The sequence below is a fragment of the Teichococcus aestuarii genome (assembly GCF_003116135.1).
In the GTDB taxonomy this organism is placed as follows: Bacteria; Pseudomonadota; Alphaproteobacteria; order Acetobacterales; family Acetobacteraceae; genus Pseudoroseomonas; species Pseudoroseomonas aestuarii.
Genome location: NZ_PDOA01000004.1, coordinates 108,851 through 329,241, shown reverse-complemented (window position 1 = coordinate 329,241; position 220,391 = coordinate 108,851). Strand labels below are relative to the sequence as shown.

Here is a 220,391-nt window from a genome sequence, read left to right as displayed (position 1 = left end):
TGCGCGAGGGGTCGGAGACGGGGAGATCGTCCGGGTCCAGCCCGGCATTGGCGATCGAGCCGCGCAGGTAGTTGCCGTGCACGCCGGTGAAGAGGTTGCTGTAGACGATGTCGCCGGCGCTGCCCTCGACGATCATGCGCTTGTAGGCCTCGGCCGCCCGCGCCTCCTCGGTGGCGATGAAGGCGCTGCCGATATAGGCGAAATCCGCCCCCATGGCCTGCGCCGCCAAGATCGACCGCCCGCTGGCGATGGCGCCCGAGAGGGCGATGGGGCCGTCGAACCAGGCGCGCGTCTCCTGCACCAGCGCAAAGGGGGAGAGGCTGCCGGCATGGCCGCCGGCGCCGGCCGCCACCAGGATCAGCCCGTCCGCGCCCTTGTCGATGGCGCTGTGGGCGAAGCGCTGATTGATGACGTCGTGCATCACATGCCCGCCATAGGCGTGGACGGCCTCGTTCACCTCGCGCCGGGCGCCGAGCGAGGTGATGATCAGCGGCACGCGGTGGCGCGCGCACAGTGCCAGGTCCTGCTCCAGCCGGTCGTTCGAGCGGTGGACGATGAGGTTGATGGCGAAGGGCGCGGCCGGCGCCCCGGGATGGGCGGCGTCGTGCGCGTCCAGCCGCTCGCGGATCTCGGCCAGCCACTCGTCGAGCTGCGAGAGCGGCCTTGCGTTCAGCGAGGGCATGCTGCCCACCACCCCGGCGCAGCACTGGGCGACCACCAGATCCGGCACGGAGATGATGAACAGCGGCGAGCCGATCACCGGCAGGGCGAGCCGGCCACGGAGCGAGTCGAGCAGGGTCATGGCAGGAGGATTCCCGGTCAGGTGTGGCACGGCCGATCCTCGCCGAAGAATGCGGCGGCGCCAATGCGCGGAGCTGGCACGCGGAGTTGGGGCGCGGAGCCGGGGCGCCGGCAACCGGAAGGGAGCAACCAGGAAGGGGCGGCGCGGCTTAGAGAGGGCGGGCGGTGGAAATCCCGGTGCGCGGGAACCCCCCGTGGCTCCGCCGGTAGGTGGGGCATGGCCGGCGACCGGCCGGCACCCGCTCGCATCATCCGGAGGCTTCCTGCATGTCTGAAACCCGACACCGCCCCGTGCTGGTCATCACCGGCGGCTCCTCTGGCATCGGCCGTTGCACGGCGGCGCTGTTCGCGCGGCAGGGCTGGGATGTCGGGCTGATCGCCCGCGGCCGCAACGGGCTGGAATCCGCCCAGGAGGAGGTGCGCCAGGGTGGCGCCCGCACCGCCATCGCCGAGGCCGACGTGTCCGACCCGGCGGCGCTGGAGCAGGCCGCGGCCGCCATCGAGGCGGAGCTGGGCCCGATCGACGCCTGGGTGAACTGCGCTGGCGTCAGCGCCTATGGCCGCTTCATGGACCTGCCCGAGGCGGATTACGAGCGGGTGACGCGCGTCACCTATCTCGGCGTGGTGAACGGCACGCGCGTGGCGCTGCGGCGGATGCTGCCGCGCAACCACGGCAACATCGTCAATGTCGGCTCGGCCGTGGCGCTGCGGGCGGTGCCGATGCAGTCCGCCTATTCCGCCGCCAAGCACGCCGTGGCCGGCTTCACCGAGGCGCTGCGGGCGGAGCTGATCGAGGCGCGCAGCGCGGTGCAGATGGGCATCGTGCACCCGCCCTCGACCAACACGCCCTTCTTCAGCCATGCCGCCTCGCACCTGCCGGAAGGGGGCGTGCCGCGCCCGCCGCCGCCGGTCTACGCGCCGGAGCTGAGCGCGGAGGCGATCCACCTGGCGGTGACGCAGAACCGCCGCTCGGTGCGGGTGGGCGGGCAGACCGCCGCCTTCGGCGTGGCCAATGCCGTGATGCCGGGGGCGCTGGACTGGCTGCTCGGCCATTTCGGCACCACCGCCACCCAGGTGACGCATTCCGACCGCATCGCCGCGCAGCGGGACGAGACGCTGCACCGCCCCTCCTTCCGCGCCTCGCCCGTGCACGGGCCGTTCGGCGGCGAGACGCTGACGCGCAGCGTGCAGATGGCGCTGGCGCGCAACCCGGTGCTCTGCGTCGGCCTCGGCGTGGCGGCGCTGGCCGTGATGGCCTCGATGATGCCGCGCCGCCGCTGAGGGTCGCGAGTTCCAGGGGGCGCCGCCCCCTGGAGCTTCAGTCCTCGGCCGTCACCAGCCCGTCGGCGATGTCCCGCGCCAACAGCGCCGGGTCGCGCGTGGCGGGGTCGCCCATGCCGCCGCCGCCGGGCAGCTTCAGCAGCAGCCGCCGCCCCTTGGGGATGATCTGGAAGCCCTTGGTGCGCAGCAGCGTGCCGTCATCCAGCCCGACCCAGCCCGCCGCACCGTCGCCGCCGCCATCGCGGCCGCGCGGGGCATTGGCCACGCGGTCGAAAATGGCGTTCACCGCGAACTCCGCCTCGCCCTTGGTGCCGATCTCCATGATCTGGCCGAAGCCGCCGCGGGTGCGGCCCACCCCGGCGGAATCCGGCCGCAGCTCCTTCTTCCAGAACACCACGGGCGCCACGTTCTCGGTCGCCTCCACCGGCATGGTGCGCACGCCGGAGGGGAAGGCGGTGCCGTCCAGCCCATCCCGCGCCGGGCGGGCGCCCGTGCCGCCGGAGTTGAAGGTGATGACCTCGAAATCCGGCAGCTCGGCCTCGCCGCCCGAGACCTGGGCGCCGCCACGCAGCGGCGGGTTCCACAGGCAGGAGGAGCCCTCGGCCGTCACGCGGTCCGGCACCGCCTGGTGCAGGCAGCCCATCATCAGGTCCGGCAGGAGCTGCCCCACCACATGCCGCACACTGACCGGGAAGGGCCGCGGCGCGTTGAGGATGCAGCCCTCCGGGATCTCCATGCGGAAGGGGGCGAGGCTGGCCCAGTTGTTCGGGATCTCGGGCGCCACGACGCATTTGATGCCGAAGCAGGAATAGGCCCGGCAATAGGGCGCCGGCACATTGATGCCACGCCCCGAGAGGCCTGAGGTGCCGGCGAAGTCCACCGTGATGTGGTCGTCATGCAGCGTCATCGACGCCTTCAGTGTGACGGGCGCCTCGTAGCCGTCGCTCCTGATGCTGGCGGCGTAGGTGCCGCGCGGCAGCTTGGCGATCTCGGCGATGGTGGCGGCCAGCGAGCTGTCAAAAATGTACTCAGCCAGCGGGTCGATGCTGTCCATGCCGAACTCGTCCAGCATCTCGACCAGGCGCTTGATGCCGGCGTCGTTGCAGGCGCAGAGGGAATAGACGTCGCCCTCCAGCTCGACCGGCGTGCGGGAGCCCGCGCGGATGAAGTCGAAGAAGGTCTCGTTGGCGCGGCCCTGGTCGAAGCATTTGACGATGGGGATGTACATCCCCTCCTCGAAGACGCTGCGCCCCTCCGGCCCCATGCCGAGGCCGCCCACGTCGATGACATGCGCGGTGTTGGCGAAGAGGCCGACGATCTTGCCGTTGCGGAAGGCGGGCGAGACGACGGTGAGGTCGTGCAGGTGGCCGGTGCCGAGCCAGGGGTCGTTGGTGATGTAGTGGTCGCCGGGCTTCATCGTCTCGGCCGGGAACTTGGCCAGGAAGTGGCCGACCGATTCCATCATCGAGTTCACATGGCCGGGCGTGCCGGTCACGGCCTGGGCCAGCATCCGGCCCTTGAGGTCGAAGATGCCGGCGGAGAGGTCGCCCGCCTCGCGCACCGTGGTGCTGAAGGCGGTGCGGATCATGGTCTGCGCCTGCTCCTCCACCACCGCGATCAGGCGGTTCCACTGGATCTGGCGCTGGATCTTCTCGAGGGCGTTCATCGGTTGCGCGTCCATGTCACGCGGCCTCCTTGGTCAGTTCCAGGTATCCGAGGGCATCCATGCGGCAGGTCCAGCCGGGGCCGACCAAGGTGCTGGTCTCCGCCTCGGCGACGATGCAGGGGCCGGGCAGCGTGGCGCCGGGCACCAGATGCTCGCGGTCATACACGGCCCAGTCGGAGACGGTGCCATCGGTGGTGTCGCGCACCGCCTGGGTGCGGATGGGGGCGGGTGCCGCCGCCCCGGCCACCGCGCCGGCGGGCGCCACCTCGGGCAGCACGGTGGCCACCGTCACGGCGAAGGAGAGGATCTCCACGTCGCTGCCCGGCACGGGGCGGTCGTAGAAGCGGGAATACTCGGCATCGTATTCGGCGCGGATGGCGGCGACATCGGCCTCCGTCAGGTCGCGCGCCGGCAGCGCCACGGAAATCTCATGGCCCTGGCCGACATAGCGCATATAGGCGATGCGCGTCTCGGAGAGCGCCGCGCCGAAGCTGCCCTGCGCCACCACGCCGCGCGCCTCGGCCGACATGGCGGCGAGCAGCCCGTTCACCGCCGCCACGTCGAAGCTGCGGAAGCGCTGGTAGAGGCTCTTCACCACCTCGTAGCCGACCGGCGCGCGCAGGAAGCCGATGGCGCTGCCCACCCCGGCGCCCGAGGGCACCAGCATCCGCGTCACGCCGATCTTCTCCGCCACGCGGTAGCCATGCACCGGCCCGCCGCCGCCGAAGGCGATGATGGCGCGCCCCTCATAGCCCTTGCCGCTCTCGATGGCGTGGACGCGGGCGGCGTTGGCCATGTTCTCGTCGACCATCTCGACCACGCCGAGCGCCGCCATCTCCGGCGCCAGCCCGAGCTTCTGGCCAACATGCTCCTCCAGCGCGGCGAGCGCCGGCGGCACCTGCAGCGGGAACTGCCCGCCGGCGAACAGCGCCGGCTCGTAGCGGCCGAGCGCCAGATTGGCGTCCGTCACCGCCGGGTGGCTGCCGCCGCGGCCGTAGCAGGCCGGGCCGGGGTCGGCGCCGGCGCTCTCCGGCCCCACCTGGATGCGGCCGAGGCTGTCCACCTGCGCCAGGCTGCCGCCGCCGGCGCCGATCTCCACCATCTCGATGACCGGGATGCGCAGCGGCAGGCCCGAGCCCTTCTTGAAGCGGCCGACGCGCGCCACCTCGAAGCTGCGGCTGGCCTGGGGCTGGAAGTTGTCGATCAGGCAGACCTTGGCGGTGGTGCCGCCCATGTCGAAGGAGAGCACCTTCTCCAGCCCGCGCTGGCGCGCGACGTAAGCCGAGAAGATAGCGCCGCCGGCCGGGCCGGATTCCACGAGACGGATGGGGAAGCGCGCCGCCGTCTCCACCGTGGTCAGGCCACCGCCGGAGAGCATCATGAAGAAGGGGCAGGCGAAGCCGCCCTCGGCCAGCCCCTGTTGCAGACGGCCGAGATAGCTGGCCATCAGCGGCTGCACATAGGCGTTGGCGACGGTGGTGGAGAAGCGCTCCCATTCCCGCATCTCGGGCGAGACCTCGGAGGAGAGGGAGACCCGCACCTCCGGCCATTCCTGGACCAGGATCTCAGCGGCGCGGCGCTCATGCGCCGGGTTGACGAAGGCGTGCAGGAAGCCGATGGCGACGCTCTCGATGCCCTCGGCCTTCATGAAGGCGATCCGCTCGCGCAGCGCCGCCTCGTCCAGCGGCAGCAGGACCTTGCCTTCGTTGTCCAGCCGCTCCGGCACGGGCAGGCGCCAGCGGCGCGGCACCAGCGGCTCCGGCAGGGCGATGTTCAGGTCGTACTGGTCGTAGCGGGATTCGTTGCCGAGGGCGAGCACGTCGCGGAACCCCTCGGTGGTGAGCAGCGCCGTCCGCGCGCCCTTGCGCTCGATGACGGCGTTGGTGGCGAGGGTCGTGCCGTGGATGAACAGCGCCACGTCGGCGGGCTGCATCCCCGCCTTCCCGAGCACCACGCGGATGCCTTCCAGCACGCCCAGCTCCGGCGCGTGCGGGGTGGTGAGCACCTTCGCGGTCCAGCGCTCCCCGCCGCGCTCCAGCGCGAGATCCGTGAAGGTTCCTCCGATGTCGGAGGCCAAACGAGCAGAAGGCATCAGTCCAAACTCTCCCGGTCCGTGGCGGCCGGGGAGTGTTCACCGCTTCAGCGGTGGTGAAAAGCCGTCTTCGGCTTTTAATCGGGCTGGGCGGCCCGCGCCTGCCTCTCCCGCGCGCACTCTCTGGCGAAGCCTGCGGCAGCCAGACAGAAAGAAGAAGGGGGCCAACATATATGTTGCCGGGGGAATTCCTTCCCCTGGTCTTGCCCCGTCAGACGGGTTCCTCGCTCCCGAAGGCGACGGGCGGCGTCCACCCCTGCCCCGGGATCGCCGCCATCAGCGCCCGCGTGTAGTCATGCGACGGCCGGGCGAAGACCTCCGCGACGGTGCCGTTCTCCACCACCTCGCCCTCGCGCATCACCGCCACATGGTCGCAGAGCTGCGCCGCCACGCGCAGGTCGTGGGTGATGAAGACGATGGAGAGGCCGAGCTGCACGCGCAGCCGGGCCAGCAGCTTGAGCACCTGGGCCTGGACGGAGACATCGAGCGCCGAGACCGGCTCGTCCGCCACCAGCACGCGCGGCCGCATGGCGAGCGCCCGCGCCAGCCCGATGCGCTGCCGCTGCCCGCCCGAGAATTCGTGCGGGAAGCGGTCCAGCGCCGCGGGGTCGAGCCCCACCAGGGCGAACAGCTCACGCGCCCGCTCATAGGCCTCGGCCTTGGGCGTGCCGTGGATGATGGGCCCCTGCGCCACCAGCTCGCCCACCCGGCGGCGCGGGTTGAGGCTGGCATAGGGGTCCTGGAACACCATCTGCACCTGCGGCGCGGCCTTGCGGAGTTCCTCCCGCGAGAGGGCCAGGCGGTCCTTCCCCTCCAGCCGGATCGCGCCGCCATCCGGGTCCAGCAGCCGGACGATGCAGCGCGCCAGCGTGGACTTGCCCGAGCCGCTCTCGCCCACGATGCCCAGCGTGCCGCCGCGCGGCAGGCTGAGGGAGACATCCTTCACCGCGTGAGTGACGCGCCGGTTGCGCTTCAGCCAGCCGCCCTTGCGGTAGGTCTTGGAGACGTGGTCGATCTCCAGCACCACCTCCCCCGAGATGGGCTGCGCCGGCGGCGGCGCCAGCGGCGGCACGGCGGCGACGAGGGCGCGGGTATAGGGGTGCTGCGGCCGGTTCAGCACCTCCCCGGCCGGTCCCTGCTCCACCAGCAGGCCGCGGCGCATCACCGCCACGCGGTCAGCGATGTCGGCCACCACGCCGAAATCATGGGTGATGAACAGCACGGCGGTGCCGGTGCGGCGCTGCATGTCGCGGATCAGGTGCAGGATCTGCGCCTGGGTGGTGACGTCGAGCGCGGTGGTCGGCTCGTCGCAGATGAGCAGCTTCGGCTCCAGGGCCAGCGCCATGGCGATCATGGCGCGCTGCCGCTGGCCGCCCGACAGCTCGTGCGGATAGGCGCGCGCGGCGCCCTCAGGGTCGGGGATGCGCACATCCGCCAGCAGCGCCAGCACGCGCCGGTCGATCTCGGCGCCGGAAAGCTGGGTGTGGATGCGGAACATCTCGGCGATCTGGCTGCCGATGCGGCGCAGCGGGTTCAGCGCCGTCATCGGCTCCTGGAACACCATGCCGATGCGCGCGCCGCGCAGCCGGCGCATCTCGGCCGGCGGCAGGGCCAGCAGGTCCCGCCCCTCGAACAGGATGCGCCCCGACGTGGCGCGCACCCCCTCGGGCAGCAGCCCCATCACCGCGCCGGCGGTGAGCGACTTGCCGGAGCCGCTCTCCCCCACCACGCAGAGGATCTCGTTGGGCGCGAGGCGGAGCGAGACATCCTCCAGCGCGTGCGGGCGGTCGGCGCCCTTCGGCAGGGCGACGGTGAGGCCCTCGATCGAGAGCAGAGTGTTGTCGCTCATCGGCCCTTCAGCCTCGGGTTCAGCGCGTCGTTCAGACCCTGGCCGACCAGCGAGACGCCGAGCACGGTGAGCAGGATCACCACGCCCGGGATGGCCGAGACATACCACTGCACGCGCAGCACGCCGCGCCCGGCGCCGATCAGGTTGCCCCAGCTCGGCACGTTGGGGTCGGAGAGGTTGAGGAAGGCCAGCGCGCTCTCCAGCAGGATGGCCACCGCCATGATGACGCTGGCATAGACGATGACCGGCGGCAGCGCGTTGGGTAGGATCTCGCGGAAGATGATCTGCGCGTCGCGCATTCCCAGCACGCGGCAGGCCTGCACGAACTCGCGGTTGCGGAGTGTCAGGAACTCGGCCCGCGTCAGCCGCGCCGAGGGCGGCCAGGAGACGATGCCGATGGCGATGGTGACGAAGGTGATGTCCGAGCCGAACACCGCCACCAGCACCAGCAGCAGGATGAAGTTGGGCAGGGTCTGGAACGCCTCGGTGACGCGCATCAGCACGTCGTCCACCCAGCCGCCGTAGAAGCCCGAGATGGCGCCGATGACGATGCCGATGGCGATGGCGATGACCGTGGCGACCAGCCCGATCAGCAGCGAGACGCGGGCGCCGTGGAAGATCTGCGCCGCGATGTCCCGCCCCGTATTGTCGGTGCCGAGCCAGAAGCGCGGGTTGTCCATCGGCCATTGCAGCGGCCGCCCCGCCAGCGAGAGCGGGTCGCGCGGGAAGACGAAGGGGGCGGAGAGCGCCATGCCGATGACCGCCAGCACCAGCAGCAGGCCGACCACCGCCGCCGGGTTGCGCGCGTAGCGCTTCAGGAAACCGAGCATCCCCTCAGCGCCCCGACGCGATGCGTGGATCGAGCTTGGCGTACAGCATGTCCACGATGAAGTTGATGGCGATGACCAGCAGCGCCGAGACGAAGACGATGCCGAGCAGGGTGTTCACGTCGCGCTGCACCACGGATTCATAGGCCAGCCGCCCGAGGCCGGGCAGCGCGAAGACGCTCTCCACCACCACCGAGCCGCCGAGCATGGTGCCCGCCTGCAGCCCCATCAGCGTGACGCCGGGCAGCAGCGCGTTGCGCAGCACATGGCGCAGCACCACCGCCGTCTCGCCCAGCCCCTTGGCGCGGGCGGTGCGGACGAAATCCAGCGTCAGCACCTCCAGCATCGAGGCGCGCATGATGCGGAGATAGGTGGCGAGGTAGGTGAGCGCCAGCGTCGCCACCGGCAGGATGAGATGCCAGGCGATGTCCAGCACCCGCGTCAGGCCGGTGTTGCCGCTGCCGATCTGCTCGAAGCCGCCGGCCGGCAGCCAGGCGAGGCGGATGGCGAAGACCACGATGCCCATCATGCCGAACCAGAAGGAGGGGGTGGCGTAGAACACCAGCCCCAGCGTCGAGATCAGCGTGTCCGGCCAGCGGTTGACGCGGCGCGCGGCGAGCACGCCGAGCGCCATGCCGGCGGCGAAGGCGAAGCTCAGCGCGCTCACCATCAGCAGCAGCGTCACCGGCAGCCGCTCCAGGATCACCTCGGCCACCGGCTTGCCGTAGATGGCGGAGAAGCCGAGGTCGAGCGTCACCAGCCGCAGCAGGTAGCGGCCGAGCTGCACCACCACCGGCGCGTCCAGCCCGTAGAAGGTGCGGAGCTGCTCGGCCATGGCCGGGTCGCCGCCGCCCATCTGGGCGATCAGCGCGTCCACCGTGTCGCCCGGGGCGAGCTGCAGCAACAGGAACAGCCCGACCAGGATCAGCAGCAGCGTCGGCAGGCTGGCGGCCAGGCGGCGCAGCGCGAGCAGCAGGATCTGCATGTCAGGCGGGCAGCAGCCAGGTGTCGTGCCAGTCGCCCGAATCCCAGCGCGGCACGTTGTGGTGGTTCTGCACCCGCTTGCTCGTCGCGGCGTAGAAGGGACGCTCGGTCATCATCCACACCGGCAGCGCGTCATTCACCTCTGCCACGAACTCGGCGTAGAGGGCCTTGCGCTTCGCCGGGTCCAGCTCCGTGGCGGCCTGGTCGATGAGCTGGTCCACCTTGTCCGACTGCCAGCCGAACTGGTTGGTCCAGGGCGAGCCCTTCGGGCTGCCGGAGCGGTACCACACGGTGGTGGAGACCGCCGGATCGCCGCGATACTGGTGCCAGCCCGTCGCGAGGTCGAAGTTCCAGTCGCGATAGACGGCCGAGAGGGCGCCGGCGATGTCGAGCTGCACGATCTCGACGCGGATGCCCACCTGCTGCAGCGACTGCTGGATGAAGGTGGCCAGCAGCGGCACGTCCTCGCCGTTCATGATGGGCACGATGCGCAAGGAGAAGCGGACGCCGCCCGCGCCGCGCTTGTAGCCGGCTTCGTCCAGCATCTTCTCGGCGCGCGCCTTGTCGTAGGGGTAGGGCACCGGGTTGTTGGGGAAGAATTCCTTCGAGGTGGAGGGAATCGGCCCCGTCGCCCGCTTGCCCAGGCCGTAGAGGAAATTCTCCAGGAAGAAATCCACGTCGATGGCGTGGGCAATGGCCTGACGCACGCGCTTGTCGGAGAGTTCCTTGCGGCGCGTGTTGAACTCCAGCGTGTTGTTGAAGACATTGCCTTCCACGCCGCGCGTCGAGACCTCGAAGCGGTCATCCTGGCGCAGCCGGTCGAGATCGGCCAGCGGCAGGCCGTTGTAGGCGGAGAGCTGCACCGCCCCCGTCTCCAGCGCGGCGGTGGCCGCCGAGCGGTCGGTGATGAAGCGCCACACCACGCGATCGAGATAGGGGAAGCCCTGGCGCCAGTAGTTCGGGTTGCGCTCGGCGATGACGTACTGGCCGCGCTGGTACTCGACGAACTTGAAGGGGCCGGTGCCGATCGGCGCCGTGTTGGCCGGGTTCTCCAGCACGTTGCTGCCCTCGAAGACGTGCTTCGGCACCACGTAGCCGAGGTCGCAGGAGGCGCGCAGCAGCAGGTCCAGCGGCATCGGGCGGGAATAGCGGAACACCGCGGTGTGCGCGTCCGGCGTCTCCACGGCATCCAGGTAGAGCTGCAGGGTGGTGCCGTAGTTCAGGTGCTTCTTCCACAGCTCCATGGCGCTGTACTGCACGTCGGCGCTGGTGAAGGGCTTGCCGTCATGCCACTGCACGCCCTCGCGCAGCCGGAAGGTGATGGTCTTGCCGTCCGGCGTCGACTCCCACGCGGTGGCCAGCACCGGCACGATCTTGCCGCCCTCGCCCAGATCGACCAGCGGCTCGATGATCTTGCTGGTGATGATGTAGACGCCGGTGGAGGCCCGCAGCGCCGGGTTCAGGATGCGCTGCTCCGAGCCGACATGCACCGTCAGCACACCGCCGCGGCGGGGCTCCTGGGCAAGGGCGGGGCCAGGCAGGCCAAGGGGCAGGCCGCCGGCCATGGCGGCGAGGCCGGCGCCGGACAGCAGCAGATGGCGGCGGGAGAGGCGCATGGTCTGAAGCTCCGTCGGCTATAATGAACGCAGAACGTCCGCAGGATTCAGGCAACCACTAACGCAAATCGTCTAATTTATCCAGGGTTCGGCGCAGCCTCGGGCTGCGCCTTTCCGCATTGCAGCGAAGGCTGGCCCGAATGATGCGGCTCCGCAAGGGGGCTGTTCCCCCCTCCCCCTCAGGCGCCGATGCGGGTGAGCACAGGCTGTGCCGGGGTGGTGGACCAGCCGGCGAGGTCCTCCATCGCGGTGCGATCCAGGATATCGAGCCGGCCCTTCTGGAAGGAGGCCACGCCGTCGCGCCGCAGCGCCGCCAGCGCGCGGTTGGCGTGCTCCACCGAGAGGCCCAGCGCATCGGCCAGATGCGCCTGCTTCAGCGGCAGCGGCGCGCCGGTGCGGTCCGCCCCGCCACGGCGGGAGAGGCGGCCATGCAGCTCCAGCAGCAGGTGCGCCACGCGCCCCATGGCATCGCGCCGGCCGAGGCTGGTCAGCCGCTCGCGCAGCCGGGCGCGGTCGCGCACCAGCCCGTCGGCATAGGACAGGGCCAGGCCGGGGTCGCGGCCCATGAACTCGCAGAGCCGGTCCTTGGCCAGCACGCAGAAGCTGGTATCGGTCAGGGCCGAGACCTCGGCGCCGTCCTCGCTGCGTTCCACCAGGTCGCCGGGCAGGTGGAAGTCGAGGATCTGGCGGCGGCCATCCGGCGTCGTGGTCCAGGAGAAGGCCCAGCCGGCATAGAGGGTGAAGACGGAATCGCGGATCGCCTCATTGGCGCGCACCAGCCGCACGGCGGAGCGCACCCGCGCGATCTCGCCCACACGCGCCTGCGGCACCACCCGGAACAGGGCGAAGGGCCTCACGGCACAGGCCGCGCAGGAACCGGGCAGCGGAATAGGGCTGTTCTTGGCGACCATGACGCCGGTTATACGATGCCGACGCACGCGAAACAAAGGCGGAATCTGCCATGGCCGAAGCGGCCGGGAAGCCAGGGCCGGGGAAAGCACCCGCTTCCCCCGGCCGCGCCGGCTACTTCTGCAGGGCCTGCACGATCTGCTGCGTCACCTTCTTGGCGTCGCCGAACAGCATCATGGTGTTGTCGCGGAAGAACAGCTCGTTCTCCACCCCGGCATAGCCGGAGGACATGCCGCGCTTGACGAAGAACACGGTCTTGGCCCGCTCCACGTCCAGGATCGGCATGCCGTAGATGGCGCTGGACTTGTCGGTCTTGGCGGCCGGGTTGGTCACGTCGTTGGCCCCGATCACATAGGCCACGTCGGCCTCGGCGAATTCGGGGTTGATCTCCTCCAGCTCGTGCACCTCGTCATAGGGCACGTTGGCCTCGGCCAGCAGCACGTTCATGTGGCCGGGCATGCGCCCCGCGACGGGGTGGATGGCGTAGGAGACCTCGACGCCCTCCTTCTTCAGCAGGTCGCCCATCTCGCGCAGCACCTGCTGCGCCTGCGCCACCGCCATGCCGTAGCCGGGCACGATGATGATCTTGCCGGCATTCTTCATCAGGTAGGCGGCATCCTCCGGGCTGCCGGCCTTCACCGGCCGCGCCGGCCCGCCGCCGCCTGCGGCCGAGGCCGCCGCCGGGTCGCTGCCGAAGCCGCCCAGCAGCACGTTGACGATGCTGCGGTTCATCCCCTTGCACATGATGTAGGAGAGGATGGCGCCCGAGGCGCCGACCAGCGCGCCGGTGACGATCAGCAGCAGGTTGCCCACCGTGAAGCCGATGCCCGCCGCCGCCCAGCCGGAATAGCTGTTCAGCATCGAGACGACGACCGGCATGTCCGCACCGCCGATCGGGATGATCAGCAGGAAGCCGAGCCCCAGCGCCAGCAGCGCGATCAGCCAGAACAGCACGCCGCTGCCCGTGGCGATGAAGGCGATGACCAGCACCAGCAGCAGGATGCCGAGGCCGAGGTTCAGCCAGTGCTGCCCCTTGAAGGTGATCGGCGCGCCGGACATCAGCGCCTGCAGCTTGGCGAAGGCGATCAGCGAGCCGGAGAAGGTGATGGCGCCGATGGCCAGCCCCAGCGACATCTCGACCAGGCTGCCGGCCTTGATGTTGCCGGGCACGCCGATGCCGAAGCTCTCCGGGTTGTAGAAGGCGGCGGCCGCCACGAACACGGCGGCCAGGCCCACCAGCGAGTGGAAGGCGGCCACCAGCTGCGGCAGCGCCGTCATCTGGATGCGCTGCGCCAGCACCGTGCCGATGCCGCCGCCCAGCACGATGCCGGCCAGGATCAGCACCAGCCCGCCGCCGCCCATGCCGGGCTGCGCCAGCGTCGCCACCACGGCGAGCCCCATGCCCACCATGCCGTAGAGATTGCCCCGCCGGCTGGTCTCGGGGTGGGAGAGGCCGCGCAGCGCCAGGATGAACAGGACGGAGGCGACGAGATAGGCGAAGGTGGAGAGGGTGTGCGCCACCGGCTCAGCCCTTCTTCTTGAACATGGCGAGCATCCGCCGTGTCACCATGAAGCCGCCGAAGATGTTCACCGAGGCCAGCGTGACGGCCAGGAAGCCGAAGAACTTGGCGGCCCAGGAATCGCCGAGGCCGGTGGCCAGGATGGCCCCCACCACGATGACGGAGGAGATGGCGTTGGTGACGCCCATCAGCGGCGAGTGCAGCGCCGGCGTCACGTTCCACACCACGTAGTAGCCGACGAAGCAGGCCAGCAGGAAGATCGTCAGCAGCAGCAGGAAGGGCTCGGCCGCGGCGGCGCCGTGGGCGATGGCGGGGGCCGCGGCCTCGGCCATCTGCCGGGCCTGGGCGGCCAGCGCCAGCGCCCGCTCGGCGGTGGCGCTGGCCTGGTTGGCAAGGTCGGTCGGGTTCATCTCTCTGGTCCGTCCCTCAGGCCGCGGGCGCCGCGGCAAGCTGCGGGTGCACCACGGCCCCGCCCCGGGTGAGCGTCACGCCGCGGATGATCTCGTCCTCCTGCGGCAGCTTCGGCGCCTTCGCCTCCTTGTCCCAGAAGGTGGAGAGGAAGGTCAGCAGGTTGCGGGCATAGAGCGCGCTGGCCGCCGCCGGGATGCGGCCGGGCCAGTTGGTGTGGCCCAGGATCTTCACGCCGCCCTCGGTCACGATGGCCTCGCCGGGCCTAGTCAGCGCGCAGTTGCCGCCGGCGTCGGCGGCGATGTCCACCACCACGCTGCCGGGCTTCATGCTCTCCACCATGGCGGCGGTGAGCAGGGTCGGCGCCTTGCGGCCCTGCACCAGGGCGGTGCAGACCACCACGTCGGCCTTGGCCACGGCGGCGGCGATGACCTCCGCCTGCTTCGCGTAGAATTCGGGCGAGAGCTGCTTGGCATAGCCGCCGGCCGTCTGCGCGGCGCGGCTCTCCTCGTCCTCGTAGCCGACGAAGGCGGCGCCGAGGGACTTGATCTCCTCCTTCGCCGCCGGCCGCACATCGGTGGCCGAGACGCGGCCGCCCAGGCGCCGCGCCGTGGCGATGGCCTGCAGCCCCGCCACGCCCGCGCCCATGATGAACACGTTGGCGGCGGGAATGGTGCCCGCCGCCGTCATCAGCATGGGGAAGCCCTTGTCGAAGGCGGCGGCGCCCTCGACCACGGCGCGGTAGCCGGCGAGGTTGGCCTGGGAGGAGAGCACGTCCATGCTCTGCGCGCGGGTGATGCGCGGCAGCAGCTCCATGCTGCACGCCTCCAGCCCGGCCTCGGCATAGGCCTGGGCGCGGGCCGGGTGGGCGACGGCCTCCAGCGTGCCGATCAGCAGGGCGCCGCGCGGGAGCAGGGCCAGCTCGTTCACCTCGCCCTCGCCCGCGCCGAGCGGGGCGCGCACCTTCAGCACGATCTTGGCGCCGGCCAGCGCGGCCGAGGCATCCTGCGCGATCTCGGCCCCGGCCTCGCGGTAGGCGGCGTCGGGGAGGCCGGATGCCAGCCCCGCGCCCGTCTCCACCACCACGCCGAGCCCGAGATCGATCAGTTTACGCACGGTTTCCGGCGTGGCCGCGACGCGGGTCTCGCCCGAACGCCGTTCCTTGAGCACCGCGAGGCGCATTCCCCGCCCTCCTCACCTGTTGGGTTGGCGGCGGAGGATGCAGGGCAGGCCACGATGCCGCAAGACATCATGTCATCGGATCAGCCTATCCAACCGGGGCAGGGGACAGGAAGCCGCGCGACTTGTGCCGCTATCCGCCGTAGCGCAGCTGCACCAGGCCCGGCTCGCTCTGCACCACGCGGAGTTGCGGCCCCGCTTCCGAGCCACCCCCCTGCTGCGCCGCCAGCCAGGCCGTGTAGAGCCCCTCCAGCACGGTGGCGAACCAGCTTCCCACCTCATCCCCCGGGGCACCCACCACCGGCGCGGCATGGTGCGAAAGGCGCAGGCTGCGGTCGGCTTCGTCCAGCGCCACGGAGACATAGCCCCAGGAGAGCTCGGCCAGGGCGGCGTTCATCCGCGCCTCCAGCTCGGCCAGGGTGGTCGCGGCCGGCAGTGGCAGTGCCTGCCCCAGGCGCCCGCCCACCGCGCGCAGGAGCCCGTTGCGGGTGTTGCGGTCGAGATTCGCGTCCAGCGTCTCCAGCAGCGCCCGCAGGAAGCCGCGCCACTGCGCGCTCACATCCCGCCTCGCAAGATAGGCCAATGCCGCCTGATCCATCTGCGTCATGCCTGTCCCTTCGAGCACACCATCTCCGGCTTGGCCCTCCCTGGCCTCACTGGTCGAGCCGATAGCGGGCATACAGCAGACCGCGCGCCTCGCTCCAATCGGCGGATTTGTCGTAACGCAGCGCCGCACCGAGGCGGAGCGCCGGTGTCAGGCTGTATTCCAGATCGCCCCGCACGCCGCCGGCGAACCCGGTCTGCGACTGCCCGGGATAGAATGCGCTGACAGTGGCATCGGAGGCGGCCTGCGCCTCCAGCCGTGACTGCGAGGCGGCGTCCGTGGGGAAGTAGGGCGCACGGTCCTCCCGCCAGGAGGCGATGCCGACCGTGCCGCCGATGCGGTAGTGGAAATCCCCCACGCGCGCCCGGTAATCCAGCGGCACCGAGGCGCCGAGATAGGATTGCGGGCTGTAATAGCCGCCATGGCCGAGGGTGAAGAGGCGAAGGTTCTTGTCGTAGGCCTGGTAGACGAGATCCAGGCCGGTCACCAGCTCCTCATCCGGCCGGCGGAACAGGGCATGGCTGAGGCCCGCCCCGGCCTCGATGCGGGTGTTGTCGGCGACGCCATCGCCCTCCAGCGTCGAGTAGCCGCCGCCAACATAGAAGTTGGTATCGCCCACGGCGAATTCGAACTGGCCGCGCGCGGTGTTGCGCACCACGCCACCCCAGACCTGCCCGGTGCTGCGGTCCCGCATGCCGGCCCAGGAGAGCATGGTGTCGGTCATGGCGCGGCGCTCGGCCGTCACGCGCAGGCGGAGGCTGTCGGTCAGCGCCGGCGCCACCTCGACGCCGCCCAGCACGTTCTGCTTGCGGAAGCCCAGCGGCGTGGTGCCGACATCGAGCGAGAAGTTCGGCCGCGTGTAGCCCGCGGCGAAGGAGACGCCGGCGGCCGAGGTGTCGGTGGGCGTCACCGCCCGCGCCACCGCCGGGGCGACGGCAACCCCCTGCCCCGGCAGCCGCAGCGCGTTGCTGCCGTAGCGGCGCAGCGTGCCGGTGTCCTGCGCCATGCTGCCGGCATCGATGTTGACGGCCTGCGCCCGCAGCGCCACCCGCCCGCCGAGGCCCGGCATGGCGGTGGAGACCTCCGCCCCCGCGCCGAACTCGGTGAGCTGGTCGAGCCCCGCCTCGCCGGAGCGGGTGCGGAAGTTGAAACCCGGCGTGGCGATCGTCGCCGCCTCCTCCCGCACCTGGGCCAGCTCGCGCTGGATCTGCGCCAGCACCGGATCGGCCGGCGCGGCGGTGGCGAGGCCGCCGGCATAGCCGGAGGCGGCCATTCCGGAGCCGGCGAGGGCGACGCGGCGGAACGGATTCTCCGGCAGGCCGGCCGCGGCGCCGGAGGGGGCGGCGCCGCCCATCCCTGCCGCGCCGGCGGGCGCGCCGGCACCGAGGCCGAGCTGGCTGCGGCGCTGCTCGGCCGCCAGCTCCAGCGCGGCACGGGCGCGGCGCGGATTGCCGGCGGCGCGGGCCAGCCGCGCCTCCAGCATGGTCAGGCGCGGGTCGTTCGGGGCCATGGCGCGGCCATCGGTCAGCAGCGCCTCGGCGCGGGCGTTCTGGCCCAGCGCCAGGGCGGCATCGATGGCGCCGGCACGGGCATCCAGGTTGCGCGGGTCGCGCAGCAGCACCGCCTCGGCGATGCGCTGCGCCTCGCGCGGCTCGCGCGCGCCCTGGTAGAGGCGGGCGAGCGCCAGGTTGGCCTGGGCGTTCTGCGGGTCCTGCCGCAGCGCGGGCACCAGCCGGTCATAGGCGGCGGCCTGGTTGCCCTGCTCGTTCAGCTTGTCGCTGGCGCGGATGGCGACGCCGGCCTGCAGCCCGGCCAGCTGGCGGCGCTCATCGGCGGTCAGGCGCGGGTCCTGGGCGAGTTGCAGGGCCAGCTGGTTGGCGTCCGCCTCCAGCCCGCCTTCCAGCAGCGCGTTGGCCAGGGCGATGCGCCCGGAGGGCGGCGCCGCGCGGTTGACCGCGAGGGCGACGCGCGCCGCCTCCGCCGCGCCGCGCGTGTCTCCCAGCCCCGCCAGCGCCTCCACCACCAGCCGCGGCGTCTCGCCGCTGGGGTCGGGGCGGGCGGCGAGCGCCATCAGGCGGCGCCGCGCCTCCTCCGGCTGGCCGTACTGGGCCGGCTCGGCGGCGGCGGCCACCTGCTGCTGGATGCGCACGCCGCGCAGCAGGCGCGTCTGGTCGGCGCTGCGCAGCCGGTCGGGGATACGCTCGACGAGGCGGGCGGCATCCTGCACCCGGCCTTCCTCGCCGGCGAAGAGGGCGGCGGCGTGCAGCGCCTCCGGCTTGCCGGTGGCGGCCAGCCGGTCCAGCACCGCGCGGCCCTCCAGCGGCTCCCCCTGGCGGGCCAGGGCACGGGCGAGGTCGAGCGCGATCCAGGGATTGTCCGGGGTGGCCTGCTGCGCGGCCCGCAGCAGCGCCAAGGCGGCCCCCGGGTCGCTGCTGCGGGAGGCCTCGGCGCGCAGCGATTCGGCCCGCTGCGTGGCGACCGTCGAGGCGAAGGCGCCGCCATGCTGCGCGGCGAGCTGCTCGGCCTCGGCGAAGCGGCCCTGCTGCTGCAGCGCGTCGTAGAGCCCGGCCACGGCGTTGTTCAGGTTGGGCCGGCGGGACAGGGCGGCGCGGTAGCGCTGCTCGGCGCCCTGCGGGTCGTTGCGGCGCAGCGCCAGGTCGCCCAGCAGCGCCTCGGCATCGGCGCGCTCGCCGCTCTCGCGGCGGGTGGCGGCCAGCAGCAGCGTCTCCGCCTGCTCGAGCTGGCCGCGCTGGATCAGGCCGCGGGCCTGGGTCAGCTCGCTGGTGTAGTTGGCGCCGTCCAGCGCCCGGCCCCATTTGCGGCGGCCCTCCCGCGGGTCGGCGGCGATGGCGGCGGTGAGCAGGCGGCGCGCCTCGGCGGTGCGCCCCTGGCGCAGCCGCACCACGCCCAGCCCGCCGGTGGCGTCCGGGTCGCCCGGGTTCTGGGCCAGCACGCTTTCGAAGGATTGCGAGGCCTCCGCCAGGCGGCCGGCATTCAGCGCCTCGAAGCCGGCGATGCGGGCCTGCCCGACCTCGTCCACCGGCCCGGCGGGGGGGTTGCGCGCCTCCTGCAGGCGCTGGCGCAGCGCCGCGTCATTCGGGTTGGCGCGCAGGTATTCCTCGATGGCGGGGGCGGCGTCGGGGTTCGGCCCCTGCCACAGCAGCGCCTCGCGCCAGGCGGCGCGCGCCGCATCGCCGCTGTCCTGCCGCTCCGCCAGGGCCTGGAGGCGGCGGATGCCCTCGGCGCGGGAGCCCTCGCGGTAGGTCAGGATCTGCGCGTAGGCCAGGGCCAGCCGGGTGTCGTTGGGGCGGCTCTCGGCCAGGCGCTCCATGGCGTTGCGCGCCTCGGCATAGCCTTCCTGCGTGCCGGCCAGGGCCTGGTAGTACTCGACGGCATAGGCATCGGGCGGGGTGTTGCCGCCGAACATCTGGCGGTAGCGCGCCACCGCCTGGGCCTGCTGGCCGGCCTGCGCCAGCCGCCGCGCCTCGGCCACCGCGCCGGGATCGGCGGTGGCGCCGCGCACCGAGAGGGCGGCATCCGACAGGCGCGGATCGGCGGGCGCGAGCTGGCGGATGCGCGCCAGCAGCCGGTCCGCCTCCGCGCGGTTGCCGTTCTCCGCCTGGGCGGCGGCGGCGGCGGAGAGCGCGTCCACATTGTTGGGCTCGACCGCGAGCACCCGCTCCAGCGTCTGCAGCGCGCGGTCGGGGCGGTTCTGGGCGCGCCAGAAATTGGCCTGCTCCAGCAGGACGCCGATGGCATTGTCCTGCGCGCGCGCCGGGGCAGCGGGCAGCAGGGGCAGGAATGCCGCCGTGACGACCGTGGCCAGGAGGCGGGAGCGGAATCCGGTCATGGCGTCCTGGTCCTCAGACGGCGGGCGGCCCGGCGGCGCAGCAGCCAGTAGGTCGGTATGGCAATGAGCAGGGACGCCAGCAGGGCGAGGCCTAGCAGCATGTCCGGCCGCTTGCCCAGCCAGAACTGCGGCCAGAGATGCAGCGGCAGATCCCCCAGCGTGTAGCTGGCCGTGGTCTTGAAGGAGGTCACCCGGCCGCCGGAGAGCAGCGCCAGGTCGCCCTGGATCAGCGGCACCAGCGCCGGGTCGCGCAGCGCCCCCAGCATCGCCTCCATCCCCTGCGGGCTGGTGCCGCTGATGGCCACCACCGAGCGGCCGGCGCGCAGCGGGCTCTCGAAGCCCGCGAGCATGCCCATCGCCTCGCCGGGGGAGGCGAGCACCGCCTCCATCCGCTGGCGGTCGCGCAGGCGGTCATCGCTGATGAAGAGGTTGCGGAAGCCTTCCAGCGCGCCGGGCAGCGCCATGGTGATGCGGTTGCCCTCCACACGCACCGGCCCGTCCTGCCGCAGCAGCGCGGCCAGCGCCGGCTGGCGGCCGAGCGAGCCCACCACCAGCAGGTCGCGCTCGGCCATCTGCTCCAGCGTGCCGGGGCGGGTGACCTGGATCTGGGTGGCGGCATGGCCGACATTGGCGGCCAGCCGGCCCACCAGCGCCAGGGCGGTGGAAAGCTCCAGCGTGTTGGCGCGGTCGGGCAGCACCAGGGCGGTGGTCGAGAAATCGGCCAGCCGCGTGTAGGGGTAACCGGCGCCGGCGAAGTAGGCGAGGTTCGGCATCTCGGTGAAGCGGTAGGCGCGCGAGAGATCGATGGTGCTGTCCGGATCGATCGAGGCGCGCACGTCGCCGGGGATGGAGATGCAGTCGCCGCGGTTCAGCGGCCGCATGTCGAAGCGCAGCTGCAGCTCGTTCTGGCCGAACACCAGATAGGGCGGCAGCCCCACCTCGCCCCGGCCGCGGTCGCCGGTGGGGCCGAGGCCGGTCTGCCGCGCCAGCCAGTTCCAGGGCCAGCCCGGCTCCATCTCGCGCAGCGGGAAGGAGTGCAGGTAGAGGTTGTTCAGCGCCACGTCGAGGCGCGAGACCGCCACGTCGGTGATGGGGCCGGGCGGCGCGCGGAAGCGCAGCTCCACCGGCAGGGCGCGGTCGCGCCAGGTGTAAAGGTCGGGGGCGGTGCGGAAGGGGATGGCGATGTTGCCGGGCGCGAAGCCGTAGCTCTGCAGCTCGGACGGATCGACCAGCTCGCCGAAGCGCACGGGGCGGTTGCTGTCGATCCAGCGCGGCGCGTCGTAGGGCTGGCGCGCCGCAAGCTCCGGCGGCTGCACCAGGGCGAGCTCGCCCGAGAGCGCCTGCTGGCCGACCGCCAGCGCCTGCGCCGCCGCCACCGCATCGGCGGCGGTGCGCCCGCCCACCACCAGCAGCGTGGCGCCGGGATCGGCCGGGTTCGGCACCACGGCGAGGGTCGGGCCCTCCATCCGCGGCAGGGCCAGGCCGGGCACGGTTTCCTGCCCCGCCACCATCACCATGGCGTTGCCGCGCGGCGGCACGCTGCTGCTGACGGGGAAGTTGGCGCCGCGGTAATCGGCCTGCACGGCGAACCACGAGCTGGCGATGGCGGCGGCGCGCACCAGCTCGTTGCCGGCCGTGTCGGGCAGCACCACCGGCAGGGTGAGCGGCTCGCTCCGCAGGCGGCGGTCGAAGAAAGGTTCCGGCAGCCGCGCCAGGTCGCGCGCCAGCGGCAGGCGCTCGACCGTCAGGTGCAGGGTGGAGAGGTCGGAGACGGTGGACCAGAGCAGGCCGGAGAGCGGGTCGTTGCACTCCACCGCGTAGCGGCCGGTGAAGCGGAAGTTCAGCCGGTTGACGTCGGCGAAGTAGACCGGGTTCACCGGGAACTCGAGCGGCCCGAAGGAGGGGCGCGTCCGGTCGGGCGTGATGGTGCCGACGAACTGCTCGTTCAGCGTGATGGCGATCTGGCTCAGCTCGGGGATCAGCGCCGGGCTGGTGGCGCCCTGCAGCACCAGCCGCGCGCCGGTCACCACCTCGTCCGAGCGGATGCCGAACAGCACGCCCTGCAGGTCCGAGGTGCCGCGCAGCTGCATCGGCCCGCCGAGGCCGAGCTGCCGCAGCGTGCGGCTCTGGATGCGGACATTGCCCTGGTCGGGCGGGGTGGCGAAGGGCGCGCCGCCGGGCAGCGGCGCCACCGGGGCGGCCCCCTGCGGCTGGGCGAAGCCGGGCTGTTGAGCGAAGCCGGGCTGCTGGGCGAAGCCGGGCTGCTGGGCGGAGGCGGGCGGCGGCGCGAAGGAAGGCGCCGCCTGCGGCATGCCGACCGGCGGCGGCGGCGGCGGTGCCTGAGGCCGCTGCGCCCCGGCCGCGGCGGGCCAGGCGAGGCCCGCGGCCAGCAGCAGCGCGGCGGCCCGGCGCGCCTTGGCCGCATCGGCCGGCCTGGCGGGGGCGCGGCTGCCCTCGGTGCGCGACTTGGCGGCGCGGCGGTTGCGGCGGGCACGCAACGAGATCTGGCTGTCGCCACGGAACAGGCCGGTGATGCTCACCGCGACCTCCACCAGCGCGCGCAGCGGGCGGTCGGGCCGCACATGGTCCCAATCCAGCCAGGCATCGGCGCGGCCGAGCACGACGCGGACAATATTGCCTTCATCCATCAGCCCTTGTGGCTCGAAGCGGGCCTGCAGCCGGCCGTCCTGCCAGCGCAGCACCTCCGCCGGCAGCAGAATGCGCTCCGGCCCGGTGTCGAATTCCAGGTGCAGCCGCGTCTCGCGGGCGATCTCCTCCTGGCTCTCCAGCATCAGCGCGGCGCCGCCCAGCGAGACATCGACGCTCTCGCCCGGCAGGCGCCGGCCATCGGACAGCACGGCGGTGACGGGCAGGCGCGCATGCACGCGGTGGCGCTCCCGCACCTGCCGCCGCTCGCGCCCCACGGCGAGGCCGGCCATGACGGTGACGAGCGACAGCACGACCCAGATGGAGTTCAGCGCGTTGGCCTGGAATTCCAGGCTGGTGAGCGGGTTCGCCGCCATGCCGTAGATGCCGGACAGCAGGCCCAGCACCAGCACGATGGCCAGCACGAAGTTGGCGGCCACGGCGCGCAGGTCGAAATAGCCCTCGTCCAGCGTGCCGCCCTTGTCGGTGACGTTGAACTTGCCCTTCTTCGGGTCGAACAGCGTGGCCAGCACCACCGGCAGCAGGTAGAGCGCCAGCACCGTCTCGTAGATCTCCGACCAGAAGCTGTGCCGCACCTTGCCCTGCAGCCGGCTGTTGGTGCCGATGGAGTGGAAGATGTGCGGCCCGGCATAGGCCAGGATCGCCAGCGGCGAGGCGGCGATGATGCTCTGCCCGAACAGCAGGAAGGCCAGCGGCGCGGTGAGGAAGACGAAGCGCGGCAGCGGGAAGAGGAAGTGCCACTGCGCGTTGAGGTAGCAGAGCCGCTGGTAGAGCTTCAGCCCCGGCCCCAGCAGCGGGTTGTCGACGCGGAAGATCTGCACCATGCCGCGCGCCCAGCGCATGCGCTGGCCGATATGCGCGATCAGGCGGTCCGTGGCCAGCCCGGCGGCCAGCGGCACGCGCAGATAGGCGGTGCGCCAGCCCAGCCGCTGCATCTTCAGCGAGCAGTGGCAATCCTCCGTCACCGTCTCGGTCGGCACGCCGCCCACCTCCTCCAGGGCGGTGCGCCGCAGCACGGCGCAGGAGCCGCAGAAGAAGGTCGCGTTCCAGAGGTCGTTGCCCTGCTGCACCAGGCCGTAGAAGAGCAGCCCCTCGTTCGGGATGCTCTTGCCGGAGGCGAGGTTCCGCTCGAACGGATCGGGCGAGTAGAAATGGTGCGGCGTCTGCAGCATGCCGATGCCGCGGTCGCGCACCATCCAGCCGATGGTGAGCTGCAGGAAGGCGCGGGTCGCCACATGGTCGCAGTCGAAGATGACGATGTATTCGCCGTTCGTCTTGGCGGTGGCGTGGTTGATGTTGCCGGCCTTGGCGCCCTTGTTGTCGGGGCGGATCATGTAGCCGCAGCCGATCTCCTCGGCGAACTTGCGGAAATCCTCCCGCCGCCCGTCATCGAGGATGTAGACGTTCAGCTTGTCGCGCGGCCAGTCCATCGCCATGGCGCCGAACACGGCCGGGCGCACCACCTCGAGCGGCTCGTTGTAGCTGGGGATGAAGACGTCGACGACCGGCCACTCCGCCGGGTCCGCCGGCAGGGGCACCGGCTTGCGCTCCAGCGGCCAGAGCTGCTGGAAGTAGGAGAGCAGCAGCGCGATGACGGCGTAGATCTCGGCCAGCAGCAGGCCGGTGCCGAGGAAGGTGCCGATGAAGCCGCCATAGTCCAGCGTCTCGGTCAGCCGCCAGTAGAGGTAGCGCAGCGACATCAGGGTGGAGAGCGCCACCAGGAAGAACAGCGCGCCACGCCCCGGAATGCGCGAGACCAGCAGGAACACGAGGAGCCCCGCCCCCGCCAGGGCAAGCTGCTCCATCGGCGCCAGGGGAGAGACCACGAAGATGAAACCCAGGAAGGCCCCGAGGAGCGCCATCGCGCCGCTCATCAGCGGCAGGCGCGCCATCAGCCCGCGGAAACGCCGCATCGCTTTACCACCCTCCCCGCAACAGCCCGGATAGTGGACCGGCGGCGGGAGCCGCGGGCGCCGGCTCGGGCATGACCGGCAACAGCATCTCGATCGCGCGCGCGACGTGGCGAAGATCGCCCGCCGCCGCGCAGGCCGGCGCCACCTCCTGCACCAGGCGCATCTCCGACAGCGCCTCGGCCACCGCCTCGTCGCGGCTGACGGCGCCGAGCAGGCGCGGCCCCAGGTGGCGCGCCACGACCTCCGCCGCGCTGCGCGAGAGGCGCGCGCGCAGATCGACGCCGTTCAGGATGAATTGCAGCCGCCCGGCATAGAGCGCGGCCAGGGTGCCGCCGCCCAGGAAGCGCCCGCTCTCCACCTCGTCCAGTATGGCGGCGCTGATCGCCTCGCTCTGCAGCACCGTCACGATGATGGCGGCCAGCGGCGCGACCACCGCCAGAACCTGGGAGGGGCCGGGCGGCAGGTCGGCCAGCACCAGAAGCTGCGGGTCGGCCAGCATCTCGCGCAGGGGGGCGGCCAGCAGGGCGGGCTCACGCTCCAGCAGGAGGGACTGCTCCAGCACGGCGCGCAGCTCCATGGCGCCATGCGGCAGCAGCAGCACGCCCGATGCGGTGCGGCGGACCTGCGCGCGCCAGTCAGGCCGGCGCGGCAGATCAGCCATGAAGCCGCTCGTATCGTGCAGCGGCACGCCGAAATGCAGGCGCAGCGCGTTCTGCGGGTCCAGGTCCAGGAGCAGGACGGAGCGGCCGCTGCGGCAGAGGGCATCGGCCACATTGGCAGCGAGTGTCGTCTTGCCCACCCCACCCTTGGGGGACGCAAAGGCAATCAATGGCATCGGGCAGGCATCCCTCAGCCCTGATCCGAAGGACGCAGGCCCCCCAGGATTTCCGCCAGCCGGCTGCTGCCCGGCGCCGCGGCCGGCGGGGGCGCCGGCGCCGCCAGGCTGCGCAACAGGCCCGCCAGCGAGGCGGGCGCCGGCGGCGCGGCGTTCAGCGGCGCGAAGGATCCGCCCAGCGCGGCCAGCAGCGATGGCGCGGCGGGCTGCACCGGCGGTGGCGCGGCACTGCCGACCTGCGCCAGCAACCCGCTCCGTGGTGCCGCCCGGCCGGTTTCCGGGGCGGTAGCCTGCAGGGTGGCCAGCAGCGAAGCAGCACCTCCCAGCGGCGCCGGAGGGGAGGCCGGAGGGGAGGCCGGAGGGAAGACCGGAGCAGACATCGGCGGGAACATTGGCGGCGGCGGCGCCGGCGGAGGCGGTGTGGGAGCCGCGGCGGGCACCGGCGGGACAGGCGCGAAGAGCGGCCGCACGACCGGCGCCGCCGGGCGGGGCTGGAACGCCGCCGCGATGGCCGCCGGATTCACGCCGCCGGCCATGGGCTGCGGCTGCTGGGCCTGCCCCGGCTCCGGCGCCGCCGCAGCGAGGGCGGGGGCGGGGGCGGGGGCGGGCAGCACCTTGCCGAGCGGAAACGGCGTCACCGACGGTTCCGGGGCGGGCGGCACATCGGTTGACACTTCACGCAGGTCGGACATGGAAGAAGCAGGGACCGGGCTTTCTACTCTCAATTTTGTGAGTACGGTCGAAAGCCGGACCAGGTCCAGAGCCGGTTGCACCTGCGGGGACCGCGCAACCTCTGAATTTGGCGCGGCGTGTCGCGGAAGACACGCCTCATCCGCTTTCACAGGCACAGCCAGAAGCTGTGGCAAGGGAGCCGATTCAGACTCCACGGGCGGCGCCACGGCGGCCAGAATCGCGCCGGTCCTGTCTGACCGCTCCGCGCGGACCGGCTTGTTTCCAAAGGTTTGATACCGGATTCCCGGCATGTTCAGCGCAGTTGCCACACGCGCCACATCGACATCCTGCCCCATATCCGTCCGGCTCCTCCGACCCCGCACAGAATGACCGCTTCGCCTTCCGTGTGGTAGACAGCATTCCTACATATTCAACCGGAATGGTATCGAAATTTGGCAAATTACGTTTTTGCAGACATTGTCAATATTTTTAAGACATTTGAGTAATAATCATCCTGCCGCGGCATGGTGCTGATGCCTCCGGGGGGATATCCGGCCAGCTCCCTCACCCACCGGCCGATCTCCTGCATGCCCGGCGAGGCCGGATAAGGCGCGGTACGGTTGCTGAGCAGATCCACCCAGGCGGGCGGATAGGCATGCGCCGGATCTGCCCAGAACTGGCGGGCCGCCTGCACGGGCGCCTCATCCTCCAGCCCGGCCCAGCACAGGTAGAGGGGGATACGCACCGCATCGTAGGAGAAGCGGCCCGGCCAGCGCGGCGGCAGGCCGAGCGCGCCATCGGCGCGGCGCAGGCTCAGCCAGTCCGGCGGCAGGCTCCAGCGGCCGAAGCGGGCGCGGCGGAGCAGGGCCAGCCCGTCCTGCGCCAGGCGCAGCCAGGCCGGATCGGGCACCGCGCGGGCCAGCACGCCGAGGATGGGAAAGGCATAGTAGGACGGGTTCAGGACCACATGGTCCGCCGCCTCGAAGCCATCGAGCGCGGGCAGCAGCACGGTGCCCCCCGCCACCTCGCGCAGCAGCAGGCGCAGCACGTCCCGCGCGATGGCGGCCCCTGCATCGGTATAGGCCGCCTCCCCCCAGCGCTGCCCGGCCAGCAGCAGGGATGCGGCGATGAACAGGTCTCCATCGGCGGCGTTGTTGCGGTCGGGCACGGGGTTGATGCCGCCCGGCATGTAGCGCCAGGCCAGCAGCCGGTCCTGCGGGCGGGAGAGGACCTGCCGGGTCCAGTTCCAGATGCGGTCGAAATGCACGCGGTCGTCGCAGCGCTCGGCACAATAGAGGGCCCAGCCCTGCCCTTCCGAATGCGAGACGCCCTGGTTGCCGGTGTCCACCACCCGCCCCTCCGGGCGCAGGAAGGCCCGGCGGAAGCGCTGCCAGCCTTCCAGCAGCGGGGCGGGCGGCGGCGCGCCGGGCACCGGCATGGCGGCCAGGGCACCGGCCAGGGGCGCGCCGGCCGTGGAGGCGGTGGCCAGCGCGACCATCAGGGCGCGCCGGGAGAAGGGCGACGGCATGGCCCCAAGAGTTGGGCCGCGCCCCTTGCCGATTGGTTACGGCGCCGGCCGCCCCGGCGCCTCGCTGGACGCCGCGCTGGGCGCCGCGCTCAGTCGCCCACCTGCCCCCAGGCGCGTTCGCCCGGCCGCGCCGGGCAGGAGCAGGCCTGGCCGACATAGCCCGGCTGATCGAGCTGACACATGTAGGGCCCGGCGTAGCAGGCCTGCCCCAGCCGCCCCTCGACGGCCGGCGGGGCATAGGAATAGGCGGGCGGCGGATATGGCGCCGGCACGGGAGCGTAGGGATAGGCGGGATAAGGGTCGGGGTAGGCCGGGTAGGCGGGGCCGATGCCGATCCAGACCCCGCCCCGGGCCAGGGCGGAACCGGCCGGCAGCCCCGCCAGCATCAGGCCCGCCAGGACGAGACCGAGCTTCATGCGCATGACGCAGCACCTCCGGGGCGGCACCGCGCCGTCCAGCCTTTGAGATGGCGCGCCGCCCCCCGCCCCGCCAGCCCTCCCCTTCCCTGCTCCCCCCGGCCTTGCGGACGCGCGCCGCGTGCCGGCTCAGCCGGCGAGCCAGCCCCGCATCAGGGCCGCAGCCGCCGCGGGCTGCTCCATTGTCGGCAGGTGGCCGGATTGCGCGATGCGCTCCAGCCGCGCGCCGGGGATGCCGGCGGCGATCTCCTCGGCCAGCTCGGGCGGGGTCAGGATGTCCTGCTCCCCCACCGCGACCAGGGTGGGCAGCCGGATCTCCGGCAGCATCGGCCGGGAGTCGGGGCGCTGCAGGATGGCCAGCTGCTGCCGCAGGAAGGCCTCGCGCCCCACCCGGTCGGCCATGGCGCGCACCTCGTGGCCGAGCGGCCCCTCCACCGCGTCGGGGTGCAGCAGGCTGGGCAGCAGCCGGGGCGTGACGCCGCGGAACTGGCCGGTGCGGGTCAGCGCCATCAGGCCGCGGCGGCGGCGCGCCGCCTCCTCCGTGTCGGGGCGGGCGGAGGTGTCGAACAGCGCCAGCCGCGTCACCCGCTCCGGCGCCAGGCGCAGGATCTCGAAGGCGACGTAGCCGCCCATCGACAGCCCGGCCAGGGCGAAGCGCGGCGGCGCCGCCTCCAGCGCGCGCAGCGCCATGCCGCGCAGCGTGTCGTCCTGGGTCAGGTCGGCCACCTGGCACTCGGCCAGGTCGGCCAGGGCCGCGATCGGGTCGCGCCACAGCCGCGCGTCGCACAGCAGGCCGGGCAGCAGCAGCAGGTCGTGTCGGTTCGGCATCACGCTCCTGCTGTTACGCCCCTGGCGCCGAGCCGGCAACCACACCAAATGCGGCAGGGAATGGCCCGGCGGGCGGTGGAAAACCTTGCCAAGCCGGTGCGAGCGGCGCATATGCGGGTCTCGGAGATCCGGAGATTGGCCGCGTGGCTTTCGCGTGGCCGCCCGCACACATCCCGCCGCCTGCCGGCGAAGGAACCGACTGCCCTTGAGCGATCAGCCTGACGTGACCGCGCCCCGCGTGGCCGAAGACGAGCTTTCCGATGCCATGACCAACCCGGCCACGCCCCCCGTGCCGGCCGAAGCCGCCGTGCCGGCCGCCGAGCTGGCCGAGGCCGCTGTCTCGCCCGCCGAGCCGGAGCCGCCGCGCGCCACCTTCGAGGATCTGGGGCTGTCCGAGGCCCTGCTGCGCGGCGTGTCCGAGGCCGGCTACGTGCACCCCACGCCGATCCAGGAGCAGGCCATCCCGGTGGTGCTGATGGGCCGCGACGTGATGGGCTGCGCCCAGACGGGCACCGGCAAGACCGCCAGCTTCGTGCTGCCGATGATGGACATCCTGGCCGGCAGCCGGGCCAAGGCGCGCATGCCGCGCAGCCTGATCCTGGAGCCGACGCGCGAGCTGGCGCTGCAGGTGGCCGAGAACTTCGTCAAGTACGGCCAGCACATGAAGCTGAACCATGCCCTGCTGATCGGCGGCGAGAGCATGTCCGACCAGCGGGACGTGCTGGACAAGGGCGTGGACGTGCTGATCGCGACGCCCGGCCGCCTGCTCGACCTGTTCGACCGCGGCCGCGTCATGCTGGCCGACTGCAAGGTGCTGGTGATCGACGAGGCGGACCGCATGCTGGACATGGGGTTCATCCCCGATGTCGAGCGCATCGTCTCCATGCTGCCGCCGCTGCGCCAGACGCTGTTCTTCAGCGCCACCATGGCGCCCGAGATCCGCAGGCTGGCCGATGCCTTCCTGCAGAACCCCAAGACCATCACCGTCTCCGCCCCCGCCTCGGTGGCCACCACCATCACCGCCGGCCTCGCCCTGGTGCAGCCGCACGACAAGCGCGAGGCGCTGCGCCGGCTGATCCGCAGCGAGGACGTGCAGAACGCGCTGATCTTCTGCAACCGCAAGCGCGACGTGGACATCCTGCACAAGAGCCTGGGCAAGCACGGCTTCGCCGCCGGCGCGCTGCATGGCGACCTGCCGCAGTCCGTGCGCTTCGCGACGCTGGAGAAGTTCAAGGCGGGCGAGCTGCAGCTGCTGGTCTGCTCCGACGTGGCGGCCCGCGGCATCGACATCGGCGGCCTGTCCCACGTCTTCAACTTCGACGTGCCGTTCCGCGACGAGGACTATGTCCACCGCATCGGCCGCACCGGCCGGGCGGGCCGCGAGGGCCGCGCCTACACCATCGCCACCGCCGATGACGTGAAGCTGGTGGAGGCGATCGAGAAGCTGACCGGCAAGCCGATCCCGCGCATCGAGATCCCCGGGCTGGACCCGGTGACGGAGGAGGAGCTGGCCGAGGCCGCCGCCGCGCCGCGTGGCGGGCGTGGTCGTGGCCGGCCCGCCGGCAAGGGCGGCCGTGCCGCCGAGCCGCGCCGGGGCGAGAAGGACCGGGGCGAGAAGGAGCGCGGCGAGAAGGAGCGCGGCGAGAAGGAGATCGTTCGCCGCGGCGCCAATCGTCTGCGCCCCGAGGCGGAGCCGGGCGCCGAGCACGGCCCACGCCGCGAGGAGGCCCGCCCCGCGCGCGAGCGCGAGGAGGCACGCGCTCCGCGCGAGCGGGACGAAGCCCGCATTCCGCGCGAGCGGGACGAGGCGCGCGCTCCGCGCGAGCGGGACGAGGCACGCGCTCCGCGCGACCGGGATGACGCGCGCGCTCCGCGCGACCGGGATGACGCGCGCGCTCCGCGCGACCGGGATGACCGCCGCCGCGAGCACCGGCGCGAGGACAACCGCCGGGATCGGGACGATCTGGGCCCGCCGGTGCGTGGCTTCGGCGACATGGTCCCGGCCTTCATGCTCATCCCGATTCCGCGCCCGCAACGCGATACCGGCGCCGCCGAGTCGCCGGCCGAGCTGGACAGCGAGCGGGGGGCGGAAGCCGCCTGAGACCGAACCGCGCCGCCCGGCCCTCCCGAAGCTACGGGCGGGGCGGGCGGCGGCGATTGCCGCGCGGGGACAACGGGGCCACTCTCCGCCATCGATATCGGCGTCCGGGCCCCATGCGCGCCCACACCGGCTCCAGCAGGGCCGGCACCAGCAGGAGAGAAACCCCATGAATGTCGTGACCCAAGCCGCCAAGCCGAGCTTCGTCTGGGACGACGCCCTGCTGCTGGAAGACCAGCTCTCCGAAGATGAGCGCATGATCCGCGACGCGGCGCGCGACTACTGCCAGGAGAAGCTGTTCCCGCGCGTGCTGGAGGCCAACCGCCACGAGGTCTTCCACCGGGAGATCATGAACGAGTTCGGCGAGATGGGCTTCCTGGGCGCGACGCTCGACAGCCATGGCTGCGCCGGCGTCAACTACGTCTCCTACGGGCTGATCGCCCGCGAGGTGGAGCGCGTGGACAGCGGCTACCGCTCCGCCTTCTCGGTGCAGTCCTCGCTGGCGATGTTCCCGATCTGGGCCTATGGCACGGACGCGCTGAAGGACCGGCTGCTGCCGGGGATGCAGAAGGGCGAGCTGGTCGGCTGCTTCGGCCTGACCGAGCCCGATGCCGGCTCCGACCCCTCCTCCATGCGCACCCGCGCCAAGAAGGTGGATGGCGGCTACCTGGTCTCCGGCTCCAAGACCTGGATCACCAACTCCCCGATCGCCGATGTCTTCGTCGTCTGGGCGAAGGACGATGCGGGCGACGTGCGCGGCTTCGTGCTCGAGAAGGGCATGAAGGGCCTGACCGCGCCGAAGATCGAGGGCAAGTTCAGCCTGCGCGCCTCCACCACCGGCATGATCATGATGGAGGAGGTGTTCGTCCCGGAGGAGAACCGGCTGGACGTGAAGGGGCTGAAGGGCCCGTTCTCCTGCCTCAACCGCGCCCGCTACGGCATCGCCTGGGGCGCGCTGGGGGCGGCCGAGTTCTGCTGGCACGCCGCGCGCACCTACACCATGGAGCGCAAGATGTTCGGCCGCCCGCTGGCCAACACCCAGCTCGTCCAGAAGAAGCTGGCCGACATGCAGACCGAGATCACGCTGGGCCTGCAGAGCGTGCTGCGCCTCGGCCGGCTGTTCGACGAGCACCGCGTGGCGCCGGAGATGATCAGCCTCTGCAAGCGCAACAGCTGCGGCAAGGCGCTCGACATCGCCCGCGTGTCGCGTGACATGCACGGCGGCAACGGCATCGCCGACGAGTACCATGTCATCCGCCACGTCATGAACCTCGAGGCGGTGAACACCTACGAGGGCACGCATGACGTGCACGCGCTGATCCTGGGCCGTGCCCAGACCGGCCTGAACGCCTTCGGCTGAACAAAGGGGAGGTCCAGGAACCTCAGGTTCTTGGTCGGGGGTTTCCAAGGGGGGCAAAGCCCCCCTTGTTGCGTTTGAAGGGATGCTGCCGGTGCAAGTGACGATCGAGGCCCTGGGCGCCGCCGGCGATGGTGTGGCCACCGCGCCGGACGGCGCCCGCCTGTTCCTCCCCGGCGTGCTTCCTGGCGAGGTGGTGCGCCCGGAAGGCCCGGTGGTGCTCTCCCCGAGCCCCGAGCGTGTGGCGCCCCCCTGCCCGCATTTCGGCCCCTGCGGCGGCTGCGTGCTGCAGCACTGGGGCATCCCCCCCTATGCCGCCTGGAAGCGGGACCGGCTGGCCGAGGCCCTCGCCCGCGCCGGCTTCGAGGATGCGCCAGTGGCCGAGACCCGCGTCACGCCCCCCGCCACCCGCCGCCGGGCCGATCTGGCGCTGCGCCGCCGCCCGGATGGCAGCGTGGTGCTGGGCTTCCACAGCCGCGGCAGCGGCGCCGTGGAGGACCTCTCCACCTGCCATGTGCTGGACCCGGCGCTGGTGGCGCTGTTCGAGCCCCTGCGGGCGCTGCTGCGCGGGCTGCAATCCTTCCGCCGCGAGGGCTCGGCGGTGCTGAACCTGCTGGACACGGGGCCGGACCTGCTGCTGCGGCTGGACGGCGCGCCCGGCGTGCAGGAGCGGGCCGCGCTGGCCGCCTTCGCCGCCGCGCAGGGCATCCCGCGCATCGCCGGCGCCGGGCTGAAGGGGGGCGCCACGGAGACGCTGGCGCAGCTCGGTTCGGCCGGCATCGCCTTCGCGGGGGTGAGCGTGGCGCCGCCGCCCGGCGCCTTCCTGCAGGCCACGCCGCAGGGCGAGGCGGCCATCGTCGCGGCGGTGCTGGAGGGCCTGCCGAAGCTCACCGGCAAGGCGCGCATCGCGGAGCTGCATGCCGGGCTTGGCACCCTCTCCTTCCCGCTGGCGGAGCGCGCCCGCGTCGCCGCCTTCGAGGGGGCGCCGGAGGCCGTGGCGGCGCTGGACGCGGCGGCGCGCAAGGCGGGCGGCCGCGTCACTGCCACGCGGCGGGACCTGGCGCGGCAGCCGCTGAGCGCGAAGGAGCTGGAGAGCTTCGCGGCGCTGGTGCTGGACCCGCCCTTCGCCGGCGCGGCCGAGCAGATGCCGGCGCTCGCCCGCAGCGCGCTGCAACGGATCATCTACGTCTCGTGCAATCCCACGGCGCTGACGCGCGACGGCAAGCTGCTGCACGCCGCCGGATGGCGCGTGGCGAAGGCCACGCCGATCGACCAGTTCCTGTGGTCGGCGCAGCTGGAGGCGGTGGTGGTGTTCGAGCGGCCGCGCGCGCGGGGGAAGTAGGCGCTCAGGCGCCGATCTCGCCCCACATCCCCTCGATGTCGCGCAGCATGGCCCGCACCTCGGGCGTGCCGCGCAGATCCACCATGCCGAAGCTGGGCTGGCGCGCCCAGACCACGAACTCGGCATTGGCGAAGACCGGCGTGGTGTTGCGCGCCAGCTCCCGCAGGCGGGGATGGCCGAGGCCGGCCATGGCGCTCTTGCGGACCACGGCCCAATCCGGCCTCGCTTCCTCCGGCAGCGCCGCCGCGCAGCCTTCCAGGATCGTGCCGAAGGAGGCGGGCGCCAGCACCGTCTCGCCCGGCAGCCGGCGCTGGCGGACGAACTCGGCCGTCTCGGCCCAGGCCGCGTCCCCGGCGGGGAAGGCGCGCGGGTCGGGCGCATCCTGGCCGGTGTGCAGGGCGAGGCGGCGCTGCACATCGGCCAGCACCGCCTGCTGGGTGGGCTTCAGCGTCTCGGGCAGGGCGCAGAGGGCGGCCTCGGCCTCGGCCACGCGGGCTTCGTCCAGCAGGCGCTCCGCATGCTCCAGATGCAGGGCGGGCGCGTCGTTGCCCGCCGCCAGAGCGCGGCCCAGCAGCCACATGCCGCTCTCCGGGCCACTCCGGCGGTCCAGCAGGCCGGCCACCGCCCGCACGTAATCCGGGCAGAGCAGGCGCCGCGCCCGGCGCTGGCGCCGCGCCGCGCCTGCATCCACCCCACCCTGCCGCACGGCCTCCCGCAGCAGGTCCTCCACCATCCCGGTGCTGACGGCGAAACGGATGGAATCATGCCGCGAGAAGGGCGTGGGAACGCAGGCCACCGGCCCCGCCTGCGCGATCAGCGCCGCGTGGCTGGCATCCTCGCGGAACAGCGGGTCGAAGAACAGCACGGCCTGGCCGGCGAGATCGCCGGGCACGATCTGCATCCCGTCATGCAGCTCCGGGCGATGGAAGAGACGGGTGCGACGATGATCGAAATGCCCGACACGGCCGGGCTCGATGGAGAACTGGGGCGAGAAGGCCAGCGTCACGCCGGCCCGCAGGCGGCCGCTGTACTTCAGCGCGGCATAGGCCCCCATGCTGAAGCCATACAGGATCACGCGGCGGTAGCCGGCCAGCAGCCCCTCCAGCCGCGGCAGGATCTGCGCCATGTCCTGCTCGGGAAACCAGCTGGCATGATAATCCGTCAGCCCCAGCAGCGAGACGCCGAAGCGGCCGAGAAAGGACTGCCCCCAGATGGAAGGGCGCTCCTGCCGGGGCGCGAAGGAGACGATCAGCGTCTCGCCCGCCCGCTTCTGGTAGAGGGCCGCCACGCGCCCGGTGTCGAGAAGGATGTCCGGCCTTGCGGCGGGCTGATGCGGCAGGGTTACGCTCGTCACTGACCTCTCCACGCCCTGGCCCCGCCAGGGTCGCGTTCCATCGCGCCCGCATAGCAGAAGCCGGCAAGCGGCGATATCGGCGCCGCCCCCGCCCCTTCGTCGGGCCGGTGGCAGATGGGCTTGACCCGCGCCACGAACAACCCACCCTTCTGCCCGGTGCCCTTTCGGGCATGTGGGAGGTGAGGATGGAACTCGATCGACGCACCCTGTTGCAGGCGGCCGGCGCGCTGGCCATGGCGCCGGCGCTGCTGCGCCTCGGCATGGCCGACGCCCTGGCGCAGGGCACCGCCGCCCCCGCCGCGGCGGGCGGCGCGCAGCAGGCGCCGGGCTTCTACCGCTTCCGCCTCGGCAGCCGGGTGGTGACCGTGGTGCATGACGGCTTCGGCCGCCGGCCGAACCCCACCCAGGGCTTCGTCCGCAATGCCGAGCCCGCTGCCGTGGAGGCGGCGCTGCGCGAGGCCTTCCTGCCCACCGGCCATCTCGACATCCCCTACACCGTGACGGTGCTGGAGACGCCGGACGGCCTCGTGCTGTTCGACACCGGCACGGGCGGGCAGCTCGGCGCCACCGCCGGCAACATCCCGGCCAACATGAAGGCCGCCGGGCTGGACCCGGCCCGCGTCACGCTGATCGTGCTGACGCATTTCCATGGCGACCACATCACCGGCCTGACCGATGCCGAGGGCAAGCCGGTCTTCGCCAATGCCGAGGTCGTGCTGCCCAAGGCCGAATACGATTTCTGGATGGATGAGGGCCAGGCGAGCCGGGCGCCGGAGGCGATGAAGGGCGCCTTCGCCAATGTGCGCAAGCGGCTGGAGCCCTACAAGGCGCGCATCCGGCAGATCGACGGCGCCGGCCAGGTGGTGGCGGGGGTGCAGGCGGTGCCGAGCTTCGGCCACACGCCGGGCCACACCAGCTACCTGCTGGCCGATGGCAACGACCAGGCGATGCTGCTGGGCGACGTGACCAACCGCCCCGAGCTGAACCTGCGCAATCCGGGCTGGCACCTGATCTTCGACATGGACGCGGCGATGGCGGAGGCGACGCGCCGCCGCATGTTCGACCGCGTGGCGACGGACCGCATCCGCTGCATCGGCTACCACTTCCCCTTCCCCGCCAATGGTTACGTGGCGAAGGAGGGAGAGGGCTACCGCTTCGTGCCGGCCACCTGGTCCAGCACGGTGTGACGCCGCCGGGCGGGGAAGCAACCGCTCCCCCGCCCGGCGCCAGCCTCAGACGACTTCCAGCGCGACGTCGATATTGCCGCGCGTGGCCTTGGAATAGGGGCACATCTGGTGCGCCGCCTCGACCAGCTCCTGCGCCTGCGCCTTCTCCAGCGCCGGCAGCTTCACCTTGAGCTTCGCGGAAAGCTGGAAGCCGCCTTCCACCTTGTCGATGCCGACATCGCAGGTGACGGTGGCGCCGGTGGTGTCCAGCTTCTTCTGCCGCCCCACCGCATCCACGGCGCTGCCGAAGCAGGCGGCGTAGCCGGCGGCGAAAAGCTGCTCCGGGTTGGTGGCGCCCGCCTTGCCCGGCCCGCCCATCTCCTTGGGGATGGAAAGGTCGTGGCTGATCAGCCCGTCACTGCTGTCCACGTGGCCGTTGCGGCCACCGGTTGCCGTCGCGCTGCCGGTATAGAGAGCCATGCTGTTCCTCCGTTGTCGGTTTCAGCCAGGCCCGCAGATGGGGCGCCGGCTCAGACGTGGAAACTCTCCCCGCACCCACAACGTCCCTTCTCATTCGGATTTGTGAAGGTGAAGCCGGCGGACATCGCCTTCACCTCGTAATCCATGGTGGTGCCGAGCAGGAACAGCGTCGCCTTGCGGTCGACCAGAACGGTCACGCCCTTGTCGGTCACGACCTCGTCGCCGGGGCCGGGCGCATCGGTCCAGCCCAGGTCGTAGGCCATGCCGGAGCAGCCCTTGGTCTTGACCGCGATGCGCAGCAGGCGGCCCTGCTGGCCCTTCTCGTAGAGGCCGCGCAGCCGCTCCGCCGCCGTGTCGGAAAGCTGCATCAGCGGCGGCAGGGCACGGCGCGGGCGGGGCTCGGTGGTGGTGCTCATGCCTCGATCCTTCTCGCGCTCAGTACATGTTCAGGGCCAGCCGGGCGTCCTCGCTCATGCGCGAGGGGTCCCAGGGCGGGTCCCAGACGATCTCGACCGCCACATCGGTCACGCCGGGGATGGTGCGGACCATCTCCTCCACCTGCCCCGGCAGCTCCTGCGCCGAGGGGCAGGAAGGGGTGGTCAGCGTCATCTCGACCTTGACGGCGCCGGCCTCGCTCAGCTCGACGGCGTAGATCAGGCCCAGCTCGTAGATGTTGACCGGGATCTCCGGGTCATAGACCTGGGCGATGGCGTTGATCACCGCGTCCTCGGAGACGCGCGGCGCGGTCTCGCCCTCCGGCGTCCAGGCCGCGTGCGCTTCCGTGGTGGCTTCGGGTGCGGGGGTACCGTCACTCACTGCTCGCCTCCTTGTCCGCATTGTCCAGCGCGGCGTTCAGCGTGTGCCAGGCGAGCGTCGCGCACTTCACCCGGCTCGGGAATTCGTGCACGCCGCCCAGCGCCTGCAACCGCTCCATCTCGTCCTCCAGCGCGCCACCGCAATCGGGGCAGGTGCCGGTCATCGCCAATTCGCGGAACTTCTCCGCCAGCGCCCGCGCCTCCTCCTGCGTCTTGCCGCGCACCGTCTCGGTCATCAGGCTGGCGCTGGCCATCGAGATGGCGCAGCCCTTGCCCTGGAAGGCGACATCGGCGAGCCGCCCATCGGGGGCCAGCTTCACCCAGAGCTGCATGCGGTCGCCGCACATCGGGTTGTCGCCGCGGCCCTCGCGGTCGGCCTCCTCCAGCCGGCGGAAGTTCCGCGGCTTGCGGCCATGGTCCAGGATGACTTCCTGGTAGAGATCGCGCAGATCGTCGAACATCAGCGGAAGAACTCCCGCGCCTTGCCCAGCGCCTCGGCGAGGTAATCGACCTCTCCCTCGGTGGTGTAGAGACCGAAGGAAGCGCGGCAGGTGCTTTCCACGTTAAATCGTGCGTGCAGCGGCTCGGCGCAATGGCGGCCCGAGCGCACCGCGATCCCCACGCGGTCCAGCAATGTCGCCAGGTCATGGGCGTGCGCGTTGTCGAGCGCGAAGGCGAAGACGCCGCCGCGGTCCTGCGCGTGGCCGATCAGGGTCAGCCCCTCCACCGCCGAGAGGCGGGTCATGGCGCGGTCCACCAGATGGCGCTCATGCGCCTCGATGGCCTCCATGCCGATGCCCTGCACATAGTCGATCGCCGCGTGCAGCCCGACCGCCTCGATGATCGGCGGCGTGCCCGCCTCGAACTTGGCCGGCACCGGCGCCGGCAGGAAGCCTTCCAGCGTGACCTCGCTGATCATGTCGCCGCCGCCGAGGAAGGGCGGCATGGCCTCCAGCAGTTCCATCCGCGCCCACAGCACGCCGATGCCGGTGGGGCCGTAGAGCTTGTGGCCGGTGAAGACGTAGAAGTCGCAGCCCAGCGCCTGCACGTCCACGCGCCGGTGCACGGCGGCCTGGGAGCCGTCCAGCAGCAGCTTCGCGCCATGGGCATGCGCCATCTCGGCCAGCCGCGCAGCGGGCGTCACCGTGCCCAGCACGTTGGACATGTGGGTGACGGCCATCAGCCCCACCTTGCCATCGGCCAGCTTGGCCGCGACATCCTCGAGATCCAGCTCGCCCGCATCGGTCACGCGCGCCACGCGCAGCTCGGTGCCATGCGCGGCCTTGAGCATCTGCCAGGGCACGAGGTTGGCGTGGTGCTCCATCTCGGAGATCAGCACCGCCTGCCCCGCCTTCAGCACGCCGCGCCCGTAGCTGTGCGCCACGAGGTTGATGGCGGCGGTGGAGGAGCCGGTAAAGACGATCTCCCGCTCATCCGCCGCGTTCAGGAAGCCGGCGACGGCGCGGCGCGCGCCCTCATAGGCCTCGGTGGCGCTCTCCGAGAGGTGGTAGGCACCGCGGTGGACGTTGGCATAGGCCTTCTCCATCATTCGCGTCATGGCCTGGATGACCGCGCGCGGCTTCTGGGCGGAGGCGCCGGAATCGAGGAACACCAGATCCTTGCCGCGCACCTTCTCCGACAGGATCGGGAAATCCTGCCGGATGCGGGCCACGTCGAACGCACCCTGGCCCCTGGGCGCCACCACCCCGTCCATCACGCCGCGTTCCTTTCCCACCAGCCGGCGACCGCCTCGGAGAGCGCGGCCTGCGCGGACTCCTCGGTCACGCCGTCGATCGCCTCCTGCAGGAAGGCCTCGATCAGCATGGAGCGGGCCACGGCGGCGGGGATGCCGCGGGCGCGCAGGTAGAAGAGCTGGTCCTCGTCCAGCTCGCCCACCGTGGCGCCGTGGCTGCACTTCACGTCGTCGGCATAGATCTCGAGCTGCGGCTTGCTGTCGATCTCCGCCTGGTCGGAGAGCAGCAGGGCCTGGTTCATCTGGTAGCCATCGGTGCGCTGGGCGACCTGATGGACATGGATCTTGCCCTGGAACACGCCGCGCGACCGGCCGGCCAGCACCGTCTTCACCGTCTGGCGGCTCGGGCAGTCCGGCGCCGCGTGATCGAGGAAGGTGGTGCAGTCACCATGCTGGCCATCGCCCAGCAGCTGCGCGCCGTTCAGGTGCGCCGCCGCCTTCGGCCCCACCAGCGCCACATGCGCCTCGGAGCGGGAGAGGCGGGCACCGGCATGCAGCAGGAAGCTGTCATAGGTGCCGCCCGCCGCCACGCGGGCGAAGACGGTGGAGAGGTGCAGCCCGGCGCGCGCCTCCTGCTGGATGCGCGCATGGGTGATGTGCGCGCCCTCAGCCACCTCGACCTCGAAGACCGGGCTGTGCAGGTAGCGGCTCTCGCCATGGCCCCAGCTGCGCTCGATCAGCACCAGCTTGGCGCCCTCACCCAGCCGCACCAGGTGGCGCGGATGCGAGGTCACCGGCCGGTCGGCGCGGGTGACGGAAAGCAGCTCGATGACGCCGCCATCCTCGCCCGGCGCCAGCTCGATCAGCGCGCCATCCTCGAACAGGGCGGTGTTCAGCGCCACCAGCGGCAGGTCATCGACCCGCGCCAGGGTGCCGAGGCGCCCCTCCAGCTCCGGCAGGTGCCGGGCCAGGCTGCGCACCGGTACATCCGTGTCCGACAGCTCGGGGCTGAAGCGGCCATCGACGAACACCACCCGCTTCGGCGCGGCGTGGCGCGGCAGCGGCAGGGCGCTCTCCACCGGCGTCAGCGGCTCGCCGAAGCCGGCCTGGGTGAGCGGGGCGAGGTCGGTGTACTTCCACGCCTCCACCCGGCGGGTGGGGAAGCCCTGGGCGCGGAAGGCCTCCGCCGCGCCGTCGCGCAGCGCGGCGAGCCAGGGCAGGCCGATGCCGGGCAGGCGGGCGCGCAGCCCCTCGTAGCGGTGCAGGAAGCCGGCCGCGCCCGCCTCGCTCAGGCTGTTTTCGACAGAGGCGTTCATGCCGCCTGCACCGAGCCGTAGCCGCTCGCCTCCAGCTGGTGCGCCAGCTCCGGCCCGCCCGTCTGCACGATGCGGCCGCCCATCAGCACATGCACCTTGTCGGGCACGATGTAGTCCAGCAGGCGCTGGTAGTGGGTGATGACCAGCGCCGAGAATTCCGGCCCGCGCATGGCGTTCACGCCATCGGCCACGATCTTGAGCGCGTCGATGTCGAGGCCGGAATCGGTCTCGTCGAGGATGGCGATCTTCGGCTGCAGCAGGGCCATCTGCAGCACCTCGTTGCGCTTCTTCTCGCCGCCGGAGAAGCCGACATTGACGCCGCGCTTCAGCATGTCCTCCGGCATCGACAGCTCCTTCATCCGCGCGCGGGCGGTCTTGAGGAACTGCATCGCGTCCAGCTCCGGCTCGCCCTTGGTGCGGCGCTGCGCGTTCAGCGCGGTGCGCAGGAAGTTGGCGTTGCCGACGCCCGGCAGCTCGACCGGGTACTGGAAGGCCAGGAACAGCCCCGTGGCCGCGCGTTCCTCCGGCTCCATGGCCAGCAGGTCCTGGCCGTTGAAGGTGGCGGTGCCGCCGGTGATCTCGTAGCCCTCGCGCCCGGCCAGCACATAGGAGAGGGTGGACTTGCCGGAGCCGTTCGGCCCCATGATGGCGTGCACCTCGCCCTGCGGCACCTCGAGGTCGATCCCCTTCAGGATCTCCTTGCCCTCGATCTCGGCGGTCAGCCCTTCAATCTTCAACATGCTTCTTCCAGTTCCGTCCTCGGCGGGCGGTGGGGAGCCGCCCGTATTCTCTCTCATCGTGTCGTCACGCCTGGCGCCGCCGTGTCCCGGGGCGCCGAATGTCTCAGGGCCTCAGCCGACCGAGCCCTCGAGGCTGATCTGCAGCAGCTTCTGCGCTTCCACCGCGAACTCCATCGGCAGTTCCTTCAACACCTCGCGGCAGAAGCCATTGACGATGAGCCCGACCGCATCCTCCTCCGACAGGCCGCGCTGGCGGCAGTAGAAGAGCTGGTCCTCGGCGATGCGGCTGGTGGTGGCCTCGTGCTCGGTCTTCGCCGTCATGCAGCGATTCTCGATGTAGGGCACGGTGTGGGCGCCGCACTGGTCGCCGATCAGCAGGCTGTCGCACTGGGTGAAGTTGCGCGCGCCGCTGGCCTTAGGGCTGATCTTCACCAGGCCGCGATAGGTGTTCTGGCCGTAGCCGGCGCTGATGCCCTTCGAGATGATGGTCGAGCGCGTGTTCTTGCCGATATGGAACATCTTGGTGCCCGTATCGGCCTGCTGGCGGTTGTTGGTGATGGCGACGCTGTAGAACTCGCCCACCGAATCATCGCCCTGCAGGATGCAGGAGGGGTACTTCCAGGTGATGGCCGAGCCGGTCTCCACCTGCGTCCAGGAGATCTTGGAGCGCGCGCCGCGGCAGGCGCCGCGCTTGGTGACGAAGTTGTAGATGCCGCCCCGGCCCTCGGCGTCGCCCGGGTACCAGTTCTGCACCGTGCTGTACTTGATGGTGGCGTCGTCCATCGCCACCAGCTCGACCACGGCGGCGTGCAGCTGGTTCTCGTCGCGCATCGGCGCCGTGCAGCCCTCGAGGTAGCTCACATGGCTGCCCGCCTCGGCGATGATCAGCGTGCGCTCGAACTGGCCGGTGCTCTTGGCGTTGATGCGGAAATAGGTGGACAGCTCCATCGGGCAGCGCACGCCCTTTGGGATGTAGACGAAGCTGCCATCGGTGAAGACCGCCGAGTTCAACGCGGCGAAGAAATTGTCGCCCTGCGGCACCACGGAGCCGAGATACTGCCGCACCAGCTCGGGGTGCTCGCGCACCGCCTCGGAGATGGAGCAGAAGATGATGCCTTCCTTGCCCAGCCGCTCCTTGTAGGAGGTGGCCACCGAGACGCTGTCGAACACCGCGTCCACCGCGATCGGCAGGCGGCCGCCCTCGGCGGGGGTGTCCCCCGCGCCCTCGACGCCGGCCAGGATGGCCTGCTCCTTCAGCGGGATGCCGAGCTTCTCATAGGTGCGCAGCAGCTCGGGATCGACCTCGTCGAGCGACTTCGGCCCGTCCTTCTTCACCGGGGCTGCGTAGTAGTAGGCATCCTGGTAGTCGATCGGCGGATAGCTCACCGCCGGCCAGCGCGGCTCCGCCATCGTCTTCCACAGCGCGAAGGCCTTCAGGCGCCATTCCAGCAGCCATTCCGGCTCCTCCTTCTTGGCCGAGATGAAGCGGACGATGTCCTCGTTCAGCCCCTTCGGGGCGAACTCCATGTCGATCTCGGTCTCGAAGCCGTACTTGTAGGTGCCCTGGGTGACGGAGGCGACGGCGTCGATGGTCTCGGTAACGGCTGGCATGGTCTGGACCCCTTACTCGGCAGGCGGATGGGCAGGCAGGCGGGCCGGCGATGCCGGCGGGGATTTACGGCCGGTGTCCACCGGCGGGGATTTTCGGCCGGCATCCGCCGGCGGGAATTTACGGCCGGCTTCGTCCGGCGGGGATTTTCGGCCGGCATCCGCCGGCGGGGATTTTTGACGCGCGGCGGTCCGGGGCGCCGCCAGCTCGGCCATGGAGATGGCGGAGAGCGCGGCGCGGATCGCCTCGTTCACCGGGTCCCAGCGGCCGCGCACGGGGCAGATCGTCTCCGTCTCGCAGCAGCCGCTGGCGCCATCGACGCAGGCGGTGAGCGCGATCGGCCCGTCGATGGCGCAGATCACGTCAGAGAGCGGGATGGCGCAGAGCGGGCGGCCCAGGCGGTAGCCGCCGCGCGCGCCGCGCAATCCTTCCACCAGCCCGGCATGGCCCAGCGCCTTCAGCACCTTGGCCACCGTGGGCTCGGCGATGCCGGTGGCGGTGGCGAGGCCGGGCGCGGTCTGCACCCCGCCCTCGGCTTCCAGCCGGGCCAGCACCACGACGGCGTAATCGGTCAGCTTCGACAGCCGCAACACGCGGACCTTCTCCTAAAGCGGACCTGTGTTGTCCGCTTTCGGGCAGATGCGCCCGCGACCCCCGCTTGTCAAGAAGGCGTCATACCGGCCGGTGCCGCCCCTCTTTTCCGCCCGCGCCGGGAGTGCCACGCTGCGGCCCATGACGACCTCCGCCACCCCCTCCCCGCCGCCCGCGGCGCCGCCCGGGCGCCCCGCCCATCCCCGCCACGCCGCCAGCCTGATCCTGTGGCGGCAGGCCGGCGGCGCCGCGCGGGAGGGCACGGTGGAGGTGCTGATGGGCATGCGCGCCGCCGGCCACCGCTTCATGCCCAACCGGCTGGTCTTCCCCGGCGGCCGGGTGGATCTGGCCGACCGCACCGCCCCCGCCGCCACCGAGCTGCGCCCCGACACCCGCGCCGCGCTGGAGCGCCGCGCGCCGCCGCGGCTGGCGCGCGCCCTGGCCATCGCCGCCGCGCGCGAGCTGGAGGAGGAGACGGGGCTGCGCCTGGGCGGGCCGCTGCCGACGCTGGACCGGCTGCACTATCTCTGCCGCGCCGTGACCCCCGCCCGCAGCCCGATCCGCTTCAACGCCCGCTTCCTGGTGGCGCCGGCCGAGGCGGCGGAGGGCACGCTCTCCGGCTCGGGCGAGCTGGAGCAGCTGGCCTGGCTGCCGCTGGAGGGGGTGCTGGCGCTGCCGGTGGCGCCGATCACCGCGCGGGTGCTGGGCGAGTTCCGCGATTGGCTGGCGATGCCGGAGGCGGCGCGCGCCACCCGGCCGCTGATCTGGTTCCAGGGGCGGGAGAACCGCCGCCTGGAGGTGGCGGCCTGAGAGGGGCCGCCAGCAAGGGCCGAACCCGGCCCGGCGCTCAGAGCGCCGCGAGCACCGCCTCGCCGCTCGACACCTCGAAGGCGCCGGGCTGCTCGACGCCGAGATAGGCCACCTTGCCGTCCTTGGCGACGAGGGCAAAGCGCTGGCAGCGCACCCCGAGGCCGCGCGCCGTCAGGTCCAGCTCCAGGCCGAGCGCCTTGGTGAAGGCAGCCGAGCCATCGGCCAGCATCACCACCGCCTCGCCCACGTCCTGGTCCTTGGCCCAGGCCTGCATCACGAAGGGGTCGTTCACCGCCATGCAGGCGATGGTGTCGACGCCCTTGGCCTTCAGCGCCTCGGCGTTCTGCAGGAAGCTCGGCATGTGCTTGGCCGAGCAGGTGGGGGTGAAGGCGCCGGGCACGCCGAACAGCACCACGGTCTTGCCGCCGAACAGGGCCTCGGTGGTCAGCTCGCGGGGGCCTTCCACGGTGGCCTGGGTCAGCGTCAGCGCGGGAATCGACTCACCAACTTGGATCGACATCGGACCGTTCTCCTCTGGGTCTGCGGGCATTTCACGCCGGCGCACCCGCTGTCAACCAAGCCTGCCTCGCCCCGCCTCCGCCGCCACGCCATTCCGCCCGGCCCTGCGCATCGCGATCCTTGCGCGCGCCGCCCCCCGCCGCCATCTTGTTTTCACGATGGCAAGACGTGCACGCGAGGACGAATTCCCGGAAGCTTCCCGCCGGCCCACCACGGGCTGGGGGCGCCCTGGTGGCCTGCAGGCGGAATACCTGGGCGGCCAGCTCCTGGTGGCCATGCCGAGCATGCAGGACCCGCGCTTCGCGCGCGCGGTCATCTGCCTCTGTGCCCACTCGGCCGATGGCGCCATGGGCATCGTGCTGAACAAGCCGCTCGAGAATCTGAGCTTCGAGGAGCTGCTGAAGCAGCTGGAGGTCGAGCCCCTGCCGCCGCACCGGCAGATCCGCCTGCTGGCCGGCGGGCCGGTCGAGGGCGGCCGCGGCTTCGTCCTGCACACCACGGACTGGTCGAGCGAGGGCAGCCTGAAGGTGACCGGCGATCTGGCCCTGACCGCCAGCGTCGATATCCTCAAGGCCATCGCGGGCGGCGGCGGGCCGCGGCAGGGGCTGCTGGCGCTGGGCTATGCCGGCTGGGGACCCGGCCAGCTGGAGGACGAGATCCAGCGCAATGCCTGGCTGAACGTGACGCCCGACGAGACCCTGCTCTTCGAGGGCATGCCGGACGAGAAATGGCGCCAGGCCCTGGCCAAGCTGCGCATCGATCCCCTGCTTCTTTCCGGCACCGCCGGCCACGCCTGAGGTGCCGACGGCCCGCCCTGCCGCTGGGCGGAATGGCACAGCGTCCGATTGGGTTCCGTCCGCCGGCTGAGCCGTCTTTCCGCGGGGAAAGGCGGTGGCGGCCGCCTCTTTCCGGCTTCCGGCCCTTTCAGCCACGCTGCGCCAGGGGCAAGCTCGAGCCTGGCAATTATTCCTGAGAAGAAATATTTTGTGCGGGGCAAAAATCCCTAACAGCCCCGGAAGATATCGTGTATAAATAAATCACATACTTGTGATCGAAGGGCGCCTCGATGGCCTCCCAGTTCCACCGCACTCCCTCGCGTGCGATCCGCCTGAAGCAGCATGATTGCTTATCCCAAAAGCTCCTGAGCGCTTTTCATCAGGCCTGTGACGAAGGCGATCCTTATTGCGGCCTGATCCTGCTGGAACTCCTGGAAATGGAGTTGCAGGGCATGGCGCCGGGCGAAGCCCGCAACCGTGCGCTGGAAGGCCTCATCATGGCCTATGAGAAGCTGTGGCAGCTCTGCCCCACCGCCCTTCCCTTCGCTGTCCGGAACACCGTTTGCGGCGTGGCCCACTAGGTCGCTTCCCGTCCGCACTGGCTCACGGAATACGCCCCGGATCGTTGTTTTCGCGAGCGTCTTCGCCCGCCCTGACGATCCTGTCCGGCCGGGTGAAGATGCTCTAGCCATCCGGCCCCACCTCTTCCGGGCGCCTTGCCCGCGCGGCGATAGCGCGGCAGGAGGTGCGGAGCAGGCGAGCACCCTGCGTGGCGTCCCCGCCCCGCAACAAGCGGCCAAGCCCACTTTCTTCAGCCATGCCTTCCTGTTCCCGGAGAGGCGAGAGCCTGTTCCCGGAGAGGCAAGAGGGCGGATTTTCCTGCCCAGGGCCGCGGCATCATGGCCCGGCCCCCGGACCTTCCAGCGCCACCGCACCGGCGGCCTCCTGCTCCCGCCGCGCCATGCCGCCGTCGGGAAGCAGGGCCTGCCGCCAGGACATCCTGTAGGAAGAAGGCCAGCGTCCTGCGCCGTGTCGCGGCCCAGGGCATCAGCCTTTTCCATCCCGTAGCGGACGGCCGACATGAAGGCCCCGGATCAGCAACTTCACCGCCCGAAATGAAGTTCTTAAGAATGGATGATTAACTTAATTTAATCATCGTTTCTTCAGTATAAAGCTACGTTTTATCGCCTATTTTCTGACATTTTACTATAAATTCGAATAAAAACTTTGATATTCTGCAGGAAAATCTCAGAAGAAGGTCTCCTTGGAATTCTTTTCCTGACACTTTACTAAAAGAATTTTCATGTTATACACAGATGGCTGCTGCCAGGAGGAATGTGTTGCCCCTTTCAGCGATTTTGTGGATCAGCTTTCTTGGGTCCGCGCTCGCGCGCCCGCTGGCGCTGCGGCTGGGGCAGCGCGCGGGCTGGGTTCTGGCGATCCTGCCCGCCAGCCTCTTCGGTCTCCTCTGGATCGCCGGCAGCGGCCTTGAAGGTGCCGGGGCCATTGTCGAGGAGGTGGCCTGGGTGCCCAGCCTCGGCATCACGCTCGACCTGCGGCTGGATGGCTTCTCGCGCCTGTTCGGCCTGATGATCACCGGCATCGGCACGTTGGTGACGATCTATGCCGGCGCCTATTTCGCCGACAAGCCGGCCCACAAGGGCGCCAGCTTCCTCGCCCTGATCCTGCTGTTCATGTCCGCCATGCTGGGCACGGTGCTCTCCGACAGCCTGATCGGCCTCTACGTGTTCTGGGAGCTGACCAGCCTCGTCTCCTTCCTGCTGATCGGCTTCGATTCCTACAAGGCCTCGGCCCGCAAGGCGGCGCTGCAGTCGCTCATCGTCACCGCCGGCGGCGGGCTGGCGCTGTTCGCCGGCATCCTGCTGATCGGCATGGAGCTGGGCAGCTTCTCGCTCAGCAACGCCATGCAGAACAGCGCGGCGCTCGCGGCCTCGCCCTGGTGCGGCACCATCATGGTGCTGGTGCTGCTCGGCGCCTTCACCAAGTCGGCGCAGGTGCCTTTCCACTTCTGGCTGCCCAACGCCATGGAGGCGCCGACGCCCGCCTCCGCCTACCTGCACTCCGCCACCATGGTGAAGCTCGGCGTCTATCTGCTGGCGCGGTTCGACCTGGCTTTCGCGCAGGTGCCGGCCTTCGGCACGGCGCTGATCGTCTTCGGCGGGCTGACGGTGCTGGTGGCCTCGGTGCGGGCGCTGTCGCGCACCGGCTACAAGGCCGTGCTGGCGCAGTCCACCGTCTCCTCGCTCGGCGTGCTGGTGCTGCTGATCGGGCTGGAGGGGCCGGTGGCGGCCACCGCCACGGTGGGCTTCATGCTGGCCCATGCGCTCTACAAGGCCACGCTGTTCTTCTGCGCCGGCACCGCCATCCACGCCACCGGCCGCACCAGCCTGGTGGAGATCAACGGGCTGCGCCGCGCCCTGCCCGTCACCGCCGTGGCCGCCGCCCTGGCCGCCGTGGCCATGGCGGGCCTGCCCCCCACCTTCAGCTTCATCGCCAAGGAATACCTGTTCGAGGCGCAGCTCGAATCCGGCAGCGGCTGGTTCGCGCTCGTCGCCCTGGTGCTGGGCAGCGCGGTGTTCGTCGCCATCGCCGGCATCGTCTCGCTGCGCCCCTTCTTCCTCGGCCGCAGCCGCGAGGGCGCCGTGCACCATGGCGAGACGCCGGGGCTGTTCCTCGGCCCCGCGGTGCTGGCCACGCTGGGGCTACTGCTGGGCCTGCTGCCCGGCCTCGCCGTGGCGCCGCTGCTGGGGCCGGCGGCCAGTGCGCTCGTCGGCCAGGCGCTGCCCGTCTCCCCCGCCCTCTGGCATGGCCTGACGCCGATGCTGGGGCTGAGCGCGCTCGCCGTGCTGCTCGGCCTCGCGCTCTACCTGCTGTGGCCGCGCCTGCTGGCCCGCCTCGCGCATCTGGACTGGCTGGACCGGCTGCTGGGCGATGCCGGCTACAACCACGCCTTCGAGGGCGTGCTGGCCCTGGCCCGGCGCTGCACCCTGGTGCTGCAGAATGGCGACCAGCGCCGCTACACCGCCACCGTGGTCGGCGCCACGCTGCTCGTCACCGCCGTGGGGCTGGTGCTGGCCGCGCCGCCGCTGGCCATCGACCTCTCGCTGGAAGGGCTGCGCCTGGCGCCGGCGGTGGTGGTGGGGCTGATGGTGGCGGCCGGCTTCGCCGCCACGCGGATGCGCTCGCTGCCGGCGGCGCTGGTGGCGGTCGGCATCGTCGGCTTCGGCTCGGCGCTGCTGTTCCTGCTGAACGGCGCGCCGGACCTCGCCATGACGCAGTTCTCGGTGGAGGCGCTGCTGGTCGTCATCCTGGCGGCGCTGCTGCTGCAACTGCCGATCCGGCCGCCCTCCACCCGCAGCGCCGGGGAGCGGCGGGTGGACGCGCTGCTGGCCGGCGGCTTCGGCCTCGTCACCTTCGCCGCCCTCGCCGCGATGACGGCCGCCCCGCTCGACCTGCGCCTGACCGAGTTCTTCGCCGCCCGCAGCTATCCGGAAGCCTTCGGCCGCAACGTGGTGAACGTCATCCTGGTCGATTTCCGCGCCATCGACACGCTGGGCGAGATCGCCGTCGTCGCCTTCGCCGCCATGGCGGTGTGGGGGCTGCTGGCGCGCCGCGCGAAGGGCAAGGAGCCGACATGAACTCGCTCATCCTCTCCGCCTTCTCGCGCTTCCTGTTCGCGCTGATGCTGGTGGTCTCGCTCTACATCCTCTACCGCGGCCACAACGACCCGGGCGGCGGCTTCGTCGGCGGGCTGATGGCGGCGGCGGGCTTCGCCATCCTGGCGATGGCCGACGGGGTGCAGGCGGCGCGCCGCATGGTGCGCGTCCATCCCGTGGCGCTGATGGGCGCGGGGCTGGTGCTGGCGCTGCTCAGCGGCCTGCCGGGGCTGGTCAACCGCGGCTCCTTCCTGGCGCACTGGTGGTTCCACGCCGGCGACTTCCACAGCGGCACGGCGCTGGCCTTCGACATCGGCGTCTATCTGGCGGTGCTGGGCGGCATCCTCGCCCTGATCCTGCGCTTCTACGAGGAACAGCCCGAGGCATGAACCTGATCTATGCTCTGGCCATCGCGCTGCTGACCGGCTGCGGGGTCCACATGCTGCTCTCGCGGCATGTGGTGCGCATCATCCTCGGCGTCTCGCTGCTCTCGGCGGCGGTGAACCTGGTGATCTTCTATTCGGGCCGCATCTCCTCCACCGTGCCGCCGGTCATCGAGCCGGGCAGCAGCGCATTGTCCGAGGCGGCCGCCAACCCGTTGCCGCAGGCGCTGATCCTCACCGCCATCGTCATCGGCTTCGCGCTCATCGCCTTCGCCGCGGCGCTGGCGCTGCAGGCGCAGCGCTCGATCGGCACGCTGGACAATGCCGGGCTGGACGTCGCCGAATCCCTCGGCACGCCCTTCGACGGGCCGGAGAAGCGCCGGTGAGCGGCATGCTCCTGGCGCAGGCCGTGCTGTGGCCGGTGGCCATCCCGCTGGCCACGGCGGCGCTGGCGGCCTGCTGCTGGCAGCGGCTGGCCGCGCAGCGCGCCATCTCCGCCGCCGGCGTGCTGCTGATGTTCGCCGCCACCCTGCTGCTGCTGTGGCAGGTGCGGGCGGAGGGGGTGCAGGCCGTGCAGTTCGGCGGCTGGGCGGCGCCCTTCGGCGTCAGCTTCGTGGCCGACCGCTTCAGCGCCGCCATGGCCGCCATCACCGGGCTGATGGCCTTCGCCACCTGGCTGTTCGGCCAGGCCGACATCCGCCGGCGCGAGGAGCGGGCGGGCTTCCACCCGCTGTTCCACGGCATGCTGGCCGGCGTGAACGGCGCCTTCCTCACCGGCGACATCTTCAACCTCTATGTCTGGTTCGAGGTGATGCTGATCACCGCGATGGGGCTGCTGGTCATCGGCCGCACCCGCGCGCAGCTCGACGGCGTGCTGAAATACGCCGTCCTCAACCTGTTCTCGACGCTGATCTTCCTGATGGCCGTGGCGCTGCTCTACGGCGTCGCCGGCACGCTCAACATGGCCGACCTCGCGGTGGTGCTGCCGCAGGCCGGGCCGTCGCTGACGCTCACCATATCGGCGCTGCTGCTGCTCTGCGGCTTCGGCATCAAGGCGGGCTACTTCCCGCTGTTCTTCTGGCTGCCCGCCTCCTACCACACCGCCTCGATCACGGTGGCCGCGATCTTCGCCGGGCTGCTGACCAAGGTCGGCGTCTATGCCTGCTTCCGCGTCTTCACCCTGATCTTCACGGTGGAGGGCAGCGGCCTGCGCGAGATCCTGGCGGTGATGGCGGCCTGCACCATGCTGTTCGGCGTGTTCGGCGCGGCGGTGCAGTGGGATGTGCGCCGCATCCTGTCGTTCCACATCGTCAGCCAGATCGGCTACATGCTGCTGGGGCTGGCGGTGGCGACGCCGGCGGCGCTGGCGGGCGGCATCTTCTACATCATCCACCACATCGTGGTGAAGGCGAACCTGTTCCTGCTGGCGGGCGCCATCCACCGCGCCTCCGGCACCTTCGACCTGCGCCAGAGCGGCGGGCTGATGCGGCGCAGCCCGCTGCTGGCGGCGCTGTTCCTGGTGCCCGCCCTCTCGCTCGGCGGCATCCCGCCGCTCTCCGGCTTCTGGGCCAAGTTCATGGTGATCGACGCCAGCTTCCGCGGCGGCCAGGGCTGGCTGGCGGCCGTGGCGCTGGTGACCGGCATCCTGACCCTCTACTCCATGACCAAGATCTGGATGGAAGCCTTCTGGAAGGACCCGCTGATGCCGCGCCCCACCGCCCGCGCCGTGCCGGCGCCGATGCTGGCGGCCATCGCGCTGCTGGCGGCGGTGACGGTGGCGATCGGCCTGCAGGCGGAGCCCTTCGTGGCCTATGCCCAGTCCGCCGCGCAGGCGCTGGTCGACCCGTCCGACTACATCGCCGCCGTGCTGGGCGCGGTGCCGGCGGAGGGCGGCGCGATGGCGGAGCCGCGCCCATGAGCCTGCGCCTGCTCTCCCCGCCCCGCCTGGCCGGCATGGCGGTGCTCGCGGTGGTGTTCCTGGCGGAGCTGGTGAAGTCCTCGGTCTTCGTCGCCCGGCTCGCCTTCGCGCGCGACCCGCGGATGCGCTCCGGCATCATCGCCTACCCCATCGCGCTGCGGACGGAGTTCGGCACGGCCATGCTGGCCAACCTCATCACGCTGACGCCCGGCACCTGCTCGCTGCATGTCAGCGAGGACCGCCGCACCCTCTATATCCACGCTCTGGACATCACGGCGCCGGAGGAGATCATCGCCGGCATCCGCACCGCCTTTGAAGACAGGATCCGGAGGATCGAAGGATGATGGCCACGCTCTCCTCCCTGTTCGACTGGCTCTCGACGGCGCTCATCCTGCTGCTGATGGTCCCGCTCGGCATGGCCTGCATCCGCATGCTGAACGGCCCCGGCTATGCCGACCGCTTCGTGGCGCTCGACATGCTGACCGGCCTGGCCGTGGCCATCGCCGCGCTGGTCGCCTCCGTCACCCTGCGGCGCGAATTCCTGGACGTGGCCTTCGGCATCTCGCTGATCAGCTTCGTCGCCACCTGCGCCCTGGCCGCCTTCCTGGAGCGCAAGAAGGGGCCACGCGGATGACCACCCTGCTGCTTCTCCTGGCGCTGGCCGCCAAGTTCCTGGGCGTGGTGTTCCTCTTCGCCGCCGCCCTCGGCGTGCTGCGCTTCGCCGACCCGTTCCAGCGCATGCACGCGGCCACCAAGGCCGGCACGCTCGGCGCCGGCTTCGTGATCCTGGGCGTGGTGCTGGAATTGCAGCGGACGGACGCCACGCTGGTCGGGCTCTGCGCCATCCTCTTCCTGCTGCTGACCATCCCCATCTCGGGGCATCTGCTCGGGCGCGCCGCCTTCGTCTCGGGCGCCCTGGCGCCCGGCCTCGACGATGACGGGGCGCTGGCGGCCGAGATCGGCCGGGCCAAGAAGCCGCTGGAGCAGCGTGCCCGCCGCAAGCCCTGACCGCCGGCGCCGCGCCGCTCAGAAGGGCCGGCTGTAGCGCACATAGGGCAGGAGCGCGGCATCGTCCTGCCCGCGGTAGGGCCGGTACCGCCAGGGATCGGTCTCCCCGCCGACCAGGATGCCGTCCCGGTCCGGCTCCTCCGTCATCTCCAGCTCTCCCGAGGCGGCGCAGCCGCCGAGGAGCAGCAGGAGGGCGAGGCATCGAAAGCGTGGCATGGCATCTCGCGCTGATGATCCGCGAGGATGTTACGGCGGGGAGCGCGGCGCGTCGGTAACAATAGGTAAGAGGGCGGAGGGATAAGCATATCCATGGCCCCGCCTGTCCGGCTTCACCCTTCCCTCTGCGCTCGCACGCAGGCCCGGAAGAGGATGGGCGCAGTCGGAGGCCGGCAAGGCGAGAGATGCTGGCGGGGGGGGAATGGCGGAGAGGGTGGGATTCGAACCCACGGTACCCTTGCAGGTACTTCGGTTTTCGAGACCGACGCGATCGACCACTCTGCCACCTCTCCGCGGCGCCTCGGTCGTCAGGCGGGCGGGGTATAGAGGGGCTTCACGCCGGACGCAACGCAGACTTGCGGGGAAATTCGTCGAATCCGCCCCGCCGCGTTGACTCCCCCGACCCCCCGGGGCTATACGCCCCTCCTCCCGGCGAGGCCTCGTGTCGCGCCGATGGCCGTTTCTCGGCCGACCATCGTTTCAGATCAGGCCAGTACGGCAGAGCTTTTTCAGGGCGCCCCATGACCTACGCAGTGATCCGCACCGGCGGCAAGCAGTACCGCGTCACCCCGGACGCCGTGCTGATCGTCGAGAAGCTGGAGGCCGAACCCGGCCAGACCATCACCTTCCAGGATGTCCTGGCCATCTCCGGCGAGGCCGGGCTGACGATCGGCGCGCCCATCGTGGCCGGCGCCAGCGTCACCGCCACGGTTGTCGAGCACAAGCGCGGTGACAAGGTCATCATCTTCAAGAAGCGCCGCCGGCAGAACAGCCGCCGCAAGAACGGCCACCGCCAGCACCAGACCGTGCTGCGCATCGCCGGCATCGCTGCGGCCTGAACAGACAGTCTTAGGAGACACCAACCATGGCGCACAAAAAGGCCGGCGGCTCCTCCCGCAACGGGCGCGACTCTGCTGGTAAGCGGCTTGGCGTGAAGAAGTTCGGCGGCGAGCACGTGCTGGCCGGCAACATCATCGTCACCCAGCGCGGCACGAAGATGGTCCCGGGCACCAACGTGCTCGTCGGCCGCACCCACTCGATCCACGCCGCCATCGAGGGCAAGGTGAAGTTCACCCGCCGCGCCGAGGGCCGCGTCCACGTCTCCGTCGAGCCGCTGCCGCAGGCCGCCGAGTAACACGCGCGCCTCCGCGAGCCGGATAGACCGCGAACGGGGGCCGCAAGGCCCCCGTTTTTCGTTGCAAGACCGCATTCCCTCCCCCGGACCACCTCCCCATGAAATTCCTCGACGAAGCCAAGATCTGGGTGAAGGCCGGTGACGGCGGCGATGGCGTCATCGCCTTCCGCCGCGAGAAGTACATCGAGTTCGGCGGCCCCGATGGCGGCAATGGCGGCAAGGGCGGCGACATCATCGTCGAGGCCGTGCCCGGCCTGAACACCCTCATCGACTACCGCTACGCCCAGCACTTCAAGGCCCGCAAGGGCGGCAACGGCGCGGGCTCCGACCGCACCGGCGCGGGCTCCGAGGATGTGGTGCTGAAGGTGCCGGTCGGCACCGTCGTGCTCGACGAGGACAAGGAGACGGTGCTGGCCGACCTGACCGTCGCCGGCCAGCGCGCCACCATCTGCGTGGGCGGCGATGGCGGCCATGGCAACGCGCACTTCAAGACCAGCACCAACCGCGCCCCCCGCCGCGCCGACAAGGGCTACCCCGGCGAGGAGCGCTGGCTCTGGCTGCGGCTGAAGCTGATCGCCGATGCGGGGCTGGTCGGCCTGCCCAATGCCGGCAAGTCCACCTTCCTCTCGGTGGCCAGCGCGGCGCGGCCCAAGATCGCCGACTATCCCTTCACCACGCTGACGCCGCAGCTCGGCGTGGTGCGGCTGAACGCCACCGAGGAATTCGTGCTGGCCGACATCCCCGGCCTGATCGAGGGCGCGCATGAGGGCGCCGGGCTCGGTACCCGCTTCCTCGGCCATGTCGAGCGCTGCGCCGTGCTGCTGCACCTGATCGACGGCAGCCAGCCCGACCCCGTGCGCGCCTACGAGACGGTGCGCGCCGAGCTGGAGGGCTATGGCGGCGGCCTCTCGGAGAAGCCCGAGATCATCGCGCTGAACAAGACCGACGCCATGACGCCGCAGGCCCGCGCCAGCCGCGTGAAGGCGCTGGAGCGCGCCACCGGCCGCCCCGTGCGGCTGATCAGCGGCGCCACCCAGGAGGGCGTGCCCGAGACCCTGCGCGCCCTGGCCGACACCATCTACCGCCACCGCGAGAACCAGCCCGGATGATTCCCTCCCTCGCCACCGCCCGCCGCGTTGTCGTCAAGATCGGCTCCGCCCTGGTGGTGGACGAGGCGACGGCGGCGCCGCGCGAGGGCTGGATCGCCTCCGTCGCGGCCGATGTGGCGGCGCTGCGCGCGCGCGGGGTCGAGGTGGTGCTGGTCTCCTCCGGCGCCATCGCGCTGGCCCGCCGGGCACTGGGCTTGACGCGGCGGAAGCTGCGCCTCGAGGAGAAGCAGGCCGCCGCCGCGGTGGGGCAGATCCGCCTGGCCGGCGCCTGGCAGGCCGCCCTCTCGCAGCACGGGCTGAACGCCGCGCAGCTGCTGCTGACGCTGGAGGACAGCGAGGACCGCCGCCGCTACCTCAACGCCCGCGCCACGCTCGGCACGCTGCTCGACCTCGGCTGCGTCCCCGTCATCAACGAGAACGACACGGTGGCCACCGCCGAGATCCGCTTCGGCGACAATGACCGCCTCGCCGCCCGCGTCGCCGAGATGATCCATGCCGACGCGCTGGTGCTGCTCTCCGACATCGACGGCCTCTACACCGCCGACCCGCGCAACGACCCCGCCGCCCGCCACCTGCCCGTGGTGGAGCGCGTGACGGACGAGATCATGGCCATGGGGGGCGAGCCGCCGCCGGGCTATTCCTCGGGCGGCATGCGCACCAAACTGATCGCGGCGCGCATCGCCAATGGCGCGGGCTGCGCCATGGCCATCGCGCTGGGCAAGCGGGACAACCCGCTGCGCGCGCTGGAGGAAGGGGCGCGCTGCTCCTGGTTCCTGCCTGCGCCGGAGGGGCGCTCGGCGCGCAAGCAGTGGATCGCCGGTAGCCTGGCGCCGCTTGGCGTGCTGCGGGTCGATGCGGGGGCGGCGCGTGCGCTGCGCGCCGGCTCCTCGCTGCTGCCGGCCGGAGTGCGCGGCGTGGAGGGCGAGTTCGGCCGTGGCGACCCGCTCTCGGTGCGCGACGAGGCCGGCGCCGAGCTGGCGCGCGGCCTCTCGGCCTATGACGCCGAGGCGGCCCGCCAGATCGCCGGGCGCCGCTCGGAGGAGATCGAGGCCATCCTGGGCTGGCGCGGGCGGGACGAGATCATCCACCGCGACGACCTGGTCCTTCTCTGACAGAAAAAAGATGAGGGGGTCCGGGGGAGAATTCCTTCTCCCCTGGCCTTCCGAGCCCCAAGGAACGCATGACCGTGGACGCGATGACGAACCCGATCCTCCCTGTCGCCCAGGCGGCCCGCGCGGCCGCCACCCGGCTGGCGCGGGCGGACCGACCGTCGAAGGACGCGGCGCTGCGCGCCGCCGCCGCCGCCCTGCGCGCCCGACTGACAGACATCCTGGCCGCCAACGCCGCCGACCTCGCCGCCGCGCCCGACCTCGCCAGTTCCTTCCGCGACCGGCTGACGCTGAACCCGGCGCGGGTGGAGGCCATGGCCCAGGGGCTGGAGGAGATCGCCGCCCTGCCCGACCCGGCGGGCCGCGTGCTGGCCGAGTGGACGCGCCCCAACGGCCTCGTCATCCGCCGCGTGGCGCAGCCGCTCGGCGTCATCGGCATGATCTACGAGAGCCGCCCGAACGTGACGGCCGATGCCGCCGGGCTCTGCCTGAAGGCCGGCTCGGCGGTGCTGCTGCGCGGCGGCAGCGAGGGCGCGCGCTCGGCCGCCGCCATCCATGCCTGCATCGTGGAGGGGCTGCGCTCGGCCGGGCTGCCCGAGGCCACGGTGCAGATGGCCCCCACCCAGGACCGCGCCTTCGTCGGCGCCATGCTCGGCGCGGCGGGGCTGATCGACCTCATCATCCCGCGCGGCGGCAAGGGGCTGGTGACGCGGGTGATGCAGGAGGCGCGGGTGCCGGTGCTGGCCCATGCCGAGGGGCTGAACCACACCTACATCCACGCCGCCGCCGACCCCGCCATGGCGCGCGCCGTGCTGGCCAATGCCAAGATGCGCCGCACCGGCGTCTGCGGCGCCACCGAGACACTGCTGATCGACGCCGCCATCGCCCCTGCCCTGCTGCCGCTGCTGGTGGAAGACCTACGCGCGCTGGGCTGCGACTTCCGCGCCGATGAGCGCGCCCGCGCCATCCTCCCCGGCCTGCCACCCGCCACCGAGGCCGATTTCGGCACCGAGTGGCTGGACGCCATCCTCTCCATCGCCGTGGTGGACGGGGTGGAGGACGCGCTGGCGCATATCCGCCGGCATGGCAGCGAGCACACCGAGGCCATCATCACCGAGGATGCGGCGGTGGCCACCCGGTTCCTCGACGGCCTCGACTCCGCCGTCGGCCTCTGGAACGCCTCCACCCAGTTCTGCGACGGCGGCGAGTTCGGCTTCGGCGCCGAGATCGGCATCGCCACGGGGCGGATGCATGCGCGCGGGCCGGTCGGGCTGGAGCAGCTCTGCACCTACCGCTACCAGGTGCTGGGCACAGGGCAGACCCGGCCCTGAACCGGCTTCCCTCTCCCGCCGGCCTCGCCGCGCCGGGGCCGCATGGCGACGGGCGGCGGCGGCGCATCGGCCTGCTGGGCGGCAGCTTCAACCCGGCGCATGACGGCCACCGCCACGTGGCCGAGCAGGCGCGCCGCGCGCTGCGGCTGGACCAGGTGTGGCTGCTGGTCTCGCCCGGCAACCCGCTGAAGCCGCGCGCCGGTATGGCGCCCTTCACGCGGCGGCTGGCCTCGGCCGAGGCCATCGCCGACGGGGTGCGGGTCGTCGCCACCGGGCTGGAGGCGGCGATCGGCCAGCGCTACAGCGCGCGAACCCTGGCCCGGCTGCAACGGTTGTTCCCGCGTGTGCGCTTCGTCTGGATCATCGGCGCGGACAATCTCTGGCAGTTGCCGCGCTGGCGGCGCTGGCGCGCCCTGGCGGCGCGGACGCCGATCGCGGTGCTGCCGCGACCGGGCTGGACGGACCGGGCGCTGCGCGGCGCCGCCGCCAGCACGCTGCGGCGGCACCGCCGGCTGCCAGGGGCGCTGCTGGCGCCGGGCGGCCATCCGCATGCGGGCTGGAGCCTGGTGCCGGCCCGCGAACACCCCGCCAGCGCGACGGCCCTCCGCCGCGCCGGCCACGACATCACAGGGACGGGCTGACAGCCCTCCCGACGGACGGATTGCTGGCCCCCGATGGGGGCCACGCCCTACAAGACGCGATAAAGCACGACAGGAGGCCGCCATAGCCCGCACCCCGAAGAGCCCGGACGAGACCCGCCGCAAGACCGGCACGGCCTCGCGCACCGGCAGCACCAGCCGCCCCGCCGCCAAGGGCGCCACCCGCAAGCCCGCCCCGGCCAAGGCGGCCGACAGGCCGGCCCGCTCCGGCACGGCCGCGGCGAAGCCCGCCCGCGCCAGCGCGGCCAAGCCCACCCCGCGCGGCGCCGCCGCCAAGCCTGCCGCGCGCGCCAGCGCGGCCAAGCCATCCACGCGCACCAGCGCGGCCAAGCCCGCCCCGCGCGGCGCCGCCGCCCAGCCTTCCCGCGACACCGCGCCCAAGGCTGCCACCAGCCGCACGGCCAAGCCCGCCTCACGCACCGGCGCGGCCAAGAGCACCGCGCGCAGCGCCACTCCCCCCGCCAGGGCGCCCCGCGACGCCGCGGCCAGGTCCGCTCCCCGCACCGGCGCGGCCAAGGGTGCCACGCGCGGCGCCGCACCCGCCGCCAAGGCGCCCCGCGCCGCCGCGCCCAAGGCTGCCACCGGCCGCACGGCCAGGCCCGCCACGCGCACCGGCGCGGCCAAGGGCACCACGCGCGGCGCCGCGCCCGCCGCCAGGGCACCCCGCGCCGCCGCGCCCAAGGCCAACACCGCCCGCGCCACCGCCAGCAAGGCCGTGACACCGGCGAAGAAGGCCGAGCCCAAGGCGAAGCCTGCCGCCACCGTGAAGACGCGCAAGCCGCCGAAGCGCACCAAGCTCAGCCCGCCGCAGATCGAGCTGATCGTGCAGAGCGCGGTGAAGAGCCTGGAGGACGACAAGGCGGAGGATGTGGTGGTGCTGGACGTCGCCAGCCGCGCCGCCTTCGCCGACCGCATGATCGTCGCCACCGGCCTCGCCGACCGGCAGATCCAGGCGATGGCCACGCATCTGGAGAAGGCGCTGGCCGAGCACGGCATCCGCCGCATCCGCACGGAGACCTCGCCGGACTGGGTGCTGCTCGATGCGGGCGACCTGATCGTGCACCTCTTCAAGCCGGAGGCGCGTGCCAACTACCGGCTGGAGAAGATGTGGGGCCCCGACAGCCCGCCCGCCGGCGACGCCCCCCTGGCCGGGCCGGAGGAGGCGCCCATCCCCTCCCTCACCGAGGCGGAGTGGATGCAGGACGAGGAGGAGGAGGAGTCCGGCGAGCTGGTGGACGGGCTCGGGGATGACGACATCCTCGACGCCGACGAGGCCGACGAGCCGGACGAGCCGGATGACGGGGAGGCCCGCGGCTGAGCCGCGCGCCCCTGCTCATCGCCGTCGGGCGGCTGAAGCCGGGGCCGGAGGCGGATCTCTTCGCCCAGCACAATGCGCGGCTGCGGCCGCCCCTGCAGGTGCGGGAGATCCCCGAGGCGCGCGGCTCGGCGGCCGAGATGCGGCGCCGGGAGGGGGCGGCCCTGCTCGCCGCCCTGCCCGAGGCCACGCTCGCCATCGCCCTCGACCTCGGCGGCCACATGCCGGACAGCGAGGGCCTGGCCGCGCTGCTGGAACGCTGGGAGGGCAGCGGCCGGCCGCTGGCCTTCCTCATCGGCGGCGCCGAGGGGCTGGACCCCGCGGTGCAGGCGCGGGCCGAGCAGCGCCTCTCGCTCGGCCCGATGACCTGGCCGCACTTCCTGGTGCGCGGCCTGTTGGCCGAGCAGCTCTACCGCGCCCAGGCGATCCGCGCCGGCCACCCCTACCACCGCGCCTGGAGGCCCTGAGGAGGGCGCCGCCGCCTCAGCCTTCCTCGCGCAGCACCGCCTCGGCCAGGGCGGCGCCCGGTTCCGGCCAGTGGCCGTCGGCGCGCAGCTGGGCGATGCCGTGCACCAGCGCCCAGGCGCGCAGCGCGGCGGCGCGGTCCGGCCTGCGCGCCGCCAGGGGTGCGAAGGCCGCATCGGCGGCGGCGGCCAGCGCGGGATGCGCCGCGCGCGAGGGCCCCTGGCCGAACATCAGCCGGTAGAGCGCCGGGTTCGCCTCGGCGAAGCCGAGATAGGCGCGGCCGAGCGCCGCCATGCCTGCCCCCGCCCCCTCCAGCGCCGCGGCCAGCCGCCGGAAGCCTTCCGCCGCCAGCGCGGCCAGCAGCGCCTCGCGGCTGGCGAAGTGGCGATAGGGCGCGTTGTGCGAAACCCCCGCCGCCCGCGCCACGGCCCGCAGCGAGAGGTCCTGCGGCCCCTGCGCGGCCAGCATCGCCTCGGCGGCGCGCAGCAGGGCCGCGCGCAGATCGCCGTGGTGATAGGGATCCGGCGCCGATGTTGACATCGCCAACAGACTATCCTCTGATGTTGTCACTGTCACCATCCGGCCCTCCCCCCTGCCTGGCAAGCCCCGGACCGACGAAAGGAGTCCCGCCATGCTGCCCCTGCTCCTGGCCGCACTGCTCTGGCTCGCCCTGCATCTCGGCCTCGCCGGCGGGCCCTGGCGCGGGGCGGTGGCGGCGCGGCTCGGCGAGGGCGGCTTCCGCGCCGCCTTCTCGCTGGCCTCGGTGCTGGCGCTGGCATTGCTGGTGCAGGGCTGGCGCGCGGCCGGGACGGCGCCCCTGTGGTTCGCGCCCGGCTGGCTGCGCTGGCTGATCGTGCTCGGCATGCTGCCGGCCTTCCTGCTCTTCGTCGCCTCCGTGCTGCGGCCGAACCCGACGGCGGTGGGCGGCGAGGCGGCGATGGCCCAGGGCGCGCGCGGCATCCAGCGTGTCACCCGCCACCCCATGCTGTGGTCCTTCGCGCTGTGGGCGCTGCTGCACATGCTGGGCAATGGCGACAGCGCCAGCCTGGTCTTCTTCGGCACGCTGGGCGCCACCGCCCTGGCCGGCATGCCCTCGATCGACGCCAAGCTGGCCCGGCGCGACCCCCGGGCCTGGGCGCGGCTGGCGGCGGAGACCTCCATCCTGCCTTTCGGTGCCATCGCCGCCGGGCGCAACCGGCTGGCTTGGCGGGAGATCGGCTGGCTGGCGCCGGCCCTGGCGCTGCTGGCCTGGGCGGCACTGCTGCACGCGCATGGCTGGCTGTTCGGCGTCTCGCCGCTGCCGATGGGTGGCTGAGCCCTAGAGCCTTTTCCGTTCGTGCTGGCTCACGGAAAAGGCCCTAGATCATTCCTTTTGCGAGCATTTTCACGCGATCAGGCGAGGCAGCCTGCTCGCGATCTGCTCTAGAGCAGCCCCCAGCGGCGCAGCAGCACGCTGCAGGGCTGCACCAGCATCGCCGTCAGCGCGATGCGCACGAGGTGGAAGGCCACCACCACCGGCACGTCCAGCAGCAGCGTCTTGGCGGTGATGGACATCTCCGCCACGCCGCCGGGCGCGGTGGCCAGCACCAGCGTCGGCAGGTCCAGCCCGAACAGCGCCGCCAGCAGCCAGCCCAGCAGGGCGCAGAGGCCGGTGAGCAGCAGCACGTGCAGCACCGCCGCCCCCAGCAGCCGCCCGCCGCCCAGGAAGGCCGCGCGCTCGAACTGCACGCCGAGCTGCGCACCCATCGCCACCTGCGCGATGGCCGAGACCCAGCCCGGCACCCCGGTCAGCGCCTGCCCCGCGGCGGTGAGGCCGAGGCTGACGAACAGCCCGCCCAGCAGCCAGGCGTTGCGCACGCGCAGGCGGATCAGCAGCCAGGTCATCGCCGCGCCCAGCGCCAGCAGCAGCGCCAGCCCCGGCAGCCAGAGCGGCCGCGCCACGAAGCTGGAGGAGATGTGCCCGGAAATGCCCAGCAGCGCGAAGCTGCTCGGCACCAGCACCACCACCCCCACCACGCGGAGCAGCTGCACGATGGCCACCGTGGTGGGGCGGGCGCCATAGGCCTCGCCCAGCACGCTCATCTCCGCCACCCCGCCGGGGATGGAGCCGAACAGGGCGCTGGCGCGGTCCATCCGCCCGAGCCGCGCCAGCAGCGGCGAGAGGGCGACGCCGATGGCCAGCGTCAGCAGCGCCGCGCCCACCACCAGCCAGGCGCGCTCGGCGAGGTGCCGTGCGGCCTCGGGCGTGAAGAACAGGCCCAGCGCGCAGCCCACCACCAGCAGCCCGGCATTGCGCGCCCGGCGCGAGGCGCGCAACCGCAGCCCCATGAGCTGCCCGGCGGCGACGAAGCTCAGCGCCCCCAGCAGCCAGGGCAGCGGCGTGCCCAGCAGGAAGAACAGGCCGCCCCCCAGCCCGGCCAGCAGCAGGCAGAGCAGGAAGGGCGCGGCGCGGCGCGCCAGGGTGGCAGGGCGGGGCATCCGGGCCAGCCTAGCGGCGTGGCGCGGCATGGCAACGCCCGCCATGCTGCGGCGCGTCATGCGCGGGGAATTTCCGCTGCGCGGCCAGCCGTGCTAGGGGCGCTCCCCGACATGTCGCGCACCCCATGCTCCGCAAGCTGATCCGCCACCCCGCAACCCAGGCCGTCCTGGCGCGGCTGCTCAGCGCCTACCTGGCCTTCTGCTACCGCACCACGCGGTGGACGATGGTGGGGTACGAGCACATGGCGCCGCTCGCCGGGCAGGGCCGCCCCGCCATCGTCGGCTTCTGGCACGAGCGCCTGCCGATGATGCCGATGCTCTGGACCGCCGTGCACCGCATCTTCCCCGAGGCGAAGGACTGGCAGCCGCATGTGCTGGTCTCCCAGCACCGGGATGGCCGCTTCATCGGCGAGGTGGTCTCCCGCTTCCGGCTGGTGATGGTGCATGGCTCGACCTCGCGCGGCGGCGCCAGCGGCATGCGCGCCCTGCTCAAGGTGCTGCGCGAGGGCAGCCCGGTAGCGATCACTCCCGACGGCCCGCGCGGCCCGCGCCGCAAGGCGGCGGACGGGGTGGCCAGCCTCGCCGCCATCGCCGGGGTGCCGGTGCTGCCCGCCGCCGCCGCCGCCACCCGCCACCGGCTGCTGCCGAGCTGGGACCGGATGATGCTGCCCCTGCCCTTCGGCCGCGCCGTGCTGGTCTGCGGCCCGCCCGTGCATGTCCCGCGCGACGGCACGCAGGCGGCGGTGCCCGCCATCGAGGCGGCGCTGAGCGCGGCCTGCGACATGGCCGATGCCTGGGCCGCAGGCCGCCTGCCGCCGGGCATCGAAAGCCGGGCGCTCTAGCCGCATGAGCCTCGGCGGGGCCGTCACGCACTGGGCCGGCACCGGGCTGGCGCCGTTGCTGCCCTTCTGGCTGCGGCTGCGCGCCGGCCGCGGCAAGGAGATCCCCGAGCGGCTGGCGGAGCGGCGCGGCGCCGGGGCGGAGCGGCCGGAGGGGCCGCTGCTCTGGCTGCACGCGGCCAGCGTCGGCGAATCCCTCTCGCTGCTGCCGCTGATGGCGGCGCTGATGGAACGCCGGCCGGCGCTGCGGCTGCTCGTCACCACCGGCACCGTCACCGCCGCCACCCTGCTGGCGCAGCGCCTGCCGCCCGACATGGCCGGGCGGGTGACGCACCGCTTCGTGCCGCTCGACGTGCCGCGCTGGGCGGAGGCCTTCCTCGATGGCTGGCGGCCGGACGGGGCGATCTTCGTCGAGAGCGAGCTGTGGCCGAACATGACGGCGGCGCTGGCGCGGCGCGGCATCCCGGCGGTGCTGGTCAATGCCCGCATGTCGCCCCGCTCGGCGCGGATGTGGCGCTGGGCGCCCGGCCTCGCGCGCGAGATCCTCTCCCGCTTCCGCCTCATCTTCACCCAGACGGAGGAGGATGCGGCGCGGCTGCGCGCGCTCGGTGCCGGCGCGGTGCAGTCCTGGGGCAACCTGAAGGCCGCCGCCGAGCCGCTGCCGGCCGATCCGGCGGAGTTCCGGCGGCTGCGCGCGCTCCTCGGCGGGCGGCCGGTCTTCCTCGCCGCCAGCACCCAGCCGGGCGAGGAGGCGGTGGTGCTGGAGGCGGCGGGCCTCGCCCGCGCCGGCCTGCCGGAGCTGCTCACCATCATCGCGCCCCGCCACCCCGAGCGCGGCGCCGAGGTGGCGGCGCTGGCCGCCGGCACCGTGGGCGAGGCGGCCGTCAGCCGGCGCGCCGCGGGCGGCCAGCCCGGCCCCGGCTGCCAGGTGCATGTGGCGGACACGCTGGGCGAGCTGGGGCTGTTCTTCCGCCTGGCGGGGGTGGCCTTCATCGGCGCCTCGCTGGTGCCCAAGGGCGGGCACAATCCGCTGGAGCCGGCGCGGCTCGGCTGCCCCATCCTGTTCGGCCCGCACACCGAGCATGTGGAGGCGCTGGCCGGCGCACTGGAGGCCGCCGGCGGCGCCATCCGGGTGGCGGATGGCGCCACGCTGGCCGAGGCGGTGACAGACGTGCTATCCACGCCGGGCCGCGCGCAGTCCCTGACCCGCGCCGCGGCGATGGTTGCCGCCGATGCGTCCCACCTGCCGGGAAGGTTGGCCGCGGCGATCCTGGAGATCTTGCCCATCGACGCCGGCGGTCCGCCGGCCGCGCGCGGGGCCTAGGGAGAAGGACAGGTTCGAGCCGAATGCGTGCCCCCGGCTTCTGGAGCGGGGGCAGCGGGGGAATCGCGCCCCTGCTGCTGTCCCCCATCGCCGCGATCTACGCGGCCGCCACCGCGCGCCGCGTGGCCCGCACGGGCTGGCAGGCGCCCGTGCCCGTCATCTGCTGCGGCAACGCCACCGCCGGCGGCGCCGGCAAGACCACCGTGGCGCTCGACCTCGGCCAGCGCCTGGCCAATCGCGGCGTCGGCGGCGTGTTCCTGACGCGCGGCTATGGCGGCCGGGTGAAGGGCCCCCTGATGGTGGACCCCGCCCTCCACGACAGCCAGGCGGTGGGCGACGAGGCGCTGCTGCTGGCCGCCACCCGCCCCACCTGGGTGGCCGCCAACCGCGAGGCCGGCGGCCGCGCCGCCGTGGCGGCCGGCGCCCAGGCCATCATCATGGATGACGGGCTGCAGAATCCGGGGCTGGAGAAGGACCTCTCGCTGCTGGTCATCGACGGCAATTACGGATTCGGCAATGGCCGCATCATCCCCGCCGGGCCGCTGCGCGAGCCGGTGCGCGCCGCCGCCGCGCGCTGCCGCGCCGCCGTGCTGATCGGCGAGGACGAGACGGAGGCGCTGGCCCAGCTCCCGCCCGAGATGACGGTGCTGCGCGCCCGGCTGGTGCCGGGGCCGGAGGCGGAGCTGCTGACCGGCCAGCCGGTCTTCGCCTTCTGCGGCATCGCCAACCCGCGCAAGTTCTTCACCACGCTGCAGGAGGCGGGCGCCGTGCTCGCCGGCCGCGTCTCCTATGCCGATCACTATCCCTTCGACGCCGGCGACCTGCGCGAGCTGCTGGAGCAGGCCGAGGCGCTGCGCGCCATCCCGGTGACGACGCGCAAGGACTATGTGCGCATCCCCCCCGCCTTCCGCAGCCGCGTGACGGTGCTGACGGTGAAGCTGGAATGGGAGGACCCGGTGGCGCTGGAGACTTTGCTGGAGCCGCTGGCGCAGCGGGTGCCGGTGCCGGCCTAGGCCAGAGAAAGGCCAAGGGAAGGCCAGGGGAAGGAATTCCCCTGGCCCCCTTCTTTTTCCTGTCAGTTCTCGCGGCGGATGCCCATCGCCAGGGTCTGCTCGTCCATGCGCGGCTCGTAGGTGAGCGGGCGGCGCGCGGCCCAGGCATTCTTGAACAGGATCATCGGGATCAGCGCCAGGTCGTCCACCGAGGCCTTCACGGCGGCGGCCACGCGCTGCTCGCGCAGGGCCGGGTCCATGGTGGAGAGCGCCTCCGCGATCTGCGCGTCCAGCGCCGCGTTGGCGTAGCGCGTGTCGTTGCTGGCACCGAGGCGGCGGGGCTGGTCGTAGCTGTGCACGATGTTCAGCAGCACGCTGCCGGCCTCGCCCGTGCTGCTGCCCCAGCTGTTCTGCACGATCGAGTATTCCTGCTTCGCCATGCGCGTCAGGTAGGTGGCGAAGGGCAGCGTCTCGACCGTGGTGGCGACGCCGATGCGGCTCCACATCTGCGCCACGGCCTGGGCGGTCTGCGCGTCGGCCGGGTAGCGGTCGTTGCTGGCGTGGAGCGTGATGCGGAAGCCCTGCGGGTAGCCCGCCTCGGCCAGCAGCGCGCGGGCGCGCGCCACGTCGAAGGCCGGCACCGGCACGGCCGGGTTGTGGCCGAAGGCGCCGGGCGGCATCCACTGGCCGGTGGCCTCCGCCATGCCCTGCTGCACCCGCTCCGCCAGCCCCTGCCGGTTGATGGCGAGGGAGAGCGCCTGCCGCACCTTCAGCTCGCGCAGCGGGTTCGTGGGCAGCGGCTTGCCGTCATTGTCGGTGATGTAGGACGACTCGCCGGTGCGGCTGAAATCCGGCGAGAGGAACAGCGCGCGCGAGCCCTGCCGCTCGAAGATGCGGATGTTCGCCTCCTGCCGCAGCCGCGGCAGGTCGGAGGAGGAGGGCGCCGCGATCAGTTCCACATCGCCCGAGAGCAGCGCCGCGGTGCGGGCGCCGGGGTTGGGGATGATGCGGAAGGTGACCTTCTCCCAGTCCTGCCGCGGCCCCCACCAGCCATCGAAGCGCGAGACCTCGATGCTGGAGCCGGAGGCGTAGCTGACCAGCTTGTAGGGGCCGGTGCCGATGGCGGCCTTGCCGCTGTTGTAGTCGGCCGTGCTGGCCCCCTCCCCCGCATGGCGGGAGACGATGGCGATGGCGGCGAGGTCGATCGGCAGGTTGGGCGTCGGCGCCGAGGTGGTGATGCGCAGCGTCAGCGGGTCCACCGCCTCCACCGCCTTCACCGTGCGCAGGCTGCCGCCGAAGCTGGCCGGGCTGTTCGGCACGTTCGGCGCGCGGCCGAAGGTGAACACCACGTCGTCGGCCGTGAAGTCGCGCCCGTCATGCCACTTCACGCCGGGGCGCAGCCTGATCTCCCAGAGGTTGTCCTCCAGCGCGGTCCAGGAGAGCGCCAGGTTGGGCACCGGGCGGCCATCCGGGGCGCGCACCACCAGCGGGTCGAAGATGTGCCGCGCGAAGGAGGAATTGGGCGCCGCATTGGCGAAATGCGGATCGATCGAGGTGACCGGCGCGGAGAGGCCGACGCGCAGCTCCTGCGCGCGCAGCGGCGCCGGCGCGGTGCCGGCAGCCAGCGCGGCCAGGGGAACGGCCAGCAGGGTGGCGGTGCGGAAGGTGGTCATGGGTCCGGTGTTCCGGTTTCGGGATGGAAGGGCGCGCGGGAACAGGGCTCCGGAGCCGCCCGCCGGGTTGGGCGGCGCCGGAAGGGGCGGCCGGTCAGTGGCCGGCGGCCATGTCGAGCGGCGGCGGCACGTCCTTCGGGATCGGGAAGACGTCCGGCATCTCGGCGGTGCGGGCGGCGTGGTCGGCGCGGGCGCGGGCCAGCAGCTCGGGGTTGGTCAGCACGTCCAGGGCGGTGCCGGCCATCACCTTGGCCACATGCTCCAGCCCCTTGTGCGCGGCCGGCGCCTTGCCCTGCGCCACGAGCTGCCAGGAATGCCCCGGCGTGCCGATGGCATAGGTGGCGCCGCGCGCCTGCACGGTGGGCACCTTCCAGGAGACGGTGCCGACATCGGTGGAGCCGATACCCGCCGGCTCGGGCGCCGAGAGCGGCACCAGCCGCTCGGCCAGGGCCTCGCCGGGGATGGGGTCGAGACCGGCGCGGCGATAGGCGGCGGTGATCTCGTCTGGCGTCAGCGTCGCCTGGATCTGGCGGGCGAAGGCCTTGTCGTCCTCGTCGAAGCGCGGCGGGCCGAGGCGGAGGAAATTCTCCTCCATGGCCTGCTCCAGCGGCGGGTTGGCCACCAGCTCGGCATCGGCGCTCAGCACGCGGTGGGTGACGCTGGTCTCGGTCATCAGGCTGGCGCCCTGGGCGATCTTCTTCACCCGCTCCAGCAGGGAGAGCACCTCGGCCATGGTCAGCGAACGCACCAGGTAGCGCACCCGCGCCTTGCCCTGCACCACGTTGGGGGCGATGCCGCCGGCATCCTGCAACGCGTAGTGGATGCGCGCATGGCTCGGCATGTGCTCGCGCATGTAGTTGACGCCGACATTCATCAGCTCGACGGCATCGAGCGCGCTGCGCCCCAGATGCGGCGCGGCCGCCGCGTGGCTGGAGCGGCCAACAAACGAAAAGTCGACCTCCATGCAGGCCAGCGAGCGCGGCTTGTTGACGCCGGAGAAGGGCGCCGGATGCCAGCAGATGGCGATGTCCACATCGTCGAAGGCGCCGTCGCGGACCATGAAGCCCTTGGCGGACCCGCCCTCCTCGGCCGGGCAGCCATAGTAGCGCACGCGGCCCTTGAGGCCGCGCTCGGCCAGCCAGTCCTTCACCGCCGCCGCGGCCAGCAGCGAGGCGGAGCCGAGCAAATTGTGGCCGCAGCCATGGCCGCTGCCATTGGCCTCGATGGGGCGGTGCTCGGCGACGCCCGCCTCCTGGCTGAGCCCCGGCAGCGCGTCATACTCGCCGAGAATGGCGATGACCGGGCCGCCCTCGCCCGCCTCGCCCATCACGGCGGTGGGGATGCCGGCGACGCCCTGGGTGACGCGGAAACCCTCCTCCGCCAGCACCTCGGCATGGGCGGCGGCGGAGCGGTGCTCGGCGTAGTTCAGCTCGGGCGTGGACCAGACCTGGTCCGAAAGCGCGGTGTAGCGGGGGAGCTTGCTCTCCACCCGGCGCCAGATGTCGTCACTGTTCTGCATGGCGGCCCTTCCCCGGCCCCCTTCATGCCGGGGGCCGACTCTCTCTGGCAGCCTTTATGCGCGCGGGGCCAAACCACATAAAGGCCGGAGGGAGAAGGAATTCTCCCTCCGGACCTCCCTCATCTTCTTCTGTCAGTCGGTGAGGTAGCGGTCGTTGAGGTGGGCCATGAAGTCGGAGGGGTCGAGCGGCTTGCCGGTCGCCGCGCGCAGCAGGTCCTGGAAGCCGAGGCGCGAGCCCTGGCCATGCACCTTCTCGCGCAGCCAGCCGGTGAGCGGGGCGAAATCGCCCTTGGCCAGGGCCTCGTCCAGGCCGGGCACGGCCGCGCGCGCGGCCCGCATCAGCTGCGCCGCCGCCATGGCGCCCAGCGTGTAGGAGGGGAAGTAGCCGAAGGCGCCGTCATGCCAGTGGATGTCCTGCAGGCAGCCGCGCGCATCATCCGGCGGCCCCATGCCGAGCAACCGGGAAAAGCCCTCGTTCCAGGCGCCGGGGAGGTCGGCCACGGCAAGCTCGCCGCCGATCAGCGCCTGCTCCAGCCGGAAGCGCAGGATGACATGCGCCGGGTAGGTCAGCTCGTCGGCATCGACGCGGATGAAGCCGCGCTCCACCCGGCGCCAGAGCCGCGCCAGGTTCTCCGGCGCATAGGCCGCCGTCTCGCCGCCGAAGCCCTCCGCCAGACGGCCGCCGAGGAAGCCCAGGAAGGCATCCGAGCGCGCCGCCTGCATCTCGATGATCAGGCTCTGCGATTCATGCGCCGCCATGCCGGCGGCCTCGCCCACCGGCTGGCGGGCATGGTGCGCCGGCAGGCCGCGCTCGTAGAGGGCGTGCCCCGTCTCGTGCAGCACGCCGAGCAGCGCCTGGGCCAGGCTCTCCTCCGTGTAGCGTGTGGTGATGCGCACGTCGGTGGGGATGCCGCCGCAGAAGGGGTGCAGGCTCTCATCCAGACGCGCATGGGCGAAATCCAGCCCGACGCGGCCGGCCATCTCGTGGCACAGCGCCTTCTGTGCCGGCACCGGGAACGGCCCGCGCAGGGCGATGGGCGCCGGGCGGCGGGCCTGGATCTCCTCGGCGCGCGGCAGCGCCTCGGCCAGGAAGGTTTCGTAGGCGGCGAAGATGGGGGCCACGTCGGCGGCGCCGATGCCGCGCTGGTAACCCTCCATCAGCGCGTCATAGGGGGCGAGGCCGGTGGCGGCGGAAAGGGCCGCGGCATTCTCCCGCTGCAGCCGCACCACCTCGGCCAGGTAGGGCTGCACGCGGGCGAAGTCCGAGGCGGCGCGGGCCTCGCGCCACACCGTCTCGCAGGCGGCGTTGGCGCGGGCGGTGGCCTCCACCAGCGCGCCCGGCAGGGCTGTGGCGCGGGCATGGGCGTGGCGCATCAGCTCGAGGTTGGCGGCGTCCCACTCCCCTTCCGCCGTGGCGGCGGCCAGCTCCTCGGCCATCACGGGGGCCACCAGCAGCTCGTGCGAGAGGCCGGCCAGGGTGGCGAGCTGCTCGCCGCGCGATTCGGCGCCGCCGGGGGGCATCATGGCGGCCGCGTCCCAGTGCAGCATGGCCTGCGCCTCGCCCAGCGTGGCGATGCGGGCGAAGCGCGTCTTCAGGCGCTCATAGGCGGTGCTCGGGGCGGCGGTGCTCGGGGCAGCTGTGCTCACGCGGCGGATTCCTTCAGGCGGGCACGGGCCCAGACGACAAAGACGCCCATCAGCGCCAGCGCCAGCCCGTACCAAGTGATGACATAGCCCAGGTGGTTGTTGGGCGGCTGCGGCAGGCTGCGCGCCGGCTGCGGCAGGGCTTGCGGGGAGAGGCCGGGCGGCGCCAGCGCCACCAGGGCGAAGGGCGCGAGGCCGCGCACATCCAGCGCCGGGCCGATGCGGTTGATGTCGAGCGTATAGAAACGGCGGGCCGCCGGGTCGTCCTCGGCGCTGAACAGGCCGCGCGGCTCGTCGGGCCGCACATAGCCCTCGACGCGCACCACACCCTCCGGCCGCGCGATGCTTTGCGGCCGGTCCAGCGGCACCCAGCCGCGGTTGACCAGCACCGGCGGACCATCGGGGCGGGAGAGCGGCGTCAGCAGGTTGGCGCCGAGCACGGTGCCGCGCACCTCCAGCCCCAGCAGCGATTCCTGGCTGTGCAGGAAGGTGCCGTTGGTGAAGACCTTGCTCCAGGGCTGCGGCTCCGCGCCGAGCGGGCGCGCGGGGCCGGACTGGGCCGCCGACAGCTCCGCCAGCAGGGCGGTCTTCCAGTGCAGCCGCTGCAACTGCCAGGTTCCGAGGCCGATCAGGATGGCCAGCACGGGCAGGGCAACGAGGATCGGCAGAAAGAGGCGGCGCCAGGGCATCGGGAGGCGACTTTCGCGGCCGCGGCACGGGCCGGTCGGCAAGGCGGCACCCGAATCAGGCCGTGGCGGCTGTTGGTACGAGAAGAAGCGAGGCAGCCCTACGGGCTGCCTCGGGATATGACCCCGCCCGGAAGGAGGCGGGGCCGCGTATCACTCAGTGCTGGGCAATCTCGCCGGCGCCGAGGACATAGATGCAGACGAAGAGGAACAGCCACACCACGTCCACGAAGTGCCAGTACCAGGCCGCCGCCTCGAAGCCGAAATGGCGCTGCGGCGTGAAGTGGCCCTTCCAGGCGCGGAACCAGCACACCGCCAGGAAGATGGTGCCGACGATGACGTGGAAGCCGTGGAAGCCCGTGGCCAGGAAGAAGACCGAGGGATAGATGCCGCCGCCGGAGAAGGCGAACGGGGCCTCGGCATACTCCACCGCCTGGAAGAAGGTGAAGGTGATGCCCAGCAGCACGGTCAGCCCCAGCCCCTGCAGCATGCCCTTGCGGTCGTTCTCCAGCAGGGCGTGGTGCGCCCAGGTGACGGTGCAGCCGGAGAGCAGCAGGATCAGCGTGTTGAGCAGCGGCAGGTGGAAGGGATCGAAGGTGTGGATGCCGGCCGGCGGCCAGATCGCCTTCTCCGCGCCCGCAACGTGCTCCGGGTACAGGGCGAAGTGGAAATACGCCCAGAAGAACGCCACGAAGAACATCACCTCGGAGGCGATGAACAGCATCATGCCGTAGCGCATGCCGAGCCGCACCACGGGGGTGTGGATGCCCGGCGTCCGGGCCTCGCGCACCACGTCGCGGAACCAGAGGTACATCGAGGCCAGCACGCCGATGAGGCCGACGAAGAACACCCAGCGGGTACCGTAATGCGCCCAGAGGATGATCCCCAGCAGCATGGCGCCGGCGGCGAAGGAAGAGGTCAACGGCCAGGGGCTGGGATCGACCAGGTGGTAGGGGTGCTTGTTGGGGGGCGGGACGTCCGCTTCCACCGTCAGGTTGCTGCTGGCCATGGGGCTTCCTGGTCTCGACTCAGGGGACTCGAACACTGGGGTTGGGGCAGGCAGGGGCCGGCCCCGGGTCACCCCGTCATACGCGGAGCATCAATCCCCAAAACGGGGTTTGGATCAAGCCTCTCACGGCATTGCCGTGGGGCGGCCATCAGGATCGCGGATGGGCGAGGCATCGCTGCTCTTGCCCACATGGGGGCCGGCCTTGGCCAGGGCGCCGGCGCGCTCGGCATCGGCCAAGGTACGGAAGAAGGTGTAGCTCAGGGTGATGGTGCGGATGTCCCGCGTCGCCGGATCCTGCGCGATCTTGGGGTCCACCCAGAAGGAGATGGGCATCTCCACCTCCTGGCCCGGCTGCAGCGTCTGCTCGTCGAAGCAGAAGCAGTGCACCTTGTGGAAATACGGCCCGGCGATCTCCGGCGTCACATTGTAGGTGGAGATGCCGGTGGTGGGCGTGCCGGCGTTGCTGCGGGCCGTGTAGAAGGCCATCGCATCGGCGCCGAGCTGCATCTGCATGCTGTTCTGCCCCGGCTGGAAGCGCCAGGGCAGGCCGGGATTGGTGTTGGCGTTGAAGCGCACCGTGATGGTCCGCGCCCCCGCCTCGGCCCCCGGCGCCGCCGGCCCGTTGATCTGGGGCGTGCCGCCATAGCCGGTGACGGCGCAAAACAGCGTGTAGAGCGGCACGGCCGCGAAGGAGAGGCCGAGCATGCCCGCCACGATGCCGCCCGCCACGAAGGCGACGCGGCGGTTGCGGCGGGCGAGATCCGGGTCGTTGACGGGCACGGTGGCGCTTCCTGTCGCTGGGCTCAGCCCCGGGTCAGCCGGGCCATGGCGATGAAGAAGAACAGCCCGACCAGCCCGAGCAGGGCGAAGAAGACGGCGTAGTTGCGGCCGCGCCGCCGGCGGAGGAAGGCGGCCTTCTCCTCCGGCGTCATGCCGCCCGGCGCGCCCTTGACGGGGCTCATGCGCCGAACACCAGGCGGTCCGCGGCGAGGGCCGCGAACAGCACGAACAGATAGATGATGGAGAACCGGAAAGCCGCCCGCGCCGGAGCATCGTTGGTCAGGCTGCGGCCCTCGGCGTCCTGGGCGTCGCGCTTCACGCGCCACATGGATTCGAGGAAGAAGCCGCCCAGCACCAGCGCGGCCGCGCCATAGGCCAGGCCCGCCATGCCGATGACGGTCGGCAGCAGGGCCAGCGGCGCCAGCAGCAGGGAATAGAGCCAGATCTGCCGGCGGGTCTCCTTGGGGCCGGCCACCACGGGCAGCATCGGCACCCCGGCGCGCTGGTAGTCGCCATGCGCAAAGAGGGAGAGCGCCCAGAAATGCGGCGGCGTCCAGAAGAAGACGATGGCGAACATCACCATCGCCTCGAGCGAGACCTGCCCGGTGACGGCGGCCCAGCCGATCATCGGCGGGAAGGCGCCGGCGGCGCCGCCGATGACGATGTTCTGCGGCGTCCGGCGCTTCAGCCACATGGTGTAGATGAAGACGTAGAAGCCGATGGACCCCGCCAGCACGGCGGCCGCCACCCAGTTGGTGGCCAGCCCCATGAGCATGACGGAGGCGAGGCTCAGCAGCACGCCGAAGGCCAGGGCCGAGCTGGCGCGGATGCGCCCCGCGGGAATGGGCCGGCCGGCGGTGCGGCGCATGACCGCGTCGATGTCGCGGTCGTACCACATGTTGATGGCCCCCGCCGCCCCTGCCGCCACGGCGATGCAGAGGATGGCGGTGGCCGCCAGCACGGGGTGCAGATGCCCCGGCGCGACGAGCAGCCCGACCAGGCCGGTGAATACCACCAGCGACATCACCCGTGGCTTGAGCAGCGCGATCCAGTCGCGCACCTCGCTCAGGTCGATGTCGGTGGATGTGCCAAGGGGGGCAGAAGCCCCCCCCGACTTGATCGCGCTATCGCTCATCAGCCGGTATTTGCCTCAGCGGATGCGGGGCAGTTCATCGAAGGTGTGGAAGGGCGGCGGGGAAGAAACCTGCCACTCCAGGGTCGTCGCACCTTCGCCCCAGGGGTTCGCCTCCGCCTGCTCCTTGCCGGCGAAAGTCCGGTAGCAGACATACAGGAAGACCACGAAGGACGCCACCGAGATATAGGCGCCGAGGCTGGCGATCAGGTTCCAGCCCGCGAAGGCGTCCGGATAATCCGGGTAGCGGCGCGGCATGCCCTGGGCGCCCAGGAAGTGCATCGGGAAGAAGGTCAGGTTCACGCCGACGAAGGTCAGCCAGAAATGCACCTTGCCCCAGAACTCCGGGTACTGCTTCCCGCTCATCTTGCCGATCCAGTAGTAGAAGCCGGCATAGATCGAGAACACCGCGCCCAGGCTGAGCACGTAGTGGAAGTGGGCCACCACGTAGTAGGTGTTGTGCAGGATCACGTCCACCGAGGCGTTGGCCAGCTTCACGCCGGAGACGCCGCCCATGGTGAACAGGAAGATGAAGCCGATGGCGAACAGCATCGGCGTGCGGAAGGTGATGGAGCCGCCCCACATGGTGGCGATCCAGGAGAAGATCTTGATGCCCGTGGGCACCGCGATGATCATCGTCGCCGCCATGAAGTAGGCGCGGGTGTCCACTGAGATGCCGGAGGTGAACATGTGGTGCGCCCACACCACGAAGCCGACCACGCCGATGGCCACCATGGCGTAGGCCATGCCGAGATAGCCGAAGATCGGCTTGCGGCTGAAGGTGGACAGCACGTGGGAGATGATGCCGAAGCCCGGCAGGATCATGATGTAGACTTCGGGGTGGCCGAAGAACCAGAACAGGTGCTGGAACAGCACCGGGTCGCCGCCGCCGGCCGGGTCGAAGAAGGCCGTGCCGAAGTTGCGGTCGGTGATCAGCATGGTGATGGCGCCGCCGAGCACGGGCACGGACAGCAGCAGCAGGAAGGCGGTGACCAGCATGCCCCACACGAACAGCGGCATCTTGTGCAGCGTCATGCCCGGGGCGCGCATGTTGAAGATGGTGGTGATGAAGTTGGCCGCGCCCAGGATCGAGCTGGCGCCCGCCAGGTGCAGCGCGAACAGCGCCATGTCGACCGAGGGGCCGGACTGGTAGGTGCTGTTCGACAGCGGCGGGTACAGCGTCCAGCCGGTGCCGGCGCCGCCCACGAACAGGCTCGCCACCGCCAGGATCAGCGCCGGGACCAGCAGCCAGAAGCTGATGTTGTTCAGGCGCGGAAAGGCCATGTCCGGCGCGCCGATCATGATCGGCACGAAGTAGTTGCCGAAGCCGCCGATCAGCGCGGGCATGATGACGAAGAACACCATGACCACGCCATGCGCGGTCACGGCCACGTTCCAGGCCTGGCCGTCAGCGAAGATCTGCATGCCGGGGCTCTGCAGCTCGATGCGCATCAGCAGGCTGAGGCCAACGCCGACGAAGGCGGCGACCACGGCGAAGATCAGGTAGAGGATGCCGATGTCTTTGTGGTTGGTGCTGAAGAACCAGCGCGCCACGAAGCCCGGGGTGTGATCATGGTGGCCATGGTGGTCACCATGGCCATGGTTGTCATGCGTGTGTGACGCGGTCGCCATCTTTGTCCGTCCCGCTCTCGAACCCGTCTCGTGAACGCCGCGTCAGCGGCGAAGCTCCGCCAGAACCGCACCGTCATCCGCGGCCGCGGCCTGCGCCGCCGGCGCCTTGCCGGCGGTGGCCACCGGCTGCGCCGGGCGCTCGCCGCCCTCGGCCGCGAAGCGCTGCCGCGCCCCCGCCACCCAGGCGTCGAACTCGGCCTGCGGCACGGCCTTCACCACGATCGGCATGAACCAGTGGTTGGTGCCGCAGATCTGGTTGCACTGGCCATAATAGGTGCCGGTGTGGTCCGCCCGCATCCAGGTCTCCATGGTGCGGCCCGGAATGGTGTATTTCTGCACGCCCAGGCTCGGCACGAAGAAGCTGTGGATGACATCCTGGCCGTTGGTCAGGATGCGGATGTTCTTGCCCACCGGCACCACCAGCGGCTCATCCACATCCAGGTTGCGCAGCTGGCCGGGCTTCAGGTCGGCTTCCTGCACCGGGTAGCTGTCGAAGGCGAAATTGCCCTGATCAGGGTAGGCGTAGTGCCAGTACCACTGCCGGCCGGTCACGTTGATCGTCAGGTCCGCTTCCTGCGTCCGGTCCTGATAATAGATCAGGCGGAAGGAGGGAACGGCGATGACCAGCAGGATCAGCACCGGCAGAACCGTCCAGGCCACTTCCAGCAGGGTGTGGTGGCTGGTGCGCGAGGGCACCGGATTCGCCTCGGCGCGGAACCGCCAGACCACATAGGCCAGCAGCGCGCCGACGAAGACGGTGATGGCGACGATGATCCACAGCACCAGCTGGTTGAAGTCGTGGATCGACTCCTTCACCGGGCCGCCGGCCCGCTGCAGATCGATACCCCAGGGCACCGGGGCGCCCACAATGCCGGAATCCGCGCCGCCCGAACCCTGCGCCAGGGCCGGCGCCCCTTGCAGCAAGGAGATGGCCGCCACCCCAAGGGTGGCGCTCAAGCCCGCGAAGCGCGAAACGATCGACCGCCGCATTCCCTATCCCGTCCGCTCGTAATCCGTTCGCCCGATAAACCTGGGCGCCGGCGCGCACCGCGCCGACAAGCCAAAGCCGCACCGCACGACCTGGCCCTTTTCCCCCCGCGCCCGAACCGACACCAGGGGAAACATTCGCCGGACCATAATCGCCACCACCGGCACCGCACAAGTGATGCCGGGGCAACGATGCGCAAGCGGGGCATCTGTGGCCCGCGCGCACAATGGCCCCGCAGACCTTTCCAGCCCGCCAACGCGGCGCCGAATCAGCCCGCCGGCGCCGAATCCGCCTCCGGCTCATCCTCGATGACGTGATCCACCATGTCGCCCAGCATGGAACGCACATGCGCATCGGTGACGGCGTAGAACACCTGCCGGCCCCGCCGCTCCGCCTGCAGCAGGCGGGCGGCCCGCAGCAGCCGCAGGTGGTGCGAGGCGAGACTGCCGGAGATGCCGATCCGCTCGGCCATCTCCCCCACCGGGGATGGCGCGTCGAGGCAGGCCAGGATGATGCGCAGCCGCGTCGGGTCGCTCATCAGCCGGAACATCTCGGCCAGTTCGACGACCTGATCCTCGGCGATGCGCAGCGACACCGCCCGGCGGCCCTCAGGCCGCCACGGCCCGGTCCGGCGCCGCCAGCATGGCGGGGGCGGCGTTGCGCAGATGCACCAGGGTGAACAGCCCCGCCGGCGGACAGGACTCCAGCGCCTCCACCTGCACCTTCTCGCGATCGAACAGGTCGCTGAAGGCGAAGTCGGGGTGCCAGCCCAGCACGCGGGAGAGCGGCGCCATGGTGCGCTCGACCCACCAGCGCGGCCCGCCCTCGGCGGCGAAGTGGTTGACGAACAGCAGGTGCCCGCCCGGCTTCACCACGCGGCTCATCTCGGCGAACAGCTTCTTGGCGTCGGGCACCACGCTGGCGGTGAACATCGCCACCGCGATGTCGAAGGCACCGTCCTGGAACGCCATCGACTCGGCGTCCATCTCCAGCAGCCCCTCGACATGGGCGAGGCGCTCGTCGCGCACCCGCTCCTCGGCCTTGAGCAGCATCTCGCGCGAGAGATCGATGCCGACCACGCGCTTCTCCGCGCGGTAGCGCGGCAGGGCCAGGCCGGTGCCGACCCCCACCTCCAGCACCCGCGTGCCGGGCAGGCGGTTCACCGCCGCCACCGCGCGGCGGCGCCCATAGGAGGAGACCCCCCCGAACACCGCGTCATAAACCCCCGCCCAACGGCGATAGGCTTCCCGTACCGAGTGGGCGTCCAGCGCCGCGCGCGGGTGGTCCCGCAGCGCATTGTCAACCGCCTGTTCCCGCGATGTTCCGAGTGTCGTGGCCATTCCCTGTCCTCGCGTCCGCATCCCGCTACCCGCTTGCCGCCCGCCGCGCAAGCGCAAGAGTGCTCGACCGAGTCGCACCCCTCCGGCGGCGGTGTCCGGGGGCGCCCTTCGGTGAATCCAGCAGGGGCAACGCCTGGGCTCCGCCTAGGTTCCGCCCGTCCGGCCCTGCCGCTGCGGCAGAGCCACCAGCACACCCCCCACGGCGATGATGGCGGCGCCCAGCAGCGTGTAGCGGTCCGGCATGTCGCCGAACACCGTCATCGAGGCCAGCACGGCCCAGACGAGCTGGCTGTAGCTCATCGGCGCCAGCAGGCTGGCGGGGGCGCGGGCGAAGGCCAGCACCAGGAAGCCGTGGCCCACCGCGCCGAGCGCGCCCAGCGCCATCAGCCCCACCCAGCCGATCGCCCCCGGCGGCCACTCCCACACGAAGGGCTGCGCCACCGAGGAGACCAGCGCCGCGGCGATGCCGGTGTGCAGGATGGTGGTGCGCGGGTCGTCCACCCCCGCCAGGCGGCGCGTCAGGATCTGGTAGACGCCGTAGAGCAGCGCGGTGCCGAGCGGCAGCAGCAGCGCCCCGTGCGGCATCGGCCCGCCGGTGAGGAAGGGCGGGCGCAGCGCCACCGCCACCCCCAGCAGCCCCACCGCCACCCCCAGCCAGCGCCGCGGGCTCACCGTCTCCTTCAGCCAGATGGCGGCCAGCGCCACGGTGAACAGCGGCGAGGCGAAGTTCACCGCCGTCGCGTCGGCCAGCGGCACATGGGCCAGGGCATGGGAGAACAGGAAGTTGGCCGAGGCCAGGCAGAGGCTGCGCGCCGCCTGCAGCCCGAGCGCGCGGGACCGCCAGGGCAGCGGCCCGGTGAAGACGCGCAGCAGCAGGGCCACGAACAGGATATGGAAGGCGAAGCGCGCGAAGATCAGCTGCGACACGGCGTAGTCCGCCGTCATCAGCTTGATGGTCGTGTCCATCGCCACGAAGAAGGCGATGGCGACCAGTTGCAGGGCGATCCCGGCGAAGGTGGCGGACATGTCGGACGATCATGCCACCCGTCCGGCGCTTCGGGCAGCCCGGGCGGAAGAAAAAAACGCGCCCACCCGCCGCCGCCCTCCCCTCCCGCCGCTACAATGGCCGGCGGGACAAACGGAGCGGGGCAGAACCTTATGTCAATGTCGATCCTGGAGCAGCGGCGCATCGAGGCCGCCTTCGCCAAGGGCATCTACGAGGAGATGGCGGCCGAGCTGGGCGAGGAGGCGGCGCGCCGCATCCTGCGCAACGCCGTGGTCAAGCTGGCCAAGCAGGCCGCCGCCGGCATGGCGGCCGAGGCGCCGGAGCCCTCGCTCGAGCACTTCGTCAGCATCCAGCCGCGCTGGACGCGGGAGGACGCGCTGCGTGTCGAGGTGGTGCGGCAGGATGCGGAGAATTTCGATTTCAACGTCACCCGCTGCCGCTACGCCGAGAGCTACAAGGAGATGGGCCTGCAGGAGCTGGGCGCCATCCTCTCCTGCAACCGGGATGGCGCCTTCTGCCAGGGCTACGACCCCCGCCTGAAGATGACCCGCACCCAGACCATCATGGGCGGGGCCACGCATTGCGACTTCCGCTACCGCTGGGACGAGGCCGCCAAGGCATGAGATGAAGCGGGGCCGGGGTAGGAAACGCCCCGGCCCCCTCGCGCGCTCAGCGGCGCAGCAGGATCTCGGCCGCGGCGGTGGAGGCGACGGCCACCTCCTCGGGCGCCGTGACCGGCGGCGGGGCCGATTCGCGGCGCGCCGCGGTGGACATCGCCATCATCCGCGGCATCGGCACCTCCGGCGCGTCGAGCCGCAGATGCCGGATGCCGGCCACCCGCAGGCCAAGCTGCGCGGCCACCGCCTCGGCCCGCTGCCGCAGCGCCTCGATGGCGAGCTTTCCCGCCTCCTGCCGCGCCGCCGTCTCCGCCTCGCGCGAGAGCCGCCAGCTCAGCTCGCCCATCGCCAGCCCCTGCCCCTGCAGCCGGCCGACCAGCTCCAGCAGCGCCGCGGGCTCGGCGGCGCGCAGGTTCAGCGTCTGCGAGGCGGTCCAGCTGCGGCCCTCCTCGACACGGTTGGTCCAGTAGCCGCCCGTGCTGGCGCGCACGCCGGAGACGCCCTGCGCGGCCGCGAGGGCCTGCTCCATCACCCGGTTCACCTGCGCCTGGACGGCGGCGGCATTGGCGCCGCGCGCCTCGGCGCGCAGGCTGGCGCGCAGCTCGTCGGGCGCGCGCAGCACCTCGGCCGTCTCCGAGAGGCTCAGCACCGTCTCCGGCAGCGTGGCGGTGGAGGAGGCATTGGCCGGGTTCTCCGCCGGTTGGGCCGCCAACGGCGCGGCGCCGCCGAGGCCGGCGATGGCCAGAGCCGCGGCGGCCAGGGCGGTGGCCGGCAGGCCAGGGAATCGGGTCATGCGAAGCTCCTTCACGTCGGTCCGCCGCGGATATCGGCGCGCGGGGCGCGGCGCGGAAGCCCGCGGCGCGCACAGATGCGCGGGCGGGGCAGCCATCCGCATCCGGCACCCCTCCGTGGCTCTACAGCCGCGCCGAGGCTGTCTAACCTGGGAAGCCCTGCCGCCGGAACCCGCGCATGCCCCTCTGGATCGCCATCACGCTGACCGCCGCCCTGCTGCAGACCTGGCGCACCGCGCTCCAGCAGAAGCTGCGCGGGCAGCTTTCGGTCAATGGCGCGGGGGTGGTGCGCTATCTCTACGGCGTGCCGGTGGGGGTGCTGCTGCTGGCCCTCTACGCCCTGCTGATGGGGCATGTGCCGCCCGGCCCCACCCTGCCCTTCCTGGCCTTTGCCGCGCTGGGCGGGCTGCTGCAGATCCTCGGCACCAACCTGCTGATCCTCTCCTTCGGCGCGCGCGGCTTCGCCGTCGGCACCGCCTATGCCAAGACCGAGGCGGTGCAGGGAGCCATCCTGGCGCTGGTGCTGCTGGGCGAGCAGCTCTCGCCGCTGGCCTGGCTCGGCATCGCGGTGGGGGTGGGCGGGGTGCTCTACCTCTCGCTGGCCGGCAAGGCGATGGACGCCGCCACCCTGCTGCGCGCCACCACCCAGCCGGCGGCGCTGTACGGGCTCGGCGCCGGCGCCTGCTTCGCGCTGACCTCCATCTTCATCAAGAGCGCCAACCTGGAGCTGCCGCACCCGGACCCGATCCTGCGCGCCCTCGTCACGCTGGTCGCCGCCAACATCCTGCAAACGGTGATGCAGGGGGGCTGGCTGGCGCTGCGCGAGCCGGCGCAGATGCGCGCCGTGTTCCGCACCTGGCGCACCAGCGCCCAGGTGGGCGCCCTCTCGGCCTGCGGCTCGGCCTGCTGGTTCAGCGGCTTCGCCCTTGCCCCCGTGGCCATGGTGCGCGCCCTGGGCCAGACGGAGATCCTGTTCACGCTGCTGTTCAGCCGCTTCTACCTGCGCGAGACGCTGAAGCGCAGCGAGGTGGCGGGCGCCCTCATCGTGGTGCTCGGCGTGGTGCTGGTGCTGGTGGGGCGCTAGAGCAGATCCCGGGCGGGCTGCCTTGCCCGACCGGGCGGAGATGCGCGCCGGAACAAAGAGCCAGAGCATCGTACGTGAACCCGCGCGGACGGAAAGCGCGCCGGCCGGCCGCCCCGGCCCGCCGCCACTTTCCCCGCCGAGCCATCGGCTTGTCATCGGCCCTTCATCGCCCTGTCACGGGCGCCCCCTATAGGCGGCGCAACGCAAAGGGTGGCCGATGCTTGAGCTTCAGAACATTTCCCGCCGCTTCGGCGCGACGCAGGCGGTCTCCGGCGTCAGCCTGAAGGTGCCGGCCGGCCAGATGGTGGGCGTGATCGGCCGTTCGGGCGCCGGCAAGTCCACGCTGCTGCGCATGATCAACCGCCTGACCGAGCCCTCCGAGGGCCGCATCCTGCACGACGGCGTCGATGTCACGGCGCTGCGCGGCCAGGGGCTGCGGGACTGGCGCACCCGCTGCGGCATGATCTTTCAGCAGTTCAACCTGGTGCAGCGGCTCGACGTGCTGACCAACGTGCTGGTGGGGCGGCTGAACCACCGCCCCGGCATGCTCGGCACCGTGGCCACGCTGTTCAAGCACTTCCCCGCCGAGGAGCGGGCCATGGCGCTGATGGCGCTGGACCGCTTCGACCTCGCCGACCAGGCGCTGCAGCGCGCCGACACGCTCTCGGGCGGGCAGCAGCAGCGCGTCGCCATCGCGCGGGCGCTGATGCAGGAATCGCGCATCATCCTGGCCGACGAGCCGATCGCCAGCCTCGACCCGCGCAATGCCCGCACCGTGATGGACGCGCTGCGCGACGTGAACCGGCGCGACGGCATCACCGTGCTCTGCAACCTGCACCACCTGGACACGGCGCGGGAATACTGCACCCGCGTCATCGCCATGCAGGGCGGGCGGATGATGTTCGACGGCCCGCCCGAGGGCCTGACCGCCGCCCGGCTGCGCGAGATCTACGGTGTGTCCGAGGCCGAGTTCAACGCGCAGAGCGCGGTGGAGCACGCGCCGCGCGCCACCGCCGAGGCCCCGGCGGCCTGACGAGCTTCCGGCGGGCAGGCGCCCGGCCACAAGGCCCGCGAACGCCCGCCCGCCCAGAAAGCCCGCGGGCGATGCCCGCCTACAAGGAGAGACAGCATGATCACCCGTCGCACGCTGGCCGGCCTGATGGCCGGCGCCGCCCTGCTGCCCGCCGCCACCCGCGCCCAGCAGGCCGCCCCCGCCATGCCCGCCGCCGGCGAGCGCCCCTGGGCGAAGCAGGTGCCGCAGATCCGCATCGGCCTGCTCGGCGGCGAGAACGAGGCCGACCGCCTCGGCCGCTTCGACGCCTACCGCAAGCTGATCGAGGACACCTTCAAGGTGCCCGTCCGCCTCTTCCCCGCCGCCGACTACGCGGGCGTGATGCAGGCCTTCTCGGCCGGGCAGATCGAGGCCTCCTCGATGGGCGCCTCCGGCTATGCCGGCGCCTGGCTCGACACCAACGGCGCCGTGGAGCCGCTGGTGGTGCCGCTGGAGAATGACGGCTCCTCCTCCTACATCTCGGTGATGGTGACGCGGAAGGATTCCGGCATCACCTCGCTCGAGCAGATGAAGGGCAAGTCCCTTGCCTGGGCCGACCCGAACTCCACCTCGGGCTACCTGATCCCGCGCTCCGAGCTGCGCAACAGCGGCGTGGACATCAACGGCTACTTCTCCCGCACCGGCTTCGCCGGCGGGCACGAGCAGGCGGTGGTGGCGGTGCTGCAGAAGCAGTACGACGCCTGCTGCACCTGGGCTTCCGGCATCGGCGACGAGAGCCAGGGCTTCAGCCGCGGCAACCTGCAGGCGATGGTCTCCAAGGGCATGCTGAAGATGTCCGACCTGAACCTGATCTGGAAGTCGCGCCCGATCCCGAACGGCCCGCTGGTGGTGCGCTCGGCCCTGCCGGCGGCGTTCAAGGAGGATTTCACCGCCTTCCACATGGCGCTGCCCACCGCCCACCCGAAGGTCTACGCCGACATCGAGCGCGGCGGCGGCAAGGGCTATGAGCGCGTGACGCACGCCATGTTCGAGCCGATCGTGCAGCTGCGCCGCGAGGAGGCCGCCGAGCGCCGCCGGCGCTCCTGAGGCCAGATGGCGCCGCCGGCGCTCCTGAGGCCGCTGGCGCCGCTGGCGTTCCTGAGGCCGCTGGCGCCGCCGGCGTTCCTGAAGCAGGTGGCATGAGTTCCGGCAGCGCCACCGGCGCTTCCGGGCGGCTGCCAGCCGGGGGAGAGGATCCACCCTCCCCCGGCCCCTTCCCTTCCCCGCACGAGTAGAGTCATGGACGCCATCGCCGCGCATCTTCCGGTGGTGCGGCGCGGGGAGGCCGCCTTCCAGGCACTCCGCCGCCAGCGCCGCAACACCACGCTCCTGGGCCTCGGCCTGCTGGCCGCCCTGCTGCTGCTGGCCGCCCGCATCAGCGAGTTCTATCCCGCCACCCTGGCCGCCGGCCTGCCGCGCATCGGGGAGTATTTCTGGCGCATCCTGCCCTCGCTGCAGCTCTCCGCCCTGTTCTCCGGCGCGGAGACGGAAGGCAGCCTGGCCTTCTGGCTCTACCGGCTCGATTCCTGGGCGCTGCTGCTGGCGCAGACGGCGCAGATGGCGGCGCTCGCCACCCTGGCCGGCGCGGCCGTGGCGATGCTGCTGGCCTTCCCCGCCGCGCGCAACCTGGGCGCCGGGCGCTGGCTCTCGCCGCTGACGCGCCGCGCGCTGGAGGCCACCCGCACCGTGCCGGAGATCGTCTACGCGCTGATCTTCGTCTGGGCCTTCGGCGTCGGGCCGCTGGCCGGCATCCTGGCCATCGCCATCCACACCGCCGGCGCGCTGGGCAAGCTCTTCGCCGAGGTGATCGAGAATGCCGAGATGCAGCCCTGGGATGGGCTGCGCGCCTCCGGCGCCAACTGGGTGCAGGCCTGCCGCTACGCCATCCTGCCGCAGGTGGCGCCCAACCTGCTGAGCTACGCGCTGCTGCGCTTCGAGATCAACGTGCGCGGCGCCAGCGTCATCGGCTTCGTCGGCGCCGGCGGCATCGGGCAGGAGCTCTACCAGGTGATCGCCTTCAACTACTACGAGGAGATCAGCGCCATCGTCCTGCTGGTCATCCTGGCCGTGATGCTGATCGACCTCGTCTCCGAACAGCTGCGGCACCGCCTCATCCATGTCGTGGGAGGGCGCTGAGATGCGGCCGGACGCGCAGACCGTCACGCAATGGCAGGCCCGCCTGCCCGCCGCCTTCGGCCCCGGCCGAGCCACCCGCGCGCTGCGCTGGGTGGCGGGCGCGGCCTTCCTGCTCTGGCTCGGCTGGAGCTTCTGGCTGTTCGACATCACCCCCGCGCGGCTGTGGAACGGCCTTGAGGGCCTGGCCACCATCCTGCGGCTGATGGTGCCGCCCAGCCCCGGCGAGCTGTGGCTCGACATCCTGAAGGGCATGGCGGAGAGCGTGGCCATGGCCTTCCTCGGCACCTTCCTCGCCGCGCTGCTGGCGGTGCCGCTGGGCTTCCTCGGCGCCCGCAACATCGTCACGGTCACGCTGCTGCGCTTCTCGGTGCGCCGCCTCTTCGACGGCATCCGCGGCGTGGACCAGCTGATCTGGGCGCTGGCCTATGTGCGGGCCGTGGGCCTCGGGCCGCTGGCCGGCGTGCTGGCCATCTTCACCAGCGACCTCGCCGTGCTCGCCAAGCTCTACGCCGAGGCCATCGAGAACGCCGAGAAGCGGCAGAGCGAGGGCGTCATGGCCTCGGGCGGCGGGCGGCTGCACGCGCTGCGCTTCGGCGTGCTGCCGCAGGTGCTGCCGGTGATGCTGGCCCAGGCGCTCTATTTCTTCGAGAGCAACACCCGCTCCGCCGCCATCCTCGGCGTGGTGGGGGCGGGTGGCATCGGCCTGCAGATCGCCGAGCGCATCAAGGTGCGGCACTGGGACGAGGTGGCCTTCATCATCCTCCTGATGGTGCTGACCGTCGCCGCCATCGACACCCTCTCGGGCGCGCTGCGCCGCCGCCTGATCGGCCGCCGCGAGGCCGCCATCACCTGAGCGTCCGCGGATGCCAGACGAAGAAGGCCCGGAGGGTTCCCCCTCCGGGCCTTCTTCGTTGCAGCGGCGGCCGCGCGGTCAGGCGGCGTCGTCGCGCCGGTCGCGGGCCTTCACATAGGCGACCGCAGCGTGCTCGGGGCAGTAGGGCTTCCCCGGAATGGCCTCGCCCGTGCAGAAGCGGAAATCCGGCGTGCCGGGCTCGCCGATCGGCCAGCAGCAGGAGCGGCCGCCCATCCGCTGGAAGGGCCGCACCACGGCCGGCGGCGCCGGGCGGCGGGTGGCCGCCGGCGGGCGCGGCGCGGCCAGCGCCGCTGCCGGGGCGATGGGCTGGGTGGCCGGCGGCAGGGTGGTGAGGGCGGGGCGCACCGGCTCCGGCTCGGGCGCCGGAGGCGCCGCCGCCGGGGCGGAAAGCGGGGGCACCGGAAGCTCGGCCACGGGCTCCGCCATCGCCGGCGCCGCAGGCGCCGCGGCGGGCGCGGCCGTGGCGCGGGGCTCGTTCTCGCGGCGGATGGGGCTGGGGCGCGCGGGCAGGTTCAGGCGGTGCGCCTTGCCCACGACCGCGTTCTTGGAAATGCCCATGCGGCGGCCGATCTCGGCCGTCGAGTGGCCTTCGGCCCAGAGGGCCCGCAGAGCCTCGATCGCTTCCGCTGTCCAATCCATACCCAGGCTCCTGCCTCCACCCCCATATACGGTAGTTAACGCGGGGGTAGCGGCACAAGATGCGGCGCAAACGGCGACTCGCAAAAGTTGTGGAAAAGAGTCCTCCCTCCCGCGGGAAGGGGGACCGGGCGCGGCGGGGCCGCACCGGGCGGCTCTGTTCCCGCGAAACGGCGCCCAATGCAAGGCGCCGTTTCGGCCTCTCAGAACAGCAGGCCCTTGCGTAGCAGGCCGTGCACGCCCTTCTCGCCGTTCACCGTCTGGGTGACGTGGAAATCCACCGCCAGCGAGCAGAACTGGTAGGCGTCCGCCGCCGAGAGGTTGCTGCGCGCGGTGATGAAGGCGATCATCTCGCGCAGCGCCTGCTTCATGGCGATGTCGAGATCCTCGTGCATGCCCATGCTGATGTAGTGGGTCGGCGTCTCGGCGCGGGGGTAGCGCAGCGCCGGGCGGCGGGTGCCGTCGCCCTTCTCCAGGCTGAAGCGGAAATGGCCGGTCAGGCACATCTCCAGCGCGGTGACGCAGACCTCGCCATCGCCCTGCACGCCATGGCCGTCGCCGGCGCTGAACAGGCCGCCGGGGCGGTGCACCGGCAGGTAGAGGGAGCTGCCGGCCACCAGCTCCTTGTTGTCCAGGTTGCCGCCATGGGCGCGCGGCTCCTTGGTGGAGATCTGCCCCCACTCCACCGGCGGCGCCACGCCCATCACGCCGAAGAAGGGCGCGAGCGGCAGGGTCAGGCCATGGTTGTCCGGGCCGAAGGGCAGGCGGCAGGTGTTGGCCGCGCGGTCCACCGGGATGTGGATGAGGCGGCGATAGGGGAAATCCTCCGGCAGCGTGCCGACGAGCGCGCGGAAATGGTTGTAGCCCCAGTCCGCCCCCAGCTCGACCGCCTCGATGTCGACGCGCAGGCAGTCTCCCGGCTCGGCGCCGGCCACCGCCACCGGGCCGGTGACGAGGTGCGGCCCGAGGCGCGGCATGGCGCCGGCGGCGACCGCCTTGTGGATCTCGGCCAGGGCCGGCGGCACGGCCAGGCCGCTGTCCTCGGGCGGCATCACCTCGGCCGGACCGGAGACGCACTGCATCACCACCAGGTCACCCGACTGGACCGTCAGGACGGGCGGAAAGGCGGCGTCGAAGGCCCCGAAGCGCACCGTCTCCGGCGTCGCGTGCAGATGATGGGTGGCAGGCATGACAGGTCCCTCCTGGCCGCTCACATTCCCGGCGATGCGGCGGCGGGTCAACTCCCGCCGGCGTGCCCTCACCCCTCCAGGAAGCCGCCCGACTGGCGCCGCCACAGCCGGGCATAGGCGCCCTCGCGCGCCAGCAGCTCGGCATGGCTGCCCTGCTCGACGACGCGGCCATGCTCCAGCACCACCAGCCGGTCCATGCTGGCCAGGGTGGAGAGGCGGTGGGCGATGGCGATGACCGTCTTGCCCGCCATCAGCCCGGTGAGCTGCTCCTGGATGGCCGCCTCCACCTCGGAATCGAGCGCGCTGGTGGCTTCGTCCAGCACCAGGATCGGCGCGTCCTTCAGCAGCACGCGGGCGATGGCGACGCGCTGGCGCTGCCCGCCCGAGAGCTTCACGCCCCGCTCGCCGACATGCGAATCATAGCCCTCCCGCCCGCGCCAGTCGCGCAGGGCGGTGATGAAGTCGTGCGCCGCCGCCTGCCGCGCCGCCGCCTCCACCGCCGCCTGGCTGGCACTTGGGCGGCCATAGCGGATGTTGTCGCGGACGGAGCGGTGCAGCAGCGCCGTGTCCTGCGTCACCACGCCGATGGCGCCGCGCAGGCTCTCCTGCGTGACCGTGGCGATGTCCTGCCCGTCGATCAGGATGCGGCCCGATTGCGGGGCGAAGAAGCGCAGCAGCAGGTTCATCGCCGTGGTCTTGCCCGCCCCCGAATGGCCGACGAGGCCGACACGCTCGCCCGGCGCGATGTCGAGGTGGAAATCCTCCAGCACGCCGCGCCCCGTCGCCGCGCCCGGGCCGCCGGCATAGGCGAAGCGCACATGCTCGAAGGTGATGCGCCCCTCCCCCACCACGAGCGGGCGCGCGCCCGCGGGGTCCGGCGCCGTGGGCGGCACGGCGATGCTGCCCGTGGCCTCCTGCACCACGCCGAGATTCTCGAAGATGGCGGCGACGTTGAAGGCCACCCAGCCGGAGATGTTGGCGATCTGCCACGCCATCGGCAGCGCCGCGGCGACGATGCCGAGCTCGATCCGCCCCGCATCCCACAGCCCGAGCGCGATGGCGGCCATGGAGACGAGCATGGTGGCGTTGAGGGTGGAGAGCAGCAGCGCGTTCAGCGTGATCAGCCGCATCTGCCGCTGGAAGGCGGCGGTGAGGCCGAGGATGCCCTCGCGCACGAAGGCGTCCTCGTCCTCGGCGCGCGCGAAGAGCTTGAGCGTGAGGATGTTGGTGTAGCTGTCGACGATGCGGCCGGTGAGCAGGCTGCGCTGCTCGGAGGCGGCGCGGGCGCGCTCGCGCAGGCGCGGCACGATGAAGCGCAGCAGCAGGCAATAGGCGGCGAACCAGACCAGGATGGGCAGCGCCAGCCAGGCATTGGCCGAGGCCAGGTAGAGCACCGCCCCCGTGCCATAGACCAGGATGTACCAGACGGCGTTGACCGACTGCACCACGCTCTCGCGCAGCGCCGGCCCCGCCTGCATGACGCGGTTGGCGATGCGCCCGGCGAAATCCTCCTGGAAGAAGGACCAGCCCTGCCGCACCACGTGCCAGTGGCTCTGCCAGCGGATCATGCTGGTGACACCGGCGTTGATCGCCTGCTGGCCGATCAGGTTCTGCGCCAGGATGGAGGCCGGCCGTGCCAGCAGCAGCACGGCCGCCATGCCGAGCAGCTCCGGCCAGCGCTCCGCCAGCAGCGTGCCGGGCGCCTGCGCCGACAGCAGGCCGACGACGCGGCCGATGAACACCGGGATCAGCGCGTCGAGCAGCGCCACGCAGAGGCCGGCGACGAAGAGCAGGCCGAACAGCGCCCGCGCCTGCCGGATGAAATACCAGTAGAAGCCCCACAGGCCGTCCGGGGGCGGCGCCTCCGGCACGGGGCTGCCGAGGATGCGGCTGGCCTGCTGCCCAGGCGCCGCCACGGGGTCGATGATTCGCTCGAAGATGCCGCTGCCCATGGGGCGGCAGGCAGAACCCGAAGGCACGGCCTGTCAAGCGCGGGGCGATGACAGGCCGTGCCGCGGGCGCCGCGCCTCAGCCGAGGCCGAGGTCGCGCTGCTCGGCGATGCCGAAGTGGAGGTAGTGCTCCAGCGGGTTCATGCCGGCCGCGGCGACATCCGGGTTGGCCGCCAGATAGGCATCGCCCGAGAAGGCGGCGCTGGGGGCGCGGTGCTCCGCCCAGCCGAACTGCAGGTAATGCTCCACCGGGTTGATGCCGGCGGCCGCCACGTCCTGGTTGTTGGCGAGGTAGTAGTCCAGGTCGAACCACGCATTCGGGTCCCGCCCCTCGCGCCAGCCGAACTGGTCGAAATGCGCCTGCGGGTCCATCCCCGCCGCCGCCACGTCCGGGTTGTGCGCGAAGTAGAAGGCGTCGTCCATCAGCGGCCCCCGCGGCGCCGTGGCGTGCGGGGTGGCGCCGGCGGTGGCCAGGTCCTGCACCTGGCCGGTGGCCAGGTAGTGCTGCAGCGGGTTGCCGCCGGCGGCCTCCGGGTTCTGCGCCAGGTAGAAGGCGGTGGAGAAGGAGAGCGACGGGTCGCGCCCCTCCATCCAGCCGGACTGCATGTAGTGCTGCAGCGGGTCGATGCCGGCCGCGGCCACGTCGGGGTTCTGGTTCAGGTAGTAGGTGACGTCGAACAGGGCGCTGGGGTCGCGCTGCTCGTGCCAGCCGAATTGCTGGTAATGCGCCAGCGCGTCCATGCCGGAGGCGGCGACGTCCTGGTTCTGCGCCAGGTAGAATTCGCGGTCGAAGCCGGGGATGGGGAAGTCGGCCGCGTCCCGCGGCAGGTTGACCACCAGGGTGAGCGTGGCGGAGGGGTCGGAGGCCAGCCCCGCGGCGCTGGTCGCCACCGCCGACACATTGTGCCCGCCGCCGGCCAGGGCCGGGGTGGTGATGCTCCAGTTGCCATCGGTGGCGGTGGCGGTGCCGAGCACCGTCTCGCCATCCGTGTCGTAGAGGGTGACGAGGCTGCCCGCCTCCGCGGTGCCGCGGATGGTGGGCGTGGTGTCGGCGGTGATGCCGTTGCCCGCGACCCCCGTGTCGCTCGCCGCGTCCAGCATCAGCGTCGGCGCCGCCGGCGGCACCGGGTCCGCCGGCGGCTCAACGGGCGGCTCTGCCGTCACCGTCACGGTGGTGGCCTCGGAGGTGGAGACCTCGAAGAAGTGCATCAGCCCGTCATCGGGGCTGCGCTTCGCCTCGACGGTCGTGGCGGTGAAGCCGTAGGTGCCCTCGGCCAGCGGTCCGGTGGTGAAGTGCCAGACGCCGTTCGCATCCGTCAGCGCCTCGCCCAGCTTCGTGCCCGCGGCGTCCTTGATGTAGACGAGGGTGTACTGCTCGTCGGGCGCCGGCGCGTAGATCTCGGCGCGGCCGGTCAGCACCGCCACGGTGCGGCCCTCCGCATCCGTCTCTAGGCGCGGCGCCTCGGTGAGGCTGGCGGTCAGGTCGAAGTCGCGCGCGGTGAAGTCGCCGGCGCGCAGCGCGGTCTTGCCGCGCACGGTGAGCGTCTGCGTCTCCGAGAGACGGAAGACCACGGCGCCATCGGCCTCGGTGGCCGTCGCCAGCAGGCCGGCGAGGCTGCGGTAGTCGAAGCCCGGCAGGCTGATCAGGTCGCCGCCATCATCGCCGGGCTGGAAGCCCAGGATGGTGTCGCTGCCCTGGCCCGCGCGGATGATGAAGGTGTCGCCGCGCGGGACTACATGGCCGGCCTCGTGCGGGCTGCCATTGCCGATCAGGATGTCGTCGCCCGCGCCGCCATCGAGGATGTTGGGCTGGGCGTTGCCGGTGATGACGTTGTCCAGCGCGTTGCCGGTGCCGGAGGACCAGGCGGTGCCGGTGAGCGTCAGATTCTCGACATTCTCCGGCAGGGTGTAGCTGGAGAGCCAGGTCTGGATGGTGTCGATGCCGCCATCCGGCGCCTCGTCCACCTGGTCCGCCGGGTCGGAGATCGTGTAGGTGTCGTCGCCGGGGCCGCCGGCGATGATCCTGCCGCCGCTCAGCCTGTTGATTGCCATGCTCAAGGTGAAGCGCCTCTCCCTGCCGGTGCCTGTTCAAGCAGCGCGGCCGTGGCCGCGGCAAGCCGTGCCCCGGGCAAGAAAACGCGAGCAAAATCCGAGCATTACAGCAAGTTTACCTGCCGGACATGCCGGCGGGGCGAAAAGCCGGGAAAACCGGGAGATTGAATTCTCCCGGCCGGGATTCCCCATGCGTTCACAGTTTCCGGCGCGGGCGGCTACAGCCAGCCCTTGCGCTTGAAGTACAGCACCGGCAGCAGGCCGCTCACCACCATCACCAGCAACGCCGCCGGGTAGCCGAAGCGCCATTGCAGCTCGGGCATGGCGGCGAAGTTCATGCCGTAGATGCTGGCCACCAGGGTAGGCGGCATCAGCGCCACGCTGGCCACGGTGAAGGTCTTGATGATGCCGTTCTGGTCGATGTTGATGATGCCCAGCACCGCGTCGAGCAGGAAGTTGGCCTTGTTGTTGAGGAAGGCCGCGTGCTCCACCAGCGAGCGCACGTCGCGCATCAGCGTCTTGATGCTGGGCTTGTTCTCCTTGCGCACGGCGAAGGACTTCTCGGCGCCGACGAAGGTGAGGATGCGCGACAGGCCGAGCAGCGTCTCGTTGGCGCGGCTGGTCACCTCCCCCACCTGGCCGAGGGCGATCAGCACGTCCTTCAGGTCGGCGTCGCGCGCCTTCACCTTCACCTTGTGGGTGCTGCGGGCGTTGCGGAAGGCGGATTTGCTGGCGCGGTCCATGTCGGCGCCGATGCGCTCCAGCACGTCGGCCAGCCGGTCCACCACCGCCTCGAACTGGGCCAGCATCACGCCGTCGGGGCTGGCGAGCTGGGCCGGGGCGCGCAGCACGCGGGCGGCGAACACCGCGAAGGCCTTGGGCGTGGCGTAGCGCACCGTGACGAGGTTGTGCTCGGCCAGCACGAAGGTGATGGCGGTGGAGCCGTACTCCCCCTCATCCACCCCGTAGAGGAAGTTGGCGGTGAGGAAGAGCGCCTCGTCCTCCTTGTAGAGGCGGGAGGAGCTCTCGATCTCCTGCATCTCCTCCCGCGTCGGGATCTCCAGGCACAGCGCCGCCTGGACCGCCTTCTCCTCCTCCGGGCTGGGGTTGAGCAGGTCGATCCAGACCGCCTCGCGCAACGCCTCGGGCGCCGGGATGCCCTCATGGCGCAGGGTCCGGCCCTCGCGCACGGTGTAGGTGGTCATCATGCCGTGCGAACTCCCGGCGATGCGTTGGCGGAAAGGAGGAGGTGGCCCCTCAGGCGGCGGAGAGGCGCGGCACCGGTAGGCCGAAAGCCGCGGCGACGCCAGGGAAATCCTCGGCCCAGGGGTGCCGCCCGCTGGCCACCGTGCCGTCCTGCGCCCGCACCAGCTGGCAGACGCGCAGCCCCGCATGGGCCGCGGCGTCGAGCTCCTCCGCCACGTCGGAGAGGAACAGGATCTCCTCCGGCGGGCGGTGCAGGGCCTGGGCGATGGCGGCGTAGCTGGCCGCCTCGCGCTTGGCTCCCACCGCCGTGTCGAAGAAGCCGCCGAACAGCGGCACCAGGTCGCCAGCGCTGGAGTGGCCGAACAGCAGCTTCTGCGCCGCCACCGAGCCGGAGGAATACACCGCCAGGAACAGCCCGGCGCGCGCCCAGGCCCGCAGGCAGGGCGCGACGTCCGGCCAGAGATGCCCCTCGATCTCGCCGCTGACGAAGCCCTGGCGCCAGATCAGCCCCTGCAGCGTCTTCAGCGGGCCGATCTTGGCGTCCTCGGCCATCCAGCGGCGCAGCGCGGCGCGGACATCCTCGCCCGGCCTGGCGGCGCGCTCCGCCTCGCGCAGGCAGGCGGCCACCGCCGCCTCCTCGCCATGCGCGTCGAGGAAGCCGTCCAGCGCCCGCTCCGCGAAGGGGAACAGCGTCTCCTTCACGAAGGCGATGGCGCTGGTGGTGCCCTCGATATCGGTCAGCACCACGCCGAGCGGCGCGGCGCTCACGCCCGCACCGCTCATCCGGTCACCGCCGGGAAGCGCTCGGAGATGTCGGTGCCGGTGTAGTGCGGCGTCCAGCCCGTGGTGTCGGTGAAGACGCGCAGCGCCGTCACCTTCGGCTCGACGCCGGCGTCGAACCAGTGCTGGGTGTTGGCCGGCACGCTGATCAGGTCGCCGCGCGTGCAGTGCGCGTCGTACACCTTGCCGTCCACATGCATGATGAAGTTGCCGCCGCCCTCGTGGAAGAAGCGGATCTCGTCCTCGGTGTGGGTGTGCTCGGAGAGGAACTTGGCGCGCAGCGCATCCTTCTGCGGGTGGCTGCCGTCCAGCTTGATCACATCCGCCGTGCCGGCGCTGCTGCCAGCCATGAAGGCGTCGAGCTGCGGGCGATAGGCCTCCAGCACGGCCTCGGCCGAAGCACCCTCGGGCAGTTCGGCCACCTGCCAGCGCTCGAAGCGCACGCCGATCGGCGCCAGGGCGCGGGCGATCTCCGCCGCGTCGCCCGTCCGCGTCAGTTCCACGCCTGTGGCGGCGTCCTTGATGGTGAGAAGGCTCATCGGCTCCTCCGCTCCTGCAATTCGCATTCCAGCATGAATTCGAGCGCCTCCAGCCGGGCCAGCGCCGCATCCATGTCCCGCGCCCATACATAGACCCCGTGGCCGCGGATCAAATAGCCCGGCGGGATGACAGACATGCCCTGCCAGCGGGAATCGACCGCCGCCTGCAGGCGGGCAATGTCCTGGTCGTTGTCGAACACCGGCACCGCCACGGTCGCGTCGTGGGTGGGCAGGCCGGGAAAGGCCTTCAGCAGCTCGTAGCCCGAGAGGGCGATCTCCTCCCCCACCAGGCGGGAGAGCACGGTGTTGGGCACGGAATGGCCGTGCAGCACCGCCCCCGCCTCGGGGAAGCGGCGGTAGATGCCGCAATGCAGCAGCGTCTCGGCGGAGGGGCGCGCCCCCGCCTCCTCCGGCCGGCCCTCCAGGTCCACCGCCATCACCGAATCGGTGTCGAGGAAGCCCTTGTGCCGGCCGGAGCGGGTGACGGCGACGCGGCCGCCCGGCAGCCGCACCGAGAAATTGCCGGCCGTGGCGGGCACCCAGTGGAAGCGGTCCATGCGGCGCCCGGCGCCGATGATGGCCTGGATGGCGGCATCGGGGATGGGGGCAGGCAGGCTCATGCGGCGGGCTCCGTTCGAGCGGCGGGATGGATGCGGCGCTGATACAGCACCAGCGCCGCCATGCCAGCCAGGCCGAGCAGGTCCGTGTAGCCTTCCGGCACCATCAGCGAGAGGCCGAGCAGCCCCGCCGCCAGCCGCAGCGGCCAGGGCAGCGGGCCGTTCAGCATCCAGCCCTCGGTGGCGCAGGCCAGCATCCACACCCCGGCCAGCGCCGTGGCCACCGCCAGCAGGATGCCCGGCAGCGGCCCCTGCGCCAGCAGCGCCGGCGAGACCCAGAACAGGAACGGCACGATGAAGGTGGCCAGCCCCAGCTTCACCGCGATCATGCTGGTGCGCCAGAGGTCGGCCCCCGCCATGCCGGCGGCGGCGAAACTGGCCAGCGCCACGGGCGGCGTGATGGCCGAGAGGGTGGCGTAGTAGAAGACGAACATGTGCGCCACCAGCGGCTCCACCCCCATGCGGGTGAGGCCCGGCGCCACCACGGCGGCGGCGATGGCGTAGGCGGCGGTGGTGGGCACCCCCATGCCGAGGATGATGGCCACCCCCATGGCGAACAGCATGGCCAGGAAGGCGGAGGCGCCGGCGATCTCCAGCAGCAGGCTGGCGAATCGCCCGCCCACCCCGGTCAGGCCGATGACGCCGGCGACGATGCCGGCCGTGGCGCAGACGGCGATGAGCTGCATCATCTCCCGCGCGCTGCCGGAGAGCGCGCCGTAGATCGCCCCCGCCGTCTCCGCCACCGCGCCGATGACGGCCGCCACCGGCCCCTGCCGCCGCGCGGGCGCCGCGCTGGGGCCCTCCGGCGGCGCGCCCAGCAGCAGCCGGTGCGCCAGCGCCGTGCCGAGCATGATGGCGATGGTGGCGCCGATGCCCCAGGCGGCGGCGCGGAAGGGCGAGAAGCCGATCACCAGCATCCAGATCAGCAGCACCAGCGGCGCCGCCATGTAGGCGCGGCGGGCCAGCCCCAGCCAGCGCGGCAGCTCCTCGCGCGGCAGGCCGCGGATGCCGGCCTTGCGGGCGTTCAGGTCGCAGTGGATGTAGTTGGCGGCGTAGAACAGCAGCGCCGGGATCAGCCCGGCCAGCGCGATCTCGGTGTAGGGCACGCCCAGCACCTCGGCCATGATGAAGGCGCCCGCCCCCATCACCGGCGGCGTGATCTGCCCGCCCGTGGAGCTGGTGGCCTCCACCGCCGCCGCCGTGGCGCGGTCGTAGCCGACGCGCCGCATCATCGGGATGGTGAACATGCCCGAGGCCACCACATTGGCCACCGCCGAGCCGGAGATGGTGCCGAACAGCAGGCCGGAGATCACCGTCACCTTGGCCGGGCCGCCGCGCGCCCAGCCCACCGCCGCCAGCGCCAGGTCGTTGAAATAGGCGCCGGCGTTGGAGACCTGGAGGAAGGCCGCGAAGGTGACGAACATGGCGATGAAGGTGGCCGAGACCTGCACCACCGTGCCCAGCACGCCGTTGTTGCCGAACACCTCGATCAGCGCCGGCGCCAGCTCCACCCCACGGTGGTAGAGCGGCCCGGGCATCCAGGGCCCGATGAAGCAGTAGGCCAGGAACACCACCCCGATCGCCGGCATCACCAGCCCGGCGGTGCGGCGGGTGAATTCCAGCACCAGCACGATGCCCACCCCCGCCGCCGCGAGATCCTGCCAGTTCGGCCCCATGAAGGAGCGCATCTCGATGCCGTCCGCGTCCAGCGCGTAATGGGCGACGATGAGCAGGCAGGGCAGCATCAGCGCCCAGTCGTACCAGGGGATGCGCGGCCCGCCGCGCCGGCCGGGGGCGAACAGCGCGAAGCCCAGCGCGGCGCCCAGGAAGACATGCGCGGCGCGGGAGACGGTGGGGTCGGCCGGCGCCACCAGCAGCACCCAGAGATGCCAGGCGATGAAGGCGGCGCCCGCCGCCGCCCAGAGCCGCCCCTGCCACCCCGCCAGCGCGCGCCGCGAATTGGCGAATTCCAGATCATCGACCGGCGTCGCCCCGCCAGCCGCCTGCACGGCGCCCGAATGCGTCAAGAGCCATCCCCCCTTGCCTGCCGCTGGCCGGCCCTTCTGCCGGGGCCGCCGCGTGCTTCCTGGGTGGCGCGCCGGCGGCACGCCACGTGCCCAGGCTAACGGGCCGGGCGCGCGGCTTTCAACGCCGCGCTGAAGGCCACACGAGGTGCCGCGCCCATCGCCACCCCGGCTGGCGGCGGGACTGGCCCGGCCAGCGGGCGGAGACGGAAAGGAAGGAGGACAGGAAAGGTCATCGCGCCGCGGTGCGGCACGGTACGGGGCCGGCAGGCGCAGCACCCGGCAGCGGCTTCTGCCGCCTCCGGGCACCGCCCGCCCCCGCGGATTCTCCGGCGGGGAGAGCCCTGGGGCACGGAGACCCGTACCCCGGCTTCGCGGGCCGGGCGCGAGGCTCCGGCCCGGGCGGCGTCAGGCCGCGGGGTGGGAAGAGGTGGAGGTGTTCGGCTGCGTGCTCGTGTTGCGCGCCTGGGCCGGGCTGGCCGGGCCGGAGATGTTGCCGGCCGGCGGCGCGGGCGGCGCGTCGGCCGCCATGGACGCATCCTTCTCGTCGTCCTCCTTCATGTTCTGCTTGAAGGACTTGATGCCCTTCGCGAGGTCGCCCATCAGGCCGCTGATCTTCCCGCCGCCGAACAGCAGCAGGATCACGAGCAGCACGACAAGCCAGTGCCAGATGCTGAAGGAACCCATAGCCACGCCTCGATCCAATTTGGGCGGCCACCGGCCTGACGGGAATGCCCACGCCAGCCGGACCGCGTCTCCTCGCCGTGATGACGGACACTAATGTCCCGTGCACCGTCGCGCAAATCAGGACATGGCGTGAATCGCGTCCGGAAACAACCGCTCTTGCAACCGGATGACATTTCATCCATTAATTCCTCGGATCCGGGCCCCTCTGGCGACCCGGCGGCGTCCATGGCTCGTCCATGGCCAGCCGCCTTCGTGATGTCGGATCGACTTCTCGTGCAATCCGGGCCCGGTCTGCATTCCCCTGTAGCGACTTCCACGGCCGAATCGTGGCCGGGCCCCTATTCTGAGGAGCCGTCCCTCCGTGGAAGCTTCAATCTGGTTCTGGGTTATCTTCAACGCGGCCGTCATGGGCCTGCTGCTGCTCGACCTCGGCGTCTTCGCCAGGAAGGACGCCAATGGCGACCCGGCGCCGGTGCCGGTCAAGACCGCGCTCATCAAGTCGGCCGCCTATGTCGGCCTCGCCCTGCTGTTCTTCGGCTGGCTGCGCCTCAGCTATGGCCTGACGCCGGAGGAACGCAGCGCCAAAAGCCTTGAGTTCCTCACCGGCTACGTCATCGAGTGGTCGCTCTCGGTCGACAACATCTTCGTTTTCGTGCTGCTCTTCGCCAAGTTCGGCGTGCCGGCGGCCTATCAGCACCGCGTGCTGTTCTGGGGCATCCTGGGCGCGCTGGTGATGCGCGGCATCATGATCCTCGTCGGCACCGCGCTGATCCGCGAGTTCGATTGGGTGATGATCATCTTCGGCCTGTTCCTCATCTACAGCGGATGGGCCATGCTGCGCGCCGCCGACGAGGAGCCGGACCCGACGCAGAACCCCGTGCTCGGCTGGATGCGCCGCCACCTGCCGGTGACGGACACCTTCCGCGGCAAGAGCTTCAGCGTCGTCGAGAACGGCAAGCGGATGCTGACGCCGCTCGCCCTGGTGCTGGTGCTGGTGGAGCTGACCGACCTGCTCTTCGCGCTGGACAGCATCCCGGCCATCTTCGCCGTCTCGACCGACCCGTTCATCGTCTACACGGCGAACGTCTTCGCCATCCTCGGCCTGCGCGCCATGTACTTCGCGCTCGCCGGCATCATCCACCGCTTCAAGTACCTGAAGCACGGGCTGTCGATCGTGCTGATGATCGTCGGCGCCAAGATGCTGGCCAACTGGTTCGCCGGCGGCAAGGCGGTGCCGGTGGAATACGCCCTGATGGTGACAGCCAGCATCATCGCCGGCTCCATCGCCCTCTCGCTGTGGAAGACCCGCCACGACAAGGAGGAGCCGAAGCCGGTCCTCTGACCGCGCGCCGGGGGGAGCCCTCCTCCCCCCGGCCGGCCCTCAATCCGCCTTGATGCCGAGGCGCGCGATCATGCCGCCCCAGCGGGCGGTCTCCTCCGCCACCCAGGCGGCCAGCGCCTCCGGCCCGGAGGCGACGATCTCGAACCCCGCCGTGCCGGTGGCCTGCCGCGCCTCCGGCGTCTCCAGCGCCGCCCGCGTCTCCCGCGCCAGCCGGGCGATGACATCCGCCGGCATCGCGGCCGGCGCCACCAGCGCGTTCCAGGCATAGGAGACGGCGCCGGGCAGGCCGGCCTCCACCAGCGTCGGCACCTCGGGCAGCTGCGGCAGCCGGGCCTCGGCGGTCACCGCCAGCGCCCGCACCTGCCCCTCCCGCACCTGCGGCAGGATGCCCGCCACGGTCAGGATCATGGCGTCGATCCGCCCGGCCACGAGGTCCAGCACCGCCTGCGGGAAGCCGCGATAGGGCGCGTGCTCCAGCGCGATGCCGGTGCGCGCCTTGAGATCCTCCATCGCCAGGTGCCCGCCCGAGCCGGCACCCACCGAGCCATAGGTCAGCTTGCCGGGATTGGCCTTGGCATGGGCGACGAAGCCGGCCAGGTCGCGCGCCGGCAGGTCCGGCTTCACCACCAGCACCTGCCCCGCCCGCGCCAGCAGCGAGATGGGCGCCAAATCCTTCGCCGGGTCGTAGGGCAGGTGCGGGTAGAGGGCGGGGGCGGTGGCCAGCGGGCCGTTGATGGTCAGGCCGATGGTGTGGCCATCCGTCGCCTTGGCCACGGCGTCGGTGCCGATGTTGCCGCCGGCGCCGGCGCGGTTCTCCACCACGAAGGGCTGGCCGAAGACCTGGGCGTAATGCGGCGTCAGGGCGCGGGCCAGGATGTCGGGCGTGGAGCCGGCGGGGAACGGCACGACGAGGCGCACCGGCCGGGTGGGCCAGGCCGGCTGCGCCCGCGCTCCGCGCGGCGCGGCGAGGGCGGCGCCTGCGAGGGCGAATCCGCTGGCGAGCAGGGTGCGGCGATGCAGTGTCACGGGCCAACCTCCGGCAGGGCTTTTCCCCGCTTGCAGCACGCGCGGCGGGCTTCGTCCAGCCGCGCTAGCGCGCCGCCACCGCCTGCCCGCCATGCACGAAGCCGGCGGCCGGATAGGCCGTCACGCCATAGTCCCGCACCGGCGGGTACCAGACCCGCACCAGCGACCAGTCGTTGCGCGGCGAGACATCCACCACCGGCTGGTCCAGCGCGATGCGCCCCTTGGCGCCGCCACTGGCCCAGTTGGCATGGTCCACCCGGATCTCGCGCGCCGAGAGCACGCGGCTGACCACCGCCACATGCCCGTCCCGCATCCGCCCCGCGGGGCGCAGCACCAGCACGCTGCCGGGGCGCGGCGCGGCGCCGCGCGCGTAGCGGCCCGAGGCGGCCTCCCACCAGGTGCCGGCATCGCCATACAGCTCGATGCCGGAGCGGGCGCGGGCATAGGGCACGCAGGCCACCGGCTCGCGCAGCGCGGCGGCGCCGGTGACGGGGCCGCCGCCGCTGCCGCCGCCGCAGGCGGCAAGGGTCAGGAACAGCAGCAGGCCGAAGCATTTGAGAGGGGCGCCGCCCCTCTCAAACTCTCCCCGCCAAGAACCTGAGGTTCTTGGATCTCCCATGCGTCAGGCGGCGCGGGCGGCGGGGACGCCGCGCATGCGGCCGCCCGGCGTGCCGCCCGGGACGGCGGCGCAGAGATCGGCCGCCACCAGCAGCTTCGGCCAGTCGAGGCCGGTCGCCACGCCCATGCGGCGGAACATCCAGGCGAGGTCCTCGGTGGCGGTGTTGCCGGTGGCGCCAGGGGCGAAGGGGCAGCCGCCAAGGCCGCCCGCCGCGCCGTCGAACACCCGCACGCCCGCCTCGTAGGCCGCCAGCGCGTTCGCCACGCCCATGCCGTAGGTGTCGTGGCCATGGAAGGCGAAGGGATTCTCCCAGGAGGCGATGGTGTGGCGGAACACCGCCGCCACCTGGTCCGGCGACGCATTGCCGGTGGTGTCGGCGATGCCGATCTCCATGCCCAGGTCCAGGGAGAACACCTTCTCCACCATGTCCACCGCATCGGCCACCGGCACCACCCCCTCGAAAGGGCAGTGGAAGGCGCAGGAGAGGTTGAAGCGCATCTTCACCCCCAGCCGCGTGCCCTCGCGCACCAGCTCGGAAAGCTCGGCCAGGCTGTCGGCGCGGCCGCGGTTGAGGTTGGCGCGGTTGTGCGCCTCGGTGACGGACATGAAGAAGCCCAGCCGGTCCGCCCCCGCCGCCAGGGCGAGGTCGAAGCCCTTGCGGTTGGGCACCAACACCGTGCACTCCAGGCCGGGCAGCGCCTTGGCCGCCTTCAGCACCTCGGCCGTGTCGGCCATCTGCGGCACGGCGCGCGGGCTGACGAAGCTGCCCACCTCCATCCGCCGCACGCCCGCCTCGTAGAGGGCGCGCACCATGGCTACCTTGGTCTCGGTGGGCACGAAGGGGCCGATGGATTGCAGCCCGTCGCGCGGGGCGACCTCGCTGATGGTGACGCTCTCGCTCATGCTTCAGCCTCCTCGCCCAGCCATTCGCCGAACACCCGCGCGTTGTGCGCGCCCGCCGCCGGCCCCGTCCAGCGCACCATGTCGCGCGGCGCCACGCCGTCGAAGCGGAAGGGCGCCGCCGGGTGCAGCACGGGGCCGATCAGCGGGTCCTGCACCGTCATCACCGAATCCCGGGCGCGGAAATGCGGGTCCTCGGCGATGTCGCGGATGTCGTAGAGGCGGGAGCAGGGCACGTCCACCGCCTCCAGCGCGTCCTGCGCGTCCTTCGCCGGCAGGGTGCGCGTCCAGGCGGCGATGGCGGCATCCAGCTCGGCGGCGTTGGCGCAGCGGCCGGCATTGTCGGCCATGCGCGGGTCGGCCGCCAGCTCGGGGCGGCCGATGGCGCCCATCAGCCGGCGGAAGATGAGGTCGGAATTGCCGGCGACGCAGAGCCACTTGCCATCGGCGCAGGGGTAGGTGTTGGTGGGCGCGGCGGTGGGAATGGCGGCGCCCGCCGGCTGGCGGATCTTCCCCGTCAGCCCGTATTCGGGGAGCATCCCCTCCATCAGGCTCATCACGCTGTCCACCAGGTTGATGTCGATGATGCGGCCGCGCCCCTCCTGCCCCGCGCGGTCCCGCCCCCAGCAGGCGGAGACCACGGCCATGGCGGCGTACATCCCCGCCAGGTCGTCGCTGATGGAGATGCCGCAGCGCGGCGGCGGCAGCTCGGTCTGGCCCGGGTTGGCGGTGAGGTGGCGCAAGCCCCCCATCGCCTCGCCGATGGCGCCGAAGGCCGGCTTGTCCCGGTATGGCCCGTCCTGCCCGTAGCCGGAGACGCGGGCGATGACGAGGCGCGGATTCTCCGCCTGCAGCACCTCCGGCCCCAGCCCGATGCGCTCCAGGTAGCCGGGGCGGAAATTCTCCACCAGCGCGTCGGCGCGGGCGGCGAGCTTCACCAGGCGCGCCTTGTCGCGCGGGTTCTTCAGGTCGAGCGTGACGGAGAGCTTGTTGCGGCCATGGATGCTGAACCACACCGGGTGGCCCTGCGCCTTGCTGCCCCAGCCGCGGATGGGGTCGCCCTCGGGCGGCTCCACCTTCACCACCTCGGCCCCCATGTCGGCCAGCAGGCGGGTGGCGAAGGGGCCGGCGATGTAGTGCCCCAGCTCCAGCACCCGCAGCCCGGCCAGGGGCAGGGCGCTCTGGGTGGGGCCGGATTCCGGCGCGGTGCGTGCCGTGCTCATGCGCGTGTCTCTCCCCGGTTCATGGCGGCAGCCTTGGCGAGGCGGGGGCCGCCGGCAAGAGGGGCGCGAATTTTTTGCGGCGCGCCGGTGCCGAAAACCAAACCTCAACCATCTGCCCGGCATGATGCGCCCGGGCCATGAACCCAGGCCCTGTCTCTCCCGATGGGGTGCCGGTCCCCGAATACCTGCCGGCATCCTCCGCGCCACCTAACCTCCCCGGCGCGGGATCACTTCAGGGGCGGGCCTTCCCCCGGAGGTCCGCCCCGCTTTTTTTGCAAGGCCATAGGGCTGGATCGTGCCCGCGCCGGGGCCGATCATGGGCGCCCCCCTTCCCGCCTCCGAAGGAGCCCCGCCCATGCGGCCCGCCCCCCACCCTGCCCTGCCCGCGAAGCGGCGGGGAGCCACGGCATGATCAACGGCCTGACCCTGCTCCTCCTCTGCCAGCTCTGCGGCGAGGTGCTGGCGCGTGCGCTGCACCTGCCGGTGCCGGGGCCGGTGATCGGCATGGCGCTGCTCTTCGCCGGGCTGCTGCTGCGCGACCGGCTGCGCGGCAGCCCGGCCGAGGCGCCGGGCGCCCCCGGCCTCGGCCAGACCGCCGACACGCTGCTGATGCATCTGGGCCTGCTCTTCGTGCCGGCGGGGGTGGGGGTGGTGGTCTACCTGCCGCAGCTGGCGCGGGACTGGGCGCCGCTCTCGCTGGCCGTGGTGGCGGGCACGCTGGCCGGCATCGCCTTCACCGGGCGGCTGGCGCAGGCGCTGATCCGGCGGCTGGGCTGATGGTCGATCTGGCGCAGATCTGGGTCTATCTGGCGCGCGACCCGCTGGCGGCGCTGACCGCCACGCTGCTGGCCTGGATGGCCGGGCTGCGGCTGGCGGCACTGTGCCGCTGGCACCCGGCGGCCAACCCGGTGCTGTTCGCGGTGGCGCTGCTGGCGGCGGCGCTGCTGCTCACCGGCATCGAGTACCGGCAGTATTTCCAGGGCGCGCAGTTCGTCCACTTCCTGCTCGGCCCGGCCACGGTGGCGCTGGCGGTGCCGCTCTACCGGCAATGGCAGCATGTGCGCCGCTCGGCGCTGGCGGCGCTGCTGGCGGTGATCGCGGGCGGCGGCGTGGCGGCGGCGGTGGGGGTGGCCTTCGCGCTGATGCTGGGCGCGGCGCCCGAGATCACCGCCAGCCTCGCGCCGCGCTCCGTCACCACGCCGGTGGCCATGGGCATCGCCGAGCAGATCGGCGGCCTGCCGGGGCTGACGGCAGCGGTGGTGCTGGCCTCCGGCGTCACGGGGGCGACGCTCGGCCCGATGACGCTGAACGCCATGCGGGTGAAGGACTGGCGCGCGCGCGGACTGGCCATGGGCACCGCCGCGCACGGCCTCGGCACGGCGCGGGCCATCGCGGTGAACGCGACGGCCGGCGCCTTCAGCGGCATGGCGATGGGGCTAAACGCCCTGGCCACCGCCCTGCTGCTCCCCCTGCTCTGGCGCCTGGTCTTCGGCTGACCGCGCCGGGCGGGGTGGGAAGCCCGGGGGAAAGAGCCTTCCCCCTGGGGCCGCCTCAGATCTTCAGCGTGCCCGCCTTCGCGGCCGCGTAGCGCTCGCCCACCTTCGCCCAGTCGACGACGTTCCACCACGCGGCGAGGTATTCCGGCCGGCGGTTGTTGTACTTCAGGTAGTAGGCGTGCTCCCACACGTCGTTGCCCATCAGCACGCGCTGGCCTTCCATGACCGGCGTGTCCTGGTTGGGCCGGCTGGCCAGCGCCAGCTTGCCGCCCTGGTCCACGGTGACGAACACCCAGCCCGAGCCGAAGACGCGCCCGCCCATGCCGTTGAAGTCGGACTTCATCTTGTCGAGCCCGCCGAGATCGCGGTCGATCGCCTGGGCCAGCTCGCCGGAGGGGCTGCCGCCCTTGCCGCCCATGATTTGCCAGAACATGGCGTGGTTGGCGTGGCCGCCGCCATTGTTGCGCAGCGCCGTGCGCACGCTCTCGGGCGCCTCGCCGATCTTCGTCAGCAGCTGCTCCAGCGGCATGGCGGCGAGCTGGCCGTGGTCCTTCAGCGCGGTGTTGAGGTTGTTCACATAGGCCGCGTGGTGCTTGCCGTGGTGCAGCTCCATGGTAGCGGCGTCGATATGCGGCTCCAGCGCGTTGGCGGCGTAGGGCAGCGGCGGCAGGGTGTAGGGGCCGGAGGGCGCCGCCGACTGGCCCAGGCCACGGCGCGGCGTGGCGAACAGGCCGGTGGCGAACAGCGTGGCGCCGGCGGCCAGCATGCCGCGCCGGGCGAGCATGGGGGTGGTGGTGGTCATGGCGTCTGGGTCTCCCTTGTCCCGTGGATGCGGGTGCAACACGGCAGGTGGCCCCGGGATGCGGCGCTGGTAAGAGCCGCCGCGCGCTTGACAGCACGCTTTCGCAACGGCACGGGCCGGCGCATGGCCACGCTGCACCTCGCCCTCGCCATCCTGCTCGAAGTGATCGCCACCTCCGCCCTGGCGGCGACCCAGGGCTTCACCCGCCTGCTGCCCTCGGTGGTGGTGGTGCTGGGCTATGGCGGCGCCTTCTACTTCCTGTCGCTGGCGCTCCGCGCATGGCCCGTGGGCATCGCCTACGCGCTGTGGTCCGGCATCGGCGTCGTGCTGGTCTCGGCGGCGGGGTGGCTGCTCTACGGCCAGCGGCTCGACGCGGCGGCGGTGCTCGGCATCGGGCTGATCCTGGCCGGGGTGCTGGTCATAAACCTGTTGTCAGGCAGCGCCGGGCACTGAGGCCCCCCGCCCTACTCCGTCCGCCAGCCGGGGATCCGCGGCAATCCGTCCGCCAGCGCCAGCCAGGAAAGGCGGCCGGCGGCCTGGGTGTGGTCGGCCGGCGGCACCGCCTCCGGCTCGTCCAGGCTGGCGATGGTGACGTCGATCTCCTCCGGCGTGGCCAGGCCGCGCCAGGTGAGGGTGGTGCCGCAATCGGCGCAGAAGCCGCGCTCGGCCTTGGCGCTGGAGGCGAAGAAGCGGGGCCGGCCCCGGGTGAAGCGCAGCCGCGCCATGGCCACGCTGAACCAGGCCACGCAGGGCGCCCCGGCGGCGCGCCGGCAATCGGCGCAGTGGCAGATCGTCGGGTGGAAGGGCGCGCCCTCCGCCACGTAGCGCACCGCGCCGCAGAAGCATCCGCCTTCCAGCATGGCCCTCTCCCGGGTTCGTACGCGCCTTCAACGCGGGCGGCGCAGCAGCGTCACCGCCAGCAGCATCAGGCCGGAGATCAGCACCAGCACCATGGCCGCCGCCATGATGGTGAGGCTGATCGAATCGTTCAGGCCGGAGAACATCTGCCGCGGCAGGGTGCGCTGCGCGGGGCCGGCGATGAACAGCGCCACCGCCACCTCGTCGAGGCTGGTGGCGAAGGCGAAGACCGCGCCCGCCGCCACGCCGGGGGCGATCTGCGGCAGGCAGACGCGCCAGAAGGCCCGCACGGGCGAGGCGCCACAGGCCGCCGCCGCGCGCAGCTGCGTGGCGTCGAACTGCTGCAGCGCCGCCAGCACCGTCACCACCACGAAGGGCGCGCCGAGCGCGGCATGGCCCAGGATCAGCCCGGTGAAGCTGCTGGTCAGGCCGAGCGGCCCGAAGGCCAGCAGCAGCGCCACCGCGACGATGATGGCCGGCACCACCATCGGCGCCAGCAGCACCGCCATCACCACCGCCTGGCCGGGGAAGCGCCAGCGCCACAGGCCGAAGGCGGCCAGCGTGCCCAGCACTCCGGCCAGCAGCGCGGCGGCGGCGCCGACGCGCAGGCTGTTCCACAGCGCCGGCAGCCAGAAGTCGGAGCTCCAGAAATCGGCGTACCAGCGCAGCGAGAGGCCGGGCAGCGGGTAGTGCAGGAAGGACCCCGCGGAGAAGGAGAGCGGCAGCACCGCCAGCACCGGCGCCAGCAGGAACAGGATGGCCAGCACGCCGAAGGCCCAGAGCAGGATGCGCCCCGGCTTCAGCGGGGCGCGCATCCGCGCGGGCGTGGGCGGCGGCGCCGGGGGTGGCGCGGCGGGCGGCACGGGCGCGGCCGGGGCCTCACGGCCGGCGATGCGCGCCGGGATGCGCGGCGTGGCGGGGCCGGCGCTCATGCCGCGCGCATCCGCGAGAAGCCGACGAGCCGGCCATACACCGCCAGGATCACCGCGACCGCCGCCAGGATCAGGCAGGAGAGCGCCGCCGCCATCCCCCAGTTGACCGTGCGGGAGGCGTAGAAGGCGACGAAATAGGGCAGCATCTGGTCGTTGGCGCCGCCGAGCAGGGCGGGCGTGACGTAGAAGCCCAGCGCCTGGATGAACACCAGCAGGCACCCCGCCCCCACCCCTGGCAGGGAGAGCGGCAGCGTCACCCGCCAGAAGGCCAGCGCCGGCGCGGCGCCGAGCGAGACGGCGGCGCGCGGCAGCCGCCAGTCCAGCGACTTCAGGCTGGCATAGATGGGCAGCACCATGAAGGGCAGCAGGATGTGCACCATGGCCAGCAGCACGGCGCCGCGGTTGAACAGCAGCGGCAGCGGCCCGGAGGTCAGCTGCAGCGCGCCGAGGGCGGCGTTCACCACCCCCTCGCGTTGCAGCAGCACCATCCAGGCGGCGGTGCGGACGATCAGGCTGGTCCAGAAGGGCAGCAGCACGCCGGCCATCAGCCAGGGCACAGCGCGCGGCGGCGCGGTGGCGATCAGCCAGGCCAGCGGGTAGCCGACGCCGAGGCAGATGAGCGTGGCCAGCAGCCCCATCCACAGGGTGCGCCAGAGGATGGCGCGGAAGATCGCCTCGTCCGGTGGAGCGGTGGCGAGGCTGCCGGTGGCGTCCCGCTTCAGGTCGAGCACCGCCAGCAGGTTGAAGTCCGAGACCGGGCCGCCGGCGCGGCGGATGGCGCCCCAGGGGGCGATGCCGCCCCACTCCTCGCTGATCGCCAGCACCGCCGCGCGCGCCTCGCCCTCGAAGGGCTGGGCCACGCGCCGGGCGGTCATCGGCAGCAGGGAGCGGAAGCCGGGCAGGTCGGCGTTCAGCCGCGCCGCGGCGCGGGCGATGCCGCCGCCGCCCGCCTGCTGGTCACGCGCCCGCGCTTCCCGCAGATCCTCGACCAGCGCGGCGAAGGCGGGCTCGCCCGGCGGCGCCGTGCCGTCCCAGGCCGAGAGCGCGGCCAGGGTGCGCGGCAGCACCGGCGCCACCTCGCCCTCCTGCACCGCGCGGAACAGGAAGGCGCCGATCGGCAGCACGAAGACGCCAAGCAGGAACAGCAGCAGCGGCGCCACCAGCGCCGCCGCCGCCAGCCGCGCTTTCAGCGGCGCATTCGTCCCTTGGGCCAAGTCAGCGCGAGACCCAGTTGTTGAAGCGCTGGTTCAGCTTGTCGAGGTTGTCGAGCCAGAACTGGTCGTTCAGCTGCAGCGCGCCCTCGGCATTCTCCGGCGCGGTGGGCAGGTTGGCCAGCACGGCGGGGGCGAGGTTGGCGTTGGCGCCCTTGGCCGTCACGCCATAGGGGATGCGCGGCGGCAGCCCGGCCTGGACATTGGGCTGGCCGACGAACTTCAGGAAGTCGAGCGCCGCCGCCTTGTTCGGGCTGCCCTTCATGATCACCCAGGAATCGAGGGTGAAGACGTTGCCGGACCAGGCGATGCCGAAATTGCGCCCGTCATTCTGGTTGGCGGCGCTGATGCGGCCATTGTAGGCGTTGGTCATGGCGACCTCGCCGCTGGCCAGCAGCTGCGGCGGCTGGCTGCCGCGCTCCCACCAGATGATGTCCTGCTTCAGCGTGTCGAGCTTGCGGAAGGCGCGGTCCACGCCGGCGCTGGTGCCGAGCAGCTTGTAGACCTCGCCCGGGGCCACGCCATCGGCCAGCAGCGCGATCTCCAGCGTCACCTTCGGGCCGCGGCGCAGGCCGCGCTTGCCGGGGAACTTCGCCGTGTCGAAGAAGTCGGCCCAGCTGCGCGGGCCATCGGCCATGCGCGCGCGGTCATAGGCCAGCACGAAGGAATAGAGGATGTTGCCGACGCCGCACTCGCTGACGGCCTCGGGGATATAGTGCTCCCGCCCGCCGATGGCGGCGTAGTCCATCTTCTCGAACAGCCCCTCCTCGCAGCCGAGCAGCAGCTCCTCGCTCTCCACCTGCACCAGGTCCCAGTTGTTGGCGCCGGACTGAATCTTGGCGCGCAGCACGCCGACGCCGCCATCCCAGGTCTCCTCCAGCAGGCGGGCATTGCCCTGCTGCTGCCAGGGGCGGAAGAACACCTCGCGCTGCGCGTCCTGGTAGGCGCCACCCCAGGAGACGATGGTCAGGTCCCGCCCCTGCGCCTGCGCGGCGCCGCCCGAAAGACCCGTGCCCAGCAGGCCAACACCCAGCGCCAGCATGGCGCCGAAACCTCTCCGCAGCATCGTCTTGCTCCCCTGGCCGGGACCGCCGGCTCTCCCGCCGCGCAGCCTAGGCCAGGACGCGAAGGGGTTGAAGGGCAAAGGCCTCCGCCGCGCCTCTCAGCCTTCCGCGGCGAAGGCGTGGGCGTGCGCCGGGTCCCACGCCACCGAGACCAGCGTGCCCGGCTCCGGCAGCATCCCCGCCCCCACGGGGCGCTTGGCCACCACCTCGGCGCCATCGCCCAGGCTCAGGCGCAGCCGGACATGGTCGCCCTGGAAGATCACCTCGACCAGCCGGGCGGAAAGCGCATCCTCCCCCATCTCGGAGGCGAGGATGGCGGCCACCGCCACCCGCTCCGGCCGCACCGCGACGAGGCAGCGGCTGCCGGGCGCGCCGGCATCCACCGGGCGCGCCAGCACCTCGGTGCCGCTGTCGAGCATCACCCGGATGGCGCGGTCCCGCCCCTCCCCCTCGGGTGCGCTCCGCACCACGCCGGGCAGCCGGTTGTTCTCGCCCACGAAGCCGGCGACGAAGGCGTTCTCCGGCTGCTCGTAGAGGCGGCGCGGCGCGGCGAGCTGGCGGATGCGCCCGCCCTCGAACACGGCGATGCGGTCCGAGAGGGTGAGCGCCTCCTGCTGGTCGTGCGTCACATACATCATGGTCAGGCCCAGGCGCTGGTGCAGGGCCCGGATCTCGTACTGCATCTCCTCGCGCAGCGCCTTGTCCAGCGCGCCCAGCGGCTCGTCCAGCAGCACGATGGGCGGCTCGAACACCATGGCGCGGGCCAGCGCGACGCGCTGCTGCTGCCCGCCCGAGAGCTGGGTGGGCCGCCGTTCGCCGAAGCTCTCCAGCCGCACCATGGCCAGCGCCTTCCGCACCCGCTCGGCGCGCGCGGCCCTGGGCACGCCGCGCACCTCCAGCGGGAAGGCCACGTTCTCCGCCACGCTCATGTGCGGGAACAGCGCGTAGGACTGGAACACCACGCCGATGCCCCGCCTGTGCGGCGGCAGCCGCGCGATGTCCCGCCCGCCGAGCAGGATGCGCCCCTCGCTCGGCATCTCGAAGCCGGCCAGCAGCATCAGCGTCGTCGTCTTGCCGGAGCCGGAAGGGCCGAGCAGGGTGAGCAGCTCGCCCTTCTCCACCTCCAGGTCCAGCCGCTGCACGGCATAGCCGGAGGCCGCCGCGCCATAGGCCTTGCGCACGCCCTCGAAGCGGACCAGCGGCTCCGCCATCCTGTTCATCCCCCGTGCCCTGCGCCTCTGTTTGTACCCTCCGGCGCTGCATTCCCGCCGGCGGGCGGGTTGTCAACCGCGCGCCATGCCGCGACCCTGCGCCGCACAACCGAACGGAGGATCGTCGATGACCCAAGCCGAAGCCAGCCTGATCATCCGGCGGGAGGGCGCCGTGGGCCACCTCACCATGAACCGCCCCCGCGCCCTGAACGCGCTGGACCTCGCCATGATCGACGGCTTCGCCGCCGCCCTCGCCGAATGGCGGGACGCGCCGGAGGTGCGGATGGTGCTGCTGGAAGGCGCCGGCGACCGTGCCTTCTGCGCCGGCGGCGATGTCCGCCAGGTGCGGCAGGACGTGCTGGACGGCCGCTTCGAGGCGGTGGAGGCCTTCTTCACCCGCGAATACGCGGTGAATGCCGGCATCGCCACCTTCCCGCGCCCCTGGGTCAGCCTGATCGACGGCGTGTGCATGGGCGGCGGGCTCGGCGTCTCGGTGCATGGCAGCCACCGCATCGTCACCGAGCACGCGCTGCTGGCCATGCCGGAGACGGCCATCGCGCTCTTCCCCGATGTCGGCACCAGCTACGTGCTGCCGCGCCTGCCCGGCTCTCCCAGCGGTGCGATGGGGCGCTGGATCGCCCTCACCGGCGCCCGGCTGAAGGGCGCCGAGGCGGTGGAGGCCGGGCTCGCCACCCATTTCGTGCCGCGCGAGAAGCTGGCCGCGCTCCGCGCCGCCCTGCTGGAGAGCGGCGACGCCGCGGCGGTGGAGCGCTTCGCCGAGGCCGTGCCGGAGGGGCGCATCGCCGCCCTCCGCCCGGCCATCGAGCGCTGCTTCGGCCATGCGGACCGCGCCGGCATCGAGGCGGCGCTGCAGGCCGAAGCCACGGATTGGGCGCGCGAGCAGCAGGCCATCCTCGCCCGCGTCTCGCCGACCAGCGTGGCGGTGACGCTGGAGCTGCTGGAGCGCGGCGCCAGCCTCGACCTGCCCGGCTGCCTGGAGCAGGAGCTGGTGCTGACCCGCAGCGTCACCCGGCACCCGGACTTCGCCGAAGGGGTGCGCTCGGTGCTGGTGGACAAGGATGGCAAGCCGGCCTGGCAGCCGCTCCGGGATGTGCGGCCGATGTTTGCGTGACAGGGAAGGCCGGGGGAAGGAATTCCCCCGGACCCCCATCTTCTTTCTGTCAGTTTTCCGGGGGGAGCGCGGCCAGGGTGCGCGCGTCGCGGGCGCCGCCGTAGAACCGGTCCAGCGCGGCGGCGAAGGCGGGCTCCGCCGGCGCCGCCAGCGCGAACAGCGTCATGCTGGACTGGAACTTCATGTCGTCCGGGCTGCCCAGGATGTCGTGCGCCGAGCGGCCCGGCACGGCGTTCATCAGCGCCGCGCAGTCCCGCAGCCGGGGGCCGAGCACGGGATGGGCCAGATAGGCCCGCGCCTCCGCCAGCGAGGCGATGCCATAGCGCTGCGCCATGCCGCTGTGGCCGAGGCCACGCAGCTGCGGAAAGACGAACCACATCCAGTGGCTGCGCTTCTGGCCCGCCGCCAGCTCGCGCCGCACCTGGTCGATGACCGGCGCCTGCGCCTGGACGAAGCGGTCGAGGTCGAACGGATCTGCCATGGCGAGAGACTGGGCGGCGGTCGCCCGGCCGGGAAGCGCCCTGCCCCGCACGATCAGGCGAGGCGCTGCCCCGCCCAGGCCACCGCCAGCGCCGCCGCCGAGGCCAGCAGCCCGGCGCCGAACACCGCCGCGTGGCTGTCCCCCGTGGCGTGGAACAGCGCGGCCAGGGCGAAGCCGGTCACCGCCTGGGCCAGGGCGTAGATCACCGTGGCCCGCGCCCAGAGGATGCCGGCGGCGGGGCCGCCGATCTCGCGCGCCGCCGCCAGGGCCACGGCGCTGGCGCCGACCCCGGCGAAGCCGCAGAACGGCGCCGCCAGCAGCACCGCGCCGGCGCCGGGCAGCAGGCAGAGGCCGAGCGCCGCCACCTGCACGGCCATCCACAGCGTCAGTGTCCGCCGCCCGCCGATGCGGCCGGCGAGCCGCCCGCCCAGCAGCGTGCCCGCCGCGGCGCCCAGCCCGAACAGCACCCAGAGCAGCGCCGTGGCCGCCGCCTCCAGCCCGCGCCCGCGCACGCCGAGATCGGCGAGATAGACCATCGGCGGCACCATGCCGGTGGCCGAGAGCAGGTAGGCCAGCAGCAGCGCGCCGGCGCGCGGCACCGCCTGGCCGGTGGGCAGGCGCATGGTCTCGGCGGCGGGCGGCGCCGGCCAGTGGCGCCGCAGCCCGAGCCAGACCAGCAGCGAGAGCAGCCCCAGCCCCGCCCAGGCCAGCGGCAGCCCGCCCGGCACCAGCGCCGGCACCGCCAGCGCCCCCAGCACCACCCCCGCGCCGATGCCCGCCACCACCAGCCCGGCGGCGGCCGAGCGCCGCGCGGGCGGCAGCACCGCCTGCACCGCCGGGCCGGCCAGCGACATCAGGATGCCCCCCGCCAGCCCCGCCAGACCGCGCCACAGCGCCAGCCAGAGCAGCCAGCCCAGGCCCGGCCCGTGCAGCGCGCAGGCCAGGAAGGAGAGCACCACCAGCGCCATGCCGGCATCCAGCGCCGCCGGCACGCCGAGGCGCCGCCCCAGCGCCCGCCCGCCCAGCGCCCCCGCGAGATAGCCGGTGAGGTTGCAGGCGCCGAGCAGCCCGGCCTCGCCGCCCTCCACCCAGCCCGCCGCCACCATGGCGGGAAACAGCGGCACATAGGCGAAGCGCGCCAGCCCGATGCCGGCGCAGAGCGCGCCCGCCCCCGCCAGGGCCGTGCGGATCATGGCGCCCGGGCCGGCCGGCCAGGGGCCGCGCGCTCAGGGATGGGACGGCTTGGGCATTGGCGAAAGGTCTTGGGCCGCGCGCAGCGCCCGGCGCAGCTTGGCCACGCCGGTGCGGACATGCCCTGCCTCGCACAGCCGCCTGCCTTCCAGGGCAAGGCCGCGCGCGGCGTCCTGGCGGGTTCTTGGCAGGCGCGAGAAGCGGGCAGCCAGTTCATCGCAGTAGGCCAGCCCCGGCGAGAGCAGCCGCAGCTCGGCGCCGGCGGCCGGCATGGCGGAGAGCAGCATGGCCAGCAGGCAGGGAAGGCGGAGGAACATGGCCGCCAATCTGGGAGCGTCCCCCCTGCCCGGCGATGGGCGCGGCATGAAGCATGGGTCATGCGCCAGCGGAGAGGGCGCCAGCGGAAAGGGCATTGGCGGAAAGGGGGCTGGCGGGAAGCTGGAACAGCACGGCCAGCCCTGGCCGCTGCGGCGGCCCGCCGGCATCCTCGAACCACAGCGCCCCGCCATGCAGCTGCACCACCGCCCGCACCAGCGAGAGGCCGAGCCCCGAGCCGGGCGTGGTGCGCGCCGAATCGGCGCGGAAGAACCGCTCCCCCACCCGGCCGCGGTCCTGCGCCGAGAGGCCGGGGCCCTCATCGGCCACCCGCACCAGCACCCACTCGGACTCGCGCTGCGCGGAGAGCGTGATGTTGCCGCCCGGGACGGTGAACTTCACCGCGTTGTCCAGCAGGTTGGCCACCACCTGCAGCAGCAGGTCGCGGTCGCCCACCAGGGGCAGGCTCGCCGGCCAATCGGTGTTCAGCGTCTGGCCGCGGGCCTCGGCCGAGGCGCCGTAGAGCTCGGCGGCGTCGGCCAGCAGCAGGGAGAGGTCGAGCGGCGCGAAGGCGGCGCGGCGGGCGCCCGCCTCCACCTCGGCGATTCGCAGCACGGCCTGGAACACGCGGGTGACGTTGTCGAGGTCGGCGATGCCGCGCTCGATGGCGCCGCGCAGCACCGCCGGGTCGTCCGATTCCTCCAGCAGCGCCTCCTCCAGCCCGTTGCGGGCACGGGCGATGGGCGTGCGCAGATCGTGCGCGATGGCGTCCGAGACGCCGCGCACCCCGTCCATCAGGTGGGCGATGCGGTCGAGCATGGCGTTCATGCTGGCGCCCAGCCGGTCGAACTCGTCGTCATGCAGCGAGATCGGCACGCGCTGCGAGAGGTCGCCGCCGGCGATCAGCGCGGCGGTGGTGGTGGCCGGCGTCAGCCGCCGCTCCAGCGCCCGCCGCATCAGCAGCGCGCCGAGCAGGGCGAAGAACAGCGCCGCCCCCGCCGCCCAGGCCAGCCCCTCGGTCAGCAGGTCGCGCAGGCGCTGCTTCTCGCTCACCTCGCGGCCCACCGCCAGCTTGCTGCCATCCGGCAGGTCCAGCACCAGCAGCCGCGCCTCGCCGGGGCCGGAATCGTCATGGTCGACGCTGAGGCGGTACCAGGAGCTCTCGCCCGGGCGCGGCGGCGGCAGCGCGGCGAGGTTGCCCGCCAGGCGCCGCCCGGCAGGGTCGAGCAGCAGGTAGATCGAGAGGCCCTCGGCATCGAGCGCCAGCCGCTCCTCCACCGCCTCGGCCAGCACGGCCAGGCCGGAGTCGCGGCCGCGCTCGGCCAGCGCCATGGCGTCGGCGCGGATGGCGGAATCGGTCTGCCGCTCCAGCGTGCCGGCGGTGCCCCACCAGAGCACGCCGGCGAAGGCCAGCCCCGCCGCCAGGAACACCACCGCGAACAGCAGCGCGAAGCGGAAGCCGGCCGAGGAGAGCAGCCGCCAGAGCGGCCCCGGATGCTGCTGCCGGCGGCGGGTGTGGGGCATCAGGCGCCCGTCATGGCCGGGCGGTCACGGCACGGCGTGGTGCTCACGGCTCGGCGCGGATCATGTAGCCGGCGTTGCGCACCGTGTGGATCAGCGGCCTGTCCTGCCCCTTGTCCAGCTTCTGCCGCAGGCGGGAGACATGCACGTCGATCACGTTGGTCTGCGGGTCGAAATGGTAGTCCCACACCTTCTCCAGCAGCATGGTGCGGGTCACCACCTGCCCGGCATGGCGCATCAGGTGCTCCAGCAGGCGGAACTCGCGCGGCTGGATGTCGATCTTCTTGCCCGCCCGCGTCACGGTGCGGGAGAGCAGGTCGAGCTCCAGGTCGGCCACCTTCAGCCGCGTGGCCGGCGCGTCGACCGCCGGGCGGCGGCCCAGCGCCTCGACGCGGGCCAGCAGCTCGGCGAAGGCGAAGGGCTTCACCAGGTAGTCGTCGCCGCCCGCCTTCAGCCCCTTCACCCGCTCATCCACCCCGGACATGGCCGAGAGGAACAGCACGGGCGTGTGGTTGCCCTGGCCGCGCAGCGTCTCCACCAGGCGCACGCCATCGACGCCGCCCGGCAGCATCCGGTCCAGCACCAGCAGGTCGAAGCTCTCGCCCGCCGCCATGAACAGGCCATCCCGCCCGTTGGTGGTGTGCTCGACCGTGTGCCCGGCCTCCTGCAACCCCTTCCTCACGAAGCGGCCCACCTCGGCATCATCTTCCACCAGCAGAATTCGCATGGTGCTGCGCTCCTTGTCGCGGCGCGCCGGCCCCGCGGAAGCGGGGGGCCCCATCATGGCGCGCCGGGCCGGCCAACATGCCCCGGCCCGCGCCGCCACGCCAGAGCAGGCGCGGCAGGGCAGCCGCGATCTCCGTGCCTGCGCAACCCCTCCCTGGGCCATCGCCATCCGTGCCCCGCGCCATCGGTGCTTGCATCCAGCCCCCGCGCTCTGGCAGGTGCAGGGCTCCACCCTGCGGAAAGGACGCCAGGAAGCGATGGACGTGGCAAGTTGGGCGATGCTGGGAGCGATTCTGGCATTGCTGGTTCTCTCGGCCCTGTTCTCGGGGAGCGAGACCGCCATCACCGCCGCCAGCCGGGCCTTCATCACCCGCCGCGTGAAGGAAGGCGACCGCCGCGCCACCACCCTGGCCCGGCTGCAGGAGCGCAAGGACCGCTTCCTGGCCGCGCTGCTGGTGGGCAACAATTTCGTCAACACCACCGCCACCGCCCTGGCCTCCAGCCTGCTGATCGCCTGGTTCGGCGAGGAGGGGGTGGTCTATGCCTCGCTGGCGATGACGGTGGTGCTGGTCATCTTCGCCGAGGTGCTGCCCAAGACCTATGCGCTGCAGCGGCCGGACGCCACGGCGCTGGCGGCGGCGCCGCTGCTGGGCGGCGTGATGCGCCTGCTGGGGCCGCTGGGCGGCGCGGTGAACTGGCTGCTCAGCCACGTGTTCCGCCTGTTCGGCATCTCGCAGGTGCAGGCGCGGCGCGGCGAGGAGGAGCTGCTCGGCGCCATCGAGCTGCACGGCACCGATGAGCGCGGCGACGCGGAGGCGGCGGCGCAGGAGGAGCGCCGCATGCTGCGCGGCGTGCTGGCGCTGGACGACCTGACGGTGGGCGACGTGATGACCCACCGCGCCCGCATCCAGGCGCTCGACGCCGACGCGCCGCCCGAGGCGGTGCTGGAGCGGCTGCTGGCCGCGCCGCACAGCCGCATGCCGCTCTGGCGCCGGCGCGGCGAGGAGGTGCTGGGCATCGTCGATGCCCGCGCCGCGCTGCACGCGCTGGCCGCCGCCCGCAAGGAGGGCGGCGCGCCGGAGCTGAAGCGCTTCGCCGCCCCCGCCAGCTTCGTGCCGGAGATGCGCCCGCTGCGCGAGCAGCTGCACGCCTTCCGCGCCATGACGCCGAAGATGGCGCTGGTGGTGGACGAGTACGGCACCATCCGCGGTCTGGTGACGCTGGAGGACATCGTCGAGGTGGTGGTCGGGCAGATCGCCCAGCGCGGCGAGGCGATCATCGCCGACAACGACGCGGACGGCATCGTCGAGGTGCGCGGCGACGCCCGCCTGCGCGAGATCAACCACGCGCTGGACTGGGACCTGCCGGAGGACGAGGCCAGCACCGCCGGCGGCCTCGCCATCGCCCGCGCGCGGGGGATCCCGTCGGTGGGCACCGAGATCACGCTGGGCCGCTACACGCTGCGCGTGCTGGAACGCCGCGGCTGGCGCATCGACCGCCTCAGCATCGGCCGCAGCGAGGAATAGGGGCGGCAGCGGCCCGCCCTCCGCCGGCAGGGCTCAGAGCGGCGCGTCGGCCAGCACCTGGAGGTGGCCGTGCGAGCAGCGCTCCACCCGGGCGGAGACGCCATAGACCTCGGCCAGCATCGCCGGCGTCAGGGTCTCCTCCGGCGTGCCCTGGGCGCGCACGCGGCCCTCGCCGATCATCACCACCCGGTCGGCGAAGCGGGCGGCGAGCGCCAGGTCGTGCACCACCAGCACCGTCACCAGCCCGTGCTGCAGCGTCAGCTCCCGCACCAGCCGCATCACGCCGAGCTGGTGGCGCAGGTCGAGCGCGCTGGTCGGCTCGTCCAGCAGCAGCACGCGCGGGCGGCGCACCAGCGCCTGGGCCAGGCCGGCGAGCTGCCGCTGCCCGCCCGAGAGACGGTCCAGCCCCACCAGCGCCAGCTCGGCGATGCCGAGCCGCTCCAGCAGCGCCAGGGCGCGCTCGGCGGCGGCGCGGGCGGAGGGCATGCCCTCGGCGGTGGGGCTGGCCTTCAGCGCCCCCACCAGCGCCTCCATCACCGTCAGCGCCACGCCCTGCGGCAGGCTCTGCGGCATGTAGGCGATGGACCGCGCCCGCCGCTCCAGCGACTGCCCGGCCATCTCCTCCCCATCGAGCCGCACCGAGCCGCGCGCCGGCAGCAGCCCGGCCAGGCCCCGCAGCAGGGTGGATTTGCCGGCGCCGTTCGGCCCGATCAGCGCGGTGATGGCGCCGCCCGGCAGCGGCTCCAGGCTCGCCTCCGCCAGGATGGTGCGGCGGCCATAGCCGAGGGTGAGCCGCTCGACCTCCAGCCTCACGACCGCCGCCCCCGGGTGAAGACCAGCGCGACGAACACCGGCACGCCGACCAGCGCGGTGACGATGCCGACCGGCACCATCAGCCCCGGCACCAGCATCTTGCTGGCCACCGAGGAGAGCGAGAGCAGCAGCGCGCCGCACAGCGCCGCGGCGGGCAGGAAGAAGCGGTGGTCCTCCCCCACCATCAGCCGCGCCGCGTGCGGCCCGACCAGCCCGATGAAGCCGATGGTGCCGACGAAGGCGACCGAGACCGCCGAGAGCAGGCTGACGCGCAGCAAGGCGCCATCCCGCAGCCGGTTGGCGTCGATGCCGAAGGAGAGCGCCCGCTCCTCGCCCAGCCGCAGCGCGGTGAGCTTCCAGGCGGCGCGGGCGGTGAAGGGGATGGCGACGGCCAGCGCCAGCGCCAGGATGCCGATCTTGGGCCAGGTGGCGCGCGCCAGGCTGCCCATCGACCAGAACACCAGCTGCTGCAGCGCCTGCTCGGTGGCGACGAACTGCAGCAGCGCCACCGCCGCGTTGAAGGCGAAGACCAGCGCGATGCCGAACAGCACCAGCGCCTCCACCCCCGCCCCGCGCAGGCGGGAGAGGCTGCGCAGCAGCAGCACGGAGAGGAAGGCGAAGAGGAAGGCATTGCCCGAGAGCAGCCATTCCTGCGGCACCCAGGGCAGGCCGACGCCGAGCACGATGGCCAGCGCCGCGCCGAGCGAGGCGGCGGAGGAGACGCCCAGCGTGAAGGGGCTGGCCAGCGGGTTGTTCAGCACCGTCTGCATCTCCGCCCCCGCCAGGGCGAGCGCGGCGCCGACCAGCACGGCCATCACCGCATAGGGCAGCCGCACATCCCAGACGATGACGGAGACGGGGCCGCTGGCCGAGGCCGGGTTCAGCAGCACCCGCGCCACATCGGCCAGGCCGAGGCGGGAGGGGCCGGTGGCGACGTCGAGCAGCAGCGAGGCGATCAGCAACACCGTCAGCAGCGCCAGCAGCGCCACGCGGCGCAGCACCAGGGCGCGGTAGCCGGCGGCGGCCCCCGCCACGGCCAGGGTGGCGCCGCTCACCGGCCGCGGCCGGGGATGGGCTCGGCACGGGCAGCGGCGCTGCCCGGCAGCGCCGGGGCGCGGAACTGGCGGAGAAACGTCAACAGGAGGCCCTTCCAGCGGGAGCGGATGATCAGTTATCCATAATCATTCGCAACTCGCAGACCAAGCCCTTCTCGCACGGCCAGGGACGGGCCAGCCATGCGCGGCACGCCCCGGCCCCTTGAGCCAGCACCCTTCCCCTGGCCCCTTGGGCCGGCACCCTCCCCCTGGCCCCTTGGGCCGGCACCCTTCCCCTGGCCTCTCAGGCGGGCAGCCCCCCCCGGTCCCACGGCGGCACGCTGCCGCAGCAGGCCGCGTATCAGGCGGCGGCCCGGCAGCTCCACCAGGCGGTGCGCCAGCCAGGCCGTGCCCAGCAGCAGCCCAAAGATCACGACCGCCGCCAGCACCGGCCCGAGCCCCGCCGGCAGCCGCGCCCCCAGCGCCTGCTCCAGCCAGTGCAGCGCGCCGGCGAACTGGTAGTGCAGCAGGTAGATGGCGTAGGAGAGCACGCCCAGACGGTGCAGCGGCGCCCAGGAGAACAGCGCCGCCGCATGGCCGCGGTTGAGCGCCAGGCACAGCACCACGGCGGGCAGCAGCGGATAGATCAGCGCGTCCGACGGGCCGAACAGCCACAGCACGGCCAGCAGCCCGCCCAGCAGCAGGGCGGCGCCATCGCTCCCCAGCCAGACGATGCCGGGATGGCCCGCCAGCCGGAAGCCCAGCATCCCGAGCATGAAGCCCGCCAGGCAGCGCAGCAGCGGCCCCGGCACCTCGCCCGAGGAGGCATCGAGCGGGCCGCCATGCTGCAGCCCGTCATGCGCGGTGATCCAGATGGCGGCGGCCAGCATCGCCACCGCCAGCGCGAGGCCCAGCAGCGCCATCCTCCAGCCCGGCCGCAGCAGCAGCCGCACCAGCAGCGGGAACAGCAGGTAGGCCGCCCATTCCGTGCTGATCGACCAGGCCGGCACCAGCGCGCTGTGGGTCAGCGACCAGGACTGCACCAGCAGCAGGTTCAGCAGGATGTCCGGCAGCGGGTCCGGCACGTTGACGGTGAAGCCGCCGCGCGGCGGGCTGAGCTGGCCATAGGCGGCCCAGGCCACCAGCAGGCTGCCCGCCAGCACCGCCCAGTAGAGCGGCAGGATGCGGGCGGCGCGGCGCAGCATGAAGTCCTTCCAGCCGGCGAGGCCGGGCGCCGCCAGGAAGCCTTGCGCATAGGTCATGGCCATCACCAGGCCGCTGAGCACGAAGAACAGGTCGACCATCAGGTAGCCCCGCCGCACCGCCATGTGCAGCGGGTCGGTCAGGCCGGGGTCGAGGGTGGCATAGAAATGGTAGGCGGTGACCGCCAGGGCGGCCACGCCGCGCAATCCAGTCAGGGCGGTGATCTCCCCCTGCGGCGGCGGAGGAAGCGCGGGCGAAGAATCTGGCAAGGGCATCAGGGCTGCCTCCGCGGCCTATATGTTCCGATTCCGGAACTATAGCGCGGCGGTAAGCCCTTCCCGCATGTCATCCCGGCAAGCTTCGGCCGCCGGGAATCACCTCCGTTTGAGCAGCGGCCCCCCTGCCCTCAGCCCGCCCCGCCGGGGCGGCGGCCCACCTGCACCGCCATCTCCCGCTGGCGCCCCTCGCGCTGCAAGGTCATGCGGATGGTCTGGCCCGGCGGCGTGCCGGCCACGCCGCGGATCAGCGCGCGGGAGGTCTCCACCCGCTCGCCGTTCAGCGCCGTCACGATGTCGCCCTGGCGCAGCCCGGCGCGGGCGGCGGGGCTGCCGCGCTCCACGCTCTGGATCTGCACGCCGCGGTTGCGGCCGCCCGGGGTGCTCTCCTCGCCGATGTCCTGCACCGCCACGCCGAGCCAGCCGCGCTCCACCCGGCCATCCCGCCGCAGCTGCTCGATGACGCCGCGCGCCAGGTCCGATGGCGTGGCGAAGCCGATGCCGGCCGAGGCGCCGGAGGGCGAGTAGATGGCGGTGTTGATGCCGATGACCTCGCCCGCCGCGTTGAACAGCGGCCCGCCGGAATTGCCCGGGTTGATGGCGGCGTCGGTCTGGATGAAGTCGTCGAACGGCCCGGCGCCGATCTCGCGCCCGCGCGCCGAGACGATGCCGGAGGTGACGGTGCCGCCGAGGCCGAAGGGGTTGCCCGCCGCCAGCACCCACTGCCCCACCCGCATGGCGCCCGAATTGCCCCAGGGCACCGCGGCCAGCGCGGCGCGCGGCTCGACCCGCAGCAGGGCGAGGTCGGTCAGTTCGTCGGTGCCCACCACGCGCGCCGGCAGCTCCGTGCCGTCCTGCAGCGAGACCACCACCCGCGCCGCGTTGCCCACCACGTGGTTGTTGGTGACGACATAGCCCGCCGGGTCGATGACGAAGCCCGAGCCCGCGCCCTGCACCTGCTGGCGGCCGCGCCGCTCGCGGAAGTAGCGCTCGAAGGGGGTGCCGCGCAGCTCGGGGGGGATCTGCGTGGTGGTCTGCTCGGAGAGCACCGCGATGTTCACCACGGCCGGCAGCACCTGCTCGGCGAGGTCGGCGAAGTCCGGCACCGTGCCGCGCTGCGCCAGGGCGGCGGAGGGCGCCAGCCCGCAGGCCGGCAGCACCGCGAGGCCGGCGAAGGCGAGAAGGAGGGAGCGGCGGGGGGCGGCAGGCATCGGGGTGTTCATTCCTTCATCGGCGGGCCGGTCGGGGGCGGGCCGGCGGCGCCCAGGGCAGGTTGGCGTCAGGGCGGGTTGGCGTCAGGGCGGGTTGGCGTCAGGGCGGGTTGGCGTCAGGGCAGGAGTGGCGGAGGCAAAATAAGCCGAACGCGGTGTTGCGCCCAATGGGGCTGCTCAGCCGGGGCGCGCCGGGTCCTCCGGCCAGTCGTGGCGGGGGTAGCGGCCGCGCATGTCCTTGCGCACATCCGCCCAGGCGCCGCGCCAGAACCCCGGCAGGTCGGCCGTGACGGCGACCGGGCGCCCGGCGGGCGAGAGCAGCGCCACCTGCAACGGGATTCGCCCGCCGGCCAGCGGCGGCAATGTGGACAGACCGAACAGCCATTGCGCCCGCGCCTCCAGCCGCGGCACCTCTCCCGTATAGTCGATGGGGGCGGCGCGGCCATTCGGCAAGGCGAGGCGCGGCGGCAGCGCGGCATCCAGCGCCTTTTGCCGGGCATGCGGCAGCAGGGCGCGCAGCATCGCCACCGCGTCCAGCGCCTTGAGCTGGGTCAGCCGCGTCAGGCCGGACAGCCAAGGGGCGAGCCATTCGCCTGCGGTGGCGGCGAGCGCGGCGTCCGAAACATCCGGCCACTCCGCCGGCTCCAGCCCGTGCATCAGGCCGATGCGGGCGCGGGTCTGGCGGGCGGCCTCGGTCCAGTCGAGGTCGCGGAAGGCGCGGGTAGCGGCGGCCTCGGCCAGGGCCGCGGCCAGCGCCGCCGGGTCGGCATGCGGCAGGGTGCTCTCCTCCAGCACCAGCGGGCCGAGGCGCAGGCGGCGCCGCGCCACCACCGCGCCGGCGCGGGCGTCGAAGGCGGCGCCCTCCTCCCGCACCAGCCGCTCCGGGAATTTCTGCTCCAGGGCCTCGCGGGTCAGCGGCGCGGCCATGCGGATGCGCGCCTCGGTGCCGGCCAGCTCCAGATCGGCCACCGCCAGCAGCGGCGCCTTGCCTAGCCGGTCGGTCGCCGGCAGGCGGGCGCCCTGCCCCGACGCCAGGCGGAAGGCGCCGTCCATGCTGCCGCGCTTGGCCGCGATGCGGTCGGGGAAGCCGGCGGCCAGCAGCAGCCCGGCATCGCCCGCCGCCTCCGTGCCGCCCGGCACGCCGAGGCGCCGCCGGTGCAGCGTGACCGTGCGGCGGATGCGGCCCAGCGCGGCGCGGTCGGCATTCGGGTCGTCGGCGCCGTGCAGCAGGTCCAGCCGCAGCTGGATGTCGGCAGGCGCCTCGCGGCCACGGATCGGGTCGCGCTCCTCCAGCAGGGCGGCGAGCTCGGCGGCGAGTGCCGCCTCCTCGGCGTCGGCCGCCTCGGCCATCATGCGGGCAAGGCGCGGGTGGGTGCCGAGGCGCGCCATGCGCCGGCCCATGGCGGTGATGCGCCCCTGCCCGTCCAGCGCGTCGAGGTCGCGCAGCAGGGCGCGGGCGGCGGCGAGCATGCCGGCCGGCGGCGGGTCGAGGAAGGCCATCTCCGCCGGATCGCTGCCCCAGGCGGCGCAGTCCAGCGCCAGGCCGGACAGCTCGCTCTCCAGGATTTCCGGCCGGTCGGATTGCGGCAGGCCACGGTGCAGCGCCTCCGTCCAGAGGCGGATGGCGACGCCCGGCTCGGTGCGCCCCGCGCGGCCCGCGCGCTGCTCGGCGGCGGCGCGGGAGATGCGCAGTGTGGCCAGCCGCGCGAGGCCGGTGGCCGGGTCGAGGCGCGGCGCGCGGCGGAAGCCGCCATCCACCACGATCCGCACCCCCGGCACGGTCAGCGAGGTCTCGGCGATGGAGGTGGCCAGCACCACCTTGCGGTTCGGCGAGGGGTTGAGGGCGCGGTCCTGCTCGGCGGGGGGCAGCTCGCCATGCAGCGGCAGCACCTCGGCCTTCACGCCGCCCAGCCGCTCGGCGGTGCGGCGGATCTCGCCCCAGCCGGGCAGGAAGGCCAGCACGTCGCCCGGATGCTCCACCAGGGCGGCGCGGATGGCGGCGACCATCGCCTCGGGCAGGTCGCGCGGCTCCTTCAGGTCACGCGGGCGGTGATGCACCACCACGGGGTAGGCCCGGCCCAGGCTCTCGATGACCGGCGCGCCGCCGAGCAGCCGGGAAAACCCCTCGGCCTCGATGGTGGCGGACATGGCCAGCAGCCGCAGCTCCGGCCGCAGCCCGCGCTGCAGGTCGAGGCAGAGGGCCAGCGCCAGGTCGGTGTCGAGGTTGCGCTCATGCGCCTCGTCGAACAGCACCGCCGCCGTGCCCTCCAGCCCGGGATCGGTCTGCAGCCGGCGCACCAGCAGCCCTTCCGTCACCACCTCGATGCGGGTGGCGGCGGAGACGGCGCGCTCCAGCCGCGTGGCGAGGCCCACCGTCTGCCCCAGCGGCTCGCCCAGCAGCTCCGCCATGCGGCGTGCGGCGGCGCGGGCGGCGACGCGGCGCGGCTCCAGCACCACGATCTTCTGTCCGTTCGCCCAGGGCTCGTGGCGGAGCGCCAGGGGCACCAGCGTGGTCTTGCCGGCGCCGGGGGGGGCCACCAGCACGGCGTTCGGGCCCGCGCGCAGCGCATCCAGCAAACGCGGCAGGGCTTCGGAGACGGGCAGCTCGGGCAGGGCATCCATGCCCTGCCTGTAGCGCAAGGCGGCGGGTGGCGGCCAGTTCGGGCCTCACCATGGAGGCGGGCAGGCACCCTGGCTTTCCCCGCTTGACGCCGATGGAACATTACCAGAACAATAACCACCTCACCGGAGGAACGACCCCATGCACCCCACCCGCGAGGACAAGGTCGCCTGCTTCCGCGCGCTGCACGCGCAACCCGGCGCCCTCGTCATGCCCAACCCGTGGGATGCCGGAAGCGCCCGGCTGCTGGCCGGCCTTGGCTTCCCGGCCCTGGCGACCACCAGCGCCGGCCTGGCCTTCTCCCTCGGCCGGCGGGATGGCGCGGCGGGGCTGGCGGAGACGCTGGCCAATGCCCGCGCCATCGTCGCGGCCACCACCCTGCCGGTCTCGGCCGACCTGGAGAACGGCTTCGGCCACGCCCCGGACGATTGCGCCCGCACCCTGCGGGCGGCGGCGGAGGCCGGGCTGGCGGGCGGCTCGATCGAGGACGCCACCGGCGACCCGGCGGAGCCGATCTATGAATTCCGCCACGCGGTCGAGCGCATCGCCGCCGCCGCCGAGGTGGCGCGCGCCCTGCCCTTCGTGCTGACGGCGCGGGCGGAGAACTTCCTGCACGGCCGCCCGGATCTGGACGACACCATCGCCCGGCTGCAGGCCTTCGCCGCCGCCGGGGCGGAGGTGCTCTATGCCCCCGGCCTGCGCGAACTGGCGCAGATCCGCGCCGTCTGCGAGGCGCTGGAAGGCTTCCCGGTGAATGTGGTGATGGGGCTGGTGGGCCGCCCCTTCACCGTGGCGGAGCTGGCCGCGGCGGGGGTGCGGCGCATCAGCCTCGGCGGCTCGCTGGCCCGCACGGCGCTCGGCGCGCTGCACCGCGCGGCGGTGGAGATCCGCGACCAGGGCAGCTTCGGCTTCGCGGCCGGCGCCCTGACAGGGGCGGAGGTGGAGGCCTATATGCAGCCGCGCGAGGGCTGAGCGGCGCGGCGCGACACGTTTCGTTACCGCGACGCCCTTTCCTTCGGCACCGCGAAAAGGTTTCATTCCCTTCATGTTGCGCGCCCTGCCCCCGTTGCTGGCCCTGCTCTCCCTGGCCCTGCCCGCCCTGGCGCCGGAGGTCCGGGCGCTGGAGAGCACGCCCACGCGCTCCGAGCGCGCGCGCATGACCCTGGCCTCCGCGCTGGACGCGGTGGCGCCGGGCCAGCCCTTCCGCCTCGGGCTGAGGCAGGTGCTGGCGCCGGGCTGGCACACCTACTGGCGCAATCCGGGCGATGCCGGCACGCCGCCCGAGATCGCCTTCACCCTGCCCGAGGGCGCCAGCGCCACCGGCTTCGAATGGCCGGCGCCGGAGCGCATCCCCTTCGGCCCGCTGGTGAACTACGGCTACGAGAACGCGGTGCTGCTGCCGCTGACGGTGACGCCGCCCGCCACGCTGCGGCCGGGCGATGTCTTCACCATCGAGGCGCAGGCGAGCTGGCTGGTCTGCGAGAAGGTGTGCATCCCGGAGGAGGGCGTGTTCCGCCTCGACCTGCCGGTGGAGGCCGCGCCGCGCCCCGACCCCGCCCTTGCCGCCGATTTCCGCGCCGCCGAGGCCGCCCTGCCCCGCCCCTCCCCCTGGAACACGGCGCTGGGCTTCGAGGGCCCGCAGGGCGCGCTGCGGCTGGAGGGGCCGGACCTTTCCCCCGCCCTGGTGAAGGAGGCGCATTTCTTCCCCGGCGAATGGGGCGTGCTGGACCATGCCGCGCCGCAGCCGGTGCAGCTCGCCGAGGGCGGGCTGCGCCTCGGCCTGCCGCGCGGCGCGGCGCCGCTGCCGGCCGGCCCGCTGGAGGGCGTGCTGGTGCTGACCGATGCCGGCGGCACGCGCAGCGCCTACAGCATCGCCGCCGCGCCGGGCGCGGTGCCGCCGCCGCTGGCCGGGGCAGGCGCGGGGGCGGGCCTCGGCGCCGGGCTGCCGCTGTGGCAGGCGCTGTTCTGGGCGGCGCTGGGCGGGCTGATCCTGAACCTGATGCCCTGCGTTTTCCCCATCCTGGCGATGAAGGCCATGGCGGTGGCGCGCCTCTCCGGCGCGGCGCGCGGCGCGGTGCGCGGCCATGCGCTGAGCTACACGGGCGGCGTGGTGCTCTCCTTCCTGGCGCTGGCGGGCGTGATGATGGCGCTGCGCGCGGCCGGCGGCGTGGCGGGCTGGGGCTTCCAGTTCACCGCGCCCGCCTTCGTCGCCGGCATGGGCTGGCTGATGCTGGCGGTGGGGCTGAACCTCTCCGGCGTGTTCCAGCTCGGCGGGCCGGTGGCGCTGGGCTCGGGTGTCGCGGCGCGGGGCGGGCATCTCGGCAGCTTCGCCACGGGCGGGCTGGCGGTGCTGGTGGCCACCCCCTGCACCGCCCCCTTCATGGCCGCCGCCATCGGCGCCGCCATGCTGATGCCGCCCGCCGCCACCCTCGCCGTCTTCGCCGCCATGGGGCTCGGCATGGCGGCGCCCTACGCGCTGCTGGCCCTGGCCCCGGGGCTGGCCGACCGGCTGCCCCGCCCCGGCGCCTGGATGGAGCGGCTGAAGGAGCTGCTGGCCTTCCCGATGTATGCCGCCGCGCTGTGGCTGCTCTGGGTGCTGGCGCAGCAGGTCGGGCCGGAAGGGCTGGCGGCGGCGCTGGCCGGAGGGCTGGCCGTGGGCTTCGCCGCCTGGGCGCTGGGCCGGGCGCAGCTGGCGCGCGGCGGCCGGGGCCGGCTGGCCGGGCGCGGCGGCGCCGCCCTGGCGCTGCTGGCGGCGCTCGCCCTGCTGCCGGCGCTGGCCACCGCACCCGCCGCCAGCGCCGGCACCCGCGCCAGCGCCGCCGAACCGGGCGCCGAGCCCTGGTCGGAGGCGCGGCTGGCCGCCCTGCGCGCCGAGGGCCGCCCCGTCTTCGTCAACATGACCGCCGCCTGGTGCATCACCTGCAAGGTGAACGAGCGCGTCGCCCTGCACTCGGAGGCGGTGCGCGACGCCTTCACGCGGCGCGGCGTCGCCTACCTCAAGGGCGACTGGACCGATGGCGGCCCCGCCATCGCCGCCGTGCTGCGCCGCTTCGGGCGGGAGGGCGTGCCGCTCTACCTCGTCTACCCGCCCGGCGGCGGCGAGCCCGCGCTGCTGCCGCAGATCCTCACCGAAGCCCTGGTGCTGGAGGCGCTGCCTCCGGGCTGACCGGGCTCCCGACGCCCCCTCTCGACGATGGAGTGACCGACCATGGCCAAGTTCCTGTCCCGCCGCGCCACCCTCGCCATCCCGCTCGGCGCCGTGCTGATGCCGGCCCTGCCCCGGCTGGCGCAGGCCGCGCCCGTCATCCGCGCCCCCGCGCCGGACTTCGCCGCCCCCGACCAGGACGGCACGATGCGCCGCCTCGCCGACTTCCGCGGCAAGGTGGTGGTGCTGGAGTGGACCAACCATGACTGCCCCTTCGTGCGGAAGCACTACGGCAGCAACAACATGCAGGCCCTGCAGAAGCAGGCCGCCGAGCGCGGGCTGGTCTGGCTGTCCGTCATCTCCTCCCCGCCCGGCGAGCAGGGGCATGTGGATGGCGCCGGCGCGCGGAGGCTGACCACGGAGCGCGGCGCCGCCCCCGCCGCCGTGCTGCTCGACCCCGAGAGCCGCATGGCCCGCGCCTATGGCGCCACCACCACGCCCCACATGTACGTCATCGATGGCGAGGGGCTGCTGCGCTACATGGGCGGCATCGACAGCATCGCCTCCAACCGCGCCGAGGACGTGCCGAAGGCCGAGCCGCTGGCGCGGAACGCCATGCTGGCCGTCGCCGACGGCCGGCCGGTGGAGCGGGCGGTGACGCGCAACTACGGCTGCGCCATCAAGTACGCGCCGGGCGCCTGAGGGCAGCAAAGGCCGGGGAGGAGTCCCGCTCCCCGGCCCTCCTCTCAGTTGGTGGCCGAGGCGATGGCCTGCAGCCGGTCATACTGCTCCTTCGTCCAGCCCGCGCCCGCGGCCTGGTCGTTGTGCAGCGGCATGGCGGCGGCGCGGAAGGCGGCGCGGTCCGGCTCCAGCACGGTCTTGCCCTGCTGGCGGAACCAGTCCGGCAGGCTCAGCTCGGCGTCGCGGATCTGCTTGCTGGCGCGCGTCGCCGCCTCGCGCAGCACCTCCTCGAACACCTTGCGGTCCGCCTCGTTCAGCCAGTTCCAGGTGGCGCGGCCGACGATGGTCAGGATGCTCTCGGTGATGTGGCCGGAGAGCATGATGTGGCTCTGCACCTCGTAGAACTTCTTGGCCTGGATGGTGGGCAGCGGGTTCTCCTGCCCGTCGACCGTGCCCTGCTGCAGGGCGAGATACACCTCGGCGAAGGCGATCGGCGTGGCGTTGGCGCCGATCGAGCGGGTGAACATCAGGAACAGCGGCGCCTGCGGCACGCGCAGCTTCATGCCCCGCGCATCCTCGGGCTTCGTGATGGCGCGGTTGGCCGTCAGGTGGCGGGCGCCGTAGTAGGTGAGCGCCACGGAGCGGTGGCCGGTCTGCTTGTCGTAGCCCGCCATCAGGTCGCGCAGCAGCTCGCTCTGCCGGTAGGCGGCGAAATGGCCGTAGTCGCGGAAGATGTAGGGCGCGTTGCTGATGGCAATGGGCTTGTAGGTGGCGCCGGCGAAGGCCACGCCGGTGTAGATGATGTCCACCGTGCCGAGCGAGAGGCCCTGGTTGATGGTGGGCTCGTTCCCCAGCGCGCTGGCCGCGAACACCTCGATGTTCCAGCGGTTCTGCGTCCGCTCCTTGATCTGCTGGGCGGCCCACAGCGCCTCGGTGTGGTAGGCCTCGCCCGTCTCGTAGACATGCGCCCAGCGCAGGCGCTGCTGCGCCTCGGCGGTGCCGCCGAACAGCGCGCAGGCGGCCATGGTGGCGGCCGCCAGGAAGCCACGGATCATTCCATCCCCCATCGGGCGCCTCCAGGCGCTCCGGCTTTGTTGTATGATGACATTATGCCTTGCGGCACAAAAGCTTCGCAAGCCTGTCGTCTGCGCTAGACTGTCCTCCCCCTGGAGGAAAACGCACATGGACACCGTGGCCGACACGCCCTTCATCCGCCTGCACCCCGAGGACAGCGTGCTGATCGCCCGCCGCGCCGCGCCGGAGGGGACTCCGGTGGGGCCGAACGTCGTCACCCGCGCGCGCATCCCGCCCGGGCACAAGGTGGCGCTGCGCCCGCACGCCCCGGGCGAGGCGGTGAAGCGCTACGGGCAGATCATCGGCTTCGCCACCCAGCCCATCGCGCCCGGCGAGTGGGTGCACACCCAGAACTGCGGCATGGGCGAGTTCGACAAGGACTATGCCTGGGGCGTGGACGCCCGGCCGACGCTCTACGTGCCCGAGCCCGCCCGCTTCATGGGCATCCTCCGCCCCGATGGAAGGGTGGCGACGCGCAACTACATCGGCATCGTCACCAGCGTGAACTGCTCGGCGCATGTCGCCTCGCTGATCGCCGACGCCTTCAAGCGCAACCCCTTCACCGGCAGCGACCCGCTGGCCGAGTTCCCCAACGTCGATGGCGTGGTGGCGCTCACCCACAAGACCGGCTGCGGCATGGGCGACAATGAGGGCCTGCGCATCCTGCGCCGGACGCTCGCGGGCTATGCGCGGCATGTGAACTTCAGCCATGTCATCGCCATCGGCCTCGGCTGCGAGGTCAACCAGATCTCGGGGCTGCTGGAGGAGCAGAACCTCGCCGGGCGGCTGCGCAACATGGACATCCAGTCCATGGGCGGCACCCGCAAGACCGTCGAGGCCGGCATCGCCTTCGTGCGCGAGGTGCTGGCCGAGGCCAACCAGGTGCACCGCCAGGAGGTGCCGGCCAGCCACCTCACCATCGCCCTGCAATGCGGCGGCTCGGACGGCTATTCCGGCATCACCGCCAACCCGGCGCTGGGCCATGCCTCGGACCTGCTGGTGCGGCATGGCGGCACCGTCATCCTCTCCGAGACGCCGGAAACCTACGGCGCCGAGCACCTGCTCACCCGCCGCGCCACCTCGCGCGACGTCGGCGAGAAGCTGGTGGGGCTGATGCGCTGGTGGGAGGAATACGCGGCGCGCGGCCAGGCGGAGCTGAACAGCAACCCCTCCCCCGGCAACAAGGCGGGCGGCCTCACCACCATCCTGGAGAAGTCGCTCGGCGCCATGGCCAAGGCCGGCACCAGCAACCTCACCGCCGTCTATGACTATGCGGAGCCGGTGACGGAGAAGGGCTTCGTCTTCATGGACACGCCGGGCTACGACCCGGTGGCCGCCACCGGCCAGGTGGCGGGCGGCGCCAATATGGTGTGCTTCACCACCGGGCGCGGCAGCGTCTTCGGCTGCAAGCCGGCACCCTCCATCAAGCTCGCCACCAACTCGGCCATGTATGAGCGGATGGAGGAGGATATGGACGTGAACTGCGGCACCATCCTCTCCGGGCGCGAGAGCGTCGAGGAATGCGGCGAGCGCATCTTCCAGCTCATCCTGCGCGTGGCCTCGGGCGAGCGGACCAAGAGCGAGAACTACGATTTCGGCGGCGCGGAATTCGCGCCCTGGCCGATCGGGGCGACCATGTAAGACAAAGAAAGGGAGGGGCGCTGCCCCTCGCCCCGCCGGGGGAACTGAGTTCCCCCGGACCCCCACATCCGTTTACGCGGCGGCAGCCTTGAGCACGCCCCATTCCGTCAGCAGGGCGCGCAGGCGGGCGTGGGACTCCGGCGCCAGCGGCCACGCGGCCGGCGGGCGCGCCGGGCCGACATCGTGCCCCGTGAGATTCAGCGCTTCCTTGACGACGGAAACATTGGTCCCGTTCTGCTCCTCGGAGCGCAGCGCCTCGAAGCCGGCAATGGCGGCGATCTCGGCATTGGCCGTGGCGAAGTCGCCCCGCGCCAGCGCATCGCGGATCGTCACGGACCGCTCCGGCGCCACGTTGATCAGGCCGGAGGTGAAGCCGCGCGCACCGAGCGCCGTCATCGGCGGCGCCCAGGGCTCGGCCAGGCCGCAGATGAAGTTCACCTGGTCACCCACGATGCGCATGGCGTGCGCCAGCGTCATCACGTTCGGCGTCGCCCACTTCACGCCGGCCACGCCGGGGATGCGGCACAGCTCCTCGATGGACTTCAGCCCGATGCCGTCATTGCGCAGGTAGAGCACCACCGGCAGGCCGGAGGCATCGGCCATGCGGCGCACATACTCCACCACGCCGCGCGGGGCGACGAAGGGGTCCGGCGTCTGGTGGATCATGATGGCGTCGGCGCCATCCTTGGGCGCGCGGCGGGCCAGCCGCTCCGCCTCCACCACGCTGCGGCCGATGCCGGCGATGACGATGGCGCGGCCCTCGACCAGCGCCGGCACCTCGGCCTGCATCCGCTCCGCCTCGGCGAAGGAGAGGCTGTAGAACTCGCTGGTGTTGCCGTTGACGGTAAGGCCATCGACGCCCGCCGCGGCGCAGCGCGCGATGATCGGGCGCAGCTTCTCCGGCGCCGGATTGCCCTCGGCATCGTAGGGCGTGACGAGGATGCCGGAAATGCCCGAGAGGGCCTTCCGCACGCGGTCGGGAACGGGGGTGGTCATGGCTTGGTGTCCTCCACGATCTGGCTGAGCGAGCGCAGCGTGTGCGCGCGCATCCGCGCCTCGGCGCGCGCGGCATCCCCCCGCCTTATGGCGGAGACGATGCCGGCGTGCTCGCGCAAGGCCCGGCGCGGTTCCTCCGGCGCTGCCGCGAGGATGCGGCGGCGCGTGACATGGTCGTAGCCGCGCAGCGCCTCCAGGTGGCGCGCCAGCACGGCATGGTCGGCGATGGCGAGGATGGCGGCGTGCAGCGCATCGTTCGCGGCGGCCAGGGCGGCGAGGTCGCCGGCCTCCGTGGCGTCGCGCACGGCGTGCAGGCGGCGGCGCAGCGCCGCGGCCTGGGCGGGCGTCGCCTGCTCGGCGGCGAAGCCCGCGGCCACCCCCTCCAGCGCGGCGCGCAGCCGGCCCATCTGGCGCAGCTTGGCCGGGCCGAGATCGGCCACGAAGCTGCCGCGCCGCGGCAGTGTGGTGACAAGCCCCTCCGCCTCCAGCCGGTGCAGCGCATCCCGCACCGGGGCGGGCGAGACGCCGAAGCTCTCGGCCAGGCCCCGCTCGGAAAGGCGCTCCCCCGCCGCCAGCCGCCCCTCGGCGATGGCATCGCGCAGCCGCACATAGACGCGAGTGGCGAGCGAGGCCAGATCGTCGGCGGAGAGCAGGAGGGTTTGCACGGCAACTGCTATAGCATGTCTCAGTTGCCAGGGAAGCCGGGAGAAGGAAGGGGTTCTTTTTTGGAAAAAAGAACCAAAAAACTTTTGTCCGTTTGGCGGTGCGCATGCAGCCGGCGCACCCCAAACTCGAAAAGTCTTTTTGCTTCTTTTTCTTCAGAAAAAGAAGAACTTACACCGTCAGCAGCCGCCGCACCGCCTCCTCCTCCAGGGAGCCGGAAAGGCCGGAGAGCGCCACCTCGCCCCGCACCATGATGGCGAGCTGGTCACCCAGTTCGCGGGCGAACTCGTAATACTGCTCGACCAGCACCACCGCCATGTTGCGGCTGCGCGCCAGCAGGCTGATGACGCGGGCGATGTCCTTGATGACATTGGGCTGGATGCCCTCGGTCGGCTCGTCCAGGATCAGCAGGCGGGGCCGGGCGGTGAGCGCGCGGGCGATGGCGAGCTGCTGCTGCTGCCCGCCCGAGAGGTCTCCCCCCCGCCGCCGCAGGAACTGCTTCAGGATCGGGAACAGCTCGAAGATGTCGTCCGGCACCTTGGCGCCGCGCGGTGCGGCGGCCAGCGCGGTTTCCAGGTTCTCCCGCACGGTGAGGAACGGGAAGATCTCCCGCCCCTGCGGCACGTAGCCGATGCCGGCCCGCGCCCGGTCGGCGGCGGAGAGGGTGGAGACGTCCTTCCCCTCCCAGACGATCCGCCCGCCCCTGATCCGCTCCAGCCCGACGATGGCGCGCATCAGCGACGACTTGCCGACCCCGTTGCGCCCCAGCACGCAGGTGATGGAGCCAGGATCGGCACCGAGGGAAACGCCGCGCAGCGCCCGGCTGGCGCCGTAGAAGAGATCGATGTTCTCAACACGCAGCATCGTTCAGCGCCCCAGATAGACTTCGATGACACGCGGGTCGTTCTGCACATGGTCGATGCTGCCTTCGGACAGCACCGCGCCCTCGCACAGCACGGTGACCTTCTCGCCCAGCGCGCGGACGAACTCCAGATCGTGCTCCACCACCACCACGCTGCGCGTGCCCGCGATGCGGCGCAACAGGCCAGCCGTGTGCTCCGTCTCCTGGTCGGTCATGCCGGCGACCGGCTCGTCCACCAGCAGCAGCTGCGGCTCCTGCATCAGCAGCATGCCGATCTCCAGCCATTGCCGCTGGCCGTGCGAGAGGATGGCGGCGCGGTCCTGCGCCCGCTCGGCCAGGCCGATTTCCTCCAGTGTCGCCTCGATCTTCTTGCGGGCCTCCTGGCCCAGCACCCAGCGCAGGCAGGACCACGGGTCGCGCGGCGCCTTCAGCGCGAGTTCGAGGTTCTCGAACACCGTTAGCGCGTCGAACACCGTGGGCTTCTGGAACTTCCGGCCGATGCCGAGATTGGCGATGGTCGCCTCGTCCAGCTTCGTCAGGTCGCGTTCGCCGAAGGTGACGGTGCCGGCGGTGGGGCGGGTCTTGCCGGTGATGATGTCCATCATCGTCGTCTTGCCGGCGCCGTTGGGGCCGATGATGGCCCGCAACTCCCCCGGCTCGACGATGAGGGAAAGGTTGTTCAGCGCCCGGAAGCCGTCGAACACGACCGAGACGCCGTCGAGATAGAGGCGCGCGCCCTTCACTTGCCGTCTCCCTTGTGCAGCAGGCCGACGATGCCGCGCGGCAGGAACAGCGTCACCGCCACGAACAGCCCGCCGAGGACGAACAGCCAGAGGTCGGGCGCGAAGGAGGTGAGCCAGGTCTTGATGGCGTTCACCGAGAAGGCGCCGACCAGCGCCCCCACCAGCGTGCCGCGCCCGCCGACCGCCACCCACACCACCGCCTCGATCGAGTTGCCGGGGCTGAACTCGCCGGGGTTGATGATGCCGACGAGCGGCGTGTAGAGCGCCCCCGCAAGCCCCGCCAGCATGGCGGAGAGGACGAACACCGTGAGCTTCACCCGCACCGTGTCGTAGCCCAGGAAGCGCACCCGGCTCTCGGCGTCGCGCACCGCCACCAGCACGCGGCCGAGCTTGGAGCGGGTGAGATGCGCGCAGAGCAGCAGCGCCCCGCCGAGCGCGATCAGCGCGGCGTAGAACAGCAGGGCGCGGGCGCCGCTGGTGTTCAGCGGCATGCCCAGCAGCTCCTTGAAGTCGGTGAAGCCGTTGTTGCCGCCGAAGCCCATGTCGTTGCGGAAGAAGGCCAGCATCAGCGCATAGGTCATCGCTTGGGTGATGATGCTGAGATAGACGCCGGTGATGCGGCTGCGGAAGGCAAGGTAGCCCACCACCCCCGCCAGCAGCCCCGGCACGACGAGCGCCATGGCGAAGGCGAAGGGAAAACTCGAGAACCCCCACCAGGTCCAGGGCAGCTCGGTGTAGCCGAGGAACACCATGAAATCCGGCAGCACCGGGTGGCCATAGACGCCGCGCGGCCCGATCATCCGCATCAGGTGCATGCCGATGGCATAGCCGCCCAGCGCGAAGAAGGCGCCATGCCCGAGGCTGAGGATGCCCGCATAGCCCCAGGCGAGGTCGATGGCGAGCGCCAGGATGGCGTAGCAGATCCACTTGCCGGAGACCGAGACGACGAAATCCGAGACATACAGGGCGGACTCCGGCGGCAGCCGGTTCAGCACCGGCAGCATGGCCAGGATGGCCAGCCCGGCGAGCAGGATGCCGCGCAGGATGGTCGCGGAACCGGGGCGCAGGCGCTGGCCCATGGAGATGGTGGCGCTCATGGCTCGGCCGCCCTTCCCTTCAGCGCGAACAGCCCTTTCGGCCGCCGCTGGATGAACAGCATGATGCCGACGAGCACGGCGATCTTGGCCAGCACCGCGCCTGCCCAGGGCTCCAGCATCTTGTTGACGATGCCCAGGGTGAAGGCGCCGATCATGGTGCCGGCGAGGGAACCGACGCCGCCGAACACCACCACCATGAAGCTGTCGATGATGTAGCCGGTGCCGAGATTGGGCGAGACATTGTCGATCTGGCTCACCGCCACCCCCGCCATGCCGGCGATGCCGGAGCCGAAGGCGAAGGTCATCGCGTCCACCCGGCCCGTGCGGATGCCCATGGTGGCGGCGATGCGCCGGTTCTGCACCACCGCCCGCATCTCCAGCCCGAAGCGGGTGAAGCGGATGGCGGCGATGGTGATGCCGAGCACGGCAAGCGCGAAGAGGATGATCCAGAGCCGGTTCTGCGTGATCTCGATGCCGCCGGGCAGGCTCAGCGTGCCCTGCATCCAGGCGGGGCTCAGCACCTCGCGGTTCTGCGCGCCGAAGATCAGCCGCACCGCCTGCTGGATGATCATGCCGACGCCGAAGGTCATCAGCAGCGTCTCCAGCGGGCGGCCGTAGAGATGGCGGATCAGCCCGCGCTCCAGCGCCACGCCCACCGCCGCCGTCACCAGGAAGGCGGCGGGCACCGAGAGCGGCAGGGAGAGGGGTGCCAGGGCCGGGATGCCGCGCAGCGCCTCCTGCACCATCACCGTGGTGTAGGCGCCGAGCATCACCATCTCGCCATGCGCCATGTTGATGACGCCCATCACCCCGAAGGTGACGGCGAGGCCCAGCGCCGCCAGCAGCAGCACGGAGCCGAGCGAGAGGCCCTGGAAGGCGGTCTCGGCGGCGGTCTTCAGCATCAGCCGGCGGTCGATGGCGGCGATGGCGGCGTCGATCTCGGGCGCCAGGGCCGGATGGGCGGCACGCGCCTCCAGCAGCAGGCCGCGCGCCACGGCCGAGCCACCCTCGGCCAGGACCAGGATGCCCTGCCGCTTCACCCCCTCCTGCGGCGCGGCGAGGCGCGAGGCGGCCAGCGCCAGCGCCATCCGCTCCCGCACGGCGGGCGAGGATTCACGCCCCAGCGCATCCTCCAGCAGCGGGATGTTCTCGGGGCTGCGGCTGCGGAACAGGCCGTCCGCCGCGGCGGCGCGCTCCGCCTCCACGGGCGAGAGCAGTTGCAGCCGGCCCAGCGCACCGCGCAGCGCCACGCGCACCCGGTTGTTGATGCGCACCGGCTCGCCGGCATCGCCCTCGCGGAGCTGCACGGTGCCATCGGCGGTCTTCACCAGGCGGCCCTCGGCCAGCGCCTGGAGCAGCGGCAGGGCGCGCGGGTCGCCCAGCGCGCCCAGCTTCTCCACCGCCTCGGCCTGGGACTGGAAATTGCCGCCGAGGCCCCTCAGCGCATCGGTGAAGGCGTCCTGCGCGCGGGCCGGCGCGGCCAGCAGCAACAGCAGGACCAGGAGTGATCGCAGCATCGGTTTCCCTCGCGGCAAAGAAAAGACGGGGGGAAAGGAATTTCCCCCCGCACCCCCCAATCTTTTGTCTGTCAGTCAGGAGGGGGGCTCAGCCCTTGCGGCGGTTGGCGTTCTCGGGAATGAAGGGCGACCAGTTCTCGGCCTTGATCGCCGTCGGCGTCTTGTAGACGACGTTGAACTGGCCGTTCTCCATGATCTCGCCGATCATCACCGGCTTCGACAGGTGGTGGTTGTCGAACATCTCCTCGGTGTAGCCGCAGGGAGCCTCCACCTTCTGGCCGTACATGGCGCCGCGCACGGCATCGACCGCGGTGGTCTTGGCCTGCGTCACCGCCTGCGCCCACATCCGGAAGCCAGTGTAGGTGGCCTCCATGGGGTCGTTGGTGACGCGCTTCGGGTTCTTGATGTAGCTGGCCCACATCGCCTTGAACGCCGTGTTCACCGGGCTCTCGACGCTCATGAAGTAGTTCCAGGCGGCCAGGTGGCCGACCAGCGGCCTGGTGTCGATGCCGGCCAGCTCCTCCTCACCCACCGAGAAGGCGACGGAGGGGATGTCCTCGGCCTTGATGCCCTGGTTGCCCAGCTCGCGGTAGAACGGCACGTTGGCGTCGCCGTTGATGGTGGAGACGATCGCCGTCTTCTTGCCCTGGTTGGCGAAGGCCTTCACGCGGCTGACAATGCCCTGCCAGTCGGAATGGCCGAAGGGGGTGTATTCCTCCAGGATGTCCGCATCCGCGATGCCCTTGCTGTTCAGGTAGGCGCGCAGGATGCGGTTGGTGGTGCGCGGATAGACATAGTCGGTGCCGAGCAGCGCGATGCGGCGGGCGGCGCCGCCATCGTCGCTCATCAGGTACTCGACGGCGGGAATGGCCTGCTGGTTCGGCGCGGCGCCGGTGTAGAAGACGTTCTTCGACTGCTCCTCGCCCTCATACTGCACGGGGTAGAAGAGCAGGCCGTTCAGCTCCTCGAACACCGGCAGCACCGACTTGCGGGAGACCGAGGTCCAGCAGCCGAAGGTGACATCCACCTTGTGCACCTGCAGCAGCTCGCGCGCCTTCTCGGCGAAGAGCGGCCAGTTGGAGGCGGGGTCCACCACCACCGCCTCGACCTTGCGGCCGAGCAGCCCGCCCTTGGCGTTGATGTCCTCCACCATCATCAGCACCGTGTCGCGCAGCGCCGTCTCGCTGATCGCCATGGTGCCGGAGAGGGAGTGCAGCACGCCCACCTTGATCGGCCCGCTGCCCTGGGCGAGGGCGGGGCGGAGGGCCGGCAGCGCCAGCGTGCCGGCGGCGCCGGCCAGCAGGGCGCGGCGAGAGAAGGGGGTCCGGTGGATCATCGGTCGCTCTCCTGCGGGCGGCGGGGAGCCGCCTGGCGTGTGGGCGCCAATCTCCGGTCACTTCCCGCGGAATCGTATACGTCAAATGACGTAGGCGGGCGGCGCTTGACGCTGCCTCCGCCCCCGCCCCACTCTCCTCCTGCCCCGCTCTCTCCCCGTTTCGTCCTGGACCCCGCAGCCCCCGATATGGCCACCCGCCAGCGCATCCTGCGCATCCGGCGCGACTACAACCGCTGGGTCGCCGACGAGACGATGGAGGACTACGCGCTGCGCTTCACCGCGGTCAGCGCGCGCAAATGGTCGGCCTTCCGGGTGGCCAACACGGCGCTGGGCTCCATCTCCTTCCTGGCGCTGGAGGCGATCGGCGGGGCGCTGACCGTCGCCTATGGCTTCACCAACAGCGTCGCCGCCATCCTCTTCGTCTCGGCGCTCATCTTCGTGGCCAGCCTGCCCATCTGCCTGAACGCGGCGCGGGCGGGGGTGGATATCGACCTGCTGACCCGTGGCGCCGGCTTCGGCTATATCGGCTCCACCATCACTTCGCTGATCTATGCCAGCTTCACCTTCATCTTCTTCGGCATCGAGGCGGTGATCCTGGCGGACATGCTGGAGAGCTTCTTCGGCGTGCCGCTCTGGCTCGGCTACCTCGCCTCCGCCGTGGTGGTGGTGCCGCTGGTCACGCATGGCATCACCTTCATCAGCCGGGTGCAGACCTGGACGCAGCCCGTCTGGCTGGTGCTCAACGTCCTGCCGCTGATCGCCCTGCTGGTGGCGCATCCGGACTGGCTGGAAGGCTGGACGCACTATGCGGGCGAGCAGGGCCGCGCGGGGTTCGACCTGCTGGCCTTCGGCGCCGCCGCCTCCGTCCTCTTCGCGCTGATCACCCAGACGGGGGAGCAGGTGGACTACATCCGCTTCCTCCCCCCGCGCGACACGCAGCGCCCCTGGGTATGGTGGGCGGCGCTGCTGGCCGGCGGCCCGGGCTGGATCGCCTTCGACGTGCTGAAGCTCCTGGCCGGCTCCGCCCTTGCCTATGCGGCGCTCCAGGCCGGCCTCTCCGCCACCCAGGCGGTGCAGCCGGCCGAGATGTACCGCCTGGCCTTCGGCGCGCTGATCGCCTCGCCCGGCGTGGCGCTGGCGGTCACGGCGGCGTTCGTCGCCCTGTCGCAGATCAAGATCAACGTCACCAATGCCTATGCCGGCTCGCTCGCCTGGTCCAATTTCTTCTCGCGGCTGACGCACAGCCATCCGGGGCGGGTGGTGTGGCTGGTGTTCAACATCGCCGTGGCGCTGCTGCTGATGGAGCTTGGCGTCTACAACACCATCGAGCAGGTGCTGTTCGTCTACTCCAACGTGGCGGCGGCCTGGATGGGCGCGCTGGTGGCCGACCTCGCCGTCAACAAGCCTTTGGGCCTCAGCCCGTCGGGCATCGAGTTCAAGCGGGCGCATCTCTACGACGTCAACCCGGTGGGCGTCGGCAGCATGGCGCTCTCGGTGCTGGCCTCCTTCCTGGCCTATTACGGCGTGCTCGGCGCCGGGCCGCAGGCCTTCGCCACCTTCATCGCCTTCGGCACAGCCTTCGCCGCGGCGCCGGCCATCGCCTGGGCCACCGGCGGCCGCTACTACCTGGCGCGCAAGCCGCGCGCCGCCTGGGCCGCGCGGCCCGCCCTGCAATGCGTCATCTGCGAGCACGCCTTCGAGCCGCGCGACATGGCCTATTGCCCCGTCTACACCGGCCCCATCTGCTCGCTCTGCTGCACGCTCGACGCCCGCTGCGGCGATGGCTGCAAGCCGCATGCCCGGCTCTCGGCGCAGATCATGACGCCGCTGCGCGCCGCCCTGCCGGAGGGCGTAATGCGCGCGCTGACCACGCCGGTCGGCTCCTTCATGGTGGTGTTCCTGGCCTTCGTCGCCACCATCAGCCTCGTCTTCCTCGGCATCCGCGCGCAGACGCCGGGCAGCCCGCATCTCGACACCGCCTTCTGGAAGGCCTTCTTCGTGCTCGCCGTCATCGGCGGCATCGTCGCCTGGACGCTGGTGCTGGCGCGCCAGTCCCGCCTCGTGGCGCAGGAGGAGACGCGCCGCCAGACCAGCCTGTTGATGAGCGAGATCCGCGCCCACAAGCGCACCGACGCCGCCTTGCAGAAGGCCAAGGAGGTGGCCGAGCGCGCCAACCAAGCCAAGAGCCGCTACGTCATCGGCATCTCCCATGAATTGCGCTCGCCGCTCAACGCCATCCTCGGCTACGCCCAGCTGCTGGAGCGCGACCCCGCCATCCCCGAGCGGCGGCGCGACGGTGTGCGCACCATCCGCCGCAGCGGCGAGCATCTGGCGGCGCTGATCGAGGGGCTGCTCGACATCTCCAAGATCGAGGCCGGGCGGATCGAGCTGTACCGCGACGAGGTGCGGCTACCCGAGTTCCTCGACCAGATCGTGCAGATGCTGCGCCTTCAGGCCGAGGCCAAGAGCATCGCCTTCGCCTTCGACGCGCCGGAGCGGATGCCGGAGGTGGTGCACACCGACGAGCGGCGGCTGCGGCAGATCCTCATCAACCTGCTCTCCAACGCCATCAAGTTCACCCGCGCGGGCGGCGTCACGCTGCGGCTGCGCTTCCGCTCGGAGGTCGCCGAGTTCGCGGTGATCGACACCGGCATCGGCATCGCCGAGGCGGACCTCGCCCGCATCTTCGAGCCCTTCCAGCGCGGCGAGAACAGCCACGCCCCCTCCACCCCCGGCGTCGGCCTCGGCCTGACCATCACCAAGACGCTGACCGAGGTGATGGGCGGCGAGATCTCCGTCCGCTCCACCCTCGGGGAAGGCAGCACCTTCCGCGTGCGGCTGCTGCTCTCGGGCAAGGTGGGCGCGCCCGTCCTGCCCGAGCGGCGCGTCACCGGCCGCGCCGGGGCGCGCCGCCTCGACGTGCTGGTGGCCGATGACGACCCCGCCCACCGCGCCCTGATCGCCGACCTGCTGGCCCCGCTCGGCTTCACCGTGCGCCTCGCGGCCGATGGCGCCGAATGCCTGCGCCTGGCCGAGGACCGCGCGCCCGACCTGTTCCTGCTCGACATCGCCATGCCCGGCATGACGGGCTGGGAGCTGGCCCGCCGCCTGCGCGAGGAGGCGCTCCAGGAGGCGCCCATCATCATGGTCTCGGCCAATGCGCTGGAGCTCGGCCCGCCGCCCGGCCGGCGCGACGGCACCCGCCACCATGACGACGTGCTGCCCAAGCCGCTCTCCATCCCGGCGCTGCTGGAGAAGGTGGGCGTGCTGCTCGGCATCACCTGGACCTTCGCCGAGGCCGAGCCGCCGCCCGCCCCGCCCGCCGGCGCCGCGGCGCGGCTGACGCCGGCCCAGGCCGCCAATCTCCGCCAGCTCGCCGCCATCGGCTATGTGGGCGGCATCCGCGAGCGGCTGGACGCGCTGGAGGCGGAATGCCCCGAGGCCGCCCCCGCCATCGCCGTGCTGCGCGGCCATGTCTCCGAATACCGGCTGGACGCCTTCCTCGCTGCCCTGCCGCCGGAGGCGGCCTTTCCGGAGCCATCGCCAGAGGCGGCCCATCGGGAGCTATCGCCGGAGGCGACCCGTCAGGGGCCATCGCCGGAGGCGGACCCTCCGAAGCCGCGGCCGGAGGATGCGGAATGAGCCTGGTGGAACGGCGCGACATCGTGCTGGTGGTGGACGACGCCCCCGGCACGCTGGGCCTGCTGAACGACACGCTGGAGGGCGCGGGCTACATGGTGCTGGTGGCGCAATCCGCCGCCGCCGCCATGGCCGTCATCGAGCGCATCACCCCCGACATCGTGCTGATGGACGCGGTGATGCCCGGCATGGACGGCTTCGAGGCCTGCCGCCGCATGAAGCGCAACGCCACGCTGCTCTCCGTGCCCGTCATCTTCATGACCGGCCTGACCGAGAGCGAGGATGTGGTGCGCGGCTTCGACGCGGGGGGCGTGGACTACGTCATCAAGCCCGTGGTGCCGGACGAGGTGGTGGCGCGCATCAGCGCCCACCTCGCCAATGCGCGCCTCACCCGCAGCGCCCATGCGGCGCTCGATGTCGCAGGGCGCTTCCTGCTGGCGGTGGACCGCGAGGGCATCCTGCTCTGGGCCACGCCGCAGGCGGCGGGGCTGCTGCGCGCCGCCGGGGCCACGGGGGAGGCGGACGCGCCGGCCGGGCTGCGCCTGCCCGGCTGGGCGCCGCTCGCGCCCGGCGAGGCGCCCCGCCTGCCCCCCGTGCCGCTGCCCGACGGGCGGCGCGCCGAGTTCCACCATGTCGGCCAGATCGCGCCCGACGAGCTGCTGCTGCGCATCACCGCCTCCGACCCGCGCGCGGAGGAGACGCTGCTGCGCGAGCGGCTCGGCCTCACCGCGCGGGAGGCGGAGGTGCTGCTCTGGCTCGGCCGCGGCAAGAGCAACCGCGACATCGCCGAGATCCTGGTGATGAGCCCGCGCACGGTGAACAAGCATCTGGAGACGGTGTTCACCAAGCTCGGCGTCGAGAACCGTGCCTCGGCCGCGGCGCTGGCGGTGCGGGTGCTGGGCGGATGACGCGGCACGGCTCTTGCTGGCGTCCCGGCCGATGGATGCCTTGCCAGAACGGGCGCGCATGACCGCGCCCCTCCCCCGCCACCAGCGCGCCCATGGCCGGGCCGAGCTCGGCTTCGCGCACACGCCGCGCGGCACGGTGCTGCGCCATCTCTACCACGCCGCGCCGCTGCGCGTGCTCTTCCCCACGCCGGAGCCGGGCGAGCCGCCCATGGCGGCGCTGGTCAATGTCGGCGGCGGGCTGGCGGGGGGCGATTCGCTGGAGGTGGCGGTGGAACTGGCCGCGGAGGGCACCGCCGGGATCACCACGCCCGCGGCCGAGAAGATCTACCGCAGCCTGGGCGATGACAGCCGCATCGCCACCACCCTCACGGTGACCGAGGGCGCCACGCTGGAATGGCTGCCGCAGGAGACCATCCTGTTCGACGGCGCCCGTCTCGCCCGCCGCATGGAGGCGCGCCTCGCCCCCGGCGCGCGGCTGCTGGCGGCCGAGATGCTGGTCTTCGGCCGCGCCGCGCGGGGCGAGCGGCTGGAGAGCGGCGCGCTGTTCGATTCCTGGCGCCTCTGGCGCGGCGGCCGGCTGGACTGGGCGGACGCCACCGACCTCGGCCCCGCCCCCGGCGCGCGGCTCGGCCACCGCTTCGGCTTCGGCGGCGCGGGTGCCGGCGCGCTGCTGCTGCTCGCCGCCTCCCCGGCCGAGGCGGAGGCCGGGCGCGCCCTGCTGCGCGCGGCGGGCCATGCCGCGACGCTGCCCCGCCCCGGCCTGCTGCTGGCCCGCTGGCTGGGCGAGGCCATGGCGGTGCGCGGCGCGCTTTCCGCCGCGCTGCCGCTTTTGCGGGCAGGCGTGCTCGGCCTTGCCCCGTCCCTGCCCCGGCTGTGGACGAGCTGAGCAACCCCGCGCGACAATGCGCCCCAGCATTCCAGGGATGGCCCCATGCACCTGACCCCCCGCGAAAAGGACAAGCTGCTGATCGCCATGGCGGCGGAGGTGGCCCGCAAGCGCCTGGCGCGCGGCGTCAAGCTGAACCACCCGGAGGCCATCGCGCTCATCACCGACCATGTGGTGGAGGGCGCGCGGGATGGCCGCACGGTCGCCGAGCTGATGCGCGACGGCGCCACCGTCCTGACCCGCGCGCAGGTGATGGAGGGCATCCCCGAGATGATTCACGACATCCAGGTGGAGGCCACCTTCCCCGACGGCACCAAGCTCGTCACCGTCCACAACCCCATCCGCTGAGGAGCGGCGCCATGATTCCCGGAGAGATCATCCCCGCCCCCGGCGAGATCGTGCTGAACGCCGGCCGCGAGGCGGTGGAGATGACGGTCGCCAACACCGGCGACCGCCCCGTGCAGGTCGGCAGCCACTACCATTTCTTCGAGACCAACCCGGCGCTCGACTTCGACCGCGCTGCCGCGCGTGGCCTGCGGCTCGACATCCCCGCCGGCACCGCCATCCGCTTCGAGCCGGGGCAGAGCCGCGTGGTGCGGCTGATCCCCTATGCCGGCGGGCGCGTGGCGCACGGCTTCCGCGGCCTTGTCGAGGGGGCGCTCTGAGCATGGCCAACCGCATCTCCCGCGCAGCTTACGCCGGCATGTACGGCCCCACCACGGGCGACCGCGTGCGCCTGGCCGACACCGAGCTCTTCGCCGAGGTGGAGCGCGACCTCACCACCTATGGCGAGGAGGTGAAGTTCGGCGGCGGCAAGGTGATCCGCGACGGCATGGGGCAGTCCCAGGTGACGCGCGCGGGCGGCGCGATGGACACCGTCATCACCAACGCGCTGATCATCGACCACAGCGGCATCTACAAGGCCGATGTGGGCCTCAAGGACGGGCGCATCGCCGCCATCGGCAAGGCCGGCAACCCGGACACCCAGCCGGGGGTGGACATCGTCATCGGGCCGGGCACCGAGATCATCGCCTGCGAGGGGCGCATCCTGACGGCGGGCGGCATCGACCCGCATATCCACTTCATCTGCCCGCAGCAGATCGAGGAGGCGCTGGCCTCGGGCGTCACCACCATGTTCGGCGGCGGCACCGGCCCGGCGCATGGCACGCTGGCCACCACCGCCACGCCAGGCCCCTGGCACATGGCCCGGATGCTCCAGGCGGCCGAGAGCTTCCCGATGAATCTCGGCTTCCTCGGCAAGGGCAACGCCGCCCGGCCGGAGGCACTCGAGGAACAGATCCGCGGCGGCGCCTGCGGCCTCAAGCTGCACGAGGACTGGGGCACCACGCCCAAGGCCATCGACACCTGCCTCCGGGTGGCAGACGCGTTCGACATCCAGGTCGCCATCCACTCGGACACGCTGAACGAGAGCGGCTTCGTCGAGGAGACGATCCGCGCCATCGGCGGCCGCGCCATCCAGGCCTTCCACACGGAGGGTGCCGGCGGCGGCCACGCGCCGGACATCCTCCGCGTCATCGGCGAGCCGAACTTCCTGCCGAGTTCCACCAACCCGACCATGCCCTACACGGTGAACACCGTGGACGAGCATCTCGACATGCTGATGGTCTGCCACCACCTCGACCCGCGCATCGCCGAGGACGTGGCCTTCGCCGAATCCCGCATCCGCCGCGAGACCATCGCCGCCGAGGACATCCTGCACGACCTCGGCGCCATCTCGATGATGTCCTCCGACAGCCAGGCGATGGGCCGCGTCGGCGAGGTGATCATCCGCACCTGGCAGACGGCGCACAAGATGAAGCTGCAGCGCGGCCGCCTGCCCGGCGAGCAGGGCGAGAACGACAATCTCCGCATCCGCCGCTACATCGCCAAATACACCATCAACCCGGCCATCGCGCAGGGCATCTCGGCCCATGTCGGCAGCCTCGAGGTCGGCAAGCTGGCCGATCTGGTGATGTGGAGCCCGGCCTTCTTCGGCGTGAAGCCGGAGATGATCCTGAAATGCGGCTCCATCGCCATGGCGCCGATGGGCGACCCCAACGCCTCCATCCCGACGCCGCAGCCGGTGCATTACCGCCCGATGTTCGCGGGCTATGGCAAGGCGATGAACGCCAGCGCCGTCACCTTCGTCTCTGGCGCCTCGCTGGAGCGTGGCGGCCTCGCCGGGCGGCTCGGCCTCGCGCGGGCGCTGCTGCCGGTGGCGAACACCCGCCGCATCGGCAAGCGGGACATGGTGCTGAACGACGCCCTGCCGCGCATCGAGATCGACCCCGAGACCTACGAGGTGCGGGCCGATGGCGAGCTGCTGATCTGCGAGCCGGCCAAGGTGCTGCCGATGGCGCAGCGGTACTTTTTGTTCTGAAGGCTGGGGGAATGAATTCCCCCAGGCCCCCTTCTTTTTTCTGCAAGCTGCCGGTCCTGGCGGAGACGACGAACGCGATGAATGAAGCCACCCTTCCCCGCGCCACGCAGATCCTTCCCGCCGGGCAATGGCAGGCACGCACGGCGCGCGACGCCGTGACAGTGGATTTCGACGACCGCCACCGCCGCCGCAAGCGCTACACCGGTGAGCGCGGCACCAGCTTCCTGCTCGACCTGCCCGAGGCCACCGTGCTGCGCGATGGCGACGGGCTGCTGCTGGAAGGCGGCGGCGTCATCCTCGTGCGCGCCGCGCCGGAGCCACTGATAGAGATCCGCGCGCGGGACGGGCTGCACCTGATGCGCCTGGCCTGGCATCTCGGCAACCGCCACCTCCCCGCCGAGATCGGCGCCGAGCGCATCCTGATCCGCGCGGACCATGTCATCGAGCGGATGCTGCTGGGCCTCGGCGCTACCCTGGCCAGGGTGGAGGCACCCTTCAACCCCGAAGGCGGCGCCTATGGCGAGCACAACCGCCACGCCGGCCATCACCACCACGAGCACGGCCACGACCATGGCGACGGCCACCACCACCATCACTGAGGGGGAGGCGCTACAGCGCCTGCTCACCTGGCTCTCGCCCGCCTACCCGGTCGGCGCCTACACCTACAGCCACGGGCTGGAGATGGCGGTGGAGGACGGCGCGGTGCGCGACCGCCAGGGCCTCGCCGACTACATCGGCGCGGTGCTGGAAGCGGGTGCCGGGCGCATCGACGGCGCGCTGCTCGCCGCCGCCCACCGCGCCGCCAGCGCGGAGGACGACGCGGCGCTGGACGATGTGGCATCGCTCGCCGCAGCCTGGCGCGGCACCGCCGAGACGGCGCTGGAGACCATTGCGCAGGGCACCGCCTTCCTGAAGGTGACCAACGCCGCCTGGCCGGATGCGCGGCTCGCCGCCTTCACCGCCCGCCAGGGCGGCAGCGTGGCGCACCCGGTGGCCTTCGGTGCCGCCGCGGCGTGGCACGGGTTGCCGCTGCGCATGGCGCTGTTCGGCTTCCTCTCCGCCTTCGCGGCCAATCTTGTCTCGGCCGGCGTGCGGCTGGTACCGCTCGGCCAGACGGACGGGCAGATCACGACAGCCGCCCTGCTGCCCGTCCTGGAAGCCGCGACGGAAGCCGCCCTCGCCGCCGATCCGGAGCGGCTGGGCAGCGCCGCCCCCGTGCTCGACCTCTTCTCCATGCGCCACGAGACGCAATACACGAGGCTCTTCCGCTCATGAGCATTTCCGCCAACGGCCCCTTCCGCGTCGGCATCGGCGGCCCCGTCGGCTCCGGCAAGACGGCGCTGACCGAGCGCCTGTGCAAGCACCTGCGCGACACGCACAACATCGCCGTCATCACCAACGACATCTACACGCGCGAGGATGCCGAGTTCCTGACGCGCAACGACGCGCTGGCGCCGGAGCGCATCATCGGCGTGGAAACCGGCGGCTGCCCGCACACCGCCATCCGCGAGGACGCCTCGATCAACCTCGCCGCCGTGGCGGAGATGGAGGCGCGCTTCCCGGGCCTCGAGATCCTGCTGATCGAGAGCGGCGGCGACAACCTGGCCGCCACCTTCAGCCCGGAACTCGCCGACCTCACCATCTACGTCATCGACGTCTCGGCCGGCGACAAGATCCCGCGCAAGGGCGGCCCCGGCATCACCCGCTCCGACCTGCTGGTGATCAACAAGATCGACCTCGCCCCGCTTGTCGGCGCCGATCTCGGCGTGATGGACCGGGATTCGAGGAAGATGCGCGGCCAGCGCCCCTTCATCTTCACCAACCTCAAGGCATTGCAGGGTGTCGCCGAGATCGCCGATTTCATCCTGGAATCCGGCGGCATCGCGAAGCGCGCCGCATGATAACCGGAACCGACCTGCTGCTGGTGGTGGACGTGCAGCCGGACTTCATGCCCGGCGGCGCGCTCCCCGTGCCGGAGGGCGACGCGGTGCTGCCGGTCATCAACGGGCTGATGCCGCGCTTCGCCAACATCGCCGCGACGCAGGACTGGCACCCGGCGGACCACGCCTCCTTCGCCAGCCAGCACCCCGGCAAGCAGCCCTTCGGGACCGTCACGCTGGAGTATGGCGAGCAGGTGCTCTGGCCGGACCACTGCGTCCAGGGCACGCCGGGCGCCGCGCTGCACCCGGCGCTGGAGACGCGCGGCCTCCAGATGGTCATCCGCAAGGGCTTCCGGCGCGGCATCGACAGCTACTCGGCCTTCCGCGAGAACGACCGGCGCACCCCCACCGGGCTGCACGGCTACCTGCGCGCGCGCGGCATCACGCGCGTCTTCATCGCCGGTCTGGCGCGCGGCTATTGCACGGATTTCAGCGCGGAGGCTGCGGCGGAACTCGGCTACCAGGTTGTGCTGGTGGAGGATGCCTGCCGCGGCATCACGCCGGAGGCGACCGCGGCGGGGACGGAGCGTCTGCGGAGCCGGGGCGTTCGCTTCCTGTCGAGTGACAGGATCTGAAGGGCCACCGGCCGCCACTTCACGGCGCGGGCGTGGCCATCATCCCGGCTGCTTCCGCAACCGGCTTCTTGCTGGCGCGCAGGTCGCCATAGCAGCGGCTGCAGGTGGCGATCTCGTCGTGCCGGCGCGCGGCCAGTTTGGCACGGACATCCTCCCGCCTTGGATCGGCCAGAACCTCACGCAGCGTGCCGGCTGCCATCTCCCCGATGGGCACGATACGCTGAAAATCCTGGCAGCAGATCATCACCCTGCCATCGGCATCGATGATCAGATCGTCCACGACCGTCGGCCCGCAGCGGATTCTCTTCGGGTTCAACGCGAGAGACTCGAAGAGGCTGCGATCCTCGGCGCAGCGGCTGCTAAGGGGGTCGAAGGTGACGCTTCTTGCGCCGTTCTCCAGGAACCAGCGGCGGATGGCCGGCAGTTCCTGCTGATTCAGGCGGCTGACGGGAACGCTGACATGAACCCGCCCGGGGAACGCTGCGAGGATCTGAGCATATTTCGGAAAGACCCGGCTGAAGCGCAGGGGCTTCATCAGCAGATTATAGGTCTCCTCCGACAGAGATTCGCAGTGCAGGGAAAGGATGGCATCCGAGGCGCGGAGTTGACCGTGGCGCTCCGCATGAAAAGCCGCGCCGTTCGTATTCAGCACGATCTCAACCTCCGGAAAGAGCTTCCGGGCATAGGCGGTGCGGGCCACGATATGAGGATCAACCAGAGAATCGCCAAAAAGGCCGAAACTGATCTGGCGGGCGATCGGGATGCCAAGCTGGGCGATGCCATCCATGATGGCGTGATAGAGCGGCATCGGCATGTGCTGGCGCGGCACATGGCCGGTCTCTGCCTTCCCGGTCGGGCAATGCAGGCAGGAGGCATTGCAGATGCTGGTGGTGCCAATATTCACGTAGCGCAGATGGGTTGGCAGGCCCGGGATGGCCGGCCGCAGAACCTGCCTGAGTTGGGCCACCTCCCGCTTGGCATCGGCGCAGGCGGGATCGAGTTCACAGGCCTTCCTGTAGTGCTGGAGGGCTTCGGCCGGCTGGCCCAGCAACTTAAGGGCATGGGCGATCTGCAAGTGGATATCGGCATCATCGGGCCGCGAGGCCTCCGCCTGCCGGTACGCCGCCAATGCGGCCTGCACATCACCCGATTCCTTCAGGACGTGGCCATACTGCACCCGGATTGCTGTCAGGAAAGGCTGGCGCCGGAGGGCCGCTGCATAGGCATCCCGCGCCGCTGGCCAGTCACGCCTGTCGCGCGCTTCGTCGCCTTGGCGAATCCGGTATTTCGTCAGGCTGAACAACACCATTATCCAAATTCATTTTGGAAATGGTGCCATTCCGGCGCCGGACTGACAATATTCCCGCAGCCTTGGTACTCATCGTGATGCCGGGAGAGGCTCGATGGCGCCTTCTCCCGGCGCCTGCTTCAACCCTGCACCGTCTTCTGCGTCTGCTCGCCCAGCCCCTGGATGCCGAGGCGGATGGTCTGCCCCACCTTCAGGTACACCGGCGGCTTCTGCCCCAGCCCCACGCCCGGCGGCGTGCCGGTCGAGATCACATCGCCCGGATGCAGGGTGATGAAGTGGGAGACATAGGAGACCAGCTTCTCCACGCCGAAGATCATCGTGCGCGTCGAGCCGTCCTGGTAGCGGTGCCCATCCACCTCGCAGAACATGGAGAGGTTCTGCGGGTCCGGCACCTCGTCCCTGGTCACCAGCCAGGGGCCGAGGGGGCCGAAGGTGTCGTGGCCCTTGCCCTTGTCCCAGGTGCCGCCGCGCTCGGCCTGCCACTCGCGCTCCGAGACGTCGTTGCACACGGCATAGCCCGCCACATGCGCCATCGCGTCGGCCTCGGAGACGCGCTTGGCGCGGGTGCCGATGATGACGGCCAGCTCCACCTCCCAGTCGGTCTTCACGCTGTCCGGCGCGATCTCCACGTCATCGTTCGGCCCCTGCAGCGCGCCGAGCGACTTGAGGAAGACGATCGGCTCCTTCGGGATGGCCGCGCCCGTCTCCGCCGCGTGGTCGGCATAGTTGAGGCCGATGCAGACGAAGTTCTTCATTCCCGCCACCGGCGGGCCAAGGCGCGGATCGCCGCCCACCATCGGCAGGGTGGTGGGGTCGAGCGCGGCGAGGCGCGCCAGCCCCTCGTCGGAGAGAACCTCGCCCGCCAGGTCCGGCACCACGCCGGAGAGATCGCGGATCTGGCCATCGGCGTCCAGCAGGCCCGGCTTTTCCTGGCCCGGCGGGCCGTAGCGCAGCAGCTTCATCGTTCAGCGTTTCCCTAAGCTCAGTTGGTCCAGCCGCCATCGATGACGATGGCCTGCGCGGTGACGAAAGCCGATTCCGGCGCGGAGAGATAGACCACCAGGGCGGCGATCTCCTCCGGCGTGGACAGCCGCCCCATCGCCTGGCGGCCGACGAAGGCGGCGCGCGCCGCCTCCAGCCCGCCCGCCGCCTGCGCGTTGGCCGCGATCCGCTCGCCGAGCGAGGGGGTGTCGACCGTGCCGGGGCAGACGCAGTTGCAGCGTATGCCCTTGGCCACGTAGTCCGCCGCCACGCTCTTGGTCATGCCGACCACGGCGGCCTTGGTGGCGCCATAGACGAAGCGGTTGGCGACGCCCTTCACCGAGCCGGCGGCCGAGGCCATGTTGACGATGGCGCCGCCCCCCTGGCCCAGCATGCCCGGCAGCGCCGCCTGGATCACCTTCCATTGAGACCGCACGTTCAGCGCGAAGGCGAAGTCCCACTCGGCATCGGTGCAGCTCAGCACGTCGTTCTGGTGGACGAAGCCGGCGCAGTTGAACACCACGTCGAACGGCCCGTGCGCGGCGATGGTGGATTTCACCGCCGCGTCGTCCAGCACGTCGAGCGCCTGCACGGTGATCCCCGGGCGCGCGAGGTCGGCGAGCTTCGCCGCGTCGCGATCGGTGGCCACCACCGTGGCGCCCTCGGCGGCATAGGCCAGCGCCGTGGCGCGCCCGATGCCCTGCCCCGCCGCGGTGACGAAGCAGTGCAGCCCCGCGAGACGGCCGGCCATGGAAGAAGGGCTGGCCATCAGTGGTTGTGGCGGCTCTCGCCGCGCGTCTCGAGGATGTTGAGGTAGAGCGTCGCCGGCTCCAGGCAGCCGCCGGTGCCGAGCTGGCCGACCATGGAGCGGTAGATCTCCTCCCATGGGGTCTTGTGCTGCAGCTTCGGCGGCGTCCAGGCGGCGCGGCGGGCGGCCATCTCCTCCTCGGAGATCAGCAGGTCCACCTTGCGGGTTTTCAGGTTGATGCGGATGCGGTCGCCCGAATTCATCAGCGCAAGGCCGCCGCCCACCGCCGCCTCGGGCGAGACGTTGAGGATGGAGGGGCTGGCGGAAGTGCCGCTCTGCCGCCCGTCGCCCATGGTGGGCAGGCTGTGCAGCCCCGCCTTGATCATGGCGCCGGGGGGCTGCATGTTCACCACCTCGGCACTGCCCGGGTAGCCCACCGGGCCGCAATTGCGGATGACCAGCACGGTGTGCTCGTCGACGCCGAGATCGGGGTCCTCAATGCGGTCGTGGTAGTCCTCCGGCCCCTCGAAGACGATCACCTTGCCCTCGAACACATCCTCCGGGTCGGAGAGGAAGCGCTTGCGGAACTCGGCGTCGATGACGCTGACCTTCATCACCGCGCTCTCGAACAGATTGCCCGACAGCACGACGAACCCGGCCTGCTCCTTCAGCGGCTGCGCATAGGGGCGGATCACCTCGCGGTCCGGCAGCGGCGCGCGCCTGAGGTCTTCCTCCAGCGTCTGGCCGGTCACCGTCCTGACGCCGAGGTGGAGCTTGCCGGCATCGGCCAGCTCCTTCATCACCGACTGCACGCCGCCGCCCCGGTAGAACATCTCGCCGAGGAACCGCCCGGCGGGCTGGCAATCGACCAGCAGGGGCACGTCGGCGCCGACGGTCTGCCAGTCCTCCGTCGTCAGCTCCACCCCCATGTGGCGGGCGATGGCCACGAGGTGCGGCGGGCAGTTGGAGGAGGCGCCGATGGCGCTGGCCAGCACGATGGTGTTCTCGAAGGCCTCGCGCGTCATGATGTCGCTGGGCCGCAGGTTCTCGCGCACCATGTCGACGATGCGCATGCCGGTGGCGTGCGCCATCTGGCCGCGCTCGCGGTAGGCGGCGGGGATCGAGGCGCAGCCGGGCAGCGACATGCCCAGGGCTTCCGCCAGGCTGTTCATGGAGAGCGCCGTGCCCATGGTGTTGCAGTGGCCGACCGAGGTGGCGCTGCTCGCCACCATCTGCATGAAGCCGTCATAGTTGATCTCGCCGGCGGCGAGCAGCTTGCGCGCCTCCCAGACGATGGTGCCGGAGCCGGAGAGCCGGCCCTTCCAGTGCCCGTCCAGCATCGGCCCGCCGGAGAGCACGATGGCGGGGATGTTCACCGTGGCGGCGCCCATCAGGCAGGCGGGGGTGGTCTTGTCGCAGCCCGTGGTCAGCACCACCCCGTCCAGCGGGTAGCCGTGCAGGATCTCCACAAGCGAGAGATAGGCCAGGTTGCGGTCCAGCGCCGCGGTGGGGCGCTTGCCGGTCTCCTGGATCGGGTGGATCGGGAATTCGAGGGGGATGCCGCCGGCGTCGCGGATGCCCGCCTTCACCCGCTCCGCCAGCGCCAGGTGGTGCCGGTTGCAGGGGGCGATGTCGCTGCCGGTCTGGGCGATGCCGATGATCGGCTTGCCCGACTGCAGCTCGCCGCGCGTCAGGCCGAAATTCAGGAAGCGTTCGATGTAGAGCGCCGTCATGCCCGGGTCTTCCGGGTCGTCGAACCAGCGCTGGCTGCGCAGCTTGAAGCTCTTCTTGGTCTGATCCATCAGAGGCGGTCCCCGCTTCTCCCACTGGAGCGCAGGGTCCGCCGCCGGGCACGGCACTGTCAATGCGGCGGCCCGCCGGCGGCCGGAAAAAGCCGCCGCGGCCGTGCCCGGATCAGCCGGCCTTGCCGTCCTCGTCCTCGTCCTCGGGCGGGAGCGTCACCGGCTCGCCGAGGTCGGGGTCCAGGCCGGCGGCGATGGCAGCCTTGCGGCGGGCCTTCTCCTCCTCGCGCTGCTGCGCCTTGGCCTCGGCCTTGGCCTGCTTGGCGCGGTTCCGCTCGGCCCGTTGCTGGCCGTAATTGGGGATGCGTGCCATGGAAGGGGCGCCCTCACTCGCTGGGACAGGGATAAGGGGAGGCTTGCACAGCCCCCCGAAACGAGGCGAGCCGGGCGTCGCCATCGGCGCACCCGGCTCGCGATTCGTGGGGAGCCCCGCCGCGTGGCGGCGGCAGGGCCGGCCTGCCTCAGACCTGCTTCAGGTTGCCGGCAGAGACCTTGCCCTCGCGGCCGCGCTGCAGCTCGAACTCCACGCGCTCGCCTTCCTGCAGGCCCTGCAGGCCGGCACGCTGCACATCGGAAATGTGCACGAACACGTCCTTCGAGCCGTCCTCCGGCTGAATGAAACCAAAACCCTTGGTCGGGTTGAACCACTTCACGGTACCGATGGGCATCGCGGTGCTCCGTCAGAATGCGTTGCCGCCGCGCGACATGCACGGCGGATCAACTTCGAATGGGAACGGGCACCAGGCACGCTACGTCCCCGCGCGAGCGCGGGATGGGCGAGCTGGGACAGCAAGCCGAACCAAAACAAACAGTCGACACGTCCTATGTAGGGGCATGGGTTGGCTTCCACAACCGGCATCGCGCCCGCAATCGAAATCAACTCGGGGTCAGCCGCCGATCGCCTCCTCCAGGAACACCTGCACGGCCTGGAACAGGGCGCCGCGCTGCCGCTCCAGCATGATGCCATGGGTGCCGCCGCCGAGCAGCACCAGCCGCTTGCCGGGGCTGGCGGTCAGCAGCGGAAACAACGCCATGGCCATGGAGGGCGGCGTGTCCTGGTCCCACTCCGCCAGCACCACCAGGGTCGGCGCGGTGATCGCCGCCGGGTCGTAATAGGGCTTGCCGGCCTGCCAGAACTCCCGCGAATCCTGCAGCACGCCATTGGGGGCGCGCAGCACGGAGGGCACCTGCCGCATCCCCTCCGGGTCGGTCGCGAAGGTCGAATCGGCCCAGTGCTCGTACCAGCCGGCGGGGAAGAGGCGGCCGCGCTGCGCCTCCGGCACGCCGTTCATCCAGCGGGCGCGTGCCTGGGCGCGGGTCACGCTGCGGTAGGCGCCGAGCGGCCCCTCCCCCGCCGCGCCGGCGGCGGCGGGGGATGGCCCCTCGCGCAGCCATTGCGGCGCGTAGAGCACCAGCCGCTCCACCAGCGCCGGGTTGTCGGCGGCGAAGCGCGCCTGCAGGCTGCTGCCCCAGGACCAGCCCAGATGCACGATCTTCGGCAGGCCGCGCAGCTCGCGGATATGGGCGGCGGCGGCGGCGATGTCCTTCTGCGCCACCGCGCCGCGGGTCAGCGGCGGGTTGGCCTCGGGCGGCTGGCCCATCGCCGCCTCGCGCGTCGAGCGGCCGTAGTTGCGCAGGTCGAGGCACCAGACGTCGAAGCCGCGCCCGGCCATGTAGTCCATCCAGGACACGCCCCCCACCGCCAGGTCGAAGGTGGTGCTGGCCGGGTAGGTGGCGCCGTGCACGCAGAGGATGGTGCGGTCGGGCCGCGCCGGCGTGGCCGCCTCCGGCCGCTTGTTGCGGAGATAGAGCTGGATGCCCGGATCGCCGCCGGGAATCAGCATCTCGTCCATCGCCACGCCCGCGGGCTGCGCCGCGGCGGGCGCGGCGGCGAGGCCGAGCAGCGGCGGCGCGAGGAGCGGGGCGGCGAGCAGCGCGCGGCGTTGCATGGCGTTCTCCCGAAGCGGCCCGCCGGTTCGCGGGTCCTGGATTCGCCGCAGCCTAGAGCAGATCGCGCGGCTTCGGGAATGCCCCCTCAGCCGGCGGCCGGGGTGCCGCGCCGCTCGCTGGCGTAGTAGAGCAGCCCGAGCGACGGCAGGGCGAGGCCGATGCCGCTGGCGAGCGGCCAGCCGCCCGCGGCGTAGCTCCAGCCGCCCAGCGCCGAGCCGAGGGCGCCGCCCAGGAAGAAGGTGGCCATGTAGAGCCCGTTCAGCCGCGCCCGGTATTCCGCGCCGAGGGCGAAGATGACGCGCTGCCCCAGCACCACATTGGCCGAGACGCCGAAATCCAGCAGCACCGCCGCCGCCAGCAGCAGGCCGAGGCCCGTGCTCCCGCCCGGCGCGGCCAGGTGCGTCAGCGGGAAGGAGAGCGCGACCGCCAGCATGGCCAGCCCCGTGGCCGGGCGCACCCAGCCTCGGTCCGCCACCCGCCCCGCGATCGGCGCCGCCACCGCCCCCGCCACGCCGGCCAGCGCGAACAGCGCGATGCCCGATTGCGAGAAGCGGTATTCCGGCCCCGCCAGCAGCAGCGGCACCACCGTCCAGAACAGGCTGAAGGCGGAGAACAGCGAGGCCTGGTAGAGGGCGCGGCGGCGCAGCGTCGGGCTGCCGAGCGCCAGCCGGCCCATCGAGCGCAGCAGCGTGCCGTAGCGCAGCCCCGGCGCCGCGCCCGGCTCCCGGGGGTGGCGCGGCGGCATGGCCAGCCGCAGCACCAGGCCGAGCGCCAGCATCAGCCCCGCCGAGAGGGCGAAGACGGCGCGCCAGGACAGCCAGTCCGCCACCAGGCTGGCCACCGGGCGCGCCAGCATGATGCCGAGCAGCAGCCCGCTCATCACGTTGCCCACCACCTGGCCGCGCTTGCGCTCGGGCGCCAGATGCGCGGCATAGGGCACCAGGATCTGCACCGACACCGAGCCGAGGCCGATGACCAGGGAGGCGGCCAGGAACGCCGCAGGCTGCCCGGCCAGCGCCGCCCCCGCCAGTCCCAGCGCCCCCAGACCCATCACCGCGAGGGCGAGGCGCCGGTTCTCCAGCAGGTCCGCCACCGGCACCACCAGCAGCAGCCCGGCGCCGTAGCCGATCTGCGTCATCGTCACGATCAGCCCCGCCGCGCCGGGGCTGAGGCCGAGCTCGGCGGCGATCGGCCCGATCAGCGGCTGGGCGTAGTAGATGTTGGCGACGATCAGCCCGCAGGCGAGGGCCAGCAGCGAGGTCAGCCAGGCGGGCGCGCCGGCGGCGGGGAGGGACATGCGGGAATCAGGCTCCGGAGGCGGCAGGCGGGAGAAGCCGCATCCTGGCCCGCCTCCGCCCGCCTGTCCTGCTACCGCGGCGCATGGCTGTCCCCGCCCGCGAAAGCCCCCTCCGCGCCGCCCCGCGCGTCAGGACTGCTCGAAGCGCATGTCCAGCCAGGTGTGGATGGCTTGGTAGGCCTCCGCCTTCCGCGGGAAGATCCCCGTGTTGTAGAGGCAGACCAGCGTGCCCTGGGACATGTGCTTGATCGGCACCTCGTCCAGCGTCACGGCATGGCCGGCCTTCTCCAGCGCCGCCTGGACCGCGCCGCAGCGCCCGGCCACGGATTCGCCGGGTGGCACGAAGTCGTGCCGGTCGGTGAGGAAGCCCTCGGTGGTGAGCGTCTCCCCGGCCTGGCGGATGAACGCCTCGGTCAGCAGCGGGCTGTCGGTCATGGGAGCGCCTTTCCTCGTTCGCGCCTGCCCGGGGGCGGGCGCCTGTCGGGGGGCTAACGCGCCAGGAGGCCCCGAGCTTCAGGGGGGCTTCAGGGCGGTCTTCGGGGCGGGCTGCGGGCGGCGGGCGCCGCCAACACGGGATCGTCGCGAGCCAGGGCGCGCATCCTGCGCTAAAGGGCGCGGCATCATGCGAGAGAATCCGAAAGGGTCGCTGCCGCGCGCGGGATGGGCGCGGGAGCTGGGCGCCATGCTGGCGCTCGCCTGGCCGCTGGCCCTGACCAACCTGTCCCAGATCGCGCTGGTGCTGACCGACACGCTGTTCCTCGGCCGGCTGGGCGAGCTGCCGCTGGCCGCCGCCACGCTGGGCGGCAACCTCTATTTCATCGCCATGGCGCTGCCCTTCGGCCTGGCCTTCGCCACTGCCGCCATGCTGGCGCAGGAGCGTGGCCGGGTGCGCCACCACATGCGCGAGATGCGCCGCACCATGCGCCAGGGCGCCTGGCTGATCCTGCCGCTCTTCGCCGTGCTGGGGCTCGGGCTGTGGCACACGGGGGCCATCCTGCGCGCCACCGGCCAGGACCCGGCGCTGGCCGAGGCGGCACAGACCTACAACCGCGCCCTGCTGTGGGGGATGCTGCCCTTCTACGGCTTCCTGCTGCTGCGCGGCTTCCTGGCGGCGCTGGAGCGGCCCTGGCCGGCGCTCTGCGTCTCGATGGGCGCCATCGGGCTGAACGTGGTGCTGGACTACGCGCTGGTGGCGGGCGGCTTCGGCCTGCCGCCGCTCGGCGTGCTGGGCGCCGGCATCGCCAGCGCCGTGGCCAATGCCAGCATGTTCGCGGCGCTGGCGCTGTGGGTGTCGCTGGACCGGCGGCTCTCGCGCTTCCGCCTGGCCGGCCGCTTCTGGCGGGCCGACTGGCGGCGGATGCGCGAGATCATCGTCATCGGCACCCCTATCGCCGGCTCGATGCTGCTGGAGATCGGCATCTTCAGCGCCACCGCCCTGGTGATGGGCTGGTTCGGCCCCGGCGCCGTGGCGGCGCACGCGGTGGCGCTGCAGGTGGCGGGGGCGAGCTTCATGGTGCCCATGGGCATCGGCCAGGCGGCCACCGCGCGGGTGGGGCTGGCGGCCGGCGCGCTGGACGCGGCGGGCGCCCGGCGCGCGGGCTGGGCGGCCATCAGCCTCGGCGCCGGCTTCATGCTGCTGGCGGCGGCGCTGCTGCTGAGCGTGCCGCACGCCATCGCCGGGCTGTTCCTGGCGCCGGAGCTGGCCGAGACGCGGGGCCTCGCCACCACCCTGCTGATGGTGGCCGGGCTGTTCCAGCTGGCCGACGGGGTGCAGGCGGTGGCCGCCGGCGCGCTGCGCGGGCTGAAGGACACGCGCGTGCCGATGCTGATCGCCGCGCTGGGCTACTGGGGGCTGGGCCTGCCGATCGGCCTCGGCCTCGGCTTTCCGGGCGGCTTCGGGCCGCTCGGCGTCTGGATCGGGCTGGCCAGCGGGCTGGGCATCGTCGCCGTGCTGATGACGCTGCGCTGGGCGCGCCTGGCCGGCCCCGGCCACCCGGCCCGCCTTCCACACCCGGGCGACGGACAGAACAACAGAATCCTCTCAACTTCTGGACTGGAATTCATGGAAAAATAGCTTTTCTGTTGCCAGAATGCACCGGTCTCAGCAGGCCAGGAGCAGCAAGACCATGACGTTTCCCCCCAACGTCACCGACCGCATGCTCATCGCCGACCTCGTGGACCGGATCATCCACGAGGCGGACGATGTCTTCCCCGCCGAGGATGCGCGGCGGTTGCTGCGCCTCCTGCCGCCGCCGCCCCTCTGGCGGCAGGCCCTCGGCGCCTTCACCGGCGAGGATGACGCGGTGCAGGCCGGACCCTGGCGCCTGCGCCACGCCACCACCCCGCGTGATGCGCTGAAGGGCCGCATGGTGCTGGAGATCGGCCCCGCCTTGGCGGAGGAGGATGCGCCGGAAGGCGAGGTCGCCCTGCTGGTCTTCCAGCATGGCGAGCCGGTGCGGCTGCTGCGGCAGGTGCCGGAATCGGCCAGCTTCGGCACGCTGGTCGTCACCCGGCTGGACAGCCTGCCCTGGAAATCGCCCGGCCATTCCGCCGGCGGCCTGCCCGCCACCTGATTCCGGGCAGGCGGCGGATGGTCTAAAGCGGCGCGGACGCCTTGCCACAGGAGCCCGCGCCGATGCCCGATTCGCCCGCCCTGCCCCGTATCGCCTTCATCGGCACCGGCGGCACCATGGCCTCGCTCGGCCAGGATGCGCTGGACATCCAGGATTACGGCCGCCACGGCCTGGTGATGGACGCCGCCGCCATCCTCGCCCGCGTGCCGGAGCTGGCGCGGGTGGCGGAGGTCCTCCCGCGCCCCTACAGCGCCGTCATCTCCAGCCGCATCGGCTTCCGCGACTGGAAGGCCATCGCCGCGGAATGCCACCGCGCGGTGGCGGAGATCCCCGGCCTCGCCGGCATCGTCATCGGCCACGGCACCTCCACCATGGAGGAGACCGCCTATGCGCTGAACCTCGGCCTGAAGCTCGACCTGCCGGTGGTGATGGTGGGCGCCCAGCGCCCCGCCTCCGGCCTCTCCTCCGACATGCCGATGAACCTGCTGAACGCGGTGCGCGTGGCCGCCAGCCCGGAGGCGCGCGGCATGGGCGTGCTGCTGCTGCTCAACGACGAGATCCACGCCGCGCGCGAGGTCAGCAAGACCGCCACCTGGCGCATGCAGACCTTCCGCACCCCGGATTTCGGCGTGCTCGGCCAGGCGGATGCCGACCGGGTGGTGTTCTACCGCCGCCCGCTGCGCCGCGTGATGCCCGACACCGCCTTCGACCTCCGCGCCATCGACGCCCTGCCGCGCGTGGACATCGTCTATTCCCACGCCGATGCCGACGCCACGGCGATCCGCGCCTTCGTCGCCGCCGGGGCGCGCGGCATCGTCAGCGCCGGCTTCGCCCCCGGCGCCCCCACCCCGGCCGAGGCGGATGCGCTGGCCGAGGCGGTGGAGGCCGGCGTCGTGGTGGTGCAATCCACCCGCGTCGGCAGCGGCCGGGTGGTGCGCGGCGAGCGGATGACGCGGCAGGGCCTGCTCGCCGCCGACAACCTGACGCCGCAGAAGGCGCGCATCCTGCTCGCCCTGGCCCTGACCGTGACGCAGGACCCGGCCGAGATCATGCAGCTGTTCGACACCCACTGAGCCGCCGGGCGGCGGCACGCCCCGCCGCCCGCCATCTTCTTCTCGGGTGATACGACAACCCCCTTCCGCGCGCCCGGGCCGCCGCGATATCGTGGCGGCAACGAAAGGGAGGGGATGGTGCGCGACACCACCACGGCCGGCATGGATGCCGGCGCATTGTTCGCCGAGCTGGCGGCCGAGGAGGCCGCGCAGCCGGAGCCGGGCTTCGCCATGGCGCCGGAGGACTGGGCCGGCTTCGCCCTGTTCTGGGCCATGTCCGGCATCGTGTTCCTGCAGTTCTTCACCCGCTACATCCTGAACGACAGCCTCGCCTGGACCGAGGAGATCGCCAGCTACATGCTGATGGTCCTCACCTTCTGGGGCAGCGCTCTGGCGGCTCGGCGGGGCAGCCACATCGCGGTGGAGTTCCTGCTCGACGCGCTGCCGGCGGCGGCGCGGCGCTGGGCGCGGCTGGCGGTGGCCCTGGTGGCGGCCGGCTTCTTCGCGCTCTGCTGCGTGCTGTGCTGGCAGGTGGCGGAGGCCATGCTGTTCCAGCCCATGGTCGCCATCGAGGTGCCGCTGGCCTACGTCTATTACGGCATCCTGGGCGGGCTGGTGCTGACCACGCTGCGCACCGCGCTGCACGCCCTCGCCCGCTTCCGCGCCGGCGAGCCGGAGCACGCGCCCGATCCCTCTCTCGCGGCGGTGAAGCTGTGACGGCGCTCCTCTTCCTCTCCTTCTGCGGGCTGCTGCTGGTCGGCGTGCCGGTGGCGGTGGCGCTGGGCGGCGCCTCCCTGGCCTATGTCTGGGCCGAGGGCGCGCTGCCGCCGCTGGTGGTGCTGCACCGCATGGCCAGCGGGGTGGAAAGCTTCCCCCTGCTCGCCATCCCCTTCTTCATCATGGCCGGCAGCCTGATGAACTCGGCCGGCATCACCGAGCGCATCTACGGCTTCGCGGTGGCGCTGGTGGGCTGGGCGCGCGGCGGGCTCGGCCAGGTGAACGTGGTGGGCAGCGTCATCTTCGCCGGCATGTCCGGCACGGCGGTGGCCGATGCGGGCGGCATCGGCAACATCGAGATCAAGGCGATGCAGGACCACAAATACCCCCTGCCCTTCGCCGTCGGCCTCACCGGCGCCTCCTCCACCATCGGGCCGATCATCCCGCCCAGCCTGCCGATGGTGATCTTCGGCGTCATGGCCAACGCCTCGATCGGCCAGCTCTTCGCCGCCGGGCTGATCCCCGGCCTGTTCATGGCGCTGGTGCTGATGGTGTGGGTGGCGGTGGAGGCGCGGCGCAAGAACTTCCCGCGCGACGCCGCCTTCTCCCTCCCCCGCCTCGGCCACAGCTTCCGGCGCGCCTTCCTGCCGCTGATGACGCCGGTGCTGCTGGTGGGCGGCATGACCACCGGCGCCTTCACCCCCACCGAGGCCGCCATCGCCGCCACCTTCTACGCGCTGTTCCTCGGCACGGTGGTCTACCGCACGCTGAGCTGGAAGGCCTTCCTGCGCGTCAGCATGGAGACGGTGGAGACCACGGCGGTGGTGCTGCTGATCGTGGCCGGCGCCAGCATCTTCGGCTGGCTGGTCACCACCACCCGGATCACCGACGGCGTGGCGGAGTTCGTCCTCTCCATCACCCGGGAGAAGTGGCTGGTTCTGCTGCTGGTGAACGTCTTCCTGCTGTTCATCGGCTGCTTCCTGGAGACCATCGCCGCCATCACCATCCTGGTGCCGGTGCTGCTGCCGCTGATGACGCAGATCGGCGTGGACCCGGTGCATTTCGGCATCATCATGGTGCTGAACCTGATGATCGGGCTGCTGACGCCGCCGGTGGGGATGGTGCTGTTCATCCTGGCCCGCGTCTCGGGCCTCAGCTTCGAGCAGACGACGCGGGCGACGGCGCCCTTCCTGATCCCGCTGTTCTTCTGCCTGGGCCTGGTGACCTTCTGGGAGCCGCTCTCGATGTGGCTGCCCACGCTGATGTACCGCTGAGGCAGCGGCGAAAAAAAAGCCGGGGGAATTCCTTCCCCCGGCCTTCCCGGCTTTCTCAGCTCCGTATTTTCAGCAATGCCCCGGCAGCGGCTCCAGGCTCTGCATGGCGGCGTCCACGGCGAAGTCGCCGAAATCCATCTTCATCTCGTCGGCCACGCCATTGGCGTAGTAGCGCAGCCCCACCTCGTATTCCGGGGCGCTGGCGCCGGCCGCCGCATCCTTGCCGAAGAAGGCGATGCGCATCCGCGCGCTGGCCTGCCCCGCCATCAGCGGGAAGCGCGGCTCGGCGGGGGCGGGCGTCCAGGAGGAGAGCAGCGTGGTGCTGTCCTGCGCGCCTTCCTCGCTGGTGCCGTCGAAGAGCGGCGTCACCAGCATGCGCTGGCCGGCACGCGCCATCTCCAGCGTGCGGATGGTGTGCGCCATGGGCAGCAGCGTGCCGGGCGGCAGGCTCGCCTGGCTGGCGCTGGGCGCCTCGTAGGTCACGGTGCCGCCCTTGCCGCCCGGCTCCAGTTCCGCCTCGCCGCTGATGCGCTGGGTCACGGCGCCCTGGGCGGTCTGGGTCAGGGTGAAGCGCAGGCGCCGGCCGTCCTTGCTCTCCCAGGTGGAGTAGTCGGAGGCGGTCTCGACCGTCTGGCCGGCGCGGTCGGCCACCACGAGCTGCAGGCGCTGGCGGGTGGTCCAGCCGTCGCAGGCATCCATCACCTCGAACAGCATGGCGCCCTCGGCCTGGATCACCTCGCTGCCCTGGCGGGCGCGGTCCAGCGTCAGGCGGTAGGCGGCGCGGTGCGGCGCCATCTCCAGCACGGCCTTGCCGGGCTCCGGCCTGGCGGCCTCGGGCCGGGCGGGCGCGGCGGGGGCCTGGGCGGCGCCCGGCCAGGACGGCCCTGCGGCACCCAGGGCCGCCAGCAGGGCCAGGGCGGGGAGGGATCGGGGTCCGGCCAGGAAATCGCGCAGGCGCATCGGGTAATCCTTCTCGGGGTCCGGGCCGGGGTGTGGCCCGTGGCGCGCGGGGCGGAACCCCCGCCCCGCGCGCCCGTCCGGCAGAGTTAGGAAGCCTTGGGCCCGGCCGCACCCTTGGCGGGCGGCAGATCGAGCTTGATGGAGAGTTCTTTAAGCCGCGCCGGCTCCACCGCCGCGGGCGCGCCCATCATCAGGTCCTGCCCCTGCTGGTTCAGCGGGAACAGGATGACCTCGCGGATGTTCGGCTCGTCGGCCAGCAGCATCACCATGCGGTCGATGCCGGGGGCGGAGCCGCCATGCGGCGGCGCGCCGTAGCGGAAGGCGTTCAACATGCCGCCGAACCGCGCCTCGACATCCTGCGCCGTGTAGCCGGCGATCTCGAAGGCGCGCACCATGATGTCCGGGCGGTGGTTGCGGATGGCGCCCGAGGACAGCTCGATGCCGTTGCAGACGATGTCGTACTGGAAGGCCTTGATCTCCAGCGGGTCCATCGTGTTCAGCGCCTCGAGCCCCCCCTGCGGCATGGAGAAGGGGTTGTGGCTGAAGTCGATCTGCTTCGTTTCCTCGTTCAGCTCGTACATCGGGAAGTCGACGATCCAGCAGAAGCGGAACTCGCCCTGCTCGATCAGCCCCAGCTCCTCGCCGAGCTTCGTCCGCACCTTGCCGGCGAATTTCGGCGTCTCGTCGCGCTTGCCGGCGGCGAAGAACACGGCGTCCCCCGCCTTCAGCCCGCAGGCGGCGCGGATCGCCTCGACGCGCTCGGCCTCCAGGTTCTTGGCGATCGGCCCCTTCGGGCCTTCCTCGGCGAACTGGATGTAGCCGAGGCCGCCGGCGCCCTCGGCGCGGGCCCACTCGTTCAGCTTGTCGAAGAAGCCGCGCGGGTTGCCCGCCGCGCCCGGCGCCGGGATGGCGCGGACGATGCCGCCCGCCGCCACCACCTTGCTGAACAGGCCGAAGCCGGACTCACGGAAACTCTCCGTGACGTCGGTGATCTTCAGCGGGTTGCGAAGGTCCGGCTTGTCGGAGCCGTAGTCGAGCATGGCGGTGTCGTAGGCGATGCGCGGGAAGGGCGCGGGCGTCACCTTGCGCCCCCCCCCGAACTCGTTGAACACGCCCTCCATCACCGGCTCGATCGCCGCGAAGACGTCCTCCTGGGTGACGAAGCTCATCTCGAAGTCGAGCTGGTAGAACTCGCCCGGGGAGCGGTCGGCGCGGCTGGCCTCGTCGCGGAAGCAGGGGGCGATCTGGAAGTAGCGGTCGAAGCCCGCCACCATCGCCAGCTGCTTGAACTGCTGCGGCGCCTGCGGCAGCGCGTAGAAGGTGCCGGGGTGGTTGCGCGAGGGCACCAGGAAGTCCCGCGCGCCTTCGGGGCTGCTCGCCGTCAGGATCGGCGTCTGGAACTCGGTGAAGCCCTGCTCGATCATCCGCCGCCGGATGCTGGCGATGACGCCGGCGCGCAGCATGATGTTGCGGTGCTGCTTCTCCCGCCGCAGGTCGAGGAAGCGGTAGCGCAGCCGCAGCTCCTCGGGGAATTCCTGCTCGCCCGCCACCTGGATCGGCAGCACCTCGGCCGCGGACTGCACCTCGAGCGCCTTCACGCGCAGCTCGATGGCGCCGGTCGGCAGCTTGTCGTTCACCGTGCCCGCCTCGCGCGCCACCACCTCGCCGGTGACGGTGACGACGCTCTCGGGGCGGATCGCATCGGCGGCCGCGAACACGTCGGAGCCGGCGGGGATGACGCACTGCGTCAGGCCGTAATGGTCGCGCAGGTCGATGAAGAGCAGGCCGCCATGGTCGCGCTTGCGGTGCACCCAGCCGGAGAGGCGGGCGGTCTGCCCCGCGTCGCTGGCGCGCAGCGCGCCGCAGGTATGGGTGCGGTAGGCGTGCATCGTGAAAAACCCCGAGGCTCGGACGGAAAGGGCCGCAGAAGGGGCGCCGGAGGCCCCCATGTCAAGGGCGGAGCGCATCCCCGGCCCACCCGGGCGCCGGTTTCCGCGCCTCCGCCCCGCCTCTTCGCCCGCCTCATCCGGGGGGCAGGCTTTGCGGCTTGCCCCGGCTTCGCTAGAACACTCCAACGATGAGCCGACGCACCCAGGCGCAGGACGCCGATCCGATCCTGATCACGACCACCGAGGATCTCGCCGCGCTATGCGACCGGCTGCGGCGCGAGCCGTTCGTCACGGTCGATACCGAGTTCATGCGGGAGAGGACCTATTGGCCCGAGCTGTGCGTGGTGCAGCTCGGCGGCGCCGAGGAGGTGGCGGTGATCGATGCCCAGGCGGAGGGGCTCGACCTCGCCCCGCTGGGCGAGCTGTTCGCCGACCCCGCGGTGACCAAGGTGTTCCATGCCGCCCGGCAGGATGTGGAAATCTGCATCCTGCGCTTCGGCGCCCCCCCTCGCCCGCTCTTCGACACCCAGGTGGCCGCCATGGTGGCCGGCTTCGGCGACCAGGCGAGCTATGACAGCCTGGTGCGGGCGCTCGCCGGCGCGCAGATCGACAAGGCCCACCGCTTCTCCGACTGGGCCGCCCGCCCCCTCTCCGCCGCCCAGATCAACTACGCCGCGGCCGACGTGACCCATCTCCGCCGCGTCTACACCGCCCTCGTCGAGCGCCTGACCGAGGAAGGCCGCCTCTCCTGGGTGGCCGAGGAGATGGCGGAGCTGACCGACCCCGCCACCTACCGCCAGGACCCCGAGACGGCGTGGGAGCGCCTCAAGCCGCGCTCCGGCAACCGCCGCTTCCTCGCCGCCGTGCGCGCCGCCGCCGCCTGGCGGGAGCGCGAGGCGCAGCGCGTCAACATCCCGCGCCAGCGCCTGGTGCGGGACGAGACGCTGCTGGAGATCGCCGCCACCAGCCCCAGCACGGCGGCCGAGCTGTCCCGCGCGCGGGGGATCAGCAAGGGCTTCGCCGACGGCAAGACCGGCGCCGGCCTGCTGGCCGCCCTGGCCACGGCGCGCGAGCTGCCCGAATCGGCCCTGCCCGAGCCGGCGCGCGACGCCCGCCAGGGCCCGCCCGCCTCGCCGGCGCTGATCGCGCTGCTGAAGGTGCTGCTGGCCGCCAAGGCGGAGGAGCACCATGTCGCCCCCCGCCTGATCGCCAGCGCCGACGAGCTGGAACGGCTGGCCACCGAGGCCGAGCCGCAGATCCCCGCTTTGCATGGCTGGCGGCGGCAGATCTTCGGCCAGGCGGCGCTGGCGCTGAAGGGCGGCCGGCTGGCCCTCGGCGTCGAGGGCCGCAAGGTCAAGCTGATCCAGAGCTGACCGGAGGGCGGGCGTCGCGCCGGAGGGCGCGCCAGGGGCGGGCCGCTCAGCCCGCCGGCGCCACCTGCACGGCGGCGGACAGGCCCAGCGTGGCGGCCAGCGCCTCCACCCGGCGCTGCACGGAATCGCCGGCGAAGACGCCGCCCCCCTCCACCAGCCGCAGGGTCAGCGTGCCGTCCTGCACGGCCAGGGTGGCGCCGGCCAGCAGGCCCGGCGTGCCGCCCGAGAGGGTGTAGGCCAGCCGCAGCGCCGCCCCCAGCACCTCCGCCCGGCGCAGCGTGGCGGAGTCGAGCAGCATGCGGGCGGTGCCGAGCCAGCTGGCGTCGAGTTCCGGCTCGTAGCGCAGCGCCACCACCAGGGCGAGGAAGGCGCGCTCATGGTGGTCCAGCCCGATGCCGGGCTGGCGCAGCACGCGCAGGAAGCTCTGCTCGGCGCGGTAGTCCGGGTGGTCGTGGCTGCCGATGTCGGAGAGCCAGCAGGCGGCCTGGCGCAGCGCCGCGGCATCCGGCGTCTCGGGCGCGAAGAGCGGCGCCGTCCAGGTGGAGAGGGCGGCGGGCAGCGCCGTGTCGCGGCCATAGCGCGCGGCCATCTCGCGGCCGGCGGCCAGCAGCGGGTCCTCCCGCCGCACCTCGGGGGGCAGCTGGCGGGCATACCAGCCCTCGCGCAGCCCGTTGGCGCTGAACACCACGCGGCGGGCGCCGGTGGCGCGCAGCAGCCGGCGCAGCGCCACGGCGGCGAAGGGCAAATCCTGCAGCCGCTTGGAGGGGGCGCCGGGCAGCCGCTCCAGCGTGCGGCGGGTGGCGGTCATCAGCACGGCGCAGAGGTCGCGCGCCTCCTCCCGCCGCAGCACGTAGTGGTGCACGATGGAGAGCGGATAGGCGGTCTGGGCGATGTGGATCTTGGCCAGCGCCCGCCAGGCGCCGCCGACGAGGTAGAGGTCGCGGTCCTTGCCATGCGCCAGCCAGGGCAGCCGCGCCAGCTCGGCCTCGGCGATGGCGCGGGCGCGGGCCACCTCGCCCCCCGCCCGGTCGGCCAGGCGGATGGCGCCGAGCGGCAGCGAATCGGTGGCGCCGGCGCGGCCCTGGCTCAGCTCCACCAGTTCCAGCGAGCCGCCGCCGAGATCGCCCAGGATGCCGTCCGCCTGCGGGAAGCCGAGCAGCACGCCATCGGCCGAGAAGGCGGCCTCCTCCTCCCCCTCCAGGATGCGGATGGGCACGCCCGGCATCCGCTCCGCCAGCGCGGCGGCGAAGGCGGGGCCGTTCTCGGCGTCGCGCACCGCGGCGGTGGCGAGCACCTCCAGCGGCGCGGCGCCCATGGCGCGGGCGATGGCGTGGTAGCGCTCCAGCACCGTCAGCGCCTGGGGCACCGCCTCCTCGTTCAGCCTGCCGGTGGTCTGCAGGCCACGGCCGAGGCCGAGCACCGCCTTCTCGTTGAAAATGGCGAGCGGGTTGCGCCCGCGCCCCTCGAACACCACGAGGCGCACCGAGTTGGAGCCGAGGTCGACGATGCCGGCCCGTGGGGGATGGGCGAGATCAAGGCCGGCATGGCGGTCGGGAAGGTCCAAGCGGGGAAGTCCTCTGTCAGTCCTGGGAGACGCGGTCCTGCCGGCGGCGCGTGGCGGTGCGCCCGGGGGCGCGCTGCAAGGCGCTGCCCCGGCCGGAGAGCGAGGGGTTGGTCATGAAATACTCATGGGCCGAGACGGGTTGCGCTCCCGGCGGCAGGCGGCGCCAGCCGCCATCGGCGTGCAGCTGCCAGGACTGGGCGGTGTCCTTCAGGTTCACCGCCATGATCTGGTCGACGATCTGGGCGTGCACGGTGGGGTTCTCCACCGGCACCATGGTCTCCACGCGCCAATCCATGTTGCGCGCCATCCAGTCGGCCGAGGCGATGTAGACCCGCGCCCGGCGCGAGGGCAGCCGGTGCCCGTTGCCGAAGACGTAGATGCGCGAATGCTCGAGGAACCGCCCGACGATGGACTTCACCCGGATGTGGTCGGACAGGCCCGGCACGCCTGGGCGCAGGCAGCAGATGCCGCGCACCACGCAATCCACCTTCACCCCCGCCTGGCTGGCGCGGTAGAGCGCGTCGATCAGCTGGTTGTCCACCAGCGAGTTCATCTTCAGCCAGATATGCGCGGGCTTGCCCTCCTGCGCGAAGGCGATCTCCTGCTCGATCAGCCCGAGCATGGCGGGGCGGATGGTCAGCGGCGCGAAGGCCAGCTTCTCCATCGCCTCGGGGCGGGCATAGCCGGTCATGTAGTTGAACAGCTTCTGCGCGTCGCGCGTCAGCGAGGAATCGGCGGTGAAGAAGCTGAGGTCGGTGTAGATGCGCGCCGTGATGGGGTGGTAGTTGCCGGTGCCGAAATGCGCGTAGGAGCGCAGCGTGCCGCCCTCGCGCCGCACCACCAGGCTCACCTTGCAGTGGATCTTGAGGTCGACGAAGCCGTAGACCACCTGCACGCCCGCCGCCTCCAGCTCGCGCGCGAGCGCGATGTTGCGCTCCTCGTCGAAGCGCGCCTTCAGCTCCACCATGGCGGTGACGGACTTGCCCATCTCCGCCGCCTCGATCAGCGCGCGGGCGATCGGGCTGTCGCGGCTGGTGCGGTAGAGGGTCTGCTTGATGGCCACCACGTTGGGGTCGCGCGCCGCCTGCCGCAGGAACTGCACCACCACGTCGAAGCTCTCATAGGGGTGGTGGACGACGATGTCCTTGGCGCGGATGGCGGCGAAGCAGTCGCCGCCGAAATCGAGGATGCGCTCGGGGAAGCGCGGCGTGTAGGGGGTGAAGAGCAGGTCCGGCCGGTCGTCGACGATGAGCTGCTTGAGGTCCGCCAGCCCCAGCAGGCCATCGACCACGAAGATCTCGGCGCGCGGCGCGTCCAGCTCCTCCACCACGAAGTCCACCAGGTCGGCGGCCATGCGGGCATCGACCGAGAGCTGGATGGCGCGGCCGCGCCGGCGCCGCTTCAGCGCGCTCTCGTAGGAGCGGACGAGGTCCTCCGCCTCCTCCTCGAACTCCACGTCGGTGTCGCGGATCAGGCGGAACAGCCCCTGCTCGGCGTTGATGAAGCCGGGGAACAGGCGCGGCAGGAACAGCGTGACCACGTCCTCCAGCAGCACGAAGCGGATCGGGCCGGTGCCGGGGGTGATCTGCGGCGCGTCCTCGGCGGCGGGGAGGCGGATGAAGCGCTCCACCTGGCTGGGCAGCGGCAGCAGCGCGCGCATGGTGCCGCCATCCTCCTCCCGCACCAGCTTGAAGACCATGCACAGCGCCAGGTTGCTGATGAAGGGGAAGGGATGCGCCGGATCGACCGCCAGCGGCGTCAGCACCGGGAAGACGCGCTCGAGGAACCAGGTCTCGAGCCAGCCCCGGTCGGCCTCCGACAGCTCCTCCACGGCGCAGACCGAGACACCCGCCTCGCGCGCCTGCTGCCGCAGGCTGCGCCAGCCCGCCTGCTGCTCCTCGATCAGCGCCGCGGCGCGGGCGTGGATGGCGGTGAGCTGCTGCCCCGGCGTCAGCCCGTCCGGCGAGGAGGGGATGATGCCCGCCCGCTCCTGCCCCACCAGCCCGGCCACGCGCACCGAGTAGAACTCGTCCAGGTTGGAGGCGGAGATGGCGACGAAGCGCAGCCGCTCCAGCAGCGGGTGGTGCGGGTTGGCCGCCTCCTCCAGCACGCGCTGGTTGAAGTCCAGCCAGGACAGCTCGCGGTTGATGAACCGCTCCGGCGCGTTCATCGCGATGGCCGGGCGGGGAAGCTCGGCCAGGGTGGAGGCGGGGGTTGAGGCGGGGGGTGCGTCGGTGGCGTCCATGGTGCGAGACTACAGCAAGGCCGGCGTCGACAGGGAGGCCGGCTCGATGGGTTCCATGGAAACGTCATCGAGCGGTTCGAAACCGGTCCAGTCGGCCAGCGCCGCGCGGGCGAGGGCGCGGGTCACGGCGCCGCCGGCCGCCAGCGCCGCGCGGTCCAGCCGCGCGGCGGCGGCGGCGATGGCCCCGGCCTCGCGCGGCAGGCGGGCCAGCAGCCATTCCTGCACCGCCTCCGGCACCCGCAGCTGCCGCTCGGCGAAGTGGCGCGCCAGCAGGGCCGCCAGCAGCGTGTCGGACGGCTCGCCGATGCCCACCGCCGCGGTGGCGCGCAGCCGGCTGGCGAGGTCGGGCAGCGCCACCGCCCAGCGCGCGGGCGGCTGCCGCCCGGCCAGCAGCAGCGGCAGGCGCTGCGCCGCGCAGGCATTGATCAGGTGGAACAGCGCCGCCTCCTCGGCCACGCAGTCGGCGTCGTCGAGCGCGGTGGGGGCGGGCTCGGGCACGCCGCGCAAGGCCGGGCCCTGGAGCAGCCGCCAGCCCCGCGCCACCGCCTCCTGCCGCAGCAGGTGGGACTTGCCCACCCCCGCGGGCCCGAACACGGCCAGGCGCTGCGCCGGCCAGGCCGAGGCCCGCCCCAGCCAGGCGCGCGCCTCGGCGTTGGAGCGGTCGGCCATCACCTCGCCCTGGAAGACGGGCGGCAGGTCCAGCGGCAGCGCCAGCTGCCGCAAGGGCGGGGCTTCGGGGGTGGGACCGGGGCTGTGCGGGGCGGAGGGCATTCACACACCGGTTCGGGGCGGGTCGAGGTAGAGCGGGCTTTCCAGATAGCGCCGCAGCCAGTAGCGCGCCAGCACCCCGAGGGTGGCCGCCATCGGCACCGCCAGCAGCACGCCGAGGAAGCCGAAGGCCACGCCGCCGGCGAAAAGGGCGAAGATCACCCACACCGCGTGCAGCTCCACCCGGTCTCCCAGCAGGCGGGGATAGATGATGTAGCCCTCGACAATCTGCCCGGTGACGAAGATGGCGGCGACCAGCCCGACCCCGTCCCAGGTGCCGAACTGGCCGATCGCCAGCAGCAGCGCCGTGGCCAGCCCGGTCATCGAGCCGACATAGGGGATGAAGGTGAGGAAGCCCGAGGCCAGCCCCACCATCAGCCCCAGCTCCAGCCCGACGGCCGAGAGGCCCACGGCGTAGTAGCCCGCCAGCAGCGCGCAGCAGAGCAGCTGCCCGCGCAGCCAGGCGGAGAGCACCCGGTCGGTGTCGCGGGCCAGCTGGCGCAGCGTGGCGGCGGAGCGGCGCGGCAGCCAGCTCTCGATGCGCCCCATGATGCGCGGCCAGTCCCGCAGCAGGTAGAAGGCCACCACCGGCGTCACCACCACCAGGGTGAAGACGCTGAACAGCGCGTAGCCGCCGCCGATCAGCCGCGTGGCCGAGGTGCCGAGGAAGGAGAGGATGGCGCCGATCTGGCTCACCGCCAGGTCGCGCAGCCGCGTGTCGAACGCCTCCGGGCCGAAGCGCTGCTCCAGCGCCGTCAGCGCCTCCTGCACCGCCGAGCCGACGCCGGCGACATAGCTTGGCAGCCGCGCCAGCAGCGTGCCCACCTGGGCGATGACCAGCGGGTAGAGCAGCAGCAGCGCCAGCAGCGCCAGGGCCATCAGCGCCGTCACCAGCAGCAGCGCGGCGATGCCGCGCGACAGGCCGAGGCGGCTCAGCCGCGTGGCGAAGGGGTCGAGGAAATAGGCGATGCAGCCGGCCAGCACGAAGGGCGTCAGGATCGTCGAGAACAGCCAGAGCAGGAACAGCCCGGCCGCCAGCAGGCCGAGCACCAGCGTCAGCCGCTGGTTGCGCGTGGCGGTGCGCGGCCCGGGCTGCTGTGGCGGCGGGAATGCCGGGCGCGGGTCGCGGCGGGCGGGCGGGGGCGGCGGGTCGGGCAGCATGGGCTGGGGCGGCGTCCTGCTCATCCTGGAGTCCCGCCCCCTGTTCCATCCCCTGTTCCATCCCCTGCCCCACCTCCCGCCCCGCCCCGCCGCAGCAGCGGCGCGACATAGGCCAGGCCGGACAGCACGGTGGTGCAGGCGACGAGGGCGATCGTGGCATCGAGCAGCCATGCGCCGCGCAGGCCGAAGCCCGCCAGCAGCAGCGCCAGCGCGGCGAGGGCGATCTGCGCCACGGTGTTGGCCTTCGAGATGCGCAGCGGCTGGATCGGCGGCGGCGCACCGAGCAGGGTGAACAGCGCGACGCCACCCATGATCAGCAGGTCGCGGAACACCACCAGCAGGGCCAGCCAGTCCGGCAGCACGCCGATGATGGCGAGCGACACATAGGTGCAGATCAGCAGCGCCTTGTCGGCCACCGGGTCGAGCATGGCGCCGAGCGTGGAATGGCTGCCCTGGCGGCGGGCCAGCCAGCCATCCAGCGCGTCCGACACCCCGGCGGCCACGAAGACGAAGAAGGCGATGTCCAGCCGGCCGTGGATGATCAGCCAGATGGTGGCCGGCACCATGCAGAGCCGCGCCAGGGTGATGAGATTCGGCAGGGTGAAGGTCCCCGCCGGCGCGGGCGCCGGGGGGCGGCCGGGCGGGCGCGGCGGCTCAGATCCGGCCGGCAAGGCCGATTTGCCAGGGTCCGGAGGGGGCGCCCGCGCCGCCCGGCGGGGCCGCCGCGGGGGCGGGCGCGGCGCCGGCGCGCACCGGCGGCGCCAGCGCCCCGGGCGCCACCGGGGCGGCGAAGGGGTTGGCCGCCCCGGCGGCGTAGGGGCTGGCCGCCTGCGTGCCGTAAGGGCTGGCCGCCTGCGCGGCGTAGGGGCTGGCCGCCTGCGCGGCGGGCGGCACCAGGGCGAGGCCGGTGGCGGGCAGCGCCTGCATCGCCTGCTGCGGCGCTTGCCGCAGGCCGAGGCGCAGCCGGGCGCCATCCACCGCGATGGCCTGGATGTCCACCGAGGCGATCTCGGGGCTGGTGAGCAGGCGGCGGCGCAGCTCCAGCCATTCCCGCAGGCCGGTGAAGCGGGCCTCGGCCAGGATGAAGCCGGCGGCCGGGGCGCCGGGCATCACCGGCGGGGCGGCGTCGCCGCCCATCCCCCCGCCGGGCGGCAGGGTGGCCGGCAGGCCGGAGGGCGGGCCGCCCGCCAGTACGCCGCCCGTTCCGCCGCCCGTTCCGCCGCCCGTTCCGCCGCCCGTGCCGCCTCCGCCGCCCGCGCGGGCGGCCACGCGGCTCTGGTTGAAGTTCACCGTCAGCCGGCCGCTGTAGCCGGTGCGGGTGGTCCGCTCCTCCTCCACGATGATGGAGGAGACCAGGGAATCGATCTGGGAATCGCTCAGCCCGCGCGTCAGGCCGAGCTCCCCGGCCATGCGGTCGTAGGCGGCGCGCTGCGCTGCGGCGAGCGCGCGGGTGCGGGCGATGACGGCGTTCTCGGCGGTCGCCTCGGCCGGCACGCCGCGCTGCACATAGGGGTTCGCGGCCGGCTCGGCGGCGGTGGCGGCCATGGCCGGCGGCAGCGCCTGGGCGCGCGCCCCCTGCCCGGCCCCGAACCCGGCCGACCCGACCGCGGCGCCGATCAGGCCCCCGACGACAACGGTTGCGGCGAAGCGCCGAAAATGTTGCATTCCGCCCCCTTGGATGCCCGGCATAGTGATCTCTCCTTACCCGGGCCTTTGCGCATAGCCGATCGGGCCCCCTGATGACCAGTCTGACCTACCGCGACGCCGGCGTTGACATCGAAACCGGCGACGCCCTCGTGGATGCCATCAAGCCGCTGGCGCGCAGCACGGACCGCCCCGGGACCATGGGCTCCCTCGGCGGCTTCGGCGCGCTGTTCGACCTGAAGGCGGCCGGCTACGTCGACCCCGTCCTGGTGTCCTCCACCGATGGCGTCGGCACCAAGCTGCGCCTCGCCATCGACTGCAACATGCATGACGCCGTGGGCATCGACCTGGTTGCCATGTGCGTGAACGACCTCGTCGTGCAGGGCGCCGAGCCGCTGTTCTTCCTCGACTACTTCGCCACTGGCAAGCTGCAGCTGGAGCAGGCCCGCGCCGTCGTCGCCGGCATCGCCGAGGGCTGCCGGCAGGCCGGCTGCGCCCTTGTCGGCGGCGAGACGGCCGAGATGCCGGGCATGTACGCCAAGGATGATTACGACCTCGCCGGCTTCTCGGTGGGCGCCGCCGAGCGCGACGGGCTGCTGCCGAAGCCCGACGTGGCGCCGGGCGACGTGGTGCTGGGCCTCGCCGCCTCCGGCGTGCATTCCAACGGCTTCTCGCTGGTGCGCCGCATCCTGGCCGCCACCAACCAGGGCGTCGGCACCCCCGCCCCCTTCGCCACGCCGGAGGCCGGCGCGCAGACGCTGGGCCAGGCGCTGCTGGCGCCGACGCGCATCTACGTGCAGTCCGTGCTGGCGCTGCACCGCGCCGGGCTGGTGAAGGCGGCGGCGCACATCACCGGCGGCGGCCTGCCGGGCAACCTGCCGCGCGTGCTGCCGCGCGGCACCGTGGCGGTGCTGGACGCGCAGGCCTGGACCCTGCCGCCCGTCTTCGCCTGGCTGGCCCAGGCCGGCAACGTGGCGCCGGAGGAGATGCTGCGCGTCTTCAACTGCGGCATCGGCATGTGCCTGGTGGTGCGCGAGGCGGATGTCTCTGCCGCCACCGACCTGCTCTCCGACAAGGGCGAGACGGTGTTCCGCCTCGGCACCATCGCGGCCGGCGAGGCGGAGGCCGCGCCCGAGGTGCGGGTGGAGAACCTCACGCCGCGCTGGCCCGCCGCATGAGCGGAGGGGTTGGGAGCCGGCGGCGCACCGCCATCCTGATCTCCGGGCGGGGCAGCAACATGGCCGCCCTGCTCGCCGCCGCCGCCGACCCTGGCTACCCGGCCGAGATCGCGCTCGTCCTCTCCAACCGGGCGGATGCCGCCGGCCTCGGCCGCGCGGCGGCGGCCGGCATCCCGACCGCCGTGGTGGAATCCCGCCCCTTCGGGCGCGACCGCGCGGGCTTCGAGGCGGCGATGGAGGCGGAGCTGGCGCGGCATGGCGTGGAGCTGATCGCCCTGGCCGGCTTCATGCGCGTGCTGACGGAAGGCTTCACCACCCGCTGGGCGGGGCGGATGCTCAACATCCACCCCTCCCTGCTGCCGGCCTTCCCGGGGCTCGACACCCATGCCCGGGCGCTCGCGGCGGGCGTGAAGCTGCATGGCTGCACCGTGCACCTCGTGACGCCGGGCGTCGATGAGGGGCCGATCCTGGCCCAGGCCGCCGTGCCCATCCTGCCCGGCGACGACGAGGCCAGCCTGGGCGCCCGCGTGCTGGCCGAGGAGCACCGGCTCTACCCGGCGGCGCTGGCCTGGGTGGCGGCGGGGCGCGTGGCGCTGGAGGGCAACCTGGCGCGGCTGGACACACCGCCGGGGCCAAGCGCGGAACGGCTCAGCAACCCCGGCTAGGCCAGCCAGGGCCGGGGGAAGGAAGCCCCAGGCCCCTTCCTTCTGCTGCCGGGTCAGCCGGCGCGGGACAGGCGGCCGAGCTGCCCCTCCAGGGCGGCGGGCAGGGCCAGCACCGCCACCTCCTCCACCGCGCGCAGGGGCGGGTCGGCCACCAGGCGGCCGGCGGCGTCGCGCCGCGCGCGGAAGCGGTGGCCGGGGCCCTGCGCCGGCGCCTCGGCCACGTCCAGCTCGGCCAGGAAGGCGGCGCGGCGCGCGGGGTCGGGGATCTCCTCCGCCACCTCGCGGCACAGATCGGCCAGGCTGGAGGAGCGCGCGGCGGCCTGCCGCACCGCATGCTCGGCATAGGGGCCGATCTGCCGCGCCAGCGCGTCCGCCATGCGGCGCAGCGTGGCGGCGCGGCCCAGGCGCTGCAGCCGCAGCGGCGGCGGCGGCGAGACCTCGGCCAGCATTCCCGCCCCCTCATCCTCGGCCCGCACATGGCCCGCCAGCACCAGGAACTGCCCGCCCGCATGGGCCTCGGGCAGGATCAGCCGCTCATCGGGGGCGTAGAGCAGCAGCCGACCGGCCTCGGCCAGCCGGCGCGCCCGCGCCTCGCGCTCCGGCCCGGGCGGCAGCAGCACGGCCAGCGTCTCCTCCAGCGGCCGGCCGCCGGGGGCGAGGCCCGGCTCCGCCACGCGGCGCTGCCCCGGCTCGTAGAGGCGCGAGACCGGCCAGGGGATGCCGTGGCGCTGGAACACGTACCAGACCCGGCGCAGCACCTCGCTGTCGATCTCCGGCCCGTCCCAGGTGTTGCGGATCCAGTAGCGGGCGCGGTAGCGCGCCAGGGCGCTGCCGGGGTCGTAGCCCTCCAGCATCACCATCACCGGGCGCGCGGCGTCGATCTGCGGGAAGTCGGTGATCAGCGCCGTCACCAGCTCCGAGACGCGCTGCGGCGGCACGTTGGCGGGGGCGGGGAAGAGGGAATCCTGCCGCACCGGCTGCCCCGCCGGATAGACCACCATGGTGTCGTTGCAGATGCGCGCATTGGGGATGACGATGGTGGTGCCGTCCCGCCGCCGGCCGATGGCGGTGCGCCAGTCCAGCCGGACGATCTCCACCTTCCGCCCGTCCAGCACGATGGTGTCGCCCACATGCAGCACACGGTCCATGTGCAGCGCCACGCCCGAGATCAGGCTGCCGAGCGTCGGCTGCAGCGCCAGGCCGACGGCGGCGGTGAGGATGGCGGAGGTGGTGAGCACCGCCGTGATGTCGAAGCCGAAGGAGGCCAGCACCACGGCCGAGGCGGCGAAGGTGAGCACGCTGTAGGCGATGGCGCGCTGCAGCCCCGTGGGCTCGAGGCCCAGCCCGGCGGACAGGCCGAGGCCGAGCACGGCGCGGCCGCCCGCCATCACCACCAGCAGCGCGGTGCCGAGCGTGGCGCCGATGCGCAGCCCCGCCTGCACCGGGCCGTGGCCGAGCAGCAGGTGGTCCTCGGCCAGCCAGCTCAGCAGCCACAGGCCGGCGCTGCCGGCGGCGAGCAGCGCCAGCGGCCAGAGCCCGCCGGGCAGGCCGGCTGTGGCGGCGGCGGGGCGCGGGTTCAATCGCCGGCCTCCGGGCGCGGCGCCGCCTCGCGGCCGAGCCGGCCCATCGCCTTGCCGAGCGAGATGCGCAGCCGGTCGATCGACTCCGCCAGCCGGCGGATCTCGCCGGCGCCGGCGCGCGGCAGGCCGAGGCGCGGGTCGCCGCTCTGGCTGGCCGCCTCGGCGGCGCGGCTGAGCGCGCCGAGCGGGCGGATCACCATGCGGTCCAGCGCCAGCACCAGCGCCACATAGGCCAGGCCGAAGATCAGCGCGAGGCCGAGCCCGAGCACCCCGACCAGCTCCAGCGAGCCCTTCAGCCCCTGCGTCACCGGCACGGTCAGCACCTGGGCGCCCACCACCTCGTTCATCTGCCAGCCGAAGCCGCTGCCGGTGCCGTATTTCGCCAGCATGGCCGGCGGCGCCCGCTCCGGCGTGCTGTGGCAGGTCAGGCAGCCTTCCTGGGTGATGCGGATGGGGCGGGCCAGGTAGAACAGCCGGTCCGTGTCGGTGGGGCGGACGCCGCTCAGCTCCGCCAGCCGCGGATCGGCGCGGAAGCGCTGGATCAGCTCCACCTCGAAGGGGGTGGCGAGGTCGGCGCTGGAGGTCGGGTTCAGCGCCGGCTCGCGGTAGGTGTAGGCGCTGTACTCGCTGGCCACCATGCGGAAGACGGTCTGCGCCGCGAAGGAGGGCACCGTCTCGGCGTGGAAGGCGCCATCCTCCAGCCGCGTGAGCTTGGGGAAGATGTGCTCGGCCGTGTAGCCGCGGATGGCCAGCGCCGAGCGCAGCAGGATGCGCGCCTCGGAGGCCGCCTGCCCCAGCGCGCGGTCCTGCAGCAGCAGGTAGAAGCCGCCAAGCCCCGCCAGCAGCCCCAGGCAGAACACCATGGCCAGGATGCGCGACACCGTGCGCCGTATGCCGGGAACCTGCACCGTCTCGTCTCTCCGCCCCTGCGGCGATGCTATCGCCGGCATGCCACCCCCGGCCAGACGGCACCCCGCGCCGCGATCGACGAACACGAAAACGTGTGGCGCGGCGAGTTGACGCGACGCGCCGAACCGAGAACGTTCTCGGCCAACCAGGACGAGCCGGAACACGGCCGCAGACAGGAGGAAACGCATGCGCGAGAGCGCGACAGCGGCGCATGGGGCGGGCCATGCCGCCTAGCCGCACGCACCGCATCACCATCAAGGACCTGGCCCGGGGCCTGGGCATGTCGGTCGCCACCGTGGCGCGGGCCTTCCACCCCGGCGGCGCCATCGCCGCCGAGACGCGCGCCCTCGTGCTGCGCCGCGCCGAGGAGCTGGGCTACCACCCGAACGCCCTGGCGCGCGGCATGATCACGCGGCGCACCCGCATCGTCGGCGTGGTGGTGTCCGACCTCGCCAACCCCTTCTACCCGGCGGCGCTGGAGCGGCTCACCAGCCGGCTGCAGGGCGCCGGCTACAACACGATGCTGGTGATGACCGAGCCGGAGGGCGCGGCGGCGGCTTCGGAGGCGGCGGCGCTGCGGCTGCTGCTCTCCTACCAGCCGGAATGCGCCATCGTGCTGGCCACCACCCTCAGCAGCGCCGCCAGCCGAGCCTGCCGCGAGGCCGGCACGCCGCTGCTGTTCCTCAACCGCCACCCCTCCGACCCGGAGGCGGCCGCCATCGTCTGCGACAACGCGCAGGGCGGCGCGGCCCTGGCCGACCACCTGATCGACCGCGGCGCCACGCGGCTGGCCTTCGTCGGCGGCCGCGCCGATGCCTCCACCCATGCCGAGCGGCGCGCCGGCTTCCTCGGCCGCTGCGCCGCGCGCGGCGTGCCGCCGCCGCTGGAATGGCCTGGCGAGGGCGTGGCCGGCGCCTTCACCTACGCCGCCGGGCAGGCCGCGGCGCAGGCCCTGCTCGCCGGCCCGGACCGGCCGCAGGCGGTGTTCTGCGCCAGCGACATCCTGGCCATCGGCTTTCAGGAGGCGGCGCGCGGGCGCTTCGGCCTGCGCGTGCCGCGCGACCTCGCCATCGCGGGCTTCGACGACATCCCGATGGCCGCCTGGCCGGCGCACGACCTGACGACGCTGCGCCAGCCGGTGGAGGCGATGCTCGACACCGCGCTGGACTGGATCGGCCGCCTCGGCCGGGGCGAGCCCCTGCCGCGCCCGCTGCTGCGCCTGCCCGGCACGCTGGTGGCGCGCGGCAGCACCCCCGCCCTGGTTCCCGCCGCCCTCCGCGACACCCATCCCGAGAAGGAAACCTCATGCAGCATGTCCTGAACACCGTCGCCGTGGTCGGCGCCGGGCTGGTCGGCTCCGGCTGGGCGCTGGTCTTCGCCCGCGGCGGCGCCCGCGTCCGCCTGTTCGACGCCAGCGAGACCATCCGCGCCGGCGCCCTGGCGCGGCTGCGCACCATGCTGGAGGACATGCACGGCGCCGGGCTGGTCGAGGCGGTGGAGCCGGTGCTGGCGCGCATCACCGTCTGCGCCACGCTGGCCGACGCGGTGGGCGAGGCCGACTACATCCAGGAATCCGTGCTGGAGCGGGTCGAGGTGAAGCAGGCCGCCTGCGCCGATATCGACGCGGCGATGCGGGCGGATGCCATCGTCGGCTCCTCCTCCTCCGGCATCCCGGCCTCGGCCTTCACGGCGGGGCTGCCGAAGCGGGAGCGCTTCCTCGTCGCCCACCCGGTGAACCCGCCGCACCTGATCCCGCTGGTGGAACTGGTGCCGGCCCCCTGGACCGACCCCGCCATCCTGCCGGTGCTGCGCGCCGCCATGGAAGGCTGGGGCCAGGCGCCGATCGAGGTGAAGGGCGAGGTGGAAGGCTTCATCCTCAACCGCCTGCAGGGCGCGCTGCTGAACGAGGCCTGGGCGCTCTACGAGGCGGGCCTCGCCTCGGCCGCCGACATCGACCGCACGGTGAGCCAGGGGCTCGGCCTGCGCTGGGCCTTCATGGGGCCGTTCGAGACCATCGACCTGAACGCGCCGGGCGGCATCGCCGACTACTCGGCGCGCCTCGCGCCGCTCTACCACAGCATCGCCCTCTCCCGCCGCGACCCGCAGCCCTGGTCGGCCGGGGCGATCAAGGCCGCCGAGGCGGAGCTGCGCCAGGCCCTGCCGGCCGACCGGCTGCAGGCGCGCACCGACTGGCGCAACCGCCGGCTGATGGCGCTCGTCGCGCACCTGCGCGCGCAGCCGGAGTGACGCATCTGCGCGCGCGGCCGGAGCGACGCATCTGCACGCACAGCTTGAGCGACGCATCTGCGCGCGCAGCCTGAGCGATGCTGCCGCGCGCGGCCCGCGTGACGCCGCAGCGGCCGTGGCCCGCGTGACGCATCGGCGCGCATGGCCGGTGCGCGGCGCCCACGGGCGCAATTCGAAGAACCCTCCGCGCGGCCGGCCACCTCGTGCCGGCCGTGCCGCCCCTCCCCCGGCCCGGGCCGGGCAGCCTCTCGTCCAGGAAGGAACCACCCCTTGATCGGCACCCTTGCCATCATCCTCTCGCTCGCCGGGCTGATGTACTTCGCCTATCGCGGCTACAGCGTGCTCTACCTCGCCCCCATCATGGCCGCCTTCGCCGTGCTGATGGCGCAGGGCGGGCCGCTGCTGGCCACCTACACCCAGGTCTTCATGACCAGCCTCGGCCGCTACGTCGTGCTGTTCTTCCCCATCTTCCTGCTGGGCGCGATCTTCGGGAAGCTGATGGCCGACAGCGGCTCCTCCACCACCATCGCGCACACCATCGTGCGGAAGCTGGGGGCCAGGCACGCCATCGCCGCCGTGACGCTCGCCTGCGGCGTGCTGACCTATGGCGGCGTCTCGCTCTTCGTGGTGGCCTTCGCCATCTACCCGATCGCGGCGGCGCTGTTCCGCGAGGCGCAGGTGCCCAAGCGGCTGATCGCGGCGGCCATCGCGCTCGGCTCCTTCACCTTCACCATGACGGCCTTCCCAGGCACGCCGGCGATCCAGAACGCCATCCCGACGCGCTTCTTCGGCACCACCACCTTCGCCGCCCCCGGCCTCGGCATCATCGCCGGCTGCATCATGCTGTTCGGCGGCCTCGCATGGCTGCAGCTGCGCGCCCGCCGCGCCCAGGCCGCCGGCGAGGGCTATGGCGACCACCAGGAGAACCTGCCGCAGTTCGAGGATGGCGCGCGCCCCGGCTTCGCCCTCGCCATGCTGCCCATCGTCGTGGTGATCGGGCTGAACGCGCTGTTCTCGCTGGTGGTGTTCCCGCGCCTCGACCTCGGCTACCTGGCGCAGCAGGTCTATGGCAACGTCTCGCCCAGCGCCGTCATCGGCACCTGGGCGCTGATCGTGGCGCTGGTGGGCGCCATCCTCACCGTGCTGGTGCTGCAGCGCCGCCACCTGCGCGACGCGCAGAAGACGCTGAACGAGGGCACGATGGGCTCCATGCTGCCCATCTTCAACACGGCGAGCGAGGTGGGCTACGGCGCCGTCATCGCCTCGCTGGCCGCCTTCGTGCTGGTGCGGGACTTCGTGGTGGGCATCGCGCCGGACACCCCCACCATCTCGCTCGCCATCGCGGTGAACGCGCTAGCCGGCATCACCGGCTCCGCCTCGGGCGGCCTGTCCATCGCGCTCGACACGCTGGGCGCCACCTATCTGGAGCGGGCCAACGCGCTGGGCATCAGCCCCGAGCTGCTGCACCGCATCGCCACCATCTCCTCGGGCGGCTTCGACTCGCTGCCGCACAACGGCGCGGTGATCTCGCTGCTCACCATCACCGGCCTCACCCACAAATCCTCCTACGGGGACATCTTCGTGGTGAACCTGCTGATCCCGGTGGCGGCACTGATCACGGTCATCGTGCTCGGCACCATGTTCGGGGCGTTCTGACAGGCCGCCGCGGGAAGGGCGCGCGCCTCTTCCCGCGGCCTCAGGCGGCCTTGATGCCGCGCAGGAAGGTGCCGACCTGGAGGCCCAGCGTCTCGGACTGGCGGGACAGCTCCCCGGCGGCGGCCAGCACATCCTGCGCCGCGCCGCCCGTCTCGCCCACACGCTGCGAGACATCCACCACGTGCCGCGTGACATCCTGCGTGCCGCTGGCGGCCTGCGCCACGTTGCGGGCGATCTCCCGCGTCGCCACCCCCTGCTCCTCGACGGCGGCGGCGATGGCGCCGGCGATCTGGTTCACCTCGCCGATGGTTCCGGCGATGCCCTGGATGGCCTGCACCGCCTCCTGCGTCACCTGCTGGATCTGGCCGATCTGCGCCGCGATCTCCTCGGTGGCCTTGGCGGTCTGGCTGGCCAGGTTCTTCACCTCGGAGGCGACCACGGCGAAGCCCTTGCCCGCCTCCCCGGCGCGGGCCGCCTCGATCGTGGCATTGAGCGCCAGAAGGTTGGTCTGCCCGGCGATGCTGCTGATCAGCCCCACCACGTCGCCGATGCGCTGGGCGGCGGCGGAGAGGGCGCGCACCGTCGCATCCGTGCGCTGCGCATCCTCCGCGGCGCGGGCCGAGACGGTGGTGGAGCGCTCCACCTGGCGGGCGATCTCGGCCACCGAGGTGGCAAGCTCCTCCGCCGCCGCCGCCACCGTCTGCACGTTGCCGCTGGCCTCCGCCGCCGAGGCGGCCGCGGCACCCGCCCCCTCATCCGCCTGCGCGGCGCCCTGGCGCATGGCCTGGGCGGTGGCCTGCAGCTGCGTGGCGGCGGCGGCCAGCATCTCCACGAGCTGCCCGGCATCGCGCTCGAAGCCCTGGGCCAGCCGCTCCACCCGCGCGGCGCGGGTGGCCTTCTCCTCCTGCTCGGCGCGCTGGGCGGCGGCCAGGCGCTCGCCCTCGATCATGCTGTGGCGGAACACCTGGACGGCGGCCGCCATGGCGCCGATCTCGTCCCGCCGCCCCTGCCCCGGGATGGCGATGCCGAAATCCCGCTCCGCCAGCCGCCGCATCGCCACGGTGATCGCCAGCAGGGGGCGCAGCACGCGGCGGGAGACCATCAGCCAAGCCCCGAGGCCGATCCCCGCCGCCAGCCCCAGCCCGCAGGCATAGAGGATGAAGCCGGCCAGCGCCGCGCCGGAAGCCTCCCGGGCCAGGGCCTCCGCCTCCGCGCCGGCCGCCATGCTGAGCCCCCGCAGCTGCTCGATCAGCCCGGTGGCCTCCTGCCACCACTGCTCCCCGGAGACGGGGTAGGGCTGGCCGCCGGTGCCGGCGGCATAGACCGCCCGGCGAAGCTGGCCGAAGGCGCCGAACAGGCGCTCCCGCACGGCGGCGGCGGCCTGCACGGTCCGCGGCCCGCCGCTCTCCAGCTCGGCCTCGATCATCGCCCAGGCGGTCTCCACCTGGCCGCGATGGGTGGCCAGCAGCTCCAGCTGCGCCAGGGAGATGGGGGCGCCGCGGGCCAGCAGGCCGGCGACGATGCCGCGCTCGCGCCCCAGGAACTCGGTGGCGAGCCAGATGAAGTGCTTCAGGCTCTGCAGCTCCGCCAGCCGGGCCTCCGTGGTGCCGCCCGAGGCGTGCTGCGCCAGCCGCAGCGATTGCGAGGTCTCGATCAGCGCCCGCATGCCCTCCCACCACTGCGCCGGCAGCGCCGCGTCGCGCGCCGCGCGCGGCTGGGACAGCGCAGCATCGGCCCGCCGCCGCAGCGCCGCCACCTCCGCCTGCGCGGCGGTGGCGGCGGCGAGCGCGCGGGCCATGCCCTGCTCCGCGGCCCGGCCACCCGCCCGCAGCCGGGTGGCGGCCTGCGCCATGGCGCCGTCGGCGGCGCTGCGCTGCGCTTCCAGCGCCGCCCGCCGCTCGGCGCTGGCCGGCGCCTCGGCCCCCAGCGCCATCGCCGTGCCGCCCCGCTCCGCCGCCCAGGCGCCCGCCGCGCTCAGCAGCAGGTCGGCGGTGGCGTTGGCCTCCAGCGCGGCATCCGCGGTCTGCCGCTGCTGCAGGGCCTGGAAGGCGCCGGAGGCGGCCTGCAGCAGCGCCAGCGCCGCCAGCAGGAGGATGGCCCCGTAGAGGATGGGGCGGAGGGTAAGGCGGTTCAGCATGCATCGGCCCCCGAACTCGTGCCGCCCTGCAAGCTGCGCAGGGCCGGGGCCTGCTCTGCGCCAAAAAGCTTGCTTCTTTATGGAGCGGGCTGCGCCTCTCGCGCGGCGGCCCGGCTCAGAGCGAGCCGCGCTCGACCAGCACGGCCGGCAGCCGCTCGCTGTAGGCGGCGCCGCCCTCGGCGCCGGAGAGGCGGGCGCGCAGCAGCGTCACCGTCGCCGCCACCATCTCCGCCACGGGCTGGCGCAGCGTGGCGAGGTCGTAGGCCGGCCAGGCGGCCATCGGGATGTCGTCGAAGCCGATGACGGAGACATCGCGCGGCACGCGCCGGCCGAGCACATGGCGCAGCGCGTCCAGCCCGCCCAGGGCCAGGATGTCGTTGGCGAAGAACAGCCCGTCCGCCTCGCCCAGCCCCAGCGCGGCGCGGTGGCCGGCGCCATAGCTGTAGCCGCCGGCTTCCACGCGCAGCGGCGGCGGCAGGCCGCGCTCGGCGAAGGCGGCGAAGAAGCCTTCCTCGCGCTCGCGGCTGGTGGAGGTGTCGGCGCGGCCGGCGACGAAGGCGGGGCGGCGCCGGCCGCGCCGCAGCAGCGCCTCGGCCGCCATGCGTCCGCCCGCCACATTGTCGCAGGCGATGCTGTCGAGCGGCGTGTCGCCGGCGGCGGCGCGGTTGAACAGCACGGCGGCGCGGCCATCGCCCAGCCAGTGCGCGGCGCCGGCCGAGGAGAGGCTGGCCGAGGTCACCACCACCGCGTCCACATGGTACTGCCGCAGCATGGGCAGGGCGGCATCGGCCTCCTGCCCCGGCGGCACGGTGAACAGCAGCGTCTGGAAGCCCGCCGCCTGCAGCGCCTGGGAGAGCTGCTCCAGCACCACCGGGTAGAAGGGGTTGGCCAGCTCGCCCATGACGAGGCCGACGATGCTGCTGCGCCGGCGGGAGAGCGAGGCGGCGATGATGTTGGGCCGGTAGCCCAGCGCCTCGGCCGCCGCCAGGACGCGGGCGCGCATCTCCGGCGCGATGGAGGCGCCGGGGCTGAAGGCGCGCGAGACCATGGATTGCGACACGCCAAGCTGCCGCGCGAGCTCCCGCGCCGTCACCGCGCCCATCCCCAGGGAGGGCGCGGCGGGGCGTGGCGGGGAAGCCTCCCCGCCCGGATCGTCAGGCGGCGTTCTTGCCGCCATAGCGCCGCACGCGGAGATCCGCCTGCTCCTTGTGGCCAGCGAAGTTCTCGATGGCGCAGAGCCGCGAGCAGTATTCGCCGACCATGGCGGAAGCCTCCGGCTTCACCTCCTGCCAGGTGCAGGTCTTGATGAACTTGCCGACCCAGAGGCCGCCCGTGTAGCGCGCGGCCTTCTTGGTGGGCAGGGTGTGGTTGGTGCCGATCACCTTGTCCCCATAGGCGACATTGGTCTCCTTGCCCAGGAACAGGGCGCCGTAGTTGCGCATGTGGTCGCGGAACCAGCGCGGGTTGGCGGTCATCACCTGCACATGCTCGGAGGCGATGTCATCCGCCACCTGCAGCATCTCCTCATCCGTGTCGCAGAGGATGACCTGGCCATGGTCGCGCCACGCCACGGAGGCGATGTCGGCGGTGGGCAGCACGGCGAGCTGGCGCTGCACCTCGGCCTCGATGCCCTCGGCGATCTTCCGGGAGGTGGTGAGCAGCACGGCGGGCGAGGTCGGGCCGTGCTCGGCCTGGCCCAGCAGGTCGGTGGCGCAGATCTCCACATCGGCGGTGTCGTCGGCGATGATCAGCGTCTCGGTGGGGCCGGCGAAGAGGTCGATGCCGACGCGGCCATAAAGCTGGCGCTTGGCCTCGGCGACGAAGGCGTTGCCGGGCCCGACCAGCATGTCCACCGGCTTGATCGTCTCGGTGCCGATCCCCATCGCCGCGACGGCCTGGATGCCGCCCAGCAGGTAGATCTCGTCGGCGCCGGCCATCGCCATGGCGGCGACGGTGGCGGCCGGCGGCTGGCCGTTCAGCGGCGGCGTGCAGGCGATGACGCGCGGCACGCCGGCCACCTTGGCCGTCAGCACCGACATGTGGGCGGAAGCCACCATCGGGTAGCGGCCGCCGGGGATGTAGCAGCCGACGCTCTCGACGGGGATGTGCTTGTGGCCCAGCGTCACGCCCGGCAGGGTCTCGACCTCGACATCCTGCATCGAGGCGCGCTGCACCTCGGCGAAGCGGCGGATCTGCGCCTGGGCGAACTTGATGTCCTCGATCACCTGCGCCGGCAGGCTGTCGATCAGCGCCTGGATCTGCTCCTGGGAGAGGCGGAAGCTCTCCGGCGACCACTTGTCGAATTTCTCCGAGAGCTCGCGCACCGCCGCGTCGCCGCGGGCCTCGACATCGGCGAGGATGCCCTCGACGGTCTGCCGAACCTTGCGGTCGTACTCGGCGGTCTCGGCGGCTTCGGCGCCCTTCTTCAGGTAGCGGATCATGGCGGTCCTCCTTCGGCTGCCCGGAAGAGTGGCGACGTTTGCATCCGGATGCAAGCGCCGCCATGCATCCGGATGCAACACCCTCCGTCAGCCCGCCCTCAACCTCTCCGCCGGCCGGAGTGCCGCCCTCCCTTCCCCACCCTGACCGGCAGCGAACAGGATCATTCGGCGGTCCAGCCGCCATCGACCATCAGGGCGCTGCCGGTCATCATGGCGGAGGCGTCGGAGGCGAGGAACAGCACGGCGCCCATCAGATCCTCCACCTGGCCGACGCGGCCGAGCTTGATCTTGGAGAGCACCCAGTCGCGGAAGCTGGCCTCCTCGAAGAAGGGCCGGGTCAGCGGCGTCTCGATGAAGGTGGGGCAGAGGGTGTTGACGCGGATGCGGTGCGGGCCGAGCTCGATGGCCATGGCCTTGGTCATGCCCTCCATGGCGTGCTTGCTGGCGCAGTAGACGCTGCGGCGCGGCCCGCCGACATGGCCCATCTGCGAGGAGAGCTGGATGATGGAGCCGGGCTTGCCGGCCGCCACCAGACGCTTCGCCACCGCCTGGGCGACGAAGAAGGCGGCGCGCAGGTTCAGCGCCATCACCGCGTCGAAATCCTCCGGCGTCACCTCCAGGAAGGGGGCGGGGCGGTTGGTGCCGGCGTTGTTCACCAGGATGTCAAAGGCGTCCCGCTCGGCCAGCACGGCCTGCAGGGCCTCGGGACGGGCGACGTCGAGCGCCAGCGCCTCGGCGCTGCCGCCGGCGGCGCGGATGGCCTCGGCCGCGGCGCCGATCTCGTCGCCGCTGCGCGCCACCAGCGCCACATGCGCCCCGGCCTCGGCCAGGGCGGCGGCGGCGGCCAGGCCGATGCCGCGCCCGGCGCCGGTGACCAGGGCGCGGCGCCCGTCCAGCCGCAGGGAGGGCGTGCGGGGCAGGCTCATCAGGGGGGTGGCGTGCATGGTGGCGCGTCTCCTTCGTTCCGCCCCGCGCATGTGGGAACGCGAGGCTGTGATCGACGTTACCTAGCTCCCGGCCCTCCGCAGGGGCAAACTGCGTCGCGACCAGGACCGTGGCCAGGCGAAGGCCCGCAACAGCACGGAGAACCCCGCATGGCGTTGGATTGGCTGCCCAGCGCGCTGGACCTGGCGCGCTTCCAGTTCGCCTTCACCATCACCTTCCATTTCCTGTTCCCGGCCTTCACCATCGGCCTGGCCAGCTTCCTGGCGGTGCTGGAGGCGCTGTGGCTCTCCACGGGGCGCGCCGTCTACCTGGACGTGTTCCGCTACTGGCTGAAGGTCTTCGCCATCGCCTTCGCCATGGGCGTGGTGTCGGGCGTGGTGATGTCCTACCAGATCGGCACCAACTGGTCGGTCTTCGCCGACCGCACCGGCAACGTGCTGGGGCCGGTGATGGGCTACGAGGTGCTGACCGCCTTCTTCCTGGAGGCGGGCTTCCTCGGCATCATGCTGTTCGGGCTGGAGCGGGTGGGCAAGAAGCTGCACTTCGCCGCCACCTGCCTCGTCGCCATCGGCACGCTGATCTCGGCCTTCTGGATCCTCTCGGCCAACAGCTGGATGCACACGCCGGCCGGCCACAGCATCCTGCCCGATGGCCGCTTCATGCCGGAGGATTGGTGGGCGATCGTCTTCAACCCCTCCTTCCCCTTCCGCTTCGCCCACACCGTCACCGGCGCCTACCTGACCACGGCCTTCATCGTCGGCGGCGTCGCCGCCTTCCACCTGCTGCGCGACAGCCGCAACGAGCGCACCCGCACCATGTTCTCCATGGCGATGTGGATGGCGGCCATCGTGGCGCCGATGCAGATCGTGCTGGGCGACTTCCACGGGCTGAACACGCTGGAACACCAGCCGCAGAAGGTGGCCGCCATGGAGGGCCACTGGGAGCGGCAGCGCGGCGCGCCGCTGATCCTGCTCGGCCAGCCGGACATGGCGGCGGAGGAGACGCATGTGCTGCTGGAGATCCCGCGCCTCTCCGGGCTGATCCTGACGCATGAATGGGATGGCGAGACGCCCGGGCTGAAGGACGTGCCGCCGGAGGAGCGGCCGACCAACGTGCCCCTGGTGTTCTGGGCCTTCCGCGTGATGGTGGGGCTGGGCACCGCCATGGCGACGCTCGGCCTGCTCTCCCTCGGCCTGCGCTGGCGCGGCCGCCTCTACGACACGCGCTGGTTCCTCCGCGCGGCCCTCGTCATGGGCCCGGCGGGGCTGGTGGCGGTGACGGCGGGCTGGATCACCACCGAGGCGGGGCGGCAGCCCTACACCGTCTATGGCCTGCTGCGCACCGCCGACAGCGTCTCGCCGCTGGCGGCGCCGGCGGTGGGCGCGTCGCTCCTGGCCTTCATCGTGGTGTATTTCATCGTCTTCGGGGCGGGCGTCTGGTTCCTGTTCCGGCTGTTCGGCCAGCCGCCGCACGTGGCCGAGGAAGGCCCGGAGGAGACACAGCCGATCCGCACCAGCGGCATCACCCCGGGGCCGGCCATGCACCACGCCGGCCCGCATGGCAGCGCCCTCGGCGACTCGCCGAAGCGGCATTGAGGAGGGACGCCCGATGGAACAGCACCTGCCCCTGATCTGGGCCGTCCTGATCGCCACCGCCGTGTTCCTCTACGTGGTGATGGACGGCTTCGACCTCGGCCTCGGCATCCTCTTCCCCTGGTTCACGGAAAAGGACGAGCGCGACGTGATGGTGAACTCGGTGGCGCCGATGTGGGACGGCAACGAGACCTGGCTGGTGCTGGGGGGCGCCGGGCTCTACGCCGTGTTCCCGCTGGCCTATGCCACCATCTTCCCCGCCCTCTACATGCCGCTGATCCTGATGCTGCTGGCGCTGATCTTCCGCGGCGTCTCCTTCGAGATGCGGTTCAAGGCGCACAATGCCCGCGCCCAGCTCTGGTGGGACCGCGCCTTCTGCTGGGGCAGCTACGTGGCCGGCTTCTGCCAGGGCATCGCCCTCGGCGCGCTGGTGCAGGGCATCGAGGTGCGGGACCGCGCCTATGCCGGCGGCTGGTGGGACTGGCTGACCCCCTTCTCGCTGCTCACCGGCTTCGCCCTGCTGGTGGGCTACGGGCTGCTCGGCGCCTGCTGGCTGATCTGGCGCACGGAAGGGGATATCGCCAGCAAGGCGCGCCACCATGCGCGGCGGCTCGGCATCGGCACCCTGGGCTGCATCCTCCTCATCAGCCTGATCATGCCCTTCCTGCAGCCCTATTTCCGCGAGCGCTGGCTGACCCTGCCCTGGATGCTCTACGCCGCCCCCGTGCCGATCCTGGTGGCGGTGTTCGCCTGGCGCTTCTTCCGCGCCATCCCCGCCACCGAGGCGCGCGAGGCCGAGGCCCCGCACGACCCCACGGGGCGCGGCTTCCGCTGGCGGGACGGCGCCCCCTTCCTCTACGTGCTGGGCTGGTTCTTCCTCTCCTACACCGGGCTCGGCATCAGCCTCTGGCCGAACATCGTGCCGCCCTCGGTCAGCATCTGGGACGCGGCGGCCTCGCCGGCCTCGCAGATGTTCCTGCTGGTGGGCGCCTCGGTGCTGATCCCCATCATCCTGGCCTACACCGCCTATGTGTACTGGCTGTTCCGCGGCAAGGTGCGCGTGGGGGCGGGCTACCACTGATGCCCCCCCTGCTGCGCCGCCTCGGCTGGTTCGTGCTACTCTGGGTTGCAGGCGTCGCGGCGCTCAGCACCGTGGCGCTGCTGATCCGGTGGGCGCTGGGACAGGGCTAGGCCGAACCCACGCAAGGGTTGAGATTGGCCGGATGGAGGGGCAGCAGGCCTGCCTCTTCGCTTAACCCGATTTAAGTCAACATCTTAACGAAAAATTCCATGCCGGAGGCGCAAGCCGCGTCGCCGGATTCTCTATTTTTTTAGTTCATTCTTGTTCTTGATACGTCTCAAAGATGAAAAACCTCTTCCTCAGCCTGACGGAAATGGTAAGAATGCACGCATAGATTGTGGAGAACCAAACGATGCGTGTGCTTTTGGTTGAGGACGATCTGACCACCGCCCGCGGCATCGCCATGATGCTGAAGGCCTCCTCCATGATCGCGGACATCGCCGGCACCGGCGAGGAAGCGCTCGAACTGGCCTCCCTCTACGACTATGACATCGTGATCCTGGACATCATGCTGCCGGACATGGAGGGCTACGAGGTGGTCCGCCGGCTGCGCGGCAACCGGGTGGAGACACCGGTGCTGATCCTCTCCGGCCTGTCCCGCCCCCAGGCCAAGGTGAAGGCCTTCGGCATGGGCGCCGACGACTTCATCACCAAGCCCTTCGACCAGCAGGAGCTGATGGCGCGCATCCAGGCCATCATCCGCCGCGCCAAGGGCTTCAGCCAGCCCACCCTCTCCATCGGGCCGCTGACGCTGAACCTCGGCTCCCGCGAGGTGCGCGTGAACGACCGCGAGGTGCACCTGACGGGCAAGGAATACGCCATTCTGGAGCTGCTGACCCTGCGCAAGGGCCTGGTGCTCACCAAGGAGGTGTTCCTGAACCATCTCTATGGCGGCATCGACGAGCCGGAAGCCAAGATCATCGACGTCTTCATCTGCAAGCTGCGCAAGAAGCTGGCGCAGGCCGGCGCGGGCGAGCTGATCGGCACCGTCTGGGGCCGTGGCTATGTGCTGCGCGACCCGCTCGGCATGGGCGCCCGCTTCCCGATGCCGGAGCTGCCGCAGCCAGCCGCCGCGGCCCAGGCCACCGCCCAGCCGCGCTCCGCGGTGCCGGCTTGAGGCATGGCCCCAGGGGGCCGGGGGCACAGCCCCCGGCCCGACCTGTCAGCTCGCGGCACTGACCGCTCCGGCCAGCGCGTAGACACCCCGCTCGCCAGTCACCGCCACCAGCCGGTCCGTCAGGCCCAGCACCGTCTCCGCGCCACCGAGATAGAGCACGCCATCCGGCGCCAGCTGGGCGGCCAGCGCGTTCATCACCTTCCCCTTGGTGGGCGGGTCGAAATAGATCAGCACGTTGCGGCAGAAGATCACGTCGAAGCGCCCCAGGGGCCGGTGGTCCGCCAGCAGGTTGCGCTCCTCGAAGCGGGTCATGGCGCGCAGCTCGGGCGCGACGCGCCACTTGCTGCCCTCCTGCTTGAAGTACTTCACCAGCATCTGCACCGGCAGGCCGCGCTGCACCTCGAACTGGGTGAAGCTGCCCTCCCGCGCCCGCTCCACCACCTCGCGCGACAGGTCGCTGCCATAGATCTCGGCGTTTTGGATCCCCAGATCGCGCAGGATGATGGCCACCGAATAGGCCTCCTGCCCCGTCGAGCAGGCCGCCGACCAGATGCGGATCTTGTGCGTGGCCGGCCGCGCCGCGCGCAGCTTCGGCAGCAGCCGCCGCAGATGGTCGAAAGGCTTGCCGTCGCGGAAGAAGCTGCTTTCGTTCGTCGTCAGCGCCTCGGTCACGGCGCGCGCCAGGATCTCCGCCCGCGGATCGCGCAGGCGCATCGCCAGCGCATCCAGGGAGGCGAGGTTCTCCTGCTTCAGGATCGGCGCCAGGCGGGTCTCCAGCATATAGGCCTTGTCCGGTGTCAGCACGATCCCGGACCGTGTCTTCACCAGCCCCGCGATCGCGGCGAAGCTTTCCGTGTTCATGCCATTCCTCCGGCCGGGCCGTGGCCCGCCTTTCCAATATGCGCCAAGGCCTTGTCGGCCAGTTGCTCGGGCGGGGCGAGGAACTGCGCCAGCCCGGCCTTCGCCACCGCGCCGGGCATGCCCCAGACCACGCTGGAGGCCTCGTCCTGCGCCAGGACCAGCCCTCCGGCGGCCGCCACCGCCTTGCAGCCCAGCATGCCGTCCTGGCCCATGCCGGTGAGTATCACCGCCAGCACCCGCCCCTCGCAGGCCGCGACGGCGCTGCGCAGCATCGGGTCCACGGCGGGGCGGCAGAAATTCTCCGGCGGGTCCGTGTTCAACCGCGCCACCAAGCCGCCGCCGCCCCCCTCCAGCACCAGGTGGCGGTCGCCGGGCGCCACATAGAGGCGGCCGGGGCGCAGCGCCTCGCCATCCTTCGCCTCCGCCGCCGGCGGGCCGCCCAGCCGGCCGAGATGGTCGGCCAGCATGGCGGTGAACCCCGCCGGCATGTGCTGCACCACCACCACCGGCACCGGCAGGGGCGTGCTGAGCCGCCGCACGAAGGCCGCCAGGGCCTGCGGCCCGCCGGTGGAGGAGCCGATGGCCAGCAGCCGCGGCTTCGGCACCACCGCAGGCATCGGCCGCAGAACCACCGGGCCGGAGAGAAGCGAAGCGCCGGGCGGGGCCGGCGCCGCAGGCAGGGGCTGGCTAGGCTGCGGCGCGGCCGCCCGCGCGGGCGGCACGGGCAGCGGCGCCGAGGCCGCCGGCATGGATGGCGCCGACATGGAGGGCGCCGACACGAAAGGCGCCGACACGGAAGGCGCCGGCAGGGGCACCGTGGGCTGGGCCGCGGACGGCGCGGCCGGCGGTGGTGTCACCAGCGGCGGCGCGGCGGCGGCGCCCGGCGCCGGCTGAGCCGGCCCGGGGACAAACCCGCGCATGCGGGCCCACCCCTTCACCTTGGCCACCAGGTCGGCCCGGAAGTTGGCATCGTTCATGCCGCCATTGGCGGCGCTCGGCTTCGGCACGTAGTCGGCCGCGCCGGCGCGCATCGCCGCCATGGCCGCCGCGGCGCCGCTCTCGTTCTGTGCGCTGGAGACGATCACCGCCAGGTTGGGGTGCGTCTTCAGCAGCAGGGGCAGCGCCGTCATGCCGTCCATCACCGGCATCTCCAGATCCAGCAGCATGACATGCGGGCGTGCCTCGCGCGGCAGGCCCATCAGGGCATCGATCGCCTGCTGCCCGTTGCCGACACTGCCGACGAGCTGCAGGTCCGGGTCGGCCTCAAGGAGGCGGGCATAGGCCGAGCGCACGGTCGTGCTGTCGTCGCACAGCATCACCCGGACCCTCCGGTTGCCCGCCGCCCCGCTGGGCGGCAGGCTTCTCACAGCTCGGCGTCCTCCGGCAGGAAGCCCAGCTGCACCAGCTTGCCCGTCACGATCTCATCGTCGAAAGGCTTCATGATGTATTCCTGCGCCCCCGCGCTCAGCGCGGTGACGATGCGGTCGAACTCGCTCTCGGTGGTGCAGAGCATGATCACCGGCTCGTCCGGGCCGAACTCGGCGCGGGCGGCCTTGAGGAATTCCAGCCCGTTCATCACCGGCATGTTCCAGTCCAGCATCACCAGCCGGGGCAGGCTCTCGCGGCAGGCCTCGAGCGCCTTCTGCCCGTCCTCCGCCTCGCGCACCTGGAAGCCATGGCGCTCCAGGATGCGGCGTGCGGCCTTGCGGACCACGCGGCTGTCATCCACCACCAGGCAGTTCACGGCCTCGTTCATTGATCGTCTCCCTTTCAGCCGATCGCCAGGATGCGGTCCACATCGAGCACGATGAGCAGGCGCTCATCCTCCTTGTGGACCCCGCGCGACACATCCCGCCAGAGCGGGTCGAGCGTCGGCGGATTGGCAGCGAACCCCTCCTCGGGCAGCGCCAGAACCTCGCCCACCGAATCCGAGAGCAGGCTGTAGAGCTCGCCGCTCTGCTCCACCACCACGCTCATCGGCGGCGGCGCCCCCGCCTCGCGCGGCGGCAGGCCCAGCCGCCGGCGCAGGTCGATCGCGGTCACGATGCGGCCGCGCAGGTTCAGGCTGCCGGCCACCTCGCGCGGCGCCAGCGGCACCCGCGTGATGGCCTGAGCCGCCAGGATGTCCCGCACCGCCAGCACCGGCACTCCGCAGAGCTGCCCCGCCACCGTCAGGGTCAGGAACATCGCGGCGGCGCTCTCTGTCACCGCGGCAACGGCGCGTTGCGTGCTCGGGGGCATTTGCGTCTGCATGACCTTCCGCTCCTCAGCTGATGACCGGCGTGGCGAGGCATTCGCTCAATGCGGCCAAAAGCGCCTCACGCTCCGATTTGCCCACATATTCGTTGAAGCCCGCCTCGCGCGCGCGCCGCACCTGCTCGGCCTCGACCCGCCCGCTGAGCGCGATCATCGGCAGGGACTGCCATGTGCCGGATTCCCGCACCGCCCGCGCCAGGCCGATGCCGTCCAGGTCCGGCATCTCGATGTCGGAGACGATGATGTCGAAGGGCGCCCCCTGCTCGCGCAGCTGCAGCGCCTGCAGGCCGGTGTCCACCGCCGTCACGTCGTAGCCGGCGGCGGTCAGGCCGGGCACCAGCAGGTGGCGGAAGAAGGCGCTGTCCTCCACCAGCAGCACACGCTTGCGCGCGGCGGCCGGCGCGGTGCCGCGGAACCAGTCGTCCCCCGCCTGGTGCAGCCACCAGGCGCAGTCGATCACATCCGTCACCTTGCCGCAGATCACGGCGCTGCCGAGGAAGCCCGGCTGCTCGCTGGCGCCCTCGATCAGCAGATGCTCCTCCACCACGTCGAGGATGGTGTCGACCATCAGGCCCATGGCGCGGTCGCGGTCGTTGAACACCAGCACCGCCTGGCGCTTGCCCGGCTCGGGCGGCATCCAGCCGCCGGACATGGCCACCAGCGGCATCAGCTTGCCGCGGTACTGCACCAGCGTCTTGCCGCCCGAATGCTCGATGCTCTCGCCCGGCAGGTCCTCCAGCCGCGCCACGAGGCCGAGCGGCACCGCCTTCGGCGTGTCGTCCCCCGCGCGGAACAGCAGCAGCGCCGTCCGCTCGCTGGAGCGGTGGCCGCGCATCCCCTCCGGCCCGCGCGAGGCATCCTCGCTCGGCCCGTCGGCGCCGACGCCGGTGGCGCGGGCGATGCCGTTCGGGTCGAGGATCATGATGACGCTGCCATCGCCCAGGATGGTGTTGCCGCTGAACATCGTGACGTGGCGCAGGATCGGCGCCACCGGCTTGACCACGATCTCCTCGGTGTCGAACACCTTGTCGACGATGATGCCGAACACGTTGGCGCCGACCTGGGTGACGACGACGAAGCCCGCATCCCGCCGCCCCTCATCCGCCGCGTGTTCCAGCTGCAGCAGGCGGGAGAGCGAGACCAGCGGCAGCAGCCGGTCGCGCAGCCGCATCACCGGCGTGTCGTGGATGCGCTCGATCTGCGCGCCCTCGGCGCTGCCGCCCGCGCGCACCAGCTCCACCACGCCGATCTGCGGGATGGCGAAGCGCTCGCCCCCCGCCTCGACGATCAGCGCCGAGACGATCGCCAGCGTCAGCGGGATCTTGATGAAGAAGGTCGTGCCCTTGCCCTCGGTCGAGCGCAGGTCGATCGTGCCGCCGATCTTCTCGACATTGGTCTTCACCACATCCATGCCGACGCCGCGGCCGGAGACGGAGGTGATGGCGGCGGCGGTGGAGAAGCCGGCGCGGAAGATGAAGTGCTGGATCTCCCGCTCGCTCATGCTGGCGACCTCGGCCTCGGTGGCCAGGCCCTGGCCCACCACCTTGGCCTTGATCTTGTCCACCGCCAGGCCGCGCCCGTCATCGCCGATCTCGATGATGATGTGGCCGCCCTCGTGATAGGCGTTGAGCAGGATGCGCCCCACCTCCGGCTTGCCGGCGGCGCGGCGCTGCTCGGGGTTCTCGAGGCCATGGTCGCCGCTGTTGCGCACCATGTGCGTCAGCGGGTCCTTGATCAGCTCGAGCACCTGGCGGTCGAGCTCCGTCTCGGCGCCCTTCATCACCAGCTCGATCTTCTTGCCCAGCTCGTTGGCCAGGTCGCGGACGATGCGCGGCAGCTTCTGCCAGGCATTGCCGATCGGCTGCATGCGGGTCTTCATCACCCCCTCCTGCAATTCGGAGGTGATGTGGGAGAGGCGCTGCAGCGGCACGGTGAGCGCCGCGTCGCTGCGGGCGCGGACGAGCTGGAGGAGCTGGTTGCGGGTCAGCACCAGCTCGCTGACCAGCGTCATCAGGTCTTCCAGCACGTCGACCGAGACGCGGATGGTCTGCGCCGGCGTGATCGGGCCACCGCCGCCGCCGCCGCCGCCACCGCCGCCCTCCCCGTCATGCTCGCCGCCCCGGCTGATGCTGGGCGGCGCGGGCGGCGGAGCGACCACCGCTGGCGGCGGCGCGGCAACCGGCTCGGCCACCGCCTCGGGGGCGGGCGGGGCCTCGGCTGGCTTCTCGTCGCCGAAGCTGGGCATCTCCGGCTCGGCCGCCGCCGGCATCTCGCCACGCCAGGCGGCGTCGAGCGAGGCAATCAGCGCGGTGTCATCGCCCACCGGCTCGCTGCCGGTGTTCTCCAGGCCGGAGACGATGCCCTTGAGGCAGTCCAGCGCCGAGAGGATCAGGGTGATGCCGGCCGGCGTCACCTTGAGCGAGCCTTCGCGGTACTTGCCCAGCACGTTCTCGGCGGCATGCGCCACCTTCTCCAGCCGCGAGAGGCCGAGAAAGCCGCAGGTGCCCTTGATCGTGTGGACGTTGCGGAAGATCTCCGACAGCGTCTGCCGGTCGTCCGGGGCCTTCTCGAGCTTCAGCAGCGCGACATCGAGCGCGGCCAGCCCTTCATTCGTTTCAGTCAGAAAGTCGGCGAGAAGATCGTCCATCACGGTCCCCGACAGGCTGGGTTCGGCTCAGCCTGGGGGCCGGATGGCGAAGGAAAGGTAAATGTGGTGCCTTCAGCCTCCGGGGGCGATTCGCAGGGCGTCCGGCTCCGACTCGGGCGCCAGCGCCACCCGCCAGCCGGCGGCAGCGGCCAGGCGCAGCAGCAGCAGCGCGGGGGCGGCGCGGGCCCCCTCCACCGCCTCGCCACGCAGCAGGGCCGGCAGCGCCGCGGGCCAGGCGCGCATGGCACCCTCCGGCCGCAGCACGAAGCCCTCGCCCTGCGGGGCCAGCGTCACCGTGCCGCCGCGCGGCAGCGCCTCGCCCACCAGCAGCGCGCCGAGCAGCAGCAGCGGCGCCACCGGGGCGGCCAGCACGCGCTCGGCCGGCATCGCCTCCGCCACCAGCCGCGCCCGCCCGCCCGCCAGCATGCCCTCCAGCAGCGCCGTCAGCCCGGACACCGCCAGCGGCCCGGTGCCGGCGCCGCAGGCGGCGCGCCAGAACTTCAGCCGCCGCCGCAGCTCCGCCGCCGCATCCTGCGCCAGGGCCGGCGCCTCCGGCTCCTCGCCCAGGAGGTCCAGCGCCGCGCCGACGGTGCCGAGCGGCCCCACCATGTCGTGGCACAGCCGGGCGCAGAGATCCTGCGCCAGGCTCGTTCCGCCTTCCATCGCCATTCTCCGGCCCGTTCACGAATCCGTGATTGCATGGCAGCCTAGCCCGTAAGCCTTCCGGCGGCCACCCTGGCGTCATGTTCAATCCGCTCGAGCCGGGCATGCATGTCCGCCACCCCGACCGCCCCGACTGGGGCATCGGCCAGGTCCAGTCCGTCGTCGGCGACCGCGTGACGGTGAATTTCGAGCATGCCGGGAAGCTGCTGATCAACGCCGCGCAGGTGGCGCTGGAGCCCGTGGACGAGGCACCGTGAGCGGCGCCTGGCAGCAGGCGGCCGGCCTGCTCGGCGCGTGGGAGGTGGGGGTGGCGGTGCTGGCCACCCTCATCGCCGGGCTGATGCGCGGCTATTCCGGCTTCGGCACCGCCATCTTGCTGGCGCCGGTCTATTCCACCCTGTGGGGGCCGAAGGTCGGCGTGCCGGTGATGCTGCTGATGGAGCTGTTCGTCTCCGCCTACCTGCTGCCCAAGGCCATCGCCCTGGCCAACCGGCGCGTCATCTTCTCGCTCGGCGGCGCCGCCGTCCTGGCCACGCCCTTCGGCGCCTACATCCTGTTCGTGGCCGATGGCGCCACGCTGCGCCGCGCCATCGGGCTGCTGGTGCTGGTGTTCGGCCTGCTGCTGATGTCCCCCTGGCGCTACCACGGGCGGCGGCCGCTGGGGCTGAACCTCGCCATCGGCACCGTCTCGGGGCTGATGAAGGGCGCCACCGGCATGTCCGGCCCGCCGGTCATCCTCTACCTGCTCTCGGGGCCCGAGGCGGTGGCCCAGCACCGCGCCAACCTCATCCTCTATTTCGGCCTGATCGGCATCGTCGCCGTCATCCCGCCGCTCTGGGGCGGGCTGGTCGGCCTGCCCGTGCTGATCATGACGGGGCTGATGCTGCCGGTGCTGCTGCTGGCCGTGCCGGTCGGCGCCCGGATGTTCCATGTCCTGCCGGTGGCCTGGTACCGGCGGCTGGCGCTGCTGGCGCTGATGGGGGCCGGCGGATTCGCCCTGCTCGGCTGAAGCAGCCACGGCAGGGGCTTGCACCGGTGGGGGGCGCCGGCCCAAATGGACGTTGCACCGTTCACCGCCGAGCAAGGGAGTTGCCCGCATGATCGATCCGTTCGGACGGCGGATCAGCTACCTGCGCGTTTCCGTCACCGACCGGTGCGACCTGCGCTGCGTCTACTGCATGGCGGAGGACATGACCTTCCTCCCCAAGGCCCAGATCCTCTCGCTGGAGGAGCTGGACCGCTTGTGCGGCGCCTTCATCGGCCTCGGCGTCGAGCGCATCCGCCTGACCGGCGGCGAGCCGCTGGTGCGGCGCGACGTGATGCGGCTGGTGCGCTCCCTCGGCGAGCGCATCGGGCCGCGGGGTTTGAAGGAGCTGACCCTCACCACCAACGGCACCCAGCTCACCAAGCACGCCGAGGGTCTGTATGCCGCCGGCGTCCGGCGCATCAACGTCTCGCTCGACTCGCTCGACCCGGGCCGCTTCAAGGCGCTGACCCGCTGGGGCGAGATCGAGAAGACGCTGGACGGCATCTTCGCCGCCAAGGCCGCGGGCCTCGCCGTCAAGATCAACGCGGTCGCCATGAAGGGCGTCAACGAGGACGAGTTCGACCGCATGATCGCCTGGTGCGGCGAGCACGGCTTCGACCTCACCCTGATCGAGACCATGCCGCTCGGCGAGATCAACGAGGACCGGACGGACCAGTACCTGCCCCTCTCCGTGGTCCGCCGCCGCCTGCGCGAGACCTGGACGCTGGAGGAGACCGACTACGCCACCGGCGGCCCCGCCCGCTACATGACGATCCGCGAGACCGGCCAGCGCCTCGGCTTCATCACGCCGATGACGCACAATTTCTGCGAGAGCTGCAACCGCGTGCGGCTCACCTGCACCGGCACGCTCTACATGTGCCTGGGCCAGGAGGACGCGGCCGATTTGCGCGCCGTGCTGCGCGACCCGGCGGTGGACGAGGCCGGGCTGCGCGAGGCCATCGAGGCCGCCATCGCCCGCAAGCCGAAGGGGCATGACTTCGTCATCGACCGCCGGCAGAACCGCCCGGCGGTCGGGCGCCACATGAGCGTGACGGGCGGCTGACCCCATGGAGGAGATGCGCACCCTGATCACGGCGCTGTCCCTGCCCGGCTTCCCAGAATGGACGGGGCTGCTGCTGCTGGCGCTGGGCCTGCTCTGCGCCGCCGCCTTCCTGCTGATGCCCTTCAGCGTGTTCGGCGTGAAGCCGCGGCTGGAGGCGCTGGAGGTGCAGCTCGACGAGATCCAGCACGAGATCCGCGAGCTGGCGCTGCGGCTGCAGGACCCTGCCCTGGCGCGCCGCGCCGCCGCCGCCGCCAGCGACGACTGGGCGGAGCCGCCGGGGCTGGCCGCCCGCACGCCGGCGCAGCGCGACGCCGCGCCGCGCATCGTGCCGCCGGTGCCGCCGCCGGCCGCCTACCCCGACGGGCGCGGCCGTGGCCCGGCGCGCGCCGAGCCGAAGCTGGACTGGCCGCGGCAACGGTAGGACGGAGGAAGGGCCGGGGCGGGAACGCCCCGGCCCTTCCTCCGTCCGGCCCTTCCTCCGCCCGGCCCTCTTCCACCCGGCCGGTCAGCGCGTGGGAAGCACCGCGCCGGTGTTGCGGGCGGCCTGCGCGATGGCGCGGGTGAAGCCGTCCGCATCCATCGCCAGCAGGTCGCGCTGGCGTACCGGCACGGCGATGAACACCTTCAGGAACCGCCCCGCCGCGACGCCGACGCAGAGCTGCTGCCACATCGCCGTGCGGCCATAGGTGCCGTCCAGCACCGCGCATTGCAGCGGCGCGCCGCCCGGCACCTCCAGGGCGCGGCGGCCGGCCTCGGCCATCTGGCGGCCGGGGGCGGGCATCAGCGCCTCGGCCACGCCCTCGCTCAGCTGGGCCTCCACCACGGCCGGCGGGGTCTCCGGCGGCAGCGGCGGCAGGCCCTTGTCATAGACGATGACCGAGGCGATGGCGGCGCGCGCCGCGACGCCGGCCCGGGCGGGGGTGGCATAGTCCACCGCGCGGCCCTGGCCGGGCTGGGTCGCCTCCATGTCGGCGGTCATGCCGCGGGTGAAGCCGGCCGCCTCGTCGGGCAGCCGGGCCAGCACCGCGTCCAGGCCCGGCCGCGCCACCACGGGGCCGCCCGCGCCCTCCGGCTGCGCCGCGCAGCCGGCCAGCAGGGCAGCCAGCGCCAGGCCGAGGCCGGCGCGCATCAATGGCCCGCCCCGGGCAGGCCGAGACCGAGGTTGAGCGTCGCATTCGCCATGATCAGGCCCTCCCAGAGCAGTTCCACGCCGATATAGGCGATCAGCGCCACGCCGACATAGGCGATGATCTTGAACCGATCCAGCAGCTTGGCCAGCAGCCCGCCCAGCAGGCCCATCATGACGATGGAGATGCCGAGGCCCACCATCAGCAGGGTCAGGTTGGCGCGCGCCACGGCGGCCACCGCCAGCACGTTGTCGAGGCTCATCGAGACATCGGCCACGATGATCTGCCACAGCGCCTGCGCCAGGCTCTTGTCGTGCACGGCGTGGCCGGTCTCGTCCTCGGCCTGCTTCTCGTGGCGCAGCTCGCGGAAGAAGCTCCAGGCGATGTAGAGCAGCGCCAGCCCGCCCACCAGGTCGATCCACCACAGCGCCAGCAGCATGCTGGCGAAGACCGAGAAGACGATGCGCAGCACCGCCGCCGCGGCGATGCCGAACAGCACGGCGCGCGCGCGCTGCCGCGGCGGCAGGCCGGCGGCCGCCATGCCGATGACCACGGCGTTGTCGCCCGAGAGAATGATGTTGAGCCACATGATCTCGGCCAGACTGCCGAGGGAGCCGGTCAGCGATTCCATCCGTAGTGCGTCTCCGCGAGGAGCGGGCGGCGGAGACTGGAGGCTCGGGCACACCCGCAGGGAACGAGGGGCGCGACGCTAGGCCGGGCCGGCGCGGCCGGAAATCCGCCGGGCCGGTATCTGTCCGGCAGGTCATGACACCCCGGACAGGCTGGAAAGCAGAACGGCGCCGGAGGACCGGCGCCGGAAAGCGGGCGCCCCCTGCGGGGCGCCCGGCCGCTGCGCGGAAGCCGCGCTCAGTGCGCGCGGTGGCGCTGCCGCTCCAGCGCCTGGCGGATGCTGGTGCCGATGGCGGCGACCAGCACCGTCACCACCACCACCTGCAGCAGCGTGGCGCCGACCCAGAGCCAGGTGGGGAAGACCCCCGGCAGGGCCAGGTAGCCGAGCGGCAGGGCCAGGTACATGTAGGCCTCCGGCACCGCCTCGGTCACTTCCGCCGTGCCGCCCAGGATCATGGTGATGGCGACGTAGAGGATGACCAGCAGGCCCAGCCAGGCGATCCAGCGGTGGCGGTCCAGCAGCCGCGCGATCAGCGTGGCGGCGACGCCCATCAGCACCACCGAGATGGCGAGGCCGACCACCAGCACCCACAGATGCTCCTTCGCCGCGCCGGCCACCGCCAGCACGTTGTCGAGCGACATGGAGATGTCGGCCACCAGGATCTGCACGATGGCCTGGCGCAGAGTCTTGCGCGGCGCGCCCGGATTGGCGGCATCGGCGGACTCGATCGCGTCCACCCCCTCGTCCTGGCCGCCATGCCCCGCGCCCTCGCGCAGCTCGCGGAACATCTTCCAGCAGACCCACAGCAGCAGCACGCCACCCGCCAGGGTGATGCCGACGATGGCCAGCAGCTGGGTGGTGATGGCCGCGAAGCCGATACGCATGACGGTGGCGGCGACGATGCCCCAGAAGATCGCCTTGCGCCGCTGCTCCGAGGGAAGACCCGCCGCCGCCATGCCGACGACGATGGCGTTGTCGCCCGCCAGCACGAGGTCGATGAAGAGAACCTGCCCGAGGGCAATCAGTTCAGGCATCAAGCCTGCCAAATCCATGAACCCGTTCCCGTTCCCGATGGAGAGGCGGCGCATAAAGCGACACCTGCCGTTACACAACTCTCGTGTCGGAAAGGTGACATTTTTGACATGTTCGTCCGGTTGACGCCGCCGCGTGCTGCGGCCATTCCCCGCCCCTCCCGGGCCGTCCGTGTGCCGGCCTTCGCTCTCGCCGGCGCCCCGCTGGCGCCCCTGCAGGAGGACCGCGCATGGTTCCGCGCTACAGCCGCCCCGAGATGACCGCCATCTGGTCCCCCGAGGCCCGCTACCGCATCTGGTTCGAGATCGAGGCGCTGGCGGCCGAGGCGATGGGCCAGCTCGGCACCATCCCGGCCGAGGCCGCCCGCACCATCCGCGAGAAGGGCGCGCCGCGCGCCGCCGCCATCTCCGCCGCCGACATCGCCCGCATCGACGAGATCGAGCGCGAGACGCGGCACGACGTCATCGCCTTCCTCACCTGGATGGCCGAGGGCATCGGCGAGGATGCGCGCTTCATGCACCAGGGCCTGACCAGCTCCGACGTGCTGGACACCTGCCTCTCGGTGCAGCTGGCGCGCGCCGCCGACCTGCTGATCGCCGAGCTGGACCGGCTGCTGGCGGCGCTGAAGCGCCGGGCCGAGGAGCACAAATACACCCCCACCGTCGGCCGCAGCCACGGCATCCATGCCGAGCCCACCACCTTCGGTCTCAAGCTTGCGGGACATTACGCCGAATTCATCCGAAACCGGGCCCGGCTGGTGGCGGCGCGTGACGAGATCGCCACCTGCGCCATTTCCGGCGCCGTCGGCACCTTCGCCGCGGTGGACCCGCGGGTGGAGGCGTTCGTGGCGGAGAAGCTGGGGCTGACGGTGGAGCCGGTCTCCACCCAGGTGATCCCGCGCGACCGGCACGCCGCCTTCTTCTGCGTGCTGGCCGTCATCGCCTCGGGCATCGAGCGGCTGGCCACCGAGGTGCGCCACCTGCAGCGCTCCGAGGTGCGCGAGGCGGAGGAATACTTCCACCCCGGCCAGAAGGGGTCCTCCGCCATGCCGCACAAGCGCAACCCGGTGCTGTCGGAGAACCTCACCGGCCTCGCCCGCATCGTGCGCGGCTACGCCCTGCCGGCGCTGGAGAACGTGGCGCTGTGGCATGAGCGCGACATCAGCCACTCCTCGGTGGAGCGGGTGATCGGGCCGGACGCCACCATCACGCTGGACTTCGCCCTCGCCCGCCTCACCGGCATGATCGACAAGCTGACCGTCTATCCGGAGCGGATGACGGCCAATCTGGAGAGCCTGGGCGGCGTGGTGCACAGCCAGAAGGTGCTGCTGGCGCTGACCCAGGCCGGCCTCTCGCGCGAGGGCGCCTACCGCGCCGTGCAGCGCGCCGCCATGGCCACCTGGACGGCGCTCGGCACCCCCGATTCCCGCAGCTTCCGCGACAACCTGCTGGCCGATGCCGAGGTGGCCGGCAAGCTGGACGCGGCGGCGCTGGACCAGGCGATCGACCCGCAGCGCGACTTCCGCCACGTGGAGACCATCTTCGCCCGCGTCTTCGCCGCGGGCTGAGGCGGGGGGCCGCGCCCGGCAGAGTGCGTGCGCACCACGCGGGCACGGTGCGGCGCACCATACGGGCACGGTGCGGCGCACCACACAGGAAGGTTACGGGCGGCCACACCGCCGCCCGCCCTCCGCCACGGTTCTGCCCCAGGCCCGCGTGACACTCGCATCATGTCGAGGAAGGACCGAACCATGCCAGGCTTGCGTCTACCGGCTGCGCGTCAACTGGTTCTGGCCGGGTTCGCGGCTGCCGGCCTGATGCTCGGCCTCACCGCCGCGCCCGCTCCCGCCCAGGCGGATGAGGTGGTGCTGGTGCACGACCATCGTGGCTGGGGCCACCATCGCGGCCATGGCCGGGGCTACGGCCATGGCCCCCGCTACTACGGGCCGCCGCCGCGCGCGCGCCACTACGCGCCGCCGCCCCGCTACTACCATCCGCCCCCGGTGCGCTACTACTATCCGCCGCCGCCGCCGCGCTACTACCGGCCGCCGCCGCGCGCCGGCATCTATTTCGGCTTCTGACGGGGCGACGCCCCGGGAAGGGCCGGCATGACAAGGGGCCGGGGGAAGGAATTCCCCCGGCCCCTCTTGTCTGGGCGCCCCTTTCCCGCCGGGCCGGGGCGGCCCGCCGGGATCAGAGCGGCTTGGCGGGGTGGGACCCCTCCGTGCCGGAGCCGGCGGCGCGGCCCGGCTCGATGCCGGCCGGCGGCTCGCCCTCGCCGCCCTTGTCGCCCGCCTCGTCCGCCAGGCGGGGGCCACCGGCATGGGCGGGCGGCTCGGCAGGCTGGGTGGGCTCCGGGGCGGGCGTGGCGGGGGGCGGGCCGGCGGGCGAGGCGGCGGCGGGCGCGGTGGCCATGCCGAGCTTCGCCTCCAGCGCGGCCACGCGGGCGGCCAGGGCGGTGCTCTCCTCGCGGGCGCGGCGGGCCACCTCCAGCGCGGCGTCCAGGTCCTCGCGCTTCACCAGCTCGAGCCGCTGCACCATCATCTCCACCTGAGAGCGGGCCATCGCCTCCACCTCGGCGCGCAGCCCCGAGACCATGGAGAAGGCACCGCCGGCCAGGCCGGCGAGATCGTCGAAAAGGCGGCCGCGGCGGCCAGGGCCATTGCCGGCGCCGCTCTCAGAACCCGATTCCATCATCCACTCTCCTTGTTACGGCGCCTGCGGGCTCCTGGCCCGTGCCGGCGGCTCGCGCCTTTTGGATCGACCGGGGCGGTTGCCGGGGCCGGCGCACGCCGCCTATACCCGGCCCGCCCGGCGGGCGACCATTCCCCCCGCTGGTCCATCGTCGCGGAAGGCTCGCGCATGTATCTGGTCACTGGCGGTGCCGGTTTCATCGGCTCCAACCTCGTCGCGGCACTTTGCGAACGGGGGGCGGAGGTGCTGGTCTGCGACCGGCTGCGCAGCGGCGAGCCGGGCCGGGAGAAGTGGCGCAACCTGGCGCACCACCCGATCGCCGGCATCCTGCCGCCCGAGAAGCTGTGGGACTGGCTGGAGGACGCGCCGCGCCCCGAGATGATCTTCCATCTCGGCGCCATCAGCGACACCACGGTGCGCGACGGCGACCTGGTGGCGGAGAACAACCTCTCCCTCACGCTGCGCCTGTTCGCCTGGTGCGCCGAGCACGGGGTGCGGCTGGTCTATGCCTCCTCCGCCGCCACCTATGGCGACGGCGCGCTGGGCTTCGACGACGACGCCTCCCCCGCGGCGCTGGCCGCGCTGCGGCCGCTCAACCTCTATGGCTGGTCGAAGCACGCGACGGACCGGCGCGTGGCCGACCTGCTGGCGCGCGGCCGCGCCGCGCCGCCGCAATGGGCCGGGCTGAAGTTCTTCAACGTCTATGGGCCGAACGAGCACCACAAGGGCCGCATGGCCAGCGTGGTGCTGCACAAGTTCCGCCAGATCATGACCGGCGCCCCCGCCACCCTGTTCAAGTCGGACCGCGAGGGCATCGCCGATGGCGAGCAGCTGCGCGACTTCGTGCATGTGGACGACTGCGTGGAGGTGATGCTCTGGCTGCTGGACAACCCGCAGGCCAGCGGGCTGTTCAACGTCGGCACCGGCACGGCGCGCAGCTTCCTCGACCTGACGCGGGCGGTCTATGCCGCGCTGGACCGGACGCCGGAGATCGCCTTCATCGAGATGCCGGTCGATCTGGTGGGCAAGTACCAGTACTTCACCCAGGCGCGGATGGAGCGGCTGCGCGCGGCCGGCTTCACCGGCGCCGCCACCGGGCTGGAGGACGGGGTGCGGCGCTACGTGCAGGACTTCCTCACCCGCCCCGACCCGTATCGCTGAAGGCGGCGCCCGGATGCTCCTCGCCCTGCCCTTCCCCGCCATCGACCCGGTGCTGATCGAGATCGGCCCGCTGGCGATCCGCTGGTACGCGCTGGCCTACATCGCCGGCATCATCCTCGGCTGGCGGCTGATGCGCCGGCTGGTGGCGCTGCCGCCGGTGGCCGCCTCGGCCGAGCAGGTGGACGATTTCGTCACCTGGGCGGTGCTCGGCGTCATCCTCGGCGGCCGGCTCGGCTACGTGCTGTTCTACCAGACGGACCACTACCTCTCGGCGCCGTGGGAGGCCTTCTACCTCTGGCGCGGCGGCATGTCCTTCCATGGCGGCGCGGCGGGGGTGATCCTGGCGCTGGTGCTGTTCTGCCGCCGCCACGGCCTCTCCATCCGCCGCTTCGGCGACCGGCTGACGGCGGTGGTGCCGATCGGCCTGTTCTTCGGGCGGCTGGCCAACTTCATCAATGGCGAGCTGTGGGGCCGCGTCTCGGACGTGCCCTGGGCCATGGTCTTCCCGCATGGCGGGCCGGAGCCGCGCCACCCCAGCCAGCTCTACCAGGCGGCGATGGAGGGGCTCTGCCTGTTCGTCCTGCTGCAGGTGCTGGTGCGCATCCCCGCCATCCGGGCGCGGCGCGGCTTCACCGCCGGCGCCTTCCTGGCCGGCTACGGCGTGGCGCGCATCATCGGCGAGCTGTTCCGCCAGCCGGACGCGCAGCTCGGCTTCCTGTGGGGCGGCGCCACCATGGGGCAGCTCCTCTCCATCCCGATGGTGCTGGCCGGCCTCGCCCTGATGCTGCTCGCCCCGCGCGACAGGGTGGCCGCGGCGTGAGCGATCCCGCCCCGGAGGCCCCCGAGCGGCTGGACCGCTTCATGGCCCGCGCCGCCGCCGCCTACTATGCGGGGCGCGACCCCTTCGGCGCGCGGGGCGACTTCACCACCGCGCCCGAGATCAGCCAGGCCTTCGGCGAGTGCCTCGGCCTGTGGGCGGCGGTGCTGTGGCAATCGATGGGCCGCCCGGCGCCGGTGCTGCTGGCCGAGGCCGGCCCGGGCCGCGGCACGCTGATGGCCGACGCCCTGCGCGCCATCGGCCAGGTGATGCCGGGCTTCCGCGCCGCGCTGCGGGTGCATCTGGTGGAGCAGAGCCCGGCGCTGCGCGCCGCCCAGGCCCGCGCCCTGGAGGCGCCGCTCGCCGGCGCCGCCGCCACCTGGCACGAGGATTTCTCCACCCTGCCGGATGGCCCGCTGCTGCTGCTCGGCAACGAGTTCCTGGACGCGCTGCCGGTGCGGCAGTTCGTCCGCCGGGGCGCGGGCTGGGCCGAGCGCCATGTCCTGGCCGGCGCCTTCACCGAGCGCCCCGCCGGCCCGGTGGCCGGGCTGGAGCTGCCCGATTCGGCGCCGGAGGGCGCGGTGCAGGAGGTCTCCGAGGCGGCGCGCGGCCTCGTGGCCAGGCTGGCGGCGCGGCTGGCGGCGCAGGGCGGCGCCGCGCTGTTCCTCGACTACGGCCCCGCCGCCTCCGGGCTGGGCGATTCGCTGCAGGCGCTCAGCGGCCACCGCGCCGCCGACCCGCTGGGCCCGCCGGGCAGCGCCGACATCACCGCGCATGTCGATTTCGCCGCCCTCGCCCGCGCCGCCCGCGCCGCCGGCGCGGCGGTGCACGGCCCGGTGCCGCAGGGCCTGTTCCTGCAATCGCTCGGGCTGGTGACGCGGGCGGCCATGCTGGCCCGCGCCGCCCCCGCCTCGGCGGGCCACCAGCTCTCCGCCGCGCAGCGGCTGATCGCCCCGGAAGGCATGGGGCGGTTGTTCAAGGCGCTGGCGATCTGCCACCCTGACCTGCCCCCACCGCCGGGCTTCGAGGCCGCATGACCGCCGAATTCCTCTCCACCGACCTCTTCGCCGGCCTGCCGCACGGCTTCTTCACCCGCCGCGGCGGCGTCTCGAAGGGCGGCTTCGCCACGCTGAACTGCTCCCTCTCGGGGCAGGACGACGCGGCGGCGGTGGCCACGAACCGCGCCCGCGCCATGGACGCGCTGGGCCTGCCGGGCGGCGCCCTCTCCAGCGCGCACCAGGTGCATGGCGTGGCCGTGGCCGTGGTCGGCCAGCCCATCCCGAACGAGGTCCGCCCGACGGCGGACGCGCTGGTGACCGACCGCCCCGGCCTGGCGCTCGGCGTCGTCACCGCCGATTGCGGCCCGGTGCTGTTCGCGGACATGGAGGCGGGGGTGGTGGGCGCGGCCCATGCCGGCTGGCGCGGCGCCGTCGCCGGCATCCTGGAGGAGACGCTGCTGGCCATGGAGCGGCTGGGCGCCAGCCGCCACGCCATCACCGCCGTGGTCGGCCCCTGCATCCGCCAGGATTCCTACGAGGTGGGGAATGACCTGCGCGACGCCGTGCTGGCGCGCGAGGCGGCCGATTCGCGCTTCTTCGTCGCCGGGCGGCGCGAGGCGCACTGGCAGTTCGACCTCGCCGGCTATTGCGCGGCGCGGCTGGTGGCGGCAAGAACCGGCCGCGTGGCCGTGATCCCGGCCGACACCTGCGCCGAGCCGGACCGCTTCTTCAGCCACCGCCGCCGCACCCTGGCCGGCGAGGGCCCGATCGGCCACCAGCTCTCGGCCATCGCCCTGCCCGCCTGATCCGAACTTCCGGAAGGGCCAACCCCATGCCCTACATGGTGATCTTCCTGCTGCTCCTCGTCCTGACCATGCTGGTGTCCTGCTTTGCGCTGGTCTGAGGGCGCCCGCGCCTGGCTGGCGCCGCTGCTGGCGCCGCTGCTGCTGCTGGCCGCCTGCGCCGACCTGCAGCCCTTCCGGGGCAATCCGGGGGCCGAGGCGCGGCGGCTGGCGCGGCCGCCCGCCTACCGCATCGCCGTGCCCACCCCGACCGAGGCGCTGCTGACCGATGCCGGGGCGGAGCGCTTCGCCGAGACCCTGGCCGAGGCGCTGCGCGCGGCGGAGGTGCCGGCCGCGGCGACGCCCGTGCAGCCGCTGGACTGGCCGCTGATCGTCACCGCCCGGCGGGAGGGCAGCCGCCTGCTGCCCCGCTACGAGCTGTTCGACGCCGACGGCACCTCGATCGGCGCCACCGAGGGCCGCCCCGCCCCGCTGCGCGGCTGGGGCATGGAGGAGGAAGCGGTGTTCCGCGAGGTGGCGGCGCGCGACGCCCCCGGCGTGGCCACGCTGCTGGAGGCGGTGGAGGCCTCGCGCAAGGCCAGCGACCCGGCGGCGCTGGCCGGGCGCGGCCCGCTGCGAATCCGCCTGGCGGGCGTGAAGGGCGCGCCGGGCGACGGCAACCGCAGCCTGCGCAACCGCCTGGGCGAGTTCCTCACCCGCCTCGGCTACCTGCCGCAGGACCAGGCGGAGGGCGCCACCTACGCCGTGCAGGCCGAGGTGCAGGCGGTGCCGGCGCCGGGCGACAAGCAGCGCATCGAGCTGCAATGGATCGTCAGCCGGCGCGACGGCTACGAGCTGGGCCGGGTGGTGCAGATCAACGAGGTGCCGCGCGGCTCGCTCAACGGGCTGTGGGGCGACGTGGCCTATGTGGCGGCCGAGCAGGCGGCCAGCGGCATCCGCGAGGTGCTGCAGAACGCCGCCCAGCCGGAGCTGGACGAGGCCACACCGCCGCCGCCGCCACCGCCCGAGGCGCACCGGGGCGCCAGGGCGGAGGCCGCCCCGGCCCGCTGAGAGGGGCACGGCGACGGGGTGAGGATTTGCACGCCAGCCATGCCAAAGGCCTGGCGACGATAGACACGAGGCTGTCACGTTGCTACCACGCGGCCCGTTCCTCGCCGGGCCCGACTTTCCCCTGGGTCCGCTGCCCGGAGATGCCGCGCCCCATGAAGATCGTCGCCTGCAACAGCAACCGCCCGCTCGCCGAGGCGGTGGCCGCCGCGCTGAACCTGCCGCTGACACAGGCCTCCATACGCCGCTTCGCGGATATGGAGGTGTTCGTGGAGATCCACGAGAATATCCGCGGCGAGGATGTGTTCGTGGTGCAGAGCACCTCCTACCCCGCCAATGACAACCTGATGGAGCTGCTGATCACGCTGGACGCGCTGAAGCGCAGCTCCGCCCGGCGCGTCACGGCCGTCATCCCCTATTTCGGCTATGCGCGGCAGGACCGGAAGTCCGGCCCCCGCACGCCGATCAGCGCCAAGCTGGTGGCCAACCTCATCACCGAGGCCGGCGCCGACCGCGTGCTGACGCTCGACCTGCATGCCGGGCAGATCCAGGGCTTCTTCGACATCCCGGTGGACAACCTCTTCGCCGCCCCCCTCTTCGCGCGCGACATCCTGGAGCGCTACAAGGGCCGCGACCTGATGGTCGTCTCCCCCGATGTCGGCGGCGTGGTGCGGGCGCGGGCCATCGCCGCCCGGCTGCACACCGACCTCGCCATCATCGACAAGCGCCGCCCCCGCGCCGGCGTCTCCGAGGTGATGAACGTCATCGGCGACGTCGAGGGGCGGGACTGCATCCTGGTGGACGACATCGTCGACTCGGGCGGCACGCTGTGCAACGCGGCCGACGCGCTGCTGAAGAACGGCGCCAAGTCGGTCAGCGTCTATGTGACGCATGGCGTGTTCTCGGGCGGCGCGGTGGCCCGCATCGGCGCCGCCAGCATCGAGCAGATGGTGGTGACGGACAGCATCCAGGCGACCGAGGCGGTGCGCGTCTCCTCCAACATCCGCCAGCTCACCATCGCGCCGCTGCTGGCCGAGGCGATGCGCCGCATCTCCGAGGAAAGCTCGGTCTCCACCCTGTTCAACTGAGCGCGCGGGCGGATTTCACGGTCCGCCCCGCCTCGGCGCCATCCTCGCCCGTGCGCCGAGACCGGCGGGGATGCGCCGGTGCCCGGCCTCCTCGTGCGGGCGCCCTGCCGGCGGCGGCGGAGCGGGCCGGAAATTCACCGGCCCCGGCTTGCGCGCCCGCGCCCTGCCGCCGATCCTCCGGGCCGACCCCGTCCAGAACCGGAACCCGGCCACCATGAAGCTCCACTACTCCCCCGGCGCCTGCTCGCTCGGCATCCATGTCCTGCTCGAGGAGATCGGCCAGCCCTTCGAGGCGGTGCGCTCCCCCATCAAGGAAGGCGCGCTGCAGACGCCCGAGTTCAAGGCGCTGAACCCGAAGGGCAAGGTGCCCACCCTGGTGCGCGACGACGGCTCGGTGCTGACGCAGTACACCGCCATCGCCTTCTGGCTGGCCGCCAGCAACCCCGCCGCCGGCCTGCTGCCGGCCGATGCCGAGGGCCAGGCCCGCGCCCTCGAGGCGATGGACTTCGTCACCGGCACCATCCACCCGCAGGGCTTCTCGCGCCTGTTCAACCAGGCCCGCTTCGCCCCCAGCGAGGCCGACCACCCGAAGGTGAAGGAGCAGGGCACCGCCCTCGCCGCCAAGGGCTTCGCCGATATGGACGCCACCTGGAAGGGGGCCGAGTGGGTGCTGCCCTCCGGCTACTCGGTGGCCGATCCGGCGCTGTTCTTCGTCGAGTTCTGGGCGGTGAAGCGGATGGGCATGACCCTGCCGCCGCGGCTGCAGGCGCATTACGAGCGGATGCTGGCCCGCCCCGCCGTGCAGCGCGCCATGGCCACCGAGGGCCTCGCCTGATGGCCGGGGGCGGCCGCCTCACCCGCGAAGCCTTCTGGTTCCTCCGCCATGGCGAGACGGACTGGAACGCGCGCGGCCTCTCCCAGGGCAATGTGGACATCCCGCTGAACTCCATCGGCATCGCTCAGGCGGAGCGGGCGGCGCAGGCGCTGCTGGAAGGCCAGGCGGGGCGGGAGATCGCCACCATCGTGGCCTCCCCCCTCGGCCGCGCGCGGGACACGGCCGAGGCGGTGGCCCGGGCGCTGGGCCTGCCGGTCGAGATCCATGACGCGCTGCGCGAGGTCTCCTTCGGCGTGCAGGAGGGCCAGCCCATGGCCGGCTGGTTCGACGACTGGGTGGAGGGCCGCTTCACCCCCGAGGGCGCCGAGAGCTTCGCCCAGCTGCGCGACCGCACCGTGGCCGCCATCAACCACTGCCTCTCCCGCCCCGGCCCGGTGCTGGTGGTGGCGCATGGGGCGCTGTGGCGCGCCTTCCGCGCCGAGGCGGGGCTGCCGGCCAATGTGCGCACGCCCAACGCCCTGCCGATGTGGGTGACGCCCCCCGCCGCCGGCGGCGAGGCCTGGGCCTTCGACCCGCTGGCCATGCCCTGAGCGGCGGCGCCGCGGGCGGATTCCGCTGCCAGCGGCGGCGGCGCCGGCGCCGCGGGCGATTCCCCTGCCCGGGACGCCGGCGAATGATTGCCTCCCGGCACCAAATGCCCTATTCCCCGCCCCGCGCTGGCACCCCTGGAGGCCAGCGCAACTGTTTTCGGGCATGGGCCCGGGGGCGGGATTGGGCAGGCGCCCCGGCAGAGCCGGCGCGGCGCCACAGAGCAAGCGGAGCACGGACACATGGTCCAGACCATTCGGATCGAGGCCGAGGCGCGCGAGTTGGCCGGTAAGGGGGCGGCGCGCGCGACTCGGAGGACGGGGCGCGTCCCCGCGGTCATCTACGGCGCGAAGCAGGAGGCGACGCTGCTGTCGCTCGACCCGCGCGACGTGATGAAGGAGCTGCACAAGGGCGGCTGGCAGTCGCACCTCTACGAGGTGGCTGTGAACGGCACGACCGAGCGCTGCCTGATGCGCGACGTGCAGTTCCACCCCGTGAAGGACATCCCCCTGCACGTGGACTTCCAGCGCCTGGCCCCCGGCCAGCTGATCCGTGTGAAGGTGCCGGTGGTGTTCCTGAACGAGGAGAGCGCGCCGGGCATCAAGGAGGGTGGCGTGCTGAACGTCGTCCGCCGCGAGGTCGAGGTGCTGTCCGACCCCGACCAGGTGCCGGACCAGTTCGAGATCGACATGGGCGCCGCCGCCATCGGCGACAGCCTGCGCTGGTCGGACGTGGCGGACGCCAAGGGCACCCAGCCGGTGATCGTCGGCCGTGACTTCGTGGTGGCCACCATCGCGCCGCCGACGGTCGAGGAGGAGGTGGTCGTGGCCGCCCCTGTCGCCGCCGCCCCCGCGCCCGCCAAGGGCAAGGGCGGCAAGGCCGCGCCGAAGAAGTAAGGCAGGGGTTCTGGCGTGCTGCTCTGGGTCGGCCTCGGCAATCCCGAACCGGGTCAGGCGCGGCACCGCCACAACATCGGCTTCATGGCGCTCGACGCCATCGCCCGCCGCCACGGCTTCACGCCGTGGCGGCAACGCTACAAGGGCCTGCTGGCCGAGGGCAACATCGCCGGCCAGAAGCTGCTGCTGCTGAAGCCGCAGACCTACATGAACCTCTCGGGCGATTCGGTGCAGGCCGCCGCCGCCTTCCACAAGATCCCGCCCGCCAGCGTCACCGCCTTCCACGACGAGCTCGACCTCGCCCCCGGCCGCATCCGGGTGAAGAAGGGTGGCGGCGCCGCCGGGCATAACGGGCTGCGCGACATGGACCGCAAGCTGGGCACGCCGGACTACTGGCGCGTGCGCCTCGGCATCGGCCATCCCGGCATGAAGGAGAAGGTGACCGGCCACGTGCTGGGCAACTTCGCCAAGGTGGACACCTGGCTGGAACCCATGCTGGATGCAGTGGCGGAGGCCGCGCCCCTGCTGGCCAAAGGCGAGCCGGAAGCCTTCATGACCCGCGTGGCCCTGCTGACCCAGGAGAGCTGAGAATGGCGATGGAAGACGCTGCCGCCGACCTGGCCGCCGAGTTCGGCGGCCCCGGCCCGGAGGATCTGGCGAACGGCGCCGCCGCGCTGGCCGCCGGCCTGCTGGCCCAGGCGCACAGCCTGGCGGGCACCGCCGCCGCGCTGGAGACCAGCGACACCGGCCACCAGGGCGCGATCGAGGCCGCCGCCGCCCGCGCCGCCCTGGCGCTGGCCATGGCGCAGGCCGTCTCCGAGGCGGTGGGCCCGGCGCGCGCCGAGCTGATCCGCGCCGCCGCGCATTCGCTCGACGTGTCGCTCGGTGGCGCGGTGACGCAGCTGCGCGCCGCCGCCCTGGCGCTGCCGACGGACGACGCCGCCGCCCGCATCGCCGCCGCCCAGATCGCCGGCGAGATCGCCGCCGCGCTGGGCTGAGGCACCCCCCCTGGCCCGGGGCGGCGCTGCCGCGCCCTGGGCCAGGGGAGCGGGCTGCGCGGGATCGCGGGCCGCATCGTGGGCCGGGGGCCCGAACGGGCGCCGCCGCCCATGCGGCGAAGCCAAGCCGGCCGAGGCCGGCGCCGGCGAATGAGGGCGCCCCTGCACCGCAGGGGCGCGCATACAAAGAGGACCTGACATGGGCTTCAACTGCGGGATCGTCGGCCTGCCGAATGTCGGCAAGTCCACCCTGTTCAACGCGCTGACGCAGACCGCGGCGGCCCAGGCCGCCAACTATCCCTTCTGCACCATCGAGCCGAATGTCGGCCGCGTCGCGGTGCCGGACCGGCGGCTCGACACCATCGCCAGGATCGGCAAGTCGGCCAAGATCGTGCCGACCAGCCTGGAATTCGTGGACATCGCGGGCCTGGTGCGCGGCGCCTCGCGCGGCGAGGGCCTGGGCAACCAGTTCCTCGGCAACATCCGCGAGACGGATGCCATCGTGCACGTGCTGCGCTGCTTCGAGGATGGCGACGTCACCCATGTCGAGGGCAGCGTGGACCCGATCCGCGACGCCGACACCATCGAGACCGAGCTGATGCTGGCCGACATGGACAGCCTGGAGAAGCGCCAGCTCGGCCTGCAGAAGCGCGCCCGCGGCGGCGACAAGGAGGCGGCCGGCCAGCTCACGCTGATCGAGCCGATCCTGGCCGGGCTGCGCGACGGCCGCCCCGCCCGCGCCTCCATCCCGAAGGGGGAGGAGGAGGCGGCCAAGCGCCTCCAGCTGCTCACCTCCAAGCCGGTGCTCTACGTCTGCAACGTCGAGGAAGGCGCGGCCGGCAGCGGCAACGCGCACAGCGAGAAGGTGTTCGCCCGCGCCGCGGCCGAGGGCGCCAAGGCGGTGGTGGTCTCCGCCGCCATCGAGGCCGAGATCAGCCAGATGGACGCGGCCGACCGGGGCGAGTTCCTGGAGGGGCTGGGCCTGTCCGATTCCGGGCTGGATCGCGTCATCGCCGCCGGCTACGGGCTGCTCGGCCTGCTCACCTACTTCACCGTGGGGCCGAAGGAGGCGCGCGCCTGGACCATCACCCGCGGCATGAAGGCGCCGCAGGCCGCCGGCGTCATCCATGGCGATTTCGAGCGCGGCTTCATCGCCGCCGAGACCATCGCCTATGACGACTACGTGGCGCTTGGCGGCGAGCAGGGCGCCAAGGAAGCCGGCAAGATGCGGGTCGAAGGCAAGGAATACGTCGTCAAGGACGGCGACATCCTGCTGTTCCGCTTCAACGTCTGAGAACGGCGGGGTGGAGTGTCCACCCCGCTTTTTCACTCTATGGTCGTGGAAGGCGGGGCGATAGAGTGGCCCGCCGGCCCTGCACAACCGGCCAATGACAAGGCCGGCGCCCGCCCGTGGATCTGCATCTACCCACCCTGCTCTCTGTTGGCACGCTGCTCAGCCTGACCATCGGGCTGATGTGGCTGGTGCTTTCCTTCGACCGGCACCGGGCGCCGGGGCTGCGGGAATGGGGGCTGGCGGTTCTCGGCGTCGGCCTGTCGGCGCTGCTGGTGGGGTTGCGCGGCCATCTGCCGGACCGTGTCTCGATCGACCTCGGCAATGCGCTGACGCTGCTCTCCCTCGGCCTCGCCTGGATCGGCGTCCGCCGCTTCGACCAGCGCCGCACCCCGTTCTGGCTGATGCTGCTGCCGCTCCTGGCCTGGCTCGGCCTGCGCCAGCTGCCCGGCCTGACCGAGACGCGGGAGATGCGCGTCATCATCATGTCGCTGCTGACGGCGCCGCTGAGCCTCGGCATCGCCTGGGAGTTCTGGCGCGACCGGGCGGAGCACCGCCTGTTCCGCACCCTTCTCAGCTTCAGCTTCGCCCTGCAAGGCGTGCTGGTGCTGCTGCGCGTGCCGGTGGCGCTGGCGCAGCCGGAATGGCACGCCGGCCCCGAGCTGCCGCAGCGCCTGTGGTTCAGCCTGGTGCTGGTGCAGGGCATGCTGCACTGCGTGTTCACCAGCTTCTGCCTGATGGCGCTGTTCCGGGCGCGCGGCGAGCAGCGCGCCCTGGCCGCCTCCGCCGCCGCGCGCGAGGCGGCGGAGGCCTCCAACGCCGCCAAGTCCCGCTTCCTGGCGCGGATGAGCCACGAGCTGCGCACCCCGCTCAACGGCGTGCTCGGCATGGCGCAGATCCTGGGCGCGCGGAACGACCTGCCCGGCCCGGCGCGCGAGGAGGTGGCGGTGATCAACCGCGCCGGCCGCCACCTGCTGGCGCTGGTGAACGACGTGCTGGACCTCGCCCAGGTGGAGGCCGGCCGCCTCACCCTGGCGCGGGAGCCGGTGCCGCTGCGCGCCCTGCTGGAAGGCGCGCTGGAGCTGCTGCGCCCCGAGGCGTCGGGCAAGTCGGTCGCCCTGCGGCTGGAGCTGGAGCCCGGCTGCCCCGAGGCGGTGCTGGGCGATGCGCGGCGGCTGCGGCAGGTGCTGCTGAACCTCGTCGGCAATGCCGTGAAGTTCACCCCCCGGGGCGGCTGGGTGCGGCTCTCGGTACGGGCGGTGGAGGACGGGCTGCGGCTGGAGGTGCTGGACACCGGCCCCGGCATCCCGGCGGCGCAGCGGGCCCAGCTCTTCCGCGACTTCAGCCGCCTCACCGCGCTGGAGGCCGAGGGGCATGGCCTCGGCCTCGCCATCACCGATGGGCTGGTGCAGGCCATGGGCGGGCGGATCGGCGTTCTGCCGGGGCCGGAGGGGCGCGGCAGCCTTTTCTGGGCCGAGCTGCCGCTGCCGCCGGCGGCGTTGCCGGCGGCCCCGGCGCAGGCGGGGGCGATGCCGCACATGCTGCCCCTGGCCACGCCGCTGCGCATCCTGGTGGTGGACGACGTGCCGCTGAACCGCATGGTGGCGCAGACCATGCTGCGCCAGGCCGGGCACAGCGTGGCCGAGGCCGCCAGCGGCGAGGCGGCGCTGGCCCACCTGCAGGCTTGCCCGGTCGACCTCGTGCTGCTCGACCTGCAGATGCAGGGCATGGACGGGCTGGAGACCACCCGCCGCATCCGCGCCGAGGAGGCGCGCCGGCCGGGCGGCGGGCGCATCGCCATCCTGGGGCTTTCCGGCACCGATGCCAGGGAGGGATGGCCGGACTGCCTGCAGGCGGGCATGGATGGCTACCTGCCCAAGCCGTTGCAGCGCGAGGCCCTGCTGCGGGCGTTGCGCGCCCTGCGCCGCCAGGATGCCCTGCCCGCGCGGGCGGCGGCCCTGGGCTGAGCACGAGGCCGGCGGGCCAGAGCCTTTTCCGTTCGCGCTGGCTCACGGAAAAGGCTCCGGCTCATTGTTTTCACGAGCATCTTCACGCGACCGGGCGAAGCGGCCTGCTCGCGATCCGACCTAGAGCGCCCGGGCGTGCGTGGCGTCCGCCGCCGTGACGGCGCGGAAGCCGTGGCGGGCGTAGAAGGCGGCCGCCGCCTCCGTCTCCGTCCGCAGCCGCAGGGTGTGGAAGCGGCCCTCCGCCAGCCCGAGCAGGCGCCCAGCAGCGCCTCCCCAGGGCCGTCGAAGCGGTTTGTCCGGTCCTGCCATTCCCGCGCCAACCGGCCGATGAAGCGGAAGCCCTCGGCGGCGGCCTCGGCCCGCAGCGCCTCCAGCCCGGGCGGAAGGTCCGGCAGCCGGATGATGCGGGGCGCCGCGCTCATGCCGGCCGCCTCCTGCTTCACCCCGCCCCATCCTTCCCCGCCTCTTCCTGGCGGGCGCCGTCGAGCAGGGCGCGGCGGCGCGCCTCGGCCTCCGCCTCGCGCGCGCGCTCGGCCGGGGTGCGGCCGAACTTCACCCGGTTGGCGGCGGCCTGCTTCGCCTCGGCGGCGCGGGCGGCGGCCTTCCTGTGCCGGTTCAGGTTGACGATCTCTGCCATCGGCGGAGGATAGACCGCCCCGCCCACAGGAGGAATGCGCCCATGCAGATCGAACTCACCGCCGCCGACGGCCACCGCCTCTCCGCCTGGTGCACGGGGCCGGAGGATGCACGGCAGGCGCTCGTCGTCGTGCAGGAGATCTTCGGCGTGAACCGCCACATGCGGCACGTGGCCGAGGGCTTCGCGCGGCAGGGCTTCCGCGTCGTCTGCCCGGCGCTGTTCGACCGCGCCGAGCGCGGCGCCGAACTCGGCTACGCGCCGGAGGACGTGCAGCGCGGCTTGGCCCTGCGCGGCGCCATCGACCCGGCCGACACGCTGCGCGACATTGAGGCCGCCGCCGCCGCCCTGCCCCAGGGCGCCGCGCGCGGCATCATCGGCTATTGCTGGGGCGGCACCGTCGCCTGGCACGGCGCCACCCGCAGCCGCGCCTTCCAGGCGGCCATCGGCTACTATGGCGGCGGCATCGCCGCGGCGCGGGAGGAGGTGCCCCACTGCCCGGTGCAGCTCCATTTCGGCGAGGCGGACAAGGGCATCCCGCTCACCGACGTGGAGGCCATCCGCGCCGCCCGGCCGGAGGTGGAGGTGTTCGTCTACCCCGGCGCGCAGCACGGCTTCGCCTGCGAGGAACGCGCCTCCTACAGCCCGGCCGATACCATCCTGGCGGAGCAGCGGAGCCTGGGGTTCTTTGCGAAGCATCTGAAGTAGGAAAAGGCCGGGGGAAGGAATTCCCCCGGACCCCCATCTTCTTTCTGCAAGTCTACTCCGCCGGGGCGGGCGCGGCTTGCCACAGCTCGGGGCGCAGCTCCTCCCGGCGGTCGGGGAAGAACAGGGCGCAGAGCAGCGTCACGCCGGAGAAGCCGGCCAGCACCAGCAGCGCCATGTCGAGCCGCCCCGTCGCCTCGTGCAGCAGGCCGATCAGCGGCGAGGCGGCGGCGGCGCCGAGGAAGCCCACGAAGAAGCGGATGGAATAGAGCCGCACCCGCAGCGGCGGCGCGATGTAGCGCGCCGTCATCGTCTCATTCACCGTCACCTGGCCGAAGATCGAGGCTGCCAGCGCCGCGGCCAGCGGCAGCACCATCCAGCCCTCGGCGAAGGACAGCGCCAGCATCGCCGGCACCTGCACCAGCGCCATCGGCAGGAACACCCGCTTCAGCGTCATCCGGTCGATCATCCGCCCCACGGTGAACTGCGTCAGCCCGCCGCAGATCGTCACGATGAAGGCCAGCGCGCCGATCACCGGCAGCAGATCCGGGCTGCCGGCCAGCCGCTCCTCCATCAGCTTCGGCAGCAGCAGGGTGAAGGCGTTGAACACCAGCCCCGACACGGCGGCGATGGAGAGCAGCACCACCACCGCCCGCCGCACCACCGCTGGCGGAATGGCGGGGAACGGCTTCGCCGCGCCGCGCGCCGTGGCCATGTCGATGGCCGGCTCGCGCGCGTACAGCACACCCACCGCCACGCAGAGCAGCCCCGGCACCAGGAAGGCCCAGCGCCAGCCGAGGGTGGCCACCAGGAAGGCCGTCAGCACCGGCGCCGTCGCCACGCCGAGATTGCCGAACACCCCGTTCAGCCCGACCGCGCGCCCCACCTTCTCGCCCGCCGCCTCCACCAGCATGGCGGTGCCGACGGGGTGGTAGATGGCCGAGAAGGCGCCCATGCCGGCCAGCGCCACCGCCATCCACAGCGGCGAGGGGGCGAGCCCCGCCAGCGCCATGCAGCCCCCCGTGCCGAGGAAGAAGGCCAGCATCAGGGCGCGGCGCCCGAAGCGCGCGGCCAGCCAGCCCATCGGCAGAGAGCCCACGCCGTAGAGCACGAACATGCCGGTGCCGAGCGCCAGGATCGGGCCGTACTCGGTGCCGAAGCGCGCGGGCTCCTGCTGCACCAGCCCCAGCACGGCGGTGGCCAGGATCAGCAGGCTGAAATGGGTGGCGCTGTGCGCCGCGTTGATGAAGGCGATCTGCCGCGTGGCGGGGTGCAGGGACATGGCGTTGGCGTTCCGGTCTTGCCGTTCTTGCCCGGAAGGATAGCCTGGCTGGAAACCGACATCCGGCCAGATCATGTCGCCAAGCCGCCAAATGCCCACCTACATCATCCCCTCACGCGACCTGCCGCAGGACGCGGTGGACCGCCCGCTGGCCGGCTTCCGGCGCGACTATGCCGATGGCGGCCGCACCCCGCGCCATGCCCATCGCCGCGTGCAGCTCATCTATGCCAGCCAGGGCGTCATGCGCATCACCACGGACGCGGCGGGCTATGTCGTGCCGGCGGGCCGCGCGCTGTGGGTGCCGGCCGGGCTGCCGCACGCCGTGGCCACGCAGGGCGTGGTGGCGATGCGCGCGCTGTTCCTGCGCGAGGACGCGGCGCGGCACGGCCCGCCCGGCGTGGCGGTGCTGGCCGTCTCGCCCCTGCTGCGGGAGCTGATCCTGGCCGCCTGCGAGGAGCCGCCCGAATGGGACCCGGAGGGCCGCGCCGGCCACCTCGCCGCGCTGATCCTGGACGAGATCCGCCGCGCCCCCACCCTGCCGCTCGGCGTGCCGCAGCCGCGCGACCCGCGCCTGCTGCGCCTGGCCGAGGCGCTGCACGCCCGCCCCGACAGCGGCCTGACCCTGGAAGGCTGGGCCGCCGAGGTGGGCGCCAGCGCCCGCACCCTCTCCCGCCTGTTCCGCGCCGAGACGGGGATGAGCTTCGGCGCCTGGCGGCAGCACTGGCGCCTGGCCGAGGCGGCGGCGCTGCTGGCGCGCGGCGTGCCGCCGGCCCGCGCCGCGGCGCTGGTGGGCTATGCCAGCGCGCCGGCCTTCGGCGCCGCCTACCGCGCCGCCTTCGGCGTCACGCCCGGCCAGGCGGGGAAAGGGGCGCGGCGGAAGGAGGCCGGGCCGGCGGTGC

General features: G+C 72.4%; 209 protein-coding genes, 1 tRNA gene and 1 pseudogene (2 of these 211 running past the window's edge). 89 read left to right on the top strand and 122 right to left on the bottom strand.

The genetic code is table 11. From position 1 onward, the window contains the following. Nucleotides 1-802 carry the 5' portion of an NAD(P)H-dependent flavin oxidoreductase gene (locus CR165_RS09390; RefSeq protein WP_109516703.1) on the bottom strand. The gene continues 176 nt to the left of window position 1, outside the view, so the window shows 802 of its 978 coding nt (coding positions 1-802); its start codon is at nt 800-802; the stop codon falls past the left edge of the window. A 266-nt stretch (nt 803-1,068) separates the two neighbouring features. Here CR165_RS09390 and CR165_RS09385 point away from each other — a divergent pair, with 266 nt between their 5' ends. Further along, nucleotides 1,069-2,082, top strand: a complete 1,014-nt coding sequence (locus tag CR165_RS09385; protein ID WP_109516702.1) for an SDR family oxidoreductase — start codon at nt 1,069-1,071, stop codon at nt 2,080-2,082. Between the two features lie 37 nt (nt 2,083-2,119). Here CR165_RS09385 and CR165_RS09380 read toward each other — a convergent pair whose 3' ends face one another. The 18 genes from CR165_RS09380 to CR165_RS09295 form a co-directional block, all read right to left on the bottom strand. Beyond that, on the bottom strand, nt 2,120-3,763 hold the full coding sequence (locus tag CR165_RS09380; protein WP_109516701.1) for a hydantoinase B/oxoprolinase family protein: 1,644 nt from the start codon (nt 3,761-3,763) through the stop codon (nt 2,120-2,122). A 1-nt stretch (nt 3,764) separates the two neighbouring features. Continuing rightward, a complete protein-coding gene (locus CR165_RS09375; RefSeq protein ID WP_109516700.1) occupies nt 3,765-5,840 on the bottom strand; it encodes a hydantoinase/oxoprolinase family protein in 2,076 nt (691 codons plus the stop codon). A gap of 211 nt (nt 5,841-6,051) precedes the next feature. Further along, a complete protein-coding gene (locus tag CR165_RS09370; RefSeq protein WP_109516699.1) occupies nt 6,052-7,689 on the bottom strand; it encodes an ABC transporter ATP-binding protein in 1,638 nt (545 codons plus the stop codon). Then, nucleotides 7,686-8,519, bottom strand: a complete 834-nt coding sequence (locus CR165_RS09365) for an ABC transporter permease (RefSeq protein WP_109516698.1) — start codon at nt 8,517-8,519, stop codon at nt 7,686-7,688. Before CR165_RS09365 ends, CR165_RS09370 begins: the two co-directional genes overlap by 4 nt. A gap of 4 nt (nt 8,520-8,523) precedes the next feature. Beyond that, nucleotides 8,524-9,501 (bottom strand): ABC transporter permease, encoded by a 978-nt coding sequence (locus CR165_RS09360; protein WP_109516697.1) that lies wholly within the window; start codon nt 9,499-9,501, stop codon nt 8,524-8,526. 1 nt (nt 9,502) lies between these two features. Then, nucleotides 9,503-11,116 carry an ABC transporter substrate-binding protein gene (locus tag CR165_RS09355; RefSeq protein ID WP_109516696.1) on the bottom strand — a complete coding sequence of 538 codons (1,614 nt, stop codon included), beginning with the start codon at nt 11,114-11,116 and terminating at the stop codon, nt 9,503-9,505. Nucleotides 11,117-11,295: 179 nt separating this feature from the next. After that, nucleotides 11,296-11,973: a Crp/Fnr family transcriptional regulator gene (locus tag CR165_RS09350; RefSeq protein ID WP_181378074.1), complete on the bottom strand. Its 678-nt coding sequence runs from the start codon at nt 11,971-11,973 to the stop codon at nt 11,296-11,298. 166 nt (nt 11,974-12,139) lie between these two features. Next, on the bottom strand, nt 12,140-13,546 hold the full coding sequence (locus CR165_RS09345; RefSeq protein ID WP_109516694.1) for an NAD(P)(+) transhydrogenase (Re/Si-specific) subunit beta: 1,407 nt from the start codon (nt 13,544-13,546) through the stop codon (nt 12,140-12,142). Between the two features lie 4 nt (nt 13,547-13,550). After that, the gene (locus tag CR165_RS09340) at nt 13,551-13,955 is read right to left on the bottom strand and encodes an NAD(P) transhydrogenase subunit alpha (protein ID WP_109516693.1); all 405 of its coding nucleotides are present in this window, start codon (nt 13,953-13,955) and stop codon (nt 13,551-13,553) included. A 16-nt stretch (nt 13,956-13,971) separates the two neighbouring features. Then, nucleotides 13,972-15,135 carry a Re/Si-specific NAD(P)(+) transhydrogenase subunit alpha gene (locus tag CR165_RS09335; RefSeq protein ID WP_109516692.1) on the bottom strand — a complete coding sequence of 388 codons (1,164 nt, stop codon included), beginning with the start codon at nt 15,133-15,135 and terminating at the stop codon, nt 13,972-13,974. A 130-nt stretch (nt 15,136-15,265) separates the two neighbouring features. Continuing rightward, on the bottom strand, nt 15,266-15,739 hold the full coding sequence (bcsD, locus tag CR165_RS09330; RefSeq protein WP_181378073.1) for a cellulose biosynthesis protein BcsD: 474 nt from the start codon (nt 15,737-15,739) through the stop codon (nt 15,266-15,268). Between the two features lie 46 nt (nt 15,740-15,785). Continuing rightward, complete coding sequence (locus tag CR165_RS09325) at nt 15,786-19,586, bottom strand: cellulose biosynthesis protein BcsC (RefSeq protein WP_109516690.1); 3,801 nt, start codon at nt 19,584-19,586, stop codon at nt 15,786-15,788. Then, entirely contained in the window at nt 19,583-24,166 is a 4,584-nt protein-coding gene (gene bcsA, locus CR165_RS09320; protein ID WP_109516689.1) for a UDP-forming cellulose synthase catalytic subunit, read from the bottom strand. Before bcsA ends, CR165_RS09325 begins: the two co-directional genes overlap by 4 nt. Before the next feature lie 4 nt (nt 24,167-24,170). After that, entirely contained in the window at nt 24,171-25,001 is an 831-nt protein-coding gene (locus CR165_RS09315; RefSeq protein ID WP_109516688.1) for a cellulose synthase operon protein YhjQ/BcsQ, read from the bottom strand. A gap of 14 nt (nt 25,002-25,015) precedes the next feature. Next, a complete protein-coding gene (locus CR165_RS24465) occupies nt 25,016-26,029 on the bottom strand; it encodes a hypothetical protein (RefSeq protein WP_146201864.1) in 1,014 nt (337 codons plus the stop codon). 104 nt (nt 26,030-26,133) lie between these two features. Beyond that, nucleotides 26,134-27,171, bottom strand: coding sequence for a glycosyl hydrolase family 8 (locus CR165_RS09305; protein ID WP_181378072.1), 1,038 nt, complete (start codon nt 27,169-27,171; stop codon nt 26,134-26,136). Between the two features lie 119 nt (nt 27,172-27,290). Beyond that, entirely contained in the window at nt 27,291-27,623 is a 333-nt protein-coding gene (locus tag CR165_RS09300; protein WP_109516685.1) for a hypothetical protein, read from the bottom strand. 123 nt (nt 27,624-27,746) lie between these two features. After that, nucleotides 27,747-28,445: an alpha/beta fold hydrolase gene (locus CR165_RS09295; RefSeq protein WP_109516684.1), complete on the bottom strand. Its 699-nt coding sequence runs from the start codon at nt 28,443-28,445 to the stop codon at nt 27,747-27,749. Between the two features lie 265 nt (nt 28,446-28,710). Between CR165_RS09295 and CR165_RS09290 the strand changes: the two genes are divergently transcribed. From CR165_RS09290 to CR165_RS09280, 3 genes are all read left to right on the top strand, one after another. Further along, the gene (locus tag CR165_RS09290; RefSeq protein WP_109516740.1) at nt 28,711-30,546 is read left to right on the top strand and encodes a DEAD/DEAH box helicase; all 1,836 of its coding nucleotides are present in this window, start codon (nt 28,711-28,713) and stop codon (nt 30,544-30,546) included. A 166-nt stretch (nt 30,547-30,712) separates the two neighbouring features. After that, complete coding sequence (locus CR165_RS09285) at nt 30,713-31,903, top strand: acyl-CoA dehydrogenase (RefSeq protein ID WP_109516683.1); 1,191 nt, start codon at nt 30,713-30,715, stop codon at nt 31,901-31,903. An 82-nt stretch (nt 31,904-31,985) separates the two neighbouring features. Further along, nucleotides 31,986-33,242: a class I SAM-dependent RNA methyltransferase gene (locus CR165_RS09280; RefSeq protein WP_109516682.1), complete on the top strand. Its 1,257-nt coding sequence runs from the start codon at nt 31,986-31,988 to the stop codon at nt 33,240-33,242. 4 nt (nt 33,243-33,246) lie between these two features. Here the strand turns inward: CR165_RS09280 and CR165_RS09275 are convergent, their stop codons facing one another. Continuing rightward, nucleotides 33,247-34,596: a hypothetical protein gene (locus CR165_RS09275; protein ID WP_146201863.1), complete on the bottom strand. Its 1,350-nt coding sequence runs from the start codon at nt 34,594-34,596 to the stop codon at nt 33,247-33,249. A gap of 185 nt (nt 34,597-34,781) precedes the next feature. Between CR165_RS09275 and CR165_RS09270 the strand changes: the two genes are divergently transcribed. Continuing rightward, the gene (locus CR165_RS09270) at nt 34,782-35,783 is read left to right on the top strand and encodes an MBL fold metallo-hydrolase (protein WP_109516680.1); all 1,002 of its coding nucleotides are present in this window, start codon (nt 34,782-34,784) and stop codon (nt 35,781-35,783) included. Nucleotides 35,784-35,828: 45 nt separating this feature from the next. Here CR165_RS09270 and CR165_RS09265 read toward each other — a convergent pair whose 3' ends face one another. From CR165_RS09265 to CR165_RS09225, 9 genes are all read right to left on the bottom strand, one after another. Continuing rightward, a complete protein-coding gene (locus tag CR165_RS09265; protein WP_109516679.1) occupies nt 35,829-36,242 on the bottom strand; it encodes an organic hydroperoxide resistance protein in 414 nt (137 codons plus the stop codon). A gap of 50 nt (nt 36,243-36,292) precedes the next feature. Continuing rightward, nucleotides 36,293-36,658: a HesB/IscA family protein gene (locus CR165_RS09260; protein ID WP_109516678.1), complete on the bottom strand. Its 366-nt coding sequence runs from the start codon at nt 36,656-36,658 to the stop codon at nt 36,293-36,295. A 19-nt stretch (nt 36,659-36,677) separates the two neighbouring features. Continuing rightward, nucleotides 36,678-37,079: an SUF system Fe-S cluster assembly protein gene (locus CR165_RS09255; RefSeq protein WP_109516739.1), complete on the bottom strand. Its 402-nt coding sequence runs from the start codon at nt 37,077-37,079 to the stop codon at nt 36,678-36,680. After that, a complete protein-coding gene (gene sufU / locus CR165_RS09250) occupies nt 37,051-37,518 on the bottom strand; it encodes a Fe-S cluster assembly sulfur transfer protein SufU (RefSeq protein ID WP_109516677.1) in 468 nt (155 codons plus the stop codon). The genes CR165_RS09255 and sufU overlap by 29 nt, the downstream gene beginning before the upstream one ends. Next, nucleotides 37,518-38,771 (bottom strand): aminotransferase class V-fold PLP-dependent enzyme, encoded by a 1,254-nt coding sequence (locus tag CR165_RS09245; RefSeq protein WP_109516676.1) that lies wholly within the window; start codon nt 38,769-38,771, stop codon nt 37,518-37,520. Before CR165_RS09245 ends, sufU begins: the two co-directional genes overlap by 1 nt. Beyond that, on the bottom strand, nt 38,771-40,066 hold the full coding sequence (gene sufD, locus CR165_RS09240) for a Fe-S cluster assembly protein SufD (RefSeq protein ID WP_109516675.1): 1,296 nt from the start codon (nt 40,064-40,066) through the stop codon (nt 38,771-38,773). The genes CR165_RS09245 and sufD overlap by 1 nt, the downstream gene beginning before the upstream one ends. Further along, on the bottom strand, nt 40,063-40,806 hold the full coding sequence (gene sufC, locus CR165_RS09235; RefSeq protein ID WP_109516674.1) for a Fe-S cluster assembly ATPase SufC: 744 nt from the start codon (nt 40,804-40,806) through the stop codon (nt 40,063-40,065). The genes sufD and sufC overlap by 4 nt, the downstream gene beginning before the upstream one ends. A gap of 111 nt (nt 40,807-40,917) precedes the next feature. After that, complete coding sequence (sufB, locus tag CR165_RS09230) at nt 40,918-42,417, bottom strand: Fe-S cluster assembly protein SufB (protein ID WP_109516673.1); 1,500 nt, start codon at nt 42,415-42,417, stop codon at nt 40,918-40,920. 12 nt (nt 42,418-42,429) lie between these two features. Next, entirely contained in the window at nt 42,430-43,008 is a 579-nt protein-coding gene (locus CR165_RS09225; protein ID WP_109516672.1) for an SUF system Fe-S cluster assembly regulator, read from the bottom strand. Between the two features lie 139 nt (nt 43,009-43,147). On the opposite strand from CR165_RS09225, the gene CR165_RS09220 reads away from it, so the two are divergent. Next, a complete protein-coding gene (locus CR165_RS09220; RefSeq protein WP_109516671.1) occupies nt 43,148-43,816 on the top strand; it encodes an NUDIX domain-containing protein in 669 nt (222 codons plus the stop codon). 37 nt (nt 43,817-43,853) lie between these two features. Here CR165_RS09220 and CR165_RS09215 read toward each other — a convergent pair whose 3' ends face one another. Continuing rightward, nucleotides 43,854-44,336, bottom strand: coding sequence for a peroxiredoxin (locus CR165_RS09215; protein WP_109516670.1), 483 nt, complete (start codon nt 44,334-44,336; stop codon nt 43,854-43,856). Between the two features lie 157 nt (nt 44,337-44,493). Here CR165_RS09215 and CR165_RS09210 point away from each other — a divergent pair, with 157 nt between their 5' ends. From CR165_RS09210 to mnhG, 9 genes are all read left to right on the top strand, one after another. Further along, nucleotides 44,494-45,132 carry a YqgE/AlgH family protein gene (locus tag CR165_RS09210; protein WP_109516669.1) on the top strand — a complete coding sequence of 213 codons (639 nt, stop codon included), beginning with the start codon at nt 44,494-44,496 and terminating at the stop codon, nt 45,130-45,132. A 269-nt stretch (nt 45,133-45,401) separates the two neighbouring features. Next, the gene (locus CR165_RS24460) at nt 45,402-45,692 is read left to right on the top strand and encodes a hypothetical protein (protein ID WP_146201862.1); all 291 of its coding nucleotides are present in this window, start codon (nt 45,402-45,404) and stop codon (nt 45,690-45,692) included. Nucleotides 45,693-46,451: 759 nt separating this feature from the next. Further along, on the top strand, nt 46,452-48,770 hold the full coding sequence (gene mbhE, locus CR165_RS09205) for a hydrogen gas-evolving membrane-bound hydrogenase subunit E (RefSeq protein ID WP_219929713.1): 2,319 nt from the start codon (nt 46,452-46,454) through the stop codon (nt 48,768-48,770). Beyond that, complete coding sequence (locus tag CR165_RS09200) at nt 48,767-49,177, top strand: MnhB domain-containing protein (protein WP_109516667.1); 411 nt, start codon at nt 48,767-48,769, stop codon at nt 49,175-49,177. The genes mbhE and CR165_RS09200 overlap by 4 nt, the downstream gene beginning before the upstream one ends. Continuing rightward, nucleotides 49,174-49,557: an NADH-quinone oxidoreductase subunit K gene (locus CR165_RS09195; protein ID WP_109516666.1), complete on the top strand. Its 384-nt coding sequence runs from the start codon at nt 49,174-49,176 to the stop codon at nt 49,555-49,557. The genes CR165_RS09200 and CR165_RS09195 overlap by 4 nt, the downstream gene beginning before the upstream one ends. 5 nt (nt 49,558-49,562) lie before the next feature. After that, nucleotides 49,563-51,089, top strand: a complete 1,527-nt coding sequence (locus CR165_RS09190) for a Na+/H+ antiporter subunit D (RefSeq protein WP_245906291.1) — start codon at nt 49,563-49,565, stop codon at nt 51,087-51,089. Beyond that, nucleotides 51,086-51,433, top strand: coding sequence for a Na+/H+ antiporter subunit E (locus tag CR165_RS09185; RefSeq protein ID WP_109516664.1), 348 nt, complete (start codon nt 51,086-51,088; stop codon nt 51,431-51,433). The genes CR165_RS09190 and CR165_RS09185 overlap by 4 nt, the downstream gene beginning before the upstream one ends. Then, nucleotides 51,430-51,723, top strand: a complete 294-nt coding sequence (locus tag CR165_RS09180) for a monovalent cation/H+ antiporter complex subunit F (protein ID WP_245906284.1) — start codon at nt 51,430-51,432, stop codon at nt 51,721-51,723. The genes CR165_RS09185 and CR165_RS09180 overlap by 4 nt, the downstream gene beginning before the upstream one ends. Next, nucleotides 51,720-52,097 carry a monovalent cation/H(+) antiporter subunit G gene (mnhG, locus tag CR165_RS09175; protein ID WP_109516663.1) on the top strand — a complete coding sequence of 126 codons (378 nt, stop codon included), beginning with the start codon at nt 51,720-51,722 and terminating at the stop codon, nt 52,095-52,097. Before CR165_RS09180 ends, mnhG begins: the two co-directional genes overlap by 4 nt. A gap of 18 nt (nt 52,098-52,115) precedes the next feature. On the opposite strand, the gene CR165_RS24455 is transcribed toward mnhG, so the two are convergent. Both CR165_RS24455 and CR165_RS09170 read right to left on the bottom strand, forming a co-directional pair. Continuing rightward, on the bottom strand, nt 52,116-52,313 hold the full coding sequence (locus CR165_RS24455; RefSeq protein ID WP_146201861.1) for a hypothetical protein: 198 nt from the start codon (nt 52,311-52,313) through the stop codon (nt 52,116-52,118). 203 nt (nt 52,314-52,516) lie between these two features. Then, a tRNA-Ser gene (locus CR165_RS09170) sits at nt 52,517-52,606 on the bottom strand. A 228-nt stretch (nt 52,607-52,834) separates the two neighbouring features. On the opposite strand from CR165_RS09170, the gene rplU reads away from it, so the two are divergent. The 8 genes from rplU (at nt 52,835) to CR165_RS09130 (ending at nt 59,438) form a co-directional block, all read left to right on the top strand. Then, a complete protein-coding gene (rplU, locus tag CR165_RS09165) occupies nt 52,835-53,152 on the top strand; it encodes a 50S ribosomal protein L21 (protein WP_109516662.1) in 318 nt (105 codons plus the stop codon). Nucleotides 53,153-53,178: 26 nt separating this feature from the next. Beyond that, nucleotides 53,179-53,448 (top strand): 50S ribosomal protein L27, encoded by a 270-nt coding sequence (gene rpmA / locus CR165_RS09160; protein WP_109516661.1) that lies wholly within the window; start codon nt 53,179-53,181, stop codon nt 53,446-53,448. A 98-nt stretch (nt 53,449-53,546) separates the two neighbouring features. Beyond that, nucleotides 53,547-54,557, top strand: a complete 1,011-nt coding sequence (obgE, locus tag CR165_RS09155) for a GTPase ObgE (protein WP_109516660.1) — start codon at nt 53,547-53,549, stop codon at nt 54,555-54,557. Next, nucleotides 54,554-55,669, top strand: coding sequence for a glutamate 5-kinase (gene proB, locus CR165_RS09150; protein ID WP_109516659.1), 1,116 nt, complete (start codon nt 54,554-54,556; stop codon nt 55,667-55,669). The genes obgE and proB overlap by 4 nt, the downstream gene beginning before the upstream one ends. Nucleotides 55,670-55,752: 83 nt before the next feature. Beyond that, entirely contained in the window at nt 55,753-56,997 is a 1,245-nt protein-coding gene (locus tag CR165_RS09145; RefSeq protein ID WP_245906290.1) for a glutamate-5-semialdehyde dehydrogenase, read from the top strand. Then, on the top strand, nt 56,994-57,638 hold the full coding sequence (locus CR165_RS09140) for a nicotinate-nucleotide adenylyltransferase (RefSeq protein ID WP_109516737.1): 645 nt from the start codon (nt 56,994-56,996) through the stop codon (nt 57,636-57,638). Before CR165_RS09145 ends, CR165_RS09140 begins: the two co-directional genes overlap by 4 nt. Next, nucleotides 57,547-58,974 carry a ribosome silencing factor gene (gene rsfS, locus CR165_RS26225; protein WP_109516657.1) on the top strand — a complete coding sequence of 476 codons (1,428 nt, stop codon included), beginning with the start codon at nt 57,547-57,549 and terminating at the stop codon, nt 58,972-58,974. Before CR165_RS09140 ends, rsfS begins: the two co-directional genes overlap by 92 nt. Nucleotides 58,975-58,985: 11 nt before the next feature. Continuing rightward, nucleotides 58,986-59,438, top strand: coding sequence for a 23S rRNA (pseudouridine(1915)-N(3))-methyltransferase RlmH (locus CR165_RS09130; RefSeq protein ID WP_109516656.1), 453 nt, complete (start codon nt 58,986-58,988; stop codon nt 59,436-59,438). Between the two features lie 16 nt (nt 59,439-59,454). On the opposite strand, the gene CR165_RS09125 is transcribed toward CR165_RS09130, so the two are convergent. Beyond that, nucleotides 59,455-59,976 (bottom strand): TetR/AcrR family transcriptional regulator, encoded by a 522-nt coding sequence (locus tag CR165_RS09125; RefSeq protein WP_109516655.1) that lies wholly within the window; start codon nt 59,974-59,976, stop codon nt 59,455-59,457. Nucleotides 59,977-60,067: 91 nt separating this feature from the next. On the opposite strand from CR165_RS09125, the gene CR165_RS09120 reads away from it, so the two are divergent. Then, nucleotides 60,068-60,751 (top strand): NnrU family protein, encoded by a 684-nt coding sequence (locus CR165_RS09120; RefSeq protein WP_109516654.1) that lies wholly within the window; start codon nt 60,068-60,070, stop codon nt 60,749-60,751. 107 nt (nt 60,752-60,858) lie between these two features. On the opposite strand, the gene CR165_RS09115 is transcribed toward CR165_RS09120, so the two are convergent. Beyond that, nucleotides 60,859-61,974: an AbrB family transcriptional regulator gene (locus CR165_RS09115; RefSeq protein ID WP_109516653.1), complete on the bottom strand. Its 1,116-nt coding sequence runs from the start codon at nt 61,972-61,974 to the stop codon at nt 60,859-60,861. A 65-nt stretch (nt 61,975-62,039) separates the two neighbouring features. Here CR165_RS09115 and CR165_RS09110 point away from each other — a divergent pair, with 65 nt between their 5' ends. From CR165_RS09110 to lpxK, 3 genes are read left to right on the top strand one after another with little or no spacing between them, the layout of a single operon-like run. Beyond that, nucleotides 62,040-62,756, top strand: coding sequence for a lysophospholipid acyltransferase family protein (locus CR165_RS09110; RefSeq protein ID WP_109516652.1), 717 nt, complete (start codon nt 62,040-62,042; stop codon nt 62,754-62,756). A gap of 4 nt (nt 62,757-62,760) precedes the next feature. Next, nucleotides 62,761-64,077: a 3-deoxy-D-manno-octulosonic acid transferase gene (locus CR165_RS09105; RefSeq protein ID WP_109516651.1), complete on the top strand. Its 1,317-nt coding sequence runs from the start codon at nt 62,761-62,763 to the stop codon at nt 64,075-64,077. Nucleotides 64,078-64,100: 23 nt separating this feature from the next. Further along, the gene (gene lpxK / locus CR165_RS09100) at nt 64,101-65,090 is read left to right on the top strand and encodes a tetraacyldisaccharide 4'-kinase (protein ID WP_109516650.1); all 990 of its coding nucleotides are present in this window, start codon (nt 64,101-64,103) and stop codon (nt 65,088-65,090) included. A gap of 62 nt (nt 65,091-65,152) precedes the next feature. Here the strand turns inward: lpxK and CR165_RS09095 are convergent, their stop codons facing one another. The 13 genes from CR165_RS09095 to CR165_RS09040 all read right to left on the bottom strand — a co-directional run bounded on the left by CR165_RS09095 (nt 65,153) and on the right by CR165_RS09040 (nt 78,498). Further along, on the bottom strand, nt 65,153-66,742 hold the full coding sequence (locus CR165_RS09095; protein ID WP_181378071.1) for an ABC transporter substrate-binding protein: 1,590 nt from the start codon (nt 66,740-66,742) through the stop codon (nt 65,153-65,155). A 94-nt stretch (nt 66,743-66,836) separates the two neighbouring features. Next, nucleotides 66,837-68,261: a M20 family metallopeptidase gene (locus CR165_RS09090; RefSeq protein WP_109516649.1), complete on the bottom strand. Its 1,425-nt coding sequence runs from the start codon at nt 68,259-68,261 to the stop codon at nt 66,837-66,839. Between the two features lie 132 nt (nt 68,262-68,393). Next, entirely contained in the window at nt 68,394-69,908 is a 1,515-nt protein-coding gene (locus tag CR165_RS09085; protein ID WP_109516648.1) for a carboxypeptidase M32, read from the bottom strand. Further along, nucleotides 69,905-70,594, bottom strand: coding sequence for an SURF1 family protein (locus CR165_RS09080; RefSeq protein ID WP_109516647.1), 690 nt, complete (start codon nt 70,592-70,594; stop codon nt 69,905-69,907). The genes CR165_RS09085 and CR165_RS09080 overlap by 4 nt, the downstream gene beginning before the upstream one ends. A 154-nt stretch (nt 70,595-70,748) precedes the next feature. Then, a complete protein-coding gene (locus CR165_RS09075; protein WP_109516646.1) occupies nt 70,749-71,600 on the bottom strand; it encodes a cytochrome c oxidase subunit 3 in 852 nt (283 codons plus the stop codon). Nucleotides 71,601-71,723: 123 nt separating this feature from the next. Further along, nucleotides 71,724-72,380, bottom strand: coding sequence for a cytochrome c oxidase assembly protein (locus tag CR165_RS09070; RefSeq protein ID WP_109516645.1), 657 nt, complete (start codon nt 72,378-72,380; stop codon nt 71,724-71,726). Nucleotides 72,381-72,403: 23 nt separating this feature from the next. After that, nucleotides 72,404-72,562: a hypothetical protein gene (locus tag CR165_RS24985; protein WP_181378081.1), complete on the bottom strand. Its 159-nt coding sequence runs from the start codon at nt 72,560-72,562 to the stop codon at nt 72,404-72,406. Beyond that, nucleotides 72,559-73,515 (bottom strand): heme o synthase, encoded by a 957-nt coding sequence (locus CR165_RS09065; protein ID WP_109516644.1) that lies wholly within the window; start codon nt 73,513-73,515, stop codon nt 72,559-72,561. Before CR165_RS09065 ends, CR165_RS24985 begins: the two co-directional genes overlap by 4 nt. A gap of 15 nt (nt 73,516-73,530) precedes the next feature. Continuing rightward, nucleotides 73,531-75,144, bottom strand: coding sequence for a cytochrome c oxidase subunit I (gene ctaD, locus CR165_RS09060; protein ID WP_109516643.1), 1,614 nt, complete (start codon nt 75,142-75,144; stop codon nt 73,531-73,533). A gap of 42 nt (nt 75,145-75,186) precedes the next feature. Continuing rightward, on the bottom strand, nt 75,187-76,101 hold the full coding sequence (gene coxB / locus CR165_RS09055) for a cytochrome c oxidase subunit II (RefSeq protein ID WP_456316314.1): 915 nt from the start codon (nt 76,099-76,101) through the stop codon (nt 75,187-75,189). Nucleotides 76,102-76,400: 299 nt separating this feature from the next. Next, nucleotides 76,401-76,727 carry an ArsR/SmtB family transcription factor gene (locus tag CR165_RS09050; RefSeq protein ID WP_109516641.1) on the bottom strand — a complete coding sequence of 109 codons (327 nt, stop codon included), beginning with the start codon at nt 76,725-76,727 and terminating at the stop codon, nt 76,401-76,403. A 13-nt stretch (nt 76,728-76,740) separates the two neighbouring features. Beyond that, nucleotides 76,741-77,472 (bottom strand): class I SAM-dependent methyltransferase, encoded by a 732-nt coding sequence (locus CR165_RS09045; RefSeq protein ID WP_109516640.1) that lies wholly within the window; start codon nt 77,470-77,472, stop codon nt 76,741-76,743. Nucleotides 77,473-77,616: 144 nt separating this feature from the next. Then, nucleotides 77,617-78,498, bottom strand: coding sequence for a DMT family transporter (locus CR165_RS09040; RefSeq protein WP_109516639.1), 882 nt, complete (start codon nt 78,496-78,498; stop codon nt 77,617-77,619). Nucleotides 78,499-78,630: 132 nt separating this feature from the next. On the opposite strand from CR165_RS09040, the gene CR165_RS09035 reads away from it, so the two are divergent. Further along, entirely contained in the window at nt 78,631-79,101 is a 471-nt protein-coding gene (locus CR165_RS09035; RefSeq protein ID WP_109516638.1) for an L-2-amino-thiazoline-4-carboxylic acid hydrolase, read from the top strand. 46 nt (nt 79,102-79,147) lie between these two features. On the opposite strand, the gene CR165_RS09030 is transcribed toward CR165_RS09035, so the two are convergent. Further along, entirely contained in the window at nt 79,148-79,888 is a 741-nt protein-coding gene (locus CR165_RS09030) for an SIMPL domain-containing protein (protein WP_109516637.1), read from the bottom strand. Nucleotides 79,889-80,064: 176 nt separating this feature from the next. Between CR165_RS09030 and CR165_RS09025 the strand changes: the two genes are divergently transcribed. The 5 genes from CR165_RS09025 (at nt 80,065) to phnE (CR165_RS09005) (ending at nt 85,010) form a co-directional block, all read left to right on the top strand. Then, nucleotides 80,065-80,970, top strand: coding sequence for a DMT family transporter (locus CR165_RS09025; protein ID WP_109516636.1), 906 nt, complete (start codon nt 80,065-80,067; stop codon nt 80,968-80,970). Nucleotides 80,971-81,187: 217 nt separating this feature from the next. Then, complete coding sequence (gene phnC / locus CR165_RS09020) at nt 81,188-82,003, top strand: phosphonate ABC transporter ATP-binding protein (protein WP_109516635.1); 816 nt, start codon at nt 81,188-81,190, stop codon at nt 82,001-82,003. A 96-nt stretch (nt 82,004-82,099) separates the two neighbouring features. After that, on the top strand, nt 82,100-83,068 hold the full coding sequence (gene phnD, locus CR165_RS09015) for a phosphate/phosphite/phosphonate ABC transporter substrate-binding protein (RefSeq protein ID WP_109516634.1): 969 nt from the start codon (nt 82,100-82,102) through the stop codon (nt 83,066-83,068). Nucleotides 83,069-83,260: 192 nt separating this feature from the next. Next, complete coding sequence (gene phnE, locus CR165_RS09010) at nt 83,261-84,157, top strand: phosphonate ABC transporter, permease protein PhnE (protein WP_109516633.1); 897 nt, start codon at nt 83,261-83,263, stop codon at nt 84,155-84,157. A gap of 1 nt (nt 84,158) precedes the next feature. Next, nucleotides 84,159-85,010, top strand: coding sequence for a phosphonate ABC transporter, permease protein PhnE (gene phnE, locus CR165_RS09005; RefSeq protein ID WP_245906283.1), 852 nt, complete (start codon nt 84,159-84,161; stop codon nt 85,008-85,010). 78 nt (nt 85,011-85,088) lie between these two features. Here phnE (CR165_RS09005) and CR165_RS09000 read toward each other — a convergent pair whose 3' ends face one another. The 10 genes from CR165_RS09000 to CR165_RS08950 all read right to left on the bottom strand — a co-directional run bounded on the left by CR165_RS09000 (nt 85,089) and on the right by CR165_RS08950 (nt 96,712). Then, nucleotides 85,089-85,670 (bottom strand): GcrA family cell cycle regulator, encoded by a 582-nt coding sequence (locus CR165_RS09000; protein WP_109516631.1) that lies wholly within the window; start codon nt 85,668-85,670, stop codon nt 85,089-85,091. 200 nt (nt 85,671-85,870) lie between these two features. Further along, nucleotides 85,871-86,857: an acetamidase/formamidase family protein gene (locus CR165_RS08995; RefSeq protein ID WP_109516630.1), complete on the bottom strand. Its 987-nt coding sequence runs from the start codon at nt 86,855-86,857 to the stop codon at nt 85,871-85,873. Between the two features lie 68 nt (nt 86,858-86,925). Beyond that, entirely contained in the window at nt 86,926-88,809 is a 1,884-nt protein-coding gene (locus CR165_RS08990) for an ABC transporter ATP-binding protein (protein WP_109516629.1), read from the bottom strand. A 76-nt stretch (nt 88,810-88,885) separates the two neighbouring features. Next, entirely contained in the window at nt 88,886-90,859 is a 1,974-nt protein-coding gene (locus tag CR165_RS24980) for an Ig-like domain-containing protein (protein WP_181378070.1), read from the bottom strand. 218 nt (nt 90,860-91,077) lie between these two features. After that, on the bottom strand, nt 91,078-92,067 hold the full coding sequence (gene corA, locus CR165_RS08975) for a magnesium/cobalt transporter CorA (protein WP_109516627.1): 990 nt from the start codon (nt 92,065-92,067) through the stop codon (nt 91,078-91,080). Between the two features lie 49 nt (nt 92,068-92,116). After that, nucleotides 92,117-92,833, bottom strand: coding sequence for an acireductone synthase (gene mtnC / locus CR165_RS08970; RefSeq protein WP_408887533.1), 717 nt, complete (start codon nt 92,831-92,833; stop codon nt 92,117-92,119). An 11-nt stretch (nt 92,834-92,844) separates the two neighbouring features. After that, nucleotides 92,845-93,384, bottom strand: coding sequence for a 1,2-dihydroxy-3-keto-5-methylthiopentene dioxygenase (locus CR165_RS08965; protein ID WP_109516625.1), 540 nt, complete (start codon nt 93,382-93,384; stop codon nt 92,845-92,847). Continuing rightward, entirely contained in the window at nt 93,381-94,004 is a 624-nt protein-coding gene (locus CR165_RS08960; RefSeq protein ID WP_109516624.1) for a methylthioribulose 1-phosphate dehydratase, read from the bottom strand. Before CR165_RS08960 ends, CR165_RS08965 begins: the two co-directional genes overlap by 4 nt. Beyond that, nucleotides 94,001-96,028 (bottom strand): TRAP transporter permease, encoded by a 2,028-nt coding sequence (locus CR165_RS08955; RefSeq protein ID WP_181378069.1) that lies wholly within the window; start codon nt 96,026-96,028, stop codon nt 94,001-94,003. The genes CR165_RS08960 and CR165_RS08955 overlap by 4 nt, the downstream gene beginning before the upstream one ends. 405 nt (nt 96,029-96,433) lie before the next feature. Next, the gene (locus CR165_RS08950) at nt 96,434-96,712 is read right to left on the bottom strand and encodes a twin-arginine translocase TatA/TatE family subunit (protein ID WP_109516622.1); all 279 of its coding nucleotides are present in this window, start codon (nt 96,710-96,712) and stop codon (nt 96,434-96,436) included. A gap of 361 nt (nt 96,713-97,073) precedes the next feature. Between CR165_RS08950 and CR165_RS08945 the strand changes: the two genes are divergently transcribed. Next, nucleotides 97,074-98,054, top strand: a complete 981-nt coding sequence (locus CR165_RS08945; protein WP_109516621.1) for a TerC family protein — start codon at nt 97,074-97,076, stop codon at nt 98,052-98,054. A gap of 39 nt (nt 98,055-98,093) precedes the next feature. Here the strand turns inward: CR165_RS08945 and CR165_RS08940 are convergent, their stop codons facing one another. The 4 genes from CR165_RS08940 to CR165_RS08925 all read right to left on the bottom strand — a co-directional run bounded on the left by CR165_RS08940 (nt 98,094) and on the right by CR165_RS08925 (nt 101,822). Beyond that, on the bottom strand, nt 98,094-99,080 hold the full coding sequence (locus CR165_RS08940; RefSeq protein WP_245906281.1) for a Bug family tripartite tricarboxylate transporter substrate binding protein: 987 nt from the start codon (nt 99,078-99,080) through the stop codon (nt 98,094-98,096). A gap of 64 nt (nt 99,081-99,144) precedes the next feature. Beyond that, on the bottom strand, nt 99,145-99,699 hold the full coding sequence (locus CR165_RS08935; protein ID WP_109516619.1) for a CHAP domain-containing protein: 555 nt from the start codon (nt 99,697-99,699) through the stop codon (nt 99,145-99,147). A gap of 3 nt (nt 99,700-99,702) precedes the next feature. Continuing rightward, on the bottom strand, nt 99,703-100,602 hold the full coding sequence (locus CR165_RS08930) for a hydroxymethylglutaryl-CoA lyase (RefSeq protein ID WP_109516618.1): 900 nt from the start codon (nt 100,600-100,602) through the stop codon (nt 99,703-99,705). Then, nucleotides 100,599-101,822, bottom strand: a complete 1,224-nt coding sequence (locus CR165_RS08925; protein ID WP_109516617.1) for a CaiB/BaiF CoA transferase family protein — start codon at nt 101,820-101,822, stop codon at nt 100,599-100,601. Before CR165_RS08925 ends, CR165_RS08930 begins: the two co-directional genes overlap by 4 nt. A gap of 408 nt (nt 101,823-102,230) precedes the next feature. Here CR165_RS08925 and CR165_RS08920 point away from each other — a divergent pair, with 408 nt between their 5' ends. Together CR165_RS08920 and CR165_RS08915 are read left to right on the top strand one after the other, a co-directional pair. Further along, on the top strand, nt 102,231-102,599 hold the full coding sequence (locus CR165_RS08920) for a CidA/LrgA family protein (RefSeq protein ID WP_109516616.1): 369 nt from the start codon (nt 102,231-102,233) through the stop codon (nt 102,597-102,599). Next, nucleotides 102,599-103,318, top strand: a complete 720-nt coding sequence (locus CR165_RS08915) for an LrgB family protein (protein WP_109516615.1) — start codon at nt 102,599-102,601, stop codon at nt 103,316-103,318. Before CR165_RS08920 ends, CR165_RS08915 begins: the two co-directional genes overlap by 1 nt. 55 nt (nt 103,319-103,373) lie before the next feature. Here the strand turns inward: CR165_RS08915 and CR165_RS08910 are convergent, their stop codons facing one another. Beyond that, entirely contained in the window at nt 103,374-104,120 is a 747-nt protein-coding gene (locus tag CR165_RS08910) for a superoxide dismutase (protein ID WP_109516614.1), read from the bottom strand. 123 nt (nt 104,121-104,243) lie between these two features. On the opposite strand from CR165_RS08910, the gene CR165_RS08905 reads away from it, so the two are divergent. Further along, on the top strand, nt 104,244-104,573 hold the full coding sequence (locus tag CR165_RS08905; RefSeq protein ID WP_109516613.1) for a DMT family transporter: 330 nt from the start codon (nt 104,244-104,246) through the stop codon (nt 104,571-104,573). Nucleotides 104,574-104,584: 11 nt separating this feature from the next. Here the strand turns inward: CR165_RS08905 and CR165_RS08900 are convergent, their stop codons facing one another. The 5 genes from CR165_RS08900 to CR165_RS08880 all read right to left on the bottom strand — a co-directional run bounded on the left by CR165_RS08900 (nt 104,585) and on the right by CR165_RS08880 (nt 109,396). Then, entirely contained in the window at nt 104,585-104,980 is a 396-nt protein-coding gene (locus CR165_RS08900) for a GFA family protein (protein ID WP_109516612.1), read from the bottom strand. A 27-nt stretch (nt 104,981-105,007) separates the two neighbouring features. Then, nucleotides 105,008-105,910, bottom strand: coding sequence for an ABC transporter permease (locus CR165_RS08895; protein WP_245906279.1), 903 nt, complete (start codon nt 105,908-105,910; stop codon nt 105,008-105,010). After that, nucleotides 105,907-107,124 (bottom strand): ABC transporter permease, encoded by a 1,218-nt coding sequence (locus CR165_RS08890; RefSeq protein WP_181378068.1) that lies wholly within the window; start codon nt 107,122-107,124, stop codon nt 105,907-105,909. The genes CR165_RS08895 and CR165_RS08890 overlap by 4 nt, the downstream gene beginning before the upstream one ends. Before the next feature lies 1 nt (nt 107,125). Continuing rightward, nucleotides 107,126-108,187 (bottom strand): ABC transporter substrate-binding protein, encoded by a 1,062-nt coding sequence (locus CR165_RS08885; RefSeq protein ID WP_109516611.1) that lies wholly within the window; start codon nt 108,185-108,187, stop codon nt 107,126-107,128. 96 nt (nt 108,188-108,283) lie between these two features. Further along, complete coding sequence (locus CR165_RS08880; protein WP_109516610.1) at nt 108,284-109,396, bottom strand: ABC transporter ATP-binding protein; 1,113 nt, start codon at nt 109,394-109,396, stop codon at nt 108,284-108,286. Between the two features lie 127 nt (nt 109,397-109,523). Here CR165_RS08880 and CR165_RS08875 point away from each other — a divergent pair, with 127 nt between their 5' ends. Continuing rightward, a complete protein-coding gene (locus tag CR165_RS08875; protein WP_109516609.1) occupies nt 109,524-110,528 on the top strand; it encodes an enoyl-CoA hydratase/isomerase family protein in 1,005 nt (334 codons plus the stop codon). Nucleotides 110,529-110,577: 49 nt separating this feature from the next. On the opposite strand, the gene CR165_RS08870 is transcribed toward CR165_RS08875, so the two are convergent. Genes CR165_RS08870 through CR165_RS08850 form a run of 5 tightly spaced genes read right to left on the bottom strand, consistent with a single transcriptional unit; the run spans nt 110,578 to nt 114,763 of the window. After that, a complete protein-coding gene (locus CR165_RS08870; protein ID WP_109516608.1) occupies nt 110,578-111,009 on the bottom strand; it encodes a DUF1810 domain-containing protein in 432 nt (143 codons plus the stop codon). A 53-nt stretch (nt 111,010-111,062) separates the two neighbouring features. Next, nucleotides 111,063-112,202 (bottom strand): YbfB/YjiJ family MFS transporter, encoded by a 1,140-nt coding sequence (locus CR165_RS08865; RefSeq protein ID WP_109516607.1) that lies wholly within the window; start codon nt 112,200-112,202, stop codon nt 111,063-111,065. 33 nt (nt 112,203-112,235) lie between these two features. Beyond that, nucleotides 112,236-112,517 (bottom strand): hypothetical protein, encoded by a 282-nt coding sequence (locus CR165_RS08860; protein WP_109516606.1) that lies wholly within the window; start codon nt 112,515-112,517, stop codon nt 112,236-112,238. Nucleotides 112,518-112,575: 58 nt separating this feature from the next. Beyond that, entirely contained in the window at nt 112,576-114,039 is a 1,464-nt protein-coding gene (locus tag CR165_RS08855; RefSeq protein ID WP_109516605.1) for a sensor histidine kinase, read from the bottom strand. Nucleotides 114,040-114,082: 43 nt separating this feature from the next. Then, entirely contained in the window at nt 114,083-114,763 is a 681-nt protein-coding gene (locus CR165_RS08850; RefSeq protein ID WP_109516732.1) for a response regulator transcription factor, read from the bottom strand. 277 nt (nt 114,764-115,040) lie between these two features. On the opposite strand from CR165_RS08850, the gene CR165_RS08845 reads away from it, so the two are divergent. Beyond that, nucleotides 115,041-116,288 carry an HlyC/CorC family transporter gene (locus CR165_RS08845; RefSeq protein WP_245906278.1) on the top strand — a complete coding sequence of 416 codons (1,248 nt, stop codon included), beginning with the start codon at nt 115,041-115,043 and terminating at the stop codon, nt 116,286-116,288. Nucleotides 116,289-116,321: 33 nt separating this feature from the next. Here the strand turns inward: CR165_RS08845 and CR165_RS08840 are convergent, their stop codons facing one another. The 5 genes from CR165_RS08840 to hrpB form a co-directional block, all read right to left on the bottom strand. Further along, on the bottom strand, nt 116,322-117,101 hold the full coding sequence (locus CR165_RS08840) for an ABC transporter ATP-binding protein (protein WP_109516603.1): 780 nt from the start codon (nt 117,099-117,101) through the stop codon (nt 116,322-116,324). Next, the gene (locus CR165_RS08835; RefSeq protein ID WP_109516602.1) at nt 117,098-118,156 is read right to left on the bottom strand and encodes a FecCD family ABC transporter permease; all 1,059 of its coding nucleotides are present in this window, start codon (nt 118,154-118,156) and stop codon (nt 117,098-117,100) included. The genes CR165_RS08840 and CR165_RS08835 overlap by 4 nt, the downstream gene beginning before the upstream one ends. Nucleotides 118,157-118,272: 116 nt before the next feature. Continuing rightward, nucleotides 118,273-119,613, bottom strand: a complete 1,341-nt coding sequence (locus CR165_RS08830; protein ID WP_109516601.1) for an acyltransferase family protein — start codon at nt 119,611-119,613, stop codon at nt 118,273-118,275. A gap of 131 nt (nt 119,614-119,744) precedes the next feature. Continuing rightward, nucleotides 119,745-120,824 (bottom strand): S1C family serine protease, encoded by a 1,080-nt coding sequence (locus tag CR165_RS08825; RefSeq protein WP_109516731.1) that lies wholly within the window; start codon nt 120,822-120,824, stop codon nt 119,745-119,747. Between the two features lie 177 nt (nt 120,825-121,001). Further along, nucleotides 121,002-123,446 carry an ATP-dependent helicase HrpB gene (gene hrpB, locus CR165_RS08820; RefSeq protein WP_109516600.1) on the bottom strand — a complete coding sequence of 815 codons (2,445 nt, stop codon included), beginning with the start codon at nt 123,444-123,446 and terminating at the stop codon, nt 121,002-121,004. Between the two features lie 139 nt (nt 123,447-123,585). Here hrpB and CR165_RS08815 point away from each other — a divergent pair, with 139 nt between their 5' ends. The 3 genes from CR165_RS08815 to CR165_RS08805 all read left to right on the top strand — a co-directional run bounded on the left by CR165_RS08815 (nt 123,586) and on the right by CR165_RS08805 (nt 127,291). Next, nucleotides 123,586-124,416, top strand: coding sequence for an isocitrate lyase/PEP mutase family protein (locus CR165_RS08815; RefSeq protein WP_109516599.1), 831 nt, complete (start codon nt 123,586-123,588; stop codon nt 124,414-124,416). Between the two features lie 73 nt (nt 124,417-124,489). Beyond that, on the top strand, nt 124,490-126,610 hold the full coding sequence (locus tag CR165_RS08810; protein ID WP_181378067.1) for a protein-disulfide reductase DsbD family protein: 2,121 nt from the start codon (nt 124,490-124,492) through the stop codon (nt 126,608-126,610). A 42-nt stretch (nt 126,611-126,652) separates the two neighbouring features. After that, on the top strand, nt 126,653-127,291 hold the full coding sequence (locus tag CR165_RS08805; protein WP_109516598.1) for a redoxin domain-containing protein: 639 nt from the start codon (nt 126,653-126,655) through the stop codon (nt 127,289-127,291). A gap of 44 nt (nt 127,292-127,335) precedes the next feature. Here CR165_RS08805 and CR165_RS08800 read toward each other — a convergent pair whose 3' ends face one another. Then, nucleotides 127,336-128,337, bottom strand: a complete 1,002-nt coding sequence (locus tag CR165_RS08800) for a sialic acid TRAP transporter substrate-binding protein SiaP (RefSeq protein WP_245906276.1) — start codon at nt 128,335-128,337, stop codon at nt 127,336-127,338. A 115-nt stretch (nt 128,338-128,452) separates the two neighbouring features. Between CR165_RS08800 and CR165_RS08795 the strand changes: the two genes are divergently transcribed. Next, nucleotides 128,453-129,985: a UxaA family hydrolase gene (locus tag CR165_RS08795; RefSeq protein WP_219929711.1), complete on the top strand. Its 1,533-nt coding sequence runs from the start codon at nt 128,453-128,455 to the stop codon at nt 129,983-129,985. A 72-nt stretch (nt 129,986-130,057) separates the two neighbouring features. Here CR165_RS08795 and CR165_RS08790 read toward each other — a convergent pair whose 3' ends face one another. The 7 genes from CR165_RS08790 to urtA form a co-directional block, all read right to left on the bottom strand. Beyond that, nucleotides 130,058-130,981, bottom strand: a complete 924-nt coding sequence (locus tag CR165_RS08790) for a dihydrodipicolinate synthase family protein (RefSeq protein ID WP_109516596.1) — start codon at nt 130,979-130,981, stop codon at nt 130,058-130,060. Continuing rightward, nucleotides 130,978-131,646: a GntR family transcriptional regulator gene (locus tag CR165_RS08785; RefSeq protein ID WP_109516595.1), complete on the bottom strand. Its 669-nt coding sequence runs from the start codon at nt 131,644-131,646 to the stop codon at nt 130,978-130,980. The genes CR165_RS08790 and CR165_RS08785 overlap by 4 nt, the downstream gene beginning before the upstream one ends. A 169-nt stretch (nt 131,647-131,815) precedes the next feature. Further along, entirely contained in the window at nt 131,816-132,508 is a 693-nt protein-coding gene (gene urtE / locus CR165_RS08780) for an urea ABC transporter ATP-binding subunit UrtE (RefSeq protein WP_109516594.1), read from the bottom strand. A 3-nt stretch (nt 132,509-132,511) separates the two neighbouring features. Continuing rightward, entirely contained in the window at nt 132,512-133,249 is a 738-nt protein-coding gene (gene urtD, locus CR165_RS08775; protein ID WP_109516593.1) for an urea ABC transporter ATP-binding protein UrtD, read from the bottom strand. Continuing rightward, nucleotides 133,246-134,346 (bottom strand): urea ABC transporter permease subunit UrtC, encoded by a 1,101-nt coding sequence (urtC, locus tag CR165_RS08770; protein ID WP_109516592.1) that lies wholly within the window; start codon nt 134,344-134,346, stop codon nt 133,246-133,248. The genes urtD and urtC overlap by 4 nt, the downstream gene beginning before the upstream one ends. Further along, nucleotides 134,343-135,863 carry an urea ABC transporter permease subunit UrtB gene (gene urtB, locus CR165_RS08765; protein ID WP_109516591.1) on the bottom strand — a complete coding sequence of 507 codons (1,521 nt, stop codon included), beginning with the start codon at nt 135,861-135,863 and terminating at the stop codon, nt 134,343-134,345. The genes urtC and urtB overlap by 4 nt, the downstream gene beginning before the upstream one ends. An 88-nt stretch (nt 135,864-135,951) precedes the next feature. Next, nucleotides 135,952-137,199, bottom strand: a complete 1,248-nt coding sequence (gene urtA, locus CR165_RS08760; protein ID WP_109516590.1) for an urea ABC transporter substrate-binding protein — start codon at nt 137,197-137,199, stop codon at nt 135,952-135,954. Nucleotides 137,200-137,385: 186 nt separating this feature from the next. Between urtA and CR165_RS08755 the strand changes: the two genes are divergently transcribed. From CR165_RS08755 to pncA, 10 genes are all read left to right on the top strand, one after another. After that, on the top strand, nt 137,386-140,841 hold the full coding sequence (locus tag CR165_RS08755) for a hybrid sensor histidine kinase/response regulator (protein WP_109516589.1): 3,456 nt from the start codon (nt 137,386-137,388) through the stop codon (nt 140,839-140,841). Further along, nucleotides 140,838-141,746 carry a response regulator transcription factor gene (locus tag CR165_RS08750; protein WP_109516588.1) on the top strand — a complete coding sequence of 303 codons (909 nt, stop codon included), beginning with the start codon at nt 140,838-140,840 and terminating at the stop codon, nt 141,744-141,746. The genes CR165_RS08755 and CR165_RS08750 overlap by 4 nt, the downstream gene beginning before the upstream one ends. Nucleotides 141,747-141,804: 58 nt before the next feature. Further along, nucleotides 141,805-142,632: an urease accessory protein UreD gene (locus CR165_RS08745; protein WP_181378066.1), complete on the top strand. Its 828-nt coding sequence runs from the start codon at nt 141,805-141,807 to the stop codon at nt 142,630-142,632. Between the two features lie 45 nt (nt 142,633-142,677). Next, nucleotides 142,678-142,980, top strand: coding sequence for an urease subunit gamma (locus tag CR165_RS08740; RefSeq protein ID WP_109516586.1), 303 nt, complete (start codon nt 142,678-142,680; stop codon nt 142,978-142,980). Between the two features lie 11 nt (nt 142,981-142,991). Next, the gene (locus CR165_RS08735; RefSeq protein ID WP_109516585.1) at nt 142,992-143,297 is read left to right on the top strand and encodes an urease subunit beta; all 306 of its coding nucleotides are present in this window, start codon (nt 142,992-142,994) and stop codon (nt 143,295-143,297) included. 2 nt (nt 143,298-143,299) lie between these two features. Further along, nucleotides 143,300-145,012 carry an urease subunit alpha gene (ureC, locus tag CR165_RS08730; RefSeq protein WP_109516584.1) on the top strand — a complete coding sequence of 571 codons (1,713 nt, stop codon included), beginning with the start codon at nt 143,300-143,302 and terminating at the stop codon, nt 145,010-145,012. 77 nt (nt 145,013-145,089) lie between these two features. Continuing rightward, nucleotides 145,090-145,611 (top strand): urease accessory protein UreE, encoded by a 522-nt coding sequence (locus tag CR165_RS08725; RefSeq protein WP_109516583.1) that lies wholly within the window; start codon nt 145,090-145,092, stop codon nt 145,609-145,611. Continuing rightward, the gene (locus CR165_RS08720; protein ID WP_456316313.1) at nt 145,529-146,287 is read left to right on the top strand and encodes an urease accessory protein UreF; all 759 of its coding nucleotides are present in this window, start codon (nt 145,529-145,531) and stop codon (nt 146,285-146,287) included. The genes CR165_RS08725 and CR165_RS08720 overlap by 83 nt, the downstream gene beginning before the upstream one ends. After that, complete coding sequence (gene ureG, locus CR165_RS08715; RefSeq protein ID WP_109516581.1) at nt 146,284-146,913, top strand: urease accessory protein UreG; 630 nt, start codon at nt 146,284-146,286, stop codon at nt 146,911-146,913. Before CR165_RS08720 ends, ureG begins: the two co-directional genes overlap by 4 nt. After that, a complete protein-coding gene (pncA, locus tag CR165_RS08710; protein ID WP_109516580.1) occupies nt 146,910-147,527 on the top strand; it encodes a bifunctional nicotinamidase/pyrazinamidase in 618 nt (205 codons plus the stop codon). Before ureG ends, pncA begins: the two co-directional genes overlap by 4 nt. Before the next feature lie 19 nt (nt 147,528-147,546). On the opposite strand, the gene CR165_RS08705 is transcribed toward pncA, so the two are convergent. The 9 genes from CR165_RS08705 to CR165_RS08665 all read right to left on the bottom strand — a co-directional run bounded on the left by CR165_RS08705 (nt 147,547) and on the right by CR165_RS08665 (nt 156,049). Then, a complete protein-coding gene (locus CR165_RS08705) occupies nt 147,547-148,836 on the bottom strand; it encodes a radical SAM/SPASM domain-containing protein (protein ID WP_109516579.1) in 1,290 nt (429 codons plus the stop codon). A gap of 119 nt (nt 148,837-148,955) precedes the next feature. Beyond that, entirely contained in the window at nt 148,956-149,798 is an 843-nt protein-coding gene (locus tag CR165_RS08700; protein WP_109516578.1) for a fumarylacetoacetate hydrolase family protein, read from the bottom strand. A gap of 20 nt (nt 149,799-149,818) precedes the next feature. Continuing rightward, complete coding sequence (locus CR165_RS08695) at nt 149,819-150,568, bottom strand: SDR family oxidoreductase (protein WP_109516577.1); 750 nt, start codon at nt 150,566-150,568, stop codon at nt 149,819-149,821. 17 nt (nt 150,569-150,585) lie between these two features. Further along, on the bottom strand, nt 150,586-152,367 hold the full coding sequence (locus CR165_RS08690) for an IlvD/Edd family dehydratase (RefSeq protein WP_109516576.1): 1,782 nt from the start codon (nt 152,365-152,367) through the stop codon (nt 150,586-150,588). A gap of 112 nt (nt 152,368-152,479) precedes the next feature. Beyond that, the gene (locus CR165_RS08685) at nt 152,480-152,680 is read right to left on the bottom strand and encodes a hypothetical protein (protein WP_109516575.1); all 201 of its coding nucleotides are present in this window, start codon (nt 152,678-152,680) and stop codon (nt 152,480-152,482) included. A 148-nt stretch (nt 152,681-152,828) separates the two neighbouring features. Next, a complete protein-coding gene (locus tag CR165_RS08680) occupies nt 152,829-153,035 on the bottom strand; it encodes a cold-shock protein (protein ID WP_109516574.1) in 207 nt (68 codons plus the stop codon). Between the two features lie 219 nt (nt 153,036-153,254). Beyond that, on the bottom strand, nt 153,255-154,316 hold the full coding sequence (locus CR165_RS08675; protein WP_109516573.1) for an alpha/beta hydrolase: 1,062 nt from the start codon (nt 154,314-154,316) through the stop codon (nt 153,255-153,257). An 86-nt stretch (nt 154,317-154,402) separates the two neighbouring features. Continuing rightward, complete coding sequence (locus tag CR165_RS08670; RefSeq protein WP_109516572.1) at nt 154,403-155,614, bottom strand: MFS transporter; 1,212 nt, start codon at nt 155,612-155,614, stop codon at nt 154,403-154,405. A 129-nt stretch (nt 155,615-155,743) separates the two neighbouring features. After that, entirely contained in the window at nt 155,744-156,049 is a 306-nt protein-coding gene (locus CR165_RS08665; protein ID WP_109516571.1) for a hypothetical protein, read from the bottom strand. A gap of 187 nt (nt 156,050-156,236) precedes the next feature. On the opposite strand from CR165_RS08665, the gene CR165_RS08660 reads away from it, so the two are divergent. From CR165_RS08660 to CR165_RS08640, 5 genes are all read left to right on the top strand, one after another. Next, nucleotides 156,237-157,688: an MATE family efflux transporter gene (locus tag CR165_RS08660; RefSeq protein WP_245906274.1), complete on the top strand. Its 1,452-nt coding sequence runs from the start codon at nt 156,237-156,239 to the stop codon at nt 157,686-157,688. Between the two features lie 52 nt (nt 157,689-157,740). Continuing rightward, nucleotides 157,741-158,187, top strand: a complete 447-nt coding sequence (locus CR165_RS08655) for a hypothetical protein (protein WP_109516569.1) — start codon at nt 157,741-157,743, stop codon at nt 158,185-158,187. Between the two features lie 62 nt (nt 158,188-158,249). After that, entirely contained in the window at nt 158,250-159,260 is a 1,011-nt protein-coding gene (locus tag CR165_RS08650; RefSeq protein ID WP_109516568.1) for an asparaginase, read from the top strand. Between the two features lie 117 nt (nt 159,261-159,377). After that, the gene (locus CR165_RS08645) at nt 159,378-159,956 is read left to right on the top strand and encodes a TRAP transporter small permease (RefSeq protein WP_181378065.1); all 579 of its coding nucleotides are present in this window, start codon (nt 159,378-159,380) and stop codon (nt 159,954-159,956) included. Beyond that, nucleotides 159,953-161,230: a TRAP transporter large permease gene (locus CR165_RS08640; protein ID WP_109516566.1), complete on the top strand. Its 1,278-nt coding sequence runs from the start codon at nt 159,953-159,955 to the stop codon at nt 161,228-161,230. Before CR165_RS08645 ends, CR165_RS08640 begins: the two co-directional genes overlap by 4 nt. A gap of 69 nt (nt 161,231-161,299) precedes the next feature. Here the strand turns inward: CR165_RS08640 and CR165_RS08635 are convergent, their stop codons facing one another. Next, nucleotides 161,300-162,190 carry an EipB family protein gene (locus tag CR165_RS08635; protein WP_109516565.1) on the bottom strand — a complete coding sequence of 297 codons (891 nt, stop codon included), beginning with the start codon at nt 162,188-162,190 and terminating at the stop codon, nt 161,300-161,302. 86 nt (nt 162,191-162,276) lie between these two features. Next, the gene (gene aspS, locus CR165_RS08630) at nt 162,277-164,079 is read right to left on the bottom strand and encodes an aspartate--tRNA ligase (protein ID WP_109516564.1); all 1,803 of its coding nucleotides are present in this window, start codon (nt 164,077-164,079) and stop codon (nt 162,277-162,279) included. 188 nt (nt 164,080-164,267) lie between these two features. On the opposite strand from aspS, the gene rnd reads away from it, so the two are divergent. Then, complete coding sequence (gene rnd, locus CR165_RS08625; RefSeq protein WP_109516563.1) at nt 164,268-165,452, top strand: ribonuclease D; 1,185 nt, start codon at nt 164,268-164,270, stop codon at nt 165,450-165,452. A gap of 46 nt (nt 165,453-165,498) precedes the next feature. Here rnd and CR165_RS08620 read toward each other — a convergent pair whose 3' ends face one another. The 6 genes from CR165_RS08620 to CR165_RS25605 are packed head-to-tail and all read right to left on the bottom strand — an operon-like array spanning nt 165,499 to nt 172,855. Continuing rightward, the gene (locus tag CR165_RS08620) at nt 165,499-167,016 is read right to left on the bottom strand and encodes a Ppx/GppA phosphatase family protein (protein ID WP_245906272.1); all 1,518 of its coding nucleotides are present in this window, start codon (nt 167,014-167,016) and stop codon (nt 165,499-165,501) included. Nucleotides 167,017-167,032: 16 nt separating this feature from the next. Then, entirely contained in the window at nt 167,033-169,261 is a 2,229-nt protein-coding gene (locus CR165_RS08615; RefSeq protein ID WP_379651544.1) for an RNA degradosome polyphosphate kinase, read from the bottom strand. Between the two features lie 9 nt (nt 169,262-169,270). After that, the gene (locus tag CR165_RS08610) at nt 169,271-170,032 is read right to left on the bottom strand and encodes an HdaA/DnaA family protein (RefSeq protein WP_146201860.1); all 762 of its coding nucleotides are present in this window, start codon (nt 170,030-170,032) and stop codon (nt 169,271-169,273) included. Beyond that, a complete protein-coding gene (locus CR165_RS08605; protein WP_245906271.1) occupies nt 170,033-171,214 on the bottom strand; it encodes an AI-2E family transporter in 1,182 nt (393 codons plus the stop codon). Beyond that, nucleotides 171,211-171,861, bottom strand: coding sequence for a CDP-alcohol phosphatidyltransferase family protein (locus CR165_RS25370; protein ID WP_245906269.1), 651 nt, complete (start codon nt 171,859-171,861; stop codon nt 171,211-171,213). The genes CR165_RS08605 and CR165_RS25370 overlap by 4 nt, the downstream gene beginning before the upstream one ends. Beyond that, nucleotides 171,845-172,855, bottom strand: coding sequence for a hypothetical protein (locus tag CR165_RS25605; RefSeq protein ID WP_181378064.1), 1,011 nt, complete (start codon nt 172,853-172,855; stop codon nt 171,845-171,847). Before CR165_RS25605 ends, CR165_RS25370 begins: the two co-directional genes overlap by 17 nt. Before the next feature lie 74 nt (nt 172,856-172,929). On the opposite strand from CR165_RS25605, the gene purM reads away from it, so the two are divergent. Next, complete coding sequence (purM, locus tag CR165_RS08590; RefSeq protein WP_109516558.1) at nt 172,930-174,012, top strand: phosphoribosylformylglycinamidine cyclo-ligase; 1,083 nt, start codon at nt 172,930-172,932, stop codon at nt 174,010-174,012. Further along, complete coding sequence (gene purN, locus CR165_RS08585; RefSeq protein ID WP_109516557.1) at nt 174,009-174,677, top strand: phosphoribosylglycinamide formyltransferase; 669 nt, start codon at nt 174,009-174,011, stop codon at nt 174,675-174,677. The genes purM and purN overlap by 4 nt, the downstream gene beginning before the upstream one ends. A gap of 53 nt (nt 174,678-174,730) precedes the next feature. Here the strand turns inward: purN and CR165_RS25985 are convergent, their stop codons facing one another. Both CR165_RS25985 and CR165_RS08575 read right to left on the bottom strand, forming a co-directional pair. After that, complete coding sequence (locus CR165_RS25985) at nt 174,731-176,257, bottom strand: mechanosensitive ion channel family protein (protein WP_109516556.1); 1,527 nt, start codon at nt 176,255-176,257, stop codon at nt 174,731-174,733. After that, nucleotides 176,254-177,207, bottom strand: coding sequence for a Tll0287-like domain-containing protein (locus CR165_RS08575; RefSeq protein ID WP_181378063.1), 954 nt, complete (start codon nt 177,205-177,207; stop codon nt 176,254-176,256). Before CR165_RS08575 ends, CR165_RS25985 begins: the two co-directional genes overlap by 4 nt. A 182-nt stretch (nt 177,208-177,389) precedes the next feature. On the opposite strand from CR165_RS08575, the gene CR165_RS24445 reads away from it, so the two are divergent. The 3 genes from CR165_RS24445 to CR165_RS08550 all read left to right on the top strand — a co-directional run bounded on the left by CR165_RS24445 (nt 177,390) and on the right by CR165_RS08550 (nt 181,069). Beyond that, complete coding sequence (locus CR165_RS24445) at nt 177,390-178,487, top strand: LacI family DNA-binding transcriptional regulator (RefSeq protein ID WP_181378062.1); 1,098 nt, start codon at nt 177,390-177,392, stop codon at nt 178,485-178,487. After that, a complete protein-coding gene (locus tag CR165_RS08555) occupies nt 178,472-179,413 on the top strand; it encodes a 3-hydroxyacyl-CoA dehydrogenase (RefSeq protein WP_109516552.1) in 942 nt (313 codons plus the stop codon). The genes CR165_RS24445 and CR165_RS08555 overlap by 16 nt, the downstream gene beginning before the upstream one ends. Before the next feature lie 270 nt (nt 179,414-179,683). Beyond that, complete coding sequence (locus CR165_RS08550; RefSeq protein ID WP_219929710.1) at nt 179,684-181,069, top strand: GntP family permease; 1,386 nt, start codon at nt 179,684-179,686, stop codon at nt 181,067-181,069. 40 nt (nt 181,070-181,109) lie between these two features. On the opposite strand, the gene CR165_RS08545 is transcribed toward CR165_RS08550, so the two are convergent. From CR165_RS08545 to CR165_RS08530, 4 genes are all read right to left on the bottom strand, one after another. Next, nucleotides 181,110-183,206 carry a methyl-accepting chemotaxis protein gene (locus tag CR165_RS08545; RefSeq protein WP_109516551.1) on the bottom strand — a complete coding sequence of 699 codons (2,097 nt, stop codon included), beginning with the start codon at nt 183,204-183,206 and terminating at the stop codon, nt 181,110-181,112. Between the two features lie 115 nt (nt 183,207-183,321). Then, nucleotides 183,322-184,299 (bottom strand): LacI family DNA-binding transcriptional regulator, encoded by a 978-nt coding sequence (locus tag CR165_RS08540; protein ID WP_181378061.1) that lies wholly within the window; start codon nt 184,297-184,299, stop codon nt 183,322-183,324. Between the two features lie 61 nt (nt 184,300-184,360). Further along, nucleotides 184,361-185,647 (bottom strand): histidinol dehydrogenase, encoded by a 1,287-nt coding sequence (gene hisD, locus CR165_RS08535; protein WP_109516549.1) that lies wholly within the window; start codon nt 185,645-185,647, stop codon nt 184,361-184,363. 161 nt (nt 185,648-185,808) lie between these two features. Continuing rightward, the gene (locus CR165_RS08530) at nt 185,809-186,591 is read right to left on the bottom strand and encodes an SDR family NAD(P)-dependent oxidoreductase (RefSeq protein WP_219929709.1); all 783 of its coding nucleotides are present in this window, start codon (nt 186,589-186,591) and stop codon (nt 185,809-185,811) included. A 150-nt stretch (nt 186,592-186,741) separates the two neighbouring features. Between CR165_RS08530 and CR165_RS08525 the strand changes: the two genes are divergently transcribed. The 4 genes from CR165_RS08525 (at nt 186,742) to ctrA (ending at nt 190,382) form a co-directional block, all read left to right on the top strand. After that, entirely contained in the window at nt 186,742-188,187 is a 1,446-nt protein-coding gene (locus CR165_RS08525; protein ID WP_109516548.1) for a cytochrome ubiquinol oxidase subunit I, read from the top strand. A 13-nt stretch (nt 188,188-188,200) separates the two neighbouring features. After that, nucleotides 188,201-189,265: a cytochrome d ubiquinol oxidase subunit II gene (gene cydB, locus CR165_RS08520; RefSeq protein ID WP_109516547.1), complete on the top strand. Its 1,065-nt coding sequence runs from the start codon at nt 188,201-188,203 to the stop codon at nt 189,263-189,265. Then, on the top strand, nt 189,265-189,375 hold the full coding sequence (locus CR165_RS24440) for a DUF2474 family protein (RefSeq protein WP_146201858.1): 111 nt from the start codon (nt 189,265-189,267) through the stop codon (nt 189,373-189,375). The genes cydB and CR165_RS24440 overlap by 1 nt, the downstream gene beginning before the upstream one ends. Before the next feature lie 242 nt (nt 189,376-189,617). Next, nucleotides 189,618-190,382, top strand: coding sequence for a response regulator transcription factor CtrA (gene ctrA / locus CR165_RS08515; RefSeq protein WP_109516546.1), 765 nt, complete (start codon nt 189,618-189,620; stop codon nt 190,380-190,382). A 45-nt stretch (nt 190,383-190,427) separates the two neighbouring features. On the opposite strand, the gene CR165_RS08510 is transcribed toward ctrA, so the two are convergent. From CR165_RS08510 to CR165_RS08485, 6 genes are all read right to left on the bottom strand, one after another. Then, complete coding sequence (locus tag CR165_RS08510) at nt 190,428-191,243, bottom strand: CheR family methyltransferase (protein WP_109516545.1); 816 nt, start codon at nt 191,241-191,243, stop codon at nt 190,428-190,430. Next, the gene (gene cheB / locus CR165_RS08505; protein ID WP_109516544.1) at nt 191,240-192,559 is read right to left on the bottom strand and encodes a chemotaxis-specific protein-glutamate methyltransferase CheB; all 1,320 of its coding nucleotides are present in this window, start codon (nt 192,557-192,559) and stop codon (nt 191,240-191,242) included. Before cheB ends, CR165_RS08510 begins: the two co-directional genes overlap by 4 nt. A gap of 47 nt (nt 192,560-192,606) precedes the next feature. Next, complete coding sequence (locus CR165_RS08500; protein ID WP_109516543.1) at nt 192,607-192,999, bottom strand: response regulator; 393 nt, start codon at nt 192,997-192,999, stop codon at nt 192,607-192,609. 14 nt (nt 193,000-193,013) lie between these two features. Next, on the bottom strand, nt 193,014-193,484 hold the full coding sequence (locus CR165_RS08495; RefSeq protein WP_245906268.1) for a chemotaxis protein CheW: 471 nt from the start codon (nt 193,482-193,484) through the stop codon (nt 193,014-193,016). A 25-nt stretch (nt 193,485-193,509) separates the two neighbouring features. Then, nucleotides 193,510-196,146, bottom strand: coding sequence for a hybrid sensor histidine kinase/response regulator (locus CR165_RS08490; RefSeq protein WP_109516541.1), 2,637 nt, complete (start codon nt 196,144-196,146; stop codon nt 193,510-193,512). A 72-nt stretch (nt 196,147-196,218) separates the two neighbouring features. Then, nucleotides 196,219-196,809, bottom strand: a complete 591-nt coding sequence (locus tag CR165_RS08485) for a histidine phosphotransferase family protein (protein WP_181378060.1) — start codon at nt 196,807-196,809, stop codon at nt 196,219-196,221. 80 nt (nt 196,810-196,889) lie between these two features. Here CR165_RS08485 and CR165_RS08480 point away from each other — a divergent pair, with 80 nt between their 5' ends. The 4 genes from CR165_RS08480 (at nt 196,890) to CR165_RS08465 (ending at nt 199,320) form a co-directional block, all read left to right on the top strand. Continuing rightward, complete coding sequence (locus CR165_RS08480) at nt 196,890-197,066, top strand: DUF3553 domain-containing protein (RefSeq protein ID WP_109516539.1); 177 nt, start codon at nt 196,890-196,892, stop codon at nt 197,064-197,066. After that, complete coding sequence (locus tag CR165_RS08475; protein WP_245906265.1) at nt 197,063-197,818, top strand: sulfite exporter TauE/SafE family protein; 756 nt, start codon at nt 197,063-197,065, stop codon at nt 197,816-197,818. Before CR165_RS08480 ends, CR165_RS08475 begins: the two co-directional genes overlap by 4 nt. Nucleotides 197,819-197,906: 88 nt before the next feature. Beyond that, complete coding sequence (gene moaA, locus CR165_RS08470) at nt 197,907-198,899, top strand: GTP 3',8-cyclase MoaA (protein WP_109516538.1); 993 nt, start codon at nt 197,907-197,909, stop codon at nt 198,897-198,899. Between the two features lie 13 nt (nt 198,900-198,912). Then, complete coding sequence (locus CR165_RS08465; protein ID WP_146201857.1) at nt 198,913-199,320, top strand: hypothetical protein; 408 nt, start codon at nt 198,913-198,915, stop codon at nt 199,318-199,320. Between the two features lie 84 nt (nt 199,321-199,404). Here the strand turns inward: CR165_RS08465 and CR165_RS08460 are convergent, their stop codons facing one another. The 3 genes and pseudogenes from CR165_RS08460 to CR165_RS08445 form a co-directional block, all read right to left on the bottom strand. After that, the gene (locus CR165_RS08460) at nt 199,405-200,028 is read right to left on the bottom strand and encodes a hypothetical protein (protein ID WP_181378059.1); all 624 of its coding nucleotides are present in this window, start codon (nt 200,026-200,028) and stop codon (nt 199,405-199,407) included. Then, nucleotides 200,028-200,657, bottom strand: coding sequence for a YjbE family putative metal transport protein (locus CR165_RS08450; RefSeq protein WP_109516534.1), 630 nt, complete (start codon nt 200,655-200,657; stop codon nt 200,028-200,030). The genes CR165_RS08460 and CR165_RS08450 overlap by 1 nt, the downstream gene beginning before the upstream one ends. 428 nt (nt 200,658-201,085) lie before the next feature. Then, a pseudogene (locus CR165_RS08445) lies at nt 201,086-201,709 on the bottom strand (TerC family protein); the annotation flags it as partial. 209 nt (nt 201,710-201,918) lie between these two features. Between CR165_RS08445 and purB the strand changes: the two are divergent. Beyond that, nucleotides 201,919-203,256 (top strand): adenylosuccinate lyase, encoded by a 1,338-nt coding sequence (gene purB / locus CR165_RS08440; protein ID WP_109516533.1) that lies wholly within the window; start codon nt 201,919-201,921, stop codon nt 203,254-203,256. Between the two features lie 249 nt (nt 203,257-203,505). Further along, on the top strand, nt 203,506-203,769 hold the full coding sequence (locus CR165_RS08435; RefSeq protein ID WP_109516532.1) for a hypothetical protein: 264 nt from the start codon (nt 203,506-203,508) through the stop codon (nt 203,767-203,769). A gap of 112 nt (nt 203,770-203,881) precedes the next feature. Here CR165_RS08435 and CR165_RS25600 read toward each other — a convergent pair whose 3' ends face one another. Further along, nucleotides 203,882-204,382, bottom strand: a complete 501-nt coding sequence (locus CR165_RS25600) for an accessory factor UbiK family protein (protein ID WP_245906263.1) — start codon at nt 204,380-204,382, stop codon at nt 203,882-203,884. A gap of 168 nt (nt 204,383-204,550) precedes the next feature. Between CR165_RS25600 and rfaD the strand changes: the two genes are divergently transcribed. From rfaD to CR165_RS08365, 13 genes are all read left to right on the top strand, one after another. Beyond that, nucleotides 204,551-205,543 carry an ADP-glyceromanno-heptose 6-epimerase gene (gene rfaD, locus CR165_RS08425; RefSeq protein ID WP_109516531.1) on the top strand — a complete coding sequence of 331 codons (993 nt, stop codon included), beginning with the start codon at nt 204,551-204,553 and terminating at the stop codon, nt 205,541-205,543. 13 nt (nt 205,544-205,556) lie between these two features. After that, entirely contained in the window at nt 205,557-206,363 is an 807-nt protein-coding gene (lgt, locus tag CR165_RS08420) for a prolipoprotein diacylglyceryl transferase (protein WP_109516530.1), read from the top strand. A 41-nt stretch (nt 206,364-206,404) separates the two neighbouring features. After that, nucleotides 206,405-207,397, top strand: a complete 993-nt coding sequence (locus CR165_RS08415; RefSeq protein WP_109516723.1) for a class I SAM-dependent methyltransferase — start codon at nt 206,405-206,407, stop codon at nt 207,395-207,397. Next, complete coding sequence (gene pgeF, locus CR165_RS08410) at nt 207,394-208,164, top strand: peptidoglycan editing factor PgeF (RefSeq protein ID WP_109516529.1); 771 nt, start codon at nt 207,394-207,396, stop codon at nt 208,162-208,164. Before CR165_RS08415 ends, pgeF begins: the two co-directional genes overlap by 4 nt. A gap of 84 nt (nt 208,165-208,248) precedes the next feature. Further along, a complete protein-coding gene (locus CR165_RS08405) occupies nt 208,249-209,211 on the top strand; it encodes a hypothetical protein (protein ID WP_109516528.1) in 963 nt (320 codons plus the stop codon). A gap of 152 nt (nt 209,212-209,363) precedes the next feature. Next, nucleotides 209,364-210,296 carry a ribose-phosphate pyrophosphokinase gene (locus CR165_RS08400; protein WP_109516527.1) on the top strand — a complete coding sequence of 311 codons (933 nt, stop codon included), beginning with the start codon at nt 209,364-209,366 and terminating at the stop codon, nt 210,294-210,296. A gap of 214 nt (nt 210,297-210,510) precedes the next feature. Further along, nucleotides 210,511-211,131 carry a glutathione S-transferase family protein gene (locus CR165_RS08395; RefSeq protein ID WP_109516722.1) on the top strand — a complete coding sequence of 207 codons (621 nt, stop codon included), beginning with the start codon at nt 210,511-210,513 and terminating at the stop codon, nt 211,129-211,131. Next, a complete protein-coding gene (locus CR165_RS08390) occupies nt 211,131-211,721 on the top strand; it encodes a histidine phosphatase family protein (RefSeq protein WP_109516526.1) in 591 nt (196 codons plus the stop codon). Before CR165_RS08395 ends, CR165_RS08390 begins: the two co-directional genes overlap by 1 nt. Nucleotides 211,722-211,961: 240 nt before the next feature. Beyond that, on the top strand, nt 211,962-212,615 hold the full coding sequence (locus CR165_RS08385; protein ID WP_109516525.1) for a 50S ribosomal protein L25/general stress protein Ctc: 654 nt from the start codon (nt 211,962-211,964) through the stop codon (nt 212,613-212,615). 15 nt (nt 212,616-212,630) lie between these two features. Beyond that, on the top strand, nt 212,631-213,203 hold the full coding sequence (gene pth, locus CR165_RS08380) for an aminoacyl-tRNA hydrolase (protein WP_109516524.1): 573 nt from the start codon (nt 212,631-212,633) through the stop codon (nt 213,201-213,203). 2 nt (nt 213,204-213,205) lie between these two features. Continuing rightward, nucleotides 213,206-213,613, top strand: coding sequence for a hypothetical protein (locus tag CR165_RS08375; RefSeq protein ID WP_109516523.1), 408 nt, complete (start codon nt 213,206-213,208; stop codon nt 213,611-213,613). 199 nt (nt 213,614-213,812) lie between these two features. Further along, nucleotides 213,813-214,907, top strand: a complete 1,095-nt coding sequence (ychF, locus tag CR165_RS08370; protein WP_109516522.1) for a redox-regulated ATPase YchF — start codon at nt 213,813-213,815, stop codon at nt 214,905-214,907. Between the two features lie 116 nt (nt 214,908-215,023). Next, nucleotides 215,024-216,871 carry an ATP-binding protein gene (locus tag CR165_RS08365; RefSeq protein ID WP_109516521.1) on the top strand — a complete coding sequence of 616 codons (1,848 nt, stop codon included), beginning with the start codon at nt 215,024-215,026 and terminating at the stop codon, nt 216,869-216,871. Between the two features lie 120 nt (nt 216,872-216,991). Here the strand turns inward: CR165_RS08365 and CR165_RS25360 are convergent, their stop codons facing one another. Together CR165_RS25360 and CR165_RS08355 are read right to left on the bottom strand one after the other, a co-directional pair. Continuing rightward, nucleotides 216,992-217,180, bottom strand: coding sequence for a hypothetical protein (locus CR165_RS25360; protein ID WP_219929708.1), 189 nt, complete (start codon nt 217,178-217,180; stop codon nt 216,992-216,994). Nucleotides 217,181-217,310: 130 nt separating this feature from the next. Next, nucleotides 217,311-217,508, bottom strand: coding sequence for a DUF4169 family protein (locus CR165_RS08355; protein ID WP_109516721.1), 198 nt, complete (start codon nt 217,506-217,508; stop codon nt 217,311-217,313). A gap of 42 nt (nt 217,509-217,550) precedes the next feature. Here CR165_RS08355 and CR165_RS08350 point away from each other — a divergent pair, with 42 nt between their 5' ends. Next, nucleotides 217,551-218,213, top strand: a complete 663-nt coding sequence (locus CR165_RS08350; RefSeq protein ID WP_109516520.1) for a dienelactone hydrolase family protein — start codon at nt 217,551-217,553, stop codon at nt 218,211-218,213. A gap of 52 nt (nt 218,214-218,265) precedes the next feature. Here CR165_RS08350 and CR165_RS08345 read toward each other — a convergent pair whose 3' ends face one another. Beyond that, a complete protein-coding gene (locus CR165_RS08345) occupies nt 218,266-219,492 on the bottom strand; it encodes an MFS transporter (protein WP_109516519.1) in 1,227 nt (408 codons plus the stop codon). Between the two features lie 91 nt (nt 219,493-219,583). Between CR165_RS08345 and CR165_RS08340 the strand changes: the two genes are divergently transcribed. Further along, a protein-coding gene (locus tag CR165_RS08340) for an AraC family transcriptional regulator (protein WP_245906260.1) crosses the window boundary here: on the top strand, nt 219,584-220,391 show its 5' portion. Its footprint extends 98 nt past the window's final position; the window shows 808 of its 906 coding nt (coding positions 1-808); the start codon lies at nt 219,584-219,586; its stop codon lies beyond the right edge, outside the window.

What these genes read in the sequence shown, in the direction of transcription:
- CR165_RS09385 (WP_109516702.1), top strand. Translation starts at nt 1,069, where the DNA reads ATGTCTGAAACCCGACACCGCCCCGTGCTGGTCATCACCGGCGGCTCC.
- CR165_RS09380 (WP_109516701.1), bottom strand. Translation starts at nt 3,763, where the DNA reads ATGGACGCGCAACCGATGAACGCCCTCGAGAAGATCCAGCGCCAGATC.
- CR165_RS09375 (WP_109516700.1), bottom strand. Translation starts at nt 5,840, where the DNA reads ATGCCTTCTGCTCGTTTGGCCTCCGACATCGGAGGAACCTTCACGGAT.
- CR165_RS09370 (WP_109516699.1), bottom strand. Translation starts at nt 7,689, where the DNA reads ATGAGCGACAACACTCTGCTCTCGATCGAGGGCCTCACCGTCGCCCTG.
- CR165_RS09365 (WP_109516698.1), bottom strand. Translation starts at nt 8,519, where the DNA reads ATGCTCGGTTTCCTGAAGCGCTACGCGCGCAACCCGGCGGCGGTGGTC.
- CR165_RS09360 (WP_109516697.1), bottom strand. Translation starts at nt 9,501, where the DNA reads ATGCAGATCCTGCTGCTCGCGCTGCGCCGCCTGGCCGCCAGCCTGCCG.
- CR165_RS09355 (WP_109516696.1), bottom strand. Translation starts at nt 11,116, where the DNA reads ATGCGCCTCTCCCGCCGCCATCTGCTGCTGTCCGGCGCCGGCCTCGCC.
- CR165_RS09340 (WP_109516693.1), bottom strand. Translation starts at nt 13,955, where the DNA reads ATGAACCCGACCGACCTTGCCAACCAGGCCAGCGCCACCGCCGAGCGG.
- CR165_RS09335 (WP_109516692.1), bottom strand. Translation starts at nt 15,135, where the DNA reads ATGCGCCTCGCGGTGCTCAAGGAACGGCGTTCGGGCGAGACCCGCGTC.
- bcsD (WP_181378073.1), bottom strand. Translation starts at nt 15,739, where the DNA reads ATGACGCAGATGGATCAGGCGGCATTGGCCTATCTTGCGAGGCGGGAT.
- CR165_RS09325 (WP_109516690.1), bottom strand. Translation starts at nt 19,586, where the DNA reads ATGACCGGATTCCGCTCCCGCCTCCTGGCCACGGTCGTCACGGCGGCA.
- bcsA (WP_109516689.1), bottom strand. Translation starts at nt 24,166, where the DNA reads ATGCGGCGTTTCCGCGGGCTGATGGCGCGCCTGCCGCTGATGAGCGGC.
- CR165_RS09315 (WP_109516688.1), bottom strand. Translation starts at nt 25,001, where the DNA reads ATGCCATTGATTGCCTTTGCGTCCCCCAAGGGTGGGGTGGGCAAGACG.
- CR165_RS24465 (WP_146201864.1), bottom strand. Translation starts at nt 26,029, where the DNA reads ATGGGGCAGGATGTCGATGTGGCGCGTGTGGCAACTGCGCTGAACATG.
- CR165_RS09305 (WP_181378072.1), bottom strand. Translation starts at nt 27,171, where the DNA reads ATGGTCGCGCTGGCCACCGCCTCCACGGCCGGCGCGCCCCTGGCCGGT.
- CR165_RS09300 (WP_109516685.1), bottom strand. Translation starts at nt 27,623, where the DNA reads ATGCGCATGAAGCTCGGTCTCGTCCTGGCGGGCCTGATGCTGGCGGGG.
- CR165_RS09295 (WP_109516684.1), bottom strand. Translation starts at nt 28,445, where the DNA reads ATGCCGAACCGACACGACCTGCTGCTGCTGCCCGGCCTGCTGTGCGAC.
- CR165_RS09290 (WP_109516740.1), top strand. Translation starts at nt 28,711, where the DNA reads ATGACCAACCCGGCCACGCCCCCCGTGCCGGCCGAAGCCGCCGTGCCG.
- CR165_RS09285 (WP_109516683.1), top strand. Translation starts at nt 30,713, where the DNA reads ATGAATGTCGTGACCCAAGCCGCCAAGCCGAGCTTCGTCTGGGACGAC.
- CR165_RS09280 (WP_109516682.1), top strand. Translation starts at nt 31,986, where the DNA reads ATGCTGCCGGTGCAAGTGACGATCGAGGCCCTGGGCGCCGCCGGCGAT.
- CR165_RS09270 (WP_109516680.1), top strand. Translation starts at nt 34,782, where the DNA reads ATGGAACTCGATCGACGCACCCTGTTGCAGGCGGCCGGCGCGCTGGCC.
- CR165_RS09265 (WP_109516679.1), bottom strand. Translation starts at nt 36,242, where the DNA reads ATGGCTCTCTATACCGGCAGCGCGACGGCAACCGGTGGCCGCAACGGC.
- CR165_RS09260 (WP_109516678.1), bottom strand. Translation starts at nt 36,658, where the DNA reads ATGAGCACCACCACCGAGCCCCGCCCGCGCCGTGCCCTGCCGCCGCTG.
- CR165_RS09255 (WP_109516739.1), bottom strand. Translation starts at nt 37,079, where the DNA reads ATGCGGACAAGGAGGCGAGCAGTGAGTGACGGTACCCCCGCACCCGAA.
- sufU (WP_109516677.1), bottom strand. Translation starts at nt 37,518, where the DNA reads ATGTTCGACGATCTGCGCGATCTCTACCAGGAAGTCATCCTGGACCAT.
- CR165_RS09245 (WP_109516676.1), bottom strand. Translation starts at nt 38,771, where the DNA reads ATGGACGGGGTGGTGGCGCCCAGGGGCCAGGGTGCGTTCGACGTGGCC.
- sufD (WP_109516675.1), bottom strand. Translation starts at nt 40,066, where the DNA reads ATGAACGCCTCTGTCGAAAACAGCCTGAGCGAGGCGGGCGCGGCCGGC.
- sufC (WP_109516674.1), bottom strand. Translation starts at nt 40,806, where the DNA reads ATGTTGAAGATTGAAGGGCTGACCGCCGAGATCGAGGGCAAGGAGATC.
- sufB (WP_109516673.1), bottom strand. Translation starts at nt 42,417, where the DNA reads ATGCCAGCCGTTACCGAGACCATCGACGCCGTCGCCTCCGTCACCCAG.
- CR165_RS09220 (WP_109516671.1), top strand. Translation starts at nt 43,148, where the DNA reads ATGACGACCTCCGCCACCCCCTCCCCGCCGCCCGCGGCGCCGCCCGGG.
- CR165_RS09215 (WP_109516670.1), bottom strand. Translation starts at nt 44,336, where the DNA reads ATGTCGATCCAAGTTGGTGAGTCGATTCCCGCGCTGACGCTGACCCAG.
- CR165_RS09210 (WP_109516669.1), top strand. Translation starts at nt 44,494, where the DNA reads ATGGCAAGACGTGCACGCGAGGACGAATTCCCGGAAGCTTCCCGCCGG.
- CR165_RS24460 (WP_146201862.1), top strand. Translation starts at nt 45,402, where the DNA reads ATGGCCTCCCAGTTCCACCGCACTCCCTCGCGTGCGATCCGCCTGAAG.
- CR165_RS09200 (WP_109516667.1), top strand. Translation starts at nt 48,767, where the DNA reads ATGAACTCGCTCATCCTCTCCGCCTTCTCGCGCTTCCTGTTCGCGCTG.
- CR165_RS09195 (WP_109516666.1), top strand. Translation starts at nt 49,174, where the DNA reads ATGAACCTGATCTATGCTCTGGCCATCGCGCTGCTGACCGGCTGCGGG.
- CR165_RS09190 (WP_245906291.1), top strand. Translation starts at nt 49,563, where the DNA reads ATGCTCCTGGCGCAGGCCGTGCTGTGGCCGGTGGCCATCCCGCTGGCC.
- CR165_RS09185 (WP_109516664.1), top strand. Translation starts at nt 51,086, where the DNA reads ATGAGCCTGCGCCTGCTCTCCCCGCCCCGCCTGGCCGGCATGGCGGTG.
- CR165_RS09180 (WP_245906284.1), top strand. Translation starts at nt 51,430, where the DNA reads ATGATGGCCACGCTCTCCTCCCTGTTCGACTGGCTCTCGACGGCGCTC.
- mnhG (WP_109516663.1), top strand. Translation starts at nt 51,720, where the DNA reads ATGACCACCCTGCTGCTTCTCCTGGCGCTGGCCGCCAAGTTCCTGGGC.
- CR165_RS24455 (WP_146201861.1), bottom strand. Translation starts at nt 52,313, where the DNA reads ATGCCACGCTTTCGATGCCTCGCCCTCCTGCTGCTCCTCGGCGGCTGC.
- rplU (WP_109516662.1), top strand. Translation starts at nt 52,835, where the DNA reads ATGACCTACGCAGTGATCCGCACCGGCGGCAAGCAGTACCGCGTCACC.
- rpmA (WP_109516661.1), top strand. Translation starts at nt 53,179, where the DNA reads ATGGCGCACAAAAAGGCCGGCGGCTCCTCCCGCAACGGGCGCGACTCT.
- obgE (WP_109516660.1), top strand. Translation starts at nt 53,547, where the DNA reads ATGAAATTCCTCGACGAAGCCAAGATCTGGGTGAAGGCCGGTGACGGC.
- proB (WP_109516659.1), top strand. Translation starts at nt 54,554, where the DNA reads ATGATTCCCTCCCTCGCCACCGCCCGCCGCGTTGTCGTCAAGATCGGC.
- CR165_RS09145 (WP_245906290.1), top strand. Translation starts at nt 55,753, where the DNA reads ATGACGAACCCGATCCTCCCTGTCGCCCAGGCGGCCCGCGCGGCCGCC.
- rsfS (WP_109516657.1), top strand. Translation starts at nt 57,547, where the DNA reads ATGCGGGCTGGAGCCTGGTGCCGGCCCGCGAACACCCCGCCAGCGCGA.
- CR165_RS09125 (WP_109516655.1), bottom strand. Translation starts at nt 59,976, where the DNA reads ATGTCAACATCGGCGCCGGATCCCTATCACCACGGCGATCTGCGCGCG.
- CR165_RS09120 (WP_109516654.1), top strand. Translation starts at nt 60,068, where the DNA reads ATGCTGCCCCTGCTCCTGGCCGCACTGCTCTGGCTCGCCCTGCATCTC.
- CR165_RS09115 (WP_109516653.1), bottom strand. Translation starts at nt 61,974, where the DNA reads ATGACGCGCCGCAGCATGGCGGGCGTTGCCATGCCGCGCCACGCCGCT.
- CR165_RS09110 (WP_109516652.1), top strand. Translation starts at nt 62,040, where the DNA reads ATGCTCCGCAAGCTGATCCGCCACCCCGCAACCCAGGCCGTCCTGGCG.
- CR165_RS09105 (WP_109516651.1), top strand. Translation starts at nt 62,761, where the DNA reads ATGAGCCTCGGCGGGGCCGTCACGCACTGGGCCGGCACCGGGCTGGCG.
- lpxK (WP_109516650.1), top strand. Translation starts at nt 64,101, where the DNA reads ATGCGTGCCCCCGGCTTCTGGAGCGGGGGCAGCGGGGGAATCGCGCCC.
- CR165_RS09095 (WP_181378071.1), bottom strand. Translation starts at nt 66,742, where the DNA reads ATGACCACCTTCCGCACCGCCACCCTGCTGGCCGTTCCCCTGGCCGCG.
- CR165_RS09090 (WP_109516649.1), bottom strand. Translation starts at nt 68,261, where the DNA reads ATGCAGAACAGTGACGACATCTGGCGCCGGGTGGAGAGCAAGCTCCCC.
- CR165_RS09080 (WP_109516647.1), bottom strand. Translation starts at nt 70,594, where the DNA reads ATGCCCTGGCGCCGCCTCTTTCTGCCGATCCTCGTTGCCCTGCCCGTG.
- CR165_RS09075 (WP_109516646.1), bottom strand. Translation starts at nt 71,600, where the DNA reads ATGGCCAGCAGCAACCTGACGGTGGAAGCGGACGTCCCGCCCCCCAAC.
- CR165_RS24985 (WP_181378081.1), bottom strand. Translation starts at nt 72,562, where the DNA reads ATGAGCCCCGTCAAGGGCGCGCCGGGCGGCATGACGCCGGAGGAGAAG.
- CR165_RS09065 (WP_109516644.1), bottom strand. Translation starts at nt 73,515, where the DNA reads ATGAGCGATAGCGCGATCAAGTCGGGGGGGGCTTCTGCCCCCCTTGGC.
- ctaD (WP_109516643.1), bottom strand. Translation starts at nt 75,144, where the DNA reads ATGGCGACCGCGTCACACACGCATGACAACCATGGCCATGGTGACCAC.
- CR165_RS09045 (WP_109516640.1), bottom strand. Translation starts at nt 77,472, where the DNA reads ATGGCCACGACACTCGGAACATCGCGGGAACAGGCGGTTGACAATGCG.
- CR165_RS09040 (WP_109516639.1), bottom strand. Translation starts at nt 78,498, where the DNA reads ATGTCCGCCACCTTCGCCGGGATCGCCCTGCAACTGGTCGCCATCGCC.
- CR165_RS09035 (WP_109516638.1), top strand. Translation starts at nt 78,631, where the DNA reads ATGTCAATGTCGATCCTGGAGCAGCGGCGCATCGAGGCCGCCTTCGCC.
- CR165_RS09030 (WP_109516637.1), bottom strand. Translation starts at nt 79,888, where the DNA reads ATGACCCGATTCCCTGGCCTGCCGGCCACCGCCCTGGCCGCCGCGGCT.
- CR165_RS09025 (WP_109516636.1), top strand. Translation starts at nt 80,065, where the DNA reads ATGCCCCTCTGGATCGCCATCACGCTGACCGCCGCCCTGCTGCAGACC.
- phnC (WP_109516635.1), top strand. Translation starts at nt 81,188, where the DNA reads ATGCTTGAGCTTCAGAACATTTCCCGCCGCTTCGGCGCGACGCAGGCG.
- phnD (WP_109516634.1), top strand. Translation starts at nt 82,100, where the DNA reads ATGATCACCCGTCGCACGCTGGCCGGCCTGATGGCCGGCGCCGCCCTG.
- phnE (WP_109516633.1), top strand. Translation starts at nt 83,261, where the DNA reads ATGGACGCCATCGCCGCGCATCTTCCGGTGGTGCGGCGCGGGGAGGCC.
- phnE (WP_245906283.1), top strand. Translation starts at nt 84,159, where the DNA reads ATGCGGCCGGACGCGCAGACCGTCACGCAATGGCAGGCCCGCCTGCCC.
- CR165_RS09000 (WP_109516631.1), bottom strand. Translation starts at nt 85,670, where the DNA reads ATGGATTGGACAGCGGAAGCGATCGAGGCTCTGCGGGCCCTCTGGGCC.
- CR165_RS08995 (WP_109516630.1), bottom strand. Translation starts at nt 86,857, where the DNA reads ATGCCTGCCACCCATCATCTGCACGCGACGCCGGAGACGGTGCGCTTC.
- CR165_RS08990 (WP_109516629.1), bottom strand. Translation starts at nt 88,809, where the DNA reads ATGGGCAGCGGCATCTTCGAGCGAATCATCGACCCCGTGGCGGCGCCT.
- CR165_RS24980 (WP_181378070.1), bottom strand. Translation starts at nt 90,859, where the DNA reads ATGGCAATCAACAGGCTGAGCGGCGGCAGGATCATCGCCGGCGGCCCC.
- corA (WP_109516627.1), bottom strand. Translation starts at nt 92,067, where the DNA reads ATGATGACCACCTACACCGTGCGCGAGGGCCGGACCCTGCGCCATGAG.
- CR165_RS08965 (WP_109516625.1), bottom strand. Translation starts at nt 93,384, where the DNA reads ATGAGCCTTCTCACCATCAAGGACGCCGCCACAGGCGTGGAACTGACG.
- CR165_RS08960 (WP_109516624.1), bottom strand. Translation starts at nt 94,004, where the DNA reads ATGAGCCTGCCTGCCCCCATCCCCGATGCCGCCATCCAGGCCATCATC.
- CR165_RS08950 (WP_109516622.1), bottom strand. Translation starts at nt 96,712, where the DNA reads ATGGGTTCCTTCAGCATCTGGCACTGGCTTGTCGTGCTGCTCGTGATC.
- CR165_RS08935 (WP_109516619.1), bottom strand. Translation starts at nt 99,699, where the DNA reads ATGGGAGATCCAAGAACCTCAGGTTCTTGGCGGGGAGAGTTTGAGAGG.
- CR165_RS08930 (WP_109516618.1), bottom strand. Translation starts at nt 100,602, where the DNA reads ATGAGCGAGAGCGTCACCATCAGCGAGGTCGCCCCGCGCGACGGGCTG.
- CR165_RS08925 (WP_109516617.1), bottom strand. Translation starts at nt 101,822, where the DNA reads ATGAGCACGGCACGCACCGCGCCGGAATCCGGCCCCACCCAGAGCGCC.
- CR165_RS08920 (WP_109516616.1), top strand. Translation starts at nt 102,231, where the DNA reads ATGATCAACGGCCTGACCCTGCTCCTCCTCTGCCAGCTCTGCGGCGAG.
- CR165_RS08915 (WP_109516615.1), top strand. Translation starts at nt 102,599, where the DNA reads ATGGTCGATCTGGCGCAGATCTGGGTCTATCTGGCGCGCGACCCGCTG.
- CR165_RS08910 (WP_109516614.1), bottom strand. Translation starts at nt 104,120, where the DNA reads ATGACCACCACCACCCCCATGCTCGCCCGGCGCGGCATGCTGGCCGCC.
- CR165_RS08905 (WP_109516613.1), top strand. Translation starts at nt 104,244, where the DNA reads ATGGCCACGCTGCACCTCGCCCTCGCCATCCTGCTCGAAGTGATCGCC.
- CR165_RS08900 (WP_109516612.1), bottom strand. Translation starts at nt 104,980, where the DNA reads ATGCTGGAAGGCGGATGCTTCTGCGGCGCGGTGCGCTACGTGGCGGAG.
- CR165_RS08895 (WP_245906279.1), bottom strand. Translation starts at nt 105,910, where the DNA reads ATGAGCGCCGGCCCCGCCACGCCGCGCATCCCGGCGCGCATCGCCGGC.
- CR165_RS08885 (WP_109516611.1), bottom strand. Translation starts at nt 108,187, where the DNA reads ATGCTGCGGAGAGGTTTCGGCGCCATGCTGGCGCTGGGTGTTGGCCTG.
- CR165_RS08880 (WP_109516610.1), bottom strand. Translation starts at nt 109,396, where the DNA reads ATGGCGGAGCCGCTGGTCCGCTTCGAGGGCGTGCGCAAGGCCTATGGC.
- CR165_RS08875 (WP_109516609.1), top strand. Translation starts at nt 109,524, where the DNA reads ATGACCCAAGCCGAAGCCAGCCTGATCATCCGGCGGGAGGGCGCCGTG.
- CR165_RS08870 (WP_109516608.1), bottom strand. Translation starts at nt 111,009, where the DNA reads ATGGCAGATCCGTTCGACCTCGACCGCTTCGTCCAGGCGCAGGCGCCG.
- CR165_RS08865 (WP_109516607.1), bottom strand. Translation starts at nt 112,202, where the DNA reads ATGATCCGCACGGCCCTGGCGGGGGCGGGCGCGCTCTGCGCCGGCATC.
- CR165_RS08860 (WP_109516606.1), bottom strand. Translation starts at nt 112,517, where the DNA reads ATGTTCCTCCGCCTTCCCTGCCTGCTGGCCATGCTGCTCTCCGCCATG.
- CR165_RS08855 (WP_109516605.1), bottom strand. Translation starts at nt 114,039, where the DNA reads ATGCCCCACACCCGCCGCCGGCAGCAGCATCCGGGGCCGCTCTGGCGG.
- CR165_RS08850 (WP_109516732.1), bottom strand. Translation starts at nt 114,763, where the DNA reads ATGCGAATTCTGCTGGTGGAAGATGATGCCGAGGTGGGCCGCTTCGTG.
- CR165_RS08845 (WP_245906278.1), top strand. Translation starts at nt 115,041, where the DNA reads ATGCTGGGAGCGATTCTGGCATTGCTGGTTCTCTCGGCCCTGTTCTCG.
- CR165_RS08830 (WP_109516601.1), bottom strand. Translation starts at nt 119,613, where the DNA reads ATGCCCTTGCCAGATTCTTCGCCCGCGCTTCCTCCGCCGCCGCAGGGG.
- CR165_RS08825 (WP_109516731.1), bottom strand. Translation starts at nt 120,824, where the DNA reads ATGCCTGCCGCCCCCCGCCGCTCCCTCCTTCTCGCCTTCGCCGGCCTC.
- hrpB (WP_109516600.1), bottom strand. Translation starts at nt 123,446, where the DNA reads ATGGATGCCCTGCCCGAGCTGCCCGTCTCCGAAGCCCTGCCGCGTTTG.
- CR165_RS08815 (WP_109516599.1), top strand. Translation starts at nt 123,586, where the DNA reads ATGCACCCCACCCGCGAGGACAAGGTCGCCTGCTTCCGCGCGCTGCAC.
- CR165_RS08810 (WP_181378067.1), top strand. Translation starts at nt 124,490, where the DNA reads ATGTTGCGCGCCCTGCCCCCGTTGCTGGCCCTGCTCTCCCTGGCCCTG.
- CR165_RS08805 (WP_109516598.1), top strand. Translation starts at nt 126,653, where the DNA reads ATGGCCAAGTTCCTGTCCCGCCGCGCCACCCTCGCCATCCCGCTCGGC.
- CR165_RS08800 (WP_245906276.1), bottom strand. Translation starts at nt 128,337, where the DNA reads ATGGGGGATGGAATGATCCGTGGCTTCCTGGCGGCCGCCACCATGGCC.
- CR165_RS08795 (WP_219929711.1), top strand. Translation starts at nt 128,453, where the DNA reads ATGGACACCGTGGCCGACACGCCCTTCATCCGCCTGCACCCCGAGGAC.
- CR165_RS08790 (WP_109516596.1), bottom strand. Translation starts at nt 130,981, where the DNA reads ATGACCACCCCCGTTCCCGACCGCGTGCGGAAGGCCCTCTCGGGCATT.
- urtE (WP_109516594.1), bottom strand. Translation starts at nt 132,508, where the DNA reads ATGCTGCGTGTTGAGAACATCGATCTCTTCTACGGCGCCAGCCGGGCG.
- urtC (WP_109516592.1), bottom strand. Translation starts at nt 134,346, where the DNA reads ATGAGCGCCACCATCTCCATGGGCCAGCGCCTGCGCCCCGGTTCCGCG.
- urtB (WP_109516591.1), bottom strand. Translation starts at nt 135,863, where the DNA reads ATGCTGCGATCACTCCTGGTCCTGCTGTTGCTGCTGGCCGCGCCGGCC.
- urtA (WP_109516590.1), bottom strand. Translation starts at nt 137,199, where the DNA reads ATGATCCACCGGACCCCCTTCTCTCGCCGCGCCCTGCTGGCCGGCGCC.
- CR165_RS08755 (WP_109516589.1), top strand. Translation starts at nt 137,386, where the DNA reads ATGGCCACCCGCCAGCGCATCCTGCGCATCCGGCGCGACTACAACCGC.
- CR165_RS08750 (WP_109516588.1), top strand. Translation starts at nt 140,838, where the DNA reads ATGAGCCTGGTGGAACGGCGCGACATCGTGCTGGTGGTGGACGACGCC.
- CR165_RS08745 (WP_181378066.1), top strand. Translation starts at nt 141,805, where the DNA reads ATGACCGCGCCCCTCCCCCGCCACCAGCGCGCCCATGGCCGGGCCGAG.
- CR165_RS08740 (WP_109516586.1), top strand. Translation starts at nt 142,678, where the DNA reads ATGCACCTGACCCCCCGCGAAAAGGACAAGCTGCTGATCGCCATGGCG.
- CR165_RS08735 (WP_109516585.1), top strand. Translation starts at nt 142,992, where the DNA reads ATGATTCCCGGAGAGATCATCCCCGCCCCCGGCGAGATCGTGCTGAAC.
- ureC (WP_109516584.1), top strand. Translation starts at nt 143,300, where the DNA reads ATGGCCAACCGCATCTCCCGCGCAGCTTACGCCGGCATGTACGGCCCC.
- CR165_RS08725 (WP_109516583.1), top strand. Translation starts at nt 145,090, where the DNA reads ATGAATGAAGCCACCCTTCCCCGCGCCACGCAGATCCTTCCCGCCGGG.
- CR165_RS08720 (WP_456316313.1), top strand. Translation starts at nt 145,529, where the DNA reads ATGGCGAGCACAACCGCCACGCCGGCCATCACCACCACGAGCACGGCC.
- ureG (WP_109516581.1), top strand. Translation starts at nt 146,284, where the DNA reads ATGAGCATTTCCGCCAACGGCCCCTTCCGCGTCGGCATCGGCGGCCCC.
- pncA (WP_109516580.1), top strand. Translation starts at nt 146,910, where the DNA reads ATGATAACCGGAACCGACCTGCTGCTGGTGGTGGACGTGCAGCCGGAC.
- CR165_RS08705 (WP_109516579.1), bottom strand. Translation starts at nt 148,836, where the DNA reads ATGGTGTTGTTCAGCCTGACGAAATACCGGATTCGCCAAGGCGACGAA.
- CR165_RS08700 (WP_109516578.1), bottom strand. Translation starts at nt 149,798, where the DNA reads ATGAAGCTGCTGCGCTACGGCCCGCCGGGCCAGGAAAAGCCGGGCCTG.
- CR165_RS08695 (WP_109516577.1), bottom strand. Translation starts at nt 150,568, where the DNA reads ATGGCCGGCCGTCTCGCGGGGCTGCACTGCTTCGTCACCGCGGCGGGG.
- CR165_RS08690 (WP_109516576.1), bottom strand. Translation starts at nt 152,367, where the DNA reads ATGGATCAGACCAAGAAGAGCTTCAAGCTGCGCAGCCAGCGCTGGTTC.
- CR165_RS08685 (WP_109516575.1), bottom strand. Translation starts at nt 152,680, where the DNA reads ATGGCACGCATCCCCAATTACGGCCAGCAACGGGCCGAGCGGAACCGC.
- CR165_RS08680 (WP_109516574.1), bottom strand. Translation starts at nt 153,035, where the DNA reads ATGCCCATCGGTACCGTGAAGTGGTTCAACCCGACCAAGGGTTTTGGT.
- CR165_RS08675 (WP_109516573.1), bottom strand. Translation starts at nt 154,316, where the DNA reads ATGCAACGCCGCGCGCTGCTCGCCGCCCCGCTCCTCGCGCCGCCGCTG.
- CR165_RS08670 (WP_109516572.1), bottom strand. Translation starts at nt 155,614, where the DNA reads ATGTCCCTCCCCGCCGCCGGCGCGCCCGCCTGGCTGACCTCGCTGCTG.
- CR165_RS08665 (WP_109516571.1), bottom strand. Translation starts at nt 156,049, where the DNA reads ATGACCGACAGCCCGCTGCTGACCGAGGCGTTCATCCGCCAGGCCGGG.
- CR165_RS08660 (WP_245906274.1), top strand. Translation starts at nt 156,237, where the DNA reads ATGCGAGAGAATCCGAAAGGGTCGCTGCCGCGCGCGGGATGGGCGCGG.
- CR165_RS08655 (WP_109516569.1), top strand. Translation starts at nt 157,741, where the DNA reads ATGACGTTTCCCCCCAACGTCACCGACCGCATGCTCATCGCCGACCTC.
- CR165_RS08650 (WP_109516568.1), top strand. Translation starts at nt 158,250, where the DNA reads ATGCCCGATTCGCCCGCCCTGCCCCGTATCGCCTTCATCGGCACCGGC.
- CR165_RS08635 (WP_109516565.1), bottom strand. Translation starts at nt 162,190, where the DNA reads ATGCGCCTGCGCGATTTCCTGGCCGGACCCCGATCCCTCCCCGCCCTG.
- aspS (WP_109516564.1), bottom strand. Translation starts at nt 164,079, where the DNA reads ATGCACGCCTACCGCACCCATACCTGCGGCGCGCTGCGCGCCAGCGAC.
- rnd (WP_109516563.1), top strand. Translation starts at nt 164,268, where the DNA reads ATGAGCCGACGCACCCAGGCGCAGGACGCCGATCCGATCCTGATCACG.
- CR165_RS08615 (WP_379651544.1), bottom strand. Translation starts at nt 169,261, where the DNA reads ATGGACGCCACCGACGCACCCCCCGCCTCAACCCCCGCCTCCACCCTG.
- CR165_RS08610 (WP_146201860.1), bottom strand. Translation starts at nt 170,032, where the DNA reads ATGCCCTCCGCCCCGCACAGCCCCGGTCCCACCCCCGAAGCCCCGCCC.
- CR165_RS08605 (WP_245906271.1), bottom strand. Translation starts at nt 171,214, where the DNA reads ATGAGCAGGACGCCGCCCCAGCCCATGCTGCCCGACCCGCCGCCCCCG.
- CR165_RS25605 (WP_181378064.1), bottom strand. Translation starts at nt 172,855, where the DNA reads ATGCAACATTTTCGGCGCTTCGCCGCAACCGTTGTCGTCGGGGGCCTG.
- purM (WP_109516558.1), top strand. Translation starts at nt 172,930, where the DNA reads ATGACCAGTCTGACCTACCGCGACGCCGGCGTTGACATCGAAACCGGC.
- purN (WP_109516557.1), top strand. Translation starts at nt 174,009, where the DNA reads ATGAGCGGAGGGGTTGGGAGCCGGCGGCGCACCGCCATCCTGATCTCC.
- CR165_RS08575 (WP_181378063.1), bottom strand. Translation starts at nt 177,207, where the DNA reads ATGCCGGCGATAGCATCGCCGCAGGGGCGGAGAGACGAGACGGTGCAG.
- CR165_RS24445 (WP_181378062.1), top strand. Translation starts at nt 177,390, where the DNA reads ATGCCGCCTAGCCGCACGCACCGCATCACCATCAAGGACCTGGCCCGG.
- CR165_RS08555 (WP_109516552.1), top strand. Translation starts at nt 178,472, where the DNA reads ATGCAGCATGTCCTGAACACCGTCGCCGTGGTCGGCGCCGGGCTGGTC.
- CR165_RS08545 (WP_109516551.1), bottom strand. Translation starts at nt 183,206, where the DNA reads ATGCTGAACCGCCTTACCCTCCGCCCCATCCTCTACGGGGCCATCCTC.
- hisD (WP_109516549.1), bottom strand. Translation starts at nt 185,647, where the DNA reads ATGATCCGCTACCTGAAGAAGGGCGCCGAAGCCGCCGAGACCGCCGAG.
- CR165_RS08530 (WP_219929709.1), bottom strand. Translation starts at nt 186,591, where the DNA reads ATGCACGCCACCCCCCTGATGAGCCTGCCCCGCACGCCCTCCCTGCGG.
- CR165_RS08525 (WP_109516548.1), top strand. Translation starts at nt 186,742, where the DNA reads ATGGCGTTGGATTGGCTGCCCAGCGCGCTGGACCTGGCGCGCTTCCAG.
- cydB (WP_109516547.1), top strand. Translation starts at nt 188,201, where the DNA reads ATGGAACAGCACCTGCCCCTGATCTGGGCCGTCCTGATCGCCACCGCC.
- CR165_RS24440 (WP_146201858.1), top strand. Translation starts at nt 189,265, where the DNA reads ATGCCCCCCCTGCTGCGCCGCCTCGGCTGGTTCGTGCTACTCTGGGTT.
- ctrA (WP_109516546.1), top strand. Translation starts at nt 189,618, where the DNA reads ATGCGTGTGCTTTTGGTTGAGGACGATCTGACCACCGCCCGCGGCATC.
- CR165_RS08510 (WP_109516545.1), bottom strand. Translation starts at nt 191,243, where the DNA reads ATGAACACGGAAAGCTTCGCCGCGATCGCGGGGCTGGTGAAGACACGG.
- cheB (WP_109516544.1), bottom strand. Translation starts at nt 192,559, where the DNA reads ATGCTGTGCGACGACAGCACGACCGTGCGCTCGGCCTATGCCCGCCTC.
- CR165_RS08500 (WP_109516543.1), bottom strand. Translation starts at nt 192,999, where the DNA reads ATGAACGAGGCCGTGAACTGCCTGGTGGTGGATGACAGCCGCGTGGTC.
- CR165_RS08495 (WP_245906268.1), bottom strand. Translation starts at nt 193,484, where the DNA reads ATGCCCCCGAGCACGCAACGCGCCGTTGCCGCGGTGACAGAGAGCGCC.
- CR165_RS08490 (WP_109516541.1), bottom strand. Translation starts at nt 196,146, where the DNA reads ATGGACGATCTTCTCGCCGACTTTCTGACTGAAACGAATGAAGGGCTG.
- CR165_RS08485 (WP_181378060.1), bottom strand. Translation starts at nt 196,809, where the DNA reads ATGGAAGGCGGAACGAGCCTGGCGCAGGATCTCTGCGCCCGGCTGTGC.
- CR165_RS08480 (WP_109516539.1), top strand. Translation starts at nt 196,890, where the DNA reads ATGTTCAATCCGCTCGAGCCGGGCATGCATGTCCGCCACCCCGACCGC.
- moaA (WP_109516538.1), top strand. Translation starts at nt 197,907, where the DNA reads ATGATCGATCCGTTCGGACGGCGGATCAGCTACCTGCGCGTTTCCGTC.
- CR165_RS08465 (WP_146201857.1), top strand. Translation starts at nt 198,913, where the DNA reads ATGCGCACCCTGATCACGGCGCTGTCCCTGCCCGGCTTCCCAGAATGG.
- CR165_RS08460 (WP_181378059.1), bottom strand. Translation starts at nt 200,028, where the DNA reads ATGCGCGCCGGCCTCGGCCTGGCGCTGGCTGCCCTGCTGGCCGGCTGC.
- CR165_RS08450 (WP_109516534.1), bottom strand. Translation starts at nt 200,657, where the DNA reads ATGGAATCGCTGACCGGCTCCCTCGGCAGTCTGGCCGAGATCATGTGG.
- purB (WP_109516533.1), top strand. Translation starts at nt 201,919, where the DNA reads ATGGTTCCGCGCTACAGCCGCCCCGAGATGACCGCCATCTGGTCCCCC.
- CR165_RS08435 (WP_109516532.1), top strand. Translation starts at nt 203,506, where the DNA reads ATGCTCGGCCTCACCGCCGCGCCCGCTCCCGCCCAGGCGGATGAGGTG.
- CR165_RS25600 (WP_245906263.1), bottom strand. Translation starts at nt 204,382, where the DNA reads ATGGAATCGGGTTCTGAGAGCGGCGCCGGCAATGGCCCTGGCCGCCGC.
- rfaD (WP_109516531.1), top strand. Translation starts at nt 204,551, where the DNA reads ATGTATCTGGTCACTGGCGGTGCCGGTTTCATCGGCTCCAACCTCGTC.
- lgt (WP_109516530.1), top strand. Translation starts at nt 205,557, where the DNA reads ATGCTCCTCGCCCTGCCCTTCCCCGCCATCGACCCGGTGCTGATCGAG.
- CR165_RS08415 (WP_109516723.1), top strand. Translation starts at nt 206,405, where the DNA reads ATGGCCCGCGCCGCCGCCGCCTACTATGCGGGGCGCGACCCCTTCGGC.
- pgeF (WP_109516529.1), top strand. Translation starts at nt 207,394, where the DNA reads ATGACCGCCGAATTCCTCTCCACCGACCTCTTCGCCGGCCTGCCGCAC.
- CR165_RS08400 (WP_109516527.1), top strand. Translation starts at nt 209,364, where the DNA reads ATGAAGATCGTCGCCTGCAACAGCAACCGCCCGCTCGCCGAGGCGGTG.
- CR165_RS08395 (WP_109516722.1), top strand. Translation starts at nt 210,511, where the DNA reads ATGAAGCTCCACTACTCCCCCGGCGCCTGCTCGCTCGGCATCCATGTC.
- CR165_RS08390 (WP_109516526.1), top strand. Translation starts at nt 211,131, where the DNA reads ATGGCCGGGGGCGGCCGCCTCACCCGCGAAGCCTTCTGGTTCCTCCGC.
- CR165_RS08385 (WP_109516525.1), top strand. Translation starts at nt 211,962, where the DNA reads ATGGTCCAGACCATTCGGATCGAGGCCGAGGCGCGCGAGTTGGCCGGT.
- CR165_RS08375 (WP_109516523.1), top strand. Translation starts at nt 213,206, where the DNA reads ATGGCGATGGAAGACGCTGCCGCCGACCTGGCCGCCGAGTTCGGCGGC.
- ychF (WP_109516522.1), top strand. Translation starts at nt 213,813, where the DNA reads ATGGGCTTCAACTGCGGGATCGTCGGCCTGCCGAATGTCGGCAAGTCC.
- CR165_RS25360 (WP_219929708.1), bottom strand. Translation starts at nt 217,180, where the DNA reads ATGGCAGGACCGGACAAACCGCTTCGACGGCCCTGGGGAGGCGCTGCT.
- CR165_RS08355 (WP_109516721.1), bottom strand. Translation starts at nt 217,508, where the DNA reads ATGGCAGAGATCGTCAACCTGAACCGGCACAGGAAGGCCGCCGCCCGC.
- CR165_RS08350 (WP_109516520.1), top strand. Translation starts at nt 217,551, where the DNA reads ATGCAGATCGAACTCACCGCCGCCGACGGCCACCGCCTCTCCGCCTGG.
- CR165_RS08345 (WP_109516519.1), bottom strand. Translation starts at nt 219,492, where the DNA reads ATGTCCCTGCACCCCGCCACGCGGCAGATCGCCTTCATCAACGCGGCG.